The organism is Porphyromonas sp. COT-290 OH3588 (assembly GCF_000769075.1).
Lineage (GTDB): Bacteria > Bacteroidota > Bacteroidia > Bacteroidales > Porphyromonadaceae > Porphyromonas.
Genome location: NZ_JRFC01000014.1, coordinates 173,015 through 403,700, shown reverse-complemented (window position 1 = coordinate 403,700; position 230,686 = coordinate 173,015). Strand labels below are relative to the sequence as shown.

The window sequence follows — 230,686 nt, the reverse complement described above, 5'->3', positions numbered from 1 at the left end:
TTGCTCCGGAGGGAGAGGATATGGCTCGTCGGCTTAGGGTACTAGGCTTCTCCGTGCGTAACAGTTAATTTATCTCTTGGTTAACGTCGTATGCTCAAACGTATCATTATCATGGGTGCTAGCTCCGGTATCGGTATGGAGCTAGCACGTCTCTATATTGCCCGTGGCTATAGGTTAGGTCTTGCTGCTCGTCGGCTTAGCCTGCTCCAACAGCTTAGAGAGCTCGCTCCAGATCGGGTAGAGGTGGCTGCAATAGATGTGACCGATGTCGAGGCTCCCCAGAAGCTGGGGGAACTGGTCGATCGCCTAGGGGGTATGGACATTTATGTACATAGCTCTGGGGTGGGGTGGCAGAATCCTGTTCTCGACCCGACTATTGAGCTCAAGATTACCTCGGTTAATGTCGAGGGTTTCACTCGGTGTGTTGATTGGGCCTTCGGTTTCTTCTCTGCCCAAGGTTTTGGCCATATCAGCGCTATCAGTTCCGTTGCAGGCACTCGAGGGCTGGGTGCCTCGTCTGCCTATTCGGCTAGTAAGGCTTATCAAGCAACTTATCTGCAGGCTCTTCGTCAGCTGCTTGCTATTCGTTGCCTAGACAACCTCTACATTACGGATATTCGCCCCGGATTTGTGCGCACGGCGCTTCTCTCGGGGGGCAATTATCCCTTGCTTATGGAGGCTGATGCAGTAGCTCGGGAGATTGCCCGAGCGATAGATCGCCAAAAAACTATCCGTATTATAGACTGGCGATACCGTCTCATCGTGGGGCTATGGAGACTGATCCCACGGCCCCTGTGGGAGCGTCTGCCGATTAAGTGACTCGTCCTAGCTGGACGGAGCTAGAATATCCCCATGCCTTTGCGGAATAATCCGTAACTTTGGGGTAGCATTACACGACATGTGCTAAGAATATTCGATAACATCCAATAAACAAACGCTTTGTGCATCATGAACAGTAACCAACTGATGACTAAGGCTGCCGACAATATCCGCATACTGGCAGCATCTATGGTAGAGAAGGCCAAGAGTGGTCACCCCGGTGGAGCTATGGGCGGAGCAGACTTCGTCAATGTGCTTTTCTCGGAGTTCCTCATCTTTGACCCCAAAAATCCCTATTGGGCTGGGCGCGACCGCTTCTTCCTCGACCCCGGGCACATGTCGCCTATGCTCTATGCTCAGCTTGCCTTGATTGGCAAGTATAGTATGGAGGACTTGCAGCAGTTCCGTCAGTGGGGGAGTGTGACGCCGGGGCACCCCGAGGTCGATGTGGCTCGCGGCGTAGAGAACACTTCCGGCCCCCTTGGTCAGGGGCATACCTATGCAGTGGGAGCAGCCATTGCAGCTAAGTTCCTAGAGAATCGCCTAGGCTGGGTCATGAGCCAAACCATCTATGCCTACATCTCGGACGGTGGTATCCAAGAAGAAATCTCGCAGGGCGGGGGCCGTATCGCAGGGCATCTGGGGCTAGATAACCTAATTATGTTCTACGACGCCAACGATGTGCAGCTCTCTACGAAGGTAAGCGAGGTAACATCGGAGGATATTGCCCTCAAGTACAAGGCTTGGGGCTGGCATGTCATCGACATTGACGGGCACGACATCGACCAGATTCGCGGGGCTCTTACCGAGGCGAAGGCTACGGTGGGCAAGCCAACCCTAATCATTGGTCGCACTATTATGGCCAAGGGAGTGGTCGGAGCAGACGGCACTTCGTTTGAAGGCGCTGTGAGCACGCACGGTCAGCCTCTCTCGGCGGCAGGTGCTTGCATGGCTTCTACAATCAAGGCTTTTGGCGGCAATCCCGATGAGCCTTTTGCAATCTTCCCAGAGGTTCAGGCGCTCTACGACGCACGCCTTGAGGAGTTGAACCAACTAGCCGAGGCTCGTGCAGAGGAAGAGGCACGCTGGCGTGTCGAGCACCCAGAGCTGGGTAAGAAGATGGACGATTGGTTCTCTGGAGTAGTGCCAGAGATCGATTGGAGTGCTATCGAGCAAAAGCCCAATCAAGCTACACGTGCAGCATCGGCTACTGTACTGGGTACTCTGGCTGGTAAGGTAGAGAATATGATCGTAGCCTCTGCGGACTTGTCCAATAGTGATAAGACTGACGGCTTCCTCAAGAAAACACGTGCCATCACGGCAACCGATTTTGGTGGAGCATTCTTGCAGCCCGGTGTGGCAGAGCTGACCATGGCTTGCCTCTGTATCGGTATGGCTCTGCACGGTGGTGTGATCGCTGCTTGCGGTACGTTCTTCGTCTTCAGCGACTATATGAAGCCTGCCGTTCGTATGGCTGCACTGATGGAGCTGCCAGTTAAGTTTATTTGGACGCACGATGCCTTCCGCGTCGGTGAGGACGGCCCAACGCATGAGCCCGTAGAGCATGAGGCTCAGATCCGTCTGATGGAGAAGCTACAGAACCACAGTGGAGAGAATAGTGTCCTCGTACTGCGCCCAGCCGACGTGCAGGAAACAACTGTCGCTTGGGAGCTAGCCATGCGCAACGTCAAGACGCCTACGGCACTTATCCTCTCTCGTCAGAATATCAATGATCTACCAACGCTCAAAGCTGGTGCTAGCCGCTACGAAGAAGCGAAGCAGGCTGCTCGTGGGGGCTACATCGTGTCTAGGGACGAGAACCCAGAGGTCGTGCTCATCGCTACGGGTAGCGAGGTGTCTACTCTGGTAGAGGGTGCGGAGCTGCTACGTAAGGACGGTATCCGTTTGCAGATCGTGTCTGTACCGAGTGAGGGGCTGTTCCGTCGCCAGAGTGAGGCATATCAGGCAGAGGTATTGCCTCTAGGCGTGCTACGCTTTGGTCTAACGGCTGGGTTGCCTGTCAATCTGCTTGGGCTCGTGGGTTGTGAGAAGTGCATTTGGGGACTCAACTCATTTGGTTTCTCTGCTCCATACAAGGTGCTTGATGAGAAGCTCGGCTTCACTGCCACGAATGTCTACGAGCAGGTGAAGAAAGTAATGTCCCGCTAAAGAAGATAAGTTATGTCCAAGATACAGAAGTTAGGCCTCTGCTGCGACCATGCGGGCTATGAGATCAAGGAGTTCGTCAAGACGCTTCTGCTCGAGCGAGGGATTGAGGTTGAGGACTTCGGGGCGCATAGCTCCGAGCGTGTTGATTATCCCGATTTCGCTCATGCTATGGGGCGTGCCATAGATCTAGGTCAGCTCGCTATGGGTGTGGCAGTCTGTGGTTCGGGCAATGGGATCTCTATGGCCCTGAATAAGCACCGCTCTGTACGTGCAGCTCTATGCTGGAATGCCGAGATTGCGGCTCTGGCACGAGCTCATAACGATGCCAATGTGCTCTCTATTCCGGGTCGTTTCGTTTCGCAAGAGCAGTGCCGAGAGATCGTTGATGCTTTTCTGACCTCGGACTTCGAGGGAGGCAGACATACCGATCGAGTAGCCAAGATCCCCTTGTAGCTCGGTCAAGTCATCAGTCAAAAGGGTTCGCCCCATCGCCCAACTTAGTTTGAGCGATGGGGCGAATGTTTTTGCCTCCCTACAAGAGGTCGCCGTACTAATGGCTCGCTCGGTTAGGCGGTTCGCTTGACAACTAGAAAAAAGTGGCCCGTTTTTGTATATTAAGAATAAATGTTTACCTTTGCAGTGCAAACGCTGGTGGAGATCAGCCGTTTGATTGAATATGGTGGTTGTAGCTCAGTTGGTTAGAGCGTCGGATTGTGGTTCCGAAGGTCGTGGGTTCGAGCCCCATCTATCACCCAAATGAATAGGAGATAGCCTCAGAGAGGTTATCTCCTATTCATTTTATGTGTCCCTAGCTGCCTTTCGGTGGCTTTGGGTTGTGCAAAAAAGAGGGCTGCGCTTCCCAGCGTAGCCCTCTTGGATGTAATTGATGAAATTGATAGTTAGGATACTAATCCAAATTTTTTGAGATCCTCCTCGACTGTTCCGATGCCTCCGATGCCGAAGTTCTCGACAAGCACCTTCACCACGTTGGGCGATAGGAAGGCTGGCAGTGTGGGGCCAAGGTGGATATTCTTCACGCCTAAGTGGAGTAGTGCAAGCAGTACGATGACAGCCTTCTGTTCATACCAAGCGATATTGTAAGTGATAGGTAGCTCGTTGATGTCGTTGAGCTGGAAGACCTCCTTGAGTTTGAGGGCAATCACTGCTAGCGAATAGCTATCGTTGCACTGACCGGCGTCAAGCACACGAGGGATACCATTGATGTCGCCGAGGGCGAGCTTATTGTAGCGATACTTGGCACACCCAGCCGTTAGGATCACGGTGTCTTGTGGAAGAGCCTTGGCGAAGTCGCTGTAGTAGTCACGACCCTTCATGCGCCCATCGCAACCGCCCATAACCACGAACTGACGAATAGCGCCACTCTTCACGGCATCGACTACAGCTTCTGCTAGCTGGAATACCTGATGATGAGCAAAGCCACCGAGTATCTCACCTGTTTCTATCTCCGTAGGAGGCTGGCAGGTCTTGGCAATGGCAATTACTTCACTATAATCCTTGTGCCCCTCGGCGTCCTCTGGCAGATGCTTGCAGCCGGGGAAGCCCGTAGCGTTGGAGGTAAACATACGATCCTTGTAGGTCGCATTCTTGAGCGGTGGCACGATACAGTTGGTCGTGAAGATAATCGGGCCATTGAACGAGGTGAACTCCTCACGCTGCTGCCACCAAGCATTGCCATAGTTGCCCACGAAGTGCTTGTATTTCTTGAATGCAGGGTAGTAGTGCGCTGGTAGCATCTCGCTGTGCGTATAGACATCGACACCTGTACCCTCGGTCTGCTTGAGCAGGTCTTCAATATCCCTTAGGTCGTGTCCGCTGATGAGAATACCCGGATTGGTGCCGACACCGATATTAACTTTCGTCATCTCGGGGTGCCCGTAGCGAGAGGTATTGGCCGTGTCGAGTAGAGCCATGGCACGAACGCCCATTTCGCCTGTCTTTAGGACAAGGGCGATGAGCTCCTCTAACGATGAGTTGTCTACCGTAATCTGCGCTAGAGCCTCTTGTGTGAAGGCGTGGCAGACCTCGTCGTTGTGCCCTAGACGCATCGCATGGTCTAGGTAGGCAGCCATACCCTTGAGGCCATAGATAACTAGTTCCTTGAGCGAGCGAGCATCTTCGTTGGCCTCGCTCATGACTCCAACCTCCTCAGCCTTGTCGGAGAAAGAGTCTTCTGCACCGTCCCAGAGTAGGGCGTCTGCTTGGGGTAGTACGATGCCTGCTTTCTGTGCTGCATCTTGGAGCTCATTGCGTAGAGCGATCCCTTTGTGTATGCGAGCCTTGATGCTCTCGTCGTCGAAGTTGGCATTGGTAATTGTGGAGAAGAGTGCATCTGTCACGTAGTGATTGACCTGATCCGAAACTTCTACTCCAGACTGTCGCATCGCACGGGTGATGATCGATACACCCTTGATGGTAAACATCAGCAGATCCATATAGGCCGAGGTGCTGGCCTCCTTGCCACACACACCCTTGATTGTACAGCCAATTCCTTTGGCAGCCTCTTGGCACTGGTAGCAAAACATTGTCGTTTTATTCATAAGTTAGGTAAGCCGTTAAAAGTGATATTCCCTAGAATTCATGAGCAAAGGTAGAGGGCTATATCGAGCTATTCTGTAACGAATGTTACAACTATGAAAGATTGCTGAATGCTCTCCCTTTGGCATCACCGATCGCCTCTAGATAGCTCTTGCCGTATTTGCTTGCTTGGGCTAGCAGGGCGTGGATATAAGACCCCAAAATCACATGAAGAGCCGCTCAAGTTACCTAGCCACCCGTCAAGGCTGAGGGATCCGATTATTTATATTTTGGGTCATATTTCAGTATTTTGATGGGGAGAGAGGAGTGAGTCGTGCCTCCAAAGACGAGGCAGCGTATTTGCCCCTTAGCGGCCTCTAGGTTGCGTTTGGCCCCGTTGAGGTACTTTGTCCCAGCCAGCTCAAAACACACGCCCCAAAAGGCGCCTTTGTAATTGACTAATATATAGGTGTATGTGTTTGACTGGTCTGGGCTTTTCACCTGCTCATAAGGCAGCGTCCGATATTTCTTCCCATCAATATCTTGAGGTTGGTGGATACATTTCGGCGGATTAGCCCATAGATCCCCCAAAGTCTTCCCATCAATTTGCCCCAAAGTCTAGCCAGATGCTAGAGCCAGACACTATATTCGCAGATAATCTGTGGCTTTTTCTTTGATATATTTTAACGATTGGGTTGCATGGGGTTGTGGCAAAATTTACCCATTCTAGGTGTTTCAGAATGGGCAAGATGCAAGGCGCCAAGACTCAGGCTGGGAACATAGTGCATGCAGCGCAAAAGGAGCATGCCGGGGTATGTGTCTGAAGCCGAAGACGAAGCCCGTATGAGGTAAATGTCGCAAGTAACACAGCAGTTGCGCGCTATGACACACCGTCCTACCTTGGACCACAAAAGTCGCCGAAAATGCCTACAAGGCCTGCTGATTGAGTTGCTTGAGCTAATTCTAGAAAAAAAATATCACCAAAAAGTATAGTCTTATGTGAGGTCTATGGCGACTCCGTGACTTGCTAGATATTACTAGCAAGTAGGGTAAGATATGGAGACGAAAAGTTTGACGTGGAAAAGAAGCTAAACAAAAAGCGAGATACTTTCGACAGGGTAGTAGTATATGTCCTAAAGCATATTTTATATACCTTTGGGCAAGTATTCCTCCGATTCAGATACATAACATCTTACAATAAAAATTGCAGTAACTATGCCTCCTCTATACTCGTATATTGGTTATCTAAGATGGTTGGCCATCGTTGTTTGGATTGTTTCGTTAGGCAGCTGTCATGGCAACAAGCCGGCCGATGGTATGGAGGAAGAGATACGCAGAGAGATACTTGATTTGGCTTCTCTAGAGCCAGAGCTTGCACAACACCCCAACATAGACTCGGCACAACTCTACCTGCTTGGCCTGCTTGAGCAAGCCAAGATGCTCGACGATACCTACCTAGAGTCCATAGTCCTCTACAAGCTTGGTTGCAACTATGCCTATCACATGGATTTGGCCAAGAGTGATAGCTGCTTCTTGCGTCTGATAGACCTGACACCCTCTCCCCGTGACTCGGCTAAGGTGGCGCATGCATACGCCAATATGGCCAGCAATGAGCTGCGCCGAGGGAATAGCGAGGCGGCCATTGGTCTATACAAGGAGGCTGAGACGTGTGCTATGAGGGCTGGGATTAAGTCCGAGATCTCTGCGCTCGTCTGGACTAATATGGGTATGGCATACAGCTCTCTAGACAAGCAGGCCGAGGCTCTGGACTACCTCAATAAGGCTCTGGCCTGTGTGCGTGAGTCCAAAAAAGGGAGCAAGAATGAGAGGCTAGAGGGAGGGATTCTGCAAGCTATGGGCAACTGCTTTTTTGTGCAAGAAGACCTAGAGCGAGCATATACATTCTTTACTGCCGCAGACGAGGCACATACCAAGCACAAGCAAGAGAAGGAAGCATTGGCGGCGCGTAGCAATCGTGCGACCGTGCTACAAGATATGCACCGCTACGCCGAGGCTCTCACCCTCAATCAGGAGTGCGAGGCACTAGCCCAGAAGATAGGCTATACGCACCTACTCGGCATCATCTACACTAACCGAGGGCGCATCTATCTGGCGATGCAGGACTATAAAAACAGCAAGAAGGCACTAGATAATGCAGAGAAGATACGTGGAGAGAAGGGCGATTTGGCTGGTCTAGCCCAAGTCTATTCGTCGCAAATGGATTTGGCCATGGCTCTGGCTGATCCTCGGCAGGCGCATCACTACGGAAGAGAGGCTCTCAACCTCGCACAGAAGACCGACAATAAAGTGTTGCAGATGGACGTGTGGAGCACTCTGGCCGACATATCTGCAAGAACAGGGCGCTACGAAGAGGCTATTGAGGCTCTTAGAGAGCAAATAAGGCTCAAGGACTCGCTCTTCACCGAGGAAAAATATAAGGCACTGCAAGATATCGCCATCAAACATAAGACCGCACAGAAGGACGCCGAGCTCAAGCAAGCCTACTCGGAGCTAGAGATTGGTCGCCTGCATAGGACTCTACTCGTGTCGTTTGTGGGACTACTGCTCCTGATACTTGGCTTTGCTGTCTGGATGCGTCGACGTACTCTACGCCAGCACCGAGCTCTTGTTTTAGCTAATACACAACTGGCTGAGATGATCAACCGTAACCTAACGCCCACTGCCGATACGCAGATCACGACATGTGAACCTGTGCAGGGTGAAGAGGGGCAAGCAGGGCAAGAGCCCCTTGCCAAAGATTCTGTCGCGCAGCAAGTCGATGTAGCAGCCTCTAGTGAGGCTAGCGATGCCTTGTTGGCTAGGCTCAAGATCTGTATGGAGCAGGAGAAAGCCTACCTCAGTCCTGGGTTGAGCCTCGAAACGCTTGCCCAAAAGGTGGCAACCAATCGAACCTATCTATCACACATACTTAATCATCGTATTGGTCGAGCGTTTGCTGACTATGTCAATTTCTACCGCATCGAAGAGGCAAAGTACCGCTTGGCGACGACCAATGACAAGGTGGGGGTCATTGCCATAGAGTGCGGATTTGGTTGTACCCAAACCTTCTATGCTGCATTCAAAAAGAGCGAACAGATATCTCCCAACGAATATCGTAAGGTAATCCGAGAGATGGAGGAGAGGTAGAGCCTACGAGGCTCTACTCAGATGAGCTGTATGCCGAGTGAGAGGAGGTTCGTCAGGCGCAGACCGTGTGTTTGCCTTGTCATATTTAGGTAGATTCCCCCCATAGGCTTAGCTCTGTCTGCCTCTGGTGTACTCTTATGAGCTCCAGTCTGCAAGCTCTATAAGGAGCGATCGATCGCTTGGCTAGAGCAGGAGTATCAGCTTCTTGCCCTCTCTGCCTTTGCCTTTCTCCTCGATGATACCCTCTCACGCCCTTTATAGATGCTTTGATACAATAGAGATTTGACATACACCGAAGCCTCGCCCGAGGTCAGCCTGCCTTATATTCCCGCTAGCTTTAGCCCTTTATCTCTCTAATGTACGTCTGCCCTAAGGAATCGAGTAGGGGCATTGCTGTTATACTTCTGTCCTTATCTTGTCTGTCCCTCGATCTTTGCTCCACGACGGAGCTCCCTCAATGTGGTTCTGATATTTCCCCAAAGTGCTGGGGCTGGTTGGTGCTAGTAGAGCTATGCCTCGCTGGTGTAGATAGAGCATAGCTGGAGGAGGCGTCTCTTGCCCTCGGGCTGTGTCCTCTATTTTGAGTCTTGCAAATAGGAGTGAGGGGCCTTTTGGTCGCTGTTTCAAGGCTCTTTTTGTCCTGTCCCTTAGTCCATTTTTGCTGTTCGGGGTACTCTGTCGCCAATGATCCATCTAGACTATCCTGTTTTGTTTAATATTTTGCTTTTTAGAGTGTTATGAGTATTTCTTCTCCCTGAAATACTGTCTAGAATCGTAAAAATAATAATCCAAAATCGTAAATTTACGATTCTAGATACCACTCTCTCCCTCTCCTATATCGTCAAATTGTAAAAACGAGATACGAAAGGTTGTAATTTATTTGTTTTAGCATATCGAAGAGTCCTACCTTTGCGGTAGAGAAATGGAGAGATAGCTTGCAGCTGACTCACCAAATCAAAGAGAAGAAGATGTACTAGAGTGCGGTAGCAAGGGGAAGCGGTGTGCAAGCATCGTGACGCCCCACGGAGATGCATGTCAGCCAAGACGAAATGGATTTGGGGACATCACAACAGTCAGAAACAACCACTCAATCTACAACACCGCATCGCTTTAGGGCCAGAGGAGCATTCGCTCTCTTCTATGCCTCGTTTACCTCTGTGGAGCATCACAGCAGAGGTGTCGAGCGAGAACCTAGTACGAAGGGAGGGGTGAGTGTATCCCCTGGCTTGTATTTGGATTGAAGGAGAGCTGTCTACGGAAATTAAAAAGAACGCAAGCAAGGCACACTAAATTGAAACAATCGACATAGGCTCCTTTTGTGGGAGCTTATATTCCCTAGAATTTGGAGCTCTCTGCGCGGGTAGCGTAGGGAGCTCTCTGGTATTTCTAGACGTATGAGCTTTGCTCGTAATTGGAGGTCTTGGTTGTCGTATTGATACGATTGGTCTGGCTATCTTGGACAAATCGCACAGCCTTGTTGGCGGATTGAGTAAAACTGTTGTTTCGCTTGCCTAAGCCGCCGAGAGCAAAACGATTGATTAGCACCTTCTATTGGACCAACTATACAAACAGTTTCTTATCTTTGTTTGCCTGATTAGGCGTAGTCTTTATTCATTCACCCAAAGATTTAGAGTGGCTATGTGTGGCAATACGACATCTACATCAATCCTATTGATTTATACAGGCGGAACCATTGGCATGGTAGAGAATCCAGCGACGGGCGCATTGGAGCCTCTAGACTTCGCTTACCTCTATGACAATATACCCGAGATGAAGCGCCTAGCATGCCAGATAGATATCAAGCAGGTAGATCCCCCCATAGACTCCTCTACGATTTCTATTGAGAACTGGATCAACATGGCTAGTTTGATCCAGCAGCACTACGATCTCTATGACGGTTTCGTTATTTTGCATGGTACAGATACGATGTCTTTCTCTGCGTCTGCACTCAGCTTCATGCTCCAAGGTCTTACCAAGCCAGTCATCTTCACGGGCTCTCAGCTACCTATCGGGCGTCTGCGTACCGATGGTAAGGAGAATTTGCTCACTGCTATCGAGATAGCAGCGGCCAAGAGAGAGGACGGATCGGCACGTGTGCCAGAGGTCTGCATATTCTTCCAAGACTATTTGATGCGAGGCAATAGAACCAGTAAGGTGAGTGCGGATAAGTTTAGAGCTTTCAAATCTCACAACTATCCACAGTTAGCTTTCGCTGGGATTGATATTCATTACAACGAGGGTGTCATTCACCGAGATGCTCAGCACCATGAGCTCAAGGTTCTCTCCACTCTAGACCCCAACGTCGCCATTCTCAAACTCTTCCCCGGGATTACTCGCCCCATAGTGGAGGCGATCCTTGGTGTGCCCAACCTCAAGGGGGTTATTCTCGAGACCTTCGGCAGTGGCAATGCTCCCAAGTTCGAGTGGTTTACCGAGTGCTTGGCCGAGGCGACAGCACGTGGTATGGTCATCGTCAATGTCACACAGTGTACTACTGGTACGGTCGATATGTCGCGCTACGAAACGGGACGCCAGCTCCATGCGGCAGGCGTCGTCTGTGGCTACGATATGACTAGCGAGAGTGCTGTGACTAAGATGATGTACCTATTGGGGCAGGGGCTTGAGGTAAATCGAGTGAGGGAGCTGATGGGGACACCCCTAAGAGGGGAAATGAACTTGAGCCTAGATCATGAAGATTTCTATTGTTGGAGGCGATGATTGGGGCTCTGGTAGGGACTAAACATTATGAATGTTTGATGCATTTAATAGTCATAGTTGATAACTCAAAGGAAAGGAACAGCATATTTTGATTAGGTTCATGAGTTTGGCCAGTGGTAGCAGTGGCAACTGCTATTACCTCGGTCACGAAGAGGGCGGTCTGCTTATTGATGCAGGTATCGCCCCTCGTAGCATCAGCAAAGCACTCAAGGCAGAGGGGATCAGCCTCGATGATGGACACATCAGAGGCGTCCTCGTTACCCACGATCACGCCGATCATATTAGATCTGTAGGCGTCCTTGGTACGGTTTACCATATTCCTATATATGCGAGCGTCCCAGTGCATAATCGTATCGCTTCTAATAGATATATAGATGAGGATTTGGGTGCCTCTAGGCGAACCATAGAGCTAGGACAGCATTTTGAGCTGGCTGGCTTCGAAGTATCCTCTTTCTTGGTACCGCACGATAGCGCGCAGAACTTCGGTTACTGTATTCGTCGTGGTGACTTTAGCTTTGCCCTCATTACGGATATCGGGCATATTACTCCTGAGATCAAACGTTTTGCCTCCGAAGTCAAGCATTTGGTGATCGAGGCTAACTATGACGATGAGATGCTCAAGCGAGGCCCTTATCCAGAGTTCCTCAAGGAGCGTGTTGCTGGTCCACTGGGACATCTGTGCAACGCCCAGACTGCCGAGGTGCTCAGCGAGATCTTCCACCCCGAGCTGGAGAACATTTGGCTCTGTCATCTAAGTAAAGACAATAATCACCCCGACCTCTGCTGGAAGACAGTAGAGAATCGCCTCTTTGCCGAGGGGATCCGTGTGGGCAAAGATGTCAATCTCATTGCCCTTAAGCGTACGACCCCCTCTCCTATGTATATCCTCGAACCCTAGACTATCGGCATATCACTATGGCTAAACTAACGATTGTCCCCACGCCCATTGGCAATTTGGAGGATATTACTCTGCGTGCTCTATCGACACTCAAACGGGTAAGACTTATTTTGGCTGAGGATACCCGCACGACGAGTATCCTGCTTGCGCATTTTGGTATCAAGTGCTCTCTGCAGAGCCATCATATGCACAACGAGCATAAAACCCTAGAGGTTATTTGTCGCCGCATAGAGGAGTGCGAAGATGTGGCTTTGGTGTCGGATGCTGGTACGCCTGCTATTAGTGATCCGGGCTTTCTGCTCGTACGAGAATGTATTAGACGTGGTATTGAGGTGGAGTGTCTGCCCGGGCCTACCGCCTTTGTGCCAGCATTGGTTGCCTCAGGCCTTCCGTGCGACCGGTTCGTCTTCGAGGGCTTCCTCCCGCAGAAGAAAGGGCGCCAGACCAAGCTCAGAGAATTAGCAGAGGAAGAGCGTACTACCATTCTATACGAGTCCCCATTCAGAGTAGTCAAGACCCTCACACAGCTTGCCGAGTACAAGGGGGAGGATTGCCCCGCAGCTGCATGCCGAGAGCTTAGTAAACTGCACGAAGAGATCGTACGTGGAACACTGAAAGAGCTCATCGAGCATTTTCAACAGACTCCACCAAAAGGCGAATTTGTGCTTATTATCGGGAAAAGTACTACCTTTGATACAGCGAAATAAATTATTCTCCTAAAAAATAGTAAATTATGAATAGGAAATTGTTAATGGCTGGAGTGGTAGTTCTAGGGCTTGCTTCGTGCGGAGAGAACTCGTCGGCCTACAAGGCGCTTAAGGCACAGTATGACTCTGTGGCCATGGTCAATCAGACCTATGAGGCAGACTTGAGTGAGACAGACTCACTCGTCGCTAGTGTGCTGACGAACTTTCAGGAGATCGTTTCGGTAGAGAGCATGATCAATGTCAATCCAATGAAGGGTGACATGCGTATGAGCGAGAAGGAAAGAATCAAGGATAACGTTACACTCATCTCGGAGAAGCTGCGTGCAAGTAGCGAAGCTCTTGAGGCTCTCACCAAGAAACTAGAGAGTAACGGTGCCGAGAATAAAAGACTTCGCCAGACGCTTTCGGCTCTCAAACGTGAGATGGAGCTACAGAAGAGTCGTGTGCTAGCCCTAACAGAGGAGCTAGAACGCAAGAATATGACTATTGGTGCACTTGATGCCATGGTAACGGGTCTCAGCGGCGATGTAGATCGTCTGAGCGAAACAGCTGCTCGTCAGGCTGCAGCTCTAGCAAGCCAAGAGAAGGAACTCAACACTGTGCGCTTCTGTATGGGCACGAAGCGTGACCTCAAGGACATGAACCTGCTCAGGGGTGGACGCATCGTTACCGAGAACGCAAACGACAGCTACTTCACCAAGGCAGATTTGCGTGAGCTAACGCAGATCCCTCTTATGAGCAAGCGTGCCAAGATCCTGACCGTACACTCATCGGACAGCTACGAGCTAGTACCAGATGGGGAGAAGAAGCTAACGCTCAACATCAAGGATCCTAAGGCTTTCTGGGCGAACTCCAAAATCCTCGTCGTAGAAGTCGATTAATGGCAACCAAGCTACTGCTTATTGATTTGGACGATACCCTCTGGGCGACCCACGTCAATAACAAAAAAAGCCTCGAACAACTCTATACTGCCCTCAACTGGGGGCAGTATTTTGTTTCGTTCGAGGTTTTTTTCTCTACCTACTACCGCATCAACGTCGAGCTATGGGAGCGATATAACCAAGGGTACATCACCAAACAAGAGCTAGCGCTCGATCGACTTCGGTTGCCTCTCTCGCCCTATCTGAGCCTTACGCAAGATCAGTGGCGAGAGATTGACGAACAGTTTCTCTCGTTTGTCAAGCAGCAGACGCTCCTCTGCCCCAATGCTCTGGATACGATGGCTTATCTGAAGAGTCGTTACGACATTTGCATTTTGAGCAATGGCTTCGGCGAAGTGCAGTACACCAAGATTGAGAAGACGGGACTCTCCCCTTATATCGACGAGGTGGTCCTATCGGAAGATGTAGGTATCAACAAGCCTGCGGCGGAGATCTTCCACATTGCACTAGAGCGTATGGGGGCCACGCCCGGCGAGAGTCTAATGATCGGGGACAGCTTCTCGAGCGACATCGCAGGGGCATCGAATGCAGGTATCGGCAGTATCTGGTACAACGCCTACGACTTCCCGATGCCCCAGAGCGAGGGAGTCAAGCCTCCGCTACATATTATCAACGATCTAGCGGAGCTGAAGGTGCTCCTCTAGAGCTCATCTGACACGAGCGATTGTGTTTATCCAAACGCCAGCTATTGTCCTGCATAGTACGGCCTACAACGACCGTTACATCATTGCACATCTCTACACCCGTGAGCATGGGCGGCTCAACGTACTTGTCCCACGTGGTGGAAGATCTCGATCTCGACATCACTTGTTGCTGACGCCTCTAGCGGAGATAGAGCTCACGGCAGAGCTCAAACCTAGGCGAGATCTGGCCTTGCTCAAAGAGGCGAAAATCCTATCCGCCCACCATACTATTCAGACACACCCAGCCAAGTGTAGCCAAGCTATTTTCCTCAGTGAGCTACTCTATCGTGTACTCAGCCTGCCCGAGGCTGACCATGCCCTCTATGACTATATCTCTTCTGCCATGCAAATTTTTGAGGTAATACAGAGAGGAGTGGCCAATTTCTACCTTTGCTTTACGTATCATCTGCTACATTTCCTAGCCGTAGCTCCCGAGATTCAGCGTCAGGACAGGTCTGCTCCTGCTCTGTGGTTTGACCTAGCGGAGGCTTGCTTCACGCCAAGACCACGCTCAGTCCAGTATGCACTAGCCCCACACGAGGCCGTACACCTTAGGCTCTTTGCTCGTATCCGCTTCGACAATCTATCGGCTTTTAGGTACAATCGCCACGATCGAGCGATTATTCTAGATCGTTTGATGCTCTTCTATCGTTTGCATCTGCCTGCTTTCTCCCCACTGCGCTCTATCGAAATCCTACGTTCGGCGACTTCTGTACGCTCGAATTCGGCTAATTGATCTGGCCGAAACAGCATTTTACATCTAGAAAATGATTGCATTTAGCTTCAGACATTATAACTTTGTGGAATTAAATAGCTAATTCTTTCTAGAGAATGCCCGGACGTAAGAAACAAAATAAAACCATTACGCTCATTCCTGAGCCTTCACTTAGGCGTTTGCCTTGGTATTTGTCCCACGTTAAACTCCTTCATGCCGACGGACAGCGCTCCGTATCCTCCACCGCCATAGCCAAAGGTGTGGGAGTAGATGCCTCACTTGTAGCCAAAGATTTGTCTTACGTTACCCTGCAGGGGCGTACACGTGTCGGCTACAAAACACAGGAGGTGATCCAAGCCCTAGAGGAGTTCCTCGGCTTCACGGCTACGCATCGTGCCTACCTTTTTGGCGTTGGTAGCCTAGGAGGCTCCCTGCTATCGGATAGGGGGCTACGCCAGTTTGGCTTAGAGATTGTAGCTGGCTTCGACATTGATCCCGAGATTGTGGGGCATAATATCGGAGAAATCCCCGTCTATCATATTGACGAATTGCGAGAGCGTATGCAGGACGACGACGTGCATATAGCTATCTTGACTGTGCCGATTAAGCAAGCTCAGCCCATGTGCGACCAGCTCGTAGAGGCTGGATTCGAGGCGGTATGGAACTTCACGCCCGTACGTATCCGAGTGCCTGAAGGGGTTGTCGTGCAGAATACCTCAATGTATGCACACCTAGCCCTCATCTTCACACGCATGAGGCTGCAAGCCCATGCAACTAGTCAGCAGGTGGAATGAAGATACTAGCCGTCGGCTTCAACTATCCCACCCATCAAGATGAGGCGCCCAGCTTGCTCAACCGAACCTATGCTGAGCAGGAACCCATTATTTTTCACAAAGGGGATTCGATTCTTCGCCCCGGCGCTCCTTTCTTCCTGCCCGATTGGTCTAATCAGATCGACTACGAAGTGGAGATTGTCGTGCATATTACCCGTGTGGGTAAGCATATCGCCGAGCGATTTGCGCATCGCTATTACGATGAGGTCAGTGTAGGCATAGACTTCACGGCCAGAGATCTGCAGAGAGAGGCTATTGCTCATGGGCGTCCGTGGTCCATGGCTAAGGCTTTCGATGGGTCCGCCGCCATCGGCACTTGGATCAATAAAGCAGAGTTGGGTTACCCAGCCGAACCGATGACCTTTTCCCTAGAGGTAGATGGCGCCCTTCGGCAACAAGGGTCGTCCGAGCAGATGCTACACAGCATTGATAAGCTAATTGCCTACATCAGTCGCTACCATACGCTCAAAATGGGTGATATCATCTTCACTGGAACTCCAGCAGGCGTGGGGCAATGTCAGATTGGTCAGAGGCTTGATGCCTATCTATGTGGTCGCCATCTGCTACACGTCCCAATCAAATAATTTATTGAACCATTGACTACCTAAAAGCATTAGGTCCAGTTGAGTTTATTCAGCTGGACCTAATGCTTTTATTTCATCTGATGCGTATCCGATTAAGGCACGGCGCACGTGCGTGTCGGAGTCGGACAGCGGTCTGCCTCTAGAGCGGTGATCACGCTACGGAGCTGGCGACCTAGGCCGATCGTATAGCCTTGAGAGATGAAGACCACACGATTGAAAGTGTCCGCAATCACAAAGATTGGTAGATCACTTGTCTTGAGCTTCATATTCGCTCTGAGTTCGGCCAAGAGTTTGTCGTCTATATCCACCCCGAGAGTTGCTGTCTTGGGTAGTGCTTTGAAGTCCTCGGCTCGGTAGCGGCTACGGCTAACTTCGTCCGAGAAGACCAAAAGCATCTTCTGTCCCCAGCTCTCCAACAGTTCTCGCTCTGCCATAATATCTCGTAGAGCATGATTGGTGGGCTCTTGCCCTGCTCCTAGTACCCCGAGTATGTAGTAGCCACGCCCAGTAGTCGAGAGGATTGACTTAGTCTGTCCCGTAGCCCCAGCTACAGCCTCCGTGGTGGCGAGCTGGTGTGCATCGCCAAGATGCTTATAGAGGTTCTCCGAGTTGAAGCTACCTAGTACGGCTACGGCTGTTGTGTCACGGCGCATTGTAAGCTGGGCGTCCGTTGTCTGCCCAGACTCAATCGTATAAGTCTTCATATCCACCAACACACTACCATTGGCAAGACGTGATCCCGAAACCAAAAGATACTGTCCTTCGTCCATCGGAGCTCCGTTCTTAAACGTGCCAGCCCAGTTACTTCCCTGCTCCAGACCATTATCTCCCTCGTCGTAGTTGAGTAGACTTAGGCGTCCGTCGGAGCCAAACTTGGAGATAGAGAAGTGGTAGTAATACTTCGGGTTATCAACGATCCCATTATCCTCGTAGCTCAAGCGAAGCGCACCCTCGCGTGCTGCTGGCTTGCTCGAAGCCTTAGCAAGCGAAACATCCTGCCATCTATCCTCTGTGTAGCACTGCACCTTACCCGTAACACCATCAATACGCGCAGGCCAGCCCATTGAGCGGGCGAGGGCAACGAAGAAAATACCAAGCGAATGAGCATCGGCACGACGGCTCACCCAGACACCTCTAGGCTGAATGGGGTACGCCAACGGATTGTAGCCACTAACATCTTGAATGTGCTCTAGACACCACTGGCGGATCTGCTCGGGCGACTGTTTGAATCGGAGTTGGAGGGACAGAGGGATCTGCTCTTGGAAGTAATGTTTGTAGGGAGTAATCATCTCATTGGCGACTCTAGGGTTGTAGATGTACGCCATCTGCAGCTCGTCCTGCCCACGATAGGTAGGTTGAATCTGCGTATGATCAAGATGATCTTGAAGAGTGGCTAGCTCAACGTCCCTAAGGTCTTTGGCAGATATGGCACGTAGCAGCGCAATTGCCTTGGTGCGATCTTTAGCTGCCTCTACGAAGGTTTTGAGTGTCTGCCAGTTGCCTCGAGCATCTAACCCCTCGAGCTGCTTGTCTAGGAATGTAGATACGTAGGCATTGCGGATCGAATCCTCCTGAGCCATACGGCGGTTATTCTCCACTCTCTGTGCTTCTGTCACTTCGGGATAGCGAGCGTCCTCTCGTGGAGGTGTCACTGTGAGCTGCATCTCTAGCTTATCGCTAGGTTGATGCTTGAGCACGAGGCGAAGCGTCTTATCCTGCCCGAAGCTGACCTGCCCCATACCATAGCGATAACCAGAGCCCTCTGGCTTGCTCGCATAGATGAGCATATCGCCTCGCCCAGCCGTGAGAGAGGTGCGTCCCCTTTTGTCAGTTCGCTTAGTCGCTACGGAGTAGAACTCGCCGTAGTTGTAGACCTTAAACTCTACCAAGACATCTGACTGAGGTCTGCCTGCCTCGTCTACGACCTCGACCTCTATGGGGCTCGTGTGGGCATAGTTGCCGATGACGTTGATCTCGGTATAAGTGGGGGTTCGGCTCATCACGTCCTCTGGCCCATCATAGTGGCCGAAAACCTTGGTGTGTACCAGCATAGCACGGGATACTGGAGCATTGAACCACCCGAGGTCGAGCACGGGCTCTGGCTCACAGGCTCCGAGGAAGTGCCATCTGCCATCGACCCAAGCCTCGACCCAAGCGTGGTTGTCGTCGGTGTGAGCCCAGCGTGGGGTATAGACCTGTCGGGCTGGGATACCAACGGCTCGCAGGGCAGCTACCAGCAGTGTAGACTCCTCCCCACAGCGGCCGTATGCTGTGCGTATCGTAGCCAGAGGCGAAGAGGTACGAGAGTCGCTCGGTGTGTAGACAACGTGCTCGTGGCACCAGTGATTGACCTCTAGCACAGCATCGTAGAGCGAAAGCCCCTTGACACGATCTTTGAGTGCATCGTAGAAAACCATACGTGCCGAGTCGAGCGTTTCGTTATTGACACGTACGGGTAGGACGAAGTGTCGCCATTCTCGATCAGGGATTTTACTTCCCCAAGGCATTTCTTGGCGTGCTTGGAGAGAGGAGCGTACATGCCTTAAGTAGAATTCGCCTGAGTAATCAATTAGATCGTTGGCTGGCATATAGGCGTAGAGGAATGCCATTGCCTCACGCTCCTGCTCGCTCATTGGGGTTTTGAAGATGCGGAATAGATCTCCCTCGGGGAAGATCTGTTGTTTACGCTCTAGCGGTGTGAGGGACTTACCTTGAGGAGCCGCCTCTCCCGAAGCCATACCCAATAACCCAAGCGCAAGCGCAAAAGATAAGATTCGTGTTACCATTGTTATTCGATTTTGTCAATGATGTTTCATTAAGGAGTTTAGGTGATTAGTTGTACCAATAATCAGACCCTAGCTTATAGCGACGCAGCATGCTACAAGATATTCGTTGGTTATAGGTAATCTACAAGGTTGTTCAGTCTATACAGAATACTTACTCTAAGACCTGCCAACCCGCTATATCCCTGCTAGGGCCTCGACGGCTGCACGGATCTTGGCGGGGTCGGTGAGCTCACGGCGGTATTCGTCTATCGTCACTGTGCCGCCCATCGAAACGCCTTCTTGGCGGTAACGCATCGGGCTGTCTTCACCGCTACGACCAGAGAAATGAAATTCCTGCGCTCCAGTCCTGCGTGCTAGCTCTGCCACATTGGACGGATTGACGCCACTACCCGGCATCACGATGATACGCCCACGAGCCTGTGCTACCAAGCGAGCTATCTCGTCAGCTCCGTCCATGGCTGTGGCTGCACCTCCAGAAGTGAGCACACGTGTACAGCCCAGCTCTATGATGTCCTCCAAGGCCTTACTCCTATCACGGCACATATCTATCGCTCGGTGGAAGGTTACGGGTAGCCCCCCCGCAGCCTTGATGAGCTGGCGCATCGTAGCCTTGTCCACATCACCCTCTGCCGTTAGGCAACCGACCACTATGCCGTCTACCCCGAGCGAGCGAGCCATCTCGATGTCGTAGAGCATCGTCTTGACTTCTAGAGGCGTGTAGAGGAAGTCCCCACCACGGGGGCGAATGATGACGTTGAGCTTGATGTCTATGAGTGCGCGTGTCGCCCGAATCTCTCCGTACGAGGGGGTTGTCCCCCCCTCGGGCATACCTGCACATAGCTCCACCCGATAGGCACCGCCAAGCGCAGCACGACGAGCACTTTCGGCGCAGTTAGCACAATTCTCTATCCGGTACTCCATACTTGCTACTTGAGTGTTACCTCTACGACATAGTCAATCGGATTGGCCTCTGAGGGCGCCTTGTCAAAAGTAAGTGTTAGCCCGGCCTTCGTCTGCTGGAAAGGTACGGGGCGGCCACTATCGAAAACCTTGACGCTACGCACACGCTCTACCAGAGGGAGGGAGAGCATACGGCTCCGCCAGTCGAGGATATGTAGGTAGAGCGTCTTGCCACGTTGCGTCGTCACGCCCCACTCCTGTGGAGGGATAATTCCCCCGCGCACGCCGTCCTTGACTGTCTTGCCGTAGATCTGCATCCACTTGCCTATTTTGGAGAGCCGATCCAGAGCCAAGCTAGGGAGTACACCCGATGCCTCGGGGCCTATGTTGAGTAGGAGGTTGGCATTGCGCCCTGCCGTCTGCACGAGCAGGCGGATAAGTGTACTGTCGGACTTATAGTTCTGGTCAATAATCTTGTACCCCCACATGCCATTCATCGTTTGGCAGGTTTCGAGAGGCAGATGGCTGATGTCTTGCCCCGATAGGCCTGCTGTATTAGCGCCCGGTACATCTCGCTCAAACATCTGGAAGTCTTCGCCCTCAAAAGGTGTCTGATGATGATTGTTCCCCACGAGGCAGCTGGGCTTGATCTGATGAATGTTGTGGTACATACGCCCAAAGTTCCAATCGAAGTCGGGGTGAATATCATGGTCCCACCAGCCGTCTAGCCAGATGGCGTCGGCGTCGTAGTCCCGCACGAGCTCGGTGAGCTGATTGTTCATAAAGTCGTCGTAGTCCTGCCACTTGCCTTGCCCCGTGCGTCCTGTGCCTCGGCCCGTGCGTCCTAGAGGGTAATAGTCCTCTCTGTGCCAGTCGAGCAGAGAGTAGTAGATGTGGAAGCCGAGCCCCTGCTTGTGACACTCGTCCCGTAGCTCGGCCAGTACATCACGGCCAAAGGGGGTCGCCTTGACGATGTTGTAGTCGCTGTACTTGGTATCCCAGAGCGAGAAGCTGTCATGGTGGCGTGAGGTAATGGTCAGATAGCCTGCTCCCGAGGCTTTGATTGCGGCTACCCACTCGGCAGCGTTGAACTTAGCGGGATAGAACCCTGCCGCAGACTTAGCATACTCCAGATGATTGATGTTGGCATTGGTCATATACCACTCGCCTTGGGCAAACATGCTATACAAGCCCCAGTGTAGGAAGATGCCGAAGCCTTTATCCCTAAACTGTTCACGAGCTTGCAGATTGTCGGTAGTAGGCTGATAGCCCTGTTGAGCCTCTAGCTGTGGCGTAGCAGAGAGGAGCCCTACAGCCACGGAGGCTATACGCAGGGCGGAGGTCAATACGCTTTTCATGCTTTACACAAATTAGTAGCTAATAGTCGATCTAGTTATTTACGTTGTCCCTCAAAGATAGCCAATTCTCTGTGCAAAATGGCTCATTTGAGCAAGCTCTGTGCTGTAAGCTACCAGCAAGTGTACACTTCTAGGCCTCTAGCCTCTATCTATCGCTCCCTTTGGCAGGTCTTAGCAGAGCAAATGTCGCAAGTAACCTGAGTAGATTGCATTTGACGATAGGCGATGGAGATTTATAATTTAGTGCAGGTTTCAGAATGTTGATGGGAAGATGTGTATAAACAGTGGATAATTTGTTTATATCACGTATTTACCCCCTAGGAGCCTCTAGACGAGGTTTGCCCTCTTTGGGGTACTTTACCCCTAGGCGAACGAAAATAATTGTCTAAAACAGGCTGTTTGTAATGTATTGATAATCAGATTTGTATTTTGTTTTTGTGACCGATTTTCTCTCAGAGAAGCCAAACTATTAGGTTTTCTTCCCATCAATCTCTGCGGATTAGTGGGCACATCACCGAGGATTAGTCCTACAATCCGAAAGAACGTTCCCATCAATTTATTGCTTGGAACTAATAGCTTCTCCCAAAATGCTCCTTTGGTTTCCCCAATTTAGGCTCAATCCGTTTATGTATTTTAACATAAAAAGCGAAAAACTGATTTTGCTTTCGATTGATGTGTCGGGACGCTACGTGCGCATTATCACGCAATAGACAGAGCGGAGTGTGTAATGCAAGAGATTTTGAGCCAAGCACGCTATATTGCTGTACATAGAAGAGAACAAGCTAATTTTATATACCGAAAACGATCGAATAGGGAAATTTCTAAACCTAATTGAATAAGCATAGAGGGGGTATATGGATTATAGAATAAGAGCATTAAAGCCAACTGAGGTCAGTGTACTCGATACATTTTTGTACGAGGCTATCTTTATTCCAGAAGGAGTTGAAGCACCATCAAAGGATATCATCAAGCACCCTGATCTACAAATGTACATCTCGGATTTTGGCAAGAAAACCGATGTGTGCTATGTCGTAGAAGTAGATGGGGATATAGTAGGGGCAGTGTGGACTCGCATTATGAATGATTACGGCCATGTCGATGATGAAACACCATCACTTTCGATTTCTCTTCTCAGAGAGTACAGAAATTTGGGTATCGGCACAGAACTTATGAGGCAAATGCTCTCGGCATTGAGAGAGCATGGGTATAAGCAAGTTTCATTATCAGTCCAAAAGATGAACTATGCGGTGCGTATGTATCAGAAAGTCGGCTTTGAGGTTGTTCATGAGCATCAAGAAGACTACATCATGATTTGTAAACTTTGAGATACTGCCACTCCCAGTTTGCAGCACTACAAGTCTGACAGCCATGGCAGATGAAAGGAGTAATAAATTGAGATTTGCAGAGAGCAGGGCACGGATCTCATAGCGTTGTACAGGGTGATTCGCCCTCGACTATGCTTGCTTTGGTGCCAAGGCCAAGTAGTGGGGGATCTCCTCTAGCTGCTTGTAGCTCATTTGAGTATAGTCTATTTGATAGGCGACATGCTCCAGCCCGTTGCTCAGGACGAGGTAGGGGACACGGAAGTGATAGTTGTACCGGACTATTTGCTCTAGTACAGCCTCGCTGAGCCTAATAGACGGAGCCTTGTACTCGATAAGCATCTGGGCTCGGAGGGTGCGATCGTAGAGGACCGTATCGCTGCGCTTCTTTAGGGAACCGAGTTGTAGAGGAACTTCGTTCATCATTAGTTCTCTAGGATAGCCAAGATGATCGGTAAGGTAATGCACGAAGTGTTGGCGTACCCATTCCTCTGGTGTGAGGCGTACGAATCTCTGGCGTAGATCGTCGAAGACATAGTACTTGTCTGAGTCTTGCTTGAGCCGAATGGCATAGGGGGGTAGGTTGAGTCTAATCATCTATCTTTGTCCTAGAGTTATGCGGGCGTAGCCTAAGCGAAAGTACAGATTTCTGCCCGATTAAGTCCAAATATGCGAGTTTCTCAAGATGCCGACCTACGAAGATATTGTACGCAAAATCAAGAAAAAGAGCCTTGCCTCCGCCTATATGCTCTGGGGTGAGGAGCCTCTCTTCATTGATAAATTAGCCGAGGTTTTTGCCTCGGAGCTGATCCCCGAAGATGAGCGGGACTTCAATCTATCGGTTCTCTACGGGCACGATGTCGCAGCCAAGGATATTATCTCCGAGGTCATGCGCTTTCCGCTAATGGGGCAGAAGCATCTCGTGCTGGTGCGGGAGGCTCAGATGATCAAGGATCTAGAGCAAGTAGCCCCCTATATCCCGAGTCTGCCCGATACGACCTGCCTAGTACTCTGCTACAAAAAGAAGGCGGACAAGCGCCGTGCGCTCTACAAGGCCTTAGAGGCCATTGATGGGCTCTACGAGAGCAGCAAGATCTACGACTCCAAGATCCCGGATTTCATCATCAAATCGTTCTCTGCCGTGGGGCTCAATATAGAGCCTCGCACGGCCTATATCATGGCAGACCATACGGGTAATGATCTAGAAAAGATACTCTCGGAGGTGGATAAGCTCTCTATTGCCCTAAGTGGGGCGTCCAGCAGGTTGGTCACGCCAGAACTCATAGAGCGGCACATCGGTATCAGTAAGGAATACAATAATTTTGAACTCCTGCGTGCAGTCGTTGAGCGAGATGCTGCCAAGGCCTTCAAGGTCGCTTATTATTTTGCGGCTAATGAGAAAAACTACCCAATTCAGACGACACTCCCAGTCCTATTCAACTATTTCTCGACGCTTATGGCTGTGTACTATCTGCCGCAGATCAATGAGCGGAGTGTCGGGGAGTTACTCAAAGTGGGGAGCTTCCAAGTACGAGATTATCTTACCGGGGCTAGGCTCTATTCTTCGGGGGCAGTCTTCGAGATTATCCGTCGGATTCGTCTGGCCGATGCTGCAAGCAAGGGGGTAGATGCCTCGCTCTCTAGTGGGGAGATCCTCAAGGAGTTGCTCGGGTTCATTTTCTCTCGCTGAGCGCTAGGGGAGAGGGTGTGCTGGGGCGATGTCGGTAGAGGTAAAAAACACGCATATAAGTCGGGTGGAAATTTTGCGATATCAGAAACTTACCTTACCTTTGCGCCGTTTTAGAAGTTGAATTCAAACATTAAAAATCAATTACAATGAAGAAATTTGTATCACTCTGCGCTTTCGTTGCTGCTCTTTCTTTCGTTTCTTGCGGTAACAAGACTAACGAAAATGCTTCTGCAGACTCTCTGAAGAACGAAGCTATCGAAGCAGTAGAAGCAGTAGTAGAAAAGGCTGAAGCTGTTGCTGACTCTACAGCAGCTGCTGCAGACTCTATGGCTACTGAGATCGTAGAGAAGGTAGAAAACCTTTAGTAGACCGCACCTCCTCTGCCGTATCGGTAGGGAGAGGCTGCCCAAGCAAGGAGCCTTGAGCTCCCTGCCTAGTACACATCGGAGGGGGTGTGTCAGACTTTATTTTTGGCACGGCCCCCTTTTAAGGTGTTTTATAATGCGCAAACAGTTGTGTTGCTCGTGCATTATGAAACGCCTTTCTCTTTTTATCCGTGGGCGGTATCCAGAGGTCGTGTCGGATCTGTGAGGTAATCTGCAAAAAGGTTTTGTGATTTTGTCGGATTTATCTACTTTTGTTGCCAAGGAAATAGATGGCCTTTTTAGGAACAAGTCATCTGCCTTTACAAGCGGTAGTAGCTCAGTTGGTAGAGCATCGGCTTCCCAAGCCGAGGGTCACGAGTTCGAGTCTCGCCTACCGCTCTTTTTGTACCTAGAAGTTCAAATAGATCGATCGAATCCTTATGTCGTTTTTCTCCAACATTACCCATGAGCTATCGCTGTTTAGCATCAGCGAAATCATCAAAGCATTTGCGCCTCTTTTTGTGACGATCGATATCCTAGGTGCGATTCCGATCGTACTGTCGCTCAAGGATAGAGGTCAGAAGTTTAGTGCAGCGCAAGTTGGTATCTATTCTTGCTTGGTGTTGCTGTGCTTTCTAATTATTGGTGAGCCTCTGCTCGACAAGCTAGGTGTAGACATCTCTTCCTTTGGTGTAGCGGGGGGGATTATCCTCTTTGTGATGGCTGCCGAGATGGTCTTCGGCATACAGATTTTTCGCGAGGATGGTCCTACGGCTAATGCGACATTTATTCCTTTAGTCTTCCCCCTTTTTGCAGGAGCTGCCGCCTTCACGACTATCCTTACCCTACAAGGGCAGGGCATCGCGATGATCAATGTCGCTATGAGCGTTATCCTCAATATGATTGTCGTCTATCTTGGGCTTAGGTTCGTAGACCCTATTGAGCGTATGCTCGGTAAGAATGGGGCGTATATCCTGCGTAAATTCTTCGGGGTGATCCTGCTGGCAATCTCGGTGAAGTTCATCGCCAATAGCTTGATTGCCGTCATCGCCACGGTCCGTACGGGAGTTGAGGCTGCCATGCAGTAGAGATTCGATTGTGAAATATTCGCTAGGCTATTGGGTAGTGTCCTGCTCCTCGATAGCCTAGTTTTTTAGTTTAGCTTTTGGTATGATTGACCCAATAGAGATTATCCAGCGATACTATTCGCCCAGTAGCGAGGCCTATCGGATTCTTGTGGCACATAGCCAAGACGTGTGCCAGATGGCGACCGAGATCGTGCAGGCTCATGCCGAGCTTGGTGCAGATCTACAGTTCGTCCAAGAGGCGGCTATGCTCCACGATATCGGGATTTATCTCACCGATGCCTCTGGTATCGACTGTCATGGAGATGAACCCTATATCAGACATGGCTATCTCGGGGCAGAGCTACTGCGTAGCCTAGGCTATCCGAGGCATGCTCTGGTCGCCGAGCGGCATACGGGCTCGGGGCTGACAATGCAGGAGATCAGACAACGTGGGATTGATTTGCCAGAGGGGATCTATGCCCCCCAGAGCGTCGAGGAGCGCATCGTGTGCTATGCCGACAAGTTTTTCTCCAAAACCAAGCTCAGCAAGCGCAAGAGTTTAGAGGCCGTTCGTCGCTCTCTACTCAAGCATGGCGAGCAGGCGGTCATCCGCTTTGATGCCCTGCATCAAGAGTTAGGTCTGGGGACGGAAACGAGCCAATAGATAGGTCAAGATGATATTCTGCCAAATGATGTAGCAGGCGATGGCTACGGGCGAGAGGGGCAGTAGGAATAGCGACGCTAACCACAGGGATAGCGTCGTGTTTTTTTGTCCGAGAGCGTGGCGGATAGCATGCTGCTCCGCTCCGAGCCTAGAGGCGAGTGTATGCCCGATGAAGTATTGAGCCAAGCAGGCGATTAGGCTGATGCCAGCAAGTAGGGCGATCTCCCGCCACGTCCAGCCAGAGTGCTGACGCATAAACTCGGCCGTGTGCGCCATGAGTAGAAGCAGAGAGAGTAGCCAGATGAAGAAGGGTAAGCCTTTGAACCGAGAGATGCGCTCGGCTATAGGGTGGTGTAGCCATAGCAATCCCCATGCGAGGACAATCGCTGGCACGATGAGTGGAGTGATACTCCAGAAGATCTTCGAGGCTTGTGTGATGAAGGGGACATCTGCCCCAGCATCACCCACCAAGGGCAAGACTGCAGGGGCAACGAACATAATCATCGTGTGGCTCAGCAGGACGTAGGTAGTCGTGTAGCCAGCTTGCCCACCGAGGAGCATCACGATGGTAGGTGCAGCCGTTGCAGCAGGAGTCAAGAATAGTAGTAGGGCGGACTGGGCGGCGAGTGTGCCGAGAGGCAGGAAGCAGAAGTAGGCTATGCCTGCCAGCAGGAGCTGAATGAGCAAGAGTACCCCATGCGAAGCCTGCAAGCGCAAGTCCCTAGGTCGCACACGTAGGAATGTGAGGAAGAGCATTCCCGAGATGGTGTAGGGAATGAGCGGAGCGAGAGGAGCCAGCCACCGACTCAGGACAATACCAGCGAGTAGTACCAGCAGAGGAATCAGGTCTTTGACCCTCATAGATTAGTCTTTGGGGAGGTAATGCTCTACCGAAGCGATGAACTGCTTGATGGATGAAAGGCCGAACTCATCGGAGTGGATTTGGCAGAGTGGACGGATTACAAGCTCTGCTGCATCGTCCGCCGCTACTGCTCCATCGAAGCTATCTACTCGCACGAGGAAGAATAGGTCGGAAGTATAGACCGTAACTCCAGAGTAAGGGTAGATATTGGGTAGTGACATTAGATAGGTTATGTCTTGGGCATCAAGTCCCGTTTCTTCTTTGATCTCACGGATGACGGCAGCCTCCGCTGTTTCGAGAGGATCGACAAATCCGCCTGGTAGATCAAGCGTTCCTTTGGCAGGCTCGAAGGCACGACGCACGAATAGGCCGTTGTCGTGTCGGTCGAGTATCAGGCAAGCCACAGCGGAGGCGACATTGGCATAGTAGGTCAGCCCACACTGGGCGCAACTCTTGGCTCGCTCGCCGTGATCGGCGAAGCCCTCTGCCCCACAGCGAGGACAGAACTTGAAGCTATGTAAAGGATTCTCTGCTAACATAACGCTTAACGAGGAAAATAGGTGATGAAAAACAGACAGAGGCTGCGCCGAGGGTTTTACCTCGATGCAGCCTCCGCTCTATATATTTAGTTGTTTAGGTCTATCGCGCCTATGCGATAGGCTTAGCTTCCCAACCAAGAGCACTGGCTCCTAGTACGGCTGCATCGCTTTCCTTGAGCTGAGAGAAGAGTAGCTTCGTCTTGCCCTTGTAGATGTTGAGCAGGTTCTTCTCCATGTGGTGTCTGATGGGGTTCATCAGCAGATCGCCAGACTTGGTCAGACCACCGAAGAGAATTATCGCCTCTGGGCTGGAGAACGTAACGAAGTCGGCGAATGCCTCCCCAAGGATAGCACCAGTAGCTTCGAAGATCTCTAGGGCTAGCTTATCTCCCTTGATCGCCGCATCGAATACGTCCTTAGAGGTAATCGTGTCGATGTCTACAGAGCGCATCAAGCTGTCTTCGGAACGAATGCTTAGATATTCACGAGCTGTGCGTGCTACTCCAGTGGCAGATGTGTAGGTCTCTAGGCAACCTTGACGACCGCAACCGCAGATACGTCCGTTGCGACGCACGATCATGTGACCAAGTTCGCCAGCGAAGCCGTCGTGTCCGTACACGAGCTGACCGCCTACTACGATGCCACTACCTACGCCAGTGCCGAGCGTGATCACGATGAAGTCCTTCATGCCACGAGCTGCACCGTAGGTCATTTCTCCGATGGCGGCTGCATTGGCGTCGTTGGTTAGTGCTACGGGGATGCCCATACGGTCTTGGATCATCTGTGCTAGAGGAATCTTTCCTTTCCAAGGTAGGTTGGGGGCAAATTCGATCGAGCCAGTGAAGTAGTTGCCGTTTGGTGCTCCTACACCGATGCCTCGTATCATCTCCTTACCACCTACCTGCTCAATGAGCATGTTCAGACCAACCTCGAGATCGTTTAGGTATAGTTCAATGTCGTTATGCGTACCTGTTTTGATCGATGCGTTCACAACCACGTTGCCTCGTGCATCTACAATACCGAAGACCGTATTGGTGCCTCCGAGGTCTACGCCTATTACGTAGGGCTTCTCCATAAGAGTAGAGCTTATTCGTTTGTAGTTAGTTAATAATTTATATCTCTGTGGCAAAGATAATGTCTTTTTTCAGAATGTAATGCTTTTTACTTCTTCCAAAATGCATTAAATCCCCATAGAGTTTTAGAAATCTTTGCCCCGATACTTAATTTCGAGGGTTGCATAGCAGGCTTTTGTCTGGCTTGTGGATCAATGCTTTGGCCTACGAATACTCGATCTATATTCATAGAGTAAAGGCGTGCTGTGGCTCATCACAACACGCCTTGCTCAATAATGTTCACTTCTTTGTCCTCGCTCCCGAGGCTTTGGGTGGGCTAAACGAGTGCTTGCGCTTTGGGTTAATCCTCCAGATACCCAAATTTCCCTAGGTTGTAGTCTATGAAAGCTTGTTTGATTTCCCCCGGAGTATTCATCACGAATGGGCCATAGGCTGCGATCGGTTCGTTGATCGGTTCGCCGCTGAGGACAAGTGCTACCGCATGCTCCCCAAGGGCTTGAATGCTGAACGACTCTCCCTCGTTGGCGAACTTGACCAGATGATCGGTCGCTACCTCCGTACCATTGACGAGTACTTGACCAGAGATGACGAGTACCAGTGTATTGTAGTGAGCAGGGAAGGAGAATTCGGCTTTGGCTCCGTCGAAGAGCTTTGCATTCATCATGTGGATTGGCGAATGTGTCTTGGCCGGTCCTTGAACCTCCCCATACTGCCCAGCGATCACTTCAATGAAGCTCTTGCCGTCGTCTAGTTCCTGCCGTCCCATATCTGCGTTGGCAATAGCCTGATAGGCGGGTGGATTCATCTTATCTTTGGCAGGGAGGTTTGTCCAGAGCTGAACCATTTGGAAGGCTCCCCCCTGCCTGCACCACTGGCGCTCGTAGTACTCTTTGTGTAGTACTCCGGAGGCAGCCGTCATCCACTGCACATCGCCAGTTCCGATGATACCGCCACCGCCACCGCTGTCGTGATGCTCTACCTTGCCTTCATAGGCGATGGTCACCGTCTCGAACCCACGATGCGGATGAACGCCCACGCCTCGAGGCACTTCGTGAGGCTCGACTTGCATCAGCGCATTGTAGTCTAGCATGATGAAAGGGTCCATCTCCTTCATACTTAGCCCCGGCAAGCTGGGGATCAAGTTGTGTACCTTGAAGCCGTCCCCTACCCAGTGGGATTCTTGAGGAGCAGCCACGAACTGAATTTTCTTAGTCATTGCTTCATTAATTATATCGTTTGATGATACAAAGGTACGGCCATTGCTAGCCCTGTGCATTGACCTATGGTAAGAACGAAGATGAAAGCCTAAGAAATGAAAGAGGGCATTGCCAACGGCAATGCCCTCTTTCATAATTATCGTTTGAAGTTTTTGTCGGCTAAAGCCTTCCTTACTCGGCTGAGGCTCTCTGGGGTAATGCCAAGGTATGATGCGATCATGAGCTGTGGCACACGGAGCATCATCTCGGGGTAATCGCGTACGAAAGTCATATACCGATCCTCGGCGGAGCTCGACTGTAGCTGGGTGATACGCTTGTGCTGATGCATGATGTGCTGATAGAGAAGCCGACTGTGTAGATCGGAGAAGTGAGGCAGGCGCTTAGCTAGCTCTGCGAGAGCCTCCTCGCTGATGAGGAGTACATCTGTCGGCTCAATGGCTTGAATGAAGTAGGACGAGGGAGCGTTGAAGTGAACCGCCTCGATATTGTCGAGGAAAGCCCCTTCGGCAGCAAAGAATAAGATGTGTTCCTTGCCCTTGGGGTCGATTGAGTACTGACGTACCAGCCCTCGCTCGATGAAAAAAGTATGGCGGCACCGCTGCCCATGGGTCAGGAGGAAGTCGCCTTTGGCTAGCTGCTTGCGTGTACAAGCTGCTCGTACGAGCTCTAGCTCGATGTCCTCCAAGACGATGTCTGGATTGATGGACGAGGTAATAGGTGTGAAGAACTGATTCATAGCGCCTACTGTGTCCAGACGGTACGGAAGTAAGGCGAGAGGATAGCTACGGCTCGGTCTACCTCCTCGGGCGTAGGCTCGTGAATGGCCTCTAGGGCATAGGGCTGGCCGAGAGTTTCGTATTTGTGTTTGCCGTAGGTATGGTAGGGGAGGATCTCTAGGCGCTCGATATTGGCAAATCCGCCGAAGTGTTTGCCCAAAGCGTGTAGATCCTCCTCGGCATCGCTATAGCCCGGCACGAGTACGTAGCGCAGGCGAACGGGCTTGCCCATCTCGGCGAGGATCTGCGCCGTCTCGAGCGTGCGCTTATTGTCGAGCATCGTCAGGAGCTTGTGTCGCTCGGGGTTGATCTGTTTGCAGTCCAGTAGGACTAGATCCACTAGCTCCCACAGCTCTCGGACGTGCTGATTGTGAATACTCCCATTCGTGTCCAGACAGATATGGATACCTGCGGCCTTGAGGTCGTGGCAGAGCGGGATGAGCTCTTTGGCCTGCACGGTCGGTTCCCCCCCGCTGAAGGTAATACCGCCTCGCTTGCCGAAAAAAGGCTTCTCATTGATCGCGCGGCGTAGCACCTCACTGGGCTCTACGAGTTTGCCGTCCTGACCGATTGGGATCGTGTCGGGGTTGGCGCAATAGAGGCAGCGAAAATTGCAGCCCTGTAGGAAAACGACGAGCCGGATACCCGGCCCGTCGAAAGTTCCCAAGGATTCGAATGAATGTATTCGAAGCATTGTCTGTGGTGATTATCTGATTCTCTTGTGGAATGAGCGAGAGATCACCTCGAGCTGATGCTCACGGCTGAGCTTGATGAAGTTCACCGCATAGCCCGACACACGGATCGTCAGCTGTGGGTAGTTCTCTGGGTGCTCCATAGCGTCCTCGAGCATCTCACGGTTGAGCACATTGACGTTGAGGTGGTGTGCACCCTTAGTAAAGTAACCGTCCATCATAGCGATAAGGTTCTCTACCTGCTCTTCCTTATTAGACCCTAGAGAGTGTGGAATGATGCTGAAGGTATTGCTGATGCCGTCCTCTGCGTCTGCGTAGTCGAGCTTGGCCACTGAGCTGAGTGAGGCGATCGCTCCGTGGTTGTCACGGCCGTGCATGGGGTTCGCTCCGGGAGCGAAGGCCGTACCAGCCTCACGTCCGTCTGGCGTAGCACCAGTGTTCTTACCATACATCACGTTGGAGGTAATGGTCAGCACCGATAGCGTAGGCTCTGCGCCCTTGTATATAGGTAGATCACGTAGCATACGAGAGAAGAGGCTCGTCAGCTCGGTGGCGATGCTGTCTACACGGTCGTCGTCGTTGCCATAGCAAGGGAATTCGCCCTCGATGGTGAAGCCCTCGGTCAGTCCCTTCTCGTTGCGCTTAGGCATTACCTTGGCATACTTAATGGCGGAGAGTGAGTCGGCTGCGATGGATAGACCTGCTACACCGTAGGCTAGGTTGATGCGTGGGTTCGTGTCGATGAAAGCCATCTGAGCACGTTCGTAGTAGTACTTGTCGTGCATGTAGTGTATGATGTTCATCGACTCGTTGTAGATGCGTGCTACCTCCTTGAGCACTACGAGGTAGTTGGCCCATACTTCGTCGAAGTTGAGTACATCGCCCTTGAGCTCTGGGATATTCTCGAGCATCACCGTGCCAGTAGCCTCGCAGCGTCCGCCGTTGATCGCCAACAGGAGAGCCTTGGCTAGGTTCGTACGTGCCCCGAAGAACTGGATATGCTTACCGATGTCTTGGAAGGACACACAGCAGGCAATCCCGTAGTCGTCCGAGTGGCGTGTAGAGCGCATCAGATCGTCATTCTCATACTGGATAGAAGACGTGTCGATAGATACCTGAGCGGCGAACTGCTTGAAGCCCTCCGGTAGACTTGGCGACCAGAGCAGCGTGATGTTGGGCTCTGGGCTTGGGCCGAGGTTGTAGAGTGTATTGAGGAAGCGGAAGCTCGTCTTGGTTACCTTGTGACGACCGTCGAAGAGGCGACCACCGATAGACTCCGTTACCCATGTTGGGTCGCCAGCGAAGATCTCGTTGTAGGCATTCATGCGTAGGTGGCGTACCATACGTAGCTTGATGACGAACTGGTCGATGAGCTCCTGCGCCAGCTCTTCGCTTAGGCCGTTGTGCTCCTGATCGTACTGGATATAGATGTCTAGGAACCCAGACACGTTACCTAGCGACATAGCAGCGCCGTCCTGATCCTTGACGGCAGCTAGATAAGCGAAGTATACCCACTGTACAGCCTCTTGAGCTGTGTAGGCAGGGCGGCGAACATCGAAGCCGTGATCCGCAGCCATCTGTACAATCTCGTGAAGTGCCTTGATCTGCTCGGCTACCTCCTCACGCAGACGAATGCGCTCCTCGGTCATAGGGCCAAGTAGAGCGGCTAGGTCTGCCTTCTTCCATGCGATCAGACGGTCGGCACCATAGAGGGCAAGACGGCGGTAGTCGCCGATGATGCGACCACGGGCATAGTTGTCTGGTAGCCCCGTGAGGAAGCTCAAGGAGCGGAACTTGCGGATCTCGTCCGTGTACACATCAAACACCCCATCGTTGTGCGTCTTGCGGTAGTTGGTGAAGATATCCGTTACACGAGGGTCTACTTCGAGGCCATTCTCGTGTACAGCTTTCTCCACCACCTTGTAGCCACCGAAGGGCTTCATCGCACGGCGAAGCACCTCGTCGGTCTGTAGACCTACGATTACCTCATTATCCTTGTCGATGTAGCCGGGGGCAAAGGCTGTGATGCCAGAGATGGTTTTGGTGTCGATAGAGCGAACGCCATTGTTGTCACGCTCCTCTTTGAGTGCTTCTAGACAGAGGTCCCAGATCTTACGAGTCTTCTCGGTTGGGCCGCATAGGAAGCTCGCATCGCCATCGTAGGGCGTAATGTTGAGTGCGATGAAGTCACGGACATTGAGTTCGTGCTCCCAAGCACCACGTTTGAAGTTCGGTTGTTGTTGCATTACAGCATTTTTTGATGAATGACGAGTTAAATACACGGCGACCGACCACACCTAACCTAATGTTCGCCAAGAGCTATAGCTTCAGCGTGTCCTCGTAGAGTGAGGTTTTGATCTGGTGGCTGCCGTTCTCTTTGCGTAGCAAAATTAAACATATCGCATCTATTAATCTAAATACTTTATGAAAATACCGATTAATAGGTATTGACAGGCATTGATTGCTGCAATGAGATTAACGAACGTCCTGATATTTTGAGCAAAATTAGTCCTCAGATTTTGCTCAGTGCGTCACAGATGTGACAGCCCACTAATCAGATAATTCTAGCAGAGGGTGTAAGTCTAGTAGCCGATGTCCCACTCCGTGTTGCTATGTCTTGCGATAGCTAATAGCAATTTACCGAGGAGGGTTAGTCAGTCGTATGGTGTGGATTGGGAGGATAGAGCTGTGCTGAGAGAGAAGTAGGGAAGACCAAAATTTATATTTTAGCTCAAATTTCAGAATGTTGATGAGAGAAATGCCTTGAGCGTGGGTCAAAAACGGTAGATCGCGTATTTGGCCTCTAGGAGGCTCTAGATTGCGCTTGACCTCTCTTGTGCACTTGCTCCCAGCCGAGTGAAAATAACCGCCTAAAACGAGCTTTCTGTAAGTGTCTAGATTTTAGTCCGTTTGTTGTGCTGCCTGCTGTAATTGTCTTCGTGCATGCACGACTTTGGGAGATTTCTTCCCATCAATCCTCTCAGATGAGTGGGCACCTCTGAGAGGATTAGCCCACCAATCCGTTTAGATTAGTCCTCCAATTCTTGCCGATTGGCTTACTATTCCATAGCAAGAGCCCTCTCTCCTCAGCCAAAATCCCCTTGGTTTTTTACGTTTCTTAACCTAAAAAGATGATGAACGACTTGCTGCTCTTTCGTTTCTCATAGAGGAGTGGCCGAAATCAAAAGGCGATGTGCCGAAATTTGTATTTCAGCACACCGCCCTTGGGTGTCTAGGTTGTTTGGTTGCTATACGATACCCAGAGCCTCGAGGGGAGGTCTAGGATGATCGTACTAGTTGCGCTTCTTGAGTTCGTCGCGGATTTCCTTGAGTAGAGCGATATCTGCTGGATCTGCTGCAGGCTCGGCAGGTGCTTCTTCCTGCTTCTTGCGTAGGCTATTAACCCCCTTCACCATGAGGAAGATAGCTAGAGCGATGATCAAGAAGTCTACAGTCACTTGTAGGAAGCTACCGTAGTTGAGCGTTACAGCCTCTACGGCAGGGCTAACTACCTCGCCAGCGGCATTCACTTGCTCTGCTACGCCCTCTTTGAGGGTGAGCTTGAGGTCTGTAAAATTGACACCTCCAAGCAGAACGCCGATAGGAGGCATGATGATGTCATTGACAAAAGAGCTGACGATCTTGCCAAAGGCACCACCAATGATGATACCCACTGCCATATCCATTACATTGCCCTTCATCGCAAAATCCTTAAACTCTTGGATAAACTTTCCCATTTGTCTATTTGTATTAAATGATTCGTATTGGAATAATCAAGGCAAAGATATCTAATTTTATTGAAAATTATATAAATTTAATTGTTTCGCTCCGAAAAGGAGTGCTGCTGTCGTTGCTTAAAATAGCAGGAGAGATAGGGGGCGAGGAGCAAGTCCGCAGCTCGTTGTACCCAAGGGATTGGAGCCGATATTTGAGGGCTATCTCCACTGCTCTCTATCCGCCTGAAGAGAGGAGCTGGGCGAGGACAGCAAGGTTTGCAAACAGTTTTTTATCTTTGTACAAATAAAGATGATACGACTATAATTAAATGAACAATAACATTCCGTCACCTTGCTACGTGCTAGAGGAAAGCCTACTACGCCGCAACTTGGAGCTAATCCGTTCAGTTGCCGAACGAAGTGGTGCTGAAGTTATTCTAGCATTCAAGGCCTATGCGCTCTGGAAAACGTTCCCCGTATTCCGCGAATACATCAAGCACAGTACGGCCAGCTCTATCTACGAGGCTCAGCTAGCTTACGAAGAGATGGGTGCGCCTGCTCATACGTTTAGCCCCGGTTATACGCCCGAGAATTTCCCTACGATCCTTAAATATAGTAGTCACGTTACTTTCAACTCGCTGAGCCAAATTGAGCTTCTCCGTGAGCAGATAGAGGCAAGCCAAGGTGTGTCCTTTGGCCTGCGCATCAATCCTGAGTATTCTGTGGTCGAAACGGATCTATACAATCCTTGTGCTCCCGGTTCTCGATTTGGCGTGACGGCTAGCGAGCTGGGCGATAGGCTCCCCGAGGGTATTGAGGGGCTGCATCTGCATGTCCTCTGCGAGGGCGATGCCGAGAACCTAAGCGAGGTGCTCGAGATTGTCGAGCGTAACTTCCCCAAGGCTCTAGAGCAGGCCAAGTGGCTCAATATGGGTGGTGGACACCTGATGACACGCAAGGACTATAATGTAGATCACCTCGTGCAGACGCTCCGCTCCTTCGGCGAGCGACATCCGCACCTCAAGCTCATTCTCGAGCCGGGGAGTGCTTTCGCTTGGCAAACGGGCTATCTCGAGGCGACGATCATAGACCTCGTGGAGCATCATGGCATCAAGACTGCTATTGTTGATGTATCTTTTACCTGCCATATGCCCGACTGTCTGGAGATGCCTTACCAACCAGCCATACGAGGTGCACGCATTGTGCAGACGCATACCGAGACTCCACATACCTACCGCATCGGGGGGAATAGCTGCCTGAGTGGCGACTTCATCGGCTATTGGGCGTTTGAGCAACCTCTAGAGATCGGCCAGCGGATTATTTTTGAGGATATGCTGCACTATACCACAGTCAAGACGAATATGTTCAATGGCATTCCGCATCCCTCGATAGCCTTCCGTCGCTTAGATGGCTCTCTACAGATGCTTCGTGAGTATAGCTACGAGGATTATAAAAACCGTATGGACTAGAAATACTATGGGACTATTTAGTTTTTTCTCCAAGAAAAAGAAGGAAGAAGAAAAGGCTCAGCTTGACGAAGGGCTTAATAAGAGTAAGGAGAATGTTTTCTCCAAGCTCACCCGAGCGATTGCCGGTAAGAGTAAGGTCGATGATGATGTGCTCGATGACCTCGAGGACGTCCTAGTAACCTCGGACGTAGGTGTAGACACGACGCTCAAGATCATTCGACGCATTGAGGAGCGTGTCGCACGGGATAAGTATGTAACCACAGGTGAGCTGACGACTCTACTAAGAGAAGAAATCGCAGCCTTGCTGACCGAGAATGGCGTCATCGATGGCGATGCCTTCGGCATTCCCGAGGGAGCGAAGCCATACGTCATAATGGTGGTAGGGGTCAATGGCGTAGGTAAGACCACGACGATTGGCAAGCTAGCGCATCAGTTCAAGAAGGCAGGCCTCAAGGTTGTGCTAGGAGCAGCCGATACCTTCCGTGCCGCAGCCATTGAGCAGCTCGAGATCTGGGCATCACGCACCGACACGCCCCTAATCAAACAAAAGATGAATGCCGACCCAGCCTCGGTAGCCTACGATACGCTGAGCGCAGCGGTTCGACAAGAGGCAGATGTCGTGATCATCGACACGGCTGGACGTCTGCACAATAAGGTTGGGTTGATGAATGAGCTGAGCAAGATCAAGCGTGTGATGCAGAAGGTTGTGCCCGATGCGCCACACGAAGTACTGCTAGTGCTGGACGGCTCTACGGGACAGAATGCTTTTGAGCAGGCCAAGCAGTTCACCGCAGCAACGGAGGTAAATGCCCTAGCCGTTACGAAACTTGATGGCACAGCCAAGGGTGGTGTCGTCATCGGTATCTCAGATCAGTTCAAAATCCCTGTCAAATACATTGGTTTGGGTGAGGGCATCGACGACCTACAGCTCTTCCGCAAAAAGGAATTTGTGGACTCGCTATTCGGGCAGTAGGCTTCTATCTGCCTACTATCAACGGACTATCCCCCAGATTGCACTCGGCAATCTGGGGGATAGTTGCTTCTAGACGGAAGCTCTGCTGCTCCGATCGGGAGCGATTATTCGAGGATCAGCTTGTAGGCTTGTAGGCCAATCTCTATGATGTATAGGCCTCTCCCGAGCTCTGCTACCGACCATCTAAACTCATTGCCCTCTGGCATGGCTGCTTGGCGCACCACTCTGCCGTCTAGTGTGCGTAGGCGAAGTGGAGTGCTAGGGCTAACGTGCTTGATGATGACGAAGTGGCTCGCAGGATTGGGGTAGATCAAGACTTTGGCAGCTGCAATATCGGTCAGGCCTGTGTCCTGCTTGATTGCGATCTCAACCGTACACTGCTCAGTAACAGAGAAGCGATATGGCGCATCGAGTGGACGATTGTTTACTTTGACCTCATCTATTAGATAGCCTGCTTGAGGCGTAATGATGAGTGTGAGCTCTGTTCCATACTCGACGGCGGAGAGATCTTGTGCTCCCTCTACACGAAGTGTCGCATGCTCTAGGGTATTAGGAACGTCTACTCGGTAGACTTTTTTAGTGAATTGGGCAATAACCTCTGTTTCTTCCTCGACGACAAATGTCTTTGTGGCCTTGATGTCTGTGCCACTAGCGGTCAAGCTCGCCAACTCGTAGCCTTCGGCAGGGCTAGCTTGTACGCTCAGCCGTGTGCCGTGTGTCACTGCTTCTAGCTTATCTGCTCCAGATATCTTGATGCTTCCTTGCCCCTCTACTTTTTGGGTTACTCTGTAGACTTTTTTAGTGAACTGGGCAATAACCTCCGTATCTCCCTCGACAATAAATGTCTTTGTGGCCTTGATGTCTGTGCCACCAGCGGTCAAGCTCGCCAACTCGTAGCCTTCGGCAGGGCTAACTTGTACGCTCAGCTGCGTACCGTGTGGCACTGCTTCTAGCTTATCTGCTCCAGATATCTTGATGCTTCCTTGCCCCTCTACTTTTTGGGTTACTCGGTAGACTTTTTTGGCGAACTGGGCAATAACCTCCGTATCTCCCTCGACGACAAATGTCTTTGTGTCCTTGATGTCCTTGCCGCCAGCGGTCAAGCTCGCCAGCTCGTAGCCTTCGGCAGGGCTAGCTTGTACGCTCAGCTGTGTGCCGTGTGTCACTGCTTCTAGCTTATCTGCTCCAGATATCTTGATGCTTCCTTGCCCCTCTACTTTTTGGGTTACTCGGTAGACTTTTTTAGCGAACTGGGCAATAACCTCCGTATCTCCCTCGACAACAAATGTCTTTGTGTCCTTGATGTCCTTGCCGCCAGCGGTTAGACTTGCCAGCTCATAGCCCATTTCTGGCTCTACGACTACTCTAAGCTCTTTCTTAGCCTCGACTGCCGATAGTTGGACATCGGGTATGCTAATGCGCCCGCCGTCATTTGAGGTGAGGGTTACTTTATAATAGGTTTTGGGTGGGGTGGGAGTGCCTCCCTGTTTGAGTTTGAGTGTACGGCGATAGGTCCCCGTCGCCCAAACATCTCGATCGATACCAGCGATATTGGCGGTGAGGTGTAGCTCGTAGGTTCGCCCTAGGGGGATAGGCTCGAATGCGGATTTGGGGATATTGATCTTAGTCTTGGAGATATCAACGCTCCTATGTTTATGGATTGTTAGCTCGCCCGTCGCCCCCAAGGGATAGCGCTGTCCTAGCTCTACGTCTACTAGATCGTAGCGGAGAGAACCCGTGAAGCTCTCGGCTCCTACGTTCTCGATTTCGCAGGCGATGGAGAGGGTAGAGCTATCGAGCTGTTTGAGGTCTAGCTCTTCTTCCGTCCACAGCTCGTCATTGAGGCGTATCTCCAGATCTTTTGTCCCGCTCTCTGGGGCGTCTAGGTTGCTGTTCCTATTGGGTTTGTAGGTCAGGATAGGCTTTTGGTTTGCGTCAAGTATTTCTAGCTGATAGGTGCCGAAAGGGTTGTTGATAGGATAGCTCCGCTCCGGAATAGTTTGGCTTGTCCCATCGGTGTAGTGGACCGTTTTGCTTGGTACGAGGAATGAGAAGGTGACATCGTAGATGCCTGCTGTCAGTGACGAGCTAGGGGTTTGATGAAATGTGATAATCCCATCGAAAGTGCTATGATCAAAGAACTGATACCCCTCACTCCTCATCTTATCTACCGATACTCCTGCACGGCTTAGCTCCACGACGATATAGCCGTAGTCGGTGGTAAAGCGAGTAGAATTGGATATAGACAACTGTAGGCTGGTCTGATGATTTGACCAAAATAGGGTTGTCTGCTTGGGTTCTTTGCTGAGAGATAGATTGATCTCTGTGGGGATTGTAGGTAGTGTGATACGTCCTTGGTTGATTTCGATACTCAGCGGCTCTCCATACTCAACCTCAAGCCAAGGCTGTGCATTGGGTACATCTACATTGGTGTCTGGCTCAATGATCTCTCGGCATACTGCTCTCAAAGTATATGTGCCATCGGCGAGCATAGGATCTAGTGTGATAGAGGTCAGTAGGGAGGTGAAGTATGACCCTCTAGAGATCCCAGTTAGGTCGAGATTGGTCTGCGAGAGCATAATCTCTTGGCCGGAGGCGTCCCGTAGGGAGATCGCAAGATCGCCACGGTAGAGGTCCGAGGCGTTGGTGCTCAGATTGGTAAGCATCAGCCCTATTTTGTCTTGATCGAGGTCGGTTATCTCGGATCTAAATGACAAGCCTCCGTCGCCGAAAAAGGAGTAGCGTCGCTCTTGGATAGGGAAGGGTTCGTGTCCTTCTCTATCGGGGCGTACCAAGATGATGTCCTGTCCTTGGTTAAATCCTCCATCTCCACCGCCATGTCCTAGTATCGGAGGGCTCATGAAGCTGAGGGCGAAGTAGCCGTTGCTTGTGCCTCCCCAGCCCCAGTTGGTGTGTAGATAGCCGTTTTCGTCATAGCCGTCTATGACCCACGCATGTCCTGCGTCGTTTTGAGCACCAGACATGATGATGGGGTTGTCTAGGTCTAGCTCCTGTTGTATTAGGGAGAGGAAGAGCTGGTTGGGGCTCTCGTTGCGAGAGAGATGACGTACATGATAGGAGAAGTGTTTCTTGAGCGCACGAGCAGCATCGTGCATGTAGGCACCGCTGCCGCCGTCACGAGAGCGTCGATAGTTCATATTGACCGCAATCCCGACGTCGGACATGAGTTTAGCTACAGCCTTGCCTTGAGCTTCTGTCCAGTGCCCCTCTTTGTCGTAGGTACGGGTGTCGTTGTTCCACTTCCAATCAAACGTGTAGGAGTCAATCATATTAGCCCAGTCGTAGACAGACTGCTCAAAGTCCGCCGACAGCTCCCCGATCGAGCCAGCTCGAGGTGTGTAGGTGTGCTTCCCTTTGCCTCGCTCGGGCCACTTATGGTAGTACATAACCTGCGAGATAGCCGTGGCGACGCAGCCTGTTACCGTCCTTTCTTTGCTGATAATGGGAGCTTGGTCGTTGAATGGTTTGTCTTGGTCCCAAAGAGATTTGGTCAGAGGCCCCCGTATGGCTTTGGGGTTAGGCTTGGGCGTTGGGCTAGGGAGCCCGGGGGTAACTGTGGTGGAGCGTAGTGCATCGACCTGCTTTTGGTGTCGTTTGAGCAGGCCAGAGAGCTGCTCGGGTAGTCGATTTAGATGGACTTGCCCCTTGTCGGAGTAGCCAAGGACAGGTATCGTGGCGTCATCGCCCGAGATAATCACAAAACCAGAGCGGTCGGTGTCGTTGAAGATGTAGTATGTAGGCTTTAGTCCGCCATTCTTCTCTCCCTCGGCGAGCCTAAGCTCTCCTGCTCGGTCAATTTGTACATATCGCTCGGCTAGGCGCATAGCCTGCTCTCTGCCTATTGGCCCTGCCCAACCGCTCCATGCAAGGAGCAGGCACAAGCCAAAGGCTAAGTAAGATAAAATAGATCTCTGCTTCATGTCTTTGTGGATTACGCTGTGATTTTGATACTGAATATAGATAGAGGTGTCCTCGGGCTATATACTAATATATGGTGTTAATAACTGTGAACGTGTTGCTTATCGGCTATTTGAGAGCGCAAATATACGGATATTTGGGTAATGATGTTGATGACGAATATATGTTTGATACAAATGTTTGGCTCTTGTGCTCTATGCATAGGTCTGAGCATAAGGGCGGGGGAGCCTAGGGTTAGTGGCATCTACTCAAAAATGCCAAAACTTAGTATGGCAATTGTTCTACTTTTTGGTTAAGGAGTGTTAAGGATATAGTGAGGAATTTATGTGAATGGTATAACGGTTCATAAAGGAGAATGGTTTGGCTGAAAGAAATTGATGGGCAGATTGATTCGGATCGTAGGGTTAACCCCATCAGGTGTATCGACTAATCCTAAAGGATTGATGGGAGGAAACACGCAAAATAGAGCAAGAAGGCTGTGAGATTGATTCGGATTTTAGTCTATGTGTCTATTTGCTAGCCGGTTGTACTTGTGCTTTTTTAAGCCCCTCTCCCTCTGCCTCTGGGAGAGAGGTGCGCAAGCGAGGTCGGACGTGATCTAGAGCCTGCTAGAGGTCAAATACGAGGTTCCCCGATTTTCCGCTCGATTAGAGATTGTCTGCTCGATCATCATACAGAGGAGTAAAAGAATGTATAAATTGAGCAGTGGGGATAGGGCTTATAGGCTTACCAAAAGGGGTGCTACAAGTCCTAATATTATGTAAGGAATAATCTCTATCTTTGTCAGGTTAGTCAATTCTTTAGATAATCAACGTAGATACATCATTATGATGAATATAGGAGATCGGGTAGAGGATTTGCTTGGGCTAGACCAAGATGGGCGAGAGGTTCGCTTGTCGGATTACCCAGACCGCAAGGTTGTCCTCTACTTTTACCCCAAAGACAATACTGCCGGCTGTACAGCTCAGGCCTGTAGCCTAAGAGATGGATATGCAGAGCTCAGAGCTGCGGGCTATGAGGTCGTGGGTGTCAGCCGAGATACGGCCAAGAGCCACCGTGGCTTCATCGACAAGCATAGCCTCCCCTTTAGGCTGATTGCCGATACGGACGTTAGGCTCAACGAGCAGTTTGGCGTTTGGGTAGAGAAGAGTATGTATGGCCGTAAGTATATGGGTACGGAGCGCACGAGCTTCGTGATTGGTACGGACGGACGTATTGAGCGGATTATCCGAGGCCGAGCTGTCGTGACAGCAGACCACGCCGCCCAAATCTTGGCCGAGCAGGCATAGGGCTCTCTACTCCTAGGCTACTATACCGATGACAATTAAGTAAGTAATATATATGAGTTCAGAAGAAACAAAGGACGTACAGCAAAGCAAGCCCGGCTTGCCCGAGAATAAGCTCAAAGCCCTACAAGCTGCCATGGCTAGCATCGAGAAGACGCATGGCAAGGGTGCCATTATGAATATGGGTGCGACACCTGTGGAGGCCATCAGTGTTATTCCCTCTGGTTCCGTAGGGCTAGACCTCGCTTTAGGTGTCGGCGGTTACCCTCGTGGGCGTATCGTAGAGATTTATGGGCCAGAGTCGTCTGGTAAGACAACTCTGGCTATCCACGCCATTGCCGAGGCACAGAAGGCTGGTGGCGTAGCAGCTATTGTCGATGCAGAGCACGCTTTCGACCCTACCTATGCCCAGAAGCTAGGTGTAGACATTGATAATCTGTGGATCTCACAACCAGATAATGGCGAGCAGGCTCTAGATATTGCCGAGCAGCTCATTCGCTCCAATGCTGTGGACCTCGTGATCATCGACTCTGTGGCTGCCCTAACGCCTAAGGCCGAGATCGAGGGAGATATGGGCGACAACAAGGTTGGTTTGCAGGCTCGCCTGATGTCACAAGCTCTACGTAAGATGACGGGGGCTGTAAATAAGTCAAATACGACCTGCATCTTCATCAACCAACTACGTGAGAAGATTGGGGTTAGTTTCGGCAATCCCGAAACGACCACTGGGGGTAATGCCCTCAAGTTCTACGCTTCTGTCCGCATCGACATTCGCAAGAGTACGGCGATCAAAGATGGTGAGGAGGTACTCGGTAATCTGACTAAGGTCAAGGTCGTCAAGAACAAAGTAGCTCCTCCGTTCCGCAAGGCAGAGTTCGATATCGTCTACGGCGAGGGTATCTCTCGCACGGGTGAGATTATCGACCTCGGTACCGAGCACAATATCATCAAGAAGAGTGGTTCTTGGTTTAGCTATGGCGAGAATAAGCTAGGGCAGGGGCGTGAGGCGGCTAAGGCAACGCTACAAGCCAATCCCGAGCTAGCTGACGAGCTGTCAGCCCTGATTATGGCCAAGATTAAGGAGGAGAGCAAGGCCTAGTATGGGTAAGCTGGTCATCATCTCGGCACCCTCGGGTACGGGCAAGAGCACGATCATTAATAAGCTCATGGCAGAGGTGCCCGAGCTACGCTTGCGCTTCTCGGTGTCTGCTACCAGCAGACAGCCTAGAGGCAACGAGCGGCACGGCGTAGAGTACTATTTCTTCTCGCCAGATGAGTTTCGCCGACGCATCGAGGCGGGGGACTTCCTCGAGTGGGAGGAAGTGTACGAGAATAAGTACTACGGCACGCTCAAAAGCGAGGTTGAGCGCATCTTGGCTCAGGGGGATAATGTGATCTTCGATGTGGACTGCGTCGGCGGTCGCAACATCAAGAGTTGCTACGGAGATCGGGCGCTAAGCCTCTTCATCAAGCCTCCCTCGATCGAGGAGCTACGTACAAGGCTTACGAGCCGCTCTACCGATAGCCCCGAGGTTATCGAGGAGCGTCTGGCCAAGGCCGAGCAGGAGCTGACGCATGCCGATCACTTCGATCTGCAAATCGTCAATGACGACTTGCAGAGCTGCTTCGAGCAGGTCCGCATGGCTCTAGGGCAATTCCTCGCTCAGTAGTAAGTGGAGTAAACGGGGACGGTGGTGTGTCAAAGTCTTTTTGGCGCACCACCGTTTGATTTTCGTTATCATCAAGTATGAGGAGTCAATGTACAACGAACACTGTTCCCTATATCTAGCAACGCAGTGGCGGTACGCTAGTTTCTTACTATCTTTGTGGATAAATCAAAATGATGATTTTATAGAATCATGAGCGAAGAAATCAAAGACAACGCTATGGGCGCCGACTATTCGGCCAGTAGCATTCAAGTACTGGAGGGGCTAGAAGCAGTGCGCAAGCGCCCTGCCATGTATATCGGGGATATTGGAGAGAAGGGCCTGCACCATCTCGTCTATGAAGTTGTAGATAACTCAATCGACGAAGCTCTAGCTGGCTACTGTACAGATATTCAGGTCGTCATCAACGAAGACAACTCCATAGAGGTACACGACAACGGTCGTGGTATCCCTGTGGATATTCACGAGAAGGAAGGTAAGAGTGCCCTAGAGGTGGTACTGACGGTACTGCACGCAGGGGGTAAGTTCGACAAGGGTTCGTACAAGGTTTCGGGCGGTCTGCACGGGGTCGGTGTGAGCTGTGTGAATGCCCTCTCTACATATCTCAAAGCTATTGTGCACCGTGACGGTAAGATCTACTCAATGGAGTTTAGCTGTGGTATCCCAACCACAGAGCTACAAGTCATTGGCGAGACCGATCGCACGGGTACTACGGTGATCTTCAAACCCGACACCTCTATCTTTATCGTAGGGGAGTATCAGTTCAAGATTCTCTCCGATCGTCTACGTGAGCTGGCTTACCTCAATGCTGGTATTCGCTTGACCCTTACCGATCGCCGTGAACAGAATGAGGACGGTAGCTACAAGAGCGAGAGCTACTACTCCGAGGACGGGCTCAAGGAGTTCGTGCGCTACATCAATCGTAGTAAGGAATCGCTGGTAGAGGACATCATTCACATCACAACAGAGAAGCAAGGTATCCCCGTAGAAGTGGCTATGACCTACAATACTTCTTATACGGAGAATGTTTATAGCTACGTCAATAATATCAATACTATTGAGGGAGGAACGCATCTGGCGGGCTTCCGCCGTGGTCTGACACGTACGCTCAAGAAATATGCTACCGACTCCAAGCTCCTAGATAAGGTCAAGGTCGAGATCACGGGCGATGACTTCCGTGAAGGGCTGACCGCAGTGGTAAGCATCAAGGTGGCAGAGCCTCAGTTCGAGGGTCAGACCAAGACGAAGCTCGGTAACAACGAAGTAATCGGGGCGGTGGACATAGCTGTGAGCGAAGCCCTAGAGAACTATCTGGAGGAGCACCCTAAAGAAGCTAAAATCATCGTCGATAAGGTTGTACTAGCAGCTACGGCTCGTCAAGCAGCTCGTAAGGCTCGTGAGATGGTGCAGCGCAAGTCGCCACTCTCTGGCGGTGGCTTACCCGGTAAGCTCGCAGATTGCTCGAGCAAGGATCCCGAGCAGAGTGAGCTATTCCTCGTCGAAGGGGATTCGGCTGGTGGCACAGCTAAGCAGGGCCGCGACCGAGAGTATCAGGCTATTCTCCCTCTGCGTGGTAAGATCCTCAACGTAGAGAAAGCAATGCAGCACAAGGTGCTCGAGAGCGAAGAGATTCGCAATATCTACACGGCATTGGGCGTGACCATCGGTACCGAAGAGGACAGCATGGCGCTCAACCTCTCCAAGCTCCGCTACCACAAGGTGATCATCATGACCGATGCCGACGTGGACGGTAGCCATATCGCCACGCTCATCTTGACCTTCTTCTTCCGCAATATGCGTAGCCTCATCGAGAGCGGCTACGTCTACATTGCTACGCCTCCGCTCTACCTCTGTCGGCGAGGTAAGGAACAGGAATACTGCTGGACAGAGCAGCAGCGACAGGCTTTCATCGACCGTGTTGCAGATGGAGACGAAAGCAAGGTACACGTGCAGCGCTACAAGGGTCTTGGTGAGATGAACGATGAGCAACTCTGGGAGACAACAATGAACCCAGAGAACAGAACGCTCCACCGCATCACGGTAGAGAATGCGGCCGAGGCCGACTCAATCTTCTCGATGCTCATGGGCGACGACGTAGGTCCTCGCCGTGAATTTATCGAGGCTAATGCGACCTACGCTCGTATTGACGCATAAATAAGGATTCATCTTATGAAACTTAACGATCTATCTCAAGCCGTGCGGGCTTTGAATCAAGAGGTAGACCGACATCTCGGGAGGGGCCATTCGGTCGCTCCCGTTTGTCTTGGTAAGCCTCGCGTCGGGATTACGGTCAATCAGACCCAGTATGGCTCATCGCTGGCGAGGGCTTATTCAGATGCCATCATCAGAGCTGGAGGAGTTCCGTTTCTACTCCCGCTTACCGATGATATAGATACTCTGCTAGAGAGCCTGCAGAGCTTGGACGGCTTGCTCCTCTCTGGTGGTAGCGACCTTAACCCAATTTACCTAGACGAAGACCCAATACGTGGCTTGGGTGAGGTCGATCCCGAGCGTGATCGCTATGAGCTTATCCTTATTCGTCTAGCTACTCGCCTCAGTATGCCTATACTCGGTATCTGTCGTGGGCATCAGCTACTCGGTGTTGCCTACGGCTCTACCCTATTTCAGGACATCGTTAGCCAATACACGGTGGAGTATGCGATCGATCATTCGCCCAAGATTCCCAAGACCATTGGAGCTCATCGGCTGACGGAAGTTACGCCTCGTGGACGCTTGGCAGACATTCTCGGCATCGAGGAGGGCGAAGATATTTACGTCAATAGCCTGCATCATCAGGCGCTCAGGGAGGTGCGTCCACCTTTCGTGGAGCATGCGATGGCTGCTGACGGCATCAATGAGGCGATTGATGCTTACCCCGAATTGGATATTCTGGCTGTACAGTGGCACCCTGAGCAAATGGTTGCTGGAGGCGATGCTCGTCAGCTCAGGCTCTTCGCACACATCGTGGAGCGTGCTCGGCTGTATCGTAGGGCGCGCCAGTTCCACACCACCGAGCTAACGCTCGATTCGCACACCGATACGCCGATGTGCTTTGCGCCAGACTTTAGACTTGGGGAGTACGGCCCGACGCTTGTGGACCTGCCTAAGCTAGAGCTTGGGCAGATCGACGCCAGCATCATGGTTGCCTATTTGCCACAAGGCGAGCTGTCGGACGAAGCGCACGAGCGAGCGATTGGCTATGCCGAGGCCAAACTCACAGAGCTACATCGTCAAGTTGGGCTCTATCCCGATCGAGCTTGCATCGCTCGCTCGGCCGCCGACGTCAAATCGGCCAAGGCAAGAGGGCTCAAGGCTATTATTCCTGCCATAGAGAACGGCTATGCGCTTGGAGAACGCCTTAGCCTGCTCCAGTATTATCGAGATCGTTACGGTATCGTCTACGTAACGCTATGCCACAATGGCGATAACGCGATCTGCGACTCTGCTCGCAAGAGTGAGCGCACACATGGCGGACTTAGCCCATTTGGTCGAGAGGTTGTCCGAGAGATGAATCGCCTTGGTTTGATGATTGATCTTAGTCATACAGGAGAGGAAACGGTAGCTGATGTGCTAGAGCTAAGCACTCAGCCCGTGATTGCTAGCCACTCCTCTGCCCGAGCACTTTGTGATCACCCACGCAACCTCACCGACGATCAGATCCGAACTATCGCTCGCAAGGGGGGAGTTGTGCAGATCTGCCTCTATGCTGGTTTTATTCATCAGGACGATCAGCAGGCTAGTCTGCTCGATGCGGTCGAGCATATCGAGCACATTATTCGTATTGCTGGGATCGAGCACGTGGGTATCGGCTCGGACTTCGACGGAGATGGCGAGCTGATTGGTTGTCGCTCTACTCTAGATCTCGTACGCATCACGATGGAACTACTGGCTCGTGGCTACGATGAAGAAGATCTTGCCCTAATCTGGGGTGGCAACTTCCTGCGTGTCATGGAGCAGTGCCAGAGCTCTGCCGAGGTGTAAGCACCACGACTCTACTGCCAAACGGATATTATTACCTAAGCCCCGAGAGAGAGATTGTGAGTACAATCCTCTCGGGGCTTAGCTGCATTTGGGAGAGTTGGTATAACCTCTATGAGAGGCTAAACTTTTATAGATTTTTCTTTTATAGATATTTACGAGCATTTTGTTTGCTTCTTGCATAGAAATAATACCTATATTTGCTCCTGTATTTTCTTTCTTCAAGAGATTAGATAGATAGCAGCTAATAATTAATTACAAACAATCACTAGACAATGACAATGCGGAACCACCTTCGCCAGCTTGTAGCCCCAAGTGCGCTCTGGCGTGTGTTCGTCCTCGTCACTCTGCTTTGGCTCGGCTCGGGCACAGATATGGTGCAAGCTCAGCCACCCACAACCAAGCACCACACGATTAGTGGGCATGTGGTCGATGCCGAGAGTAAGGAAACCTTGATTGGAGCGACGATCTACGCACCCGAAACTAAGCAAGGAGCTTATACCAATTCTTATGGCTTCTTTAGCTTCAGTCCCAGCAAGCCGATTCGCTCAATCCGTATTTCCTACATCGGCTACGAAACACAAACCATCGAGCTTAACCTGAAAGCAGACACAACACTCACCATCGAACTTGATCCTAAGGGGCTACTACAAGAAGTAGTCATCACAGAAGAACGCCGACAGCTCCGTGCACCGCAGGCGGGGGCTATTGAGGTTCCCGTACATATCATCAAGACAACTCCAGCGTTGCTTGGAGAGAGCGATCTGATGAAGGCGCTACAACTAATGCCCGGGGTACAGAGCGGGAGCGAGGGCAGTGCAGGTGTGCATGTACGAGGTGGCGGACCCGACGAAAACTTGATCCTACTAGATGGCGTTTCGCTCTATAGTGTGGATCATCTCTTCGGGTTCTTCTCTGTCTTTACTCCTGAGGCCGTCAAGAAGGTCGACCTATACAAGGGTAACTTCCCTGCTCGTTTCGGTGGACGCCTCTCCTCTGTGATTGATGTGCGCACCAATGACGGGAATATGCAGAAGTACAAAGGAGCCTTGAGTATAGGATTGATCTCCTCCAAAGCTCAGATCGAGGGGCCTATTATTAAGGATAGGACGAGCTTCAATCTAGCCCTTCGTCGCACCTACATTGACTTGCTCGCTAAGCCTTTTATCCCTAGTGAAGACTTCGATGGAGGCTACTACTTCTACGACATCAATGCCAAGTTGCAGCACAAGATCGGGGATAGAGATCGCTTATACCTAAGTGTCTATCATGGACTAGACAAGTTGCATAGTGATATGAACGAAACATACAGCATCAGTGACGAAGACGGCAATGCGCACTCCTTAGATGTCAATACCAACGCCAACATGAATTGGGGCAATACTCTAGCTTCTCTGCGCTGGAACCACGTCTTCTCCTCCAAGCTCTATAGTGATATGACGCTGGCCTATACCAAATATCACTTCTTGACACGGTTCACCAACCGCATCCTAGAGCGTAAGGCAGAGAGGCAATTCACCTCCGTTGGCTACAACTCTGGTATCGAAGATCTATCGCTAGGCTGGAATGCTCACTACTACGCCTCGCCTCGCTCGGAGTGGCGCTTCGGGCTAGACTATATCCACCATACCTTCCGTCCCGAAGCCCACGAGCGGGTCAATAGAGGTGAGGCCCTAGGCCTAGACGTAAGCCCAGACCTGCTGAATCCTAAACCCTCTAGTCTAATCTTTGCCCACCATGCAGCCCTCTATGCCGAGAGTAAGCTCCAGCTCAATGATGCCCTCCAGCTCAACGCAGGCCTGCGTGCGGCTATGTTTATGGTCAATTCCAAGCCTTATATCTCCCTACAACCTAGAGCCAACATAGACTGGCGTATAACGCCTCTGCTGAATATGACGCTCGGCTATGCACGTATGTCGCAGAATGTACACCTGCTTACCTCGGCTGCTATGACGCTCCCCACAGACCTGTGGGTACCTGCTACCAAACACCTCGAGCCGATGACCTCGGATCAGCTGAGCCTCGGTGCGAACTATAAGTTTGGCAATGGGTGGTATGTAAGTGCCGAAGCCTATTACAAGCACATGAACCATGTACTCGAGTATAAGGACGGAGCCAGCTTCGTAGGCTCGTCGGTTGGTTGGGAGAACAAAGTCGTCGCTGGTCACGGCCGTAGCTATGGGGTGGAGGCAATCCTGATGCGTCAGGTTGGCCGTACCACTGGTTGGGTTGGCTACACCCTCTCCAAGAGCGAGCGCCGCTTCCCTGATGGTTCGATTAATAGAGGTGAGTGGTTCCCCTACAAGTATGACCGCAGGCACAAGCTCAACATCGTCCTATCTCACAAGTTTAGCAATCGTGTCGATGCGTCTGCCTCTTGGGAGTTCTACACAGGTGGAGTGATTACACTTGGTTATGAGAAGATGCAGATTATCCGTCCAGATGCTATGGATAGCTGGCGATCGGACACACAGAGCTATATCCCCGAGCGCAACAACTTCCGTTTGCCAGCCACGCATCGCCTCAATTTAAGTGTCAATTACAATCGCTTTCACAAGGGGAGAGCCCAGAGTGTCTGGAACTTCAGCATCTTCAATGTCTACAACCAGAAGAATCCAGCCTTCATCTACCCTGCTGATCTGAGCAACTCTAGGAAGGATAATCGGGTAACGAAGTTTACGCTTCTGCCCATCATTCCGTCAATCTCCTACACATACAAATTTTAAGGTTCCTAAGACGATGAAACCATACATGCTTAAATTATCGGCTCTATTGGTAGCCGCTGTGTCAATGACGAGTTGTAAGTCGTCGCTTGATATCCCATACGAAAACCTCAAGGAGGAGCTAACGATTCTTTTCCTTGGTGCAACCGATCGGGACCAACATACGCTCAAGATCTCCCAAACCAGTATGGGGCGGTATTTTAGAATCAAGGGCGTAGAGGTGGAGATGAGCATCGACGGGGCCAAGGTAGGGCTCACTCCGATCAAGCCTCTTGGGACTTATGAACTCTCGGCTCAGTTCAGGAGTGGCCAGCGTGTGCAGATCTCAGCCAGCTACAAGGGCAAGAAGGCTTCGTCTGAGTTTGTAGTGCCAAGCCCAGCAGAGGTGCTTGAGGTCAAGCACGAAGACTATACCCTACATCGGGAAACAGGTAGTCGTAAGGAGTACACCCGCTGGAAGATTAGGCTCAAAGACCCCGCAGGGGAGAAAAACTACTACCGCATCTATGCGGAATATGCAGATGTAGTGCAGCGTGTAGACACTGGCGAGGAGTTTACGCCTAGGGGGTGGATCATGCTCAAGCTAGATGGGAGAGAGGACTACATACTCAGTGATGGCAATCCCGCAGCCCCCGGTAGCGAAGAGGCTGAAGACCCCTTCGATATTGCCTCGTACACCAATATCTACAACGTTTTCCCCGATCGTGTTTTCGATGGGCAGGAGGTTGGGCTCTCTCTCTCGTCCGATCGTATCTCTCTGCCGATGAACTTCTATTACCACAGAGAAGATGGCTATCATACCATTCTAGGAGATGGGAGTGAGGTGTTGGTCAAGCCCAAGAGTCGGCGTATTCGTTTCTTCGTGCAGGCTATCAGCGAAGATGTTTACAAATATCTCATTAGCCTAGGCGTAGCCCATTCGACAGATGAAGAATCTCCATTTACTACGCCCGTGCAGATCTACAGCAACATCAACGGAGGTACGGGTATCTCAGGCGTTAATGCTACTCGGGTCGTAGACTTCGATATCGAGCTCAAGGTGCCTAAGAAGCGAGAGCGTTAGCTACGATCGGGGTAATCCGAGGGTCTAAATCAAAGGCGGTGCATCGAAAATTGTTTTCGATGCACCGCCTTTGATTTATGATGTGTGATAGACTATGGCACCAAGATACGCTGGTGCTGATAGCCCGATGGCGTACTAACTCGCACAATGTATTTACCCGAGGGGAGAGCTACCTCCGAGTCGATGAGCTGCCCCGTGATAGTATAGACGAATATAGCGTCATGCTTGCCCTCAACCTTAACTCGACCTCCCTCTACATAGATGCGGCATAGCTCTGCGATGAGAGGTTCGATACCGTTATGAGCCGATTCGTCCAAGATGAACTGCATGAGTAGATGCTGGTCTTGCTTGGGCTTAGCGGCAAATGAGAGTGAGCTGTGCTGAGCGTTGCCTTCAGCGTGGGCGTAGAGCAGAGAGTGGGGAGTGGTAATCTGTGGGTCGTGGTGTGTGGCCAGTATTAGGCCCGAGTTGCTCATGTCCTGAGCTATCACACCGGCATAGATTGGGTTGCCTCGCTCGATCGTATAGGGTTCGTCGAACATCACCTCGTTCCAGCCGTCTTGCAGTACCGACACTCTAGAGCGGAGCCATTGGCTCTCCCCTGCTTCAGCTCCCTTGAGTTTTTGGGCGAGGAAGATATAGGGTGTGCCTGCGTTTTGCTCTCGAGAGCCTAGCAGCCACCCAGTTTTGTTTTGCCCTACAGCCGCCACACAGAGCCGTACGCCTAGGATTTTTTTTCCGTGGTAAGCGTTGGTCATGTGCGTGGACATTTTGATTGCCCCTGCGTATAGACCATTGGGGTGTGTGATCTCTCCGGGTAGTGCGTACTGATAGTTGGGGGCTTCTTTGCCTACATAGCCGAGATAGTAGTAGGGGGACTTGGGCGTGTTGCCGTCGAGGTAGCATGGGTCGGAGAACATAGATCGGCGGACTACTAGGTTGGCCCTATCACCAAAGTCGCCAACAGTTTCTTGTACCCCCATACGTACGGCAATGCGTTCACCCGCCTTCTTGGCTGCTTCCTGATCTAGGACGCCAGCGGGGATTAGCCCCTCTTCCTCCTTGGTGCCGATGGAGAAAGCATACTCTACTTTGTACTCTCCTTTTGAGAGGTCGGGCTTCTGAGGCTGTATCGAGGCGTGAGAGCCTTTGATGCCAGCCTTCCAGACCGAGCGATAGCCTTTGTCCCCCTGTACGAGAGCCTGCTCTATCTTGATAGCATCTGTGAGCTCTATGACGTGAGGAGAGTGTAGCCTCATCGTCACGAGGTGCGACCAAGTGCCCCCCTCCATGTCTAGTGTGATCTTGTGCGCCTTACCGTCCATGGGTATGCTGATGTTTTTGATGTTGCTCGGAGCCTCGGTAGGCGCATTGGTTTCTTCTCCATAGCCGAAGATGATCAGCTCGGCATTGCTGCCGATACCCTCTACGACTTTGGCCGTAAACGAGAGGCTGTACTTACCCGAGTTGTTGCCAAGGTGGAGGATTGGACTCACTAGCCCTGAGGTTGTCTCATAGACCTCTTTGGGCAGGCCGGGGATTCTCATCTGAGCAGGGACACTGATCTGTATCGCACCGGGGCGAGCTTTGTGCGTCATAGCGAACCAACCCGATTGGCTACCCCACTCGTCTAGCCAGTTGGCTGGGGACTCAACCTCTTTGCCGTCGGTGGTGCCCTTGATCTCGAAATTGGCTACTGGGTATAGGACGTCTTCCTTGGCCTCGAACTCGTGTGTGATGTGCAGACGGTAGAACATGCGTGGAGCATCGGGGCTGGCTCCATACTCTGCCTTCACGTTGCGCCAGTGGACTGTCATTGAGTTTGCCGTCAGCTCCGTCACTGGGAGTAGCACGGGCTTGGCTAGATCCATTTTGAGTGTTTGGGCAGCACCCTCTTGCGGCATAAGTAGGCATAGAGCCGATGCCACTGCGAGCCCGATGGACTTGAAGTGTGTAGGTAAATCTCTCATCTCAAGATTCTTTTTAGATGGTTCACAATTTAGTTTTCTATGACCGAGGTCTATTGATACTTGGTGCTCTCCTGTGGGAGGGCTACGCCTGCATCATCATTGCTTCCGATGCCTTGCGGTGGGTTGCGTGCTTTGGCGAGGCCTAGGGGCTTCGCTGGGGTTATCTCTCTTGTGGAGAGCTTTCCCCAAAGTTATCGAATTTGTCTGTCCCGAACAAGCCTTTGCATACCGCATCGCAGAGCTATGATGTATTAATGCCTTTCATGCTCATAGACCTTGCTCTGTGCAGGTTCTACCATTGCATTTGAGCCTCCATACCTCTACTGTCGATGCCGGCTTACCTCTAGGCTTAGGTCGTTGTGGGTGGTGTTTGTCTGTTTTTCTGTTAAAGTTTGCAAATGGATTGTGCGCCAATTTGGGAGTAGGATAGGGAGATTGATCGGGGTTGGTGGGGGGCGGTGAGTAAAATTGATGGGAAGATTAGGACAGATTGATGGGCTCATACGTCAAGGTATGTCCATCAATCCCCCAAGATTGATGGGAAGAAATGTTGAGCTAGATGATGTTACCCTGAAGGATTAGTCGATTTTTGTTTTTATATTGTTGTTTTATAGATATTTGTGTTGATGGCGGTTTAAGGCTTGTATCCTTGTTGAGCTGCACTAAGTGCCCCCAATGAAGCTCGACGCAATACAGAGCCTCCTAGGGGGCAAATACGCCTTCCTCCCTTTTGCTCCCTAGTCTATGCTTGTCTTCCCACCAACATTCTGAAAGTTGATCTAAAATATAAATCTCGGGGTTCGGAGTCCTCCACTGGGCATTAACTTCGGTTTTTGCCTCGTCTAGCCCTATACTTAATATGCATAGAAATGATTACATTTGCGGAGCGAGAGAATTATTGAATTAAGCTATGACCAATCGAGAGGAACAAGAACTGGCACGCTTGGAGGTTAATATGCGCCGACTTATAGAGTTATCTCATAGACAGGCGGAAAAAATAGCCGAGCTACAGCATACACTCTCGGAGCAGACGGCACGGCTACATGCCCTGCAAGACGAAGTCAATACGCTCAGGCATAGCGAGTCTTTGAGCCAAGTCGCCAATGCACTTACCATACAGGGCGCAGATAGGGCACAGGCTCGGGCTTATCTTGCGGATATTATCAAAGAAATAGATTACTGTATCGCTCAGCTATAAGTATCAGGTTCACGAGATGCAGACTGATCAAACCCCCAAAACAAGGCGTATCACCGTGCCGGTAGAGCGTGCTCGGTTGTCTATGACCGTGCCTGTGGAGGAGGAAGTCGCTTATAGGCGTGCTGGTGAGGAGCTAGGGCTTACAGTAAATATATATAGGAGCCGTCACCCCAATCACTCCGAGATCCCCGGAGCTGGCTATATCGCTATGGCAGCCATTGATATAGCCTATCGTGCCGAGAAGGTTCGTCAACGTCTGGAAACAAGAGATTGGGCAGATCGCTTGCGTAGCCTCAACCAAGAGGCAGAGCAAGCCCTTGGGCTTATGGTCGATCTGTAAACCTGCGCCCTCTAGGCTTCGCCTTTGATACTACCTGCACCAAGGTTCATATTCTCCCCAGCTATTTTTTTAGAGTATTAATGGTAAGTGTGTCGCCCGATAAAAGGAAAGGGATAGGCACTAAGATAACAAGACTAAATGGGAGGAATTATTGTAGCTGCCCTAATAGCAGCAGCATTCGTAGCCGGAGCGGGCTTGATGTGGCTCATCAACGAGCGACTACTCAAGCAGAAAACCGCCTCCATTATCGGAGAGGCAAAGAGAGAAGCCGAGGTGCTTAAACAGAAAAAACTACTTGAGGTCAAGGAGAAGTTTCTCCAGCTCAAGGGGGATCTAGAGCAGCAGGTCGCACAGAATAATAATAAGATTAAGCAGAGCGAGGCCAAACTCAAGCAACGTGAGCAGAGCCTCAACCAGAAGCAAGACGATCTAGGCAAAAAGAATAAGGAGGTTGATACTATTCGTGAGTCACTCAACCAGCAGCTTGCCGTTATCGACAAGAAGAAAGCCGAGCTAGAGGAGATCAAGCGTAAGGAAGTCGAGCAGCTAGAGAGCATCGGCGGCCTCTCGGCAGATGAGGCACGTGAGCGCATCATCGAGAGCCTCAAGACCGAGGCGCAGGATCAAGCGCAGAGCTACATCAACGAGATCGTAGAGGAGGCCAAGATGACCGCCAATAAGGAAGCCAAGAAGATCGTCGTACAGAGCATACAGCGCTTGGCCACAGAAACGGCTATCGAGAACTCTGTGACCGTCTTCCACATCGAGAGCGACGAGATTAAGGGCCGTATCATCGGCCGTGAGGGGCGCAATATACGTGCTCTAGAGGCTGCCACTGGTATCGAGATCATTGTAGATGACACGCCCGAGGCGATTGTGCTCTCTAGCTTCGACCCTGTGCGCCGAGAGGTCGCTCGTTTGGCACTGCACCAGCTCGTGCAGGACGGCCGTATCCACCCTGCTCGCATTGAGGAGGTCGTGAGCAAGGTGCGCAAGCAGATTGAGGAAGAAATCATCGAGACGGGTAAGCGTACCGTCATAGACCTAGGGATACATGGTATGCACCCAGAGTTGATCCGCATCGTGGGTAAGATGAAGTACCGCTCTAGCTATGGTCAGAATCTACTACAGCACTCACGTGAAACGGCCAATCTCTGTGCCATCATGGCTTCGGAGCTAGGCCTCAACCCCAAGAAGGCTAAGCGTGCAGGTCTACTGCACGACATAGGTAAAGTGCCCGATGATGAGCCAGAGCTACCACACGCTCTGCTAGGTATGAAGCTCTGTGAGAAGTATAAGGAGAAGCCTGATATATGCAACGCTGTAGGTGCTCACCACGATGAGATAGAGATGGAGAGCCTAATTGCCCCGATCGTACAGGTCTGCGATGCTATCAGTGGAGCTCGTCCCGGTGCTCGTCGGGAGCTTGTAGAGGCCTACATCAAGCGCCTTAATGATCTAGAGCAGCTCGCTCTCTCTTATCCCGGCGTCGTCAAGACCTATGCCATACAGGCAGGCCGTGAGCTACGTGTCATCGTCGGGGCAGAGAATACGGATGATGCCTCTATCGCTACGCTCAGCGGTGAGATTGCCAAGAAGATTCAAGATGAGATGACTTATCCGGGTCAAGTCAAGATTACGGTTATTCGTGAAACACGCTCTGTGAGCTACGCCAAGTAGAGGCAGACCAAACGCAGTACTATACAGAGGCTTGGGGATATTTCCCCAGCCTCTATTCTACATTCAGAGATATGAGTTCATTCCCTTTTCGTCCACGCCTAGTAGAGTCGCTCAGAGGATACAGCCGTAGTCAGCTCTCCACAGACCTTATGGCTGGTGTGATTGTTGGTATCGTAGCCTTACCCTTGGCCATTGCTTTCGCCGTAGCTAGTGGTGTTTCGCCAGAGGTTGGGCTCATCACGGCCGTAATCGGTGGGTTTATCGTATCGGCTCTTGGAGGCAGCTCTGTGCAGATTGGAGGCCCAACGGGTGCATTCATCGTCATCGTCTATGGCGTTATCGAGCAATATGGCCTCTCAGGCTTGCTGATCTCGACCTTTTTGGCTGGTGTGCTCCTTGTGCTTATGGGAGCACTTCGCCTCGGCACCCTCATCAAGTTTATCCCATACCCCATTATAGTGGGCTTCACGGCTGGTATTGCGCTTACCATTTTCTCTACCCAAATCAATGATTTATTGGGCTTGGGTATAGAGGGCTTGCCTGCCGACTTCATCAGCAAGTGGAGCGTCCTCTTGAGCAATATCACCACGGCACATTGGATTACCGCCCTTATCGGCTTGGGGAGTATTGCGATTATTCAGCTTACTCCAAGGTTCACCAAAGTAATCCCCGGGTCGCTTGTGGCTATCGTCCTGATGACTCTTGTGGTGTATGTGCTTAGAGAGCATCTGGCTTTGGAGGGCATCAAGACTATTGGCGATCGCTTCACGATTTCCAATGAGCTCCCGCCTTTGGTTGTTCCAGAGCTCAGTTTCCAGACGATTAGGCATCTTGCTGCCCCCACCTTCACGATTGCGATGCTCGGGGCGATCGAGTCGCTACTCTCGGCTAGTGTGGCTGATGGTGTGATTGGAGAGCGGCACGACTCCAATACAGAGCTTATAGCCCAAGGTGTGGCCAATATGGTCGTGCCTTTCTTCGGCGGTATCCCCGTGACGGGTGCTATTGCACGCACGATGACCAATATCAACAACGGAGGTCGTAGCCCTATCTCGGGGATTGTCCATGCCGTTACTCTCCTGCTCATATTCCTCTTCTTGATGCCCCTGACCTCTTACATTCCTATGGCTTGTTTGGCTGGGGTTCTGGTTGTAGTGTCGTACAATATGAGCGGCTGGAGGTCTATTCGAGCCCAATGGTCTGGCCCCAAGAGCGATCTCGTTGTATTGCTTGTTACCTTTGCTTTGACTGTCCTATTCGACCTGACGATTGCTATCGAGATAGGGCTGTTGCTAGCGATGCTCTTCTTCATGCGTCGTATGGTCGAGAGTACTCGCATACTCGTTTCTCGTGATGAGCTCAGCCTCATCGCAGGGCAAGACGACCACAAGAGGAGCGCTGCCGAGGCTACGCTCAGTCTGCCTCAAGGAGTAGAGGTCTACGAGATCGAGGGACCATTCTTCTTTGGCATTGCAAACCGATTTGAGGAGCTTATGGCCAGTGCTCCCAAGCGACCCAAGGTGCGCATCTTGCGTATGCGCTTCGTCCCCTTCATGGACTCTACGGCTGTCTACAACCTTGGTATGCTGTGTGAGAAATCTAGAGCGGAGGGGATACAAGTCGTTCTCTCGGGAGTCAATGAGCGTGTGCGAGCTACGCTGACCGAGACCAAGGTCGAGGCGCTCATCGGCAACGACAACATTTGCCCCGATATTCAAACAGCCCTATCCAAGGCTGAGAGCTATACGAAACAATAAATATGAAAATAGGAAATATAGACCTTGGCGAGCGTCCGTTGCTGCTGGCTCCGATGGAAGATGTGACGGATGTCGCCTTTCGACTACTCTGTCGCCGCTTCGGTGCGGATATGGTATATACTGAGTTTGTGAGCAGTGATGCGCTCATTCGTCACGTAGCAGGGACTCAGCGCAAGCTCACGATCGATCCAGAGGAACGCCCTGCTGCGATCCAGATCTATGGCCGAGAGGTAGAGCCTATGGTAGAGGCAGCTCGTATCTGTGAGGCTGTCGGACCCGATGTGCTAGATCTGAACTTCGGTTGCCCCGTCAAGCGTGTCGCTGGTAAGGGGGCAGGTAGTGGTATGCTCCGTTGCCCCGACGTGATGGTCGAGATAGTACGAGAGATCGTCAAGGCGGTCAAGATACCCGTGACGGTGAAGACACGCCTTGGCTGGGACAATGATAGCAAGATTATCGTTGATTTGGCCGAGCAATTACAGGACTGTGGCATTCAGGCACTCACCATTCACGGCCGCACGAGGGCACAGATGTACACGGGACAAGCAGACTGGACACTCATCGGAGCGGTCAAGAATAACCCACGTATGCATATCCCGATTATTGGCAACGGTGACATCACTACGGGAGAGGAGGCCAAGCGAGCCTTCGATACCTACGGAGTAGATGGCGTGATGGTCGGGCGTGCCTCGATTGGACAGCCTTGGATCTTTGAGGAGATGAAGCACTATATTCAGACGGGGGAGGCTCTGCCTCGTCGCGAGCCTGCATTTTATCTCGACATTCTGCGTCAGCAGGTAGACAACAACATTGCCAAGCTCGATGAGCGTCGTGGTATTCTTCACTCTCGTCGCCATATCGCTGCCAGCCCGATCTTCAAAGGTATTGACAACTTCAAGCCCATTCGGGTAGGTATGCTCCGAGCCGCTACACGAGCTGAGCTACTCGACTGGATGGCCAAGGCCGAGGATATGATTTACGGCCGCCCCGTAACGCTCGATTAGTCAGTCTAGTCGAGCAGGATTGTATGAGCTTATCAACAAAAGATCTTACCAATGAATAATATGAATAAGAAGACCAAAGTCGGTGTATGCGCCCTAGCTCTAGGGCTGTTTGTAGCGTGCGAACCAAGCAAGCAGCAGTTCGTCGCCGAGGGAACGGTAGAGGGGGCACAAGGGCAGATGCTTTATCTCGAAGAGGTGGGCACGGGGAGCTTTCTCTCTATAGACTCCACTCGCTTGGATCAACTCGGATCGTTCCGCTTCGAGCACGATGGAGCGAGCTATCCGATGTTTTACCGCATTCGTCTAGGAGGCAATAGTATTCCTTTTGCCGCAGACTCGATGACGCACATCAAGATCCGTACAAGTGCCTCTTCTTTCTTCGAGGACTACGAGTTGCTCGAAGCCGAGCAGTACAACTACCAAATCCGAGATATCAGCCACCAACGCCATCAGACCGATAGGCGTGTGGATAGTTTGTTGGCGCTATATACCTCGGGGCATCTGGGCTTGGACGAAGTGCGAGAAGCTGTGGATTCGGTCAAGGTAGCCTTCAAGCACGACATGGTTTCTCGCTATATCTATGTAGATCCCAAGAGCCCTGCCTCGTACTATGCACTCTTCCAGCGCAAAGGTGGGGACGCTGCTTATTTTTCGGCTGACGATGAGGGTGACGATAGGGCGTTTGCGGCCGTAGCTACGGCATACGATACATACTATTCGGCAGCTCCATATACGCCATTCCTCAAAGACATGGCTCTGCGTGCTATTGCTCTGAGCCGTGTGCGCAAGGCTCGCCAAGATGCACTAACAGACTCGGCTCAACAAGCCCCCGTGCAGACTATCGCTTACCCAGAGATCAAGCTCAGGGACCGCCACGGAGTGGAGCAATCCCTCGATAGCTATGCTCAGAGCGGACCTGTGCTCTTGAGCTTTACTGCCTACTCGGCTCAGTGGTCGCCCGGCTTGGTGGCTACGCTGCGAGAGCTCAAAGAGGCAAATCCGGGCCTAACGATCTACGAAGTGTCGGTCGATGGCGATGCCTACTACTGGGAGAATGCGTCACGAACTCTGCCTTGGATCAGCGTCAATGACCCAGAACAGTACAGCCTGCGTAGCTACAATGTGCAGCAACTCCCCACGTTCTTTGCCATTAAGAACGGCGAACTCAAACGCCTCGAACACCCTAAACAAATCTTGCAGTAGGCACACTCGGCTAACCTAGTGGCCTCTGCACACAGACCTAGAGGGAGGTGTGCCCAAGCTCAGCCTTGGCCGCCTCCCTTTGTTGTGCTTCCCCTCTATAGTTGTGGGGATAGAGCTAAGCAGAGAGATGCTTGGATTAGGCACAGTCAAACAACAAATAACTACCGATATGCAGACGATTTTTGATTTTACCGCCTTGGATAGTCAAGGCAAAGAGCACGCACTCGAGCAGTACAGAGGGCAAGTCCTACTCATTGTCAATACAGCGAGTAAGTGTGGCTTCACACCTCAGTATGCTCAGCTGGAGGAGCTCTACCGCAAATATAAGGATAGAGGGCTCGTCGTGTTAGGCTTCCCGTGCGATCAGTTCGCACATCAAGAGCCCGGCTCCGATGAGCAGATTCGCAGTTTCTGTCAGATTAACTATGGTGTGTCCTTCCCGATAATGCAGAAGGTCTTGGTCAATGGCGAAGAAGCAGATCCTATTTTTCGTTGGCTACGTACACAAGCTGGCGGTTGGTTCGGCAACCGTATTAAGTGGAACTTCACCAAATTCCTCATCTCTCGAGATGGGCTAGAAGTCAAGCGCTACAGCCCCATACGCAAGCCCCTCTCCTTTGCCGAGGACATCGAGCGCATGCTTGGGTAAGTCCGATTGCTTGTATGCGCTGTCTACATCATGAAGCAATAAAATAGCCCCCAGCGATTTTTTTTCGCTGGGGGCTATTTATTTTATCCCTAGGGGCGGTAGTCGCCTATCGGTCTGCGTTCATGATTACCACACGGTTCCACACGTTCTCTGCGTATGGCTGCTGGCGGTCACCCTCCCAGCTAATCTTGATGCGGTCGGCAGAGATACCATACTTCTCGGTTAGGATCTTAGCCACAGACCTAGCACGACGCTCAGAGAGCTTGTAGTTGTACTCAGGCGTACCAGTCTTGCGGTCTGCATAACCCACGAGTGTGATCACGTCGCTGTTGTTGAGTGCATACTGAGCGATGTGGTGGATATTGATCATCTGGTTAGCATCAACCTTGTCACTGTTGAGGCGGAAGTAAACCACATTACCCACGCTAACGCCTTCCTTGAGCATTGGCATAGGCTCTGGGCAGTCTACGGGACGCTTGCTGAGCTCAGCATTCTCTGCACGTAGGGCGTTGAGCTGATCGTTTAGGCTCTTCAGGTAAGCAGGGTCTTCCTTCTCAATAGCTCTAAACTCCTTCTTGCCTAGGTGGAAGGTAAGGCTTGCGCCCATAGCGCTTGTAGTACGACCGAAGATAGCACCGTCTTCTGTACGGTAGCTAGGCAGACGGAAGTCATGCGTCATGAGCTGGCTCTCGAGGTTGAGATCGACTCTCTTGCTCAGGCGCATCTTGAGCTGTAGCCCTGCGTGAGCAGTAGCGGTCCAGCGGTGGTGCATACGAGATTTGTTCTCTACCGTGCTATTCCAGTTGTAGCCCACACCCATACCCACGAATGGAATGATGTGGAAGAAGCGGTTCTCCTTGTATGGTGCGAAGTAGTTCACCAAATCGAGCATAGCATCGAACTGACCTACTGCAAACTGGTGGTAGCCAACGTATAGGTTGGGGTTGTTTGTCGGGTACTGAGTCCCGTAGTCCTTCATCTCACCACCCATAAATTGGATACGTGTAGCGAAGTAGGGGTTGTACCACTTACCGATAGCAATCTTGGGGATAACGTAGTTGATACGATCTTTCCAAGCGAGCTTGTCGTTGTGCCCACCATAGTTGATTGTAGCTAGGTTACCAACCTCGATAAACATGTGATCGCAGCTAGCATCCTTGGCGAAAATAGTCTTATGTGCAGCTTGAGTAGGCTGAGTATTCTCTTGGGCGCTCAGTGAGGCTAGGCCAAACATAGAAGCAAGCGCCAGAGTAGTGAATTTCGTATTCATTGTCTTAATGCTTTTTAGTCTTTTGGGTGAAACACTACTTAGAACGAATTACAACGACACGATTCCAAGAAGCACTCTTGGCATCGAACGGAGCATCAGCAGCCTGCTTCCACTCCACTGTAATCTTGTGGCTAGACACTCCGTACTTCTCGGTCAGTACCTTAGCAACGGCTTGAGCACGCTTCTGAGCCAGATCCTTGAAGCGACTCTCCGACTTCTGGACGTAACCCGTAACGATGAGATCGCCGTTGTAGTCCTTGCTAAACTGAGCTGCATCGAAGACTGTGATTAGCTGGTCGTCCGATACTTGACTCTTGCCATGGCGGAAGAGGATAGACTTCTCTGCGAGGAAGCGGTTCTCTGTGTCTACGATAGCCTGAGGCATCACCTCTGGGCACTCTACGGGACGCTTGCTGAGCTCAGCATTCTCTGCACGCAGGGCGTTGATCTGGTTTTGTAGAGCGTTAATCGCCTCGTGGTCTACTGGGCGCACTGGCGTGAAGCCAACCTTGCCTAGGCGGAAGTTAAGACCAGCCGAGAGCATGAAGCGTAGGCTGTTTTCGAAGCGGATAGGGAAAGACTTGGCTAGCTGTAGACCATTCCAGCTACCCTCACCCTCACATACTAGATCTACACGAGAGCCTAAGCGGAGTGCTAGCTGCAAGCCTGCGTGCGCAGAGGCGGAGTGTGTATTCCTCTCGCCTACAGCTGCGCTGTCGAACTTGTACTCATAGCCCACACCAGTGAAGGGGATCAGACGAAAGGCATTTGGGCGATCGGTTGATCTTGCCAAGCCTAGTAGGTCTAGCATAAAGTCATAGTGAGCACCAACAAACATATTGGTATTCTTCCATTCGCCGTGGAAGCCATCGAAAGAAACAGCTTCTCCACCGACTACTTTGAGGCGTGTGGCATAGTAAGGATTGTGCCATTTCCCCAAAGCAATAGAGGGTGCGATGCGAATGCGATCGGTAAACTTGGCGTTGTCGTTGTGTCCGTTGAACATCATAGTAGCACCACCCTGTAGAGTGATAAACCAATTGTGAGGCGTGCTCTTCTCGTAAGCCGTCTTACAAGCATGAGAGCCACCATCTTGAGCACCTGCTGTCAGTGCCATTGCTCCCATGAGGGAGAGCATAGTCAATTTTAGCTTCATAATATTTTATCAATAGTGTAATTAAATATCTCACCAACCTGCTTTAGCTAACCAATGCTAGGTAGGGCAAAAATACTAAAATAAAAGGATTTGCGCCATTTGTAGGCAATACTTCGGCTTTTATTGCGTTGCCCTATGTGCTACAATGGGTGCGCTAGACTATTATCTAGCGCACCCATTGTAGCGTTGATTGAGGTGTTTAGTTGCTGATTTGGTTAGTATTCGAGAGCACGAGGGAGCTCCTTGGCTTGTGCGATCCAAGCCTCTACGTTCTTGATTGATGGGGTTCTGCGTACGAGTTTTTTGGCCTCGTTTACTTCTTCCATTTTGGCTAGTAGGTTCTCTGCTTTGCGGTGGGCAAGCTCCTTGACGGTATCGACACCAGCGGCCTCTAGGAGCTCTGCATACTCAGACCCAACACCACTGATGCGGAATAAATCTGTCATATTAGCCCATTTTAGGATCTTCGCTTCGTCAAGCCCAGTCTGCTCGGCTACCTCTTTGCGTTGCTTCTTGGTGCGGCAGGCTTCTAGCAATTTGTCGGTGCTAGAGATACCTACTGCTCTGAGCTTCTCTCCGTAGGCTGCCCCTATACCCTCGAGCTCTTCAATCTTGTAATTTGCCATAATGTTTGAGTTTAGATTACTTGTTAGATATTTGTGTACGAACGTGTACGCCCAAAGTTAGTAAAATAATCTGTAATTGCTTAATAAAATTTTAATGCTACTCCTTCAAGAAATCCAGCTCGCAACTGATAGGACTTTCAAGCAGACCACTGAGTGTCTTGTACTAGTAGTGACAGAGTTCTCTTTCTAGTCTATATGCTTGTTTTGTGTTTTTAACAATTTAGGGCCAATTCTTGAGCGAATTGAGCATGCTGAGGGGGGCAGCGGCTGACTTCGTGCTTGCCCCCTAGCAGGCCCTAGGTTGCGTCCGACCCCGTTTGGGGGCTAAGGCTCCAGTCGAATGGAGATAGTGGCTCAAAATGGATGTTTTGTAATTTACTTGTAATGAATGCCTTGTAGGGATTATCTGAATGATTAGGCCGATTCGTGCCACATTTCTTGGCGTTTCTTCCCATCAATTTTTGAGGATTGGAGGACATAGCTTATCGTATCAGCCCACCAATCCTTATGAATCTTCCCATTAGTTTACTGAAACTATTCCAAGATCTTTTATAAACCGCTGCTTAGTTCCTTCGGATTTCTTAATAACTTATTAACATTCATTGACGAAAAAGATGAGGAATGAGCGTGCAAAGCTTATCATACTTCAATGGCTATGCGTCAAAATTTATGGGCTCGCAATCTAGCTCAAGGTGTGTCGGTAGTTCCTCCTAATACAAGGGTTGCAGCTAAGAGGCGTGGTGTTCGGAACTCTGTCCTTTACCATTACTCTTCGTGTCTTTGATTGATGTTTGTGGGGTTGCGAGGCAGAGGGGGTGTTGGCTACGATGAGTCGGACGGTGTTTCAGAATGCACAAAATGCAGTGTCGCTTTCGATATTTGCTATGCACGGACTTCGTCGTCGGCTTCGGTCACATACTTCAGTATGCTCCCTTTAGCTTTAGTCTTAGTGTCCTGCATTTTGTGTATTCTGAAATACCTCAAAAGAGGCTGTGCCAACAATGAACTTTGACACAGTCCCCACTATAGTCGGGCGGAGCCCTTCACTGCCCATGCAGCACATGAGGTAGGAGGACTCTCTCGACCCTAGTCGATGCGTTTGTTTCCCGGCTCCAATCGGAGAGGCGTGTCGAGGAGTTTTGGAAATAATCACGTAACTTTGTCGGGACTTGTGCCTTGTTGGCCCCTTTCTTGGTGCTGACTTGTGGTCAGTCCCCCGAGATGATAGATCATAAATAATATACACCCAACACAAAACGTAGTGGAAACTAAGTATATATTCGTAACCGGAGGCGTAGTGTCCTCCCTAGGTAAGGGCATCGTAGCCGCATCATTGGCTAAACTCCTACAAGCTCGTGGTTATAGCGTGACGATTCAGAAGTTCGACCCCTATATCAATATCGACCCGGGTACCCTCAATCCATACGAACACGGAGAGTGCTATGTGACCGACGACGGCCACGAAGCTGACTTGGATCTTGGCCACTACGAGCGTTTCCTCAACATCGCAACCTCGCGCGCGAACAATATTACTACTGGACGCATCTACCAGAATGTGATCAGTAAGGAGCGCAAAGGCGACTACCTCGGTAAGACCGTACAGGTCGTGCCTCACATCACCGACGAGATTAAGCGCAACGTCAAGCTCCTTGGCATCAAGAAGCAGTTCGATTTCGTCATCACCGAGATCGGCGGTACAGTAGGCGACATCGAGTCGCTACCTTTCCTTGAGAGTGTTCGTCAGCTCAAGTGGGAGCTAGGCAATAGCTGCCTGTGCGTACATCTGACCTACGTACCCTATATTGCTGCGGCTGGTGAGGTCAAGACTAAGCCTACACAGCACTCGGTCAAGCAACTACAAGAGGTCGGTATTCAGCCAGATATCCTAGTACTACGCACCGAGCATGCTCTGAATACAGACATTCTGCGCAAGGTAGCCCTCTTCTGCAACGTTACCCCAGACTCTGTGGTGCAGTGCGTCGATGTACCTACAATCTACGAGGTGCCTCTAGCCCTGCAGGAACAGAACCTAGATGCTACGGTGCTCAAGAAGCTCGGCATTGAGGCTAAAGGAGCAGTAGACCTCAAGGACTGGAAGAACTTCCTTGCCCTACGTGCCTCGGCTGCCGAGACTGTCAATATCGCCCTCGTGGGTAAGTATGTAGAGCTACAAGATGCCTACAAGTCTATCGACGAGTCGCTCCTGCAAGCCTCAATCTACAATAAGCGCAAGCTGAACCTCGTATCAATCCATAGTGAGAAGGTGACGGCCGACAACGTGGCGGAGTTGCTCGGCGGGATGGACGGTGTAGTCATCGCTCCTGGCTTTGGTTCTCGTGGTATCGACGGTAAGTTTGAGGCGCTCAGATATACCAGAGAGCACAATATCCCTACACTTGGTATTTGTTTGGGTATGCAATGTATGGTGATTGAGTTTGCCCGCAACGTGCTAGGCCTCAAAGATGCCCATACCTCCGAGATCATGCCAGAGTCACCACACAAAGTAGTAGATCTGATGGAGGAGCAGAAGACGATTAGTGATATGGGTGGCTCAATGCGCTTGGGTGGATACGACTGCGTCTTGCGCAAGGGTAGCCGTATAGCCGAGGCCTACGGCAAGGAGTTTATCCGTGAGCGTCATCGTCATCGCTTTGAGTTCAACAGTCAGTATCGTGAGGCCTTTGAGCAGGCTGGTATGATTTGTTCGGGCGAGAACCCAGATACGGGACTTGTAGAAACTGTAGAGCTCCCAGAGCATCGTTGGTTCATCGGTGTGCAGTTCCACCCAGAGTACAATAGCACAGTGCTTCGCCCCAATCCGCTCTTCCTGAGCTTCATCAAGGCTGCCATACAGAAGTAGTTTGCCTCATCAAATAAGACATAGTAATGCCAGAGCGACTGGCCTACATATATAAGAATGGATAGAAACACCCTAATCGGCCTGCTCCTCATCGGAGCAATACTGCTAGGCTTCAACTGGTTCAATAAGCCCACCCCAGAGCAAGAAGCTCAGCCTACCCCTACCGAGCAGACACTCAATGCTCCTAGCTCTGTGGGTTCAATCAATCCCCCCCCCGCTGCCAGTATGACGGCCGTGGAGGTAGATTCTCTAGGCCAGCCTATGCTACCTGCCTATCAGCAGGCACGCCCAGTGCAGACTGTCGAGCTCAAGAATGCCAAGCTGAGCGTTAAGCTCTCTACACGAGGCGGTGCCCCCGTGGAGGCTATCTTGAGTGATTATCTCAATAATGCTGATGAGGGTAAGCCCGATGAAGTCAAGGAACCTGTGCGCCTCTTCGCTCCAGAAGACGTGCGCTTCAACCTGCCTCTACGCACGGTACAGAATACGATGCTCAATACAGCCGACCTTACCTTCGAGCTTGTCGAGCAGACCGATAGCACCGCTGTGATGCGCCTGCCCATTGAGCAGGATAGCTATCTCGACTTCCGCTACAAACTACGCTCAGACGACTACCGTCTCGACTTCGGTATCGTAGGGCACAATCTAGAGCGTCTGCTCCCAGCCAATACCTCACTCCAAGATGTGGAGTGGGCGCAACGTATCCCACAGCAGGAGCAGAGCCACAAGTTCGAGGCTCAGTACAGCTCGATCTACTACTATACTCGTGGTGGAGATGTCGATGATCTAAGCACCTCGGGGCGTGACGAGGAGAAGGTAACCGAGTCGCTCCGCTGGTTGGCCTTCAAGGATAAGTACTTCAGCTCTGTGCTGATCAATCGTACAGGCTCTTTCGACGACAATGTGATCGCTATTGAGGCGATGCCGGAGGATAGCCGTTACATTCGTAGCTGCTCGATGAGAGGGACTTTCCCCTTCAATCTAAGACAGGGCGCTCAAGCAGACTTCACATTCTTCTTCGGCCCCAACGACTACGAGCTGCTACGCTCGTATGACGAGGGTGTGAGCAAAGACGAGGCGCTGAATCTCGATCACCTAGTCTACCTCGGGGTAAACATCTTCCGTGCGCTCAATCGCTATCTCATTATTCCGATTGTTAGCTTCCTCAAGGACTATATCAGCAATTGGGGGATTATTATTCTGCTGCTGACGATCTTCATTAAGCTCTTGCTCTCGCCCTTCACCTACAAGAGCTATCTCTCTCAGGCCAAGATGCGTATTCTACGCCCACAAGTAGAGGAGATTAATAAGAAGTACGAGGGTAAGGCTGACCAAGAAACCATGCTCAAGAAGCAGAGAGAAACCATGGCGCTCTATAGCTCGGCTGGTGCTAGCCCCATGAGTGGTTGCCTGCCTATGCTCCTACAGATGCCATTCCTCATTGCCCTGTATATGTACTTCCCCACGTCGATTCTGTTGCGTGGAGAGAGCTTCCTCTGGGCTCATGACCTCTCGACCTACGACCCTGTAATCAGCTGGGACTTCAATATCCCTCTAGTGAGCAGTCTGCTGGGCAATCATATCAGTCTCTTCTGCCTGTTGATGACCATCGTCAATATTATATATAATAAGTATATGATGTCGCAGACTGCATCGGCAGGAGGCGAAGCTATGGCAGGCATGAAGTATATGCCCTATATGATGAGCATCATGTTCTTCTTCATGTTCAACCAAAATGCTTCGGGGCTTAGCTACTACTATTTCATCTCTACGCTGATCACAATCATTCAGTACTTTGCCTTCCGATACGCAATCAACGAAGAGAAGCTCCTAGCCAAGATGGAGGAGAATAAGAAGAAGCCACGTAAGAAGAGCAAATGGATGGAGCGCCTAGAAGAAGCTCAGCGTCAGCAACAGCAGATGCAACGTGAGCGCCAAAAGAAAGGCCGCTAGTCGATAACCCCAAACTCCAAGTTTAGCCCCAGAGTATGCCTATCATAGGGCGATACTCTGGGGTTAATTGTGTCGACGAACTAGGTGGGCTGTGTGGTTGCAACGGAAATCGTATCTTTGTGGCGCATATTGCATTGGTCTACCCGTCCGTAGGGGTAGGCTTAACTTAAAAGAAGTAAACAATGATGATTAACATCACTTTTCCCGACGGAAATGTCCGTCAGTACGAATCTGGTGTTACTGGGTGGGATATAGCCGGTAGCATCAGCTCACGCCTGCAGCAAGATGTACTCTCCGTAGGCGTCAATGATCAAATTTGGGATCTCACACGCCCCATTACTGAGGATGCGTCGATTAAACTATATAAGTGGGACGACCCCGAGGGGCGTCATGCTTTTTGGCACTCTAGCGCTCACCTAATGGCCGAAGCTCTAGAGGCTCTCTATCCCGGTACTAAGTTCGGGATTGGCCCAGCCATCGAGAACGGATTCTACTACGACGTAGATCCCGGAGAGGGCATTAGCATCAAGGATGCCGACCTGCCTGCTATCGAGAAGAAGATGACCGAATTGGCGGCTCAGAAGAGCGAATACATCCGCCGTCCTATCAGCAAAAACGAGGTACTCCGCTACTTCGAGGATAAGCAAGACGAGTATAAGGTTGAGCTAATCACCGATTTGGCCGATGGCACGATCACAACTTATACACAGGGTAACTTCACCGACCTCTGCCGTGGGCCACACTTGCCCAATACTAGCTACATCAAGGCTATCAAGCTTCTGAGCGTAGCTGGTGCCTACTGGCGTGGCGATGAGAAGCGCAAGCAGCTCACCCGTATCTACGGGATCACATTCCCCAAGAAGAAGCAGCTAGACGAATATCTAGTAATGCTCGAGGAGGCTAAGAAGCGTGACCACCGCAAGATCGGTAAGGAGCTACAGCTCTTTGCGTTCTCGCAGAATGTTGGCTCTGGGCTCCCCCTCTGGTTGCCACGTGGTACTCAGCTTCGTCTGCGCCTAGAGGAGTTTCTCAAGCAGATCCAGAAGAAGTTTGGCTATCAGCAGGTAATCTCTCCGCACATCGGTAGCAAGCAGCTCTACATTACCTCTGGTCACTGGGCTAAGTATGGCGCAGACTCTTTCCGCCCCATTACTACTCCGCAGGAGGGTGAGGAGTTTATGCTCAAGCCGATGAACTGCCCACACCACTGTGAGATTTACAAATCTCTCGGGGTGCATTCATATCGCGACCTGCCTATCCGTCTAGCTGAGTTCGGTACCGTATATAGATACGAGCAGAGCGGTGAGCTACACGGCCTGACTCGTGTACGTGGCTTCACGCAGGACGACGCACACCTATTCTGCCGCCCAGATCAGATCAAGGAGGAGTTCATCAAGGTGATGGACATCATCTTCATCATCTTCAAAGCGCTTGATTTCCAGAATTTCGAGGCGCAGATTTCGCTCCGCGATAAGGTTAATCGTGAGAAATATATCGGTAGCGAAGAGAACTGGGAGCGTGCCGAGCAGGCGATTATCGAGGCTTGCCAAGAGAAGGGTCTGCCTGCTGTCATTGAGTATGGCGAAGCGGCTTTCTACGGGCCTAAGCTCGACTTCATGGTCAAAGATGCCCTAGGTCGTCGTTGGCAGCTCGGGACTATTCAGGTGGACTATAATCTGCCCGAACGCTTCGAGCTAGAGTACACTGGCGAGGACAATAAGAAGCACCGCCCAGTGATGATCCACCGTGCACCATTTGGCTCTATGGAGCGTTTCGTGGCCGTGCTGATTGAGCATACGGCTGGTAAGTTCCCTCTATGGCTGACCCCAGACCAAGTGGTGATCCTGCCGATCAGTGAGAAGTTCAACGACTATGCGCATAGTGTAGCACGCACACTCAATGATCAGGACATCCGCGTGCAGGTAGACGATCGCAACGAGAAGATCGGTCGCAAGATCCGCGACAACGAGCTCAAGCGCATCCCATACATGCTCATCGTGGGTGAGAAGGAAGCCGAAAATGGAGAGGTAAGTGTAAGAAAGCAAGGCAGTGGCGATGTTGGTTCCATGAAAATTGCTACCTTTGCGGAGCTTATCCATAGCGAAGTGAACTCAATGCTCAACGCTTGGCAAGCAGAACGAGCAGAATAATAAACGATTAGATAGTACAACTCATCAACAGTAGGGCATTGCCCAAAGCAATTAAAAGCATTACTTATAGCATACTGAATGGCAGTAGATAACAAATTAAAGTTTCAGTACCGCATCAATCAGGAGATTCGCTCTCGTGAGGTACGTTTGGTCGGCGATAATGTCGAGCAAGGCGTGTATTCGATACAGGATGCACAGCGCATCGCCAACCAGCAGGAGCTAGATCTCGTCGAGATCTCTCCCAATGTTAATCCACCCGTATGCCGAGTTGTAGACTATCAGAAGTTTATATATCAGCAGAAGAAGCATCAGAAGGAGCAGAAGGCCAAGGCTCAGAAGGTCGTCGTGAAGGAAATTCGTTTCGGCCCTCAGACCGACGACCACGACTACAACTTCAAGCTCAAGCATGCCAAGGGATTCCTATCCGAGGGTGCTAAGGTCAAGGCTTATGTATTCTTCCGCGGTCGCTCTATCGTCTTCAAGGAGCAGGGAGAGGTGCTACTGCTGCGCTTCGCCAACGACCTAGAGGAGTATGGCAAGGTAGAGAGCATGCCAGTGCTCGAGGGTAAGCGCATGACTATCATGCTCGCCCCCCGCAAGGCTGCTGCTCCCAAGAAGGACAAGGCCCCTAAGGTTGCGGAGGCTACCGCCGAAGCCGAAGACTAAGCTACCAAATCAATTAGATTAAGAATAAAAACGCACTGCCGCGCATAGGCTGCGTGGGCAGTGCGATGATCAATGTTTTAACTCAATAATAACAAAGCAAAATGCCTAAGCAAAAGACTAACTCCAGTGCTAAGAAGCGTTTTACGCTCACTGGGTCAGGTAAGATCAAGCGTAAACACGCCTTTAAGCGTCACATCTTGACGAAGAAATCAACCAAGCAAAAGCGTCGCCTCACGCACTTCGGCCTAGTGGCTCGCGTAGACGTTCGCGAGGTTAAGGAGCTTCTCCGCCTCAAGTAAGACAATCAAAGACGAGTTTAATCACGATTTTAAGTAACAGAGAGGTCAGCCAGTTAAGAGTCGATTCGTCGGCCGCTGCCAATCAAAAACAATTAGTATTATGCCAAGATCAGTAAATCATGTAGCTTCACGTGCCAAGAGAAAGAGAATCTTGAAGCTCACTCGTGGGTATTATGGTGCCCGTAAGAACGTTTGGACTGTAGCCAAGAATACTTGGGAGAAGGGTCTAACCTACGCTTACCGCGACCGTAAGAACAAAAAGCGCAACTTCCGCGCTCTATGGATCCAGCGTATCAACGCTGCAGCTCGCCTAGAGGGTATGTCTTACTCTCGTCTCATGGGTGCTCTGCACGCTGCTGGTATCGAGATCAACCGTAAGGTTCTAGCTGACCTAGCGGTTAATCACCCAGAAGCTTTCAAGGCTATCGTAGCTAAGGTGAAGTAAACAGAGCGTTAGCTCAATAGACAAAACCCCTCGGTGCTCCTAGAGTCCGAGGGGTTTCTTTTTTTGGCTTGTGTAGTGATTAGTCGAATAGGTCTACTAGGATGCCATCCGAGACGAAGACGCCACTGGGAGTGAGGCGCAGGACGTTGTCCGTTTGGATGAGCTTCCCACTAGAGAGATGGGGCTCTGCACGGGAGAGCAGGGTAGAGGTCGCGTCGGAGCCGAAGCGAGTAGTCATATCGTCTAGATTGACACCCCACATCGTCCGCAGACGAGTCATGATGTACTCGTGTAGGATATGCTCCTCTGTCAGCTCTTCGCCTGTGTGCTTACGTTGCCCTTGCTCTAGTGCCTCGGTATACTGCTCTATGGAAGGAACGTTGTAGCTACGTACTAGACCATCGTAGCTATGAGCTGCAGGGCCGAAGCCTAGATAATGTTCGCCTAGCCAATAGCCAGTATTGAGGCGGGCATGGTGATCGGGCTTGGCGAAATTGGAGATCTCGTAGTGATCGTAGCCAGCTTCTCCAAGCCGCTCAATAAGCATCTTGAAGAACATCAGACTGGCCTCCTCGCTCACCTCGGTGACTTTACCTCGTTCGAGCATTCTTGTCAGTGGTGTTCCCTCCTCGTAGATGAGGTGGTATGCCGAGATGTGTGGCACGTCGAGCGAGAGGAGCTGGCAGATGTTGTCCCCCCATGTCGCTTCGGTTTGCCCGGGCAGGCCATAGATGAGGTCTAGGCTCATCTCCTCTAGCCCTGCCGAGCGAAGCAGCTCGACAGCCGAATAGACCTGCGCTCTGCTGTGCCTTCGGTTGAGGAACTTGAGGTCGGCCTCTTGGAAGCTCTGCACGCCCATACTGATGCGATTGATCGGCAGTTCCCTTAGTCCTCTTGCATACTCTCGGTTGATGTCGTCGGGGTTGGCTTCTAACGTAATTTCTCCGCCAGAGCTCACGGGGTAGAGCCGATAGATCTGTTCGAAGATCTGTGTGAGTTCGTCTATGGAGAGTAGTGACGGCGTGCCTCCGCCTAGGTAGATGTGCTCAATCGTAGCATCTGGCTGGAGCTCACTACGCCTCATCTCAAGCTCTCGAAGCAGCCCACGCACATAAGATACACGCAGGCTCATTTGAGTCTGCGTGTAGAAGTCACAGTAGCTGCACCGCTGGGCGCAGAATGGAACGTGGATGTAGATGTTCATCGCATTTGGACTTGAGTCAGGCGAGCATTGGCGAGGTTAAACTCAACAGGCATACGGCACGCAGTAGCTAAACCTGCAGTGTTCACGGCCTCTACGCCGAGCTCGATGCAGTCCTCCGAGGGAAACTCCGAGATGCGTAGAGCGCAGGATTGCTCCTTCAGCCCCTGCACGAGCATGATGCCCTCCGTCCTTCCGTCAGGGTGGGTTATTTTAGCCCAAACACGATAGGTTGCCTTGGTGCCACCAATCGGCATACGCCAGCTCAGGCGAATGATGTTTTTGTCCTGCTCTATTGTTAAATCCGTTGGTTCTCCAGCCCGAGGCATAGCTCGTCCATAGAGGGGTAAAGGTAGAGCAAGATGCCTAAATTCATGTTGAATGAGTGTGCGCAGCAAAGGTTCTTTGTGCCCGATGTTAGCCTCACGAAACATACTTACTCCTCCAGCTCCATACCTGCGAGCCAGCCTGATTTGGTCTGCGATTGTCTGTGCACTCCAGCCACTCTCGCTTATGCGATACGGAGCAAGCCCTGCGATGACAGGTATTTTCTTCCCCACTCGTTCCATCCAGTCTACGAGGAAGGGTTCGTAGAGATCGTCCTTGTAGTACATCATTGGGGCGACAAAATCAACCAATCGAGCATTAGCCCAAGCCTCGACGTCTTGGAAAACACTTTCGTAGGCCGTCCAGCCATGGGGTCTGGCTAAGGTTGGGAGCTTGCGCAGTTTGCCTAGTGGAGCCACGCTAATTTGGATCTCGGGGCGGATTTTGCGTACAACTTCGTTGATCTCCACGAGCTGTTCACTTAGGTTCTGCCTGCGCCAGTCCTCTCGGCTTAGACCGTTGCCGTAGCGAGCGTATGAGGCGTTGTCGTTGAATCGCTCTGCCTCTTCGGGATAACGGAAGTAGTCGAAATGAATGCCATCGACATTGTAGCCACGCACAACTTCTTCGGCGAGCTTGGCTATATAGGTACGTACTGCGGGGTTGCCCGGGTCTAGATGGCGGCTACCCTTGTGGGCGATTGCCCAGCTTGGGTTCTTGATGAGGATTGGGTGTGCACTCTTGCGGGACGATACAATCGGATAGGTCACTAGCCACGCATGTATGGCTAGGCCCCTACGGTGGCAAGCCTCTACGGCATAGGCTAGAGGGTCGTATGCTGGTGGCTGGCCTGTGGTGGTAAAGAGGCGATGTGCAAAGGGTTCGGTCTTGGAGGGGTAGATCACAGAGCCTGATAGACGAGCTTGGAAGAAAACGGTATTGTAGCCGTCTTGTTTGAGCCTATCGAGAATGCGGTCAAGCTCTTGTTGCTGTCGGCGGATACCATTGGGAGTATCCGCTTTGACGCTTGGCCAGTCTAGCCCGTAGGCTGTCGTTAGCCACACAGCACGCATTTCGTAGCGGATACTGTCCCCCATAGGTGGCTTCCATGCTTCGGGAGCTCGTACGGACGAAACAGGAGGTGTCGATACCTCGGGCGTATCAGCCTCAAGAATCCTCTTCTTCTTAGTACCACAGCCTACCGCTAGCAGAGCTAACAGTAGGCTGTATATGCATAATTGAATAATCTTCACTCTGACTACTTATAAGCAATGTTGTCGATGAGGCGAACTTCGCCACAGAATACGGTGATACAACCTTGGATACGTAGACTATCTTGCCAGCTCTCGACACGCTCCAGCGAATCGGCGTCTACGATCTCGTAGTACTCGACTCTAAGCTGCTCGATTGCGTTGAGTTGATTGATTACCCAGAGCTCTGTTTCCTTGGGAGTATGTTCTTTGGCGAAGTCAAGGCTCTCACGAAGGGTGCGGTAGATGTTGGGAGCGATAGAGCGTTGCTCTGGAGTTAAACGTACGTTACGGCTACTTAGGGCTAAGCCATCGGCCTCACGTACGATAGGGCAGTCGACGATCTGCACAGGCGAGCCAATGAGGCGAACCATAGCACGAACCACGGCAATCTGCTGGAAGTCCTTGTCGCCGAAGAATGCCTTGTCGGGACGAACAATATCGAAGAGACGGCTCACTACTTGCATCACGCCATTGAAGTGTCCGGGGCGATGAGCTCCCTCCATAACCTCGGCCACACGTCCTACCTCAAAGATGCGTTCATCACGCTCGGGGTAGACCTCCTCGACACTTGGATGGAATACGGCGTCGGCTCCAGCCTCTGCTAGTAGCAGGGCATCGGCCTCGAAGGTCCTTGGGTAAGTCGCTAGGTCTTTGGGGTCGTTGAATTGAGTTGGATTGACGAAAACGCTTACTACACAGCGGTCGCACTCCTGTAGTGCACGCTTCACAAGGCTAATATGTCCTGCGTGTAGAGCTCCCATGGTTGGGACGAAACCAACGGTTCGTCCTGCTGTGCGCTCCGTGGTGATGTATGCTTGTAGCTCGGCAGCGCTATTGAATACTTTCATTGATACTACTTGATTAATGTGCAGAGGCGTTTATTTCTTCTTAAACTCCCCTTGTCTGTCGAGCCACTCGGCGATTTGGACGGCATTGAGGGCTGCTCCCTTTTTGATTTGGTCGGCCACGCACCAGAAGCTCAGACCATTGGGGCTGGTTAGATCTCGACGCAGGCGACCTACGTAGACAGGATCTTTCTCTGCGATGAAGAGTGGCATGGGGTAGACCTGATCGGCAGGCTCGTCTTGCAAGACAATGCCTTGGGCCTCACGGAAGGCCTCACGTACGGCATCAAGCTCGAGTGGTTGCTCTGTTTCTAGCCAGATAGCCTCGCTATGTGCACGTGTTACTGGCACACGTACACAAGTGGCACTCACCATGATGTCGCTATGCATGATCTTGCGAGTCTCGTGGTACATCTTCATCTCCTCCTTGGTGTAGTCGTTGTCTGTGAAGACATCAATCTGGGGGATTAGGTTGTAGGCGAGCTGATAGGCGAATTTCTCAACCGAAGGCTCCTCACCTGCGGCGATTTCTTTGGTCTGGCGGTCTAGCTCAGCCATGCCCATCGCTCCGGCTCCGCTGGCTGCCTGATAGGTCGCCACATGCACACGCTTGATGTGTGAGAGCTGCTCGATCACGTTGAGCGCTACTACCATTTGTATGGTTGTGCAGTTGGGATTGGCGATGATACCTCTGGGCCGTACTAGAGCGTCTTTGGCATTGACCTCTGGCACCACTAGAGGGACGTCCTCGTACATACGGAAGGCACTGGAGTTGTCAATCATAATCGTACCATGCTTGGTGATCGTATCGGCAAACTCGAGCGAAACGCTCCCCCCTGCCGAAACGAAAGCGACATCAATATCCTTGAAGTCGTCCCCGTGTTTGAGCTTCTTGACCGTATAGTCCTTGCCTCGGAACTTGATCACCTTGCCAGCCGAGCGTGCAGAGGCGAATAGCTCTAGTCTATCTATTTTGAATGGGCGCTCGCTAAGTACTTGTAGGAACTCCTGCCCTACAGCCCCGCTCACGCCGACGATTGCTACATTCATCTATTCTGTCTTTAATGTACTTACAAGGGTACAAAGGTAGCAATTTTGCAGGGCAAATACCCCTCTGTCTTACAGATAAAACGACGAATAGAGCACTTATTCCCTTACGTTAATTCTTCTTTTTGTGCATAGAAAAGTCCTAAATGGTACTAGTAAAAGTTGAAAAGCCCCTAATAAAAAGTATAAACCAAGACTTGAAATATACATTTCGAGTTTAGAAATATATATCTCAAAGCTGGAAATATATATTTCGAGTCTTGAAATATAGAATTTAGACGTCTAAACAAAACTTTTTAGACGTCAGAGCAGAACTTTTTAGACGACTCAAACCAAGAATTTAGACGTCTTAGCAACGAGCCTTCGGCCGAAGTATGAAAATCATCTGGCGAGGGAGCTAAGCAATCAGACATAAGAAAGGGCTGACTTCACAATCCGAAGTCAGCCCTTTTGTAGGAAGTATTGTCTATGCTTCTCTTTGTCGCAACTTAAAAGTTCGCCACAAGGAGATCATACTAGAGAGAGGTTTGTACCGCTATGGCTAGAGAGGGCGTGAAGGCACTGGGCTTAATAGCTCCGCCCACATAGACGCCAACCCAAAAAGATTGCTTCAGCCCCCAGAGATATGCGAGCTCTGCATAGGGGGAGTGATGCTGCTGGTAGCTCAACTTGAGGTGAATCTGCTCTTGCGTCATACGATTGACCAAGAAAGGCAGGTAATTGACGAGAATCCGATTGGAGGCATATCCCATCGATGCCGTGCCAAAGAATTGACCATCTAGTGCCGTGTAGGGGCTCATCGTATAGAAACTAGTCCCCGATGTTGAGCGAACTATCATGCTGTTGCTCCCCTTGAAGTAATAGGCAGACTCTGGACTTACTCGATCCCGCCAGAGATATCCGCCCAGCTCTAGTCGATAAGCTAAAAAGTCGTCTACATAACGTTTTAGCTTAATGGTATGCTCCATGCTCCCTTTGACGAAGCTAAAGGCTGAGCCACCCACCCCAACGGGGATATTGGTGTGTGTTTCTAGGCGATAGATAGGAGCAAGACGCCGATCGTTGTAGTAGCTTAGCCAGCCAGATTGGCTCCTTTTGTGGTAGGGCTTAGTGCTCCATGTTGCCTCGGTACGCAGGTCGATGTACTCCGCTCTGTGTCCCAGTGGCAAGATGCTTTGTAGATGCTCATACCCTTGCCAGCCTGCTTGCCTCCAGTAGCCCAGATTAGCAAACCAGCTACTGGACGTCTTGATGGGGCTAAGGTCTAGACCTTGACTGCGACGCAGTGAGGTCGAGGCTTTGATTTCTAGTGCAGGCATTGGGATTATCGAGGCTGTCAAGTCGATATATTGCTCTTCGTAGAGCGCAGAGTAGCCCTTGCCCGTGATCGCAGTAAGTGTATTGTACAGGAGCTTTGCTAGGGTACCTTGGCGCTCATTCCCTATTTCATTAGTCGCTCGACCTATACCGAGCTTGATGTCTAGATTCTTCTTGTACAGAGGGAGTAGTCTGAGCTCTGCGTCCCAGAGTACAGCTCGTCTGCGGGTCGAATAGTAAGCGCCTCCGCTCAGGCTCCACCTCCGGAGTTTGTCTATATCTCTGCTTAGGTTCAGTTGTAGGCCAAGCTGGAGCTGATCGGCTACATTGTAGTTGTATAGAGCATGACTAATAAGCCCCCCACGGCTAGTCGTCCCTAGATGCCAACCATCTTTTTGGTATAGATTGCCAGAGAAAAGCAATCTGCTGATGACACCTATGGCGCTAGGCTTCGCAGAGGCAGTTCTGACTTTGGGCTCGCCGCTTTCTTCGCTCGGTGCTAGGACAATGGAGCTTGGGCGTCGCTGGGCTTTTTTTGCCCAATCTAGATTGATTGAGTCTAGCTTGACGAAGCTCTCCCGCTCATCTCGCTGCATAGGTATTGGGCGTGCGCTCTGCCAATAGGCACTATCAATGCAGGTGTCTATGCTGTCTTTTATGGAGAGTTGTATGCTCTCTTCCTGCTCCTTGAGCCTCCTCTCGTACCGATGGCGTTTGGCCGTTGTGTTAGGCGTGCGTCGATGTCGGGCGTTGAGGAGCTGCTCGTGCCGCTCGATCTCTCGATTGCTTATTCGATTGCTTGAGAGGCTATCTTGAGCAAACTGCTTGGCCTCGGCGGTTAGCTCAATACTCTTGTAGCGCATTGAGGCGACATACTTAATCGACATATCGATGCCTAGGGTTTGGAGCTTGCTGCTAGAGGTAAAGGTTGTGGGGAGGTAGATGCCCGAGTTTACTCGGCTCAGCTGGTAGGTGACTCGTTGCTTCAGCATGCCGAGGCGATCAATGTCTAGGGTCATCGTGCGAGCAGCCCAAGCTCCTTCGATAATCTCTAGCTCCCCAGATGCTAGGCTTATCTGGTTGGTGCGAGGGCGGAAGCTGATGCGATAGACGACATGATCCCCCTCTTGGGTACGGCTGAGTAGACGATACTTGTATCTGCCGAAGGCTCCCGGTGTAATTGGGTTAAGGATATCATTGAAGTGAGGGGCATAGAAGTCACTGCCAAGCAACTCGTCTGTGCTATCGTTGTCGAGGTTCATCTCGTCTTTGATAGCCTGTGGTATGGACGAGTGTTTGGAGAGGACAACCTGCTCGAGTGTATTGGGGCTAGAGTACGAGATGCGGCTGATCTTCTCCTCCACAAAAGTCTTACCCACGAGGTCTTGTAGCTTCACTTTGCCCTCGCCTATCTCTGCGTTGATTAGGCGAGGGAGCTTGCGTATAGAGGCGACTGCTCGAGTGTATGCTTGTAGGGTGTATCGCTCCACAGCTCTGCGGTAGACGGGAACTCGGTACATCACCCTACGCATAATGGGGTAGGCGGGATCTTCTTTTCCTTTGCGTGCGCTTACCTCCATTGCTCTGAGCTGTACGATGCTTGGCTTGAGCCGTATCTCGATCGGCTGACTATCCAGTGTTACTTCTATCTCTAGCTGCTTAGCTTCATAGCCTAGGGATCTAATCTCTAGATGATAGCGGCCTATAGGTAGCTCAATACTAAAGGCTCCGTCCTCGTCTGTGATGCTGCCAGAGTTGATTTCTTTGATCAGGATACTTGCGTAGGGTACGTTTTGCCCATCTTGTACGTCTTTTACGTAGCCGCTCAGTCTAGTTTGAGCCGTGATGCTGATGCTCGAGCAGAGTAGCAGGGTTAAGATAGCTGACCAGTATAGGAATCTCATATTAGGTATAGAGGAGTTTGTTGTCACTTGTACGAACTCGGCTCTGGAGTCTTGTACTTTATGCACTCTGGGGGATCCTAGCTTAAAGGGGCTACCTCTATTTCTTGGCTAGAGGTATCTTGGTTGCGTCTAGGAATCGGTGCGACCTGCGCTCCATGACGAATACTACGATTGATGCATTCTCTGGGTTCTTGACCACAGCTCCAAGTGTATGCTTGATAGTAGCTTTCTCGCCTAGCTCTATCTGCTGTCCCCAAGTTCCGTTTAGAGAGCCTCTGAAGACGAAGTCGTGTACGTAGCCCTCGATGTTGCCCATAGGCGAGCTTTGGCGGAACTTCAGGTCATCTTCTACCACCCAAACTAGCAGGTTTAGAGGCGTCTTATGCAGGGATTTCTGTGAGCTATATACACGTGTGAGGACTTCCAGAGTTATCTCCCGCCCATTACGCTTAAGGTCAATCTCGGCCTTGTAGAGATCTTTCTCTTTTAGCATCTCGTTTAGGGGACGATTCTCCACTGGCGTGTTGTTGAAACGAATGCTTGGATATCCCTTTACGTTGAGTGGCGCAGAGTACTTGGCAGCTTCTCGCAAATACAGATCGGGGGAGTATGAGTAGCTATCGTGTATGAATACAGGAATGTACTGTTCCCCAATTTCCTTGGCTTTCTCTCTGATGCTTTGACCATTTCGGTAGCAGTACGTACACCTCTGCCCTGTGAAGTTGAGCAGCACCACGTTGCGCAATCCCGGCTCTTCATCTACCATCGTAGGGTCCGTTGCTGGTGGAGTAGGTGGAGTAGGTGGTTCTGGAGGAGTGGGAGGCGTTGGAGGAGTGGGAGGCGTGGGTTTATCTCCCTCGTTGTCATCCTTGGGTGGATTGGGTTTGTTCCCTTCGTCGTCTTTAGGAGGGGTTGGCTTATCTCCCTTGTTGTCGTCCTTGGGTGGATTGGGCTTGTTTCCTTCGTCGTCTTTAGGAGGGGTTGGCTTATCTCCCTCGTTGTCGTCCTTGGGTGGATTGGGCTTGTTTCCTTCGTCGTCTTTAGGAGGGGTCGGCTTGTCCCCTTCGTTGTCGTCCTTGGGTGGATTGGGTTTCTCGCCATCTTGCTTCTCGTTGTCTTTTTTAGGCTGTTCCTTTTTCTCCTCTTCCTTGGGCTTCTCTGGCTTGGGAAGTTCTTTTTTACAGCTAGGTAAAATGAGACCTACCATTAGAGCCGCAAGTAGGCATCTCGCCACTATAAGACATTTATTCATACTGCTGAAAGTTATGTTAAGAGTTAGACTTATCAACTAAGGTTGTTACAAACTGATGCAAAGATAAAAGAAAGTGATTAAGGGAAGATAAGTGCTGTGCAATGGTTTCATGATATGATTGATGCCCGGTGCTGGGTATCATGGAGGGCAACTCTGCTGTTGGGGAGGTCATGAGTACATGTGGCTTTAACAATCCAATACAAGTGGGGCCTTGGGATTTATATTTTCGGTCATATTTCAGAATGTTGGTGGGGAGGTGTTCGCTCTGGTGAGATAAAAATGGCAAACCTCGTATTTGCCCCCTAGAAGGCCTCAGATTGCGTTTCGCTGTGTTTGGGGGCTCCCTTGTCTAGACGCCCGAAAATAATCGCTTACAGGAGGTTTTTGTAGGGTATTGATATTGAGTTGGTTATTTGATTTTCTCCTTCGTTCTTGGCTGATTGACTCGCACTTTTGAGATTTTCTTCCCATCAATCCCGAGAGATTGATGGACACACTGCTCGGGAGTAGTCCTACAACTTGGCAAAACCAGTCCTTCAATTTTTTGACCGATCTTGTCCGTTCGGCTCAAATGAGCCCGAGAGTAGACTCTCCGTTTTAATGATTTTTTGCGGTTTCTGCGTTCGGAACGTTGAGAGTAGAGTTAGCATACACTTGGGGTAGGGTAGATGGGTTTGGTAATTAGAAGAATAGTCCGTAAATTTGCACGATTTTCCTAAGTAGGGTTGGTGTCAAGTAGCGGCCTAAGTCGCTCACCTTACGGGGCTAATTTTAATAAGTTAGTATAACAAATGTACGTTATCGCAGAGATTCAGGGACAGCAGTTCAAACTTGAGCAGGGCCGTCGCCTATTCGTACACCACATCAAGGGTGCAGAGAGTGGTGCAGTAGTGGAGTTCGACAAGGTACTCCTAGTAGACAATGCAGGCAATGTAACGGTAGGTGTACCTACGATCGCAGGTGCCAAGGTTGTTTGCGAAGTAGTAAGCCCACTGGTTAAGGGGGACAAGGTACTTGTTTTCCACAAGAAGAGAAGAAAAGGCTATCGTAAGCTCAACGGACACCGTCAGCAGTTTACTGAAGTTCTTGTTAAGGAGATCGTAGCATAATTATTAACCGCTTAAAAGAAACAGAATAATGGCACATAAAAAAGGTGTAGGTAGTTCTAAGAACGGACGTGAGTCGGAAAGCAAACGTCTGGGTGTGAAGCTCTTTGGCGGTCAGTTCGCTAAGGCAGGTAACATCATCGTGCGTCAGCGTGGTACGCAGCACCATCCCGGTGAGAACGTGGGTATCGGTAAGGACCACACGCTCTATGCCCTAGTAGATGGTAAGGTTGTGTTTACGCGCAAGCGTGACGACCGATCGTACGTTTCTGTTCAGGCAGAGGCATAATCCGATCTACTCCGCAACTAGAGGAGATTTTCAGAACTTAAAAAAAGAGGTTGCCTCACAAGGTCTATACGGCCTTAGGCAACCTCTTATTTATTCATCATACCAAATGTTTATATGCTTACGCTGAAGCAAATCAAAGATAATACTGCCGATGTCGTACGTCGCCTCGCCAAGAAGCACTTCGATGGCTCAGTCGCCATCGCTCGTGTGCTGGAGCTAGATGAGAGGCGCCGTGCCATGCAGCAAAGACTAGACGCTGCACTTGCCGAGCAGAATAGCATCGCCAAGGAGATAGGTGCTCTGATGAAGCAAGGCCTCAAGGAAGAGGCCGAGAAGATCCGCACACGTGTGGCAGACCTCAAGGCTCAGAGCAGAGCTATGGAGGAGGAGAAAGCGCAAGCCGAGGAGGCGCTACGCCAAGAGCTCTACCAGATCCCTAACCTACCAGCCGAGATTGTACCCGAGGGCAGGACAGCCGAGGACAATGTCTGTGTATCTCAGGGTGGGGAGATCCCTACACTAGCGCCCGATGCCCAGCCACACTGGGAGCTAGCCAAGAAGTATGACCTCATCGACTTCGAGCTAGGTGTCAAGATCGCAGGTGCTGGTTTCCCTGTCTACAAGGGCTATGGCGCTCGCTTACAAAGAGCGCTCATCAACTTCTTCCTCGACAATGCTCGTGAGGCTGGCTACCTAGAGGTGCAGCCCCCCTACGTCGTAAACGAAGACTCTGGCTACGGCACTGGGCAGCTCCCCGACAAAGAGGGTCAGATGTACCATGCCACGGCAGACAATCTCTATCTAATCCCTACGGCGGAGGTACCGGTAACCAACATCTATCGTGATGTGATTCTTAATGAGCAGGATTTGCCAATCCGCAACACCGCCTATTCGGCTTGCTTCCGTCGTGAGGCTGGTTCGTATGGTAAGGACGTGCGTGGACTTAATCGCCTGCATCAGTTCGACAAGGTAGAGATCGTTTGCATCGACAAGCCCGAGCGTAGCTATCAGCGTCTTGACGAAATGGTGGCATACGTGCAGACTTTGGTTGAGAAGCTGGAGCTCCCTTGGCGCATTCTACGTCTAAGCGGTGGTGATATGAGCTTCACGAGTGCACTGACCTACGACTTCGAGGTTTACTCTGCCGCTCAGGAGCGCTGGTTGGAGGTGAGCTCTGTGTCCAACTTCGAGAGCTATCAGGCCAATCGCCTCAAGTGCCGCTACCGTGATAGCGAGGCAGGTGTACAGCTCGTGCATACGCTCAACGGTAGTGCTCTAGCTCTGCCACGCATCGTAGCAGCTCTGCTGGAGAATCATCAGACGCCCGAGGGTATTCGTATCCCCAAAGCACTCGTGCCTTACACGGGATTCGACTTGATTCCTGCCCAGTAGAGGAGTAGACGCTTACAATAGATAAAACAAAAGGAGGTGTTGCTTGCGACATTTGGCTCGGTTGCATACTTCAGTATACTTCCTTTAGCTCAGTCTTAGAGCCCTCTCACGCACGATTGCTCGCCTCGTCATAGCTGGAGTAAACTCCGCTCTACTCTCGGCTTATGCAATCCTTGCATTTTACACATTCTAAAGCACGCAAAAGGGGCTGTGGCGAAATTCATTTTTGCCACAGCCCCTTTTTATGTGATGTTAGCTATTGTCTGCTGCTTAGTCTTCGATAGCTGCGATACCGGGTAGCTTCTTACCCTCGATAGCCTCTAGAAGAGCGCCACCACCAGTAGACACATAGGATACCTTGTCGGCAAAGCCAAACTTATTCACTGCAGCAACGCTGTCGCCACCACCCACAAGAGAGAATGCGCCAGCTGCCGTAGCATCAGCAATCGCTTCGGCTACCGCACGAGTACCATCGGCGAAGTTGTCCATCTCGAATACGCCCGTTGGGCCATTCCATAGGATTGTCTTAGAGGCCTTGATCACCTCGGCGTATGCCTTGATGCTGTCTGGGCCTATATCCATACCGATCCAGCCAGCAGGGATATTGTCGTTCTGAGCAAAATCGGTCTTGGCATCGTTGGCGAAAGCATCAGCGATCTTGGAGTCTGTGCTTAGGACGAGGTTTACACCGTTGGCTTTAGCTTTAGCTACGATCTCACGAGCTAGGTCTAGCTTGTCGTCTTCGCAGAGAGAGTTGCCGATGTTGCCGCCCTCAGCCTTGAAGAAGGTGTAGGTCATAGCTCCAGTGAGAATGAGGTTGTCCACCTTACCCAGCAGGTTCTCGATGATGTCGATCTTGCTAGATACCTTAGAACCACCCATGATCGCCGTGAATGGGCGGTTGATGTCTTCCATAACCTTAGCCACAGCATTCACTTCCTTACCCATGAGGTAGCCGAACATCTTATTGTCCTTGTCGAAGTATGCAGCGATCAGAGCCGTAGAGGCGTGTGCACGGTGTGCAGTGCCGAAAGCGTCATTGACATAGCAGTCTGCTAGAGCAGCGAGCTTCTTGGTGAACTCCTTCTGGCTCTCCTTGACAGCCTTCTTGGCTGCGGCCTTCTCTTCGTCGCTTGCGTCCTCGGCTAGACCACGTGGCTTACCCTCTTCTTCTGCATAGAAACGGAGGTTCTCTAGCAGTAGAGCTTCGCCGGGCTTGAGTGCAGCAGCCTTCTCTACAGCCTCTGCCCCAATGCAGTCGTTGGCGAACTGTACCTCTACGCCTAGGAGCTTAGATACGTGAGCGAGGATATGGCGCAGAGAGAACTTGTCCTCTACCTTCTTGGGACGCCCTAGGTGCGAACCAATGATCACAGAACCACCATCGGCAATGATCTTCTTGAGGGTAGGTAGAGCGGCACGAATACGTGTGTCGTCGGTGATGTTGAAGTCAGCATCTAGAGGTACGTTGAAGTCCACACGCACGAATGCTTTCTTACCAGAGAAATTAAACTGTTCGATTGTCATCGTCTTCTTTATTAATTGCGGATAAATATCTTAAATCTTTTATGCAAAGGTATGAATTTGCCACAAATCCACCAAGATACGTTACATCAATTAGATACTTCTACTCTGGTATATCTCTTCGTGTGTTGTCTGCACTATTTCTCCAGATGAGAATAGTTATCTTTGTGCATACGATGTAAATAGCTACTAAGAATACAGAATGCCTTAAAAATACTTTGTATGGAGTCGAGATCTTATTGGGCTGATTTTGTGCTAGAGGTGCTTATAGCTACTGTTGCTTGCTATGTCGCTCTCGTGCTCATGCGCTATCTAAGGGAAAAGAGAGGGGTGCGTGTGCGCTACCTAGCCCTATTGCTCGTGGCGATGATCCCCCTTGTCGTGCTGCCAAGCGTTTATTTATCGGGGGTTCAAGGCTCGGGTCTTGTGGGAGGGTTTGCAGGGATCTGCGGAGGCTATTTGCTCAACGAGCTCAATCGGGGTAAGTGGCGCCTGTAGATATGGACTAAATGGAGGCTTTGGGTTAAACTTTTTTGCAAATTCGGATATTTATTCGTAAATTAGCGGTATATCCCGTTCTCGTTTTAGGTTTTTGTGCAGAGTATTTATTGTACTCTAGCATTTACTTGACGGAGAAGATGGAAGGATATACATATTGTTTAACTCGAAAAATTGATAAAACTATGGGATGGATTGGAACAATCATTGTCGGATTGCTTGCGGGTCTTATTGGCTCGGCTATAATGCGTGGGGGCTCTATGGGGTGGCTCAAGAGCATGATCTTGGGGTTGCTTGGTAGCGTCGTTGGTGGGCTGGTGTATAGCCTATTGGGCGCCGAGGCTGGCGAGAGCTTCTGGCCACAGCTTGTGGTGTCTACCATTGGTGCCTGCGTTATCCTTTTTGTGGTAGGCCTTTTCCGCAAGAAGTAGGTAATCCGAGTTTTGGGCATAGAGGCTGTGCTGCTTATCTCATCGTGATGAGAGGCAGTACAGCCTCTGCTGTATGGATATTTCGTATCTTTGTGAGAGAAATCCTAAGTAAATATGAGAGTAAAAGACAATTTGTCCCTGCGTAAGATAGCAGACGAATATATCATGATCGCTGATGTAGGCGATCACCTTGACTACACGAAGGCTATTGGTCTAAACGAAACGGCTGTCTACCTCATCGAGTCTGTACAGGGCAAAGAGTTTGATGCTGAGCTCTGGGCTAAGCTCTTGACCGAGCGTTATGAGGTTAGCCATGAGGAGGCACTAGCCGATGTGGCTAAACTGATAGACAAACTCAGAGAGGTTGGGATCCTTGAGTGAGCCCTGTGCCAGTACTGCTCCCTGTCTGCGTACAATCCTAGCTAAGCCTAGCCTCCGTCTAGCACTTCTTCGTAGCCTATCTGCCCAACCAAGCGTATGTCCGTGATCACAGCCGAGGAGCGTTTATTCCTCCATCTTCTATCCTCCGCCATACATAATCAGCAGCCAGAGGCCTCCCTATTCGAGGGGGTGTCCGATGAGCAATGGCGAACTATTGAGCGCATAGCACTCAGGCAGAGCGTGCCTGCACTTGTCGCAGACCGTATTCTGAGCTTGCCTAGAGAGGCGATGCCACAAGATCGGGAATTTCGCTTACGTTTGGCCCTACAGGTTGATATGGTAGAGCGAGGCAATAAACGCATCAATCAGACCCTACAAGCTGTACGTGCAGACTACGAAGCCGAGGATCTGCCCTTTGTCCTGCTCAAAGGGCAAACCCTTGCTTACTATTATCCTCAGCCCCTACTGCGTAGCTCGGGTGACCTAGACCTCTATCTCTACCGTACGGGCGACTATGAGCGAGCCAATGAGTGGGCGGTAGCCCAAGGCTATCGCCTCATCGGGCATTCCCTCTACGAGCAACTCTACTATAGAGGCAAGGTAGCTGTGGAGAACCATAGAGTCCCTGCCTACTTTGGTCAGAAACGTTACGATAGAGCTTTTGCCCAGATGCTTCGCCCTCTGATAGAGCAAGACGACTTCGCTTTGCTAGAGCTCGAGGGGCTAACCTACCGCACACTTCCCAAAGAGCTCAATGCCGTCTACGTCTTCCAGCATATTCTTCACCATTTCTGCTATCTTGGCATCGGGCTAAGACAGGTTTGTGACTGGATCGTTTTGCTTACCGATCATCAAGATGAACTAGATGTCGATCAATACCAAATGCTGGCCGATCAGCTAGACTTGCTTCGCCCTATGCGCCTATTTGCCCTGACGACTGTGCGCTACCTAGGTGTACGCCCCGAGATATTCCCTTTCGACTTGCCACAAGACGAGGAGAGTATTCGTCTATCCGATCTCATTATTCAAGACATCTTCCGAGGAGGGAACTTCGGTATGGAAACCTTCGCAGGCAAGAAGTTCTCCAATATCTGGTTTAGACGTTGGTTTATGTTTCGCAAAACTTTCGCCCGGAGCCTGCGTATCGGTGCAGTAGCTCCAGAGCATATCCGTATGACTCCGCTGGTAGCTATCAGTAATCGTATCAAATTGCTATTTGCCAAGACAACTAAATAAGATCAGAAGTTATGCTTGAGTTTGTTCGCTATCTTGTCCGAGGCTACAAGTGGTCGCTGATCTTGATGATCCTTGTGGGCTTTGCCTACATCGCCGTAGCATTACTTTTTGTGTGGCTGGGCAAGTGTGTCATTGATATTGCTACGGGGGATATGCAGGGGAGCTGGGTTCAGTATTCTATTTGGCTGATTATTACCCTCGCCGCCCAAGCTCTACTGCGTCTGTGCAATATCTGGCTTACAGGGCGTACATCTACTTTGATGGGTAATACCATTCGGCACAAAGTATTCTCACATCTTCTCTATGCTCGCTGGCAGAGTCTTGGACAGATCCATAGTGGCGATATGCTCACCCGTATTATTAAGGATACGGACGATTTGGTGATGCTCTTGACGAGTGCTCTGCCCAACTTCATACTCAGCGGAGCTCAGCTTGCAGCATCTTTGGTCATGCTCTATGTCCTGAGCCCTGTATTGGCCATTATCCTTGGGGTCGGCATGCCACTTGTCCTGCTTTTTAGTAAGGCTTTCTACCGTCGTATGCTTGATTTTAGCAATCAGATCAAGCAGACCGAGAGTCGCATCAACTCGCAGATGCAGGAGGCTTTGGGCAATCAGACAGTCATTCGCACCTTTGAGCGGCAAGAGGCTGAGATTGACCACCTGCGCTTGAACCAAGGGAAGCTCTACCGCAACGTCCGCCAACGTATAGGTCTGACCATCTATGCCAACATGATGGTTAGTGCCGCTTTTAGTGGTGGCTATATCATTGCTTTTCTTTGGAGTGCTTATGGACTTAAGCATGGGACGATCACGTTTGGTATGATGACGATCTTCTTGCAGTTGGTCAATCGTATTCAGCGTCCGATGATCGACCTTATGGGGTCGCTCCCTACTATCATAGCCTCCAAGGCTGGGATCGATCGTCTAGTTAATTTGCTTGAGTTTAAGGTCGAGCAGAGGGATAAGCGTACGCTTCTTAGCGAGGTGCTTCGTCTGAGGGCCTCGCAGGTGAGCTTCCGCTACGAAGAGGATAGTCCTTGGGTCTTCCGTGACTTCGAGATGTCGGTAGAGGCTGGCTCCATGGTTGCGGTGATGGGGCGTACTGGTGCTGGCAAAACCACACTGCTGCGCCTATTACTTGGTTTGGTGCACCCCACCGAGGGGCGCTTGGAGCTGATCTCGGAGCAGCGTACGTTGCGGATCAGCGAGGCGACACGCTCCAACTTCATCTACGTGCCACAAGGTAATTCCCTCTTCAGCGGTACGATACGGGATAACCTATTGGTGGGCGATGCTACGGCCGATGATCGGCGCCTGAGAGAAGTACTATCGATTGCATCGGCAGACTTCGTTTTCGATCTACCTCATGGTCTGGATACAGTACTAGGGGAGCGAGGCGCTGGCCTCTCTGAGGGACAAGCACAGCGCATCGCTATCGCACGCTCCCTCCTGCGCCCCGGGCGTATCCTCCTGCTAGATGAGGCAACGAGCGCTCTAGACGGAGCAACAGAGCAGGCGTTTCTAAAAAATCTACGCCAGCATCTTGGCGGACGTATCATCTTATTCATCACACATCACTCAGCGGTAGCCGAGGCTTGTGATCAAGTGATTCATCTATGATGAGTCGCTTGTCTGAGCCTATTAATATAAACACATTAGACTTCTAAAACGAAATGAAAGATCTCCAAAACATTTGCGTTCTAATCACGGGAGCAACCTCTGGCATTGGTGAAGCAACTGCCCGCATGCTGGCTCAAAAAGGCTGTGGCAAGCTCATTCTAGCAGCCAGACGTGAGGAGCGCCTTGCTGCACTTGCCGAGCAGCTGCGGCTACTTGGTACATCTGTACACACTATCACGCTCGATGTGCGAGATAAGGTGGCTGTCGATGTCGCTTTTGCCAAGCTGCCCGAGAGTGTGGAGCGTATAGACGTTCTTATCAACAATGCGGGTTTAGCCTCTGGGTTGGACGGTTTCGACACGGCTGACTTTTCGGATATTGAAGCGATGATCGATACCAATCTCAAGGGCTTGATCTATGTTTCTAAGGCTATTATCCCCTATATGCTCAGGCAGCAGTCGGGGCATATTATCAATGTCAGCTCCATTGCTGGTAAGGAAGTCTACCCCAATGGTAATGTCTACTGTGCTACCAAGCACGCAGTCGATGCCCTAACTCGAGGCATGCGTGTAGACCTAGTAGGGCAGGGAATTAAAGTTTCGCAGGTCGCTCCGGGTGCTGTTAATACAGAGTTTTCCCTCGTTCGCTTTCACGGAGATCAAGAGCGGGCGGATAAAGTGTACGATGGCTACCAACCCCTCACGGGTGAAGACATCGCAAGCTGTCTATGTTTTATGATTGGTGCCCCCGATCATGTCAATATCGCCGATATGCTTATTCTCCCACAAGCTCAAGGCGATAGCCGAACCTTTATCAGAAAGTAACTTCTGAATATATAAAATGGAAGCCCTCGGCTAGCGCATTCTTTAGAGATGCTAGCCGAGGGCTTCCATTTTTTGCCTAGTGGGATTAGGGCAGTTTGGGGAACTTCTTGAAGTCAGGTTTGCGCTTCTCTAGGAATGCGTGCTTACCCTCCTGAGCTTCATCTGTGAGGTAGTAGAGCATCGTAGCATCGCCTGCTAGCTCCTGAATACCAGCTTGACCGTCTAGCTCGGCATTAAGACCTGCCTTGATCATACGTAGAGCCAGAGGGCTGAGCAGCATCATCTCCTCTGCCCACTGTACATATTCGTCTTCTAGGTCTTCGAGTGCAACCACCTTATTGACTAACCCCATGTCTAGAGCCTCTTGTGCGTCGTATTGGCGACAGAGGAACCAGATCTCACGAGCTTTCTTCTGCCCTACGATACGAGCTAGATAAGATGACCCGAAGCCAGCATCGAAGCTACCCACACGAGGTCCAGTCTGTCCGAACCGAGCATTCTTAGAGGCGATGGTAAGGTCGCAAACCACGTGCAAGACGTGTCCGCCGCCTATGGCAAATCCATTGACTGCTGCGATGACGGGCTTGGGAATGCTGCGGATCTGTTTTTGTACATCTAGGACGCTCAAGCGTGGCACGCCGTTCTTGTCGATGTAGCCGCCCTTGCCTTTGACGTTTTGGTCGCCACCAGCGCAGAAGGCCATATCTCCTGCCCCAGTGATGACTACGACACTGATGTCGGCCTCTTCACGACAGATGCGCAGGGCATCGCTCATCTCTGCTGTGGTCGTTGGGGTGAATGCGTTGCGATAACGCTCTCGATTGATCGTAATACGGGCGATGCCGCCATAGAAGTCGAAGAGAATCTCTTCGTACTCACGGATTGTAGTCCATTCTCGTTTAGCCATAATCTTATGCTTTTATAATTGTTGGTAATATGCTTGTAGTAGCTCTGTATCCTCGTCCATAGAGGTAAATACCTCCACGACGAGAGGGCTTGACGCCTCCTCTGAGCAGAGGGCTGGTAGGACTTGCTCTAGCTCCTCGCTGGAGCGCACCGCATGGTAGACCAATCCACAGTCCTCCGCCCAAGCCTTAGCCGATTGTCCATGAGCGCCCATAATACTCCCGAAGCTTGGCGCATCGTGTGGCATACCGCGTAGGCCTCTGAAGATGCCTCCCCCAGAGTTGTTGAGCAGTAGGATGCGCACGTTCTCCCCGACCTTGTCTGCCCCAAGCACGTTCATATCGTAGAAGAAGCTTAGATCACCGATGATGATGAAGTTTGTACGTTCCGATGCTTTAGCATAACCCAGAGCCGCTGAGAGCGAGCCCTCAATCCCGTTAATCCCTCTATTGCACAGGACCTCGGTATCGTGAGGCAGAGGGTAGAGCTGAGCGTGACGTACGGCAGAGCTATTAGCCAGATGTATGGCACATCCGTTAGGCATCAGAGCGAGTAGCGAGCCGACAGCCTGCATGGCCGAGTAGAGGAATTGAGGTTGGGTTAGTCGGCTAGAGTGTTCCTGCCAGAGCTGGCGGTAGCTACTATCACCCCAGTGTATTGCCTCGTCAAAAAGGCAACCTTCCCAGTTCTTGAGCTCCCCCTCGATAACTAAGGTAAGCCCACCGAATAGGTCTACTACCTCACCCCTAGGGGATAGGTGCCAATGCTCACGAGGTTTGTATGAACGAACGAATTGCTTAATTCGCTTCGATACAATATGTCCACCTAGAGTGATGAGTAGATCTGGGCAGTAGTCGTTGGCTTCCCCATAGTTAAGGCCAGCGAGCAGGGCGTCGAAGTTATCTATAAATTCACTCGTTGAGTCGATTTGCCCTGACAAGTGTTCCTTGAGGAGTACAGCTTTGGGCAGCAGAGCCTCTAGGAGCTGAAGTGTTTGCCTTTGGGAGGGAGGAAGCTGCCCGACGAGGATCATAATGCGCTTTGCTTGTGCGCCAATCTGTTTGAGCTGCCTGATTAGGTTGTTCGCTCCAGAGCTATCCGACAGAGCCGAGAGAGAGAGGCGGCGTATGGTACGCACCTTGGGTAACTGCTTAGTCGTGAAGTTGAATAGTGGCTCGGAGAGCGGAACGTTGATGTGTACTGGCCCTCCTGCATGATGAGTCGCTGCGAGTAGAGCCTCGTTGATGAGCCTATTGATATGCCAGAGCTCCTCCTCGTCTTTGCCCTCTGGGAGATAAACGCTAGAGTGGACAAGTGAGCCAAAGACTGACCGCTGAGGCATTGTCTGTCCGTCCATCTGTCCGATCCATGCCTCTGGTCTATCTGCTGTGATCAAGACAAGCGGGACGCCCTGATAGTAAGCCTCGGTAACGGCAGGGAATAGATTGACCACTGCACTCCCCGAGGTACAGCACACCGCCACTGGGCTCTGCGTAGAGAGGGCCAAGCCTATGGCATAGAAGCCTGCGCTACGCTCGTCCGTAACCCGATGACATACAAAGTCTGCATCCACTGCTAGGCTATGCACGATGGCTGCATTGCGGCTACCGGGGCATAGCACCACTTGGCGTATGCCATGTGTCTTGAGTAGGGCTACTAGCTGTAGTATATTGGGTTTGTCCGAGTACATGGTTTTGTATCTATTATCTGAGTGCCGCTCCCATGGTTTGCATCTTCCGCTCAGTTTCTAGCCACTCGTCTTGTAGCGTTGAGTTGGGTAGCAATCCTCCGCCTGCGTATAGCCTAGCTACTCCGCTCTCGATGCTCAAGCACCTTAGATTGACGTAGAGGGCTGTATCCCCCTCGGGATCAATGAGTCCTAGGCAACCAGAGTAGTAGCTTCTCCCCTCTGGCTCGTGGCTTATGATGAACTGCATTGCCTCTTCCTTGGGTAGGCCACATACAGCAGGAGTGGGATGTAGGGACCCGACCAGCTGCCCGATAGAGTTACTCTCTGCCAAGGAGAAAGCAATGTCTGTACGCAAATGGACTAGTCGTCCTGCCCTGACGGTGTAGGGAGTACTCGTATGAGTCTCTATGTCTAGAGAGGAAAGCCTGTCGCAGATGTAGGTAGTCACGAGGGCTTGCTCGCGAATGTTCTTGTCGCTCCAACATCCGCCTCGTTCAATAGCCTCCGCTGGTAGCGTGCCAGCCAGAGCCATTGTCTGCCAGCTATTGTAGCTCCCCGAGAGCAGGAGCTCTGGAGTGCTAGCAAGCCATAGCCCAGTGGCGGGGGTATATAATATATATGTATAGGCATCTGGGTAGAGCTTACTGGCGCAGGCGAAAGTCGCTATGGGATCGATAGGTGCCTGCATGGCAGAGGTTTTTTGCCGAGCAAGTACGAGCTTGTCGAACTGCCCTGAAGCTAAGGCTTGGGCGAATGTCCCGAAGGCGTGGCGGTAAGCCTCCGTTGGCTCATGTCGGAGCTGTTGCTCACTGGGAGCCTCGGTGACTGTAGGCCAGATATAGTCTTGAGCTAAGTCGGTCTTGCCGTCTAAAGGGAGGAAAACAATGGGTGTGGAGGGTGATAGAGCAAAAGGAGCTATTAGGAAGCCCTTGCTATCGGGGAGCGATGCCCACGAGCAATATGTCCGTATCTCGTCAGTGGCAAATAGAAAAAGCCTAGGGACACACGTCCCCGGGCTACAGTAGGCGAATAGTCCTGCCCTATCTTGTATGACCTGCTCTAGCTCTTCGGCTAGCGATCTGCCACTCATTAAGTTTGCTTTTCCTATTAATACGGAGCACAAACTTACTCAAAAAGCCCCAAAGAGCCAGCGATCTCTTTGGGAGTTCGTTTCTGCACGGTATTACAATGAGTAGAGCGGCTAGGCAAAACCAATGATATTGCCTAGCCGCCCTCTGTTTAACCTTGGGCTATTAGATTCGGTCTGCCTAGCGCACTTTGAGGGTTACTACCGTTAGTACAGCGAGGATAATACCAATGAGGAAGAAGCGCATCGTGATCTTAGCCTCGGGGAGTGCCGTACGTGGTTTATTCCACAGACACTCGATACCACTATTTGCTCCCTTCTGATAGTGGTGGTGTAGAGGGGACATACGGAAGATCCGTTTCCCCTCGCCTGTCTTGCGCTTGGTGTACTTGAAGTAAGTTACTTGTAGGATAACGGATATTCCTTCTATGATGAAAACCCCACAGAGTATAGGTAGTAGTAGCTCCTTGCGTATGATTACCGCAAATACACCGATGATTCCCCCTAGTGTAAGGCTCCCTGTGTCGCCCATGAAGACCTGAGCTGGGAAGCCATTATACCAAAGGAAACCGAGCGTTGCACCCACAAAAGCCGCTGCTAAGATTACCAGCTCTTCTGCTCCGGGGATAAACATGATGTTGAGGTAGCTTGCCATCTGGAAGTGTGACGATACATAGGCCAATACCCCAAGTACAACGCCCACAATCGCCGAAGAGCCAGAGGCTAGGCCATCGATACCGTCCGTCAGATTGACCGTGTTGGAGAGCATGGTCACAATGAAAACCGTCATCGCTACGAAGATCGCCCACCCTAGTAGAGTCTTGGTCGTACCGTCTGCTAGGGGTAGGAGCTTGGCATAGTCGAGATTGTTGTTCTTGACGAATGGGATAGTGGTTTGGGTACTCTTGCTATCCACCTGAGAGAAGTGGATCTCCCTCGTGCCACTGTGGGTCGTGATTTCGCTATTCTCCTTGATTACCACAGCAGGGCTTAGATATAGGGTTAGTCCTACGACTAGGCCGAGGAATACTTGTCCTACGATCTTGTATCGCCCGGGTAGACCCTCTTTGTCTTTTTTGAAGACTTTGATGTAGTCGTCAAGGAAGCCGAGTAGCCCCATCAGTACAGTGGTGAGGATCATCAGCAGAATGTAGATATTGTCTAGCCGAGCGAAAAGCAGGGTAGGGACTAGAATGGCTAGAATGATGATTAGACCACCCATCGTCGGGGTACCACGCTTGGCCAACTGGCCTTCTAGACCTAGGTCGCGAATGCTCTCCCCGATCTGCAAGCGTTGCAGGTAGCGAATGATCTTGTGCCCTAGTATCGTCGTGATTAAGAGCGCAAGGATCAAGGTTAGCCCAGTACGAAAAGAAACATAAGCAAAAAGTCTACTACCAGGGATGCCCCAGTCTTGGATAAGGTCGAATAAATGATATAGCATAGTGATGATATTTATCTGTAGAGCTAGTGCAGATAGTGCTGCTACTCGGTGGTAAACTGCTGGCGAATGACTTCTCTGTCGTCGAAGGGGTGGCGTACACCCTTGACTTCTTGATAGGTTTCGTGCCCCTTACCTGCCACGAGCACTAGGTCGTGTGGCTGAGCCATCGAGCAAGCTGCTTGTATTGCCTTGGCTCGATCGGTGATACGCTGTACACGGTACTCATCTCCAACTCCAATGCCTGCCTGCATCTCATCTAGAATAGCCTCGGGGTCTTCGCTGCGTGGGTTGTCCGAGGTTAAGATGACTAGGTCGGCATAGCGGAGCGCCTCCGTGGCCATAAGCGGACGCTTCCCACGATCCCTATCTCCACCACAGCCCACAACGCAGATGATGCGAGCATCACTCTGCCGTGCTCCTTGCCTTAGGTCGTCGAGAGTTTGTAGCACATTGCTCAGAGCATCGGGGGTGTGTGCATAGTCCACGAAGGCGGTATAGCCTCGCCTCTGCGATCGTAGTGCCTCGAGCCTACCATCGACAGAGGTTAGTGTCGAGAGGTAGCGTAGTGCTTCCTCTCTAGGCGTTCCTAGCAAACAAGCGGTAGCATAGACAGCTAGTAGGTTGTAGGCATTGAAGGCTCCTACTAGGCGTACCGATATCTCCTGCCCATCGAGCTCGAGCAGAGTACTGTCTGCATATTGCTCTAGGATACGCCCCTTGAAGTCTGCTAGAGTATGTAGCGCATAGAGCTTGCGTCTGGCAGAGGTATTCTGTAGCATGATCTCGCCATTGCGATCGTCGGCGTTGCTTAGGGCAAAAGCCTCTCTAGGCAGGAGGTCAAAGAAGCGCTTCTTGGCATAGAGATACTCCTTGAGTGTGCCGTGGTAGTCGAGATGATCTCTCGTGAGGTTGGTAAAGATACCCCCCTCGAAGCAGAGCCCTGCGATGCGCCTCTGCTCCACAGCGTGCGAGCTCACCTCCATGAAGACGAAGGAGCACCCAGCATCACGCATGCGAGCCAGCAATGCTTGTAGCTCTAGTGCGCCGGGGGTGGTGTGGGTGGTGTCTATTGCCTCGGAGCAGACATAGTTGCGTACGGTGCTGATGAGCCCCGTGGGGTAGCCTGCAGACATATACAGCTTGTAGAGTAGGGTAGCGATAGTTGTTTTGCCATTGGTCCCCGTCACACCTACTACCCTGAGCGACTGGCTAGGGTGTCCGTGCCAAGCCGAGGCCATACGCCCGAGCATCTCTCTACTATCTGGCGTGACGATGTAGCACACATCCAGCCGAGGTGCCTCGGGGCGCTCTTGGGTCACTACCACCTTGGCTCCAGAGGCTATGGCCTTGTCTATGTAGCTATGTCCGTCTACAGCCACGCCACGTACGGCCACGAATGCAGTACCCTCGCTCACTTTGCGTGAGTCCTCGGCTAATGCCGTTATTTCTACGCCCTCGGCCGAGCCAAGGATTTCGTATGGGATCTGCTCTGGCTGTATGCCTCTAGAGGCCGTCGCCCGCAGTAGTTCTGTCAATAACATAGTTGAGAATGAGTTTGATGGTCGGCAGAACCTAGGCTTGCCGAACCCTTTTCTTGATGCTTATTGTCCTAGAGTGATGTTGATTTTGGTGCCTTGCTTGGCCTTGGCGCCTGCTGGGATACTCTGCCCTACGACTCGACCGCTACCCGAGAAGCGAGGGATATAGCCTCGGCTCAGCAGTGTGTGTGTCGCGTCTGTTGCACTCTGCCCTACGACATTGGGTACTGATCCTGCTGGAGCCTTGGGGAGCTTGTGTTCGTGGAGCTCGGTGTCTAAGTGGATATACTCCTCGGCAGCGATCTCGGCGTTGGCTTGGTACCGCCCGTCTACCTGATGTAGCAGGGCTTGTAGCGTGCCTTTCCTCCCCGAGGTTATGGCCATACGCTGCTGCGCAACAGAGGGTTGTGGGATAGAGTCTAGGCTACGTGGCGTCTCCATAGAGATGAGGCGCTCAGCCAAATCACGGATCACAGGGCCAGCCATAGAGCCTCCGCCAGCGGCGAACTCTTTGGAGGGATTACGGATAACCACAATCATTGAGTAGCGTGGCGCCTCGCTAGGGAAGTAGCCACAGAACGAAACTTGGTGCGTCTTGCCATCTGGGCCGCTATAGCTACCGCCTTGGGCAATCTGAGCCGTACCACTCTTACCACTAATGGCTACGACATCGCTGCGTAGGCTGCGCCCAGTTCCATCGGTTACGACCTTGCGGAGCATATCTTGTAGTGCAGAGAGTGTCGTAGGCTTACAGATACTCTCTTTGAGTACGGTCGGCTCTTGCTGCTCGACGATCTCACCCTCGTCGTCACGTATCTGAGTGACCATGTAGGGGCGCATAAGTTTGCCCCCATTGGCGATGGCGTTGAAGAAGGCGAGTGTGTAGATAGGCGGTATCTGCGTTTCGTAGCCGAAGCTCATCCACGCCAGCGTCGTCCCATACCAGCGGTTGGGATTGTCTGCTCTCTTGCGCACCTTGGCCTGAGCCGCCCCCGGTATTTCTAGCTTTAGGTCTAGCCCGAAGCCTAAGTCACGGATCTTCTGCACATAGTCGTCGGGGCGATTGGCGTAGCCCTTGACGATGATTTTGGCTACACCTACGTTGCTCGATCGCTCGATGACCTGCGAGGCGGAGATACGTCCGTAGCCTCGCCCGTAGTTGTGGTCTTTGAGAAGGCGCTTGCCCACCGTCCAACCACCATTGCCCACGTCGATACTGTCCGAGGGGCTGACTACTCCGTCGTCGAGGGCGACCATCATAGAGGCTACCTTGAAGGTTGAGCCCGGCTCGCTCATGTCCGACACGGCATAGTTCATCGTCTCACGGTATACACCCTCGCTGTTGCGTTCGAGGTTAGTTATGGCAAGCACCTTACCTGTCTGCACCTCCATCAGCACAGCAGTGCCACTACCCGCTTTGAGGCTGCCGAGCCGATTACGCATGATGCCCTCGAGCAGATTCTGCTTGTTCATGTCGAGCGTCGTGTAGATGTTCATGCCAGATCTAGGAGGCGTGACTACCTTGAGGTTGTAGCGCTGTGCATTGTAGCGCTTGACGCCCTCGCCTATTTGCCCCCGAAGCAGAGAGTCGTAGTGTAGTTCTAGGCCTTGTTTGCCCTGCGAGAGGCCGTCCTTTTTCTCTGCATAGACAGAGCCAATGGTACGCAGAGCGAGCGAGCCGAAAGGGTTGATGCGCTTGGAGCGCTCCTCGGTGATGAGCATCTGGCGCAGCAGGCTCTTCTTTTTGAGACGCCCATGCTCGTAGTGGTGGGCAAAGGGGGCTTGGCTTAGGATCTGAGTCAGATCTAGGTAGCTGATGTCGAGAGGAGCTACGAGGCAGTAGCGATGCTTCTTGCGGAAGGCTTTGCTCCAGCGCTCTCTCTGTGGCTTGGTCTTGATGCCGTAGAGGCTATCGAGGCGCACCTCTAGCCAGTCTAGCTCTCGGCTAAGCTGGTTGCGTAGGGCTTGGCGTTTGGCTCTCAGCACACTGTCTTTGGGCATCTTGAGGCTGTCGTTGTGCGCCAAGCGGATGGCCCCAGCATTGAAGTCTAGATATAGTCTGTACGAGGGTGCCGTGATCGCCACGGGACGGCCGTCCGAGGCGTAGATAGAGCCACGTATGGGCTCCAACTGTATGGGCTCTGGGCGGTGCAGTGTCTGCCCGACTTTGCGCCACTGCTCGCCGTCTTGCCCCGTGATCATCAAGATCATCTTGGCACATATAGCGACGAGGATAATTGCAAACCCTATCCCGAACAGCCAATAGATGAGTTGTGGGGTAACACGCTGTTTCTTGTCCATGCCGAGTGCTATTTGGAGGTTTGTGCCGAGTGGTTCACGATCTCGTAGGGAGGGTATGTCGAGGGCTCAAGGTCGAGCCCAAAACTCTCGATGTTTTGGGTAATGGTGCTGATCTGCTCATGCTTAATAAGCTCTGCCGTGGTGAATAGGGACTTGTAGCGGATATCCTCTAGCTCTTGCTCTAGTTTGCTTACCCTACGATCTACCATGGGTACATAGACGCCCCAAAACACCGCCAGCAGCGATAGCACTATGCAGAATATGCCGAAGAGGCCAAAGCGTCGTACGAGCCTAGAGCCGTTGGTTTGTATCCACCCGCTTATCTTCAGAGAGTCAGTAGTGGTATCATCTTCCGTTAGGTCGCTAATCCGCTTGAGTACGGCCTCTCTGCGCTCTCGCTGCTCGTCGCTGAGCTGGGCGTGCTCATCGCCCTGTGTCGCTGAACTCTGCGTTGTCATCTTCTCCTCGTGAGCATCTTGATGGGCACGCTCGATGAGCGCCTCCATATCGCTTGGGTGTCGTTGGCTTTCGTCAGTCATAGTGATGTGGGCTTTACTATATAATATACGAGGCAATATGTATGTGGTGCAGTGGTCAATGTGGTTGCCACTGAGCTACTCGCAGCTTAGCGCTACGGCTGCGAGGGTTGAGTGCCTCCTCCTCTCTCGAAGGTGTGATAGGCTTACGTGTGATCATCTGCCAAGGCGAGCGAGCCGAGCCATAGATCTGTGCTTGAGTATCTGGCTGACCACTCTCTTTGAAGAAATTCTTGACGATGCGATCCTCCAGAGAGTGGTAGGTCATCACCACGAGGCGCCCCCCGGGGCGGAGTATGCGCTTGGAAGCCTCCAGCATATCTCTTAGAGCACCAAGCTCGTCATTGACCTCTATGCGTAAGGCTTGGAAGAGCATACTTAGCTGCTTCTTTTCCTCTCTTGGGTTGATGCAGGGGCGTACAACCTCAAGCAGATCACCTATGGTCGAGAGAGGTCGTTCTTGGCGTGCACGGCAGATGCGGCCAGCAATCTGTCTGCTCTGGCGCAGCTCTCCGTAGTTGTAGATGAGGTCGGCTAGTTGCTCCTCCTCGTAGTCGTTGAGGACATCTCTGGCCGAGAGCCCAGAGCGAGCATTCATACGCATGTCTAGCAGGGGCTCCTCTGTCCGGAAGCTGAACCCCCGCTCTTGAGCATCGAAGTGATGCGATGATACTCCTAGGTCTGCTAGTATGGCGTCTACCTGCCCCAGCCGTCCATAGTAGTCCATGAAGCGGTCTATGTGCCTGAAGTTTGATGCTATGAAAGTGAATGAGGGGTGTGGAGCTATGTTGGCTAGCGCATCGGCGTCCTGATCGACCGAGTACAGATGTCCCTCTGCTCCTAGGCGATCGAGTATGGCACGAGAGTGTCCGCCCCCACCGAAGGTTACGTCGATGTAGCAACCCTCTGGGCGGATATCCATACCGTCTAGGCTCTCCTGCAGCATGACTGGCACATGGTAGACCTGCGTCATAGTTGTTTGATTTGCTTATTTAAATTGGTTTTGCCTGTAGGCATCTAGAGGACGACAGCCTAATACAACGGACTTGAGTGGTAGTATTGTACCCCTTAAAGTTATGTGCCATAAGGCTTCCGACCGATTTTCTCTAGAAGATCCTCGGAAAAGGCAAAGTTAGAATTAAATTCATCTCAAAGCAATAACTATTTTAATTTTTTTCTTGTCGCTATTCGGCGGTTGATGGGCATACAATCTGCTGTGTGCACTGCCTCTGTATTTTATACATTTGTTTACGCTTCTGGGTGTTGATTGAAGGGTTGCTCTTCAGCCAAGGGAAGAAACGCCAGACTGCGTATTTGCCCTCTAGGAAGCTCTGTATTGCGTCCGACCTCATTGGGGCACCTAACCCCCAGACAGCCGAGATCCTAGCCTTAAATGGTCTGTTTTTAATGTGTTGATATTTATGTGTTTATGGTGTTTCTTGGGGCGGATTTGCGTAGTCGTGGCATATTTCTCGACATTTCTTCCCATCAATCTTGGCGAGTGAGTCCACCAATCCGCCAAGATGTGTCCACCAATCTGAAGAAATCAGCCCATCAATTTCCCTCAATCACCCCGCTGCTATTTATAAACCTCTGGCTTATTTCCTCAAATCTCTAATTAATCTCTTAACACTCCTTAACGTTTGTGATGATCTGTGGTGCCATTGACTGTGTATTACGAGTAATCCCTTACATTTGTGGGAGATAGTGGGGGACTTCCTCACCACGATGGCAAGAGCAATCATCTACTAACCCAACAAGAAAAGTAAGGATTATGAAAACATTGGAACCACAACCTCAGGAGGTTAAGGACAATCTAGAGGAGTTACTCAAGGATCTAGACGAGAAAATCCCTCCCAAGCAACTTGATCGTAACCTGCTTATTGCTACATGGAATATCCGAGGCTTCGGCGATCTGACACGTGTCTGGATGAGCAAAGAGGGCGATAGCCCTCGGCGTGACTTGCACTCGGTACATTGTATTGCCGAGATCCTAAGGCGATTTGATGTGATCGCTATCCAAGAAGTTAAATCCAACATCAGGGCACTAAGAGATACCCTCAAAATTTTGGGGAGCGAGTGGTCTATGATTCTGACCGATGTGAACCAAGGCGATGCAGGCAATGGTGAGCGCATGGCCTATCTATTCGATACTCGTAGGGTCAATCTCTCGGGTTTGGCTGGAGAGCTGGTTGTGCCTGACGAGTGGCGCAATGGCGTGTCCAAAAACGTGATGCAGGAGCAGTTTGTTCGTTCGCCCTATGCGGTGAGTTTCCGATCCAAGGATCAGACCTTCATTCTCATCACTCTTCACGTGCTCTATGGCAAGAAATCGACAGATCGCATCAACGAACTCAAGGGGATCGCTCAGTGGCTGTCGTCTTGGGCGAAAGACATCAATGCCTATCATCAAAATCTAATTATACTTGGCGACTTCAATATCGAGGCCCGAGGTGATTTGCTTGACCAGACCTTCCTCTCCGAGGGGCTATATATCCCAGAGGGGTTGCAGAGTAAGGAGGTAAGCCGTTCGATATTCAACGATACCAAGTACTACGATCAGATTGCGTGGTTCAACGGAGCTAATGGGCAACCCAAGCTTTCCCTCGAGTTTGTGCGTGGTGGTAGCTACGACTTCGTCGCCACGGCACTCAAAAATAGGGGGCTAACCAAGCAGAAACTATCCTTTATGATGTCCGACCACTATCCACTATGGGCGGAGTTTAAGTTCTAGAGGGTTTGGTCAGAACTATGTACAAAAGGAACGGCAGTGTAGATTACCTACACTGCCGTTCCTTTTGTACAATATGAGTCTTGAGAGAGGCATTGGCTATACTACGTTCGCCTCGATGTTATTTGTAGAGTTTATCTATTTGTCCTAGCTGTGTAATCAATCTTGATAAGCCGAGTACAGAGGATAGTTTGAGCTCTGTTGTGCCATGAATACATGCCCTATGAGCAGAGGAGGGTCATCGAAGTTCTTTTGCTTGAGGGACTCTTCGATGAGCTTAGTCGTTGGGCTGTCTGGGTATGCTTGTCTAAATCGTTGCCACTCGGCCTTGAGGTCTGGGTCGAGCCCCCCAGATCTGTCTGCGATAGGTGTGTTGTCTACACCGACTAGATAGGCCATTTGGAGGGATTGGTAGCTCTCGCTAAGTCTGCCGAATAGCTCCGTTTGCCCGGGGAAGGCCTTAACGTAAGCCTCGTATCGAGCTATCAAATCTCCGAGCTCCCGCCAGCTTAGTCTGAGGCAAGCATCGGGAGCAAAGTTTTCACCATCTCTCAGCAGTTGCCAGTGCTCTTGATAGTAGGCTGGTAGCAGGGTGATATATTTGGCGAAAAGGGTAGGCGAGGGGGTAATCAAGACGATACCCTCCCCGACATCCTCTAGTTGTAGCCCTGCCTGCTCGTAGTTTCGCTCTCTCTGCTTGATGCTGTCGTGTGGCTCTATGAGATTGCCCTCTTCGTCTAGATGATACTCGTAATAGCGATTTAGGTAGTCGCTCTCACGTTCGTTGAGCATATCTGCCGCTTGTGCCACTAGAGAGGCGAAATCGTCGAATATCCGACACCGCTCTTGTGGTGTAGCGGCTTCTATTGTCAGGCCGACGATCTCCTGTTTGAGGGCAATACGCTCCAGCGGCTCGGTAGCTTGGTCAAGGGCTTGCTCCAAGCTGTCGAGGCGAGAGGTGGCACTCTGAGTTTGTTTGGAGCTCTGGCAGGCTGTCAGTAGTGCTGCTCCTGCCAAGAGCAGATAGATGATTGGTTTCATACGCTTGATAACTGGATTTGATTGTGTCCTATTGTGCCGAGGCACTGATTACCTCACTGGAGGTTTTAGATCGAGGTGCCTTACCTTGTCCAACGGACGGCTACGCTCATTTCTCGAGGGATCGTAGTGAATAGGGAGGTTGCGCAGCTGGAGTCGTACCTGATAGTTCGTTCGCTGCCTTCGTCTAGGAAGAATAATTTGTTGCCCACTCAGTCGCATAGCTCTGCGTACCATTGGGCTCTCCGCAAGACGTTATAACTTGCCTAGCCAACCAGTCTGGGTATCTACTAGCCCCACTACTAGGCTGTGTGTGCCGATAGTCATGCAGTACTCGGCTGCATCGGCGTGGCCTGCTTGCACGAGACGTGCATAGTGTTCGGTGCGCTTGATGTAATCCATACGCTCCTGCATCGTTTGGCAGTGCTCATGCCAGAGGTCTTGCATCATCACAGCCATATCCCCCTCGGCTATTCCTAGACCCTGCTCTCGGGCAAGGCAGGCAAATGCACCTGCGTATAGGCAGTCCTCCGTAGAGATCTGCCCTTGCCAACCAGCAGCTACGATCAGGACCTCTTGTGCGCCAGATCTGTGGCAGTAGTCCAGTGTATCGGGGAGGTTGAGCAAACTCCCGATCAGGATCCGCTGCGCACCAGCCTCTAGAGCGATGCGTAGCGAGCGAGTACCGTTGGTTGTGGTCAGGACGATGCGCTGGTTGGCGACAGACTCTGGGGTGTACTCCAGAGGATCGTTGCCGAAATGGGCGAAGTCGCAGCGACGCACTTGTCGTTCGGCTGCCATCAGATAGCCATTGGCCAGCCCAATAGCTTGCGCCTGCTCGGTTGTAGCTACGGGCAAGATGCCAGCAGCCCCATTGGCAATGGCTGTAACTATGGTCGTGGAGGCGCGGAATATGTCTGTGATGACGACGATTGCCTCTGGGCGATGATAGAGCTGATATAGCTCTGGGCTAGGACATAGGAGTATTTTCATTGAGCCGCTCCCCCTATCCCTTGCGTAGGAAGCAAGTCTTCAAGACAATGCCCGAGCCATCTATCTTACAATCAACCTCCTCGGGGTTGTCGGTCAGGCGAATACTCTTGACTTTGGTTCCCTGCTTGATCACCATGGACGAACCTTTGACTTTGAGATCTTTGATGACCGTCACGGCATCGCCGTCTGCGAGTGGTGCACCATTACAGTCCTTGGCTACATCGTCGGCCTCCTGCTCTGTGGCTTCGGTCTGTGGCATAAACTCGTGGGCGCAGTCTGGGCAGACGTAGGTGGTACCATCAAAGTAGGTGTTCTCGCCTAGGCACTGTGGGCATTTTGGATAATCTGTCATAATCTTCTTATATGTGTACTGAGTCGTTTAGGACAAAGATACGGCCTTATATAGGAAGGACAAAAAGCCTTTTGCTCCCACAGAGATGAACCCAATGAGTTCGAACGAGGTTGTATAGTGGTAATTCGCTTTGTCGAAATACATCACAATTAGAATAAATAACTTAATAATATGTCATTACTCAAGAACCTAGAGTGGCGCTATGCCGTTAAGGCCTACGACTCTAGCCGCAAGATCAAGCAGGAAGATTTGGAAAAAATACTCGAGGCCATTAGCCTAACGCCTACTTCCTCTGGTCTACAACCCTACAAGGTGCTTGTCGTGGAGCGGCAGGACCTCAAGGATCGTATCTCCGAGGGAGTCTCCAATGTGGAGTGCGCCCGTGAGTGCTCCCACATCATCATTTTCGCCGCTTGGGATAGATACACCCCAGAGCGTATCGACGAGGTTTACAACCGTATGACCAAGGAGCGTGAGTTGCCCGAGGGGCGCTTCGCTTCGTACACGGACTTCCTCAAGCGAGCCTACTACGAGGGGCAAGACTCGGAGCAAAACTTCGCCCATGCTGCCCGCCAGACCTATATCGCTATGGGGTTGGCTCTCGCTCAGGCTGCCGAGTTGGAGATTGGTTCGACGCCAGTTGAGGGATTTCGTCCCGAGCATGTAGATGAGATCTTTGGGCTTAGGGAGCAAGGCTACAGGGCTGTTAGCATGATCTATCTGGGCTACTCCGATGAGGAGCGTGACTGGATGCGTCCAATGAAGAAAGTTCGCCGCCCCAAGGACGAGCTTATCGAGCGTTACTAGCCTCCAAGCCAGTAGTTATTCCCAACAAAGGGGCTATGGATAAACCCGGGTTTATCCATAGCCCCTTTTAAGATGCCTCAGAGTGAGCGAGGTATGAGGGGGGAAGACTAGGGCTGACGGAGCATACTCAAGTATGTAGCCGAAGCCGATGACCAAGTCCGTGTGGCACAAATGCACTAAGTAACTTGAGCTGTTTACGTATTATGCCACATCTTCTTGTACATACCTTAAAGTGCCCCCTGTTTGTCGTGCTTTTGGTTAAAGAATGTAAAAGGGTTATGCTTGTTTTTTGTCTAATGCCGTGCCTATTTGTAAAGCTCAATTAGCGGAGCGAGGAAAATTGATGGGAAGATCTATTCGGATTGGTGGGCACATCTTGGCGAGTGAGTCCACCAATCAGCCAAGATTGATGGGAAGAAACCGCAGAAAATATGCCACGAGTAGGTAAATTCTCCCCTATTTAATATGTAAATATCTGTATTTCATTTTGTTGTAAATAGTCTATTGAGGCTGGGATCTCAGCTTGTTTGGGGGGTAGGTGCCCCAATGAGGTTGGACGCAATACAGAGCCTTCTAGGGGGCAAATATGAGCTGTGGCTTTTGCGCAGTGCTGTAAGCGTGGTATTTTGGTTCAAGCATTAATCGTCATGTAAGCTGTTAATTTATATTTTTTTGTTTTCTGCTCGTTCGCTCTAGCCTATTTATGCTGTTTGGGCGATTTATTTGCCTAGAGTGATATCCCTATAAATCCCTATAAATGAGTAATCCGTGTAGTGTGTAGGTATGGGCTAATAATTGGTAGGTAGCCATTTTTGATATTTTCTTAAGGTGTTATTGTACAGAGTTTCATGCCTATTTTAGGTTTCTATACCTGTATGTCTAGTTGCTTTTTGTGTAGTTAAAACCATACTTTATGGTCATAGAGGCTCTCGGTTATTCGAGTTTATATACCCAAATTGTGCTAACTATTCGTTGGTAATCAGATATTTCTAGGTATTGTGTATGAGTGTGGTGAGGAATACTTTTACGCCGATATTTCGACTTTAACCACTCAAACATTTATGAGAAAACATTACTCTAGAGTCTGTGCAGTGATGCTAGGCACAATTGAGCGAGTAGGGAGTGTAGCCGTATCCGTCGTCCTCGGTGAGAGGAGGCAGGGTAGGGCTTCTCTTGTACTTAGCCCTCTCTTGAAGTCTATCGCCCTGCCATGCCCGCAAGAGCGGGCAGGTCGGAGTATGTCTAAGTTTTTTAGACAGCTCCCATTCCTTCTTTCCTTATTTACCTTGCTGGGGCTTAGTTCCTGTCAGCAGGATCATTTGGAGGCACCCACTCTGTCGGTAAACCTAGATCGTGAGCTCCTCATCTCTGGCTCGGGAGAGGAGGTCACGTTGCCTATCACGACCAATCAGTCGGCATGGAAAGCTATTACTAGTGCCTCTTGGCTCAAGCTCAGAGAGGCAGGCAATATCCTCATCATCGAGGCGCTGGCCAATCCGCAGGTGCAGGAGCGTCTAGCAAGCATCTTGATCGTGGCCGGAGGCAAGGAGCTCCAAGTAGGCGTCAAGCAGTTGGTAGACAAGAGCAATGCAATCACGCTCGACCCTAACGAGATACATGCTCCTAGAGGAGCTCAAGAGTACCGTGTACGGGTCAAGGCGAGCAGCGACCAGTGGACGGTAACCAAGGAGCCTGCCGATGCTAGCTGGGTAACCCTGCTCCCTAGACCTCGGTATGGCGAGCTCATTGTGAACCTAGACGAAAATAAAGGCAAGGGCGCGCGTGTCTGTAGCCTCAAGATACAAGCTGGCAATGCCTCGACAACGTTAGTGATTACCCAAGACGGCATGCCACACTTCTTCTTGCCCTATATGGTGTGGGAGAGCAATCTGGAGGAGGCCGAGGCATTTGAGGAGCAGCGCAATAGCCGCATTACGATGCGCCCGAGGGAGGCCGATCCTATTCAAGGCATTAGAGCAGTGTCGTACTTCCAGTTCTCGACCGTTAGCTCTGCATTCCAGCAGGTGCGCTACGAGTACGTCAATCTTGGTACACGCTTCCTCTACAAGGCCACTCTGGTGGCTCAAGATCTCTCTGCCATCAACAAGGCAGAGCTCCTCGACTTCCTTGCCAAGGAGCAGTACACCAAGCGTACAGATATCAAGTCTACCGAAACCTCGCAGTTCTTCGTCAATGAGCAGAAGAAGGTGCATCTGCAGTATAGCATCGACGACGCAGCCAAAGAAGCCTACCTCATCTTCACGCCTATCGTAGAGCAGTCGGGTCGCTATCAAGTGCCAGAGGCTCTGCCACTAGGCTTCCCATTTGTTGCGGGCGGTACCAAGGCCCAAGTGGAGCAATGGGAGAGCGAGATGAAGGGTGAGAAGAGCAACGACCTGACGCAGGCTCTAGGCATGCTTGCCTACTTCGCTCATGCCCCCTACTTTACACGTTATTACCTATTCAAAGAGGATAATCCCAATCTGCTGGACGCTGTCAATTTCACACTAGACCCCAAATATCAAGGTATGTACAAGTATGGAGGGCTGCACTTTATGGGCAGGGAGTTCGATGCTCTGATCAAGTCGTCAGGTTTCGTTTACCACTCCTACGACCAGCGTAGAGGAGCGCACTTCTACATCAATGAGACCAAGAACCTGCGTCTCGCTGTGAATATGATCCGCATGGCCAATCTGGAACTGACACGCTGCCAAGTAACGATCTACAAGCCTTAGGATATATTAGGCCGAGTTACAAGAATGTCAAGATATCTACAATATTATGAATCAAATTATTAAACTGGGTTTCCGCCTTATTCTAGTGTCAGGTTTGCTTGCTAGCCCTGCCTGCCAGAGGGTGGTAGAGCCTCATACATCATCGTTGAGCCTGAGTCAAACGGAGCCATTGCAGTTCTCTAGCACGGCCTCCGAGGCAAGCATCACTGTGACGACCAACTCGTCCGACTGGGTGGCACTCGTAGACCAAGACTGGTTACATGCCAGTAAAGATGGTAGCATGCTACGCCTAAATGTGGAGGCCAATCCGACGACCGATACTCGCTTAGCCAGCGTACAAATCTCCTCTGGTAGTCAGACCAAGGAGCTACAGATTGAGCAGAGTGGCCGTTCGCTAGAGTTTAATGCTCAGAAGTCCATCAAGTTTGGGCAGTTTGGCGGAGAGAAACGCTTCTATGTAGATGCTTCCTCCCCCTCGTGGACGGTGTCTGCTACAGAGGACTGGGTTCAGGTAACGCCCTACACGCTACAAGGAGAGATCGCAATCAAAGTGGGGGAGAACTCAGCGAGAGATCCACGTACGGCTCAGGTACAAGTCAAGGACGCCTTGGGCAAACTCGTGCATACGGTAGAGGTCAATCAGTCGCCTATCCTATATATCGTGATGCCCTATCCAGAGTTTGGTGTGAGCTCCGAGGTACTCCGACTATTCGAGACGGAGCGCTATAGTCGCCTATTTAATCAGCCAGATGGTAGGAGTAACCTATTTCAATGGGGGTACGAAACTGTAAGCCCGATCTTCGATTACATCGTCTATCGAGTGAAGAACGGCAAGTATGTGAGTGCATCCGTCTACTCAACCAACAGAAACCCAGAGAACCTCAAGGGTGCACTGGGTCAGGAGATCAGAGAGATGCTGGTGCGTGGTGGGTACAAGAAAGTACTTGATGAGCTGTACTACAGCGATGCTACTAACACGGAAGTTAATATCATCACTACGACACGCAACCCCAATATCACATTCACCAATTACCCTGCGCAGAAGCCTTATCCGAGTTTCGACAAGCTGCCTCTGGGTATCACTAAGTTCTACGTAGGGAGGCTCTCTGGGCAAGAAGGTTCGGGAGAAGACCGCATCATCGAGATCGTCAAGGAGGGGGCTCGTGAGGACGAAATCATAGAGTACCAGAAGCAACAGGGCTGGACGATGATCCCACCCTATGACCCCAGAGATCCTAAGAATGCAGGAGATAGCCCACAGGAGCGTGAGCGTAAGCGTGACCAGAGTAGCCGCAAGACTCGTGTGCCGCTTTACTTCGATGCCAATAAACCAATCCCTGCAGAGTATTGGCGTGAGTTCTACGAACAGCTCGTTTTCGAACGTGATGGGCAGTACCGTCAGTATAGGTTGGGTAGAACTTATGAGTATTACATCAACAATTATGTCGATCCTACTGATCCGTTCTATGGACAAAAGAGTATTCGTGTGTCAGGCACCGCACTCGAGGTGTCTAGAGAGAGTTTTGCAGACCCCCAGCAGTTCTTCTATTGGGATGATAATTCCGCATCTCTGTATGTGACCAAAGAGTTTCGCACATTGCTGGCTCAGGCGGGCTTCGTCTATAGTGATACGATAGATAGCGGACGAGCTGTAAGCTATTATAACCCAGATCTAGAGATTGAGTTCTTCTTTAGAATCGGCGAAACCCTTGTAGATGGCAAAAATAAACCAAGTGTCGTAGTCGTGCAGGTCGCACCAAGATTACGAGATGCCAAGTAGTCAATGAAAAAGAAATAAGTAATGAAGACATATATTTTATCCCTAGTATGTTTGCTCTCTTGGACTTTCGTTTCTTGTAAGCCCTCGATCGAGATTGCTCAGGTACAGTCTTTGGAGCTTTCCGTGCAGGAGCAGGTACAGATGAAGCAAGAGGGTGAGGAGGTAGAGGTGCAGGTGAGGACCACAGAGACCGATTGGTCCTTCCTAGGTGGCGGTAGCTGGCTCAAGCTCTCCAAGAGCGGCAATAAACTTATCCTCAAGGGAGCGACCAACGAGGAGCTACAGAAGCGCAAGGCAAGCGTCATCGTCCGTGCAGGTGAGCTATCTCGCACTATTGAGGTGGAGCAGCTAGGCAAGGCTCAGATCCTAGAGTCTGGGCAGAAGACCTATGAGGTAGACCAGTGGGCCAAAGAGATCACGTTTATTGTGGATAATAATCTAGAAGATTTGGAGGTGATCAGCTCTGTATCCGACTGGGTCAAGTACGAACTGAACCCCAAGAAAAAGGAGTTTCGTATCATCGTGGAGGAGAACAAAAGCTACGACGAACGTACAGCTACACTTTACCTGAGAGATGCTGATGGCAATGGTGACTCTAAGATCACAATCAAGCAGGAGGGTGCAATGTACTACGTACTGCCCTACGGAGGCTTTAATCAAACGGAAGAAGAGGTAAAGGCCTTTGAGACTCAGCGTAGAAGCGTCCTGATCGGTAAGCCATCGGGCTTGGCCAATTCGCTTATCGGAGGGAATGCTAACTTGTGGACATTCGAGACGAAGAGTAAGGCCTTCAACGTCATTCAGTATGTCATAGAGCCAGATGAGCGACGCTACCGCAATGCAATTGCTTGGGCTACGGATCCTAGGCTTTTCGCTCGAGATAGAGAGTTCGACAAGGCAGTCGCTTTTTTGCTCAAGGAGGGCTTCGTCCCACGTCGCAACTCTACCTACTACAGCGAGAAGCACGAGTGTCAAGCACTTGTAGCTATGAGCAATGAAGGCTCTTTCATTATGTACACTTTCGAGCCTAAGCAGACCAAAGAGATGGCCACCTTCGGGCAGTTCCCTTGGGGAGTGCTCCAAGATAAGGAATGGAGGGACTATGATCGAGAACGTGTCGAGGCTTGGGAGAAGGCCAATGGAGGGCGTCTTGTGCTAGAGGAAGAGGATGACGGCGGCATCTCGCTCGTCTTTGCCTCTGATGAGTTCGGAGGCATGCTTAGGATCTACTCGATCAATGAACGCAACGATGTTCGTCCTCTTGTAGGAGTGCAGCATGTTTTCACCAAGACCGATCAAGTCTACTACTACGATCGAGGAGCTACAGTACTAACTAATGAATTTGCTACACTGGCACGCAAGGAGAAGTTTGAGTTCAGCCGATATCTGGATGCACGTATCTTCCTCTTCGAACACAAGGATCGTACGCTCTATATGGGTGTATATCGTTCAGAGGTTGAGGATCCGCAGAATAAGGATCAGCAGATCATTGTGGCTAAGCTGGAGTTCCTATCTACTCAGCTTAGCCAGACCGATGACTCGCTCGATAAAGCTATCATCACCAAGGCGCTCCGCCGTGTAAAACTCTCGAATCAATAAATGCGTTAGAATATGACTAAGATCAAAATATGCGGTCTAATGGGCCTACTTACCTTGGCCTCGTGTAATCAAGATATAGACATCTCAGAGGCCGAGCGGGCGCAGACCTCCACGCAGGTGCTAGATACCTCGGCAGATCGTGGCGTACTCTCCGATGTGCTGCGTGTCAAGCTCACACCCAATGTAGCTACACGCTTGGAGAAGCAGCTCGCAGCCTCCGAGGGAGGTTTGCGTAGCCTCGGCGGTGAGCTAGGTGGCTTGCTGGAGCATATCGGTGCGCTCAAGATGGAGCGTGTCTTCCCCCACGCAGGAGAGCTTGAGGAGCGTCAGCGAGCCGCTGGGCTTCATCTCTGGTACGATATTAGCTTCGATGACCAGAAGGCCGCTCCCTATCAGGCACTAGCCGAAGCAATGAAGCGAGCCAAAGCCTTTGCAGGTATTCAGGTGGCCGAGGAGGTGCGTGTGCTACAGACTCCCTCTACCGCCTACAAGCTCGTAGAGCCCTCCCAAGGTCTTAGGGCAGAGTCTGCAAGTGGCTTCGACGACCCCGAGCTCCCTAAGCAGTGGCACTACCACAATGTAGGTCAGACGATGAGATCCAAGGCTGGTGCCGACATCAATCTCTTCGAGGCTTGGAAGAGCGAAACTGGTAAGCCGAATGTTACCGTAGCGATCGTGGATGGGGGGATTGACTTCCTACACGAGGATCTCAAAGACAATATGTTTATCAACCAAAAGGAGATGGACGGAGAGATTGGGGTCGATGACGATAAGAATGGTATGGTGGACGATGTGTATGGCTACAACTTCGTCACAGAGTCTGGGGACATAACGCCCCACGAGCACGGCACCCACGTCGCTGGCACGGTAGCAGCCCGCAGCAACAATGGCGTAGGAGTGGCAGGAGTAGCAGGCGGTAATGGCACAGAAGGCTCTGGGGCTAGATTGCTCTCGTGCCAGATGTTCCACACCGATGAGGAGGGGCGTACCGTATCGAGCGCAAGCGCAGGAGCTAGAGCCATTGTCTATGGAGCCAATATGGGTGCGGTCATCAGCCAAAACTCTTGGGGGTATAGGAATGCGCCTAACCAAGCGCAGCCACTAAGTCAGTCCGACCAAGAGGCGATCGACTACTTCATCAAGTATGCAGGCTGCGATAAGGACGGCAATCAGCGTGCCGACTCTCCGATGAAGGGAGGGGTTGTGATCTTCGCCGCAGGCAATGATGGGCGAGATTACTTGTCTTTCCCAGCTGCGTATGGCCAAGTGGTGTCTGTGTCCTCTATGGCGCCCGACTTCACAGCAGCCTACTATACCAATCGAGGTGAGTGGGTCAAGGTTATGGCTCCGGGAGGTAGTTTCCTCTACTCTAAGGGCGAGGTATTGAGTACACTACCCAATCACGCCTATGGCTATATGCAGGGGACTTCTATGGCTTGCCCACATGTGTCAGGTATTGCCGCTCTCATCGTTTCTAAGTATGGTGGCCCCGGCTTCACCAACGAAGAGCTTAAGCAGCGTCTGACTACCGCCGTGCGTGCGGACGACATCAATGAGTTTAATCCCAAGTTTGTCAAGCGCCTAGGTGCTGGCTACGTAGATGCCGCTCTGGCTCTTGCCCCAAGGGGAGAGAACGAAGCTCCCGAGGGTGTGGCCAAGCTATCGGCAGAGGCGACACATACGGGTGTCCAGCTCTCGTGGAATGTGGCTAGTGACGCCAACGATGGTACGGCCTATGCCTATAACCTATACTATAGTGAGGTTAAAATTGACGCCAAGAGCTATAAGGAAGCCCTCAAGGTTGAGGTAATGGGCGCTCGTAAGCTAGGGCAGAAAATCCAATACCTGCACCAAGGTCTGCGCCCTAGTAGCACCTACTACTATGCAGTAGAGGCAGTAGACCGATGGGGGGCTGTGGCCAAGTCTGTAGCCCTCGCTACGGTAACTACGATGCAGAACATCGCTCCTATACTCAAGCTAGATGATGACTCTTCGATTCGCCTCACGGGAGCCGAAACACTGACACGCAAAATCTTGGTAACTGAGCCAGATGGTCAGAAGTGGGCTTACGAAGTTGAGGGAGAGGACTACGACGTCAAACACAAGCGTAACGAGGCCGGAGAGATTGAGCTTACTTTCAGAGTTTCTCGCCCCAAGGGTAAGTATGCAATTGTGGTGTCGGTAACTGATGAGCTCGGACTGAAGTCTACGATAGAGATTCCCTTTGAGTTCTACAAAAATCACGCTCCTCAGCTGGCTAAGCCACTCGGCCGCATCTATGCTTCGGTTGGTCAGACCGCAGAGATTGATTTGTCCGAATACTTCCACGATCAAGACAAAACAGACAAGTTAGCCTACTCTGTGCGTGCGCTTAATCCCGATATGGCTACTGCCAAGATCTCTGGCTCTAAGCTAGAAATCAAGGCGCAAGCTCTTGGGTTGGCTGGCTTCGAGATCGCCTCACAAGACGCATTGGGGCTGACCGTTAAGACTGGTCTATCAGTAGAGTGTGTAACCAGCGACCTTGTGCACATGGTATATCCTACGCTCGTTCAAGACTTCTTGAATATACGTGTGGCCGATGGTGTGCGCCGTGTGTACGTTGCGGTATTGACCCCTGCGGGAGCTCCAGTAATGGCAGAGAAGACCTTTGATCTAGATAAGGGGGCTAAGATCTCGCTCGACCTAAGACTCCTATCGGCTGGGACTTACACGCTACTCGTAGAGAGCAAGGACAAGAAGTTTATGCAGTCATTTATCAAACGCTAAGTATTATGAAGCGAATTTTTCAGTTCATCACTATATCTTTTGTTACGCTGGGGGGACTCAGTATGCTACCAGCCAATGCTCAGACAAGCATCTCGGTGCTTACGGCTACTGCCGATGTGCGATCGGCGGCGATGGGGACTGTGCCTCTGGTAGGCTCTACCTTGATGCCTCTCTACTCCACTCCGAGTGCTATGTTTGATCTAGAGGGCAAGTCCCTGCAAGCGAGCTACGCAATGGGGCTGTCGCCTGAGAAGAGCCATAGCGGCCGTCAGTATTTCCATACGCTCTCGGCTGGCTATCGTCTGTCTTCTAAGCATAGTCTGCTCATCGGAGCAAGGCATTGGGGCGGTCTGCAAATGGACTACTTCAACTCCGTAGGGACTAAGGTCGGGAAGATCCACCCACGTGATTGGACTATTGATCTAGGCTATGCTTTCGCCCTATCTCCTAGTTTGCGCCTACACGCAGGGGCTTCGTATCTCAATACTTATAGCTCCCAGACGGCTCATGGTCTGATGATGCACTTAGGGGCTACTTATCTGGGCAGGCTGAGCTTCCTCAATCAAGGTCGCTATGCGCTTGACTTCGTGGCACGCAACCTAGGGCCTAAGCTCAGCTACGGTCAGCGCAGTAAGTCTAGTGCAGCTCTACCTACTTACTTGCAGGCCTCGGGAATGATGAACTTTGCCACAGCAGAGCATCAGCAGCTAACTTTTGGGCTAACGGCTCGCTACCAGACCACACTCACTTCAGATCGGGCAATGTCTGCTGGCGCAGGACTAGAGTACGACTTTGAGCGTATCGTGGCACTACGTTTTGGTGCGGTCTATCAGCCAGAGAGTAGCTATCTGACCATGGGGCTTGGGCGCAACCTAGGTCCCCTATCCCTTGGGGCATCTTACTCTTGGGGGAGCTACTCCGAGTTCAATATTCTTAATGTAGGTATTGCGCTATCTTTCTAACCGAAAATAACAAATAACTATGCGACAACTAAATCGAGTATTCGTCTATGTCCTATCGGCTACGCTGATTGCAGGCGTTGCGACATCTTGCAAGAAGAAACGTGCCGATGAGCCTATCATCTCTCAGACCGAGACGCCTAAGCCAACTCCTACTCCAGAGGAATCGAAGGGCGAGGAGAAAGAAACTGTCGATCCCTCCACGGGGATTAAAATTAAGTCTGTGGAGCTAGACGTGAGTGCGTATGATAAGTTTGTTTACTTCTCTTTCGATAGAGGGATCGTAACCATATCCGACGAGCAGAGCCGCCACCACGACAACTGGGATATGGCCTTCCACAGAGCCGATATGCGCACCAATAGCGGGGAGAGTACAGCCATTGGTGCCAAGGGCGGTGCTGTGGAAACGAACTCTATGCTTCTGAGCGAACAGATCGCTATCCCAGCTGATGATAAGTTCGAAACAGATGTCCCCTACATCGTAGCCATTAGGCACACCGATGAGGAGGGGGTTGTGCAGGGGCGCCTTCCCGTGAATCCCGTGCTTACGACCAAGACGCTACCCATCTTGGATAAGGACGGAAACCCTATTCTTGGAGATAATGGCTTTATCCAATACAAGGTTCATCGCCGTGGAGCCATTGTCATGGACCTAAGCCGTATGCCGCCGTCTATGGAGCTGTCGAAGAAGGTGTATATCATTCGCACGCCTAGTGGTAAGTATGCCAAGATCCGCATCGTTCGCTACAAGCGCAAGCCTAATACGCCAATGGGAGATCCGGGGCGTCTGCTGACTATGGAGTATGTGTACCCCGTTAGCCGATAGAAGTCAGTACTCATACAACTTTAACTAACTATTTGGGGCTGTGGTAAAATTGTTTTTTGCCACAGCCCCTTTTTTGAGGCTATTGCGCAATGCACCGCTCAAAGTTTCTTGTATCTTTCTCGGTGTTTTTTGCGTGTTTGAGCGGCTTGGGGAGCCTTGAATACTATCCCCCNGTTTCTTGTATCTTTCTCGGTGTTTTTTGCGTGTTTGAGCGGCTTGGGGAGCCTTGAATACTATCCCCCTATCCCCATCCCTGAGGGAAATATCCCTCAGGGATGGGAATTTTACGCTTATTTGACACCTTCAAGCACAAGTAGCCCTGGCATACGCTTGAGATTGTACGCCATAGCTTCAAGGATATTCTGTGTATGCGTTCGCTNCTTGCTCATCGGTAAGCACGTGTTTCTTATACCCATACCGATAATGCTTGCCTTTGCGCACCCAACGAGCCTCTGCATCAACACCGGGCTTACCACTTTTCAGTGCATCATGATAAGCTTCCTCCTGTGAGAGAGCTTCCTCTGAACGAACATCTTCTCTGTCTTCCACCACCTCTATGACCACGTTACAGGGGCATAAGGGCTGTCTATAATGCTCGCATCAACAATGGCGCCTTGGTCAATACGGCTAATGCCATGTTTCTTGAACTGCTTGTTCAGCTCTCGAAGGAGTTTATCCATAATCCCTAGACGCGTTAGCTCCGAGCGAAAGCGACTGATGGTGCTATGATCGGGAGAGGGATAGCCAAGGTCTAAGCCTAGGAANAGTTTATCCATAATCCCTAGACGCGTTAGCTCCGAGCGAAAGCGACTGATGGTGCTATGATCGGGAGAGGGATAGCCAAGGTCTAAGCCTAGGAATTCACTGAAAAGCAGAGAATCATTGATGCGTTCCTCAACCTCATAATCGCTCAAACCATACCAAGTCTCTAGCAAAAGGATCTTGAACATCAGCAAGGCATCGTAGGCGGGGTTACCTACGGCATTCTGTGTCTTGGTGTACTTCTTGTTCAGCAGCGTGCGGATACCGCGCCAATCAACGCAAGCATTGATTTGGCGCAGAAAGGAGTGCTTCATACGGTCGCGACGAACCTGAGTATATACTTGTAGGAAGCTCGGAGCTTGTTCGGTTGGTTTAGTTGCCATGTCGATACANGTCGATACAGTTAATTACATATTAAAGATAGTAATAATCAGAGATATATACAACGTTTCTAACCGAAAAGAGGCAAAATGCCGTGCAACGGTCTCTTTTTATTTATTCAGTGAGCTTAGGTTAATAGCTCCAGCAGTCATGTGAGGGAGCAAGGCTTTATCTTGGGATACTCATGGCAGTAATCAGCTGCCTCTCGGTTTGCAGCGCTTTCGCCATGTCTATCGGATTGGGTATATACGGCGGCAAATTTTCGTATATAAGAAAATTTATCGGAGTATATGCGGAAATTTATTTTCGTATATAGAAACTTTGAGCGGTGCATTGCGCAATAGTCTCATAAGGGAGTGCGGACACGGCATACCTGCCCATCATGCGAATGTCCTCGATGCTTCGCTCGCTATATTGACACAGAGGGTAAAATAGAGTTTCCTGATAATGTGGGGCGGTGCGACCATGAGCAGAGGTGTGGCTATCACTTCACACCCAAGGCTTATTTCGCAGAACACCCGACAATGAAGGAAGAGTTGCATTCAACTTCTGAGCTTATTTACAAACCTGTCGTCCCCGCTCCTCCCTCTTTTATTGATAGGGAAATGATGGAGAAGACTCTAAAGGGGTACGAACTCAATAATCTTTATCTCTTTCTCTGTGGACGTCTGGGAAAAGAAAACACATTACAACTTATGCGACATTATCATGTCGGTACTTCCAGGCATTGGTCAGGAGCAACGATCTTTTGGCAAATAGACACCAGAGGACAAGTGAGAGCTGGTAAGATTATGCTTTACGATCCCGAAACAGGTAAGAGGATAAAGAAGCCGTTCAATCATATTACGTGGGTACATAGTCTGCTCAATCGCCCGAACTACAACCTACGGCAATGTCTTTTCGGGGAGCATCTCTTGTCACAAGAGACTCAAAAACCTGTGGCTTTGGTCGAGAGTGAGAAGACGGCTCTCATTGCCTCGTACTACCTACCCCAATATCTTTGGTTGGCTACTGGAGGAAAACATGGATGTTTCAAAAGTAGCAGTCTCACGCCTCTGTTGGGTAGGAACGTTATTCTTTTTTCAGATCTCGGTGCGACTGCATACTGGCAAGAAAAAATGTTGATGATGCAATCCATGGGAATAGAGGTTCAACTCTTCGACTATTTGGAAAGGCATGCTCCTTCCAAAGACCAACATGAAGGGTGCGATATAGTCGATTATCTCCTCCAAATCAAAACCAAAGAATCGGTGCTGAGCGAGTTGATCCAGCGCAATCCAGCCCTCAAACTTTTGGTAGAGAAACTTGAACTTCGAGTGGTCGAAGAGACCAGACCCACCAAGCCTCCTCTCCGAAAGAGAGGACTTCGTAGATAATGGAAGCAAGTTTGTGTTTTGGGTTACCCAAAACCTCCCCAACGCCCACCTCTCAGGGCGAAATAATCCCGATGGTCTCATCAATAAAACAAAAGAAACAATGACAATACAAGACAAAAATAGAGGTGGAAGACCCACCAAAAAACTATCTGAAAAGAGACGTTACTCCGTCCTACTCAAACTGAATACCATGGAATACTTTACGCTTAAAAGTAAAGCCTCTGAAGCTGGTGTCAATAAAAAACGAATACCTGCGTTCACTCATCTCTGAGGGGCAAGTCAAGGCTCGCATCACGGCAGAGCAAATGAAGGAAATCCGCCTCCTCTCAGGAATGGCGAACAACATCAATCAGATTGCTCATCACCTCCATACTTTCGGAGCATCCACTGTACCCACTGAACTAAGAATGTTGAAACTCTTGGTCGATGAACAACTCAAAAACTTGAAAAGATGATAGCGAAGATTATCAAAGGAAGCTCCTTAGCTGGAGTACTTGCCTATATCCTTGCTAAGGGAGAGGAAAAAGCTCGAGTACTCCATGCTGAGGGCGTGAGGAGAGAAGCCCCAGCCTCGGAGATTGCGAGCGACTTTGCCTTACAAGCCTCAATGCGCCCTAATGTAAAGAAACCTGTTTGCCATACTATTCTCAGTTTCTCTGCTGAAGATACAGAGCGTTTATCTGATAAGGAAATAACAGATTTAGCAAAGGAATATCTCCAACGAATATGGGCTACGCCGATACTCAATACCTCATCGTACGGCATCTTGACAGGGAGCATCCGCACGTACACATCTGCATCAATCGAGTGAATAATGAGGGGAAAACAATTTCAGACAGTAATGAAAAGTATCGCTCAGCAAAGGTTTGCAAAGAACTCACCGAGGCTAATCTGCTGAAATGGGGCGAAGGGAAAGAGGCTGTAAAACGTCATCGCCTAAGAGAAAATGATCAACTTAGGTATGCCATCTTTGATGCAATAAAAGCTGCACTACCTAAGTGCATGAACTGGCAAGAGCTTACCTCCGAACTGCAAAAGCGAGGTATTGAAGTACAATTCAAAACAAAGGGGCAAACTGAGAAAGTCGAAGGAGTTATTTTCTCTATGGATGGTGTCAGCTTTAGCGGTTCGCATATCGACCGCTCATGTAGCTACTCCAAACTCTCTTTTGCGTTAGAGCAATATGAAAAGCAAGCTCTTTCTCTGCCAGACCTACCTAAAGAGGAAGATTTTATCAAAGAATTGGGCGAAGCCATAGAAGACCTTGGAGAGAACTTATTCGACAGCAATGCGCCTGCCGTAGATGTTGCCGAACTCGTATTCCAACGAAAACTCAGAAATCAAGCTAATAAGAAACTAAAACGTAGAAGATTATGAACGACCAAATCAATGTCCTCCTCGAAGTATTAGAGGAAATCAAGCAACAGAACAGAGAACTCAAAGCGAGCATCTCCAATTTACCACAACCAACAGAGTCGCAAGGCGAAGTCGAGAACAGAAAGAATCTCGCAGGAATCGCCAAGATTTTAGAGGAGCAACTGGAGTTTCATCGTCGATTCAGAGAGGAACTTTGTCAAGTGATTGCTAAACTTGGAGAGCGCATCCACGAAATGAAGTCAGGCATTGCCGAGGTACCGATAAGTCAAGACGAAGCGACCGACAAACTCTTGACAGAACTTCAAACCAAACAAACCACACCTGAGATAAAGCTCTCCAAATACTACCTTTTCGATGTCAAACGCTGGGCAGAATGGCTCGTATGGGGAGTGATGGTTGCTATCCTTGCCTGCGTCATCGGTTGGGCAGCACATCTCTACGGTGTCAATCAAGCCCTTGATAGCTACGCCCTCCGTTATCGTATCCTACGAATGGAGCTCGGCTATACACAGCCAAACATCGCCAGCCTTGACAGCCTTTTCTCTTCCGAAGACTCAGACGACAGCATCCGCAAGCTTCGCTCTCGTGTCACGAACTACGAACTCGTAGTCGAACGCCAAGCCGAACTACACCTCCAACAGCAACGTCTCACCCAAGAACAAGAAGCCCTCACTCAACAACTCCAGCAGTAATAAGAAGTCGCCTAACAGCATCTTAGAGAATGCTGTTAGGTGCAATCGTTTTTATAAAGCTAGTCTTTATACTGAGAATAAGCCGACATATTTAGACCGTCAAGAGATATGGCCTCGATGAGAGCATGATAGGCCTTGCCCTCCTCATGCTGTGTGCAGTACTGTATTCGTGTGATGCGGTAAGTATGATCCTGCATCTCTTCTACTCTAAAGCGATTGAGTAGAAAGCCACTACGATAAACATAGTACCAACCATCGTCCCAATAAATGCCATAGCGAGCATCCCATCCAGTGTCGTGAGATAAGCGAATACGCTGATATTCCCTTTCACTTAGAGGTTTATGAGCTACGATATTAGGTAAATCAAACCATTGCCAAACTTCAACATTCGTTAAAGCTCTATTCTTGGGGAAGAAAGTTCGGAGAAGCTCTTTGTTCGACTCTATTAGCCCAAGCTCCACTCTATATAGTCCACTAAGTTCTTTGGGAAGAGATAGCATAAACTGAGTATCACTGCCTTTGCCATACTTCTCCTTGATAAATCCATACTCACAACTATACATTGCCTCAGCGATAGCTCCTGTCAAAGCTCCCAAGAGATGCTTGTCTCCATACGAACATTGCATAGCATTATGAAGGGCAGAAGTAAAGTCCCAGCTTTGTAGGAAGCATTGCCATGCATGATGGGCATAACCCAGTAAACTTACTTTGCCCTGAGGTTTCCAGTTCTTGATATAATGAATATCCTCCATTGCTTCCTGCTTCGTTGCCCCCTGACGTAGTCGGTAGATGATCTCCGCAATCTGAGTGAGATAGTACTCTTCTTTGCCTCCGTGAAACCTTCTTGAGTAGGCTAAAGTTGTTTCTAGAGGAGCATCACACCAGCCTCCAACAATGGATACTGCAAGATGCATTACACTCTTCACCTCCTTAGGGATAACGGCTTGATGCCCTGCCTCCGTCCAGTCGTTGAAGTCTGGACTGATATCTGTAATGCGATCTCGCTGTATTATCTCACGGATGTGTAGATAAAGGCTCTCCCATTCAACCTCGGATGATCCACGAAGCATCAGTTCCGTTAGACCAAGCACTGCAAGTCCAACCTCCGAAATGTTAGCCTTAGGAGCGATAAGCCTTTGATAAAAAAGGCTCTGATCACGCTCCCAAGTCCATGCTGCTAAGTCCCCTATAATTGCCCCTAACATATTCTTAATGACATATCTTGGACAAAGATAAGTATACTCACTGAGAGTACTTAAATACACTCATGAAGCTGATGATTCTTAGCCGAGGCTTTTGGTCATTTGGTCGATGACGCGACGCTTTTGGTCTAGGTTGGGGTGTACATACAGGTTGAGCGTGGTGCTGATGTTGGCATGACCGAGTAAGGCACTCACCGTCTTGTAGTCGCAGCCGCTCTCTATACAGCGAGTAGCGAAGCTATGCCTCAGCCCGTGAAACTTGAGCCGTGGCATATCTAACTCCTGCATCAAGGCTCGGTAATACATTCTATAGGTGCGGGGTTCGGTAGGTTTGCCCTCGTTCGTTAGGACATAATAGTCGGTATTGACGATTTTGCTTAGGGGCTTAATGATGGCTTTGAGGTCTCGGCTCAGTGGTATCTCACGCATAGAGTTACTTGTCTTGGGAGTACTCTCTACGATCTCGGTGTAGCGTGTACCATCAGGGCGAAGCATATAAATACGCTGGAGCGAACGGCTTACTCGTATTACGCCCTCCACAAGGTCTATATCTGACCACTTGAGGGCGCAAATCTCACCAATACGCATGCCCGTGCTTAGGCAAATTAGGATACCAAGGTTACGAAAGGTAAAGTGCTCCCGTACATACTGCATAATCTTGCGTTGATGCGTACGCGGCAGCACCTCGATGTGTGGAGCCATGCACGCTGTTGGATACTTCAGCTCCATCTCCACATACTGCCAGCCATACATCTTAATCGCATAGCGCAAAATCATCTTCAGCAGGATAATGAGGTCTTTAGTTGTCTTGAGACTTAGCCCTTCTTGCAGTTTGTCGAGGATAAACCCCTGAGCCTGCTCCTCCGTAATAGATTGATGCTCACGGAAGGCTGGCAGTAGATGCTTTTCGATCTGGAGGGCATAGATTGAGTAGGTACCGCGCTTGACGAATTGTTCTTTGTTTGCCAGCCACGTACGAGCCACTTCGGCGAATGTGTTTACGTCCCGTTTCATAATGTTTTTGTGTTTAGGGTTAATAGTTAGAAACTCGTCATAAGGTAACTCTAAAAATCCTTAAGGCTACTTGCCAACCAACGAGATGTCCCCCTTTGCGCTTCCCAGACTTCAACGACGACTGGAAAGAAACAACACTCGGAGAGATATGCTCTATTCTTGGAGGTGGAACACCAAGAACAGAGATTCAAGAGTATTGGAATGGAGATATCCAATGGTTTACTCCTTCTGAAATAGGACTAAATAAATTCGTATCATATAGCGATAGAACAATAACCACAGAAGGATTAAATAATTCAGGGGCAAAACTTCTCCCTATTGGTACAATTCTATTGACAACAAGAGCGACTATTGGGGAGATGTCAATCGCAACTACTCCATGTACAACTAACCAAGGCTTTCAATCTCTGGTGGCTGATAGTAGATATACTTACACAGAGTTCATATATCAAAAGATTAAAACGCTCAAGAACGAGCTCTTTACTAAAGCAAATGGGTCTACATTCAAAGAAATATCAGCGACTGAGATACGTTCCCTTGCCCTTTCTTTGCCCACCCTTGCCGAGCAAAAGAAGATAGCGGACTTTTTGAGCTTGATTGACGAGCGCATACAGTCGTGTAGCGAAACAATTAAGGAGCTTAAGACTCAGAAAGCGGGTCTACTCAATCNGAAGATAGCGGACTTTTTGAGCTTGATTGACGAGCGCATACAGTCGTGTAGCGAAACAATTAAGGAGCTTAAGACTCAGAAAGCGGGTCTACTCAATCTGCTATTCAGCCAAAAGCTCCGATTTCCCGACTTCACAGACGAATGGACGCAGACAACACTCGGCGAGATACTTGACTATGAACAACCAACGCTCTACATAGTCAATAATACAGACTACTCAAATGATAGCAGTCTTATTCCCGTCTTAACAGCTAACAAGTCTTTTGTGCTTGGTTATGTAAACGAAGAAAATATATATGATAAAGGAGAATGTATTATCCTCGATGATTTTACTTTAGACATAAAGTTTGTTGATTTCCCATTTAAGGTAAAGTCATCAGCAATTAAGATACTAACGGCAAAGAAAAGTGTTAATATCAAGACCATATATAACTATCTGTTATTTATGAATCTTAGAGGACAGGAGAAGGATCATAAGCGACATTATATCTCAGAGATTCAGCCATTATCTATTTCTCTGCCCTCACTAGAGGAGCAGAAGAAGATAGCGGATTTTCTGAGTTTGATTGACGAGCGGATAGAGGTAGAAGAGCAGTTGCTACAACAATACGAAAAGCAAAAGCGTTATCTACTCAAACAGATGTTCGTCTAATCAAACACTTAAACGCTATGGCAGTAGATTTTCGTCCCGAACTGATGCGCAAAGATATCGTTTACTGCATGCGCAGTGAATGCCCCCTTGCATCGTCTTGTCTCCGTTATTTGTCGTACAAACACTCTGAGGGCTTTTCGACACATAGTTTTGTAGATCCTCGCACGCCACTCACTGGGCGAGGGTGCAAACAGTATGTAAGCAATGAGGTGCAGCGTATGGCTCGGGGCTTCAAGTCTGCTATGGGATTGGTACAGCATCGTAGCATTGCGCAGCTCCGCGCCCACATTTGTTACGAATTAGATTGGGGGCGCAGCCACTTCTACCGCTATGCATCGGGAGAGTACCTACTGACTCTGGAGCAACAAAAACAAGTTACAGAGATATTTGCAGAGTTTGGCGTAGCCCCTAAGGACGGTGTTTTTGATTCTTATGAAGAGTCTTACGAAGTTTCTTATTAGAGGTTTCTTTCGATTATCCTTATAATCTTTCCGTCCCATCGTTGTGGGACTGCGTTCCCATAATGATGGGAATACAATCCCACAACGATGGGATTATTGTTTATTAAGGTATTTGGTTAGGGTACTAGACGAACATATTTCGGAGCAAATACTTCTTTTGCTCTTCATACTTCTTAAGTAGTTGCTCTTCTACCTCAATCCGCTCGTCAATCAAACTCAGGAAGTCCGCAATCTTCTTCTGCTCGGCTAATGATGAAGGGAGGGAGAGAGGAAGAGCGAAAAAGTCGGAAACAGCTATATTCAAGAGTCCATGATTTCGTGCTCCTTCGGCTGAAATGCTTTGTATATAGTTATGCCACTGAGAAGTTTCAAAGAAATGAGCAAGAAAAGATGTGTCCTCCTTAAGTATAGCAAAGCATATATATAAGGTTGATAAAACTCCTTCATTATAATTGTCGAGTCGCTTGATTGCTCCCCATGGATAGTCTGTCGAACTACTCCTATTGTAGGCAAATTCTCCCTTGTTTAACAGGTAATATCCTTCTATGTTTGTACTTGCGACCGTCTTATTGAAGAAATCTCGTTGGTCTATCAATCCATATTGAGCAGAGATTGTAAGTACACGCTGTGTCGTATTACCCACATTCTTACGAGTAATTCTCTCGGCTATCTCTCCGAGTGTTGTCTGCGTCCACTCGTCGTTGAAGTCGGGAAAGCGGAGCTTTTGGCTGAATATCTGATTGAGTAGACCCGCTTTCTGAGTCTTAAGCTCCTTAATTGTTTCGCTACACGACTGTATGCGCTCGTCAATCAAGCTCAAAAAGTCCGCTATCTTCNTTGAGTAGACCCGCTTTCTGAGTCTTAAGCTCCTTAATTGTTTCGCTACACGACTGTATGCGCTCGTCAATCAAGCTCAAAAAGTCCGCTATCTTCTTCTGCTCAGTAAGGGAGGGATACCTAAAAAGTACACTTTTAACAACCTCTGCCGATAGATTTCCCTGCCCTCCTTGAAGATATTTCTTGACTACACGACTATAGTTTCTTTGCCAATGATAGAAAACATAATGTTTATTGAAATCACAATAAGGTCTTATACATAGTATTGCTTGGTTAATAGCCCCTCGTATTTGAGATATGGCAATGTCTCCACTAGTCGCTCCATATAGAGCAAGTAATATATCCTCTACCTCAACAAGTTTAGCCGAAGAATTATATAGAGCCGATTTTGAAATCTTGATTTCAGTATTCTTTGAATGTATCTCTCCTGAGCGAATAAATGGAATATCACCTTCGTAAAATTCTTTTTGAGTAGTAGATGGAGTTCCACCAGAAAAGAAAGAAGCTATCTCTCCGAGTGTTGTCTGCGTCCAGTCGTCGTTGAAGTCTGGGAAGCGCAAAGGGGGACACTTGGGGATTTTATTAATCGTTGCCATCGTCTACTGTCTTTTATAGCCCTCGTAATAGTAGGACTGCTCAATACCTTTGAATATCATCTCTCTATCGTCTACCTTATCAGTGAGTGCTGGCTGTAGGAGTACTCTCAGCTCTAAGTCATTGATTGGGCTACGCTCCATAGCTTGTAGGTAGAGATCCTTATCTACCTGAGACCAATCAACTACTCGTCCAAGTCTATGCTTGAGGATCATATCCAGCCAAATGCGTGTAGCCCGCCCATTCCCCTCCATAAAGGGATGTGCGATATTCATCTCGACATATTTGGCAATAATCTGCTCAAATGTTTGCTCGGGCATCTGCTCGATAACTGGCAGAATAGCCTCGAGGTACATACAATTAGCAAATCGAAAACCTCCTTTGGCGATATTGAGTGTACGCAGTTTGCCTGCGAAGTCGTATAGCCCAGCGAATAGAGCGTGGTGTATCTGAGAAAGTCCCCGAAAGGTACCGACCTCGATTCGATCGATTGCTCCCGAACGGAATAGCTCAAAGGCTCGCTCAAGGCTCAGGGCATCTATTTGGTTCGTCGTCATAGTCTTTTACTGAATTAGTCCGAGTTCACGCAGATATACATTGATTTGGCTATCGAGGTCGGCACGGCGAGCCTCGAGCGTCTTAATCTCGGACATGACGGCTTGTATGTCAATCTCTTCTTCTTCCTCGAAGGTATCGACATAGCGAGGAATGTTGAGGTTGTAGTCATTTGCTCGGATTTCGTCGAGTGTTACACGGCGAGCATATTTGTCGATCTCACGGCGGTATTGGTAGGCATCGATAATTTTATCAATGTCATTGGGTTCGCCATTTTGCCCCATACGTAGGCGGTTTTGCTTCTTATCCTTGGCAAAATTACGGCTTGCATCGATGAAGAGGACGTCATCTGCTGTACGACATTTCTTGAGTACGATGATACAGACAGGAATGCCTGTGGAGTAGAAAAGTTTGGAGGGCAGCCCGATAATGGTATCTATGTATCCGTCCTCAAGTAGCTTTTGGCGAATGGCACGCTCTACCCCTCCTCTAAATAGCACACCATGTGGCAAAATAATCGCCATCGTGCCATCTGGGCTAAGATAATGTAGCCCATGCAAGAGAAAAGCAAAGTCGGCCGCCGATTTTGGTGCTACACCATAGTTTTGAAAGCGGAAGTCTTGGGCTGTCTCTTCTTTTGGCGCCCATTTGAGGCTAAAGGGTGGATTAGCGACAATGGCATCGAACTCTACCTTGTCTGTAGGATTAGGATTATTCAGGAATGACCATTCGTTGGTGAGCGAATCTCCATGAAAGATCTCGAACTCCGTGTCCTTGACTCCGTGCAGAATCATATTCATACGAGCCAAGTTGTATGTGGTCACATTCAGCTCTTGCCCGTAGATACGACCGATACGATCCCCCATCTGCTTGCGGACATTGAGCAAAAGTGAACCAGAGCCACAGGCAAAGTCGAGTACTCTCTTGATCCCGTCCTTCATGCCTCGTTCGGGATTCTGTGCATCGAGCGACACGATACGAGACAGAATGGTAGATATGGCCTGAGGCGTGTAGAACTCACCTGCTTTCTTGCCCGAGCCTGCGGCGAATTGCTCTATCAAGTATTCGTAGGCATCCCCCAGAGTATCTACCTCGGACGAGAACCCGCCGATCCCCTCGGCTATCTTCTGTATAATGGTAGCGAGCTTGGTATTCTTTTGGCTGTAGGTCTTGCCGAGTTTCTCAGATGAGAGATTGACTTCTGAGAAAAGACCAGAGAAAGTTCGCTCAAAAGATTCGTTTTCGATGTATCTAAATCCCTCGTTCAATATATTCAAGAGCTCCGAGCTCTGTGTGCGTGCTAACTCTGCGATATGGCTCCATAGGTACTCGGGCTTGATGACATAATGGATCTTGCGCCGCATCTGAGCCTCAAACTCCAAAATATCTTCGCTATTAAGGGTATACCATCTCTGCAGAGCAGTCTCTCCTTGATTTAGGTTTGTTTCATCGGGGTAGTCTCTGCCTAGTTCTCGGCGTGCCACCTCCTCGTAGTTGTCAGAGAGGTAGCGCAGGAAGAGAAAAGAGAGCATATAGTCACGGAAATCATCGGCATTCATCGTGCCACGTAGCTCATCTGCTATTGCCCATAGGGTCTTGCCTAGTACTGTCATACGTTATTTATTAAGCCTCAGAAGAAGCAAAAATTTCGGGGTTAAACTTATAATTCTTTGTAAATGCAGTTAGTATTTGTTTAAATAACTCTTTGTTGTCATCCAACATCTCAATAGGTTCGTATAAAGAGTAATTCCCATGAGTTAAGATGTTTATCATACGATTGTAGAGATTGGATTCATTTGAAATGTCTTCATTCTTGAAACACTCTTCAATATTGCTATATCCATGGAACGAAGCGGCTCTCTCAAGCACATTGCGCAGCATTGCAAAGTGATAGGTATATAGTTCTCCTGATTCAGAACGCTTCCACAACTCTTCCAACATTGCAACGTGGAGAAATCGAGGGGTATCTCTTGTATAGGTGATACTATAACATTCTTCTCCATCTTTTTTGAGGTGTAGGGTGCCAAGATCTTCCCTCTTCTTTACACTATCCTTGAAAACATTCCAAAGAGCGTTATAGAATAGGGAATGGTGCGTTGAAATAACGACTTTTACCGATTCATCCCTAAATATCTCAGCTAGCAAAACTGCTACTGCGACGGCATTGTTGTCATCCAAAGATGAGATGGGGTCATCAATGTAGATATATTTTACCCAAGAGTAGCCCTCATCCCCATCTAACACCAATTGTACTATGGCCAAGAAAAAACACCAAATAAAGATTGTTTCTTCTCCTCTTGAGATTTTAATATTATCTATAGTTCCCTGATTAGGGGCCTCTTCTATCTCTCCTTGAGGATCCCCTTCTTCCTTAGGAATCAGATCTCTTGAAAAAGAGATACTCCCTTCGTCATAGTCTATTCGAAAGTCAATGTCAGAAAAACGACTCCAAAATCTTCTAATCTTATCTTCTAGTGCATACTCTTTGGCTCCACTAAGAAATGTTGAATATAGATTCATTTTAAGTACTCGATCTGAATCTCTGTCAAGATCGTTGTCCCAAGAAAATAAATCTTCAGTAAAGGCGTTGAAGTATAGAGTATCTGACTGGCCTTCTATTTTTCCAAGGTTTTTGAACTCCACAGACAAACGTGTCTTTCCCACACCATTATAGGCATACAGGAGAATGATTTTCTTTTTCATTAACCTGTTCTTAAGCTCTTGGGCTAATTGCCTTAAGTCATTGAATTGCTCCATAGTTCTAGACTTTATAAGCGGATAGACCTGCTATATGTTGCCCTTTGGCCAAGAGCGAGAATAGGGGCATCAGATCTGCGACCAGTGCTTTCTCCTGCTGCACACGCTGCTTCCAGCCTAAGTCTTGCTCGTAGAATAGGGCTGAGAGCTGGTCAGCATCGAAGATCATACGATCTAGTACCGAAGAGATAAAATCCGAGAGAGATTCTATAGCTACATTGTAGCGATGAGCAATCTCCTTGATACGGCTCTGGAGCTTATTGGTTTTAAATGCTTGATATTGCTCAGAGACTTCCTTGACCGTAAGGCCATTGACAACCTCTAGGTGTTCGATATAGTCTAGAATATCCTCTTGCTCCTCAATCAGATTGCTATGCGAAGCGACGAGGCGCACAAGCTCCTCCTTGGTCAGTTTCTGCTGACTAGGTGACTGGGAGGTCAATCGAGCGATTAGCCCCATGATATAATCGTAGTCAATAATTGCCGAAGAGAATAACACAAACTCGAAATCTATTTCTTCTATATGGGCGTTTTGCATATCTACTGGCTGATCCTGTGTATAGTCCTTTTGATGGTTACGCAGGGTTTTAGCCGTCTCGAGATAGGCAGATCTAAAGCCATTGAGTCTCTCCGGTGGCATTAGCTTCTCGATCTTCTCTTGATCCTGAGGATCTATGTAGATATACTGGCTGAGCTGAGTATTGAGTTTCTGTACCTCTTTGAAGTAGTCCACAAACTCAGCCTTGGCTGTATCTCCAAGCAAATTATATACATTTTCTGGCTCAGCCTCTAGCCCCTTGGACTCCATAAAGCTCGTGAGCTGCTGGATAGCTATTTCATACTGTTCAACAACTTTATTTGCTGGCTCAACCAGCCAGATCTTGGGGTCTTGATCCTCGTCTCTGACTCCTGAGAAACGTTGTACAGCATCATTAACGGCTGATTCCTGAAAACGAAAATCTAAGATCTTTCCAAAATTTTTGGTTTTGTTGAGCGTACGATTGGTACGAGAGAAAGCTTGTATAAGGCCGTGATATTTAAGATCCTTATCTACATAGAGGATACCTAGATATTTGGAGTCAAAACCCGTGAGGAGCATATCTACGACGATCGTGATATCGATCTTTTGCTCCCGTGGGTACTCCGCCCATTTCTGGTCTTTGATGCGCTTCTGCACATCTTGGTAGTAGAGATCAAACTCCGCGAGACTGTGGGCACAACCATATCGGCTATTATAGTCCGAGATGATCTCTTGTAGGGCTTGCTTCTTACCCGAAGGGTCGGTCTGGTTGTCTAGCTTCTCCTGCTCTAGATCCTCTTGCATCTGTTCGACATCTTTATTGCCCTCGGCTGGAGGAGAGAAGACACAGGCGATACTGAGTGGGGTAAAGTTGGGATTAGTAGCTTGACATTCGGCTTGAAGCGTTTTGAATAGCCTGTAATACTCAATGGCATCGTTGATACTACTCGTCGCGAGAATGGCATTGAAACAACGAGAGAGCGAGATGGTATCATGCTTAGAGAGAATTTCCTCTATAATCGCTCTTTTGGTGACCAAACTACGATCTCGCACATACTCACCATTGGAGCGATAATAGTCTACATTGAAACGCAATACATTTTCATCCTCAATGGCATTGGTAATGGTATAAGTATGTAGAGGCTTCTGGAAAATATCATCGGTAGTGAGCTTTGAGGCTTCCTGTCCATCAATCTTAATCTGTACAGCATTCTCTTCAAAAATCGGTGTGCCTGTAAATCCAAAGAGCTGGGCCTTAGGGAAGAAAGCTTTAATAGCCTTATGGTTATCACCAAATTGGGAGCGATGACATTCGTCAAAAATAAAGACTACACGCTTGTCAGATAGAGGCCTAAGCCGTTCATGGTAGTTTTTCTTGTGTTTAGGATCAAGAGCAATTCCGAGCTTCTGTATCGTCGTGACGATAACCTTGTCGGCATAGTCGGTAGACTCAAGTCTCCGAACAAGCGTTTCTGTATTGGTATTTTCTTCTACGCAGCCTTGCTGAAACTTATTAAACTCATCTCGAGTCTGTCGGTCTAGATCCTTACGATCCACAACAAATAGACATTTCTCTATATTGGGGTTATCCTTAAGTAGGGTTGATGCCTTAAAAGAGGTAAGCGTCTTGCCCGAACCTGTAGTATGCCAGATATAGCCATTGCCACGGTTCTCCTCGATGCATTTAATGATAGCCTGTACGGCATAGATCTGGTAGGGGCGCATAATCAAGAGTTTGCGCTCACTAGCCACCAAGACCATATACCGACTGATAAGCTCTCCAAGGGAGCATTTGGCAAGGAGTCTTGTCGCAAAACTATGTAGGTGCCGTATTTTATGGTTAGTCTCATCTGCGAGATAATAGACTGGTAGGTATTGCTCTTTGGCATCAAAGAGAAACTCTTTCGGGTTATTGTTACTAAAATAGCATGTATCTCCTTCGTTACTCACGATAAAGAGCTGCACAAAGCAGAGCAATGTGTTCAGATATCCGTTGCCCGTATCGTTTTTATAGTTAACAATCTGTTGCATGGCTACACGAGGCGAGATCTTGTGTGCCTTGAGCTCTATCTGCACCAGCGGTAACCCATTGATGAGAATAATCACATCGTATCGGTGGTGGCTACTGTGTGTGTTGATGCGCAACTGATTAATGACTTCATAGTCATTCTTGCACCAATCCTTGATATTAACTAAAGTGTAGTTAAGTGGTGTGCCGTCCTCTCTCAAGAAGAGGTTACGCTCTCGCAGTAAACGAGATGCATCATATACATCTGGCTTGGTAATCTCCGACAGAAGTCGCTCAAACTCTCGATCAGTCAATTTCACGGCATTGAGCTGCTCAAACTTGTGCCTAAAGTTGGCCTCTAAAGTTGCTCTATCCTTGATATCATGTCTATAAATATACTTCAAGCTCTCTAATCGTTTGATTAGGCGCTCTTCTATCGTTTGTTCTTCAGTTGTATACATAGTATGTAAATACTTACTATATTATCTATCTCTATATTTTCTTGCTGGTACGACGGCGATTGATTAGGGAGAGGTCTTGCAGGCGACGACCAAGTTCGTCTGCACCCGCTAGGTGAAGTAAGTCATCCTCAAGTTGGAGGGCATAGAGCACTCGTGGTAGATACCTATCGCCACTGTTGGCGAACCTTTCTCGATGCGACCGACAGTTAAAGGCGAACAGGTCGCTCGCTCAGCAATCTGAGCGATGCTTAGATTACGACGCAGTCGGGCAAGCTTGATCTGCTCACCGACAATCTGCATTTTTTGCTCCAGTTTCCGAGGGAGTTTTGTTCCCATTGTATTCTTTGGCATACACTCGATCTATCATATGATGTGTAAATATACCGATTTATTCAATCTGATATATGCTTTGAGGTAATATTAGATTTGAGAGAATTTGAGGAGAATGAATTCGATGTATTGCCTCTGCATATCCTCAGGGAGGAAGCTCTGGCGGATGCAGGCTTCCCATTCCGGGTGGATGTGTTGGAATCGAGCGAAAATATTGTCACACACTTTCTCATCCAGTCTAGAGGCTGTCATCGCTTCGAGGAAGTGCTGGCGAGTGAGTTTGCGCTTTTTGCCACAGAGGGTCAATGCAAGTTCTTCTGTATCCTCAGGAATAACAAGTGCCGTAGACAGCAGGTCGTAAGCTGGAGTGAGTTGATATTCATTTCCCTCTGGAGCATAGAGCGAGTAATTCTTGAGGTGCATATCGGCATTACCTATCAGCCACGAAAAGAGTACCTGTTCCCAGTACGAGACCGTTGCACGGCATTTTGCCTCTTTTCGGTTAGAAACGTTGTATATATCTCTGATTATTAGCATCTTTAGTATGCAATTAACTGTATCGACATGGCAACCAAACCAACCGAACAAGCTCCGAGCTTCCTACAAGTATATACTCAGGTTCGTCGCGACCGGATGAAGCACTCCTTTCTCCGCCAAATCAATGCTTGCGTTGATTGGCGAGGTANGCTCCGAGCTTCCTACAAGTATATACTCAGGTTCGTCGCGACCGGATGAAGCACTCCTTTCTCCGCCAAATCAATGCTTGCGTTGATTGGCGAGGTATGCGCACGCTGCTGAACAAGAAGTACACCAAGACACAGAATGCCGTAGGTAACCCCGCCTACGATGCCTTGCTGATGTTCAAGATCCTTTTGCCAGAGACTTGGTATAGTTTGAGCGATTATGAGGTTGAGGAACGCATCAATGACTCACTGCTTTTNGCCTACGATGCCTTGCTGATGTTCAAGATCCTTTTGCCAGAGACTTGGTATAGTTTGAGCGATTATGAGGTTGAGGAACGCATCAATGACTCACTGCTTTTCAGCGAATTCCTAGGCTTAGACCTTGGCTATCCCTCTCCCGATCATAGCACCATCAGTCGCTTTCGCTCGGAGCTAACGCGTCTAGGGATTATGGATAAACTNTCCTAGGCTTAGACCTTGGCTATCCCTCTCCCGATCATAGCACCATCAGTCGCTTTCGCTCGGAGCTAACGCGTCTAGGGATTATGGATAAACTCCTTAGAGAATTGAACAAGCAGTTCAAGAAACATGGCATTAGCCGTATTGACCAAGGTGCCATTGTGGATGCCAGTATTGTAGACAGCCCTTATGCTCCCGATGGGAGNCTCAGAAGTGGTAAGCCCGGTGTTGATGCAGAGGCTCGTTGGGTGCGCAAAGGCAAGCATTATCGGTATGGGTATAAGAAACACGTGCTTACCGATGATCAAGGCTTGGTAGAAGCCCTCATTACAACCCCCGCTAATTGTGCCGATACGGTTGCTTTGCCCGACTTAATCGAGAAATCCGAGTTGTCATCAGGGGTAAGTGTCCTAGCGGACAAAGGCTATTGTAGCAAAAAGAATTCGGAGTACTTGGCTGGTCGTGGCTTGGTGGATGGCATTATGCTCAAGGCTATTCGGGGGAAGACTCTTAGTGAGAGTCAGAAGGCATTCAACCGTGTGATCAGTAAGACAAGGTGCTTNGGGATGGGGATAGGGGGATAGTATTCAAGGCTCCCCAAGCCGCTCAAACACGCAAAAAACACCGAGAAAGATACAAGAAACTTTGAGCGGCGCATTGCCGCAATAGTCTCCGGATTGGGTATATACGGCGGAAAAATTTCGTATATAAGAAAACTTATCGGAGTATATACGGAAATTTATTTTTGCATATACAAAAATATCTCTACCTTTAAGTCGTGATAAAAGCACATAGATATCACGAAATTAAATCACTAATTAACAGTTAATTAAGATCACTATGATTAAGATTAAAGCAATCGAGAGAAAAGCGGGCTTCGGCAAGACCAGCAAGACGCTTTGGTACCCTGCAATTCATTTGCATTCTGATGTAAAGTTCGAGGAGTTTATCGAACTCGTAGCGGACGAGACGACAGTTTCTTCGGCTGATGTTAAGGCCGTGTACGACCGCTCTGCTAAGGTGCTTATTCGTCTGCTCCAAGACGGAAAAAGCGTTGATTGTGGCGACTTAGGCACGTTCCGCCCTAGCATCACGGCTAAGACTGGTTCGGGTGTCGATAGCGCCGATAAGGTCAGCATCGAACTCGTAGACAAGGCGAAGGTCATCTATACGCCTCGTGTTAAGGTTAAGACGGCGCTCAAGGGCGTTCGCATGGAGCGTGCCGAGCGCGTGCTCGATGTGCCTTACGCCTCTTCGGGCAAGAAGGACGAAAAGCCCAACGGCGACGGCTCTTCCCCCTCCGACAACAACGGACACACCGGCCTGTAAACGCTTGCATAACAATTATAATTGTCTGAGATGTATACCTCTATAAAGCCTGATATACATCTCAGACATTTAGTATATTTGCAGAGAAAATGCTAAATACAGTATGCTAAATATCTTTTGTGAATATCTCAATAAGAAGGAGATAACATTTAATACACGACTAATAGGTCGTATTAATGAGGTTTCTTTCAGCTTCGAAGAACTGAATTTCTTGTTTATGTATTCAAATGATGCTCCTTCTTATTTTCGTATGATGCTACCTCGTATTTTTGAACTTGGTTCTGATGATAACCAAGAAAAAGAAGTACGACGTAAGATTGATGAACTTAATCTTTCTTTTAAAGTTGCGAAAGCTATCATAGTTAATGATGGAGAACAGCGAATAGTCTGGATTGTCTTTGAACAATTTGCATACTCAGAGATAGGAATATCACACTTGTTCGACAGTGGGATTGCCGTATTACGTGGGTTTATTCAAGAATTCAGAGCCTTTGAGATGAGCTTAAAACAATGATAAACATATGAATTTTTGTAGGAAAATTATTGGTTGTATATCGAGTACGAAATCTCCACATTTTTGGTGGATTGTAGGGATTGAAACATTGTTAATTGTACTCTTAGTTTCGTTTATCTGTGTACATTATATTGAATATGAAAACAAAATCGATGGGGATAAACTACTATCCTATATATCGTATGCATCGACTCTTTTATCTGTAATTTTATCCATATTTGCAATCCAATATACTTATTACTCACTTGAAAGCACACGCAATCAACTTAATGATATTAATGCTGTCTCTAAACAAACTCAAAAGGTATTAGGAAACATCAATAGCCTATCAGAAAAAACAAAAGATTCCCTAGAGAAAATCAATGCTGTTGGAGACAAATTAGATTCGAATATCAATGAAATATTGCAAAAAATTACGGGAATAGAAGCTAAACAAGATCAGTTAATGAATCCACAAGGAGGAATATCAACAACACAAGCTACTAATGTCATATCTTCTACAACTAATACTTCCTTACTTGCCGATGCAAAAGTGGGCGAAGATGTAGTGTAGGGTGTCGTCGCTGGTGATTTCCCGGCCAGTGATTTCGCCGATCGAGGTAATGGCGTGCCTGAGGTCGAGCGTTAAGAGGTCGGTCGAGAGCCCCATATCAAAACCCGAACGCATGCGCAGAAGAGCATCAAGGGCATCACGCAAGAGTTGATGATGGCGGGCATTGCTCACAATTAGGTCGGCTTCGCTTGCCTTAGCCGTATCCATTACTTGGGTGAGTGCCCCTTGTAGTTCGTTTATCCCCTTGCCCTCACGAGCCGAAATGAATATCGGTTTCGTAGGCGTTGAGAGCTTCGTTTGCAGAGCCTCGCTGAGCCCGATTCGGTCGGTCTCGGTGAGGCTTTCGCTTTTATTGACAAGTAGAATAAATGTTCGCTCCCCCTTTTCATCCCAAATACTTTTGATGTAGTCCAGTTGGCTAGCTTCATTAAGACGTGTGCCGTCCACTACGGCAAGAATGATGTCTGCCTCTTTGATTTTGTTTCGGCTACGCTCAATGCCAAGACTCTCTATGGTATCGGTGGTTTCACGAAGCCCAGCCGTATCAACGAAACGAAAGAGGTAGCCCCCAATGTGCATTGTGTCCTCGATCGTGTCTCGAGTCGTGCCGTGTATGTCGCTCACGATAGCTCGCTCCTCGCCAAGGAGGGCATTGAGTAGCGTGCTTTTGCCGACGTTCGTTGTGCCGACAATGGCAACGGGGATACCACGCTTCACGGCATTGCCGAGGCGATAGCTGTCGATGAGTTTTTGGAGTTTAAGTTCGATGTGGTCACAAAGTGCAAGGAGCTCGGTACGGTCGGCAAACTCTACATCTTCCTCGGGGAAATCAAGTTCTAATTCCATAAGCCCTGTTAGGCGTAAGAGTTCCTCTCGCAGAGCATTCAGCTCCTCGCTATACCCACCACGCAGTTGCTTCATTGCCATTTGGTGTTGTGCCTTGCTCTCGCTGGCGATGATGTCCGCTACTGCCTCGGCACGACTCAAATCCATACGTCCATTGAGATAAGCACGGCGAGTAAATTCGCCCGGCTGAGCCATACGGCAACCCTGATTGATGAGAGCCTCGAGGATGCGCTGACGAATATAAACAGAGCCGTGACAAGAGATCTCGACCGTATGCTCGCCCGTAAACGAATGAGGCGCAACAAAAGGCGTAACAACGACCTCGTCAATGAGTTCGTCTGCCTCCACAAACTCGCCATAGAGGGCATAACGAGGCTTCGCTTCGCTGAGATTTACGGTCCTCTCTCGCTGACGAAAGAGCGGACTCATGAAGCGGAAAGCATCCGCACCGGACACACGAATAACAGCGATACCACCCACACCCGGAGCAGTCGCCACAGCACAAATCGTATCGGAAGAGAGAGGAATATGCATCATTTATCTTCGTCTAAATAGTTTGCCCAAAAATCTTGGTCTAGCTTCTTAATCTCATATATAGCCTCTGATTGCATTCCAAGACCATACTCATAGATATATTCAGACAAACGGTCGCCATTTATCAAGACAATATTTTTGTCTGTTAGCTTATTTACATATTTGTAAGCTCCAGCGGTAAAATCTGAGGTTGTGATGAAGATGCCTTTGTTTGATTGAGCAGTAGAGATAGCTCCAACAAATTGCTGAATGTCTTGCCTCCCAACACTAGTACTTCTTGCATGCCTCTTAGCTTGTATATAGATATGCCCAAGCCCAAGGACATCTTCCTTTATAATACCATCTATTCCTCCATCATTTGAGGGTTGCGTTTGCTTGTGAGCATCTTGAATTGCCCCTCCATAGCCCATGGTTTTGAGAAGAGAGAGGGTTAATCGCTCAAACTCTCCTGGCTTTTTCTGTAAAATGACATCCAAGATTTCTTGTTTCCGCATCTCTTTCATCTCTTGATATGCTTCATCAATGGTGTCCGTCGGACTAGCTCCATTATCTTTGAGTGGTTCGGCATTCATCATATCCATATTCTCTTCATTATGAGAACTCTGAGAGGCAACAGAATGTGTTTGTTCAGAAATATATCCTTCAATCGACCCTTCTTCCTTGAGTTTTTTCCTGCCTAAATCACTAATGCGATAGATTCCTTGCTTAGGTTTCTCAACTAACTTTGAACGAAATAAGCGACTCAAGCACCAAGCAACTCTTCCATAAAATACATTATTTCCTTTAGAACTAGTTTGGATGTATTCCTCGTCCAAAATATTATGCCTCTCTTTTAGGAATAGGCTCATATTTTGCGTAGAGACATCGTCCTTTTCATTTAAGATTTCAAGAGATGTTAAATAGAGGTCTTTACATTTAGGTAATGCCATGGAATTATACTTTTATTTTTCTGAAATGATTTCATTTTACTGCTTTTGCCCACTCCTCGGGCTTGAAGCCGACGAGGACGAAGGTGTCTGAGACGAGCAGGGGACGCTTGACGAGCTTGCCGTTGGTCGCAAGCAGGGCGATCTGTTCGGCTTCGGTCATGGTGGGGAGCTTGTCTTTGAGGGCTAGCTCTTTGTAGAGCACACCACTCGTATTGAAAAACTTCTTGACGGGTAGACCGCTTCTGCCGATCCATTCGGTTAGTTCGGCTTCGGTAGGTGCCTCGTCCACGATGTGGCGAAGCTCTACGGCTACCCCCTCTTCGGCAAGCCATTTCTTAGCCTTCTGACAAGTGCCACAGGCTGGATATTGTATAAAAATCATCGTTAGCTACTTATTGGGTTGTATGTGCACAAAGATAGGGAATATTGAAGTGAGGGAAGTTGGCGTTGAAGCCTATCCCTTCGTCTTGATGTGGCGTTTGAGCTTCTTAATCGCCCAATCGTAGTGGCTAGAGGTCGCCGAAACGAAATAGCTGCCGAGCGAGGTTGTTCCCGTCCAAGGGAAAAACTGCTTGGTAAATAGAGCTTCGTCGGTAAATGGCTCTAAGGCTTGTAGCGTAGCTTGATGGCTATCCGCAAGAAGCTCTTTCGCCTTGCTTAGTGGCGTAGACTGATGCTTTCGCCAGATCTCTACATTCATATCGGGATAGGTGCGCCAATTGTACGGCTCGGGGAGGAAAGGGCTTGAGATGTCTGACATATTTCTCTGAACGAACAGAAGGAGTAGCTGATGCCATTCGTAGAGATGAATCAAGATATCTCTGAGGTTTCTATCCCGATCTTCGAACGAAAAGGTTTGCTCTTGCTCCTCTGGCGACAGGGTATTGATTAGTTTGAGTAGCTTCTCGTAATTCTCTTGGCTCTGCTGGATGAGCATTGCTTTGGTTGTAGGACGTGGCATAAGGCAATGTTTTAATCAGATACTTTTATGTAGCACAAAGATAGGGAATTGTGGGTGCTTATTCCGCCCCTATCGTGTAGGGGCAGGGGAAAGCCTCGCAGCCTATTTCCTCGAGATTTGTGATGCCAGAAGACCGATATGACCGCCCAGTTTGTCGGTTTTCCTGCTTATTCTTCTACTTTACTGTTAAGGTATGTAAAGGATTTGTCCTTGTTTCTTGTGAAATAGAAGGGCACTTCCTGAAGATTTGTGGCGTCCTTGAGCAAGATTGTAGGACTGATTCGTCTGGATTGATGGGCTAATGCCGCAAGACATACCCATCAACTCGCAGATATTGATGGGAAGAATCTCTCAGAAGTCAGCTTGGGCTTGTTGAGATTGCTTGGAGTTTTGTTTTATATATTTGTTTATGAGTTGTTTATGTAAATGGCGTTTTAAGCGGGTATTGCCCATGCGCTGGGAGGTAAAGCCAGCGGAGGGGATAAATGGAATCTAGGGCATGCTAGGGGGCAAATACGGCATTCGTGATTTTGAGGCTCGGGAAGACCTTCTGCTCCTAATTGGAGTTCAAGTAGCATACATAGTTGTATAAATATGTAATTGAGGGTTGTGGAGGTTGGATTTTGGCTACACGCTATTTGCGTTTTGTTTACAATGATAAACAAATAAACCGTAAAAAGCGTATGTTATTAGGTGTTTTGTTGGGCGATATTGGGATAAGTTTTGTACCTTTGCTAAGCTGTTATAGATATATGTAGCAGCTTAGTCATAGATAATTTAAGTATTAACTAAACATCAAATACAGATTTGTCATGAAGAAGATTCTGATCGTTTGCTCAGCACTTGCTCTAGTAGTTGGTTTGGGCTCTTGTCGTCCTAAGAAGAGTGCCTACCGCAAGGCTTACGAACAAGCTAAGCAGCGCGAGATCGCCACTCAAGATACCGATCGTACCATCACTTACGAAGAGCCAGCTCCATCGGCAAGCCAGATGCAGCCTATCTCTGTGCGTAAGGAACGTGTGTCAGCGATCGAGGGAGAGAACTCCAACAATCTCAAGCGCTATAGCGTAGTTATCGGTAGCTTCCAGAACCCAACGAATGCACGTGCCCTAAAGGATAGAATGGTTGAGAAGGGCTATAACGCTGTCCTCGCCAAGAACGACTATGGTATGCTACGTGTGATCGTAGCGAGCTTCAATAGCCGTGAGGAGGCTGCAGCCAGCCGTGATGCGGTTAAGGCTCGTTTTGCTCCAGACTTTAAGGATGCTTGGCTACTTGAGAACGAGTAATGAAAATCGAAAAAGATTTTTCACTCAAGCACCATAATACATTCGGTATAGACGCTCAGGCGGATTGGTTCGTCACCTACGATAGTGTAGATGACCTTCGGATCCTTGTCCGTGACGAATACTTTCAGGAGTGTCGCTATCTGCATATTGGCGAGGGAAGTAACTTACTCTTCCTCGCCAATTTTCATGGTATCGTCCTGCGCTCTGGCATCACAGGCATAGAGGTGCTGCGAGAGAGCGCCGAGGAGATAGAGCTGCGTGTGGGCGCTGGTATGATCTGGGACGACTTCGTGGCCTACTGCACCGAGCATGGCTACTACGGTGTGGAGAACTTATCTCTTATACCCGGGCAGGTCGGCTCGTCTGCCATTCAAAACATTGGGGCCTATGGTGTAGAGGTCGAGCGCTTCATCACCTCGGTACACACCCTACATCGGCGGTCTGGTCAGGAGCGTTGCTTCTCTAGAGGGGAGTGTGCGTATGCCTATCGACACAGCACTTTCAAAGAAGCGGAGCAGGCGGACTATATCGTCACACACGTGGACTTTCGCCTGAGCAAGGTCGAGCATCTCGCTCTTGACTATGCAGACCTCAAGCGCTACTTCGCAGAGCACGACACCAAGCCTACACTTACGTCTGTACGCCAAGCCGTCATTGAGATACGCCAAAGAAAGCTCCCCGACACACAGATACTAGGCAATGCTGGGAGCTACTTCATGAATCCAATAGTGCCAGCCCAAGTAGCCGATCGCCTACGCCAAGCCTATCCACAGATGCCCGTCTATCCACTAGAAGATGGGCGTGTCAAACTCGCAGCTGGTTGGCTTATCGATCAGTGCGGGCTCAAGGGCTATCGTATGGGGCGAGCAGGGGTCTATGAACATCAGGCCCTCGTATTGGTTAATCATGGAGGAGCGACAGGACAGGAGATCGCCACTCTAGCGGAGTATGTGCAGCAAGCTGTCCTCGAGCGATTTGCCGTAGAGGTTTATCCAGAGGTGAAATATATCAGTTAGCCTCTTGTATTTAGTATTTTCATGAAGCTTATCATCTTAGGCTCTGGTACTAGTACGGGAGTCCCAGAGGTCGGCTGTGGCTGTGGCCTGTGCCAGAGTAGTGACCCTCGGGACAAACGCCTGCGTACCTCGGCACTTATTATCACTGATGAAGACAAACGCATCTTGATCGATTGTAGCCCTGACTTTCGCCAACAGGCTCTGCGTCTAGGGCTGGATCGTATCGATGCAATCCTGCTTACACACGAGCACTATGACCATATCGGGGGGCTAGATGATCTGCGCACCATAGCTTGGCGCACAGAGGTGCCTATATACGGCCAGCAGCGTGTACTGCAAGCCCTGCGTCAGCGTCTGCACTATGTCTTCGGTGCTCACCCCTATCCCGGGACGCCTCAGCTTGTACTCCGAGAGATTGAGGCAGGTATATCCTTCGACCTCTTTGGCCTAGAGATACGCCCTCTGTCGGTGATGCATGGCAAACTCCCTATATTGGGCTATGAGATAGGGGAGATGACCTACATTACGGATATGAAAACGTTGGAGGGCGAGGAGTGGGAGCGTCTGTCCCAGCAGCGTCTGGTGGTGATCAATGCCTTGCGTATGCTCAAGGAGCACCCGTCGCATCAGTCTATTCGTGATATTTTGGCGCATCTGTCCGAGCTCAAGGATAGGCCCGAGTTGATGCTCCTGACGCATCTGTCGCACCATGCCCCCTCGCATAGGGCTATGCTTGAGCTCCTTCCTAGCCATATTCGGCCTGCATACGATGGGCTATGCCTCTCGTTGCAGCCCGAGAGTATTAGGGCGACCGAGCAGTCTGCCCCTATTGCCCCCTTTGATTATATGGATTGTGGGCGCATTGCCTACGCCGAGGCATGGGATTTGCAGCACAAACTCTTTGATCGGATCTTGGAGCAGAAGCGTAGGGGAGAGCCGACTGAGAGCTTCCTGCTTTTCTGTGAGCATAACCCTGTCTTCACACTTGGTAAGAACGGAGTCGAGGGTAATATGCTCATGAGCGAGGCCTACCTCAAGGAGCAGGGTTACGACTGGTTTAGAGTAGAGCGTGGGGGAGATGTTACCTACCATGGCCCGGGTCAGATAACAGGTTACCCCATTCTAGACCTAGAGCGCTATGGTCTTGGCTTAAGGACCTACATAGACCTAGTTGAGGAGTCTATCATCGAGCTGCTTGCCCTCTATGGTCTACGGGCAGAGCGCAACCCTGCTGGGACGGGCGTTTGGCTCGATGCTGATAAGCCTGCTCTGGCACGTAAGATCTGTGCGATAGGGGTAAAGAGTAGCCGCTATGTGACCATGCATGGCTTTGCCCTCAACGTCAATACAGACCTAAGTCCCTTTAAGCTTATCAACCCTTGCGGTTTCAAGGAAGGGAAGGTGAGCTCGATTGCCCAAGAAGTGGGCTACGAAGTCGATTTTACTGTCGTCAAGCATCAGCTATCGGCGATATTTTTTAACAAACTAAAAGCCTTGCAGAACGTACAGTGCCCGAACCTTTGCCACATCGAAGGCTAACATGGTTCGCTTTGCGCCCGTAACTGGAGGGTTACAATCAAAAATTTATGGAAGAATTAAACCAAACAATGCACGGCCTTGACCTAACTACGCCGTCGCTATTATTCTCGGCTATCTCGCTTATCTTGCTAGCCTATACCAACCGTTTCCTCTCTTATGCCTCTGTGGTTCGTAGCCTCAAGGAGAAGTATGATGCCGATCCCGAAGCTGATCGCACCTCGCTGGCGCAGATCCGTAACTTCCGCATACGCCTCAAGCTCATCAGAGCGATGCAGACTCTTGGGGCAGGCAGCCTGCTTTTCTGCCTGATTGCGATGTTCTGTATCTACAATCGTTGGATGGTCGCTGGGGATATTACCTTCGGCGTGGGTATGGTGCTGTTGGCTGCCTCACTCGTTTTGTGCATCATCGAGGTTCAGATCTCGGTAGAGGCGCTAGAACTCAATCTGCAGAGCATCAAGGATCGCAAGAAAGAACAGAGGGATCCGACGCAAGGCGGTTCATTTCGCCGTTTGGGTATGAAGCGCCGTGAAGGAGATGATGACAAGAAGGAGCAGAAGCAGCAGAAAGAGCAGAAGCCCCGTGAGTCCAAAGAGCGCAACAAAGGACAGCAACGTGAGCAGAAGCCTCGTGCAGAGCGTGAACCACAGCCTCAGCGTGAGCAGAAGCCTCGTGTAGAGCAACCCGCTCGTGAGTCAGTAGAGGAGAAGCCCCAACAGGAGGCCCGCCAGCAGCATGAGCCTCGTGAGCGCAGAGAGCGCCGTGGAGGCCGTAGCCAGCAGCAAGCTCGCCGTGAACCAAATACAAGTGCAGAGGGGACGGTCGCAGAGATTAGTCGCCCAGAGCAACCTCTGCCAGTAGCTTCAGCTCCAGCAGAGTCGGGAGCCACGGAGTAGGTTGGAATAGAACTCGTGTGAGCATTAGCTAATAAGGGGGTGTGCCGAGTGTAAATATCGTCACGCTCCCTTTGGTCGTTTCATGGTGGGCTTGGTTTGGTTGATTGCCAAGTATGGTTGTTGATGAAGCCGAGCGTGTTGCGTACCTTTGTGCTCTCTAGGATTAAGGTCAAGAAGCAGTCTGTCCGAGTGGTTCTCCCTCTGCTTCTGTGGCACGATGATATGAAGTACATTATAATATTATTTAGAATTAGAAAAACGAATGTCTTACTTGAGATTTAAGGCATTGGAGCAGGCCACAGAGCGTAAGGCTCTGCACGTAGATCCCGTACAGGCCTCTGTCGCTGACTACTTTGCGTCAGCTGTATTCACTCGCCAAACGATGCGCCGCTACCTCAGTACGGAGGTGTACAAGAAGGTATCTCGCCACATCGACGAGCGACTACCCATAGGCCTAGAGCTGGCCGACCAAGTAGCCGCTGCGATGAAGATGTGGGCGATGGATCACGGCGTGACGCACTATACCCACTGGTTCCAACCTCTGACCGATGGTACAGCCGAGAAGCACGACTCCTTCGCTAGTGTTACCAACGAGGGTGGTATGATTGAGGAGTTTAGCGGTAAGCTCCTCACACAGCAAGAGCCCGATGCTAGTAGCTTCCCACACGGAGGCCTACGCAATACCTTCGAGGCTCGAGGCTACTCGGCTTGGGATCCGTCCTCGCCTGCCTTCATCGTAGACGACACACTATGTATCCCGACGGTATTCGTTTCGTACACGGGCGAGGCATTGGACTTCAAGACGCCTCTACTGCGCTCACTCGATGCGCTTAATAGAGCCGCCACCCGTGTCGTCAATTTCTTCAACCCCGACGTAGAGAGCTGCACGACCTTCCTAGGCTGGGAGCAGGAGTACTTCCTCGTAGATGAATCGCTCTTCTACGCACGCCCCGACCTGTGTCTGACGGGGCGCACCCTGATGGGGCACGAGAGTGCCAAAAATCAGCAACTCGATGACCACTACTTCGGCGCTATCCCCGAGCGTGTGCAGGAATTTATGAAGGATCTGGAGTACGAGTGCTACAAGCTGAGCATACCAATTAAGACTAGGCACAACGAGGTCGCCCCCAATCAGTTCGAGATCGCCCCTATCTACGAGGAGTGCAACCTAGCCAATGATCACAATATCCTGCTCATGAGTACGATGAAGCGAGTGGCTAGCCGGCATCGTTTCCGTGTGTTGCTGCACGAGAAGCCCTACGAGGGGGTAAACGGTTCGGGCAAGCACTGCAACTGGTCGATCGGTACAGACACAGGCGCCAACCTTTTCTCTCCGGGCAAGAATACACAGGAGAACCTACGCTTCATTGCCTTCATGGCGATTACACTGATGGCGGTGTACCGCAACAATGCCCTCCTAAAGGCGAGCATCGCCTCAGCCACCAACCTGCATCGCCTCGGCGGTCACGAAGCGCCCCCAGCGATTATCTCTTGCTTCCTCGGCAGTGAGGTAAGCGCCGTACTCGATCGCTTCCTCTCTAGCAGTAGCGAGGACGCCATCGTCATGGACGACAAGAAGGGCTATAGCCTAGGTGTAGGACAGATCCCAGAGCTCCTACTTGACAATACCGACCGCAACCGCACATCTCCTTTTGCCTTCACGGGGAATAGATTCGAGTTCCGTGCAGTCGGCTCATCTGCCAACCCTGCGTGCGCCATGCTTAGCCTATGCTCGGCTCTAGCCTATGAGATGGAGCTATTTGCCCAGCAAGTAGAGCAGCGCTTAGGAAAGGTTGGTGCACAGACGGCACTCTTCCAGACGATACACCAATATATCAAGGAGTCCGCACCCATACGCTTTGGAGGTAATGGATATAGCGAGGAGTGGCATGCCGAGGCCATACGCCGTGGACTAGATGTAGATGTGCATGTCCCTCGTCTATATGAAGCCTACACGGCAGAGCTGTCCATTCGTATCTTCGAGCAGATGGGGGTGCTCACTCGGGCCGAATTGGAGGCACGCAACGAGGTCAAGTGGGAGATCTTCGTCAAGAAAATTCAGATCGAGAGCCGTGTACTGGGCGACCTCTCGCTCAACCACATCGTCCCCGTAGCGACGAAGTACCAGACGATGCTACTAGACAATGTGACCAAGCTCAAAAACGTCTTCGAGGGTGAGCAGTACGAGGAGCTTGCCTCGGGGCCTAAGCACCTGATCGCCGAGATGAGTCGCCATCTAAGCTCGGTGCATACGATGGTAGAGGAGATGGTAGAGGAGCGCAAGAAGGCGAACCGCATCGAGAGCATGCACGAGCGTGCCTATGCCTACCACGACAACGTCTTGCCCTACCTCGCCAAAATTCGCTACCACATCGATCATCTAGAACTCATCGTGGATGACGAGATGTGGCCACTGCCCAAGTATAGAGAGCTACTATTCATACAGTAATGGCGACGGTCAAGGATCTTACAACTGGCAATCTGCGTAGCCATCTGTACAAACTGGCTCTGCCCATCATGGGGACGTCTTTTGTGCAGATGGCCTACAGCTTCACAGATATGGCTTGGCTCGGACGGCTAAGCAGTGAGGCTGTGGCTGCAGTGGGGACAATTTCGGTTTTTCTCTGGATCGCCCACTCGATCGCATACTTCAACAAGACAGGTAGCGAGGTAACCATCGCCCAGAGTATCGGGCGCAACGATATCGATCTGGCACGTGTCTACGCCTCGCACAATACGACGCTTAGCTTCATCATCGGGGTGAGCGTCGCGCTACTCTTTGGCTTCTTCGCCACAGAGATGGTCGATCTGTACCTGCTAGAGCCAGAGGTGAGGGCCGATGCCTTGACCTATATGTACATCAGCCTAATCGGCTTCCCCGAGATTTTCCTCACGGCAGCCCTATTCGGCATCTACAATGCCTCGGGCAATAGTAGTGTCCCCTTCCGCGTACTAGGCTTAGGCTTGGTGTGCAATATGGTGCTAGACCCCTTGTTGATCCACGCGATGAACCTAGGCGTAGCAGGAGCGGCTTGGGCGACGGTACTTAGCCAGCTCATCACGCTCATCTACTTCCTCTATAGATTGCGTATCAAGGATCATCTGTTTGAGCGCTTCCCTCTACTCACCCGCCTCAAGTGGCCACTAGTCTGGCGCATCACGCAGATTGGCCTACCTGCCGCCTCGCTCAACGTCCTATTCGCTCTGGTAAGCATCTACATGGGGCGCTTGGCCTCGTCGGTAGGCGGACACATTGGCGTAGCAACGCTGACTACCGGAGGACAACTAGAGGCGCTCACATGGAATACCTCCCAAGGCATCACCACTGCGCTCTGCACCATCGTAGGGCAGAACCACGCAGCGGGTAAGCGTGACAGAGTGTACAGCACCTACCGCATAGCTCTGGCTCACACGCTATTCATCGGTCTTATCGGGACGCTCATCTTCGTCTTTTGGGGAGAGGGGTTGTTTGCTCTAATTGTCCCCGAACCTGCGACCTATCAGTCTGGTGCAGTGTACCTACGCATCAGTGGCTATTCGCAGATCTTCATGATGGCGGAGATCACGACCCAAGGGCTATTCTATGGTATGGGACGTAGCTATCTACCGGCTGGTATCAGCATCTTTGGCAACTATCTGCGCATCCCTATAGCACTCTACTTCATCTCTCTAGGCTGGGGCTTGGAGGCAATCTGGTGGGCCATCAGCCTCTCGTCCATGCTCAAGGGGTTACTCTCAGTCTTGGCATTGCTCTGGATTTACAAAAGGAAGCGCACTTCCATCGCCTAGAGGGGTCGTCCATAATATCCACTATTGGGGGCTGTACTTGGCTGTGCAGCCCCCAATAGTGTGCAAATATCTTCTTGCCCGTCGTCCACTTAGCATCATCATTAAGTGTGCAAGGACGCAGGCTCAAGAAACCAGTCAAGCAATTAATAAGGATATACTATATCTTTGTAGTTATATGATAGAGATAGGAGACAAGATTGTCAGTATGGACGTCTTCGAGGTGCTCTTCGCCTGCGACTATGAGCAATGCAAGGGAATTTGCTGTGTCGAGGGAGATAGTGGAGCCCCACTAGAGCCCGGTGAGGCAGAGATGCTACGCAAGTACCTACCCGAGGTAGAGCATCTGCTCTCCTCTCGTGCTAGAGAAGTCATCGCCCAGCAAGGTGTCAGCTATATTGATGAGGAAGGCGACGAAGTAACCTCCATCGTCGGGGGTAAGGACTGCGTCTTCACGACCTATGATGAGCGAGGCAACTGCTTGTGTGCCTACGAGAAAATCTACTACGAGGGCAAGATCGACTGGATCAAGCCTATTAGCTGTCAGCTCTACCCGATTAGGCTGACCAAATACAAGGACTTCACAGCGGTCAATTACCATAAGTGGAGCGTATGCAAGTGTGCCCTCAAGCGAGGTCGTAAGGAGGGCATACCAGTCTATCAGTTTCTCAAAGGGCCTCTGGTACGTACCTTCGGGGAAGAGTGGTACGACCAACTAGAAGGAGCAGCTCGTCTGCTGAAAGAAGAAAGATCAGAACAAGACAAATAGCTCAAGTATGAGTATCAACAAAAAACCGAATATCGCCGTCGTGGCAGGAGGCTATTCGGGTGAATATAGTGTTTCGCTTCGCTCTGCCGCAGGCTTGCTCTCATGGATTGACCGAGAGCTATTTACGCCGTACCTCGTGCGCGTCGAGCGCGATGGTTGGTGGGTCGATATGGCCGAGGGCGTGAGCCTCAAGCTCAGCCTAGACGACTTCGGCTTCGACCTACAAGGCGAGCGCATCACCCTAGACTATGCGCTCATCACAATCCACGGAGCGCCGGGCGAAGACGGTCTGCTACAGGGCTACCTCGATATGAAAGGTATCCCCTACAATACGGGCGGAGTGCTTACCGAGTCGCTTACCTTCAACAAATACTTCTGCAACCGCTACCTCTCTACCTACGAGGGGGTAAGAGTCGCCCAGTCTCTGCGCCTACTGCGCGAGCAAGCAATTCCCAAGTCGGAGCATATAGTGGAGCAACTGGGCCTGCCCCTCTTCGTCAAGCCTAATACTGGTGGCTCGAGCGTAGCCACCAGCCGAGTGGAGGGGATAGAGGAGCTCGAGCAGGCCATACAGACTGCATTTGCCGAGAGTCGAGAGGTCCTGCTCGAGCGTTTCATCTCGGGTACGGAGGTAACCTGTGGTTGCTACCAAGTAGGCGGAGAGACCAAGGCTCTGCCCGTGACGGAGGTCGTTACGCACAATAGGTTCTTCGACTTCGACGCCAAGTATAATGGGCAAGTCGAGGAGATCACTCCCGCGCGCATCTCGGACGAACTGACCCGACGCATCCAAGCCCTCACGGAGGCGATCTACGGCTATGTCGATGCACGTGGCATCATCAGAGTAGACTACATCATCGAGCAGGACGGCTTGCCTACCCTACTCGAGGTCAATACAACACCGGGAATGACTCCCACGAGCTTCATTCCACAGCAAATAGCTGTAGCAGGGCTAGAGATTGGTGCAGTCTTGACGGATATTATCCAAGCAGGCCTGCAAGACAAACATTAACTTAAACTATGATTTTTGGCTATGGATTACGATAAGTATCGAGATATACGCCCTCTGACGCCCGAGGAGGTGCCGGGGGCGATTGAGATGTTGCTTGGCAATGCTACACTACAGGCAACCTTCGAGGTTCTCAAAACGGGCAAGAGCTGGGCAGATCTTGGCAAGTTCTTAGAAGGGACGGACTCGACGGACGAATTCAAACGCCGTGCTGGCTACATGCTGGTCAAGCACGTGATGGATAGCACTTGCTCAGCCGTTAGCTTCTTGGGCGAGGAGCATCTAGCAGCCGAGGCTGGCTACACCTACATCTCCAACCATCGAGATATTATTCTAGACTCCGCCTTCCTCAACGTGCTACTCCTAGAGGTCGGACGTCGAATGCCACAGGTCGCTATCGGGGATAACCTGATGCTCTATCCGTGGGTAGAAACGCTAGCCAAGCTGAATAGTAGCTTCATCGTACGTAGAGGCCTACAGGGACGCGACATCCTCCTCGCAGCCAAGCAGCTCTCGGAGTATATGCACGATGCTGCAGCCGAGGGCATATCTATGTGGATCGCTCAGCGGGAAGGCCGCTCCAAGGACTCTACCGACCGTACGCAACCAGCTCTGCTCAAGATGTTAGCCATGGGCTCGGGGCGCAAGGGTATCGTCGAGTCCCTACTACCGCTAAACATCGTGCCTACATGCTGTAGCTACGAGTATGACCCCTGCGACTGGCTCAAAGCTCGCGAGATGCAGCTCAAACGCGACCAAACCGACTACCGCAAAACGAAAGCGGAGGATGGACTCAATATGCACACTGGCGTCTTCGGCTACAAGGGTCGAGTACACATGCAGGCAGGACGTCCGCTTGCCGATCTAGTTGAGCCGATTGAGTGGGACGAGATCAAAGAAACCGACCGAGTAGAAGTACTGGCTCGCCTTATCGACAAGGAGATCCACCTCAACTATAGGCTTTACCCTGGCAACTACGTGGCATGCGACTGGCTCAACGGCGAGAGCAGGTATCTAGACCGCTATACAGAGGCCGAGAAGCAAACCTTCGAGACCTACATCGCCGAGCGCCTAGCACTCGTCAAGATGCCAGAGGGCATCGAACCCGATATCGACTTCCTACGTCGCCGTATGCTCGAGATGTATGCCAACCCCGTGATCAATGCCGAGAGGGCATCGAGCGAGTAATCCACCAAACAATAAGAACTAGACAGAGACCATATCGTATGATTATAGCTGTTGACTTCGACGGGACAATCGTCAAACATCGTTATCCAGCCATCGGAGAAGAGATTCCATTTGCCATCGACACGCTCAAGATGCTCCAAGAGGAGAGGCATCGCCTAATCCTCTGGACGGTACGCGAGGGCAAGCTCCTTGACGAAGCCGTTGAGTGGTGTCTCAAACGTGGGCTAGAGTTCTACGCCGTCAATAGAGACTTCCCAGAGGAGGATGCGACCGGAGAGGGCTTCTCGCGCAAACTCAAGGCAGATCTATTCATTGACGATCGTAGCTTCGGCGGCTTACCCGACTGGGGGGTTATCTACCACCGCATCAAGGCAGGTAAGGCACACGACGCCGACTGGGGGCGCTTGTCGCTATTCTCCGACGACGTCTACCAAGCGCCTAAAAAGAGCTTTTGGGATCGCGTCTTTGGGCGCTAATCCCTCTATCGGTTTTATCGCGTGGCTATGGCACAGGGGGTTTGGGCATCTCAGCCCACTATAGACGTTCTGTATCTGACGGCAGGGATAGGCTGGCTACTGGGGTTACTGCTTCTGCTGCTAGTACCGGGGCTTATTGGTCTGACGGTCAACTCCTATCTACATAGCCGTACAGAGCGTGTGTCGGCCTACATAGCCCGTTACGTCCCCTACCCAATATATTCGGGAGCAGTACACCTGCTCAACGCGCTACTAGGAGCCAATCTACTGCTACGCCTGATGCAGAGGCTAGAGCTATTTGAACTCAGCAGCGGCCCAGCCGAGGTGTGGGGCATCTATTTGGGCATCTTCTTGGGGCTACTTGTTTGGTTTGCTTTCTACCGCATCAGCTTCTCCATGTGGAGCTACATCTACATGCCTGCCGAGGGTGCCCAACTTCTCAAGCAAGACTATTTCGTCATCTCAGCGATTCGAGGTCTGCTGATGCTCCCACTCACATTGATCTTGCTATCGCCCGTATCTACATCTATGTGTCTATGGCTATTAGGTGGCTCATTCGTGCTCTGCCAGAGCCTCAGATGGTTACAGGCGGTAAGACGTCTATGGTATGGAGAGGACTCCTATATTTATATTTTTTTGTACCTTTGCGCCCACGAATTGCTCCCCTGGATCTATTTAGTTCTAGGAATTAGCTGTTTGAGAAGTAGCGAATACATAGAGTACATAATATAAATGGCAATAAAGAAAATTCTCATCTCACAGCCACAACCTGAGTCTGGTAAGTCGCCCTACTACGACATCGCCGCTAAGTTTGGCGCAGAGATTACCTTCCGCCCCTTCATTCAGGTAGAGTCCTTGTCGACTCGTGAGTTTCGTAATCAAAAAATCAATATTCTTGAGCACTCGGCTGTAATCTTCACGACACGTAAAGCTATGGAACACTTCTTCCAGCTATCTGAGGAGCTTCGCCTGACCATGCCCGAGACTATGAAATACTTCTGCATTAGTGAGCAGGTCGCCAACTACCTACAGAAGTTTATTGTCTATCGCAAGCGCAAGGTATTCTTTCCTCCTACGGGAACTACGGATGCGTTAGTAACCCTCATCCACAAGCACAATAAGGAAACATACTTCCTCCCTCTACCCGAGGAGCATAAGAATGACCTGATTGATATGCTTACGGTGAAGAGGATCAGCTTCTCCAAGGGGATTATGTTCCGCACCGTACCTTGTACCTTCACTGAGGAAGAGCGTGCAGAGCAATATGATATGATGATTTTCTTCAGCCCAGTGGGGGTTACTTCTCTACAGCAGAACTACCCTCAGATCAAGCAAACCGAGGTGCACATCGGCGCCTTCGGCCCACAGACTGCCAAGGCTGTCGAGGAGGCTGGCTTCCGCCTAGATCTCTCCGCTCCAACCCCAGCCGCTCCATCTATGGTGATGGCTCTAGAGCAGTATCTGGCCAAAGAAAAGAAATAGGCACGAGCCGAGAAATCGGATTTGGATAGACCTATCAATCCTATATACTGCCCCGTACGTACTGGTAAGCCCTACCTATACGTACGGGGTTTCTGATTAAAAAGTCGACGCTATGGCAAAAAAGAAATCGGATAAACCTCAAGGTTTTGTCTCCGAACAAGCAGGCCTAATCACCCTCAAAGGGGTTCGGGTCAATAACCTCAAAAATATAGACCTAGAGATCCCGAGAGGAAAGCTATTGGTCGTAACAGGAGTCAGTGGCTCTGGTAAGAGTTCGCTTGCCTTCGAGACCCTCTATGCAGAGGGACAGAGACGCTATGTAGAGAGTCTCTCGGCATACGCACGCCAGTTTCTAGGGCGTATGCCTAAGCCAGAGTGCGACTGGATCAGAGGGCTACCGCCTGCGATCGCTATCGAGCAACGTGTCATCAGCCGCAATCCACGCAGTACGGTGGCGACCTCTACAGAGATCTACGAGTATCTACGCCTGCTTTATGCACGCGTGGGGCGCATGATCTCCCCAATCAGTGGAGTCGAGGTCAAGAAGCATACGGTAGAGGATTTGCTCAACTTCGCCTCGGCTCAGGTCGCTGGCTCTAGGATCTATTTAGTAACGCCTCTCTACCTTCCAGCAGGGCGCAAAATCAAAGAACATCTAGACATACAGCTCCAGCAGGGCTACACACGCCTCTGGCTAGATGGAGCAGTCATCAACATCGAGGACTACCTCGTGGGTAAACCCAAGAAAGGAGATGAACTCTATCTACTGATCGACCGCATGGTCGTGAGCGAAGACAAGGAGAGCCTCAAGCGTCTAGGTGATAGTGGAGAGCTAGCTTTCTTCGAGGGTAAGGGCAGATGCCGATTGGTCGTACAGTCGCCCGAGGGTGTACTATCGACGCATGACTTTAGCAATATCTATGAGGCCGATGGACGTATCTTCCAAGAACCATCGCCCGAGATGTTCAGCTTTAACAATCCTGTAGGCGCTTGTCCCGAATGCGAAGGCTTCGGTAAGGTGATGGGCATCGAGGAAGATCTAGTAATCCCCAACAAAGAACTCTCGGTCTACGACGATGCCGTAGCCTGCTGGAAAGGCAATGTCTCTAGCGAATGGAAGCGGTACTTCATTCGACATGCTCAGCCATTGGGTTTCCCAATCCATCGTCCCTATTGCGACCTTAACGCCGAACATAAGGAAATGCTCTGGCGTGGTGTACCGGTCGAGGGGGATACATATGTAAAGACCGTGGGAATCGACTCTTACTTCGCCGTACTCCAACGTGACCTACACAAGATACAGAATAGGGTACGCCTCTCGCACTTCAAAGGCAAAACGACCTGCCCAAGCTGTCGAGGTGGACGCCTCAAATCGGATGCTCTATGCGTACAGGTGGGTGGCAAGAATATCGCAGAGGTCGTATCCATGACACTGACGGAGGCTAAGACATTCTTCGATGAATTGATCCTCACTACCACAGAAGAAATGATCGCACGTCGCCTACTCCAAGAGCTTAGAAATAGAGTTGGCTTCCTCATCGAGGTTGGGCTAAGCTATCTCACCCTCGATCGCCTCTCCAATACACTCTCGGGAGGAGAGAGTCAGCGTGTTACTCTAGCTTCTCAGCTGGGTAGTAGCCTTGTCGGCTCGCTCTATGTCCTCGACGAACCAAGCATAGGTCTGCATCAACGCGACACCTCTAGATTGATTGGCGTGGTTAAGCGCCTAAGGGATTTAGGCAATACGGTTGTAGTCGTGGAGCATGACGAAGAGATGATGCGTGCCTCAGACTACATCGTTGATATAGGCCCCAATGCAGGACGTCTAGGGGGCGAGGTGGTCTACTCTGGCCCTACGGATGCGATCGACAAGCAGACTCCCGGACATACTGCAGCCTATCTATCTGGTCGAGAACAGATACAGCTCCCTAAGTATCGCCGCCAATGGAATAACTACATTGAGCTTAAGGGAGCACGCAAGCACAATCTGCATGGTTTGCACGTTCGTTTCCCGCTCAATACGATGACTGTTGTCAGCGGCGTCAGTGGCTCGGGGAAGAGTACACTCATTCGAGATATTCTCTTCGAAGGCGTGCGCCGTCGGCTCGCAGGCGAGTCGCTGGACGGAGTGTCCTGCACATCGCTAGAGGGAGAGCTTGGAAGCATCAAACAGATTGAGTATGTGGATCAGAACAACATCGGGCGAAGCTCTCGCTCCAACCCAAGTATCTACATCGGCGCCTACGAGGAGATCCGAAAGCTCTATAGCGAACAGCCTCTAGCCAAGCAAATGGGCTACAAACCCTACTACTTTAGCTTCAATAAGGAAGGCGGACGATGCGAGGCTTGTAAGGGAGATGGCTTCACGACTGTAGAGATGCAGTTTATGGCAGATATCACGCTGCAATGTGAGGAGTGTGGTGGTAAGCGATTTCGCAAAGAGCTTCTAGAGGTGGAGTATCAGGGCAAGAATATACATCAGATCCTAGAGATGAGTGTAGACGAAGCGATTGGCTTCTTCGACACCCACAGCAGTCACTCTAGCCTCTCCCACACGATTATCGAGAAGCTCAGACCTTTGCAGGAGGTTGGTTTGGGATACATCAAACTCGGCCAACCAAGCTCTACACTCTCGGGTGGGGAGAATCAGCGCGTCAAGCTAGCCTATTATCTAGGGCAAGGCAAAAAAGACCCAACGCTCTTCATCTTCGACGAACCAACTACGGGTTTGCACTTCCACGACATCAAAACTCTACTCAAAGCCTTCAACTCTCTCATCGACAGCGGACACTCTCTGATCGTCGTAGAGCACAACCTCGAGGTTATTAAGAGTGCTGACTGGGTCATTGACCTCGGTCCAGAGGGTGGAGCAGGAGGCGGAAAAATCGTCGTAGAGGGAACTCCCGAGGAAGTCGCCGAATGTGAAGAGAGCTGGACAGGACGCTTCCTCCGTCCTCTCGTTTGATTATACGAGGGCAAATAGACAGGCTGATGGTGAAGCCTTGCCCCCTTAAACAAAAGAGCATAGAACGGTTGCAGGACGAATGTGTCATAGTCAAAACTTAATTTCACCACACCCCCTTTACTCTCTAAAGAAAAGAACTACAACTTATCAATGATAGCTTGAATGTCTTTTGCTTGAGATTCGTTAACCAAGTCTATTAGTTCAATAGCCTCATTTTTCCTCAACCATGTTATCTTGCATGAAACTTCTTGAGAGAATTTATGTACTTCCTTAGTTGAGCCTCCTCTAGTTCTCGTTGCAGTAACTAATATATCGCATTCATTTTCTTTGCAGAATTTGATGTTTTCGGTTAAATCGTAGTCCCTATCTCCTGCTGTGGTAACTGCAATCCGGTGTCCCTTATAGACTACAACTTCGCGATGATCCAGATGTAATTCTTCGGGAGCTATTACTTTTGTTGGCTCTAGTAAGCCGATTAGAATGTTTAAAGTAGGTGTTTTACCCTTATTAGCACTACCGTATAAACAAATAATTTTCTTCATGATATTTCGTTAGTTTATATGCTTAAAAACTCTCTGCTCCTTTTTTACAGGCCGGCGTGGTCGCCGTTGTTGATGGGTGAAGAGCTGCCGCCGCTGTTGGGCTTTTCGTCCTTCTTGCCCGAGGAATTGTAGGTGACATCAAGCACGCGTTCGGCACGCTCCATGCGAACGCCCTTGAGTGCCGTCTTAACCTTAACACGAGGCGTGTAGATGACCTTCGCCTTGTCTACGAGTTCGATGCTGACCTTATCGGCGCTATCGACACCCGAACCAGTCTTAGCCGTGATGCTAGGGCGGAACGTTCCCATATCGCCACAATCCACGCTCTTGCCGTCTTGGAGCAGACGGATAAGCACCTTCGAGGCGCGGTCAAAGACTGCCTTAACATCAGCCGAAGAAACTGTCGTCTCGTCCGCCACAAGGTCGATAAACTCCTCAAACTTTACATCAGAATGCAAATGAATTGCAGGATACCAAAGCGTCTTGCTGGTCTTGCCGAAGCCTGCTTTTCTCTCGATTGCTTTAATCTTAATCATACTAGAGTTAATTTACTGTGAATAAATGTGTTTTATCAAGGCTCAAAAGTAGCTAGATTTTCGTATATACGAAAATAAATTTCCGTATATACTCCGATAAATTTTCTTATATACGAAAATTTGCCGCCGTATATACCCAATCCGATGGACGTGGCGAAAGCGCTACAAACCGATAGGTAGCTGGCTACTGGCATGAGTATCCCAAGATAAAGCCTTACGCCCTCAGATGATTGCTAGGGCTATTAACCGAAGCTCTCTGAATGAAGGGAAAAGGGGCTGTGGCAAAAAACAATTTTACCACAGCCCCCTTAGTCGTTAGGAGAGGTTAGACAGACCTCTATATTTTGCTCCTATCTGACGATACGGATCCGGTAAGCCTTCGCTACCCCAGAGATCTTCACGAAGTATGTCCCTTCGGTTAATGTATCTACTGCGACTGTCTGTAACTCCTCCGTGCACAGACCTTGAGCAACAATCGCACCTTCTAGATTATAAATACTATAGTATTTGCCTGAAGCTCCTGAGATCGTGATCATCTCTGAGGTTACACTGGGATAAACCTTGGCTAGATGTTGTTCCAGCTCTAGGGCACTGCTATCATCGTATCCAGGGTATGATTCTGCTCTCCCTCCCGCAGTGTTCCAGTTTAGTACTGACCAGCCCTTAGCTTTGGCTTGATTTACGTGCTTGATGGTGCATTGGTTTCCTTCTTGTTCGCCCGATAGGTCCACTACGAAGAATTTATTGCTTCTAGACACAGTAGGTAGGCTCTCGATGAGTCTACTCATCGCCTGTTTCTTGATCCCATTACTATAGCAACCGATCTCTTTCAAGGCGGGTGAATAGATTACTAACTCGCTGAGCTGATTCTTCTGACATTTGAGATTTTCAAGCTTGGTATTCTTAGATAGATCAAGCTTCGTGAGTTGATTACCACTACAGTATAGCGTTGTTAGCTCGGGGCAGGATGTCACATCAATCTTTGTGAATTTGCAGTCCGAGATATTCAGGGTTAAAAGAGCTTTATTCTTCGATAGATCAAGCTCGCTAAGCTCTGTGTCGAAGATTGTGAGTTCCTCTAGCTCTGGATTTTGAGATATATCTATTTTGGAGACTCCAGTTGCGTCAAGTTGCAGAACTCTCAGCTCCCTGAGTTTAGATATGTCAATGTTGGTGATGCCCTTGTTTCCAGAGTAATTTATTATAAGCAACTTACTGTCTTTCTCAGGGAGTAGCACCTCTGATAGCTGATTATTACCCAAATAGAGCTTGCTTAGCTTGATATTTTTGGATAAGTCAACACGCTTGAGCTCGTTGTAGTTAAGTTGCATCTGAGTAATCTCTAGGTTGTTGGATAGGTCTAGCTTGGCAAGCTTGTTGTTAGGGGCCCAAAGACTTTCCAGCTCAGGAACGTACTGAAACTCAAGCTCGGAGATAGCACAATCTGCCATATTTAGCACAGACAGCTTAGGTAGTCTCTTTAGGTCAAGCTCGAACCCGGGGAGTGTGCTGATGTTTAGGGCTATCATTTCGCTAAGATTACCTTGAGGCAGTTTGCTCATCTTCGTTTCGCTAATATCCAAAACCTGTAGAGCCTTTACAGGGCTCAGGTCAAGCTCCGAGAGTCTTGGGTTTTGTGCAACACGTAGATCCCTTAGCTTGCTTAGCCCAGTTAGGTCAATACGCTTAATCTGATTTTTGCTCAGGCTCAATACTGTCAGATTTGTATTGGCTGATAGATCAACGATCGCGATGCTATTGTCCTGAGCTGCGAGCTTCTCTAGTGCAGGGTTACCCTTAGTTTCTAGCTTAATCAAATTGTTGAACCCACAGAATAGAGTAGTTACAGGACCATATATGGTGAGCTTGAGGTTTGACTTCTCTGCATCAATAGTCCATAGCCCTTCGGAGTCAGTGGCTTCGTCATTCCAGCCTTCATTGGCATCCCTTTTTCCGTTGCCATTGAAGTCCACCCAGACTAGAGAGCGGTCTTTCTGAGCAGCCCCTAGATATATTCCCCATGGCATAGGCACAGGAGTATCTCCTTCACCCTCTGTCGCCTCTAGGACGATCTTATAGTCCTTAGGTTCTGTTTGGGCAGAGGCCAGAGGCATAGCAATGGCACAGCCAAGCGCAATGGCTAGACAATGTTGTAATGTTTTCTTCATAATTTTTGTACTTGTAACTGATAGATTGATGTTCTTAATGTACGAATAGCTTATGGCTGTGGTAGGCACCGTTTATTTTCACACGCACCACATATATTCCTGGAGCTAGTTTCTTTTGATTTGAGCGGGTAACAAGTCGTCCAGATAGCTCATAGACCTCTAGGCTCTCAACTAGCTCATCGAGTAAGATGTAGCCATCTACAGCGTATGGACGTATGTGTTCGATAGCAAGAACGTCTGAGTTTGATGTGGAGCTATTCCACCAGATTGTCTTGGAGGCATACACCTGTCGTTTGTCATGATTGATAGCCGACATATTCTGATGTGCGAAAACTACAATCTTTAGATTCTCCGTCTTCCAATTCTTATCGTAGGCCACATCTTTAACCTCTAGGGCAAATGACCCATCAGCCTCTAGCTTGATCTCTTGTCCAAGAGGAGGTGTGAGAAACTTCCGTGCCACTTGGTCGTGTGTGAAGCTTTTGGGAGCGTTCGACTGGTTGATAGATGGGACGTGATCCTCTGTAATTACAGCTGTCAGATACAAGTCTTCCGAGTCTATATAGCCAGTCTGTCCTTTGACAACTAGGTTGATCTTGCCTTCCTTAGCTGTAGATGCAATCTCGGTGAAACGGAGTGCTTCTTTTATGTTCTTAGCCTTTTCGTATTTAGCTTCTTTGACTGAATATTTGCCAACGAGAGAGTTTTGGTCCTTGTCATCTGATACTCTATTGAGCATCAGAGCAGGGGCGTATGTCTCGCCCGGAGTAAAGGAAAAATACATTACTGGCACGGACTCTGCGATCGTGAAGCTGTCCTCACCATAGCCGACGTGGTGGGCGATCACACTTACCTCCATACCGTCTGCTTTCATCTGTCCGATAAGTTCTCTAAGTGGCTTTTCGGATGCAGGGCAGTTGGGACATCTCTCCGTTGTGAAGCGCTCTATGAGAATACTGTTTCTAGCCCATGAGCCATTGGGGGTGGTTACCTTGTAAGGATAGTGCTTAACGTAGTGGCTCATTGACTGAGGTTTGCCGTTAATTTGTGTGATCGAAGCGTATGCGATACCTATGCCTCTGTTGGGAGCTTTGGTCGTGGCTTCAACCTCCTGAGTAGTCCCTGGAGCGATATTGACTCCTTGTATTACAACTCCTTCTTTAGGGTTTTTGCTATACTGGGTTGATAGGCTCAGGCTATTGATTGCTTGATGCCCTAGGTTACGAACTTTGAATTTGATTGTGGCAGGCTGATTAGGTGATAGTTCCTTGCCGTAGAAGCCGCCACCTACTAGACAAGCCACATGAGCCAGAGCGTTGGCTTTGTCTTCGATGTCAACGAAGATCATGGCATTTCCCAACTCTGGGCTGTCGTACTCAGATAGTTCGGTTGAATCCCCCTCTTCTACATAGTTCCCTCCAATCTCGATGAAGTTCGTCTGAGGGAGATTAGCCCCCTGTGTAGATTCAAATGCCACTGGCTGAGCTTTGCCTACAGCCTGTAGTTGGTACCCTACTAGATATTGCTTGCCTTTCTCCATAGTAAAAGGCTTCTCGAGTGTTACCTCATTACGGCCAGCCTTAAACTCGTCTAGCTGTTGAATCATCACGATTTTTTTGTCGGTTTGATTCGCAATGAAAACACTAGGACTGTAAGCTTTTTGGTCCGGAATGACATCGAATGAAATACCCTTGATGACATTGCCGGGTGACTGAGGAATTTTGATAGCAACCGATAGATAGCTTGTCGTACCAGCCCCTAGGCCCCTACTGGAAGCTTTGGGATCGGCGTAGCCAAACTTAAAAGATGGCGTAGAACCCTGAGCCATGGCTGGTCTAGATGTACCAAGGCATAAGAGGACTATGCTCAAGAAGAGAAATGAGTAAAGAATTTTCTTCATTTTTTGTCTATGTTGAAGGTGTTATTAAGCAATTTGTCACACTCAGTGGATACAAATATACAAAAGTGTTTCAACTATTAACTAATGTCGCTCTGTGTTTTTAGATATTTTTTGATTTCAAGCCTTAATAAACAACCAAAGCGTGCCGCAATGCCCCCGATTTTATAGGGTCTGCGGCACGCTTTGTCTATCTATTTATTGCTTGGAGGTAATGCTTAGTAGCGAACTATTTTTAGATTTTCGTCACAACCAGCGAAGGCTTTGGGGGCTATTGTCTTGATTGATTGGGGAACATAGACAGTTTGGAGATTGGGGCATTTCTCGACAGCGTAATCCATAATGACTTCTGTCCCCTCGGCGAAGTGTAGCTCTTCGATGCCTTGGTGGTTGTAGATGATATTCTTGCCGATCTCTTTCTCTGCCTTTAGGTAGGCTCTCTTTAGTCGTGCTGGTATGAGGAGCAGCTTACCTGCTCCTTCTCCTCGCTCATATATACTTCCGCGATAGTCCTCTAGGTGTTTGTTTTCTGGATCAATGGCAATCTTCTCTAGCTCAGCTCCTGCATAGAGTAGTTTGCGATTGCCCGATAGGCCTAGATGCTTGATGTTGGCTCCTAGATAGATCTCACGAATGGACTTGGGCAGAGTGTTGGGGTTGAAGTTCGTAATGCGGAAGCCTCCTATGCTGTAGGGCACTATGAGTTTACCATTAGCCGCTTCTCCATGCACATTGCCGACAGTGAGTTCTTTATTCTCGTAGATATAAGTTAGCTTATCATCTTGCCACAGAGCGAAGTCTAGACGCTCAGGCAGCAAGAAGTCAAACTTATCCTTGCGTTCGGCCTCGTAGAAGATATTATTCGTTGGATCCGAAACATACCATTTCCCGTCTAGCAAGGTATAGTTCCATGCATGTCCCACGGGAGGTCCCACGGTGCGGAACTTGGCCAAGCCATTGACCACTGGTGCGTTGATGCCTTGAGTATAGCACATTACTTTGAGGAGGTTTGCGTAGCCTTGGCAGATAGCATTCTTATACTTATAGCTTGAGTAGGCGCTGTTGTAGTTGGGAATTGTTGTATCTAAGATATGCCCATATTTCACGTTTGAAGTAATCCACTTGAAGAGGGCTCTGTGCTTCTCTAGCTGATTGCTTGCTTGGCTCTCCTTGACTAGCTTGTCTGATAGTTTCTTGATTTCCGCTAGCTCCGTCTGAGAGATCTGAGTTTCTCCTAGAGCGATAGGTTGATCTAGCTGTTTACTAGAGAGCATGGCCAATAGCCTCTCTGCAGGATAGCCTGTTAGCTCTACAGAATTGTCGGGTATGGGGAATGTGGCTGTTTCTTCGCCACTGGGCTCGGTAGGTTTAGGTTGCTCTTCCTTTGGTCCCTCAGGTTTAGGCTCTTCTTCCTTTGATTCCTTGACCTTAGGCTCCTCTGTTTTTGTAGTGTCTTCTTGCTTGGGGAGAATGGGGTCTTGCTTTTTGCAAGAGGTCGTCAGTGCTACCCCTAGAAGCAGATAGGCAAGCAGGTGTCTTTGGTGCATACGTCTAATAGTGTTTGAGAGTTGATTTATCTGATTGGTTTAGTGCTTCGGTTGAGTTTTGCCAATGCTCGATGTCTATCCCTATTTTGTGACATTTTCGAGCGATTAGGCGTGCAAATATATACACAGCGCATATTTTTTCAAGCGACAAAGTAAGCTTTGTGCCGATTGATCTAGGTCTTAGCCCACGATGAGTCTGCTCTGTAGGGTGAGATGCTTGGCTTAGGGTATGGTCATCTTCACAAGTACGATCTTGGTTGAGGTAGATCTTAGGATCTCAAACCTTAGTTCGCCAATCTCGATCTTCTCTCCTTGACTTGGAATGCTGGGGTGATGATGTAGGATAAAGCCTGCTACGGTCATAAAGTCTTCGTCGTCGGGTAGGGTAAGGCCAAATCGTTCGTTCACGTCGTCGATCTCCATGCGTCCACTGAGGATGAAGGTCTTGTCGTCCACCTGCTTGGCCACACGTTTTTGGAAGTCGTGTTCGTCTTCGATATCGCCGAAGATCTCCTCGACTACGTCCTCTAGGGTAACGAGGCCAGCGGTACCTCCCAGCTCATCAATCACGATGGCGATGCTCTTCTTGCGCTGCATCAGTTGCTTCATCAGCTTGCTGGCAAACATACTCCCTGGGACGAAGAGAGGTGGCACGATACGCTTCTGCCAGTCGGGGGATCCAAACATCTCGCTCGAGTGTATATAGCCAATCACTTCATCTATATTCTCCTTGTAGACGATGATTTTTGATAGCCCCGTCTTGATGAAGGTATCTTCCAGTGTGCTCATCTCTGCTCCGTATTCTACACCTACGATTTCGTTTCGTGGTATCATACAGTCACGTACTTGTAGGCTGGGGAAGGAGATAGCATTTTGGATAATCTTGACTTCCGTCTCGCCCTCTCCCCCAGAGGGCTGGTTGCTCTCTAGGTAGTGCTCGATGTCGATCAGAGAGAGGCTTGGTGTGATCCCTGCACTCTCTTGCTTCTGCCCAAAGAGCCAAAGAATTGCCCGTGAGAGCAGAGAAATCAAGAAGACGCTCGGGTATAGTACCACATAGATGAGCCACAGAGGTAGGGCACAGATGTGTAGAATGAGGTTGGGGTTCGTGCGGAAGGTAACCTTGGGAATAAATTCGCCCACGAAGAGAATGAGTATGGTACTGAGGATCGACTGTGTAAATAGTACCAATATATCATTCTGCAACCAATGCATCAGCTGTGGCTCCATCAGTCGTGCCATGAGCAGACCATAGATGACTAGGGCGATGTTGTTGCCTAGTAGCATCGCTGTGATGAAACGGTCTGGGCGACCGTAGAAGAGGCTTAGGATCTTGGCCGTCACACCTCCTTTGTTCCTATCTAGCTCTAGGCGTAGCTTATCCGAAGATAGGAAAGCGATCTCTATGCCAGAGAAGAATGCAGAGGCAACGAGGCTAATAAGCAGATAAATGTAAATCATACTCGGCTTATGTGGTGGTTACAATCCTTATTGAGTTGGGCGAAGCGCTAGGCTATCTCGCCTTGTGGTGTCTGTTTGTACTGTCGTGGGGCTACCCTCCTTGTCCTCCTCGAACTCGACTACTCCCCGATTGTTGTAGATCGAGTATTGACTAAGGTCATCGAGGGCATCGAAGCGATCTCCATGGAGCTCACGTCCTTGAGTGACGAAGTAGGTCGTATCGTTGGAGTAGAGCTTGCGCTTGCTCCTATCCCAGTAGAGCTTGGGGGTGTAGAGCCTACGCCCCTCTGGGCCATGGATGCGTACATTGCCAGTGAGGATCCACTCATCTTGGCTGGTTTGGTAGACGGCATGGTCTGCCAAAACGAGCATCTCACTTGTCTTGATCGTGTCATAGTCCTCTAGACGAAGCCCCTCGGGGAAGACCCATTCTTTCCTCTCTGGCTGGTCATAGACAAGCCAGACGGGGCTCTGCAGGCGATACTTGACTACTCCCGAAGTGTCGGAAACCAGCATATCTACATCGAGCGTACGGATGCGGTAGCTAGAGTCTAGGTTGATGCCGAGCTGCTCAGTGTCTACTTTTTTCTTACCACAACTGGCCAAGGCAATCATTAAGCAAACGGCTAGAGTAGGCAGCAGTGCAGGCCACAAATGGGTAAAAGACAAAAGCCCCCAAGGCGAGCCTACGAGAGGCTTGCTTGGGTGGCTTGTCTGCCTATCACGACCCGTATGGGTCGATTGAGGGTCGTCCATGAAAAGAACAACTAGTGATTAGCGAATGGTCGTAGTACCGTAGCCGGGTACCGTGAAGCTCTTGCCCTGACCTAGCTCTGGGTGCATAAAGATATCGGCAGCAGAGGGTAGAGATTTGCTATATATACCGATCAGACGGTTAGCTTCGCTCGATACTCTAGGATCGGCAGCGGCAGCAGCACGTAGCTTATCGATGACTAGGAAGTAAACGGCACGTTGCTTCACCTTGTCGTCTGGGAAGATGTTGTCGGCAGACGAGCCGATGATCTGTGCAATCTTGATCAGCGAGCGACCGCTCTTGGGGTTGAGGGCAAGGGCATTGTTGCTATGTGTACGAGCAGCACCATAGTTCCCTTGTACCATAGCTAGGTCGGCAAGCACTTCGTAGCACTTCACCTTGTCGCTAGCCTTGTCTGCCAGCTCAATAGCTTTCTGCAGATAAGAGTTTGCCTCGCTGTAGTTCTTGTCACGGATAGCCTTGCCTGCTAAGCCCATTGCAGCGCCAGATGATGGCTCTAGAGCGAAGAGATAGCGGCTAGCCTGATAGTAGGCAGGAGCGTCGCAGTCGGGTGTGCTACCGAAGAGGGCGCAAGTCTGCTTGAGGAAGGGCTTATTGTCTTTGTTGGCATCTACCTTCTCTAGGGTGTAGATCTTCGTCAAGATGTCGCAGCCTGCTAGACCACTGCTGGCGAAGTTCTCGTCCATTGGCTTTTTGTAGAGCTCGATGCGGCTTGTCATCTTCTCGTCGCCTGCGGCAGCCTCGAGTTGCTTGTCCATATACTCCGAGGCAAGCAGGTAGTCGTTGATGTAGGTTTCGTGCTTGGCCTCGTCCTTCTGGGCTACGGCACGAGAGGAGAATACATAGTAGTAGAGGAGCTGTGGTGTAGCGCTCTCTGCATACTTCTCCACGGCAGGCTTAGCCCACTCGTAGACCTGAGCATAGTCTACCTTGTCGCCTTGGAGCGTTACGTAGTCGTGGATCTTATTACCCATGATCACGTCTAGACCATACTTCTGGTCGTCACCGAAGTATTTGGCACGTGTGTCGTACATCTTTAGGAGTTGCCCTACGAGTTCGTCACGTTTGGCTGCGTCTTTCTCCTGCTCGATCTTCCATTTGAGGATACGAGCGCCATATATATAGATGTTTTTGCTAGAGCCCGGGCACTCAGCGTATGCTTGCTTCCATGGCTCGTAGGCATCTTGGAAGCTACCAGCCTTGGCATAGCCACTGAATAGACTTAGGTTCTGACGACAACGGATACTATCCTGTCCAGAGCCAAAGGGTGTGCCTGTAGCCACCCCTGTCTGAGCCATTGCAGACGTAGCCATAAGCATAGCTGCTAGGCTCAGGAGAGATTTGTTCAGTTTCATTTGTTCTTCGTTTTTATACCTAAAATAACATTACTTCTACTCTCTTAATCGACACGTGCCTTGCGGAACCAGCCCTCGTTGAAGCTAATACCTAGGTTAAGTCCTAGATAATGCTCACGTATCATACCACTCACCTTAGGCATCAGGTGCTTGTAGTCTAGGCTTATGTTGAGCATCGACCTGCGATCTACCAATGGTAGCCCTATACCTGCTGTAGCGCCGAGGTCGTAGTAGCCAGCGAACTGCCCCGCAGATGTGGGAACCTGCATATATGAGTTGCTTGCGTTGAGCCCGAAGCGATACCTCGCCCTCCGGAAAGGACTACGTGCTCTATAGTTGGGTGTCCACTCCGCCCCGACGGCTATGCGCCATTGATCTTGGAATTGAGCTTTGGGGTCGTCGAACTGTGCCTCTGACCACTTACTATATTGGACATCGGAACCAACCATAAGTTTATTGGCGATGCGGTAGGTCAGCCCAAGTCCCATCGTCAAGGGGAGCGAATAGGGGCGATTCTTAATCGTGTCGCTACTCATCAACTCTCCACTACCGCTGGAGCTGAGGAGACGGTGAATACGAGTCCTCTCGGAGGAGAAACCAACCTTGGGCGAAAAGATAGCACCCACCACTAGGCTGTGGCTGTGTTGGTCGAGTGAGTCGAGTCTAAACTCGTATTGAGCCCCTGCGTCAAGCTTGAGGCCTCTGAGGGCTAGCTCTTCGCTGTGCACACTATTATATGCGCCAGAGGAGAAGTAAGTCACCTGCCTTGTGTGGGTCGTATGCCCAAAGACGATTGCCCCATTGACCCCGACGGAGAGGTGCTTGAGTGGGCGAGTCCCCAGACCGAGGTAGAGATTGTTGTAGTTGCCAGTGCCTTGGTAGGTACGCAGTGATTCTCGCTCGTTGCGGTCGCCTCCTAGACTTGTCGTATTGCCGAAGCTATAGCCCGTAGTCCCTAGGGGCATCATACCAGCACTCAGTGCCATGCGCTTACTCATCGGGAAGATCATCGTCACATACTCGAGGTTGCCTAGTGTTTTGCTGTCGCTCTCTTTGCCCTCGGAGAGGATAGAGGTGCGTAGTGACACCCCTAGATCCATCAAGAAGGTCATAGAGTCTACGGCCGTATATGAGGCTGGGTTGAGCGGGTTGGTAATCATCGGATCGCGGAGCCCTATTCCTAGCCCTCCTAGAGCCCGAGCACCAGCGGTGGTAGACTGCCCAAGCGTTCCATAGCCAAAGCGGCTATAGGGCGAGCGGTCGTTGTTGCTCTGAGCTTGCAGAGCCTCACCAGCCATGCCTAAACTCAGTAGCAGGGCCAGAGCCCAAGCACACGCAGAGCCTCTAGAGGTGATTATTTTCTTTAGCATGTTTGTTATACTCCAATATGTAGTTTAGACCGTACAGCACTAGGTCTGGTACGATCTCCAGTTCGCTCTTGAGCTTCTGTCCCAGCAGGTCGGCATCTCCTCCCGTAAGGAATACCCGACCCTCGGGGTGCTGCTCCCTGAGAGCTGATATATACCCCTCTATCTCGTAGAGAAGCCCTAGCAGAGCTCCGCACTCCATAGCCGACACGGTGTCCTGCCCGAAGCCTTCACTCCTCTGTACCTCCTCTACTAGAGGTAGCCGATTGGTAAACTCGTGCATTGCCCTAAGACGAGCATGCAGCCCCGGTGATATGTTACCTCCGAGATAGCACCCAGATGCCCCGATACGTTCGTATGTGATAGCCGTGCCAGCATCGATAGCCAAATGTTCGCCCGTACCACCGGTCAGAGCGCATGCTCCCACAGCGGCAGCCAGTCTGTCGCTCCCTAGGCGAGAGCGGTCGTAGTGAACCTCAATGGGGACAAGCGAGTCTGCGCCCAACTCTACCACTGTTGGTATGCGAGATGTGAGCAACGCCATTGCCCGATCGTCCTGCTCGCCTACAGAGCTGTAGATAGCCGAGGATATAGAGGGAAACTCCTCCATGAGCTCATCAAAGGTTTGCTCACAGAAGCGAGGTAAGGTACGCACAGAGCGTAGCTCGTCCTCTATATAAACTGCTACTTTGCAGATCGTATTGCCTTGATCGATTACTAAGTTCACCGGTCCTTGTTTTGCCAACTGAGCTGCAAAGTAACTATTTTTTTATCTAACAGCGTACCTCGCTCTAAAGCAAGCATTAGCAAATATATACAAAATCTCTCACAATATATCATGCTAATCTTATTTATTCGGTTAGGCATTCGCTTCTTCGTTGTCCTGAGCCGACCACAGGTCTAGGATATTTTGCTCGGCCCAGTACAGGTGTGTGTAGCCTGCGATCACGTTTCCCTTGCGATACATAGCAGTCGGTACCTCTATGCCTCTGGCATTGTGCTGCTGGGCTATGTTGTCTTCGGAGCCAGTGTGCTTGAGTTTGGAGTAGTGGAACTCATGCCCTCGGAGTGTCAGCCCTGCTGTGTGCACACTACGATAGCCTAGGCTGAGCTTCATCTCCTCCATGGTTGCCTCATTGTCTAGTACCCCACACATCGGGTAGCTTGTGCCAGCCTCGTCGATGATGGTACGGCAGAGGTACATCATGCCACCACACTCGGCGAGTACCTTGCCTCCCCCTAGAACATAGTTGTATATCTGCTCTCGCATGGCTGCATTGGCCGATAGTTGCTCTAAGTAAAACTCGGGGTATCCTCCCGGTAGATATACCAAGTCTGTGGCTGGTAGGGCTCTATCTCGGATTGGGCTAAAGTAGCTTATCTCTCCCAAGCGCTCTAGCGCGAGGATATTTTCCTGATAGATGAAGTTGAAGGCCTCGTCACGAGCCACTGAGATACGCAGGTTGCCCTGTGTAGACTCTTGGGAGGTGGCGATTGGTTGCGGTGGAGTAGGGCGCAGACATAGCTCTAGTAGTCTATTTACCTCGACGTGCTGCTCGATGAGTGTAGCGATACTCTCGGGTAGCTCGTCTAGGCGCTCAAGCTCCGAGAGCGAGAGTCCTAGGTGTCGTGAGGGAACATCTAGGAGTTGGGTGCGTGGGATATAGCCGAGGGAGGGGACGCCGGCGTCCTCTGCTGCCTCGACGAGGAAGCGATAGTGGCTCTCGGAGGCGACACGGTTGAAGATAACACCTGCGATCTGCACATCAGGTTTCCAGTGTGCGAAGCCATAGATGAGTGCTCCCACGGAGTACGCCGATGAGGCGGCATTGACCAGCAGGACAACAGGTATGTCTAGAGTTTGGGCTAGGCTAGCGCTACTGCCCTGCATACGTGTCGCTCCGTCGAATAGACCCATGACGCCCTCAACAATCATCGCATCGGCTGCCTTGCTGTGTCGAGTGTAGACCTCTCGAAGGTGCTCCGAGCTCATCATATATTGGTCTAGGTTAATACTTGTGTGTAGGTGTAGCTCCTCGAGTGATGGGCTAGAGGCTAGAGCATGAAATTTGGGATCTATGTAGTCGGGGCCACACTTGAAGCTCGCTACGGATAGACCACGTTTGCGTAGAGCCCTTAGTAGCCCTAGGGTAAAAGTAGTCTTGCCACATCCAGACGATGTAGCAGCGATGAGTAGTTGAGGCTTGCGTTTCATTGATGTTTTGGTTTGATAATACAAGCCAAAGATAGTGTGCTCTGTGGGCTGTGCCAAAATTCGTTGGTGTGGTAAGCGGGATACAACGACATCGGCACGGTGTCCGTCCACCGAGATTATGGGTTTCAATTCACGCATCTCGCTGGAGTAGGAGAGAAGTGTCCTCCAAGGCGAGCTTCTCGCCCCTCCTTAGGGTCGCAAATCCTAGGGTATTATGTCTGCGAGATTAAGATCTTTTTGCTCAATGACCAAGGATAATTAGGTGTTGCTTGGTGGGAATGTCGGTGGCTGTAAAGCTGTAAGTTACTAGTCTTGCCTAGCAGTGGCGACAAAGTGGAGAATGTTGCCGTGGTCAGCACAGCGGATTTAGAGGCTTGTTCGTCTACTTTTTAGTTAAGGAGTGTAAAGGATTTACTAAGAGATTTGAAGTAATGGAGAGGTGATTTGTGAAGACTGGTTGGGTCTCTCTGGAGGATTGATGGGAAGAGCTGCTCAGATTGGTGGGTTAGTGCTCCGAGATGTGCCCACTGATCTCCAGAGATTGATGGGAAGAAATGCCAAGAAGTGAGCCTCAAGTGTATTCAAATGATTACAGTGTTTGTTTATATTTCTTGTAATCAGTCTGTTGTGCTTGTCGCTTTTAAGGCGGTTGTTTTCGTACTTCTGCACCCAAGGGGCTGCAATGAGGCTAGATGGCGTGTAGAGCCTTCTAGAAGGCAAATACGCAGTCTGCCGATTTTTGCCCTCTCTAGCGATACACCCCTTGCTAGAGGAGCAAATGTGCATCGAAAGTGTAAATTTATGTAACCCTAATTCGGCGCTTTCCCATTGCAATGATGCTCTGCCTAGGCATGAGATCAGGTCAAAAAAGGAGAGCGGTGCTAAGGTTTTGATTATCCTATGAGTGTGCCATTTGCCCTGCAGGAGATAATGAACTATATTTGTAATCATTCGTTATTACAACAAATAATATAGCTCAAGACAAAATTCAAACTTATCAAAATATGAATCTATACAAATATGGTAGTGCGAAAGCTGTAACCAAACCTTTCGGAGCAAACACGAAGATGAGCGACCTCATCTGCGACAACTTCCCACTTCTGCTCATCATTACTCGCTTTGGGATCCCGCTGGGTTTCGGTGAGAAGACGATTGGGCAGGTCTGCGAGGAGCACGAGGTTGATGCACCAACCCTGCTCTTACTGCTCAATAGCTCGGTGCATCCCGAAGAGAAGCCTTGTGTGGAGCAGCTCTCTGCGCTCGACATTCATAGCCTGCTGAGCTATCTCTCCAACTCTCACTCCTACTTCCTCGACTTCAGGTTGCCTTTGCTACGTCAACAGCTCCTCTCGGCCCTCTCCAATTGCCCAAACGAGGTGGCTTTGGCGATCCGCAATTTCTTCGACGAATATGTAGAGGAGGTGCGCAAGCACATGAACTACGAAGACAAAACGGTCTTCCCCTATGCTCGTAAGTTGGCGAAAGGCGAGCGTGATAGTCGCTACAGCATCAGGGTGTTTAGCAAGCGTCACGATCAGATTGAGCTGAAAATTACCGAGCTCAAGAATTTGCTCATCAAGTACTACCCTGCTCCCAGCGGATACGAGCTCAACAATGTACTGCACGATATCTTTACTAGCGAGGCAGACCTAGCTGCTCACAACCTCATCGAAGACAACATCTTCACGCCCTATATAGAGGCTCTAGAGGACGGACTCATATCGCCACAGATCAAATAACCGATGTAAAACCATGACATTATGACGACAGCGATACGTGTAGCCATCGCCGAGCCATGCCCCATTATACGCAGTGGACTTGAGGCACAACTCAAGAAGTTGGCACGCTACAAAGTACAGGTGCTCCATCTGGTAGAGGATTTTCGTAGGGATTGGAGCGAAGCCATAGGTCTGATCACAGCAGATATTTTTATTCTCAATCCGCTACTCTCTGGTATTAGCCCACAGACTTACTTCTCGGCTCAGAGAGAGGTCGCCAAGTTCGTCGCTCTGAGCTATGGAACCACAGACGAAACGCTCCTGCGTGAGTATGACGACGTCCTGCGCATCACCGACTCGGTGCAGCAGATCGCAGACCTATTCGACCGCTTGGTGCGTGTCGAGGAAGAGGCGCAGGGGACACCCTCTTTGGATTCGCAGAGCCTGACACCTCGAGAGCGTGAGATCGTTGTGTGCGTGGTCAAGGGTATGACCAACAAAGAGATCGCTAGTGCGCTCTTCCTCTCTACCCACACCGTCATCACACACCGACGCAACATCACCAAGAAGCTACAGATCCATAGCCCTAGCGGTCTGACGATCTACGCCATAATGAATAAGCTTGTAGAGCTCAACGAAATCAATCAAAAAAACTAAACTTAGATAAATACAACTATGGCAAATAGACTCTGCCAATTACTTGGCATACGCTATCCGATTATCTCTGGCGGGATGGTCTGGTGTAGCGGCTGGAAGCTCGCCTCTGCCGTGAGCCGTGAGGGTGGACTAGGCCTCATCGGTGCTGGCTCCATGCACCCAGACAACCTGCGTGAGCACATCCGCAAATGCAAGGCTGCCACCGATAAGCCCTTCGGGGTGAATGTGCCCATGCTCTACCCAGAGCTAGATGCGATCATCGACATCATCATCGAGGAGCAGGTGCCAGTCGTGGTAACCTCGGCCGGCAACCCCAAGACCTACACGGCTAAGCTCAAGGCTGCGGGCTGTAAGGTGCTACATGTGGTGGCCAGTACCAAGTTTGCCCTCAAGAGCCAAGAGGCTGGTGTAGATGCTGTGATTGCCGAAGGCTTTGAGGCAGGCGGACACAATGGCCGTGACGAAACGACGACCATGTGCCTCATACCTGCCGTCGCACGAGCTGTTACAATCCCAGTCGTGGCTGCTGGCGGTATCTCACAGGGCGATAGTGTAGCGGCTGCCCTAGCTCTGGGTGCAGATGGCGTACAGATCGGCACACGCTTCGCTATGACGACCGAGAGCTCTGCCAGCGAGGAGTTCAAACGTCTGTGTCGTGCCACGGGCGAGGGCGGTACCATGCTTTCGCTCAAGTCTATTAGTCCCACACGTCTGCTCAAAAACGACTTCTACGAGCAGGTAGCTAGAGCCGAGGCCGCAGGCGCAACAGTAGAGGCACTCCGAGAGCTACAAGGTAAGGGACGTGCCAAGCGTGGTATCTTCGAGGGAGATCTTACAGAGGGTATGCTAGAGATCGGGCAGAGCGTAGCCCTCACGCAGCAGGAGGAGTCTGTGGCAGATGTCTTCCGTGAGCTTATCTCGGGCTATCAAGCTGCCTCCTCTCGCCTGACTCCAGAGCTCTAGTCCATTGAATCTATTGCCTCGCCAAGTGTCCTTGACCGGTGCGACGAGATAGATGCCCTCAACAGATCGCATAGCCAGCCCAATCGTTTGAGCCTAGCTATGCGATCCCTCTATATCGGAGGAGGATGTCAATCGGGAGGAAGCCTAGATTTTAGGTATCTTTGTAGCTGTGAGTGCGCTCAGACTAGGGTGGCACTAGCGATGAACTAATCTAAAGGATTAAGATGCAACATATCAAGCGTTCGCAGGAGCTCTTCGAGCGAGCTCAGCGTGTGATTCCCGGTGGCGTTAATAGCCCCGTAAGAGCCTTTCGCTCGGTTGGCCTTACACCATTATATATAGAGCGAGGTCTAGGAAGCCATATATGGGACGTAGACGGCAATGAATACATCGACTTTATCAGCTCTTGGGGGCCTCTGATCGTCGGGCACTCCAATCCCAAGATACAAGCAGCCATTACTGGTGAGCTGGAGCGAGGGACGAGCTATGGGGCTTGTAACGAGCGAGAGGTAGAGATGGCAGAGCTCATCTGTCGCTTCTTCCCCTCGATTGAGAAGGTACGCATGGTCAATTCTGGTACCGAGGCTACGATGAGTGCGATTAGGTTAGCGAGAGGATTTACAGGGCGTAGCCGTATCATCAAGTTTGAGGGGTGCTACCATGGTCACGCCGATAGCTTCTTGATACAAGCTGGTTCTGGGCTAGCGACCTTTGGACAAGCGGGTAGCGCAGGCGTTACCCAGCAGACAGCTGAGAATACGTTAGTCGCTACATACAATGATATTGCCAGCGTGCGACGCCTGCTGGAGCTCTATCCCGACGAGGTCGCTGCCGTAATCCTCGAGCCTATTATGGGCAATATGGGGCTGATACTCCCTGAGGTAGGCTTCCTCGCCGAGCTACGTTTGCTCACCGAGCAGTCTGGTGTTTTGCTCATTTTCGACGAAGTCATTAGCGGCTTTCGTGTGGCCAAGGGAGGTGCTCAGCAGCTGTGCCAGATTCGCCCCGACTTGACTTGCCTCGGTAAGATTATTGGTGGCGGACTACCAGTAGGAGCTTTCGGCGGACGAGCCGACATCATGGACTACTTGTCGCCACTAGGCCCCGTGTATCAAGCTGGTACACTCTCGGGCAATCCGCTAGCGCTATCGGCTGGCATCGCTATGCTCCAAGAACTCTCGGTCTCCAATTTCTACGACGAGCTGGAGCGCAAGGGAGCATATCTAGAAGCACTTATCCAGCCACTACTAGAGCGATATGCAGGTCATATTTCATACAACCGAGTCGGCTCCCTCTCCACGCTATTCTTCCACTCTGGCGAGGTGCGTAGCAACGCCCACGCCAAGGAGGCCAATACGGAGCAGTATACTCGCTACTTCCGCAGCATGCTGGAGCAGGGTATCTATCTGCCGCCCTCGCAGTTTGAGTGTATGTTCCTCTCTATTGCACACACCGAGGCCGATCTAGAGCGTACTGCTCAGGCCATGGCCATAGCCTTGGAGCAAACCTTTGGGGACAAAGACTAAATCACAGACAATTAGCAATGCAATATACAGGGTATACATTCCGTGCGACCAACCAAGCCGAGGGGGTGGATCTAGAAGTCGTTTACGACTTGCTAGCCGCTTCGCTCGGCGAACTAGGTTTCGATAGCTTCGAGGTCGAGGGTGACAGCCTCAAGGCCTACATACCTACAGAACTGATTGACGAGAGCAGCATAGCCACGGCTCTAGAAGAGCAGCCTTGGCAGGGCATTCGATTTGATTACGAAATGGAGATAATCCCCGAGGTCAATTGGAACGAAGAGTGGGAAAAGCATTACTTCCAGCCCATCGTCCTAGGCGATAACTTGTGTATGATCCGTGCTCCGTTTCACGCACCAGATCCGTCTATCCGTACGGAAGTCATCATACAACCCAAGATGGCGTTCGGAACGGGCAATCACGAGACGACCTCGCTCATCATTGCCTATCTGCTCGAGCACGACATCGAGGGGCTACGTGTCCTAGATATGGGCTGTGGTACAGGTATCCTAGGTATTCTCGCCTTGAAGCAAGGGGCTCGTAGCCTCACGGCTATAGATATAGACGAATGGGCGTATCAAAACGTTCTAGAGAATGCCAACCTCAATGCCGTTCATATTGACGAAGCACTACAAGGTGATGCGACAAGTCTAGAGGGAAGAGGCCCATACGATCTGGTACTAGCCAACATCACTCGTAACATCTTGCTCCAAGACCTGCCAGCATACGCAGAGGTTATGGCTTCTGGTGCGAGGGTCATCCTCAGCGGTTTCTACGAAGAGGACGCACCTCTGCTCATCGAGCGTGGCCGCACTCTGGGGTTGAGCTTCGTCAGCCAGACGAGCCGCAACCGCTGGACACTACTGGAGCTATGTAAGGGTTAAGCAATTAGAAGTAAATTCACTATAACACGACTAAAGACAATGAAGACGAACAAATCGCGTAGTTGGCTCATCGCATTGACCATTCTGACCGCTACGCTACCCGCCTTCGCAGGCAAGAAGCTAGAGCACAATAAGCCCGATCGCCCAGCGATTGTGGTGGGCATGGTGGTAGATCAGATGTGCTGGGACTACCTATATCGCTACAATAACCGTTTCGTAGAGGGTGGCTTCAAGCGGCTACTTAACGAAGGTTTCAACTGCCACAACACGCGCATCAACTATATCCCCTCGGTTACTGCTATCGGCCATGCCTCCGTCTATACAGGTAGTGTGCCAAGCATTCACGGTATTGCAGGCAACAACTTCTACAGCCAGTGTAAGTCGCTCTACTGTACTCAGGACGAAGCGGTGCGAACCGTAGGGGCAGACGAAGGCAAGAGTGGGCAGATGTCGCCTCGCAATATGCTCAGCACTACTATTACAGACGAGCTCAAGCTTGCCACAAACTTCCGTAGCAAAGTAATCGGCGTTGCCCTCAAGGATCGAGGAGCTATCCTACCAGCAGGACATTCGGCCGATGGAGCTTATTGGTTCGACGATCAGAGTGGCAACTTCATTACCAGCACTTATTACATGGATAAGCTCCCTCGCTGGGTAGAGCGCTTCAACAACCGTAAACTAGCCAAGAAGTATCTGCGTGACGGCTGGAAGCCACTACACAACAAACGTAGCTATGTGGAGAGCGTGGCAGATGAAAACAACTTTGAGCAGCCATGGAAGGAGGTAGCCAAGGCGACGCTACCACTAGATACACGTAAGCTAGAGAAGGAGTTTGGCTTGGGCGTCATTCGCACAACTCCTATGGGTAATACTCTTACGCTTGATATGGCAAAAGCAGCGATCGAGGGCGAAGAGCTCGGGACTCGTGAGGACGGCGATACAGACTTCCTTGCTGTTAGCCTCTCATCTACCGACTATATCGGTCATCGCTATGCGACCTATTCTATGGAGATCGAGGATACCTATCTGCGACTCGACCAAGAGCTCAAGGAGTTCTTTGACTACCTTGATGGGCGGTATGGTAAAGATGGCTATCTGTTCTTCCTCACTGCCGACCATGCTGCAGCGCACAATCTGACTTTCTTAGAGGACAAGAAACTTCCGGGGAGAGCTTGGAGAGTGGACATTGCTCGCCAAAAGGTGAGTGAAATTTGCCAAGCACAGCTCGGAGCAGATGCCGAGGTTTTCATTGACATCGCCAACTATCAGGTATTCCTTGACGAAGCCAAAATTGATGAGCTGGGTGCCAACCGACAGAAGCTCTACGATGCTATTTGCAGAGAGCTGGCCAATATGCCCGGGGTTGCCTATGCCGTGCAATCCGATCGTGCAGGCTCGGCTTCTCTACCAGAGGACATACGCACTCGTATTGTCAATGGTTACAACCATAACCGTAGCGGTTCTATCTTCGTCATCCTACACCCCGGGTGGTATAGCCACAGGGGTGATAAGGCTGCTCAGGGTACCTCGCACGCTGTGTGGTCGCCATATGATACGCATATCCCCCTCATCTTCATGGGGCATGGTGTAGAAGCTGGTCATCTGTATCGTGAGGTACATATCACCGATATAGCAGCTACTCTAGCCTTTATGCTCAAAACTCAGTTACCAAGCGGTTGCATCGGCCGCCCAATCACCGAGATCCTCGACCACGACTAGGATAGATGCATCAGCAAACATTCTCCAGAGGCGTTAGCGATTCGCTTCGAGGAGTGATGCAGGTAGGCATTATGCTCTCTCATCTTTCCTACACCTCTGCCGAGCCTGCCCTCCTTTTTACTCTAGCCAATAAGTTCGGGACGAGTATCATCGCCCTATACTTTTTCATATCGGGCTATGGTCTGATGCAGTCGGTGCGAGCAGGTCGTGGCGTTGGCCATCTAGGCAAACGCCTCTGGGGGATATTTAAGCCGATGCTCTTCATTACCCTGATGTTTGGGGTCTACCAAATATTCTATGGTAGTGGGTATAGCGACCAATGGCTATCTCAGCTCGTTTGGCAAGGAAGGACACCTCTGCCCAACTCTTGGTTTGTTTTCGTCTTGATGTGGCTCTACATCAGTTTTTGGCTTGCCTTCCGCTATCTGCAGAGGCGCCGTACTCCCGCTCTTATCATCTTACTTCTGCTCTCTGTCGTAGGTGTGATATGGTGCCAAGTACAGGGATACGAGCGCGCTTGGTGGGCAACGACACTCGCTTTCTTCTCAGGGAGCTTGTATGCCGAATACGAGTCCAAGATCTATCGCTACGCCAAACGTTGGTGGGCTCTGGCTCTAGCTTTGCTCTTCGTCGCCTCGCTTGTGGTTGCCGATATCGAATATCTTCTCCCGCTTGCCTATCTAGTTATCCCAGTCGTTGCGATCGTTTTGATGAACCGTCTAGGATACGCTGCGTGGATAGACCGAAAGGGGGGTAAAAGCGGAGAGCCAAAGACTTCCATTGGAGCTCAAATCCATCAAGGCATCAGACAACTAATGGCCTATTTGGCGCGTATCTCTTATGAGTTGTACCTCGTGCATGGCGTACTGATCATAGTCTTTCGGGGCGATCTCATCTATATCTGTAGCGACTATACCTATGCCTTGGCCGTTGTCGTGGGGTCGATACTTGCGGCTGACCTACTACACGGATTGTTTCACCTCAAGCTTCGCCCTAGACAAGCCTAATGCTACGAATACTCGTCATCGACTGTCACGATTCGTTTGTCTACAACCTAGTTCAGCTCCTACGAGAGCAGACATTGGCAGAGTTTGATATTTGCTCGGTAGATGCTGTACCGCTCGACAAGTTGCACCTGTATGATGCCCTACTGCTATCTCCCGGCCCCGGCACTCCGGACGAGCTGCCTCTTCTGATGCAGGCCATCGCTCAATGTGAGCGCACGCACGCCATGCTCGGGATCTGCCTTGGTCATCAGGCGCTCACGCTACACTTCTCTGGCTCACTTAGGCAGATTGTACACCCAAGACATGGACATCTGAGCCAACTAAAGCACACGGGTGATCCGATCTTCCATGGGCTGGAGCAAGGCACTGCAGTCGGCAGGTACCATAGCTGGGTTACCTCGGAGCAAGCTCTTCCTGAGGTTCTCGAAATAATCGCAACATGTACCGAGGAGCGGACGGAGATTATGGCCATTAGACACAAGGATCTACCGATCTATGGCTTACAGTTCCACCCAGAGAGTATGATAACGGAGGAGGGCTGGCGTTACATTCACAATTTCCTTACTATTGCTCAGGCTCATCAGACCAAAGATTGTTAGCGTATGTACTTCAGAGATACTATCGGTCAGTCCACGGCCAAAGACGAATTGCGTCGGAGCTTCCTCTCAGGTGTCGTGCCACATGCACGGCTCTTCGTAGGCGAAGACGGGAGTGGAGCTCTAGCTCTAGCTTATGCCTACGCACGCTACATCAACTGCTCCACACCCGATGCCGAGGACGCCTGCGGTGTGTGTCCCTCGTGCCAGAAGTTTGACCAATACGCTGGGCAGGATCTACATTTCCTCTTCCCGATTGTCAATGTTGGTTCTCGTAATCTCTGTGATGATGAGCTACCACGCTGGCGTGAGTTCCTCGCTTCATCGCCTTACACGACCTATGCGGACTGGCTCCGTCTAGAGGATGCCGAGAGCAAACGACTGGGCATATTTACCCGAGAGGGCGAAGTGCTCCAAGATAAGCTCTCCTATCAGGTTACAGACGCACGCTACCGTATTTTGCTCATTTGGCTGCCAGAGAGAATGCACGAGGCGCTTGCCAATAAGTTGCTTAAGTTAACAGAGGAGCCTCCCGAGCATACGATTATTCTTATGGTCACGATGAACGAACGTGAAGTGCTCGGGACACTACGTAGCCGTATGCAGACGCTGCATCTAAGGCCGCTAAGCGAAGCCGAGATAGCTATGGGGTTGGCGAAGGTGGCGAACCCTCCCGCTGGGGCGGATAGCTCACTCTCTGCACACCTCGCCTCGGGTAACTACCGCAAAGCTCTCGATCACTACCTCGGCAGAGCTGACTCTACCGATAAGCTCACGACGCTCTATGGGCGTATCCTGCGTGCCACGGTCAATGCACGTCCGCTCGAGATCAAAGCTCTAGCTGACGAACTGGCGGGGCTAAGCCGAGAGGAGCAAATGGAGCTACTGACCTATGTAGGGCAGATGTTTAGGGAGAGCTACCTGCATGGTCTACAAATGCCAGAGATTAACTACATCAATCCGACCGAGCAGCGGATTGTCGATTACCTACGTACCTGCATCAATGGCCGGAATATCCGCTCTCTACACGACGAGCTAGATTTGGCGATGCGCCATATCGCCCAAAACGTCAATAGCCGTATGGTCTTCTACGATATGATTCTAAGGCTAACGGCAGCCCTCGCCCCCCATTATAGACAAATCGGTCTAAGGTAACTGCTACCTTAGACCGATTTGATTTTCTACTGCTTAACGAAAGCCTACTAAGCGATCGTCCCCTCCTGACCTATGAGCTGCATGCGCTTCTGATACCGTGCACATTGACCACACAAGTCATACCCGAGTAGAGAGCCGAGTATGAAGTCCTGCTCTGCATTCAGTTCGTGCAGATACTTGTCTTGCAGGAAATAGCTGATCATATCCACACATTCCTTGCGTCCAAAAAAGAGATTAATCTTGGTTTGCTTCGGCGTGGGCTGAGTAAAATAAGCGATGCCACGTCCCTCGAGCTTGCGCTGTATCAGAGCCAGCTCCTCTAGCTCTAGTGTACAGAGTACCATGCAGCGGATACCTTTTTCGTACTCATAGATATGGTGTATGGCGATGCGCTGCATCGTCGTTTCGCTAGATGGCAAACTAACTGGGTACTCGGTCATCCCTCTAGTTAAATAGTCAGTCGTCATATCAATGCTCCTTTGGCGATGAATTAAATTGCTAGGAACAAAGGTATGGGATAAGCCGATACCGAACTATACCTATTAATAGTGAATTATGTGTGTTTTCGGCTAGGATACTACCCCCAAAGTAAGTGATATAGCAGTGCTGGCGCAACCCTCTAGCTCTTGCGCTCGATGCGCTTGATCTCTTGGCGGCACGCCTCTGCCTCATCTTCTTGCTCTAGCCTATCGTACGCCTCTGCCATAAGCTCCAGCACTGGGATGTATCTAGGTTGTAGGCTATGGGCCCTCTGTAGTGGTTGTAGTGCCTCCTCGTGTAGACCATAGCCTAGTAGTAGCTCTCCTTGGGCCAATAGTACCTGTATATCTACGGGAGCTAGAGCCACGGCTTCGGCTAGAGCAGAGAGCGCTCCCTTGCGATCTCGCTTCTCGTGTAGAGCTCTCGCTCGACCGATCAAGGCTGCCACGTTGAGCTCATCGAAGCGAAGCGCCTTGTCGTAGCAGCGCAGTGCTGCCTCGGGGTCGTGTGCCTCGAGTAGACACTCGTCGCCCATCGTTTTGTGCTCCTGAGACAGGGCTCTCAGGAGCTGTTTCTTCTCTTCCAGCTCTACCCTTAGTTCTTGCAGCTGCCTTTTCTGTTGCGCCACGACTTGCAGCTTCTGAGCCATCAGACGCAGGTAGGCAGGGTTGTCTAGCTCGTTTTTCGCCGCGATGGCATGCTTCAGATGCTCTATTGCGGCAGTGTACTGCCCTCTACTCCATGTCCTACACGCCTCTATATAGCCTTGTAGCGCCTTTGCTCGCTCCAGTGACGAGGCTATTGCCTCGGGGTTGTTGGCTTGCATATAGAAGCGTTGCACTTCGTGGCGTACGATGATGTCCCGCATATTCATCGGCGTGCGTAGCACCATGCCCTCTAGGCTTCGGCAGCGGCTCAGGGCGACATAGGCTTGTCCGCCTGCGAAGACACGCTCGCCGAAGTCAATGATCACACGGTCGAAAGTTAGCCCTTGGCTCTTGTGTATGGTGATTGCCCAAGCCAAGCGTAGGGGGAACTGGATAAATTGACCGAGCGTCTCGGTACGAATGCGCCGCTCCTCTTCGTCGTAGGTGTAGCGTTTGTGCTCCCAGATGTATGGGTCTACGGTGTGTACCTGACCATTCTCAAGGCGAATGTAGATCTTACGCTCCTCGGCATCTATTGAGTCAATTATCCCGATCGTGCCATTGGCCCAGCGTTTCTCTCGGTCGTTAGCCAGAAACATGACTTGCGCTCCCTCCTTGAGTGTTAGCTCTCGCTCCGTGGGTAGTGTGCTGTCGGGGAAGTCGCCATCGACCACACCCTCGAAGGTAAAGGCAGATGTGAGGAGCTGCTCCAGCCTCTTCTCGTTGATGTAGGTTACTTGGCTACGCCTAGTGCCGAGCGTAACGACCAGCTCGCCCTCGGGTGCTACATAATCGGCATTGACTCGGGCGTTGATGTCCCAGATATCCGGGTGGGTTACCACGCCACTGCGCACACGATCTAGGATCCCCACGAAGTGTGCGTCTGCTTGACGGTAGACTTTTTGCAGCTCTATGGTCACTAGTTCGTGAGCTCGGAATACCTGAGCCCCGAAGAAGAAGTGCGACTTGTAGTACCTGTCGAGGATACTCTTTTCGTCCGCTTTGACCACGGGCTCTAGCTGGAAGAGGTCGCCCACAAAAAGCATCTGTACCCCACCGAAAGCCGTACTGCTACGTCCCGTATAGACCCGCAGGAGCTTATCAATGGCGTCAATGATGTCGGCACGCACCATCGAGATCTCGTCGATGATGATTAGGTCTAGGCTGCGAAGCAGAGCTTTGTGCTCCTTGGTGTAGCGAAAGGCTTCGTAGACCTGATTTTTGGCGGTACTCAGGTCTGGGTCGTCTGGGAGTAGAGGGCGCAAGGGGAGCTTAAAAAAGGAGTGAATGGTCTGCCCCCCTACGTTGAGTGCTGCAATGCCCGTTGAGGCAAGTATCACATGTCGCTTGTGCGTATGTCGAGCGATGTAGCGTAGGAGCGTGGACTTACCCGTGCCAGCCTTACCCGTGAGGAAAAGGCTTTGGTTGGTTTTCTCCAGCAGATCTAGTAGAGCTGCCTGCTCTACATTGCTACTATCCAGCAGTACTTCCTCAGTGCTCATGAGGTTAGCGACCTAGAACCTTGTTTTGTGCCACGACGGCTACATACTCCTTGAGGTAATTGGGCGTCCAGTAGGCTAGATCGACGAATGCGCCTCGCTCGTATGCTCCTAGGGCGAGCTGATGCATATAGCGAGCCTCGGGGGCGAAGCTCTCGACCACTACATAGTCTATGCCCTCCCAGAGGCCACTGCATTTGCCAGCTCCCGAACCGAAGAAATGATAGCGGTACGAACGCATCTCATCGTCCAGAAGAGTATCGGCCGAGAGTACACAAGGCTTGTCCTCGCTTAGGCGATTGCCCTTGCTGTCGAATGTGGCTGTGTAGACTTCCATACGCCTAGCATCGATCATTGGGCATAGACGCAGTGTATCTGTTGGGTTGGATATGCTGGCCAGATAGCCCTGAGCCATCATCTCTAGAGTGGAGATCGCAATCAGTGGTATGCCATAGCCTTGGCATAGTCCCTTGGCTAGTGAAGAGCCTATGCGTAGCCCCGTATAGCTCCCCGGCCCGGCACTCACAACGATAGCATCGGGGCTAAGGCCTCGGCTCTCTAGCTCTGCGATGAGCTGCTCGGCAATCGGGGCAGCTATTGCGGCGTGTTCACCTCGGCGATCCTGCTCTGTGTGGCAGGCGATTAGCTCCTCGCCATGAGCTATGGCTAAGCTACATACAGGCGTAGCGGTATCTATCATTAGGAGAACGGGAGCCTCCTGTTGCTGTATCATATCTGTCCGTTTATAATTCATTTACACCTCAGCGGTGCCCCATAATGTGCAAGCAATAGAGCAAATTGCGCATCATAACACACCGCCTGACTACAAAAGTAAAGCGGTGTGCCATAATAAACAAACGAACTTTGGGCGAAAAACCAAAATCTGACTGATGTAAGTCCTACACCTCCCAATACTTTGCTGTCTAGTTGAGATAATTCAGGAGTTTACACTCTGTAACGATTGAGGGCTTGTTTGAGTGTCAATCCGCCCCTCTCGGGTAGGAGGTGGCACACCTCGTATTTGCCCTCTAGGAGGCTCTCTGTTGCGTCCGACCTCATTTGGGCACTTAGTCCCAGCCTAGACAAAATACTCGCCTAAAACGGGCATTTGTAATGTGCTTATATAAAGGTATTTATGATGTATTCTCGGCTGTGTATATGCAATTGTATCACATTTTGAAGAATTTCTTCCCATCAATCTACTAAGATTGGTGGACACATCTCAAGGGATTAGTCCACCAATCGGAGGAAGTCTTCCCATCAATTTTTCTAGATAGTCCCGCCGTCCTTTATAAATCTTATGCTTGTTTCTCGAAATTCTTTACAAACCTATTAACACTCCTTAATAAGAAAGTAGACGAATGAGTACACAAGACGATCGTTTTTTGGCCGCTGGAGAGGAGATGAAGTGCCACCCAACTATCAGGATCTAGTTATCATGACCAAGCAGGAGACGTAAGGCTTATTCCTAAGGGCAAGGATTTAGAGAGGGGCTGTGTCAAAATTTATTTTTGGCTCAGCCCCTTTTAGATGCGTGAAAATGTACAAAATGCAAGGATTGTGTCGTAAGACGAGAGTAAGAGTAGCGGTTGCTCTAGCTATACCAAGCTAAGTAATCGTGCCCTAGAAGGCTTTAAGTCTGACGGGAGTATGCCAAGCGTATGGCCGAGGCTGAATGTAGTGAATAGCATCGCAGTAGCTTGGGGGGAGTTACCGTGGGCTAGGGTAGAGGAATGTGCTTATTTTGATTACTTTTGCATACGAAAAAACTAAGTTTATGAAAAGATATAACACATTACTATTCGGGGTATTGGCGCTCTTCCTTATGGCTAGTTGCGGATCTAGGCAGTCGGGCGATTCGTCAGCCTCCGCCGATAGCTTAGCCTCTGCCGATGTGGTAGAAGTGACGGATCTGGCGACCTTGACGGAGGATCTCACGCTCGATGATACGGACGAGGATGTGCAGGTCTTCACGATGAAAATAGGCAATGACCCAGAGAGAAGCCACTTGACTGTGTCGTTCCCTTTTACCAAATATGAGTTCATCAACGAGCGAGAGCGCAACCTCTCTCAGCAGTTCATTGATGAGTTTAGAGCAGAGGTGGCACAGCTCTCTCAGGAGTCTACGGCTACTCTAGACTATAATCAGCACTTCGAGGTCAAGTACCGAGGCGATAGCTTTATCGTTTTCCTCTACACACGCAGCACCTCTCGGGGCAATAACTACGACGACTCCTCTTATGCCTCTATCTTCGACCTAGAGCATAGGCGTGTTGTATCAATAGCTGATTTGTTTGTAGACGAAGATGCCTTCGAGGGCTTTGCCTCGGAGATGAGGGCTGCCGCAAGTGAGGCTGTTAGGCTGCGCTTGATGCAGAGCAAAGACTTCGGTAGCGAGCATGAGCGACAGACCGTTTGGGTGGAGATGCAGTCTGGTATTGAGGAGGGCACTCTGGCTGTTGATGCGAATTACGATGCTCTCTTCTTTGACCATGAAGGCAACTGGTATGTGACTTTTGATAAGTATCAGATTGCTAGTGGCTCGATGGGCACCTTTACCGTACCTGTGCCTAGCTGGGTCGTACGCAGGTATGTACACCCAGATATCCTCAGACGTCTAGGGCGATCACTTGAGCCAGACGCGCCGCAAGAGATTGCTGATCTCGAGAAGCCGGAAGAGGCCGCTCGTCCTTTGACGGACGATGACTCGAGTGCATCACGAGTGGCACTGACCTTCGACGATGGGCCATCGGTCTACACCCCACGCCTACTAGATATCCTCAAGCAGGAGGGCGTCAAGGCGACTTTCTTCGTTCTCGGCAAGTCGGCCGCCGTACAGAAGCAGACGATGAAGCGTATGGTAGAGGAGGGGCACAACATAGGCAACCACTCGTATGACCATAAGAATTTCGCCAAGATATCGGTCGAGGAGGCACGCCGCCAGATTGGGCGTACGGACGAGATCGTCGGTGAGGTGGCAGGACAGCGACCTAGTTACTTCCGCTTCCCTTATGGGGCCTATACTCAAGATAAGCTCACGCTAGTCAATCGCCCCATTATGGGTTGGAGCGTGGATCCTCTGGATTGGAAGTACAAAGACGCCGACCGAGTGGCTCTGGAGATGTCTAAGGCAGGCCCCAACGCCATCGTACTGGCGCACGATATTCATAAGACGACGATAGAGGCGATTCCACAGGTAATTCGCAATCTCAAAGCCAAGGGCTACCGCATTGTCACCCTAGACGAGCTGTTCGCAGGTAGAACCCTCAAAAACAATCAGGTCTACAGCAGTGGTAAGTAGGCCGATTGCTCTGCGATAGGGATAACTATAAACGGTTTCTTATCTTTGTGTGAGCAAATCATCTGCATTAATAAATATCCAAAATATCGAAATAATGGAACAGGTAAAGCAACTCATAGCACAGAAGCTGATCGAGGTTCAGGCAGTTAGGTTACAGCCAGACAAACCATTCACATGGGCTAGTGGCTGGAAGTCCCCCATCTACTGTGACAACCGCAAGACGCTCAGTTACCCTCAGCTCAGGTCGCTCATCAAACTAGAGCTCGCTCGAGTGATCGCCGAGCAATTCCCCGAGGCAGAGGCTATCGCAGGGGTGGCTACGGGGGCTATCGCACAGGGTGCTTTGGTTGCAGATGCCCTCTCGCTCCCATTCTCCTACATACGTTCCGCTCCCAAGGATCATGGTATGGAGAATCTGATCGAGGGGGACCTCAAACCCGGTAGTCGGGTCGTGATCGTGGAGGATCTGATCTCTACTGGGGGCAGTAGCCTCAAGGCCGTAGAGGCTGTGCGCAAGCATGGCGCTCAGGTGCTGGGCATGGTGGCTATCTATACGCATGGCTTCCCCGATGCGGTACGCAACTTCGAGGCGGCAGATGTGCGCCTCATCACCCTAAGCGACTACGACGCCGTGCTCGCAGAGGCAGTACGTACCAATTATATTAGCAAGGACGATGAGCAGGTACTCGCCCAGTGGCGCAAGAGCCCATCTACTTGGACAGGAAAATAACCGACAGAACTTATGGCAGACTACGTTAGTAATATCAAAAGCATCGCCGCCAGTAGGCATCGTGTCTATGCGACTCTGAGCGACTTGACTGGGCTATCTCGCATAGGCGAGGCTCTCAAGCAGCACCCCGAGGCGAGCAAAATACAGATCGAGGCAATAGACCAAGACTCTTGTGCCTTCGTGATCTCGGGAGCTGGTAGACTCACACTCAAGGTTGTGGAGCGAGAGCCAGATAAGACTATCAAGCTCGAGGCCGAGCAGTCGCCCGTCCCCATTACCCTTTGGGTACAGCTCCTAGAGGCTGCCCCAGAGGATACTCGGCTTAGGCTGACTCTAAGGACGGAGCTGAACTTCTTGATGAAAAAAATGATCGGCGGGAAGCTACAAGACGGGGTAGAGAGAATGGCCGATATGATGGCTGCCGTTCCCTATCGCTAGTGATGCTTGTGCCGAGCAAAAGACTGATGCAAAGGGTGCTGTATGGGCTGATGCTCCTCGGCATCCTTTGTGCTTGTGGCGATAGGCTAGCGCCTACTACGCCAAGCCTACCAGTGTGGCTAGAGCTCCCCTTGCAGAGCCATACAAGTCTGCTCTCGCCGGGGGGGATGGAGCGCATCACGCAGGCCAGACTGGCTCATGATCGCTTAGGTTTCGCTGGGGTATTGGTGGTTCGCTCACTCACGGAGGAGGCATTCTTTGCCTACGATTTGGCTTGTCCCTACGAGATGTCGCCGAGCGTCCAACTTGTGCAGGACGACTTGCAGGTGCGCTGCCCCGAGTGTGGGAGCCAGTATGATGTGCTCTCGGGGAGCGGTGCGCCTATATCGGGACCTTCGCGCAGCCCTCTTCGACCTTATAGAACTCAGTATATAAGTAGCACCCGAGTGGTTCGGGTTGTGAACTAACACTAATGAATATCGAACGTAAAGCAATGAAATTTATATCGTGGAATGTCAATGGCCTTAGGGCTTGCTTCGACAAAGGCTTCCCCCTAATTATGCAGGAGCTCGATGCCGACTTCTTCTGCCTACAAGAAACCAAAATGCAGCAGGGGCAGCTCGATGCCGAGATCGAGGGCTATAGGAGCTACTGGAGCTATGCCGAGAAAAAAGGTTATTCTGGTACGGCCATCTATACCAAACATGAGCCTCTATCGGTCGCCTATGGCTTGGGTGTCGAGGAGCATGACCAAGAGGGACGTGTCATTACTCTGGAGATGCCAGACTTCTACCTCGTTACGGTCTATACACCCAATTCTCAGGATGAGCTACGTCGCCTAGACTATCGTATGACTTGGGACGATGCTTTTCGCCAGCATATTACGAATTTAGATCGGCACAAGCCCGTTATTCTCTGTGGCGATCTCAACGTGGCACATAAGGAGATCGACCTAAAGAACCCCAAGACCAATAGGCGCAATGCAGGCTTTACCGACGAGGAGCGTGAGAAGTTTCAGACGCTTCTAGATGCTGGTTTTGTCGATACATTCCGCCATTTCTACCCCGATCTAGAGGGGGCCTATTCGTGGTGGTCCTACCGCTTCAAGGCTAGAGAGAAGAACGCAGGCTGGCGTATCGACTACTTCCTTGTTTCCGACCGGCTCAAGTCGAGCTTGTCTTCCGCCAAGATCCACGCAGACGTCTTTGGCTCCGACCATTGCCCCGTAGAGGTGGTGCTGGGTTAATGTATCATGCTGCTATGATAGGTTGTGCTCGAGTGTTAAGCCCGAGCACAACCTATTTATATATGTAGGTAAGTTGTCCTCCTCCCTTCGCCATATTATCAGTCTTCATCAGCTTCAATCGGCCCAATAATCTTTATATCTGCGACCCCTCTCTGTGGATATTGAGATGGATATTTATTAACCCCTTGAGAGAGTGATCTGATTTATGAATTTTGTTGTGAAAATATTTGTCTAGGTATATGTAAATACATAGCTTTGCATCGTAGTTATGTAAAGTACATTGCTCTGCTGGCTCAATAGCTATGTAGGCACTTAAACGACAAGTTTAAATTAAGAAGTTATGGACGGACAAGTGACAGTCAAAACTTTGAAAGACGTTGTCATTCGATTCTCTGGTGACTCTGGAGACGGAATGCAGCTCACAGGGACGATCTTCTCAGATCTCTCGGCCATGTTAGGCAACACCATCTCTACCTTCCCAGACTTTCCTGCCGAAATTCGTGCTCCCCAAGGGACACTTAGCGGTGTATCTGGCTATCAGGTGCACATCGGTTCAGAGAGCGTGCGTGCTCCTGGGGATAGTGCGGATGTGCTGGTGGCGATGAATCCCGCAGCACTCAAGGTAAACAAGAAGCACCTCAAGCGTGAGTCAGTCATCATCATCGACAATGACTCCTTTGGTGCAGGCGACCTAAAGAAAGCTGAGTTCTCTACCGACGATCCATTCACCGAGCTAGGGCTGACCACACAGCAAGTCATCGCTGCCCCCATTACTTCGATGGTCAAGGACGGCCTCAAGGAGTTTGGTCTTGACAACAAGAGCGCCGTACGATGCAAGAATATGTTTGCGCTAGGGCTTATCTGCTGGCTCTTCGATCGTCCTCTTGAGCATGCAGAGGAGTTTCTCGACCGCAAGTTTGGCAAGAAACCCGATCTACGCAACGCCAACATCAAAGCACTACACGACGGCTTCAACTTCGGAGCCAACACACACGCCTCCACCACCGTCTATCGAGTGGAAAATCAGCAACCCAAGCCCGGGCGCTACCTAGATATTAATGGTAATAAGGCTACGGCCTATGGTCTGATTGCGGCAGCCGAACGTGCAGGCCTAGAGCTATTCCTCGGGAGCTATCCCATTACCCCTGCTACAGATATCCTACATGAGCTAGCCAAACACAAGGCACTTGGTGTCAAGACAGTGCAGGCCGAGGACGAAATTGCAGGTATCTGTACCGCTATCGGAGCTTCGTTTGCAGGTGATCTAGCGGTAACGACAACTTCGGGTCCGGGTCTAGCCCTCAAGGGTGAAGCTATGGGACTATCCGTTATCGCCGAGATCCCGCTAGTCATCGTCGATGTGCAGCGTGCAGGACCCTCAACGGGTATGCCTACCAAGAGCGAACAGACGGACCTTATGCAGGCGCTCTACGGACGCAACGGTGAGAGCCCTATGCCGGTTATTGCGGCCACTACTCCTAGCGATTGCTTCTACTCTGCCTATTGGGCAGCTAAGATTGCACTAGAGCACATGACGCCCGTTATTCTATTGACGGACTCGTTCATCGCCAATGGTTCGTCTGCGTGGCGCATCCCTCAGATGCACGACCTACCAGAGATCAAGCAACACACAGTAGATCTTCGCCCCGAAACAGACAAAAGATGGCGCCCGTATGAGCGTAACTCCGAGACTCAGGTGCGCTATTGGGCCAAACCCGGAATGGAGGGCTACGAACATCGTCTTGGCGGCCTAGAGAAGGATTACCATACTAGTGCGATCAGCACAGATGCCGATAACCACGAATTGATGGTTCGCACCCGTGCAGAGAAAGTCGCCAAGATCGCCGATAAGATACCACAGCTGGAGGTAGAGGGAGACCTTGATGCCGAGCTACTCATCGTTGGGTGGGGTGGTACCTACGGGCACCTCTACGAAACAATGCAGGAGATGAGAGCAGTAGGCCACAAGATAGCACTGGCTCACTTCGCTTTCATCAACCCTCTGCCCAGCAATGCCGAGGAAGTGCTACGACGCTACAAGCGTGTGGTCATAGCGGAGCAGAATACGGGGCAATTTGCTAGCTATTTGAGAGGTTTGCTACCCGGTTTCTGCCCATTGCAGTACAATCGCATTACTGGTCAGCCCTTCACAGTGGCTGAGCTGACCGAGGCATTCACCAAAATCATAGAGCAATAAAACCATGGATACGAATATGTGTAAGCTAGAAGCAAAAGATTTCAAGAGCGATCAGTACGTACGCTGGTGTCCCGGTTGCGGTGACCACGCAGTGTTGGCGGTACTACACAAGGCGATGGCTGAGGTCGGTATTCCTACTCATAGGACAGCGGTTATCTCGGGTATTGGCTGTTCGTCCCGCTTGCCTTACTATATGAATACGTATGGCTTCCATACGATCCATGGCCGTGCAGCGGCTATTGCCACGGGCGTCAAGACTGCCAATCCCGACCTAAGCGTTTGGGTTATCTCGGGTGATGGTGACAGCTTGGCTATCGGTGGTAATCACTTTATTCATGCGATCCGTCGTAATGTCAATCTGAATATCATTCTTTTCAACAACCGCATCTACGGCTTGACGAAGGGGCAGTACTCACCTACGAGCGACAGAGGTTTTATCTCCAAGAGCTCTCCCTACGGTACGGTTGAGGACCCTTTCATTCCAGCCGAGCTTTGCTTGGGAGCACGAGGAAAGTTCTTCGCCAGAGCTATTGATGTTGATATGAAAAATCTACAGTACTGTATGCAGGAGAGTGCTAAGCACGAAGGTGCATCAGTGGTGGAGGTGCTGGTCAATTGTGTGATCTTCAACGATGGTATTCATCGCTCCTATGCCATGAAGGACGTACGAGATGACCGTACGATCATGCTCCAGCATGGCGAGAAGATGATCTTTGGTAAAGATAGGAACAAGGGACTCGTGCTCGACGGGCTTAAGCTAAAGGCCGTTACAATAGGCGAAGATGGCTACACGATCGACGATGTACTTGTACACGACGCGCACGAACCAGACGTGACGATGCACAATATGCTGGCGATGATGGGTGGTGAGCTACCTATTGCTCTTGGTGTGATCCGTGATGTGCAGGATATCTCTTACGAAAAAGCCGTGCACCAGCAGATTGCCGATGTACAAGCCAAGAAGTCTCAACGCACACTTGAGGAGCTTCTACTGACCGATTCTTATTGGGAGGTTAAGTAGCTCAATAGAATATAAGCCAAGCGGGGCAGCACCGATTACATTCGGTGCTGCCCCGCTTGCGTTTAAGTCTAGCTAACGCTTAGGCGGGTGCGTTTGCCTGTCGCATCAACAGCGATGATACGATGACTGGCTGTCCAAGTTATGCTTGCGGGGAGCGTCCACGAAGTCTTGTCGCCGTACTCGATGTGTAGGATCTCTCCGGCAGCATCCGCCACCTCGTATGCTACGACACGAGAGAAGCCCTGTGTGGAGATCTGACGATTGTTGCGGATAATCGTGCCGACCGTCATGGGCTGAGGATTGCGGTACAAATCTAGATTGTTCTCCGTAATATACTCTAGGGCTACGTTGAGCTTAGGCTTACGGAGCGCCTTGATCTGCTCTCGCACCTCTTGGCCTCTCTGCTCTGTCACAGTGAGCCTACCCTTGCCATAATCATCAATCTCCATATCGACAGGAGTGAGGAAGCCCCACTTGTCGAAGAAGTCCGTCAGGTCATAGCCCGCTACCTTGGAGGCGATGAGGGCAAACTCACTCTGCTCGTAGCCCGGTGCTCTCTTGGTAGCATCGTTTGTCGCATGGACACGGAGGTACTCGTAGAGGTCTGGATAGAAGCCTCCCTTGTCGGAGGTCTGTATGGCGGGTGTCTTGCCTAACACGTTGCCGAAGTAGAGCTCTAGCTGTACGAATGGTACTAGCTTGCCGAAGACATTGGTCGTCTTGGAGGCATGGCTATCACTGGGCACAACCTTATTGGGCTCTTGGTCACTTAGGGATTTGATATTGCGCCTTAATAGTCCATTCCAAGCCTCGTGGTAGCGGTTCTCATTGATCATACGTGTCTGTTTCTTGAAGACATTGTACATCACATAGAAGGAGAAGATATTGACCGTACACTCGGTCATACCCTTCCACTTGAGGCCTTGCGTCTGATTGGTGTGTCCAATCTCGTGGTAGGGGCCCCAAGCACTCTCCATTTTCTGTGCGCTTGCTAGCGTCTCCATCGTAGTGTGGACGTAGGCTGTATGGTAATGCGTTGCATACATAAAGGCATGATACATCACATGCATATAAGATCTATTCTTACGTACTCGGTCGTATTTGTAGAGCCCTAGATGCTCCATCTCAGCCACGACGATCTTATCTGCCACGTCTGCGAGTGCCTTACCATCTGGGGTCAGACCACGGAACACTCTAGTCTCATAGGTCATATGTGCGTGAGCTCCGATGATGTCGAAGTAGCGGTCCGTAGCTCTGCTGAGTAGCTCTAGCCAACGCCCACGGTGGCTCTCCCTCTGGCTGTCGAAGTAGCCATTGACTGTACCCGTGGCGAAGTGGATAGTGATGGGTTTGGCTGTGCTAAGAGCCTGCATTGTGCTGGTCAGATAATTGACGTAGATCAGCCCCTTCTCTCTAACCTTGATTGCATTGAAGCCTTCCTTGAGCGGATACATAGCTCCACCGAAGCCGTCGCTATTGGGCTTATCCAAGTTCTGAATCCTAAGTTGTAGACCAGAGTGCCCATGCGTATCCCCGACGAAAACGACTAGCACTTCGTCCTTCTTCACTGCTATACCCGTGGGGTTGTCATGTACAGAATGTGGGTAAGTCTTGAGCTCGTTGGCTTGTATCCAAGGGTCTGGGTAGGCCTCGAAGTCGTCGATGCGGAACTCTCTAGGATACTTCCTGTCGTACATCCGCAGGGCGATATCCTTGAGGAATGGGTCGGAGTGCTGGAGGATCTGCTCTCGTGAGAGGTTGGGGCGCAGCACAGTACAAGCCTTGTCGGAGAATAGATCTGCCATTAGCTGCTCATACGCTCTAGGATTATAGCCCGAGCGGTAGAACTCTACCTCTGAGGCCGAAGCATAGCCACCCACACCCGACAGGACCTTGATGCGGATAGCTCCAGCGGTAACTACCTGTTTGAGTGCAAGCTCTTGCATAGCTTTCGTCCCGTTGAAGGTGTGCCTCTGCAGCGAAGTGTAGTTCTGCCCATCGTTTGAGTACAAGATCTCTACCTCTTGGAAGTTGCCATTGTCATTACCTCCCTGACGAGGATAGTAAGTAATCGAGCCGACTTGCTCGGTCTGCTCAAAGATGAAATCTAGCTCAATTGGCAAATCATTTCGTCCCCAGCGAGAATGATAGATGGTGGCATCTGTAGTTCCATTGGTGTTGCCGTCTATTGCATTGGGTATCTTGCTGTGCGCATGCTCAGAAGAGGCTTTGGCTCGGGCAACCTTGATCTTGTTCTGCTGCTTGATGGCCGACTGCTTGCGATCGAATCCGTCATTATACACCCCATTTGCTTGTGCCTCGGAGGTGCTACTCCAGCCTCGCTCTGGTACGATGTTCACTCCTGATACCTCTCGCCAGAAGGGGAGGTTCTTGGGGTTGTTGAGCTGGGTGTAGCCAGCCCAAGTTGAGGCGTATGGGGAGCGTCCGGCTACATAGTTTCTAGAGCCGAGCGACTTGCGCCCACCGTTCTCGCTACGCTCAAAGTGCCAAGCACCCACCTTGGTAATCATCTGTGCGGTAGAGAAGTTGTAGCCTCTAGAGCGTACTAGTGAGTAAGGCAAGTCGCTATCGGCATCGAGGTCTTGGATATGATCTTCCAACTCGAGGCCTTGGTTGAGGCTCGTTGAGCGAAGCTGATTGAAGGACGAAGCTACTGCTCGTCCTTGTAGGACGGGGACGGCCGCATCTACTACCTCGGGCGAGCGATTGTCTGAGTTGTATCTAACCAAAACAAGACCATCGGTGGGTGCTAGGTCTAGGACGGCTGGCCATCTATTGCCACCCTCGTGTGTGATACCATTGTCGGCTGCTACGAAGGCTTGGGTATATCCTCTGCTGAAGGCGGAGTCGATCTGTCCGCCAGCTCTTGGATTGGTGGCTTGTGCATCTTCTAGATCCTGCACGGCTTGTTTGAGAGACCTATACTTAGGGTCGCTGGTGTTATTCCCTGCAAATAGGGTTGCAGGGAGGGTGCCTTGCTGTACGGCACGGTCAAAAGCATCGATGCTACTCTTGGGGCTCTTGCGTGTTTTGGCGTAACCCGGGCCTGCTATGAGTACTGTCTTCCCCGGCTCTAGGATTGTGGATCGGCTACCTAAGAAACGATGAAACCACGCCCCCTCGTACTCGCCCATGCGAGGGTAGTTTTGACCTACATTGCCTCCAAATGGCACTTTGTTGGGTGCATCTCCCGAGATGATCGATAAGGGTAGTAGTAGAGCTGTGTTGGGGTTGTTCTGTCCTCTAGGGGTATTGGCTACATAGAAGGTATAGCCCTCCGAGTAGCTGTTGATAGCCCTAGCTAGCGCATACTCGGCTAGGTCTATGGGGCTAGTGGTGGGGTTGTAGATCTCGACGATAGAGTAGTTGTTGCGGTTCTGTGGCTGGCTGGGGTTCTCCTCTCGAGCATAGTCGTAGAAGACCTCTGAGATGATCAGACCGCTCGTCAAGATATTGCTTAGCTTGTAGGTGCTCCCGATTTTCAGAGGGCGATGCCTCTGCTTGTCGTAGGTAACGACATGCTGGGCGACATTGATTTCGCCTGCTTGTGGGGTCTCCAGCGCCTCTACCTCTAGCTCTATCTTGGTGCTTAGGTTGGGCTGCTCTACATTGGTAGGCATACCCCAAGTGTAGATCGTGCGCTCTGGCGACCAGCCAGCTCCTGCGGGTAAGACGAGGCTATGGTTCGTAGAGGCTCCTGCTGGGGCAAGTGTGAACCTCCGCTCCACGATATCGGTATTGGTGACATCTGCACGCCACTGAGGGAGCTGATTGGGCGAATCGAGGGCGTCGTCCTCGATAGCCATGGGGTCGAATACTCCTGTATCTCGCCAAGCATTGGTCGATATCTTGAGCCCTATAGCCTTGTAGTCTTGAGCCATATCGCTATTGAACTGCAACCTAAGGATCGTCCCGTGGGGGCGGAAGCGAGCCGCCGCTGGGATCAAGGCTGTCTGGCTGTTGGCAGGTAGCTCTAGCCTTGTCCAAGCTAAGATATAGGGGGCATCAAGGCTACCGTCTGCTGGCAGAGAAGTCGGCTCCGAGCCAGCCTCTCCCATTCGTAGCTGTCCGTTACTGAGGTCGAAGCTCTTACCTCCGATGATTGCGGTTATGTACCACTGACCTGCACGGTCTATTTTTTTATCCGAGGGGAGGCGCACTTTCTCTAGCTTGAGCCGATTGCCACTGCGTCCTTTCCAAGTGATGTCGGCATAGATCGTCGCCGAGCGATCGCCCTTTTTCCTGATGATGCAGTGGGCCGTTTCTTCAGCTCGAACGTCTGACTTTTTCAGAGTCGTTGTAGCTTCGTCTTCTTCGTATTTATTGGCTCTCAGATCCTCCCCCTCAAGGTCAATGTCGAGTGAGAGCATCAGTGCATCTACCTCCTGCTTGGCATTGGTAGTCACAGAGATTAATACGGGCTCCGTAGAGGCGGTTGCTGCTGCCTCATTGTCGCTGAGTATGGCCTCACGATCCTCGGCAGTACAGCCCCATATCGAGAGCAGGAGGACGAGCAGTGTCGTGCATCTCAAGGAGTTGATTTTCATTGTATTCTTTGCGATTTTTGTATTCATTCGGGGTCTGTAGTTTTATAGTTCGCCCTCTTCGTCCCAATCATCAACTAGGAGATCCTCGTCTATGATTGTGGCGAGATACGATATTTGAGTTAATAGACTGATCCCTTGCCCTGAGAGCTGGATGTGATAAGTCTCTGGAGCGACATAGCTATGCCTAGCCCCTTCTTGGTATGTCATATTATATGTAAGAGATGATAGAATTTGGACGAAGGTATAGCTGTGGGTGATGCAGCGCCTCGCTTCTTAATTTTTTATTTCGAACTGCAAAGATACGAAAACTAATTAGATTTATCGCACTATTTTAGACGTACTCTGGCGAGATGTCGAGGATTACATAATTTATATTTTGGATCAGTTTTCTGAGTATTGTTGGGGCATTTACTTCCCGAGGCGGAAAAAAGGGGTAGATTGCGTATTCGCCCCCTAGCGGGCGCTACACGGCGTCCGACCTCGCTGGCACACCTTTACCCTAGTGCGATGAAAATAACTGCCTAAAACGCCCTCTATACAAATGTCTATTCCCCAGCAATATAAATTGCGAACTTAGGCGATTTTATAGATTTTCGGCTTATTGCTTGGCATTTCTTCCCATCAATCTTGACAGATTGTAGGATAGATCTGGGCAGATTAGTCCACCAATTCTAAAAAATGTTCCCATTGAAATGATTGATTGCTGTATGACAATCGCCGAATTGATAGCTAGTGTTGTTGTTATTTTTTTACAGAATGTTTATACGAACGGGGGGGGCCAGTGAGAGCTATCCGTAGTCGCCTCACCCTTGTCCTTGTTTCATAGATGCCCTTTGGGTAAATAATGTCAGTAGAGAGCCTCTAGTGTTTTAATAGTCTGTTTGATAGGCGGTTATTTTTGTTTTCCTTGGGTAGTCAGTGGCTGCCCTCATGTATGGTGCAAGCAGACTCTTCCTTAGGTGGCATATAGCCGGAGCTCCATGAGTCTAGTGAATGGCCTGCTTCACGTATGGTCAAGTGCGTTTAGCGAGCTTGTTTCTCTTACCCCAATGTGCTATATTTGTAGCCCATATACATTATAGCAGAATAAGAATCAGTATTATACCAGTTCGTATGAAAAGTTTCCTTAAAATGTTTTTGGCCTCTTTGCTTGGGATCGTAGCAGGCTCGGGGTGTTTGATTTTCATACTGTTTACCTTCATCGCAGGAGCTATAGCCAGCTTGGCATCTTTCGGCAGTAGCGATGTAGAGCCAGTGGCAATCAAAGCTAATACGGTACTCAAGATCAATCTGTCGCAGATCTCCGAGATTGTCGAGAGCAATCCGCTAGACAACCTGCTTAGCTCAAGCAAGGAGGATATGCCCGTTTCGCTGACCGAAGCAGTGCGTGCGATCAAGAAGGCCAAGAATAACCCCAATATCTCTGGCATTTACCTCAATGTAGAGCATATACAGGCTGGTATGGCTTCTGTCGATGAGCTCCGTAGAGCGCTGCAAGACTTCCGTGCTTCGGGTAAGGTTATCGTAGCCTACGCAGACGACTTCAGTCAGAAAGCATACTATTTGGCTTCTGTTGCCGATCAGATTACTCTCAACCCCGAGGGTTCGGTAAGCATTATGGGTATCGCTTCAAGCACCTTGATGATGCGCAGCGCTCTCTCCAAGCTCGGCATCAAGACCGAGGTCTTCAAGGTGGGTACATACAAGTCTGCCGTAGAGCCCTTCATTCTCGACCACATGAGCGAGGCCAACAAGGAGCAGGTACAGACCTATATCGATGGCCTCTGGCACAACATTACCTCTACCATAGCAGAGGCCCGAGGCATCGAGCCCGACTCTATACGCCTGATAGCAGAGCGTGGTGAAGCGTTTGCACCAGCTCAACTCTTCGTTGAGCGCAAACTGGTCGATACCCTGCTGTACAGACGTGACATCAAGGGGCTTATGGCAGAGCGCTTGCAGCTAGGTAAGCCCGAGGAAGTCAATATGGTTACTCTGTCGGAGATGGTTAATCAGCCCGAGGTTGGTGCCCCTATCTCTGGCGATGCGATCTCTGTGATCGTCGCAGAGGGGGAGATCATGCCAGAGAAAGCATCTCTATACGGTGGTGTAACTAGCATCACATACGACCTAGTCGATAAGCTACAAGAGGTAGCTAAGCGAGAGGACGTCAAGGCAGTAGTGCTGCGCATCAATTCTCCCGGGGGAAGTGCATTCCTATCGGAGCAGATATGGAGAGAGGTTAAGGCGCTGCAAGAGCTAAAGCCTGTGGTTGTATCCATGGGTGATGTGGCAGCCTCTGGTGGTTACTACATAGCTTCGGCAGCCGACCGCATCGTAGCCGAGGCGAATACGCTCACTGGGTCCATCGGTATCTTCGGCCTAGTGCAGAACGCCAGTGAGCTGGCTAGTCGCCTAGGGGTCAATTTGGATATTGTCAAGACGAGCAAGTTTGCCAATCTAGAGAGCGGTGGTCTAGCAGGGCTACCCATCAACCCTATGACAGATGAGGAGCGTGCCCTCATACAGCGTATGGTAGAGCGAGGCTATCGGACGTTCCTGAGTCGAGTGGCCGAGGGGCGCAACATGACCTTGGAGCAGGTCGATCAGGTTGCTCAGGGGCGTGTATGGTTAGGTAGTAAGGCTCTAGAGCTAGGTCTAGTAGATGAGTTGGGCGGCCTATCTACCGCCGTGGAGGCTGCAGCCAAACTAGCGAACCTCTCTGAGTATAGACTGGACTACGGCCAAACCTCTCGCAATATCCTCTCGGAGCTCCTAGAGAGTCAGAGCAGCAGCGACTTCGTGGCTAGACTCAAGTATAGCTTCATGAGCCCTCGTGAGCGTGAGCTCCTGCTCCTGCTTGAGCGACAGACCGCAAGCTTAGGCGTGCAAGCTCGTCTGCCCTACGAGATCTCGGTCTACTAAACTTAGAGCGTGTGCATCAATAGCGAGTAGAATATGTCCACGATCACCAAGTACCGTCCATTGCTGCGTCCCCTTGCTTGGCTATACGGCAGGGGCGTGGCTCTGCGCAATTTTTGTTTTGATCGTGGATTATTGCCTAGCGAAGCCTTCCCTATCCCCGTTATCTGCGTCGGCAATATCGCCATAGGAGGTACAGGTAAGACACCTCATGTGGAGTATATTCTCCAGCATCTGCATCAGCAGTATCGCGTCGCAGTACTTAGTCGCGGCTACAAGCGCAAGAGCAAAGGCCTAGTCGTGGCTACCGAGGTATCTAGCCCTCTAGAGATCGGTGATGAGCCTAGGCAGATCAAGCTCAAATATCCGCAGGTACAGGTCGTAGTGGATGGCAATAGACGGCGAGCGATGCGCTACTTGATGTCGCTGCCAGCAGATCAGCGCCCCGAGGTGGTGGTCATGGACGATGGCTATCAGCACCGCTACCTCAAGCCTTCCTACTCGATACTGCTTGTAGATGCTAGACGACCAGTGTGGGACGATCGGCTACTACCAGAGGGCAATCTGCGAGAGTCTATCTCTGCACTCTACAGAGCTGACTGCATCATCGTGACCAAGTGCCCAGAGGATATGAGCCCCATACAGCAGCGCATCATCGAGCGCAATCTGGCTCTCTTCCCTCATCAACAGATTTACTTCTCTCGTATGGCCTATCAGGCGTTGCAGCCGTTGGTGCCGCCCCTAGATGCCTCGGCAGAGGCTGCACCTCCCGGTCGGGTGGATAGGGTCGTGGCTCTGGCTGGTATCGCTAATCCCGATCCTTTTGTCCAGAGGTTAGAGGCACGTTTTAGGCTAGTGGATAAGTTCATCTACCCCGATCATCACCACTTCGAGCAAGACGATATCAGAGAGCTAAACCAACGGTACAGCGAGTTGCTAGCAGAGGATAATACCTCTCTCTATGTCATTTGCACGGAGAAAGATGCCGTTCGGCTCATAGAGTACCAAGCTCATCTAAGCCCCGAGTTGCTTAGCCGTATCTATTACCTCCCGATCCACGTGGAGGTTTTGCACAATGAGGAGGAGCTCAAGCGATCTATCTGGCTAGCTGCAAGGGCCAAGCCCGCTTCGCTGCAGATCTAGAGCAGGCCCCCCAAAACATAAAATCCCCTAGAGCCCGTGAGCTCTAGGGGATTTTATGTTTTGGGGGGGTACTATATCGAGGCTAGAGCTTGCTCTAGGTCAGCGATAATGTCTTCGGCGTCCTCAATACCAACTGATAGGCGTACTAGCCCCTCCGATATATCGCTGGCCGCTCGCTCTTCGGGAGTGTAGGGCGAGTGTGTCATGGAAGCGGGGTGCTCAATGAGCGTCTCGGTATCTCCGAGGCTAACGGCAAGGCTGCATAGATGTACAGAGTTCATCAGTTTGCGCCCAGCCTCGAGGCCTCCTGCTACCTCGAAGGCAATCATCGAGCCGGGTAGGCGCATATATTTCTTGGCAAGCTCTCTCTGAGGGAAACTCTCTAGGCCGGGATAGGCTACGTTCGTTACTCTGGGGTGACGCTCTAGGAACTCCGCCACCTGCTGAGCATTCTCGCAGTGTCGCTCCATGCGCACGTGTAGGGTTTTGAGCCCTCTGTTGATCAGAAATGCCTCGAATGGGCCGAGTGATGCCCCCGTAAGATCCTTGATGCCAACTAGACGAACTTGGTCGATGTACTCTTGGCTACCGACTACGAAACCTGCGATGACGTCACCATGCCCGTTGAGAAACTTCGTTGCCGAGTGTACCACGATATCCGCTCCATGGCTTAGCGGGCGGCAGATGTAGGGTGTACAGTAGGTATTGTCTACCATGACGCGCACACCCTCTTGGGCGTGGGCAATCTTGGCGATAGCCTCTATGTCGGCCAGATACATATTGGGATTGGCAGGGGTTTCCACATAAACCAGTTTGGTATTTGGGCGCATCGCACGGCGCACCTCCTCGGGGTCACGCATATCGACGAAGCTAACCTCTACGCCATAGCGCTTGAGCCCATGCTCAAGGAAGGCATACGTACAGCCATAGAGGGTCTTACCTGCTACGATGTGGTCGCCTGCCTGCACACATACCCAGATCGCTGAGGTAATAGCCCCCATGCCAGAGGCCGCACTTACGCAGGCCTCACCGCCCTCTAGGGAGGCTACTTTCTCTTCGACCGTAGTGCAGGTTGGGTTACCTAGACGGCTATAAATATAGCCGCCCTCCTCCAGCGCAAAGCGGCGACCTCCCTGCTCGGCGTTGTCGAATATAAATGTTGAGGTTTGGTAGATTGGTGATGCAAGCGTGCCGTACATGTTTTTCTCCGCACCTACGTGTATGGAGCGTGTTGCAAAGCCAGCCTTCTTAATCTCTTCGGGTGTCAGCATAATGTGTATTTATTAGAGTTAGACAATTACTTGCTTCATTCTTCTAGCAAATATAGATGTTTATCCCTATTTGTCGATCATTATACTAGACATCAAGAGTAAACTAACGTTATACAGCCCTCTTGAGTGCGGCGGAACGCGAGAGGCGCAGAAAAGTTTGGGAAGTGTTTGGTGGTTTAGAAAACTCGTTCTATCTTTGCATCGCAAAAGAGAGCCCGGGTGGCGGAATTGGTAGACGCGCTCGTTTCAGGTGCGAGTGTTCAAAAGACGTGCAGGTTCGATTCCTGTCCCGGGCACGAGGATACAATCAGCTCCTTGCTCTCTAAAGCAAAGACATAATGCGCGGGTGGTGGAATTGGTAGACACGCTACTTTGAGGGGGTAGTGCCGGTTTCGGCGTGTGAGTTCAAATCTCATCTCGCGTACTTAGAGAGTGGTCAGCAATCAAGGTTGTTGATCACTTTTTCTTTTTAGATTTTCCTTTTTCAGGTTTATCCGCTTATGATCTCATTCCCCAATGCCAAGATCAATCTTGGGCTCAACATCATAGGTCGCCGCCCAGACGGCTATCATCTGCTAGAGACTCTATTCTATCCCATCCCACTGTGCGATGTCCTAGAGGCGCATCCTCTACCCGAGGGGCAGGAAGATAGGCTTACTCTATACGGGGCAGACAATCTAGGCGACCCTGCAGACAACCTCGCCCTGCGTGCCGTTCGTGCTCTTAGGGCGCGCTATGCCGTTCCCCCTCTAGACATCTACCTCCGCAAGCATATCCCCTCGGGGGCAGGTATGGGTGGCGGTTCGGCCGATGCCTCCTTTATGCTCACGATGCTCAACCGAAAGCTTGCGTTAGGAGTCACCCAAGAGGAGTTACGAGAGATTGCCCTAGGGCTTGGGGCGGATTGCCCCGTCTTCATCGACAACGTACCCGCCTTCGGCGAAGGCATCGGGGAGCAACTAACGCCCTACGAGGGATTATCCCTCTCGGGCTATGTACTTGTAGTCGTCAAACCCGAGCTACACATCAGCACAGCAGAGGCTTTCCGTGGACTCCGACGTGTAGCCCCTGCACCCGAACCTCTACGCGAGCTCCTCGACCTATCACTAGAACAATGGCACTCTCGAGTGGTTAATGATTTTGAAGAGAGCCTCTTCCCTCTTTACCCAGAGCTCGAGAAGATCAAGACTTGGCTCTACGACCAAGGGGCGATCTACGCCTCTATGACTGGCTCGGGAGCTGCCCTATACGGCATATTCGCCGAGGAGATCGAGCTAGATAGATATGAACTAAAAGATTACTTCATTTGGCAACACAAACTTCCGTAGAAAGCAAAAAGCCACTGTGGCTACCGACGACCAAGAAAGAGATGGAGATGCGCGGCTGGGACGAGGCCGACGTGATCATCTTCTCTGGCGATGCGTATGTCGATCATCCTTCCTTTGGCAATGCAGTGGTAGGACGCTTCCTCGAGTCCATGGGGCTGAGGGTAGCGATCGTGCCACAGCCCAACTGGCGTGACGACCTGCGCGACTTCAAGAAGCTTGGTCGTCCGCGTCTATTCTTCGGTATCTCGGCTGGGGTTATGGACTCGATGGTCAATAAGTACACGGCTCGCAAGCGTTTACGCAAGGAAGATGCCTATACCCCCGACGGGCGCAACGATATGCGCCCCGACTATCCCTCTATCGTGTATGCGGACTGCATCCGCAAGTTCTACCCCGACGTCCCCATCGTCCTTGGGGGCGTAGAGGCCAGTCTTAGGCGTGTCACGCACTACGACTACTGGAGCGACCGTCTGATGCCCACCATTCTGGCGCAGACCAAGGCCGACCTACTTATATATGGTATGGGCGAGCAGCCTTTGCGTAGCCTCGTGAGCCGACTGCAAGCGGGTGAAGCTTTCGCTAGCCTCAAGGATATTCCTCAGACGGCTTACCTCGCCTCACGCAAAGACTTCGAGGCTAAGAAAGGCGACATCATCCTCTATGGACATGAGGAGTGCCTAGAGAATAAGCGCAAGCAGGCAGCTAACTTCAAGCACATCGAGCAGCAGAGCAATATGATAAAGGCTAACCGCATCCTGCAAGCCGTAGGTGGACGTATCTTAGTGGTCAATCCGCCCTATCCGCCGATGACGAGCCGAGAGATTGATACGAGCTTCGACCTGCCTTACACACGCCTGCCCCACCCCAAATATAGAGGTAAGAAACTGGGGGCTTATGAGATGATTAAGTTCTCGGTCAATATGCACCGTGGGTGTTTCGGGGGCTGTGCGTTCTGCACGATCAGTGCACATCAAGGCAAGTTCGTCGCCAGCCGTAGCGAGCGTTCTATACTCAAGGAAGTAGATGCTATCACACAGATGGAGGACTTCAAGGGCTATCTAAGTGATGTGGGTGGCCCCTCTGCCAATATGTATGCGATGAAAGGGAAGAATCTGTCGATCTGTGAGATGTGTCGCCGCCCAAGCTGCATCCACCCCAAGATATGTCCCAACCTAAACGCTGACCATACACGCCTGACCAATCTGCTTAGGCGCATCGACGAGCATCCACGCATCAAGAAGAGCTTCATCTCTAGCGGCATCCGCTACGACCTATTCTTCGGCGACCACCACGACCCTAAACACCGAGAGGCGGCATTCGTCTATGCTCGTGATTTGGTGGAGAAGCACGTCTCGGGCAGGCTCAAAGTAGCCCCAGAGCACACGAGTGACCGGGTGCTTAACCTGATGCGCAAACCTTCGTTCAAGATGTTCTACGAGTTTAAGAAGTTCTTCGACGAAGTGAACCAAGCCAGCGGACAAAATCAGCAAATTATCCCTTACTTTATCAGTAGCCACCCTGGCTGCACAGAGGAGGATATGGCAGAGCTAGCTGCCGAAACCAAGAAACTCGGCTTCCGCTTGGAGCAAATACAAGACTTCACACCTACACCAATGACTCTGGCTACCGAGATCTACTACACGGGTATCCACCCCTATACTCTAGAACCCGTCTTCACGGCAATCACTGAAACGCAGAAAACAGCTCAGCATCAGTTCTTCTTTTGGTATCAGCCAGCCCAGCGCGCCAAGATCATGAAGGCCCTACGCAAGATGGGTCGCCCAGACCTCGAGCGTGAGCTCTTCGGCAATGGGCATCAACGCAAACGGTAGACACAAAGGAACAAATAGCACATAGTCATCTATACAAAAAGACGTTTCCGCTCTTTTTGTATAGATCTTCGTGTGTTTTTACATATTTTGCTGTACCTTTGCTAGCCAGACAGATAGAGGTGTTCGCCGTATGCAAAGCAGCCTACCATTTGCTCTGGTTGGCTTGGGCACAATATGCAGTATCCTCCTAGCAAACCATGCGTTTGGTATCTTTGCTTTGCCCACTCCAGTCCACCCAAGGGGAATGCCAAAGTTGAAGTTTTGCCCCCAACAACTAAAACAGAAACAGATATGCGGATATGTGATACAAGGCTAGCGAGCATTGCCGCCTTGGCAATGGCTTGGCTTAGCCCTTCGTTGTCAGCTCAAGAGAAGCCCGACACGCTTAGTCTAGACATGGCACGTGCGATAGAGATAGCTTACAAACAGAATGCCAATGTTACCACTAGCGACATGGAGGTCACGAGGGCTACCTATAATCAACGCAAAGGCTTATCAGCTTTACTACCGAACGTCAATCTCTCTGGCTCGTATGGCTACACACTCAAGAAGCAACGTGTTTACTTCGGCGGTGGAGATGATTCGTCCAATCCATTTGCATCAGCTTTCCCCAAAGAGGGTATTGAGATGGGGCAGACGCACAATATCCAAGCAGGAGTACAGGCAGGGGTAGCAGTCTTGGCACCTCAACTCTGGGCAAGTCTGGCCCTAGACCGTAATGCCGTAGAGCAAGCTGTGGAAAAAGCACGTGCCTCTCGAGTGGAGATGACCTCCGAGGTACGCAAGGCTTATCTGGGGGCACTCATGGCTCGAGATGCCCTTAGGGTGCTCGAGGAAAGCCTCGCCAATGCCCAAGAAAACCACGGGCAGATCCGACAGAAATTTGAGCAGGGTCTAGTGGCCGAGTACGATCTGATTCGCATGGATGCACAGGTCAAAAATCTAGTGACAGAGGTAATACGAGCACAGCAGTCGGTTCGTCTAGCAGAGATGAAGCTCAAGGTACTCATGAATATAGATCCTGATCACCCCATTAAACTCAAAGAGCAACTCGAAGACTACAGCCATGTAGTATATGGACGCCTACTCTCGGACGATGCCCCCCTATCTCTGGAGCAGAATTCGGCGCTACGCACACTGGATCTACAAGGCGATCAGCTTGAGAAGATCATCAAAGTGAAGAAAATGGCGTACGCACCAACCCTCTCGCTTAGCTTCTCCTACAACTACAGCTTCGCCAGTGATCAGTTTAAGCTAGACAATAACCGCCGTTGGTCTCCACACTCTATGATCGGTGTTTCGCTCAATATCCCAGTATTCTCGGGTGGGAGCCGCTACTACGACCTAAAGGCCACACGCCTGCAGCTGCAACAACTGGCACTACAAAGACGCCAAACAGAGAAAGAGCTCAACCTTGGACTGACGAACTCACGCAGCGAACAGCGCAACGCTGCTTCGCAATTCGTAGCCTCTCAAGAGGCCGTGCGTAGTGCACAGAAAGGCTACGACATCGCACAAGCACGCTACCGCACGGGTGCTGCGACGATCCTAGAGCTCAACGACGCCGATCTGGCGCTCAGACAGGCTCAGCTCAACCTCAACCAGTCTATCTTCAACTATATGGTCGCCTCCTATACGCTAGATCAGCTCGAGGGGCGCATCTATATGAAGTCCAACAAACAGCAGTAATGCCTCTGATCCAAGGATCGAGGCTAATATCACAAGATCAATAAGGCTATATACGGAATATGAAACAGACGAGGAAAAGCTTCTTTGGCCTACTCACCGCTATGCTCGCTCTAGGGCTAGGCGCCTGCCAAGGAGCGAAAGACAATACCGAAGGGAACAAGCAGGCTGACTCAATCTCTATTAGAGTTGTGGAGATCAGCACCGCAGTGCGCGACACAGTAGCGGTAGAGCTTGAGTACAGTGCTGCCCTCAAAGCTAAAGTAACCAACACTATCTCCACCCAGACCGGCGGACGCCTGCAGCAGTTGCTAGTACGTGTCGGTGATCGAGTAGGAGCTGGGCAAGTACTAGGTAGGCTAGATCCCTTTGCACTTAACCAAGCTAAAATCCAGCTTGATGATGCCAAGGTTAATTACGATCGCCTCAACGAGCTCTACAAGATAGGAGGTGTAGCGAAGGCTCAGTGGGAGCAGGCCTCCAGTGCGATGCGCATTGCCCAAGAGGCATATAGTAATCTGTACTCCAATACTATCCTACGCAGCCCTACCTCTGGGGTGGTAACAGCCAAGAATTACGACATAGGTGATATGACTGCTCCCAGCCAGCCAATACTCATAGTCGAGCAGATTAGCCCAGTCAAAGCGGAGGTTCAAGTTTCGGAAGAGCATTACAGCCTGCTCAAACAGGGACGCCCTGCCACGATTGTGGTAGATGCCCTCTCGGGCGAGGCTTTTGACGCACGCATCTCTAATGTCTTCCCCACAATCAATCCTGCCACACATACTATTACAGTAGAGGTAGAGGCTCCCAACCGTAAGCAAGAGCTTCGCCCCGGAATGTATAGTCGCATCACACTAGACTTGGGCGATAAGGAGGCTCTCCTCGTCCCCGATATGGCAGTGCTACGCCAAGTAGGGAGCGGCGAACGCTTCGTCTATGTCTATCAAGACGGCAAAGCGATGCGTCGAGTGGTAGAGCTGGGATCCCTCTATGGCGATCGCTACGAGATACTCTCAGGTTTGGATGCTGGAGAAGCCGTGATCACCTCCTCTCCATCTACCCTTACTAATGGTATGTCTGTCGTATTGCAGGCGAGCCGATAAATACTCCAATCTCTACAGATATGAGCATATACAGCAGTGCAGTCAAGCGTCCGATTACCACGGCTCTCGTCTTCGTGGCCATCGCTATCGTGGGGCTGTTTTCTCTGACACGACTATCAGTCGATTTGATGCCAGAGACTGACCCCACGACGATTATGGTCATCACAGCATATCCCGGAGCGAGTGCCGAGGACATAGAAACCAATGTCAGTAAATTACTAGAAAACAGCCTCAACAGTGTCGATAACCTCAAACATATCAAGTCGGTCAGCAGTGAGAACACATCTTTCATCACACTAGAATTCGAGGCCGGGACCGATATCGCTGAGGCGACTAACGACACACGTGACAAGATTGATGCAATCCGAAGCAGACTACCTGCTGGAGTTGTGAATCCAACGATCTTCAAGTTCAGTACTAGTGATATTCCCGTAGCAATACTCACAGTAGAGGCTGAGGAGAGCTCTCGTGCGATGAATAAGATTCTGGACGATCTACTGGTGAACCGCCTAGCTCGTCTAGATGGCGTCGGCTCTGTCTCTGTCGTGGGAGCAGAAGAGCGTGCTATACAGATCTACTGCGATCCTCAGAAACTCGAGGCATACAACCTGACCATCGGTCAGATCTCACAAATCGTTTCAGCAGAAAACTCCAACATACCAGCAGGTCAAATTGATCTTGGCAGCAAGACTAACTCTCTACGTGTGCAGGGGGAACTGAACGATCCGCAACAGTTGGGCAGTATAGTCGTTGCTTCGTTTAATGGTGCGAGTGTCTACCTGCGAGATGTAGCACGCATCGAGGATAGCACGGTTGAACGTATGCAAGAGAACTATACCAATGGTAAGCGTGGGGCAATCATCGTCATCAACAAACAATCTGGGGCGAATGCCGTAGAGATCTCCAAGCAGGTAAGCAAAGAGCTACCTCTAATCCAGAGAGAGCTTCCCGAAGACATCAAGATCGACTACATCATCGACACCTCGACCTTCATCACCTCTACAATCAACAGCCTATCTCAAACGATCGCCATTACCTTCATCATCGTGATGATCGTCGTGTATATCTTCTTGGCTAGAGCCTCTGCGACGTTCATCATCATTCTGACTATCCCAGTTTCACTGATAGGAGCTTTCATTTACCTGCTGATGTCGGGCAATTCGCTCAACGTCATCTCTCTGAGCTCGCTCTCCATTGCCATCGGTATGGTCGTCGATGATGCGATCGTAGTTTTGGAAAATATAACGACACATATTGAACGAGGGAGCTATCCCAAGCAGGCAGCCGTTCACGGCACGAACGAAGTAGGTATCTCTGTGGTGGCCTCAACGCTGACTATGCTTGCCGTGTTTCTCCCTCTGACGATGATTAGCGGGCAGAGCGGCTTGATGTTCCGCCAGCTTGGCTGGATTATTAGCATTGTAATGATCGTATCGACCTTCGCAGCTCTTACCCTGACGCCTATGATGAGCTCTCTGATGCTCAAGCGTGACGCACGCCAATCCCGCTTGGCTGCCAAAGTTTTTGCTCCAGTCAATCGTGGCCTAAGTGCTCTGGACGATGTGTATGCTCGATCTCTATCGTGGGCCATCGGCCATCGCAAAACGACCATTGCACTAGCTTTCCTCTTCTTCTCTACGAGCATTATGCTAGCTTCGCTGATCAAAACAGAGTTTATGCCTGCGCAAGACAATGGCTTCATCGTGGCATCTGTCGAGCTCCCAGTAGGGACACGTATAGAAACTACACGTGAGCTAGGGAGGGAGCTACAAGACCGCTGGCGTAAGGCCTGCCCAGAGATCCATATTGTGTCTATGTCGGTAGGGCAAGCAGATGCGAGCAACGCCTTCGCAGCCTCTCAAGCTAATGGTAATAACATCGTGTCCTTCCGCATCGGGCTGGTTGGCTTCTCCGAGAGGACACGTAGCCAAGATCAGATTGCAGAAGATATCCGAGGGATTATAGCCGAATATCCTGCCGTAACAAGCTCGACCGTCAAAGGTGGTGGCGGAGGAGAAGGCGGCAAGAGCGATGTGGACCTCGATCTATTCGGCCACGACTTCGATGCAACGACAACGATTGCCAAGGAACTCAAAGCTAAGATCGAGTCTTCTAATGCCTGCTCGCAAGTTACGATTAGTCGTAAGGAGTACACGCCCGAGATGCGCTTCATTTTCGATAGAGAGAAGCTCGCCTCTCATGGGCTAAATCTAGCGACAGCTTCCAGTTTCTTGCGTAATGCGATCAATGGCTCTGTGGCTTCGTTCTACCGTGAAGATGGTGACGAATACGATATAAGAGTGAGCTACGCCCCTGAGGCTCGCCAGTCTATGCAGGATATCCTAGCAATCCCTGTGTACACAACTCAAGGGAAGCAGATACGTCTAGGTGAGCTAGGGCATATCGAAGAGGCCTTTACTCCACCAACGATCGAGCGTAAGGATCGCTCGAGAGTCGTTACCCTAGGCGTGAGCCTAGCCTCTGGATATGCCTTGAGCGATCTTGTGGAGAGCGTACAGAATGCTATCGACGAGACTGCACTGCCAAGCAACATTACTTACAAGATGGGTGGGATCTACGAAACCCAGCAAGAAACCTTTGGGGAGCTTTTCACGCTTCTTGCCCTGATCATCATACTTGTATTCATTGTAATGGCTGCGCAGTTTGAGAGTCTGTCTGCTCCATTTGTCATCATGTTCTCTGTGCCATTTGCCTTTACGGGAGTACTCTTTGGGCTGATTGTGACCCAAATCCCTATGGGAGCTATGGCACTTATCGGTCTGATCATGCTCGTGGGTATCGTGGTGAAGAATGGTATCGTACTAATTGACTACATACAGCTCTGCCGAGAGCGTGGCATGGGTATCTCTCGCTCTGTGATTGCCTCGGGTCGTTCTCGCCTACGCCCCGTACTGATGACCACTTGTACTACGGTACTAGGTATGATCCCGATGGCTCTAGGCCTAGGTGAGGGGGGAGATATGTGGAAGTCTATGGGGGTGGCGGTAGCCTTTGGTCTGAGCTTCTCTACACTTGTTACCCTGATCCTTATCCCGACGATATACGCCTCCGTAGAGGGGTTCCGCCTCAAACGTGATCAGAGGCTATTAGCTCGCAAAATCCGCCGCAAGGCAACCGAACGCTTACACTCCTAGCGCAATGTACACATCAGACTATACACCCAAGACATCTCTCAAATCGGTTTTCATCGCCTATAATCAGGCTTATCACCCGCTGATCCTACGCATCTTGCGCCATCTCAGCCTCAAGGGCTACACGAGTTGGGCAGAAACTCCGGGGCAGGGGACACATCAAGGCGATCCGCATCTCGGTAGCCATGCGTGGCCTACGATGAACTCATCGATGCTAGTAGTCGTACCAGAGGAGAAAGTTCCCCAGCTACTCTCGGATCTGAAGGCTCTGGACGAAGCTACACCCGAGCAGGGCTTACGTGCTTTCGTCTGGTCTATCGAGCAAACTATCTAAGCAAACTGATTCGTTTATCTTACCAAGGGGAGGCTATCTAAGCCCTCCCTTGGTAAGCCTATATACATCTATTTCGTTCGTGTTTCTCAGATTACATCTACTCTCCATCTTTACTCTGATATGCGCAATCGGATTTGCCTGCTCTACAGCTCGCATCGACCGATCGGACTCTATCGCATACGCCCGTCCAGATAGTTCAGTTCTCGCAGATGGTAGCCAGATCCCCAGCGATAGTTTGCTGATGAAGATCTTGGAGATAGACGGCTTCCCCGTTTCGTCACACAATCGTATACGCCTCTTCACTCGAGGTCAAGATAAATTTAATGACCTCTTCGATGCCATTGGTCAAGCCAAGCATCACGTACACATGGAGTACTTTAATTTCCGCAACGACTCCATCTCCTCTGCTCTCTTTAGCTTGCTCAAAGCAAAAGTCGCCCAAGGGGTGGAGGTGCGTATCCTATTCGACGACTTTGGCAATTGGTCCAACAATCGTCCGCTTAAGCGGCATCACCTCGACTCGATCCGAGCCAGTGGTATAGAGATCGTGAAGTTCGACCCCATCGTTTTCCCATACATCAACCATGCCAGTAGCCGAGATCACCGTAAGATCGTCGTCATTGATGGACTGATTGGCTACACTGGAGGCATGAATGTAGCCGACTACTACATCAAGGGACTACCCAAGATCGGGCCATGGCTGGATATGCACCTGAGAATCGAGGGGGAGGCTGTGGCAGATCTGCAGCGCATCTTTCTTGGTGCATGGAATAAAGAAGCCAAGCAGTCCATTGAGGGCGACCAATACTTTCCACCTATTATCCTGCGAGATAGCTTATCCGGACAGAGCGTATCCATCGTTGATCGCCGTCCTAATAAGACGCCCGAATCAATTAAGGAGGCCTACACTCACTCGATCAACCTAGCTGGTAGCCACGTACGCATCATCAATCCTTACTTTGTCCCTACGAGCTCTATTAATAGAGCCATCAAGAGGGCCCTAGAGCGAGGCGTTGAGATCAGTATTATGGTACCCGAGAAGTCGGATATACCATTTACTCCCGACGCAATGCTACACAAACTAAACAAGCTCTCCAAGCGTGGTGCTAAGGTGCTACTTTATCAAGGTGGCTTCCACCACTCCAAGGCTATGACAGTAGACAATACATTCTGTACAGTAGGCTCTGCCAACCTCAACAGCCGTAGCCTCAGATACGACTACGAAACCAATGCTTTCATCTTCGACCGAGGCATGACGGCACAAATCGACACCATCTTCCGTCAAGATGCCGAGCACTGCGTCCAGCTAGACAGAAATTACTGGCACAAGCGAAGCCTCTGGCGCAAGTTCGTAGGTTGGTTCGCCAACCTCTTCACTCCCTTCCTCTAGGAGTAATCAGACACACAAAAGGGGCTGTGGCAATGTTTGATCTTGCCACAGCCCCTTTTATATATAAAGACCTATTCTCTCGGCTATCGCTCTAGGCGTTTGAGCAGGCTCTTACCTTTCTCGAGTGCCTCCATATTCATCGGTATGAGTTTATGGTGACGCTCTGGGAGCGACTTGCGAAGCCCTTTCTCGATGCTATCCATGTGGATCATCGGACGTGTGGCGAGTAGAGCTCCAAGGATAAGCATATTGAATACCTTCTGGTTACCCATACGATTAGCCTCATTGGTTGCGTCTACCTCGTAGATCTCTATGTCATTGCGCTCTGGCACGTGGTGAATACCATTAGAGTCGTAGATCAGTACTCCACCGGGCTTAACGTGGGGAGCAAACTTATTGAGTGAGGGTTGGTTGAGGGCAACCACTACGTCATAGTCCTGAACTACGGGCGAGCTAACGGGTTCGTCGCTCACAATAACAGTCACGTTGGAGGTGCCTCCACGCTGCTCTGGTCCATACGAAGGCATCCAGCTCACTTCTTTATCTTCCATCAACCCTGAGTAAGCAAGTATCTTACCCATTGATAGTACACCTTGTCCGCCGAAGCCCGCGATCACTATTTCGTATGTCATGATGCTATATAGTTATTATTAGAATCAGTACTAATGGGTTAGATATCCTTAATATCGCCGAGAGGATAGTGCTTAAACATATGCTCTGCCATCCAAGTGTTGGAGTCGGCTGGCGACATCTTCCAACCCGAGTTGCAAGTAGACACAATCTCTACAACAGAGGTTCCCTTACGTGCCATAGAGTTGGCGAAAGCCTTCTCTAGTGCCTTCTTGGCCTTGCGCACGGCTGCAGGTGTGTGCACAGCTTGGCGAGTGACATAGCAGGTACCATCTACAAGAGCGAGCATATCGGAGATCTTGAGTGGATAACCGTTCATCTCCGTGTCACGCCCGTCGGGGCAGGTAGCAGTCTTCATGCCCGGCAGGGTGGTCGGAGCCATCTGTCCGCCAGTCATACCATAGATACCATTGTTGATGAAGATAATCACGATGTTTTCGCCACGGTTGCAGGCGTGGATCGTCTCGGCTGTACCAATAGCAGCGAGGTCGCCATCTCCCTGATAGGTAAAGACCATACGATCTGGGTTGAGACGCTTGATGGCTGTGGCTACGGCGGGAGCACGGCCGTGAGCAGCTTCCTGCCAGTCTACATCGACATACTTATAGGCAAATACAGCGCAGCCTACTGGGGCCACGCCCACAGTCTTCTCTTGCATACCCATCTCTTGGACGACTTCTGCCACTAGCTTGTGCACCACCCCATGGCTACAGCCGGGGCAGTAGTGCATATTGACGTCGTTCATCAGCTCTGGCTTCTGATAGACCAGATTCTCTGGCTTGATTATATCTTTGATATCCATCTTCTTGCTTTATCTTTTTATTAGTCTTATTAGGTAAGAAATAGCACGTACAGCTAGAGCGGCGATGCCACACGACATGAATATCCATTTCTCCTCGGTTCCCCAAACGAAGTAGCTGACCAAAGTGGCTAGCACAAGGAGATAAAATATCAAAGTTAAGATTGCATCTAGACTGAAGTGAGGAATGCGTCTTTCTTCCCTATCCATAAGTCTTATAGATTAAAGAGTTTTTTTAGTTCGTCCAAGATTTCATTAGGCGAGAAGAGCATACCGCCCATACGCCCATAGTGTTCTACTGGTACTTTGCCATTGACAGCTAGGCGCACGTCTTCAACCATCTGACCAGCATTGAGCTCTGCCACGAGTATTCCCTTGACGTGGCTCGTGAGGTCTGCAATAGCCTGACTTGGGAATGGCCATAGTGTGATTGGGCGAAGCAGGCCGAGCTTGATGCCTTGAGCACGTGCTAGGTCTACTGTCTTCTGACAGATACGGCTAGACGAGCCGAAAGCTACGAGCAGATACTCGGCATCCTCTGTCTGCACAGCCTCGTAGCGCACCTCGTTGTCCTCGATAGCCTTAAACTTCTTCTGGAAGCGTTCGTTATTCTTCTCCATGATCGACGACTCAAGCTCTAGCGATGTGATCACATTGGGGGCTCTGCCATCTAGGCGACCCAGAGTAGCCCATGGACACTCTTGGCGTATCTGCTCATCGCTGCGACGAGGGTGGAAGTCGGGGAGCTTAACCTTCTCCATCATTTGGCCGATAATACCATCGGTGAGAATGATAGCAGGATTATTGTATTTGAATGCCAGCTCAAGCCCCAAGCCTACGAAGTCGGCCATCTCCTGAACTGAGTTGGGGGCAAGTGTGATGAGGCGGTAATCTCCGTGGCCACCACCCTTAACGGTCTGGAAATAGTCGGCCTGACTAGGCTGGATCGTACCCAAACCGGGGCCTCCACGCATCACATTGACTAGCAAGCAAGGTAGCTCTGCTCCTGCAATGTAGCTAATGCCCTCCTGCTTGAGGCTCATACCGGGGCTAGACGATGAAGTCATCACACGCTTGCCACAACCAGCACCTCCATATACCATATTTATAGCTGCTACTTCGCTCTCGGCTTGTAGTACCACCATACCAGTGGTTAGCCAAGGACGCTCCTCCATCAGAGTCTCTAGGATCTCGGACTGAGGCGTAATAGGATAACCAAAATAGCCATCTACACCATAGCGGATAGCAGCATGAGCAATGGCTTCATTGCCCTTCATCAACTTAATTTCCTCTGCCATATCGAAATTTTATTCAGGAGATAATTATAGTTTAACCTTATACACGGTGATGCACCCATCGGGGCAAACCATTCCACAGCTTGCGCAGCCGATGCAATCATCGTTGTTCTTGAGGCGAGCGTAGTGATAGCTCTTTTCATTGACCTCAGTAGGATGTAGCTCCAACACTTTGGTTGGGCACGACACAACGCAGAGGTTGCAACCCTTACAGCGCTGTGTATTAACCACAATAGTCCCTCTTACTTTTGCCATTTTATAAACTGTTTAAGATTAAAATCGCTGGAGTCTATGAGGCTCCAAGTGATAAACTCATTTTATTTATCCCTCCAAATGTACGGTTATTTTTCAAAATACAAAGATTTAGCTAATTCATATTTTTAAGTGCTGAGCAAATTCCCCATCAAGCACACAAACGGCAAACAGAGGCTTGTGTATATATGTAAAAGTCAATACTATACTTCTAGATTAACTAAAGATGTAATTATAAGATTTCTTTGCAAGGCCCGTTCATTAAACGAATAGAATTGCAAAACGTCTAGCCGTAGCATACTCTATGGGTATATCCTAGAGCTAAGAGATGCCTTTGATACACGGTAGCCAATATGAGCTTCAATTTTTGCCTAGATGAATGAAGCCATATTTATATTTTAGACCAATTCTCGGGATATTGATGGGAAAAGAGAACTGTGCTACGGCTCTACGGTTCAGACTGCATATTTGCCCCCTCAGAGGCGCTACACGGCGTCTGCCCCCCAATGGAGTACTTAGAACACTCTACAAGGTAAAAAGCTCCCATAAAAGGCCTCTGGTCAAAACGCTAATAAACAGATAGATAAAATAAACCCAAGAGCAATACCTACTGAATCAGTACTCAACCTTCAGCATTTCTTCCCATCAATTGCATGAGATTGATGGACACATTGCAATAGATTGGTGCACCAATCTTACACGATTAGTCCTTCAATTTTGCCACAAACCTTGAGGTATTCGTCCATAGTCCTCCTCTTTCCTCTCGAGTTCTGACGATATTCACTTTACACACTTTAACCAAAAAGATAAAAACCATGGCCGTGAAGGGATTTATGCATATAAGAGCTGCATGTCTTCGCTCATCAATCAAAAAAACAGGAGCATCAGCCGATAGCTATATAGCGTTTCGGTCCGATGCTCCTACTAAAAAGAGGGCCAAGGTGGCTAGGCACCTCAAATTAGGTCAAGCTACTGTCCCTAGAGAACGGTGCATACCATAGACTATTTCTCGAGAGGCAAGCGTGGAGCAGGTACCCCCTCGCCTAGAGATAGTGAGGAGATCTCACGCTCTAGGCAGTCGTACAATCCTTGATCAATGAAGCTCTGAAGCGTCTTGGCGCCTCCCTCTACAAAAATGGACTGTATGCCCTCGGCATAGAGAGCTTGAGTCACAGCTTGGCTGGTAGGGCTGTCTAGGTCGATGCCGATGTAGCGCACTCGGCCTACTGGGCTGGGTGCAGGGAGCCTACTGTCGTGTAGCACCCAAGTAGGCGCCTGCTCGTCTGTGAAGATACGCAGGTCGCTAGGCAGAGATAGATGGGGGTCGAGCACGATGCGTATGGGGTGGCGACCATGCCAGTGTCGGTTAGTGAGGCTAGGGTTGTCTAGCAGAGCCGTTCGGTAGCCGACCAATATGGCTTGGTGCATCATGCGTTCTCGGTGTACAAGCCGCAGACGAAAGGACGAAGAGAAGAGCATGGCAGGCTCGGTGTGCGACAGACGCAGCTTATCCATGAAGCCATCGCGGCTCTCTGCCCACTTGAGGGTAATGAAGGGACGCCCCTGTGTGTACTGACAAACGAAGGGAGCATTGAGCCGCTCGGCCTCCTCTTGTAGCAAACCGACCTCTACCTCGATGCCTGCTTGCCGGAGCATCTCGATACCTCTACCAGACACTGCAGGATAGGGGTCCAGCATCGCCACTACGACACGAGGAATGCGATGCTGAATGATGAGCGAGGCGCAGGGAGGTGTCTTACCATAGTGGGAGCAGGGCTCTAGGCTCACATACAGAGTAGAGCTAGAGAGTAGCTCGGTCTGGCGTACGCTGCGTATGGCCATAACCTCTGCATGGGGCTCACCATAGGCGTGATGGTACCCCTCACCGATGATCTCCCCATCGTGCACAAGCACCGCCCCGACCATTGGGTTGGGGCGAGCTGTAGCCTCGCCTAGAGCAGCCAGCTCTAGGGCTCTGAGCATGTACAGTTTTTCGTCCGATACCATTGATTATTTCATTACTTTTGCGTTTATGACTACGATCAGAGAGTTTCAGCAGTCTGCCTCACAGCGCATAGCATCTCTATACGAGGCGAGCGAGGCGCAGGCTATCGTGCGTATCCTACTTGAGGAGTGCTTGCAGATCTCCCATACGTCCCTCTTGATGATAGACAAAGATACACTTTTGTCCGCTCAGATCTTAGCGACACTAGAGGGGCAGCTCAGTCGGCTAGCCGAGGGAGAGCCCTTGCAGTATGTCCTAGGTTATACCTATTTCTATGGTGTGCGCATAGAGGTAGCGCCGGGCGTTCTGATTCCACGCCCAGAAACGGAGGAGCTCGTGGAGCTTATCGTCGAGCGAGAGCAGGGACAAGAGCGGAGGCGGCTACTGGATGTGGGGACTGGTAGTGGCTGTATCCCATGTGCCTTGGCCTCGGCTTGGGGGAGCAGACTTGTGGCAGACTGTATGGAGTACTCAAGTAAGGCGTTGCCTACGGCTCGGCGCAACCTAGAGGACTATCAGCGCACAAGCGGGGCTGAGCTTAGCCTCATACACAGAGATTTGTTCAGCTGTCTTGATGATAGCCCCGAGCAACCCTACGATCTCATAGTAAGCAATCCGCCGTATATTCACCCAGAGGAGGCCAAGGAGATGACTTCACAGATACTTGGCTACGAGCCCTCAACGGCTCTATTCGCCCCAGAGCACAATCCTATTATATACTACGAGGAGATCGCTCGCCTAGCCTCGAGCGGTTGGCTAGCCTCGGGGGGGCACCTCTATATGGAGCTTAACCCAGTCTATGCGGAGCAGACTCTCGATAGCATCTCGACAATACTCGGCTCTAGACTTGAGCATATAGAGCTGGTCAATGATCTTAGCGGTAAAAAGAGATTTCTATGCGTCAAGACAAAGCCCCTTTGACACGAGAGCAAGCCCTCGGTAAGGCAGCACGCTACTGCGTGGGGGCAGAGCGGTGCCTCTGGGAGGTAAGGCGCAAGCTCGAGCAATGGGAGGCTTCGCCCGAGGACTATGCCGACATACTCAACTACCTACAAACGGAGGGCTTCGTCGATGAGGGGCGGTATGCCGAGGCTTTCGCTCGTGACAAACATCGCTTCTCTGGCTGGGGAGCTAGACGCATCGAGCAGGAACTCAGAGGTCGCCACCTCAAGTCGGCAGACATCGCAGCCGCTCTACGGCGACTGGAGGAGGAGCTTGACCCACGAGAGCAGCTGCAGAAACTGCTGGAAAAGAAATATAAGAGCCTACCCTCGGGGCTCGATCGGCACAAGGTCTACGAGCGTCTGATGCGTTACGGCCTCTATCGTGGCTACGACTACGAGGCCGTGTCGAGTGTTGCCTCGGCGCTGGCGGCTACCTCATAGATCTCACACTAGGCATATTGTCTGCTCTCATTACCTTTGTTGGACTTCATTCAGACTAAACATACTAGACTTATGACAGAACCTATATACTTCGTTTCCCTAGGCCCGGGCGAGCCCGAGCTAATGACCCTACAAGCCTTTAGACTCCTTGAGCGTTGTAGCCGTATCTATACACCGGTAGCTATTGCACCCACAGGCAAGCGCTCGTCCAAAGCCACAGAGATCATGCTCAGCCTCGGCATTCGAGCCGAGCAACTTATCAGCTACGACCTGCCGATGAGCAAGCAGAGAGAGGGAGCCGAGAGAGCATACCGTCGGGTAGCCGACGAGATCATCAGCCTACGCCAGATGGGCTGCGATGAGTGCATCGCCGTGGTGGCCGAGGGAGATAGTGGTTTCTACTCTTCATCTGCCTACATCGGTGATCATCTGCTAGAGGCAGGGCTCTCCATCAAGCAACTGGCAGGAGTCCCAGCCTTTATCGCCTGCAATGCCCTCATCGGAGGTCAGCTCGTACAGCTGGAGGAGCAACTACGGGTAATACCCGGGGAGGCTACCGAAGCCGAGTGGACAGAAGCATGGAGCAGCCAGCACACCATTGTCGTGATGAAAGGCTCACTCTGCCAAGATGAGATACAGAGAGCAGTAAGAGCCTATCCCGAGCGTAAGTGGCATTACCTAGAGTTTGTAGGGCAGGAGCGCGAGTACTACTCGACCGACCTAGAGGAGATTTGCACACGCAAGTTCCCCTACTTCTCAATCATCATCAGCAAAACGAGATAGAGTTACTCCGACAATCCAATTTTATGACACACATTATTCGAGTATTAATACTCTTCCTTTGCCTCGGCTGGAGCGTATTAGCCCAGCGCAACCCCAAGCCGTTCGTTATCCCTGAGCTAACTGAGTGGCAGGGAGCAGAGGGAGAGTTCAGCCCTTCTGGACGCATCGTCCTCTCTGGCTCTTCCAAGGAGCTTAGGGCGGTGGCCGAGGAGCTGGCCAATGATTACAGACAGATGTTTGGCCGTCAGCTACGCATCGTCCGTGGCTCAGCCAGAGCTGGGGACTTCGTCCTATCTCTCAAGCCAGATTACGCTCTGGGACTAGAAGGCTATCACTTGTCTATCACCGAGGTTACTCGACTCACGGCAGCCACCGCTCAAGGGCTATTTTGGGGGACACGTACTGTACTACAACTCTCGGAGCAGCACGAGCGACAAGCCTTACCTCAAGGACAGACGACCGATACTCCTCGCTATGCCATGCGTGGCCTACTGCTAGACGTAGCCCGTAAATATATCCCTATGGACTACCTGCATCGCTTGGTCAAGGTGATGGCTTACTACAAGATGAATACCCTACAAGTTCACCTCAATGACAATGGCTTCAAGGACTACTTCGGTGGCGATTGGGCACAGACCTCATCGGCCTTCCGCCTAGAGAGCGAGGTATTCCCCAACTTGGCCATCAAAGGAGCATCGTACAGCAAGCAGGAGTTCATCGACTTTCAGGAGCGTGCCATGCGTCAGTTTGTAGAGATTATCCCCGAGATTGATGTGCCGGCACACTCACTGGCTTTTAGCCGTATCATACCGGAGATCGGGAGCAAGGAGTACGGTATGGATCATCTAGACCTCTTCAACCCCAAGACCTATGAGTTTGTCGATGCCTTATTCCACGAATATCTATCAGGCGATAAACCCGTCTTTCGTGGTCGCCGAGTGAATATCGGCACAGACGAGTATAGCAATGCCAAAGAGGAGGTGCGAGAGAGGTTTCGCTACTTCACCGATCGATACATCAAGTACGTTCAGAGCTTCGGTAAGCAGGCTTGCCTATGGGGAGCTCTTACCCACGCATACGGCAAAACGCCTGTGGCAAGCCAAGATGTGGTGATGATGTGCTGGTACAACGGCTATGCAGATCCTACGGAAATGAAGAAACAGGGCTATCAGATTGTGAGTATCCCTGACGGCTGGACCTACATTGTACCCGGTGCAGGCTATTACTACGACTACCTCGACACCGAGCGTCTACACAAATTTTGGACACCAGCGCAGATTGGCAATCAGAGGTTTGAGGAGCAAGACTCATCGCTCCTAGGTGGTATGTTTGCCGTTTGGAATGACCACTACGGCAATGGTATCACGGTCAAGGATATTCATCATCGCTTGATGCCCGCCCTGCAAATGATCGCTCTGAAGACTTGGACGGCTCATAGCACGACCATTCCCTATGCCGACTACGAGCGACAGCGGCCTTTGCTGAGTGAAGCCCCCGGAGTAAACGAATTGGCACGCCTAGCAGCAGAGCCCGCCGAGGTGTACAGTCAAGCTAGCCTTAACCCTCGGAGCGAACTACCATACGAAGAGATAGGCTACAACTATACCGTCAGCTGGGATATGGAGCTAGCTGATGAGCTAATCGGCACAGAGCTATTCCGCTCGGCGCATGCGGTCTTCTATCTCACTTCACCCCAAAATGGGCAACTAGGCTTCCTAAGAGATGGCTACCTCGATACGTTCGACTATACACTGCCCAAGACTGGTAAGGTGCAGATTGCGATCCAAGGGACAAACAAGGGAACGGCGCTCTACATCAATGGTAAGCTACGCCAGAGATTCGATATCCAGACCGTGTATGTGCCACAGCAGGAGGGGGAACGCCTCAACACGCTCTACCAAGCCCCAGATCCATTCTCCCCAACAGTCTATCGCACGGGAAAGAAGATGCACTACCACCGAACACTGGTTTTCCCTTTGCGTAGAGCTGGAGAGTTTAATAGTAACATTACTAACCTAAAAGTTTACAACTATCTACTCCATAAATAGTAGATCTATAGCATGAATACCCCATTAATCCCACAAAGCCGAGCCGAGAGAGGATACGTCGCCCTGTGTATTCTGGTTGTACTCTGCCTATCACTAGGCTGTATCCCTAGTCTGCAATCCTACTTTGCTTGGCTCACTCCGCCAGTAGCCCTATTCCTCGGGCTACTCTGTGCTGCGATTTTCGGTACACCATACGCCAAATTCAACTCTCGTGCCTCCAAACAACTGCTCCAATGGTCGGTTGTCGGGCTTGGCTTCGGCATGAATCTACAAGAGTCTTTGTCTTCTGGTGCGGGAGGAATGAGTGTGACGATCGTTAGCGTCTTCGGTACACTCGCTCTAGGCGTCCTACTCGGGCGGCTTCTTGGGTTGGAGCGCAAGATCTCTTACCTCATAGGTTCGGGGACAGCCATCTGTGGTGGGAGTGCTATTGCCGCAGTCGGGCCGACGATTGATGCCGATGAGCGAGATATGTCCGTAGCACTCGGGGCGGTGTTTGTGCTCAATGCTATTGCCCTATTTATCTTCCCACCTATTGGGCACTACCTAGAGCTTAGCCAGAATAGCTTCGGCACGTGGGCAGCGATTGCCATTCACGACACTAGCTCCGTAGTAGGAGCTGGCGCAGCCTATGGCGACGAAGCTCTGCAAACTGCGACTATGATTAAGCTAACTAGAGCTCTGTGGATTATCCCTCTGGCCTTCGTTTCGTCGCTTATCTTTAGCCGAGGCGGTAGCCGAGTACGTATTCCGTGGTTTATCGCCTACTTCGTACTGGCGATGATTGTCAATACATATTTCCTACAAGAGGTAAGCCCAGAGCTAAGCCGATGGATTAGTTCGCTTGCTCGTCGTGGTATGATGCTCGCTATGTTTTTCATCGGTGCATCGCTCTCTTGGTCTTCTCTACGGGGTATTGGAGCTAAGCCTTTTGTCTTAGCTATCGTACTCTGGGTAATTATTAGCATTAGCTCCTTGCTCGGCGTCTTCTTTTTTGCCTAAGCTATTGAGATAAACAAGAACCGCCTGCATTCCCTCTGTCGAGAGTGCAGGCGGTTCTTGTTGTATGGGCTGTCCAAAGATTAGCCTAGCAGTAGGGTTTCGATCTTTTCTTTAAGCTCGGCCTTACCCATTACCCCAAGCATCAGCTTAGGCTTGTCGCTGTTGGGCTGTGCAAATAGGAGCGTAGGAACTGTACGAATGTTGTAGAGCGATGTTAGTTCGGGCTCTTGGTCTACATCAACCTTATAGATCTGGATACGTCCCTCGTACTCCTGTGCCACTTCTTCAAGCAGTGGCGCTAGAGCTTGGCAAGGACCACACCAAGTAGCATAGAAGTCGATCAATACTGGGAGGCTGTGCTTAGCCTGCCAACCAGCAGGATTGGTGTCTACATCGTGAACGAGTTGAACGAACTCAGCTTTGGAAATATGATTTACTGCCATGTTTGTAAATAATTTTAGTTGTTGTCTGGGTGTAAAACAAGGCGTCACCTAAATTGTTCGCTCCCCATGCCACAGACGGTAAGACGGCTACGATTCTCTTCACTAGGTGTAGCCGTCTTGTTAGATTATTGATATACTCTAGGTGTAGAGCCCTTATTTAGGAGTCTTGAAATTGTAGAAGAATGGTTCTGTCGTGATACCCTTCTTCCTAATCTAGGCCGATCACAATCAGGAAATATTCTGTATTAGGTCTTTTGGGGCAAATAAGAGCTATATTTGACTTTGAAAATAGCCGGGGCAAAGCTCGGTGAGCTCCCCAAACTATCCTATTGGCTTGCTAATCAATCTACCTAGCCCGACGCCAGCCCCGATAACTATACTATATCGAACTCCTGCTAAACAATATAATAGTTAATAGACTTATGATATATATAGTATTGTAGCTGTTGCGTTTGGCTCGCTACTGGCCCAGCCTCTGCCTCCAATCTGTCGAGATGGGTGGGTGCGCTGGAGTAATCCTATATTCACTACATAATAAGTTATGTTTGAGCTTGTCATATTCTTGCTTTTCGCCGCCCTACTAGGAGCCCTACTAGGGGGAGATAGCTTCGGGGAGTCCACACGCAGAGGCTGTGGGTGCCTCGTTTTGCTTTGTATCATATTCTTCATTCCCCTTACCTTGTATGGCCTTTTCATGCTACTAACGAACTAAATCATTTCTTATCATCATTCATACTATTTTTCTATGAAGCACGTTCTTCTCATTGTAGATCCTCAGATAGATTTCATCACGGGTACACTACCTGTGCCGGAGGCCGCCGAGGCGATGGAGCACTTGGCGCTTTGGATGCAAGAGCATCCCAATTGCTATGACACCGTAGTAGTGACGATGGATCAGCACCCATACGACCACTGTAGCTTCGTCGCTCAGGGAGGCATGTGGCCTCCACACTGCGTGCGCTACACCGAGGGAGCTGCTATCTACCCAGCCATTCACGAGCAGACCGTACGTGCTGCTCTCTCGGGCAAGACATTGCTCTACGTAGAGAAGGCAACTACAAGCGAAAAAGATGCGTACAGCGCATTCGCAGAACAGACGCCTCGTGTGCTACTCGAGGCAGACAAAATCTACCTCGCGGGTTTGGCTGGGGACTACTGCGTGGCCGCAACGCATGGTGACTTGCTCCGAGATATCCCAAGTGAACGTATCGAGCTCCTGAACGAAGGGATCGCTTACATCAATAAACCAGAGTAGTAATAGATAATGGGTACACAAGAGCTACCTCAAGACAAGCCAAAGTCTGCGACACGCCCTAGAGGACCTATGGCCTCAACCTTCTTTCATAATGCGTCCAACAACTGGAACTGTGCTCAGTCCGTCCACAAATCTCAGCAAGAGCTGACGGGATTGACCGACGATGAGATCGAACTTATCTACCGAAGCAAAGGCGGTGGAAGAGCCGAGGGCGGAATGTGCGGGGCAATCTATGCAGCAAGCAGCCTGATAAATGCCGAGCACTCGGCTCAGCTGATCGAAACCTTCCGCCAGAGAGCAGGCGGACTAACCTGTGCCGAACTCAAAGGTAAATACAACCGCCCCTGCAGCGCCCTAGTAGATATGGCACAAGAGATCCTCCTAGCGACCCAAGCTACACTAAACGAAGAAAACAGATGAAGACAACGAAGTATAAGCTAATGGCCCTTGATGTAGACGGCACATTGGTCAATTCCGAGAGGGTGCTCACGGCCCCAGTGCGTGATGCCCTACTCAAAGCTCAAGAAGAATATGGGATACGTCTAATCATTGCCTCTGGTCGCCCTACGGCAGGGCTAAGAGAGATTGCTCGTGAGCTACAACTAGACCGATACAGTGGCTATCTAATGCCTTTCAACGGAGGAGAAGTCTACAACTGCAGAGCTAAAAATCCCATTGCTTCGTACCTATTGCCCGAGGGCATAGCTACAGAGCTATACGGTCTGAGTAAAGAGTACGGCCTAACAATACTGACGTACGATGCAGAACATATCCTATCCGAAAACATTGGAGACCCCTACCTACTCAAGGAAGTCGAGATCACCGGAATGAGCCCTAAACAGGTAGCCAACTTCTCCACAGACGTACCACAAGTCCTGCCCAAGTGCCTGATCGTTGGCCCCCCCGATCACATAGAAGCTCTGGAGCCTATCGTCAAGGAGCGCTTCGCTGGTCGTGTCAATGCCTTTCGTTCCCACCCGAGTTTCTTGGAGGTGGTACCAGAAGGAGTGCACAAGGCAGCCTCTCTAAGCCGACTGCTTGAGCGACTAGACTACGACCGCAGCGAACTAATTGCCGTGGGGGATAGCTTCAATGATCTGGAGATGATCCAATACGCTGGTCTAGGCGTTGCTATGGCTAACGCTCGTGAAGCTATCAAAGCCTGTGCCGACTACGTGACCAAGAGCAATGACGAAGACGGTGTGGCACACCTATTGGCCAAGTACCTCTTCAACCACCACGACGAATCGCCCTACACGGTAGAGGAGTTCAACTCACTAATCCCCGGGACACTTATGGAAGCACTGGGGATCCGTTGCGTAGAGGTTGCCAAGGGCTATATCGTAGGGACGATGCCAGTAGACAATCGCACCGCCCAGCCTATGGGCATCATACATGGTGGGGCGAACCTCGCTTTCGCCGAAACTATGGCGGGCTACGGCTCGCTGGCCCTACTAGAGGAGGGGGAGATGCAAGTAGGCGCGCAAGTTAGTGGCAACCATGTAGCATCTGCCATGACAGGAGATACGATGAGGGCGGAGGCACGCATCATGCATAGGGGACGTAGCACCCATGTTTGGAGCGTAGAGATCTATTCACAGAAGTCGGGTAAGCTTGTACATACGGCTCGAGTGCTCAACAGCATTCTCAAGAGGAGGTAACTATTTGCAGTTCGTAATCATCAGGTGTTAGGAGGGGAAGGATGAAAAGTAAGCGATTACTTCTAGAGCTGGTCGAGTACCTCGACCTATTTGAGAGCTTAGTACCAGATGCCGAGCAGATGGGTATGCGTAGTTTCTTGACTTTTGTCGAGAGTATGATACCTATACATGAAGACACATCAGACCCTAGGGCCGATGCAGCCCCCGCAGATGTGGGGATTGCGAGGCATCTGAGCCTACTGCACCGCTACTCCAAGGCTTATATCAAAAAAGCTCTAGCGGAGAGTGAATACCTACAGACCGAGGAGGAGTACACCTACCTCGTGTGTCTACTCAATGACAACGGACTAACCAAAAGCGAACTAAACAGCAGAAACGGCATGGAGAAGACCTCGGGTGGAGAGGTGATGCGACGGCTCAAGCGGGACGGCCTCATTGAAGAGTTTCCTAGCGAGAATGACCGCAGAAGCATCAGAGTCTTCATCACACCCAAGGGCAAGGGGGAACTATTTAAGGTCTTCCCCAAACTACATATGGCAGCCAAGCTACTCTCCTCGCCACTGAGCCAGCACCAAAGGAAGAACTTACTCTTCCTGCTAGAGCATCTAACGCAGGAGCAAAGCCAACACATAGGTCGCCTATCTGAGCTCGGTCTAGAGGGTCTAATGCCCACCTGCCAAACAGAGGAGTAGAGCTAATGGCCAACATGGCGAAAGCTAGGGATAGCTTGCAGAGCACAATTACATCAGCTACGGGGCTGTGTCAAAATTCACTTTTGGCTCAGCCTCTTTCGCTCTTAGAAACCTCAGAATATGCAAAGTACAAGGCAAGTAATCAGTTCTAGAAGACCGCAAGAATAAAGCCAAAAGGTACGACAAAATATGTAACCTCTGCCCTACGACTCAGTCCGTGCAGAGCAAATATCCAAGGCTGCTTGAGCAGTTTGGTTATTACGACACTAACGATTAAGTAATCATCAGTACAGACAATATCTATTATCGCTATGAGAGTAAGTTTTTTCGTGGTCATCATGAGCCTACTTAGTGTAGCTAGTGCTTTGGCACAAGGCATCAGAGGGCGAGTATTGGGCGAGGGAGATAAGCCTCTAGAGGGGGCCACTGTCGTCTTGCAGAGTAGTGACTCGATTTATCTATCGGGAGCAATAACGGCATCTGATGGTTCGTTTAGCTTCACCAATTATCCTCCGATTTTTCGCCTACTCATTCAGCATCTCGGCTACCAAACCCATAGCTCTACATATCATTCTCCCGAGGTTGGCGATATACACATAGCCGCACAGACCAGTACTCTGGGAGAGGTATCCATCGTAGGGCGCAGGCCTCTGGTTCGACTTGAGCAAGGTAAGTTCGTCTACGATGCGCCCACACTTCTCAAAGGACGCATCGCCAACTCTGCTTTCGATCTCATCAAGCGCTTGCCCTCAGTCCTAGAGAGCAACGGCTCTCTATCATTGGTTGGAGCTTCGGAGGTAACAATCGTCCTAAACGGTCGCCCCAGCACCATGTCCACAGGTCAGCTTAGAGCCCTGCTGACCTCAATGCCCGCCAGCCGAGTGACAAGCCTAGAGGTGATGTACAACCCAGAACCCAAATACCAGACCCGAGGTGCAGTAATCAATGTAGTGCTACTTCGAGGAGAGGAAGCACACTGGCGAGGCGAGGTACAAACCAGCTACATGGAGCAATATGCCTCTAGTTTCTCGGGACGAGGTAGTTTGGTGTACGACTCCCCCACGCTGACCCTAGATGCTCTATACACTCCTCGGGTATCCCGCTCCGTTTCTCCAATAGGTCTGGAGGGCTGGCATCAAGTCGGGAGGAAGCGCTACGAGCTGAACCAAGAGCAAACCATCAGTACATCGGGGCAGGAGCATCTCTTGCGCCTAGGAGCCGACTATACGCCTAGCAAAGATTACCAATTCAGTGCTGCCTACACGACAGATCTAGCACCAGATAAGGCAAGCCAAGCGACATCAGTCGGCACATTCAAGCAAGACGTCAACAACAAAACCTCATCTACCTATATGCATAACCTCTCGGCTAGCTATACTTGGGGCAAGGGGCTAGAGATTGGTGTGGACTATCTGCACTACCGCTATCTCAGTGCGCAGATGATGAGCATAGCCACAACATCGGGACTAAGTGATTTTCAGATTGATGCCTCCCAGTATGCCCATCAAGCTAAGGCGTATCTCAACGGGAGCTTGACTCCTCTAAACA

General features: G+C 50.5%; 190 protein-coding genes, 4 tRNA genes and 5 pseudogenes (2 of these 199 cut by a window edge). 122 read left to right on the top strand and 77 right to left on the bottom strand.

What is annotated here, in order from left to right; all coding sequences use genetic code 11:
- From HQ48_RS03495 to HQ48_RS03475, 5 genes are all read left to right on the top strand, one after another.
- Positions 1-68 carry the end of a 4-phosphoerythronate dehydrogenase gene (locus tag HQ48_RS03495; RefSeq protein WP_044231699.1) on the top strand. It extends 1,063 nt beyond the left edge of the window, so only the last 68 of its 1,131 coding nucleotides appear in the window; the start codon falls outside the window, past its left edge; the stop codon is at positions 66-68.
- A 22-nt stretch (positions 69-90) separates the two neighbouring features.
- Entirely contained in the window at positions 91-819 is a 729-nt protein-coding gene (locus HQ48_RS03490; RefSeq protein WP_044231698.1) for an SDR family oxidoreductase, read from the top strand.
- Positions 820-948: 129 nt separating this feature from the next.
- On the top strand, positions 949-2,988 hold the full coding sequence (locus HQ48_RS03485; RefSeq protein WP_044231696.1) for a transketolase: 2,040 nt from the start codon (positions 949-951) through the stop codon (positions 2,986-2,988).
- A gap of 21 nt (positions 2,989-3,009) precedes the next feature.
- Entirely contained in the window at positions 3,010-3,441 is a 432-nt protein-coding gene (gene rpiB / locus HQ48_RS03480; RefSeq protein ID WP_044231987.1) for a ribose 5-phosphate isomerase B, read from the top strand.
- A 225-nt stretch (positions 3,442-3,666) separates the two neighbouring features.
- Positions 3,667-3,742 (top strand) — tRNA-His (locus HQ48_RS03475).
- A gap of 145 nt (positions 3,743-3,887) precedes the next feature.
- Here the strand turns inward: HQ48_RS03475 and hcp are convergent.
- On the bottom strand, positions 3,888-5,546 hold the full coding sequence (hcp, locus tag HQ48_RS03470) for a hydroxylamine reductase (RefSeq protein ID WP_044231695.1): 1,659 nt from the start codon (positions 5,544-5,546) through the stop codon (positions 3,888-3,890).
- A gap of 1,294 nt (positions 5,547-6,840) precedes the next feature.
- On the opposite strand from hcp, the gene HQ48_RS03460 reads away from it, so the two are divergent.
- Positions 6,841-8,670, top strand: a complete 1,830-nt coding sequence (locus HQ48_RS03460; protein WP_160225902.1) for a tetratricopeptide repeat protein — start codon at positions 6,841-6,843, stop codon at positions 8,668-8,670.
- A gap of 17 nt (positions 8,671-8,687) precedes the next feature.
- On the opposite strand, the gene HQ48_RS09345 is transcribed toward HQ48_RS03460, so the two are convergent.
- Complete coding sequence (locus HQ48_RS09345) at positions 8,688-8,825, bottom strand: hypothetical protein (protein WP_160225900.1); 138 nt, start codon at positions 8,823-8,825, stop codon at positions 8,688-8,690.
- Between the two features lie 877 nt (positions 8,826-9,702).
- On the opposite strand from HQ48_RS09345, the gene HQ48_RS09280 reads away from it, so the two are divergent.
- The 9 genes from HQ48_RS09280 to HQ48_RS03415 all read left to right on the top strand — a co-directional run bounded on the left by HQ48_RS09280 (position 9,703) and on the right by HQ48_RS03415 (position 16,749).
- Positions 9,703-9,882 (top strand): hypothetical protein, encoded by a 180-nt coding sequence (locus HQ48_RS09280; protein WP_152568300.1) that lies wholly within the window; start codon positions 9,703-9,705, stop codon positions 9,880-9,882.
- Between the two features lie 426 nt (positions 9,883-10,308).
- Complete coding sequence (locus tag HQ48_RS03450; protein ID WP_044231689.1) at positions 10,309-11,388, top strand: asparaginase; 1,080 nt, start codon at positions 10,309-10,311, stop codon at positions 11,386-11,388.
- Between the two features lie 85 nt (positions 11,389-11,473).
- On the top strand, positions 11,474-12,286 hold the full coding sequence (locus HQ48_RS03445; RefSeq protein WP_044231688.1) for an MBL fold metallo-hydrolase: 813 nt from the start codon (positions 11,474-11,476) through the stop codon (positions 12,284-12,286).
- Between the two features lie 17 nt (positions 12,287-12,303).
- A complete protein-coding gene (gene rsmI / locus HQ48_RS03440) occupies positions 12,304-12,993 on the top strand; it encodes a 16S rRNA (cytidine(1402)-2'-O)-methyltransferase (protein ID WP_044231686.1) in 690 nt (229 codons plus the stop codon).
- Positions 12,994-13,019: 26 nt separating this feature from the next.
- Complete coding sequence (locus tag HQ48_RS03435; RefSeq protein ID WP_044189411.1) at positions 13,020-13,874, top strand: hypothetical protein; 855 nt, start codon at positions 13,020-13,022, stop codon at positions 13,872-13,874.
- Complete coding sequence (locus HQ48_RS03430) at positions 13,874-14,578, top strand: YjjG family noncanonical pyrimidine nucleotidase (protein WP_044231684.1); 705 nt, start codon at positions 13,874-13,876, stop codon at positions 14,576-14,578. The genes HQ48_RS03435 and HQ48_RS03430 overlap by 1 nt, the downstream gene beginning before the upstream one ends.
- A gap of 22 nt (positions 14,579-14,600) precedes the next feature.
- Positions 14,601-15,353, top strand: coding sequence for a DNA repair protein RecO (gene recO, locus HQ48_RS03425; protein ID WP_044189408.1), 753 nt, complete (start codon positions 14,601-14,603; stop codon positions 15,351-15,353).
- A 95-nt stretch (positions 15,354-15,448) separates the two neighbouring features.
- Positions 15,449-16,126: a redox-sensing transcriptional repressor Rex gene (locus HQ48_RS03420; protein ID WP_044231682.1), complete on the top strand. Its 678-nt coding sequence runs from the start codon at positions 15,449-15,451 to the stop codon at positions 16,124-16,126.
- The gene (locus HQ48_RS03415) at positions 16,123-16,749 is read left to right on the top strand and encodes a fumarylacetoacetate hydrolase family protein (RefSeq protein ID WP_044189404.1); all 627 of its coding nucleotides are present in this window, start codon (positions 16,123-16,125) and stop codon (positions 16,747-16,749) included. The genes HQ48_RS03420 and HQ48_RS03415 overlap by 4 nt, the downstream gene beginning before the upstream one ends.
- A gap of 92 nt (positions 16,750-16,841) precedes the next feature.
- On the opposite strand, the gene HQ48_RS03410 is transcribed toward HQ48_RS03415, so the two are convergent.
- The 3 genes from HQ48_RS03410 to HQ48_RS03400 all read right to left on the bottom strand — a co-directional run bounded on the left by HQ48_RS03410 (position 16,842) and on the right by HQ48_RS03400 (position 21,793).
- Positions 16,842-19,535, bottom strand: coding sequence for a transglutaminase family protein (locus HQ48_RS03410; RefSeq protein ID WP_044231680.1), 2,694 nt, complete (start codon positions 19,533-19,535; stop codon positions 16,842-16,844).
- 174 nt (positions 19,536-19,709) lie between these two features.
- Positions 19,710-20,456, bottom strand: coding sequence for a copper homeostasis protein CutC (locus tag HQ48_RS03405; RefSeq protein ID WP_044231678.1), 747 nt, complete (start codon positions 20,454-20,456; stop codon positions 19,710-19,712).
- A 5-nt stretch (positions 20,457-20,461) separates the two neighbouring features.
- A complete protein-coding gene (locus HQ48_RS03400; protein WP_044231677.1) occupies positions 20,462-21,793 on the bottom strand; it encodes an alpha-L-fucosidase in 1,332 nt (443 codons plus the stop codon).
- 854 nt (positions 21,794-22,647) lie between these two features.
- Here HQ48_RS03400 and HQ48_RS03395 point away from each other — a divergent pair.
- The gene (locus tag HQ48_RS03395; protein ID WP_044231676.1) at positions 22,648-23,118 is read left to right on the top strand and encodes a GNAT family N-acetyltransferase; all 471 of its coding nucleotides are present in this window, start codon (positions 22,648-22,650) and stop codon (positions 23,116-23,118) included.
- A gap of 129 nt (positions 23,119-23,247) precedes the next feature.
- Here HQ48_RS03395 and HQ48_RS03390 read toward each other — a convergent pair whose 3' ends face one another.
- Positions 23,248-23,712 carry a type I restriction enzyme HsdR N-terminal domain-containing protein gene (locus tag HQ48_RS03390; protein ID WP_044189390.1) on the bottom strand — a complete coding sequence of 155 codons (465 nt, stop codon included), beginning with the start codon at positions 23,710-23,712 and terminating at the stop codon, positions 23,248-23,250.
- 88 nt (positions 23,713-23,800) lie between these two features.
- On the opposite strand from HQ48_RS03390, the gene holA reads away from it, so the two are divergent.
- The 5 genes from holA (at position 23,801) to HQ48_RS03365 (ending at position 26,901) form a co-directional block, all read left to right on the top strand.
- Positions 23,801-24,805 (top strand): DNA polymerase III subunit delta, encoded by a 1,005-nt coding sequence (gene holA / locus HQ48_RS03385; RefSeq protein WP_044231674.1) that lies wholly within the window; start codon positions 23,801-23,803, stop codon positions 24,803-24,805.
- A gap of 146 nt (positions 24,806-24,951) precedes the next feature.
- Positions 24,952-25,170 (top strand): hypothetical protein, encoded by a 219-nt coding sequence (locus tag HQ48_RS03380; protein WP_044231672.1) that lies wholly within the window; start codon positions 24,952-24,954, stop codon positions 25,168-25,170.
- Positions 25,171-25,496: 326 nt separating this feature from the next.
- Positions 25,497-25,569: transfer RNA gene (locus HQ48_RS03375), tRNA-Gly, on the top strand.
- Positions 25,570-25,610: 41 nt separating this feature from the next.
- A complete protein-coding gene (locus HQ48_RS03370) occupies positions 25,611-26,258 on the top strand; it encodes a MarC family protein (RefSeq protein WP_044189371.1) in 648 nt (215 codons plus the stop codon).
- A gap of 82 nt (positions 26,259-26,340) precedes the next feature.
- Entirely contained in the window at positions 26,341-26,901 is a 561-nt protein-coding gene (locus HQ48_RS03365) for an HD domain-containing protein (RefSeq protein ID WP_044231670.1), read from the top strand.
- Here HQ48_RS03365 and HQ48_RS03360 read toward each other — a convergent pair.
- From HQ48_RS03360 to mscL, 8 genes are all read right to left on the bottom strand, one after another.
- Positions 26,872-27,762: a hypothetical protein gene (locus HQ48_RS03360; RefSeq protein ID WP_044231668.1), complete on the bottom strand. Its 891-nt coding sequence runs from the start codon at positions 27,760-27,762 to the stop codon at positions 26,872-26,874. The two genes, HQ48_RS03365 and HQ48_RS03360, sit on opposite strands and share 30 nt — an antisense overlap.
- A gap of 3 nt (positions 27,763-27,765) precedes the next feature.
- Positions 27,766-28,302: an NUDIX domain-containing protein gene (locus HQ48_RS03355; protein WP_044231667.1), complete on the bottom strand. Its 537-nt coding sequence runs from the start codon at positions 28,300-28,302 to the stop codon at positions 27,766-27,768.
- A 109-nt stretch (positions 28,303-28,411) separates the two neighbouring features.
- Positions 28,412-29,377: an ROK family protein gene (locus HQ48_RS03350; protein WP_044231664.1), complete on the bottom strand. Its 966-nt coding sequence runs from the start codon at positions 29,375-29,377 to the stop codon at positions 28,412-28,414.
- Between the two features lie 338 nt (positions 29,378-29,715).
- Positions 29,716-30,591 carry a pirin family protein gene (locus tag HQ48_RS03345; protein ID WP_044231985.1) on the bottom strand — a complete coding sequence of 292 codons (876 nt, stop codon included), beginning with the start codon at positions 30,589-30,591 and terminating at the stop codon, positions 29,716-29,718.
- A 137-nt stretch (positions 30,592-30,728) separates the two neighbouring features.
- On the bottom strand, positions 30,729-31,328 hold the full coding sequence (locus tag HQ48_RS03340; RefSeq protein ID WP_044231663.1) for a Crp/Fnr family transcriptional regulator: 600 nt from the start codon (positions 31,326-31,328) through the stop codon (positions 30,729-30,731).
- Between the two features lie 5 nt (positions 31,329-31,333).
- Positions 31,334-32,062, bottom strand: a complete 729-nt coding sequence (pflA, locus tag HQ48_RS03335) for a pyruvate formate-lyase-activating protein (protein WP_044231662.1) — start codon at positions 32,060-32,062, stop codon at positions 31,334-31,336.
- A gap of 12 nt (positions 32,063-32,074) precedes the next feature.
- On the bottom strand, positions 32,075-34,306 hold the full coding sequence (pflB, locus tag HQ48_RS03330) for a formate C-acetyltransferase (protein WP_044189353.1): 2,232 nt from the start codon (positions 34,304-34,306) through the stop codon (positions 32,075-32,077).
- 1,047 nt (positions 34,307-35,353) lie between these two features.
- Positions 35,354-35,797, bottom strand: a complete 444-nt coding sequence (mscL, locus tag HQ48_RS03325) for a large-conductance mechanosensitive channel protein MscL (protein WP_044231661.1) — start codon at positions 35,795-35,797, stop codon at positions 35,354-35,356.
- 308 nt (positions 35,798-36,105) lie between these two features.
- Between mscL and nspC the strand changes: the two genes are divergently transcribed.
- Together nspC and ftsY are read left to right on the top strand one after the other, a co-directional pair.
- Positions 36,106-37,245: a carboxynorspermidine decarboxylase gene (gene nspC, locus HQ48_RS03315; protein ID WP_044231659.1), complete on the top strand. Its 1,140-nt coding sequence runs from the start codon at positions 36,106-36,108 to the stop codon at positions 37,243-37,245.
- Positions 37,246-37,252: 7 nt separating this feature from the next.
- Complete coding sequence (gene ftsY / locus HQ48_RS03310; protein WP_044189342.1) at positions 37,253-38,218, top strand: signal recognition particle-docking protein FtsY; 966 nt, start codon at positions 37,253-37,255, stop codon at positions 38,216-38,218.
- Positions 38,219-38,322: 104 nt separating this feature from the next.
- Here the strand turns inward: ftsY and HQ48_RS03305 are convergent, their stop codons facing one another.
- Positions 38,323-42,159, bottom strand: a complete 3,837-nt coding sequence (locus tag HQ48_RS03305) for a thiol protease/hemagglutinin PrtT (RefSeq protein WP_044231658.1) — start codon at positions 42,157-42,159, stop codon at positions 38,323-38,325.
- A gap of 825 nt (positions 42,160-42,984) precedes the next feature.
- On the opposite strand from HQ48_RS03305, the gene bcp reads away from it, so the two are divergent.
- From bcp to HQ48_RS03270, 7 genes are all read left to right on the top strand, one after another.
- Positions 42,985-43,446 carry a thioredoxin-dependent thiol peroxidase gene (gene bcp / locus HQ48_RS03300; RefSeq protein WP_044190607.1) on the top strand — a complete coding sequence of 154 codons (462 nt, stop codon included), beginning with the start codon at positions 42,985-42,987 and terminating at the stop codon, positions 43,444-43,446.
- Positions 43,447-43,498: 52 nt separating this feature from the next.
- Positions 43,499-44,542 carry a recombinase RecA gene (gene recA, locus HQ48_RS03295; RefSeq protein ID WP_044231656.1) on the top strand — a complete coding sequence of 348 codons (1,044 nt, stop codon included), beginning with the start codon at positions 43,499-43,501 and terminating at the stop codon, positions 44,540-44,542.
- 1 nt (position 44,543) lies between these two features.
- The gene (gene gmk / locus HQ48_RS03290; RefSeq protein ID WP_044231655.1) at positions 44,544-45,113 is read left to right on the top strand and encodes a guanylate kinase; all 570 of its coding nucleotides are present in this window, start codon (positions 44,544-44,546) and stop codon (positions 45,111-45,113) included.
- Positions 45,114-45,302: 189 nt separating this feature from the next.
- Positions 45,303-47,264 carry a DNA topoisomerase (ATP-hydrolyzing) subunit B gene (gene gyrB, locus HQ48_RS03285; protein WP_044190600.1) on the top strand — a complete coding sequence of 654 codons (1,962 nt, stop codon included), beginning with the start codon at positions 45,303-45,305 and terminating at the stop codon, positions 47,262-47,264.
- Positions 47,265-47,279: 15 nt separating this feature from the next.
- Positions 47,280-49,091 carry a membrane dipeptidase gene (locus HQ48_RS03280; RefSeq protein ID WP_044231654.1) on the top strand — a complete coding sequence of 604 codons (1,812 nt, stop codon included), beginning with the start codon at positions 47,280-47,282 and terminating at the stop codon, positions 49,089-49,091.
- A 278-nt stretch (positions 49,092-49,369) separates the two neighbouring features.
- Complete coding sequence (locus tag HQ48_RS03275) at positions 49,370-51,814, top strand: TonB-dependent receptor (RefSeq protein WP_052408949.1); 2,445 nt, start codon at positions 49,370-49,372, stop codon at positions 51,812-51,814.
- 13 nt (positions 51,815-51,827) lie between these two features.
- Positions 51,828-52,874, top strand: a complete 1,047-nt coding sequence (locus tag HQ48_RS03270) for a DUF4249 family protein (protein ID WP_081964822.1) — start codon at positions 51,828-51,830, stop codon at positions 52,872-52,874.
- Positions 52,875-52,966: 92 nt separating this feature from the next.
- On the opposite strand, the gene HQ48_RS03265 is transcribed toward HQ48_RS03270, so the two are convergent.
- The gene (locus HQ48_RS03265) at positions 52,967-54,844 is read right to left on the bottom strand and encodes a T9SS type A sorting domain-containing protein (RefSeq protein ID WP_044231653.1); all 1,878 of its coding nucleotides are present in this window, start codon (positions 54,842-54,844) and stop codon (positions 52,967-52,969) included.
- A 910-nt stretch (positions 54,845-55,754) separates the two neighbouring features.
- Here HQ48_RS03265 and HQ48_RS03260 point away from each other — a divergent pair.
- From HQ48_RS03260 to HQ48_RS03230, 7 genes are all read left to right on the top strand, one after another.
- A complete protein-coding gene (locus HQ48_RS03260) occupies positions 55,755-56,042 on the top strand; it encodes a hypothetical protein (protein WP_044190586.1) in 288 nt (95 codons plus the stop codon).
- Positions 56,043-56,058: 16 nt separating this feature from the next.
- Positions 56,059-56,382, top strand: a complete 324-nt coding sequence (locus HQ48_RS03255; protein ID WP_044231652.1) for a cell division protein ZapA — start codon at positions 56,059-56,061, stop codon at positions 56,380-56,382.
- Between the two features lie 138 nt (positions 56,383-56,520).
- Positions 56,521-58,062, top strand: coding sequence for a ribonuclease Y (gene rny / locus HQ48_RS03250; protein WP_044231651.1), 1,542 nt, complete (start codon positions 56,521-56,523; stop codon positions 58,060-58,062).
- Between the two features lie 71 nt (positions 58,063-58,133).
- A complete protein-coding gene (locus HQ48_RS03245) occupies positions 58,134-59,819 on the top strand; it encodes a SulP family inorganic anion transporter (RefSeq protein WP_044231650.1) in 1,686 nt (561 codons plus the stop codon).
- Between the two features lie 2 nt (positions 59,820-59,821).
- The gene (dusB, locus tag HQ48_RS03240; RefSeq protein ID WP_044231649.1) at positions 59,822-60,823 is read left to right on the top strand and encodes a tRNA dihydrouridine synthase DusB; all 1,002 of its coding nucleotides are present in this window, start codon (positions 59,822-59,824) and stop codon (positions 60,821-60,823) included.
- A gap of 60 nt (positions 60,824-60,883) precedes the next feature.
- The gene (locus HQ48_RS03235) at positions 60,884-62,026 is read left to right on the top strand and encodes a DUF4369 domain-containing protein (RefSeq protein ID WP_160225898.1); all 1,143 of its coding nucleotides are present in this window, start codon (positions 60,884-60,886) and stop codon (positions 62,024-62,026) included.
- Positions 62,027-62,195: 169 nt separating this feature from the next.
- Complete coding sequence (locus tag HQ48_RS03230; protein ID WP_044231647.1) at positions 62,196-62,675, top strand: glutathione peroxidase; 480 nt, start codon at positions 62,196-62,198, stop codon at positions 62,673-62,675.
- A gap of 106 nt (positions 62,676-62,781) precedes the next feature.
- Here HQ48_RS03230 and HQ48_RS03225 read toward each other — a convergent pair whose 3' ends face one another.
- The 3 genes from HQ48_RS03225 to HQ48_RS03215 all read right to left on the bottom strand — a co-directional run bounded on the left by HQ48_RS03225 (position 62,782) and on the right by HQ48_RS03215 (position 65,727).
- Positions 62,782-63,945 carry an OmpA family protein gene (locus HQ48_RS03225; protein WP_044231646.1) on the bottom strand — a complete coding sequence of 388 codons (1,164 nt, stop codon included), beginning with the start codon at positions 63,943-63,945 and terminating at the stop codon, positions 62,782-62,784.
- 34 nt (positions 63,946-63,979) lie between these two features.
- Complete coding sequence (locus tag HQ48_RS03220) at positions 63,980-65,101, bottom strand: OmpA family protein (protein WP_044231645.1); 1,122 nt, start codon at positions 65,099-65,101, stop codon at positions 63,980-63,982.
- A gap of 215 nt (positions 65,102-65,316) precedes the next feature.
- Entirely contained in the window at positions 65,317-65,727 is a 411-nt protein-coding gene (locus HQ48_RS03215; RefSeq protein ID WP_044231644.1) for a DUF4332 domain-containing protein, read from the bottom strand.
- A gap of 1,261 nt (positions 65,728-66,988) precedes the next feature.
- Here HQ48_RS03215 and HQ48_RS03210 point away from each other — a divergent pair.
- From HQ48_RS03210 to rplT, 6 genes are all read left to right on the top strand, one after another.
- Positions 66,989-68,587, top strand: coding sequence for a CTP synthase (locus HQ48_RS03210; RefSeq protein ID WP_200879859.1), 1,599 nt, complete (start codon positions 66,989-66,991; stop codon positions 68,585-68,587).
- A 57-nt stretch (positions 68,588-68,644) separates the two neighbouring features.
- Positions 68,645-70,540 (top strand): membrane protein insertase YidC, encoded by a 1,896-nt coding sequence (yidC, locus tag HQ48_RS03205; RefSeq protein ID WP_044231642.1) that lies wholly within the window; start codon positions 68,645-68,647, stop codon positions 70,538-70,540.
- A 185-nt stretch (positions 70,541-70,725) separates the two neighbouring features.
- The gene (gene thrS, locus HQ48_RS03200; RefSeq protein ID WP_044231641.1) at positions 70,726-72,690 is read left to right on the top strand and encodes a threonine--tRNA ligase; all 1,965 of its coding nucleotides are present in this window, start codon (positions 70,726-70,728) and stop codon (positions 72,688-72,690) included.
- Positions 72,691-72,768: 78 nt separating this feature from the next.
- A complete protein-coding gene (gene infC, locus HQ48_RS03195) occupies positions 72,769-73,356 on the top strand; it encodes a translation initiation factor IF-3 (RefSeq protein WP_044231640.1) in 588 nt (195 codons plus the stop codon).
- Between the two features lie 101 nt (positions 73,357-73,457).
- Positions 73,458-73,655 (top strand): 50S ribosomal protein L35, encoded by a 198-nt coding sequence (rpmI, locus tag HQ48_RS03190; protein WP_044231639.1) that lies wholly within the window; start codon positions 73,458-73,460, stop codon positions 73,653-73,655.
- 100 nt (positions 73,656-73,755) lie between these two features.
- Entirely contained in the window at positions 73,756-74,100 is a 345-nt protein-coding gene (rplT, locus tag HQ48_RS03185; protein ID WP_044186633.1) for a 50S ribosomal protein L20, read from the top strand.
- Positions 74,101-74,179: 79 nt separating this feature from the next.
- Here rplT and hemW read toward each other — a convergent pair whose 3' ends face one another.
- The 6 genes from hemW to HQ48_RS03155 all read right to left on the bottom strand — a co-directional run bounded on the left by hemW (position 74,180) and on the right by HQ48_RS03155 (position 83,246).
- Positions 74,180-75,304, bottom strand: coding sequence for a radical SAM family heme chaperone HemW (gene hemW, locus HQ48_RS03180; RefSeq protein ID WP_044231638.1), 1,125 nt, complete (start codon positions 75,302-75,304; stop codon positions 74,180-74,182).
- Positions 75,301-76,881, bottom strand: a complete 1,581-nt coding sequence (locus tag HQ48_RS03175; protein WP_044231637.1) for a glycoside hydrolase family 10 protein — start codon at positions 76,879-76,881, stop codon at positions 75,301-75,303. Before HQ48_RS03175 ends, hemW begins: the two co-directional genes overlap by 4 nt.
- Positions 76,882-76,886: 5 nt before the next feature.
- Positions 76,887-77,729 (bottom strand): pantoate--beta-alanine ligase, encoded by an 843-nt coding sequence (panC, locus tag HQ48_RS03170; protein ID WP_044231636.1) that lies wholly within the window; start codon positions 77,727-77,729, stop codon positions 76,887-76,889.
- Between the two features lie 30 nt (positions 77,730-77,759).
- Positions 77,760-78,776 (bottom strand): aspartate-semialdehyde dehydrogenase, encoded by a 1,017-nt coding sequence (locus HQ48_RS03165; protein WP_044231635.1) that lies wholly within the window; start codon positions 78,774-78,776, stop codon positions 77,760-77,762.
- A gap of 512 nt (positions 78,777-79,288) precedes the next feature.
- The gene (locus HQ48_RS03160) at positions 79,289-81,994 is read right to left on the bottom strand and encodes a DUF5686 and carboxypeptidase-like regulatory domain-containing protein (RefSeq protein ID WP_044231634.1); all 2,706 of its coding nucleotides are present in this window, start codon (positions 81,992-81,994) and stop codon (positions 79,289-79,291) included.
- Between the two features lie 97 nt (positions 81,995-82,091).
- On the bottom strand, positions 82,092-83,246 hold the full coding sequence (locus HQ48_RS03155; RefSeq protein ID WP_081969708.1) for an Omp28-related outer membrane protein: 1,155 nt from the start codon (positions 83,244-83,246) through the stop codon (positions 82,092-82,094).
- 791 nt (positions 83,247-84,037) lie between these two features.
- Here HQ48_RS03155 and rplU point away from each other — a divergent pair.
- The 3 genes from rplU to serS all read left to right on the top strand — a co-directional run bounded on the left by rplU (position 84,038) and on the right by serS (position 86,033).
- Positions 84,038-84,355, top strand: a complete 318-nt coding sequence (gene rplU / locus HQ48_RS03150; RefSeq protein ID WP_044231632.1) for a 50S ribosomal protein L21 — start codon at positions 84,038-84,040, stop codon at positions 84,353-84,355.
- 28 nt (positions 84,356-84,383) lie between these two features.
- Positions 84,384-84,641, top strand: a complete 258-nt coding sequence (gene rpmA, locus HQ48_RS03145) for a 50S ribosomal protein L27 (protein ID WP_044186611.1) — start codon at positions 84,384-84,386, stop codon at positions 84,639-84,641.
- Between the two features lie 114 nt (positions 84,642-84,755).
- Positions 84,756-86,033 carry a serine--tRNA ligase gene (gene serS / locus HQ48_RS03140; protein ID WP_044231631.1) on the top strand — a complete coding sequence of 426 codons (1,278 nt, stop codon included), beginning with the start codon at positions 84,756-84,758 and terminating at the stop codon, positions 86,031-86,033.
- A 270-nt stretch (positions 86,034-86,303) separates the two neighbouring features.
- Here the strand turns inward: serS and pgk are convergent, their stop codons facing one another.
- Positions 86,304-87,560 carry a phosphoglycerate kinase gene (gene pgk / locus HQ48_RS03135; RefSeq protein WP_044231630.1) on the bottom strand — a complete coding sequence of 419 codons (1,257 nt, stop codon included), beginning with the start codon at positions 87,558-87,560 and terminating at the stop codon, positions 86,304-86,306.
- 219 nt (positions 87,561-87,779) lie between these two features.
- On the opposite strand from pgk, the gene HQ48_RS03130 reads away from it, so the two are divergent.
- The 6 genes from HQ48_RS03130 to HQ48_RS03105 all read left to right on the top strand — a co-directional run bounded on the left by HQ48_RS03130 (position 87,780) and on the right by HQ48_RS03105 (position 92,549).
- On the top strand, positions 87,780-88,055 hold the full coding sequence (locus HQ48_RS03130; RefSeq protein ID WP_044231629.1) for a hypothetical protein: 276 nt from the start codon (positions 87,780-87,782) through the stop codon (positions 88,053-88,055).
- A gap of 185 nt (positions 88,056-88,240) precedes the next feature.
- Positions 88,241-88,486, top strand: a complete 246-nt coding sequence (locus tag HQ48_RS03125; RefSeq protein WP_044186605.1) for a GlsB/YeaQ/YmgE family stress response membrane protein — start codon at positions 88,241-88,243, stop codon at positions 88,484-88,486.
- A 114-nt stretch (positions 88,487-88,600) separates the two neighbouring features.
- Positions 88,601-88,867 carry a PqqD family protein gene (locus HQ48_RS03120; protein WP_044231628.1) on the top strand — a complete coding sequence of 89 codons (267 nt, stop codon included), beginning with the start codon at positions 88,601-88,603 and terminating at the stop codon, positions 88,865-88,867.
- 96 nt (positions 88,868-88,963) lie between these two features.
- The gene (locus tag HQ48_RS03115) at positions 88,964-90,103 is read left to right on the top strand and encodes a nucleotidyltransferase family protein (RefSeq protein WP_052408948.1); all 1,140 of its coding nucleotides are present in this window, start codon (positions 88,964-88,966) and stop codon (positions 90,101-90,103) included.
- 11 nt (positions 90,104-90,114) lie between these two features.
- A complete protein-coding gene (locus HQ48_RS03110) occupies positions 90,115-91,725 on the top strand; it encodes an ABC transporter ATP-binding protein (protein ID WP_052408947.1) in 1,611 nt (536 codons plus the stop codon).
- Positions 91,726-91,778: 53 nt separating this feature from the next.
- Positions 91,779-92,549 carry an SDR family NAD(P)-dependent oxidoreductase gene (locus tag HQ48_RS03105; RefSeq protein WP_044231626.1) on the top strand — a complete coding sequence of 257 codons (771 nt, stop codon included), beginning with the start codon at positions 91,779-91,781 and terminating at the stop codon, positions 92,547-92,549.
- A gap of 85 nt (positions 92,550-92,634) precedes the next feature.
- Here the strand turns inward: HQ48_RS03105 and menB are convergent, their stop codons facing one another.
- The 9 genes from menB to HQ48_RS09340 form a co-directional block, all read right to left on the bottom strand.
- Positions 92,635-93,459, bottom strand: coding sequence for a 1,4-dihydroxy-2-naphthoyl-CoA synthase (gene menB / locus HQ48_RS03100; protein WP_152568299.1), 825 nt, complete (start codon positions 93,457-93,459; stop codon positions 92,635-92,637).
- A 9-nt stretch (positions 93,460-93,468) separates the two neighbouring features.
- Complete coding sequence (gene menD, locus HQ48_RS03095) at positions 93,469-95,145, bottom strand: 2-succinyl-5-enolpyruvyl-6-hydroxy-3-cyclohexene-1-carboxylic-acid synthase (RefSeq protein WP_044231624.1); 1,677 nt, start codon at positions 95,143-95,145, stop codon at positions 93,469-93,471.
- A gap of 13 nt (positions 95,146-95,158) precedes the next feature.
- Positions 95,159-96,235 carry an isochorismate synthase gene (locus tag HQ48_RS03090; RefSeq protein ID WP_044231623.1) on the bottom strand — a complete coding sequence of 359 codons (1,077 nt, stop codon included), beginning with the start codon at positions 96,233-96,235 and terminating at the stop codon, positions 95,159-95,161.
- A 178-nt stretch (positions 96,236-96,413) separates the two neighbouring features.
- Positions 96,414-97,676 carry a phospho-N-acetylmuramoyl-pentapeptide-transferase gene (gene mraY / locus HQ48_RS03085; RefSeq protein ID WP_044231622.1) on the bottom strand — a complete coding sequence of 421 codons (1,263 nt, stop codon included), beginning with the start codon at positions 97,674-97,676 and terminating at the stop codon, positions 96,414-96,416.
- A gap of 41 nt (positions 97,677-97,717) precedes the next feature.
- On the bottom strand, positions 97,718-99,217 hold the full coding sequence (locus HQ48_RS03080; RefSeq protein WP_044231621.1) for a UDP-N-acetylmuramoyl-L-alanyl-D-glutamate--2,6-diaminopimelate ligase: 1,500 nt from the start codon (positions 99,215-99,217) through the stop codon (positions 97,718-97,720).
- Positions 99,218-99,277: 60 nt separating this feature from the next.
- Entirely contained in the window at positions 99,278-101,515 is a 2,238-nt protein-coding gene (locus HQ48_RS03075) for a penicillin-binding protein (RefSeq protein WP_044231620.1), read from the bottom strand.
- An 8-nt stretch (positions 101,516-101,523) separates the two neighbouring features.
- A complete protein-coding gene (locus HQ48_RS03070) occupies positions 101,524-102,054 on the bottom strand; it encodes an FtsL-like putative cell division protein (protein ID WP_152568298.1) in 531 nt (176 codons plus the stop codon).
- A gap of 55 nt (positions 102,055-102,109) precedes the next feature.
- Positions 102,110-103,024, bottom strand: a complete 915-nt coding sequence (gene rsmH / locus HQ48_RS03065) for a 16S rRNA (cytosine(1402)-N(4))-methyltransferase RsmH (protein ID WP_044231618.1) — start codon at positions 103,022-103,024, stop codon at positions 102,110-102,112.
- A 211-nt stretch (positions 103,025-103,235) separates the two neighbouring features.
- The gene (locus HQ48_RS09340; protein ID WP_160225896.1) at positions 103,236-103,403 is read right to left on the bottom strand and encodes a hypothetical protein; all 168 of its coding nucleotides are present in this window, start codon (positions 103,401-103,403) and stop codon (positions 103,236-103,238) included.
- A 422-nt stretch (positions 103,404-103,825) separates the two neighbouring features.
- Between HQ48_RS09340 and HQ48_RS03060 the strand changes: the two genes are divergently transcribed.
- The gene (locus tag HQ48_RS03060) at positions 103,826-104,785 is read left to right on the top strand and encodes an endonuclease/exonuclease/phosphatase family protein (RefSeq protein ID WP_081969707.1); all 960 of its coding nucleotides are present in this window, start codon (positions 103,826-103,828) and stop codon (positions 104,783-104,785) included.
- A gap of 156 nt (positions 104,786-104,941) precedes the next feature.
- Here HQ48_RS03060 and HQ48_RS03055 read toward each other — a convergent pair whose 3' ends face one another.
- From HQ48_RS03055 to HQ48_RS03045, 3 genes are all read right to left on the bottom strand, one after another.
- Positions 104,942-105,823 (bottom strand): hypothetical protein, encoded by an 882-nt coding sequence (locus tag HQ48_RS03055; protein WP_044231616.1) that lies wholly within the window; start codon positions 105,821-105,823, stop codon positions 104,942-104,944.
- Between the two features lie 252 nt (positions 105,824-106,075).
- Entirely contained in the window at positions 106,076-106,813 is a 738-nt protein-coding gene (locus HQ48_RS03050) for a 2-phosphosulfolactate phosphatase (protein ID WP_044231615.1), read from the bottom strand.
- Positions 106,814-106,826: 13 nt separating this feature from the next.
- Entirely contained in the window at positions 106,827-107,165 is a 339-nt protein-coding gene (locus tag HQ48_RS03045) for a zinc ribbon domain-containing protein YjdM (protein ID WP_044231614.1), read from the bottom strand.
- A 171-nt stretch (positions 107,166-107,336) separates the two neighbouring features.
- Between HQ48_RS03045 and HQ48_RS03040 the strand changes: the two genes are divergently transcribed.
- The 7 genes from HQ48_RS03040 (at position 107,337) to HQ48_RS03010 (ending at position 118,640) form a co-directional block, all read left to right on the top strand.
- A complete protein-coding gene (locus tag HQ48_RS03040; RefSeq protein ID WP_044186575.1) occupies positions 107,337-107,972 on the top strand; it encodes an NAD(P)H-dependent oxidoreductase in 636 nt (211 codons plus the stop codon).
- A 1,061-nt stretch (positions 107,973-109,033) separates the two neighbouring features.
- Entirely contained in the window at positions 109,034-110,707 is a 1,674-nt protein-coding gene (locus HQ48_RS03035; RefSeq protein ID WP_081969706.1) for a BACON domain-containing protein, read from the top strand.
- 46 nt (positions 110,708-110,753) lie between these two features.
- A complete protein-coding gene (locus tag HQ48_RS03030) occupies positions 110,754-112,487 on the top strand; it encodes a BACON domain-containing protein (protein ID WP_044231612.1) in 1,734 nt (577 codons plus the stop codon).
- Between the two features lie 21 nt (positions 112,488-112,508).
- Positions 112,509-114,086, top strand: coding sequence for a BACON domain-containing protein (locus tag HQ48_RS03025; RefSeq protein ID WP_081969705.1), 1,578 nt, complete (start codon positions 112,509-112,511; stop codon positions 114,084-114,086).
- Positions 114,087-114,098: 12 nt separating this feature from the next.
- Complete coding sequence (locus tag HQ48_RS03020; RefSeq protein WP_081969704.1) at positions 114,099-116,855, top strand: S8 family serine peptidase; 2,757 nt, start codon at positions 114,099-114,101, stop codon at positions 116,853-116,855.
- A 5-nt stretch (positions 116,856-116,860) separates the two neighbouring features.
- On the top strand, positions 116,861-117,817 hold the full coding sequence (locus tag HQ48_RS03015; protein ID WP_044231609.1) for a PorV/PorQ family protein: 957 nt from the start codon (positions 116,861-116,863) through the stop codon (positions 117,815-117,817).
- A 19-nt stretch (positions 117,818-117,836) separates the two neighbouring features.
- Entirely contained in the window at positions 117,837-118,640 is an 804-nt protein-coding gene (locus tag HQ48_RS03010; RefSeq protein ID WP_044231608.1) for an HmuY family protein, read from the top strand.
- Between the two features lie 554 nt (positions 118,641-119,194).
- Here HQ48_RS03010 and HQ48_RS03005 read toward each other — a convergent pair.
- Positions 119,195-119,785 (bottom strand): transposase, encoded by a 591-nt coding sequence (locus HQ48_RS03005; protein WP_081969702.1) that lies wholly within the window; start codon positions 119,783-119,785, stop codon positions 119,195-119,197.
- A gap of 354 nt (positions 119,786-120,139) precedes the next feature.
- On the opposite strand from HQ48_RS03005, the gene HQ48_RS03000 reads away from it, so the two are divergent.
- The 4 genes and pseudogenes from HQ48_RS03000 to HQ48_RS02985 all read left to right on the top strand — a co-directional run bounded on the left by HQ48_RS03000 (position 120,140) and on the right by HQ48_RS02985 (position 123,228).
- Positions 120,140-121,159, top strand: coding sequence for a DUF6371 domain-containing protein (locus HQ48_RS03000; RefSeq protein ID WP_081969701.1), 1,020 nt, complete (start codon positions 120,140-120,142; stop codon positions 121,157-121,159).
- Positions 121,160-121,265: 106 nt separating this feature from the next.
- A pseudogene (gene mobC / locus HQ48_RS02995) lies at positions 121,266-121,614 on the top strand (plasmid mobilization relaxosome protein MobC).
- Positions 121,611-122,536 (top strand): annotated as a pseudogene (locus tag HQ48_RS02990) (relaxase/mobilization nuclease domain-containing protein). Before mobC ends, HQ48_RS02990 begins: the two co-directional pseudogenes overlap by 4 nt.
- Positions 122,533-123,228: a hypothetical protein gene (locus HQ48_RS02985; protein ID WP_044231606.1), complete on the top strand. Its 696-nt coding sequence runs from the start codon at positions 122,533-122,535 to the stop codon at positions 123,226-123,228. Before HQ48_RS02990 ends, HQ48_RS02985 begins: the two are co-directional and overlap by 4 nt.
- A 59-nt stretch (positions 123,229-123,287) precedes the next feature.
- Here HQ48_RS02985 and HQ48_RS02980 read toward each other — a convergent pair whose 3' ends face one another.
- Positions 123,288-124,433 carry an ADP-ribosylglycohydrolase family protein gene (locus tag HQ48_RS02980; RefSeq protein ID WP_044231605.1) on the bottom strand — a complete coding sequence of 382 codons (1,146 nt, stop codon included), beginning with the start codon at positions 124,431-124,433 and terminating at the stop codon, positions 123,288-123,290.
- Positions 124,434-124,511: 78 nt separating this feature from the next.
- Entirely contained in the window at positions 124,512-125,444 is a 933-nt protein-coding gene (locus HQ48_RS02975; RefSeq protein ID WP_044231604.1) for a site-specific integrase, read from the bottom strand.
- A gap of 95 nt (positions 125,445-125,539) precedes the next feature.
- Between HQ48_RS02975 and HQ48_RS09155 the strand changes: the two genes are divergently transcribed.
- On the top strand, positions 125,540-126,766 hold the full coding sequence (locus HQ48_RS09155; protein ID WP_044231603.1) for a restriction endonuclease subunit S: 1,227 nt from the start codon (positions 125,540-125,542) through the stop codon (positions 126,764-126,766).
- 17 nt (positions 126,767-126,783) lie between these two features.
- Positions 126,784-127,227: a DUF6078 family protein gene (locus HQ48_RS08985; protein ID WP_052408946.1), complete on the top strand. Its 444-nt coding sequence runs from the start codon at positions 126,784-126,786 to the stop codon at positions 127,225-127,227.
- 124 nt (positions 127,228-127,351) lie between these two features.
- Here the strand turns inward: HQ48_RS08985 and HQ48_RS02960 are convergent, their stop codons facing one another.
- The 8 genes and pseudogenes from HQ48_RS02960 to HQ48_RS02925 form a co-directional block, all read right to left on the bottom strand.
- A complete protein-coding gene (locus tag HQ48_RS02960) occupies positions 127,352-128,047 on the bottom strand; it encodes a restriction endonuclease subunit S (RefSeq protein WP_160225894.1) in 696 nt (231 codons plus the stop codon).
- Positions 128,034-128,660 (bottom strand): restriction endonuclease subunit S, encoded by a 627-nt coding sequence (locus tag HQ48_RS02955; RefSeq protein ID WP_044231602.1) that lies wholly within the window; start codon positions 128,658-128,660, stop codon positions 128,034-128,036. Before HQ48_RS02955 ends, HQ48_RS02960 begins: the two co-directional genes overlap by 14 nt.
- A gap of 3 nt (positions 128,661-128,663) precedes the next feature.
- Positions 128,664-129,215, bottom strand: coding sequence for a protein adenylyltransferase Fic (gene fic / locus HQ48_RS02950; RefSeq protein WP_044231601.1), 552 nt, complete (start codon positions 129,213-129,215; stop codon positions 128,664-128,666).
- A 6-nt stretch (positions 129,216-129,221) separates the two neighbouring features.
- On the bottom strand, positions 129,222-130,826 hold the full coding sequence (locus HQ48_RS02945) for a type I restriction-modification system subunit M (protein ID WP_044231600.1): 1,605 nt from the start codon (positions 130,824-130,826) through the stop codon (positions 129,222-129,224).
- 10 nt (positions 130,827-130,836) lie between these two features.
- Positions 130,837-131,970, bottom strand: a complete 1,134-nt coding sequence (locus tag HQ48_RS02940) for an AAA family ATPase (protein ID WP_044231599.1) — start codon at positions 131,968-131,970, stop codon at positions 130,837-130,839.
- Positions 131,971-131,974: 4 nt separating this feature from the next.
- A complete protein-coding gene (locus HQ48_RS02935) occupies positions 131,975-134,959 on the bottom strand; it encodes a type I restriction endonuclease subunit R (RefSeq protein WP_044231598.1) in 2,985 nt (994 codons plus the stop codon).
- 31 nt (positions 134,960-134,990) lie between these two features.
- Positions 134,991-135,310 (bottom strand): annotated as a pseudogene (locus tag HQ48_RS02930) (helix-turn-helix domain-containing protein).
- A 69-nt stretch (positions 135,311-135,379) separates the two neighbouring features.
- Positions 135,380-135,826 carry a HipA domain-containing protein gene (locus tag HQ48_RS02925; RefSeq protein ID WP_235300187.1) on the bottom strand — a complete coding sequence of 149 codons (447 nt, stop codon included), beginning with the start codon at positions 135,824-135,826 and terminating at the stop codon, positions 135,380-135,382.
- A gap of 194 nt (positions 135,827-136,020) precedes the next feature.
- Here HQ48_RS02925 and HQ48_RS09445 point away from each other — a divergent pair, with 194 nt between their 5' ends.
- The 5 genes from HQ48_RS09445 (at position 136,021) to HQ48_RS09270 (ending at position 138,827) form a co-directional block, all read left to right on the top strand.
- The gene (locus HQ48_RS09445; protein WP_200879858.1) at positions 136,021-136,440 is read left to right on the top strand and encodes a transposase; all 420 of its coding nucleotides are present in this window, start codon (positions 136,021-136,023) and stop codon (positions 136,438-136,440) included.
- A gap of 77 nt (positions 136,441-136,517) precedes the next feature.
- Positions 136,518-137,015, top strand: a complete 498-nt coding sequence (locus HQ48_RS09440; RefSeq protein ID WP_200879857.1) for a transposase — start codon at positions 136,518-136,520, stop codon at positions 137,013-137,015.
- A gap of 256 nt (positions 137,016-137,271) precedes the next feature.
- Positions 137,272-137,760 carry an HU family DNA-binding protein gene (locus HQ48_RS02910; RefSeq protein WP_044231597.1) on the top strand — a complete coding sequence of 163 codons (489 nt, stop codon included), beginning with the start codon at positions 137,272-137,274 and terminating at the stop codon, positions 137,758-137,760.
- A gap of 103 nt (positions 137,761-137,863) precedes the next feature.
- Positions 137,864-138,274, top strand: a complete 411-nt coding sequence (locus HQ48_RS02905; RefSeq protein WP_044231596.1) for a hypothetical protein — start codon at positions 137,864-137,866, stop codon at positions 138,272-138,274.
- Positions 138,275-138,281: 7 nt separating this feature from the next.
- Entirely contained in the window at positions 138,282-138,827 is a 546-nt protein-coding gene (locus HQ48_RS09270; RefSeq protein WP_152568297.1) for a hypothetical protein, read from the top strand.
- On the opposite strand, the gene mnmE is transcribed toward HQ48_RS09270, so the two are convergent.
- The 4 genes from mnmE to HQ48_RS02885 form a co-directional block, all read right to left on the bottom strand.
- Entirely contained in the window at positions 138,789-140,210 is a 1,422-nt protein-coding gene (gene mnmE, locus HQ48_RS02900) for a tRNA uridine-5-carboxymethylaminomethyl(34) synthesis GTPase MnmE (protein WP_152568296.1), read from the bottom strand. The genes HQ48_RS09270 and mnmE overlap by 39 nt on opposite strands.
- Positions 140,207-141,136, bottom strand: coding sequence for a restriction endonuclease (locus tag HQ48_RS02895; protein ID WP_044231595.1), 930 nt, complete (start codon positions 141,134-141,136; stop codon positions 140,207-140,209). The genes mnmE and HQ48_RS02895 overlap by 4 nt, the downstream gene beginning before the upstream one ends.
- Positions 141,137-141,167: 31 nt before the next feature.
- On the bottom strand, positions 141,168-141,518 hold the full coding sequence (locus HQ48_RS02890) for an arsenate reductase family protein (protein ID WP_044231594.1): 351 nt from the start codon (positions 141,516-141,518) through the stop codon (positions 141,168-141,170).
- Positions 141,519-141,590: 72 nt separating this feature from the next.
- Positions 141,591-142,097 (bottom strand): ClbS/DfsB family four-helix bundle protein, encoded by a 507-nt coding sequence (locus tag HQ48_RS02885; RefSeq protein ID WP_044231593.1) that lies wholly within the window; start codon positions 142,095-142,097, stop codon positions 141,591-141,593.
- A gap of 812 nt (positions 142,098-142,909) precedes the next feature.
- On the opposite strand from HQ48_RS02885, the gene HQ48_RS02880 reads away from it, so the two are divergent.
- The 14 genes and pseudogenes from HQ48_RS02880 (at position 142,910) to uvrA (ending at position 158,512) form a co-directional block, all read left to right on the top strand.
- Positions 142,910-143,386 (top strand): SPOR domain-containing protein, encoded by a 477-nt coding sequence (locus tag HQ48_RS02880; protein WP_044188955.1) that lies wholly within the window; start codon positions 142,910-142,912, stop codon positions 143,384-143,386.
- Positions 143,386-144,402 (top strand): UDP-N-acetylmuramate dehydrogenase, encoded by a 1,017-nt coding sequence (murB, locus tag HQ48_RS02875; protein WP_044231592.1) that lies wholly within the window; start codon positions 143,386-143,388, stop codon positions 144,400-144,402. Before HQ48_RS02880 ends, murB begins: the two co-directional genes overlap by 1 nt.
- 21 nt (positions 144,403-144,423) lie before the next feature.
- A pseudogene (locus HQ48_RS09620) lies at positions 144,424-145,089 on the top strand (MBL fold metallo-hydrolase); the annotation flags it as partial.
- 141 nt (positions 145,090-145,230) lie between these two features.
- Positions 145,231-145,941 (top strand): lipoyl(octanoyl) transferase LipB, encoded by a 711-nt coding sequence (gene lipB, locus HQ48_RS09615; protein ID WP_369794298.1) that lies wholly within the window; start codon positions 145,231-145,233, stop codon positions 145,939-145,941.
- 68 nt (positions 145,942-146,009) lie between these two features.
- Positions 146,010-146,408: pseudogene (locus HQ48_RS09485) on the top strand (DUF2721 domain-containing protein); the annotation flags it as partial.
- A 691-nt stretch (positions 146,409-147,099) separates the two neighbouring features.
- Positions 147,100-149,286 (top strand): glutamine synthetase III, encoded by a 2,187-nt coding sequence (locus tag HQ48_RS02860; RefSeq protein ID WP_044231590.1) that lies wholly within the window; start codon positions 147,100-147,102, stop codon positions 149,284-149,286.
- Positions 149,286-150,626, top strand: a complete 1,341-nt coding sequence (locus HQ48_RS02855; RefSeq protein WP_044231589.1) for an MATE family efflux transporter — start codon at positions 149,286-149,288, stop codon at positions 150,624-150,626. The genes HQ48_RS02860 and HQ48_RS02855 overlap by 1 nt, the downstream gene beginning before the upstream one ends.
- A 175-nt stretch (positions 150,627-150,801) precedes the next feature.
- Positions 150,802-151,392, top strand: coding sequence for a DUF3109 family protein (locus tag HQ48_RS02850; protein ID WP_044231588.1), 591 nt, complete (start codon positions 150,802-150,804; stop codon positions 151,390-151,392).
- A gap of 7 nt (positions 151,393-151,399) precedes the next feature.
- Positions 151,400-152,404: a D-alanine--D-alanine ligase gene (locus HQ48_RS02845; RefSeq protein ID WP_044231587.1), complete on the top strand. Its 1,005-nt coding sequence runs from the start codon at positions 151,400-151,402 to the stop codon at positions 152,402-152,404.
- 21 nt (positions 152,405-152,425) lie between these two features.
- The gene (locus HQ48_RS02840) at positions 152,426-153,589 is read left to right on the top strand and encodes a 1-acyl-sn-glycerol-3-phosphate acyltransferase (protein ID WP_044231586.1); all 1,164 of its coding nucleotides are present in this window, start codon (positions 152,426-152,428) and stop codon (positions 153,587-153,589) included.
- Between the two features lie 38 nt (positions 153,590-153,627).
- Entirely contained in the window at positions 153,628-154,065 is a 438-nt protein-coding gene (locus HQ48_RS02835; RefSeq protein ID WP_044231585.1) for a BT0820 family HAD-type phosphatase, read from the top strand.
- 27 nt (positions 154,066-154,092) lie between these two features.
- Positions 154,093-154,797 (top strand): DUF4271 domain-containing protein, encoded by a 705-nt coding sequence (locus HQ48_RS02830; RefSeq protein WP_044231584.1) that lies wholly within the window; start codon positions 154,093-154,095, stop codon positions 154,795-154,797.
- Complete coding sequence (locus tag HQ48_RS02825) at positions 154,798-155,547, top strand: uroporphyrinogen-III synthase (protein ID WP_044188979.1); 750 nt, start codon at positions 154,798-154,800, stop codon at positions 155,545-155,547.
- 112 nt (positions 155,548-155,659) lie between these two features.
- The gene (uvrA, locus tag HQ48_RS02820) at positions 155,660-158,512 is read left to right on the top strand and encodes an excinuclease ABC subunit UvrA (protein ID WP_044231583.1); all 2,853 of its coding nucleotides are present in this window, start codon (positions 155,660-155,662) and stop codon (positions 158,510-158,512) included.
- Between the two features lie 137 nt (positions 158,513-158,649).
- On the opposite strand, the gene HQ48_RS02815 is transcribed toward uvrA, so the two are convergent.
- The 11 genes from HQ48_RS02815 to HQ48_RS02765 all read right to left on the bottom strand — a co-directional run bounded on the left by HQ48_RS02815 (position 158,650) and on the right by HQ48_RS02765 (position 172,375).
- Positions 158,650-159,054: a hypothetical protein gene (locus tag HQ48_RS02815; protein ID WP_044231582.1), complete on the bottom strand. Its 405-nt coding sequence runs from the start codon at positions 159,052-159,054 to the stop codon at positions 158,650-158,652.
- A 44-nt stretch (positions 159,055-159,098) separates the two neighbouring features.
- Positions 159,099-159,590, bottom strand: coding sequence for an HU family DNA-binding protein (locus HQ48_RS02810; protein WP_044231581.1), 492 nt, complete (start codon positions 159,588-159,590; stop codon positions 159,099-159,101).
- Positions 159,591-159,940: 350 nt separating this feature from the next.
- On the bottom strand, positions 159,941-161,758 hold the full coding sequence (locus tag HQ48_RS02805; RefSeq protein ID WP_044231580.1) for a leucine-rich repeat domain-containing protein: 1,818 nt from the start codon (positions 161,756-161,758) through the stop codon (positions 159,941-159,943).
- 34 nt (positions 161,759-161,792) lie between these two features.
- A complete protein-coding gene (locus HQ48_RS02800; RefSeq protein WP_081969698.1) occupies positions 161,793-163,658 on the bottom strand; it encodes an Omp28-related outer membrane protein in 1,866 nt (621 codons plus the stop codon).
- Between the two features lie 215 nt (positions 163,659-163,873).
- On the bottom strand, positions 163,874-165,202 hold the full coding sequence (locus HQ48_RS02795) for a transglutaminase domain-containing protein (RefSeq protein ID WP_044231578.1): 1,329 nt from the start codon (positions 165,200-165,202) through the stop codon (positions 163,874-163,876).
- A 222-nt stretch (positions 165,203-165,424) separates the two neighbouring features.
- Complete coding sequence (locus HQ48_RS02790; protein ID WP_044188995.1) at positions 165,425-166,663, bottom strand: hemolysin family protein; 1,239 nt, start codon at positions 166,661-166,663, stop codon at positions 165,425-165,427.
- Positions 166,664-166,690: 27 nt separating this feature from the next.
- Complete coding sequence (locus HQ48_RS02785; RefSeq protein ID WP_052408945.1) at positions 166,691-167,419, bottom strand: LPS export ABC transporter periplasmic protein LptC; 729 nt, start codon at positions 167,417-167,419, stop codon at positions 166,691-166,693.
- An 18-nt stretch (positions 167,420-167,437) separates the two neighbouring features.
- Positions 167,438-168,793 carry a lipopolysaccharide assembly protein LapB gene (locus HQ48_RS02780; RefSeq protein ID WP_044188997.1) on the bottom strand — a complete coding sequence of 452 codons (1,356 nt, stop codon included), beginning with the start codon at positions 168,791-168,793 and terminating at the stop codon, positions 167,438-167,440.
- Between the two features lie 44 nt (positions 168,794-168,837).
- Positions 168,838-170,163, bottom strand: a complete 1,326-nt coding sequence (locus tag HQ48_RS02775) for a hypothetical protein (protein WP_052408944.1) — start codon at positions 170,161-170,163, stop codon at positions 168,838-168,840.
- Positions 170,138-170,887 carry a type III pantothenate kinase gene (locus HQ48_RS02770; protein WP_044189000.1) on the bottom strand — a complete coding sequence of 250 codons (750 nt, stop codon included), beginning with the start codon at positions 170,885-170,887 and terminating at the stop codon, positions 170,138-170,140. Before HQ48_RS02770 ends, HQ48_RS02775 begins: the two co-directional genes overlap by 26 nt.
- Positions 170,888-171,019: 132 nt before the next feature.
- Positions 171,020-172,375 (bottom strand): cobyrinate a,c-diamide synthase, encoded by a 1,356-nt coding sequence (locus HQ48_RS02765; protein WP_044231577.1) that lies wholly within the window; start codon positions 172,373-172,375, stop codon positions 171,020-171,022.
- A gap of 1,004 nt (positions 172,376-173,379) precedes the next feature.
- Between HQ48_RS02765 and HQ48_RS02760 the strand changes: the two genes are divergently transcribed.
- The 9 genes from HQ48_RS02760 (at position 173,380) to HQ48_RS02720 (ending at position 182,597) form a co-directional block, all read left to right on the top strand.
- Positions 173,380-174,114 carry a hemerythrin domain-containing protein gene (locus tag HQ48_RS02760; RefSeq protein WP_044231576.1) on the top strand — a complete coding sequence of 245 codons (735 nt, stop codon included), beginning with the start codon at positions 173,380-173,382 and terminating at the stop codon, positions 174,112-174,114.
- 21 nt (positions 174,115-174,135) lie between these two features.
- Positions 174,136-174,750, top strand: a complete 615-nt coding sequence (locus tag HQ48_RS02755) for a response regulator transcription factor (protein WP_044231574.1) — start codon at positions 174,136-174,138, stop codon at positions 174,748-174,750.
- Between the two features lie 18 nt (positions 174,751-174,768).
- On the top strand, positions 174,769-175,713 hold the full coding sequence (locus HQ48_RS02750; protein WP_044231572.1) for a nitronate monooxygenase family protein: 945 nt from the start codon (positions 174,769-174,771) through the stop codon (positions 175,711-175,713).
- Positions 175,714-175,937: 224 nt separating this feature from the next.
- The gene (gene hemL, locus HQ48_RS02745) at positions 175,938-177,239 is read left to right on the top strand and encodes a glutamate-1-semialdehyde 2,1-aminomutase (RefSeq protein ID WP_044231571.1); all 1,302 of its coding nucleotides are present in this window, start codon (positions 175,938-175,940) and stop codon (positions 177,237-177,239) included.
- A 17-nt stretch (positions 177,240-177,256) separates the two neighbouring features.
- Positions 177,257-178,120 carry a 50S ribosomal protein L11 methyltransferase gene (prmA, locus tag HQ48_RS02740; RefSeq protein ID WP_044231570.1) on the top strand — a complete coding sequence of 288 codons (864 nt, stop codon included), beginning with the start codon at positions 177,257-177,259 and terminating at the stop codon, positions 178,118-178,120.
- Positions 178,121-178,159: 39 nt separating this feature from the next.
- Positions 178,160-179,839, top strand: a complete 1,680-nt coding sequence (gene pafA, locus HQ48_RS02735; RefSeq protein ID WP_044231569.1) for an alkaline phosphatase PafA — start codon at positions 178,160-178,162, stop codon at positions 179,837-179,839.
- A 5-nt stretch (positions 179,840-179,844) separates the two neighbouring features.
- Positions 179,845-180,846: an acyltransferase family protein gene (locus tag HQ48_RS02730; protein WP_081969697.1), complete on the top strand. Its 1,002-nt coding sequence runs from the start codon at positions 179,845-179,847 to the stop codon at positions 180,844-180,846.
- Positions 180,846-181,445 (top strand): aminodeoxychorismate/anthranilate synthase component II, encoded by a 600-nt coding sequence (locus HQ48_RS02725; protein WP_044231567.1) that lies wholly within the window; start codon positions 180,846-180,848, stop codon positions 181,443-181,445. Before HQ48_RS02730 ends, HQ48_RS02725 begins: the two co-directional genes overlap by 1 nt.
- 3 nt (positions 181,446-181,448) lie before the next feature.
- Positions 181,449-182,597, top strand: a complete 1,149-nt coding sequence (locus HQ48_RS02720; RefSeq protein WP_044189025.1) for a DNA polymerase III subunit delta — start codon at positions 181,449-181,451, stop codon at positions 182,595-182,597.
- Positions 182,598-182,644: 47 nt separating this feature from the next.
- On the opposite strand, the gene HQ48_RS02715 is transcribed toward HQ48_RS02720, so the two are convergent.
- The 3 genes from HQ48_RS02715 to tsaB all read right to left on the bottom strand — a co-directional run bounded on the left by HQ48_RS02715 (position 182,645) and on the right by tsaB (position 185,956).
- Entirely contained in the window at positions 182,645-183,064 is a 420-nt protein-coding gene (locus HQ48_RS02715; protein ID WP_235300186.1) for a DUF2023 family protein, read from the bottom strand.
- Positions 183,065-183,216: 152 nt separating this feature from the next.
- Complete coding sequence (locus HQ48_RS02710; protein ID WP_044231566.1) at positions 183,217-185,226, bottom strand: AAA family ATPase; 2,010 nt, start codon at positions 185,224-185,226, stop codon at positions 183,217-183,219.
- A gap of 4 nt (positions 185,227-185,230) precedes the next feature.
- Positions 185,231-185,956 (bottom strand): tRNA (adenosine(37)-N6)-threonylcarbamoyltransferase complex dimerization subunit type 1 TsaB, encoded by a 726-nt coding sequence (gene tsaB, locus HQ48_RS02705; RefSeq protein ID WP_081969696.1) that lies wholly within the window; start codon positions 185,954-185,956, stop codon positions 185,231-185,233.
- A 1,044-nt stretch (positions 185,957-187,000) separates the two neighbouring features.
- Between tsaB and HQ48_RS02700 the strand changes: the two genes are divergently transcribed.
- From HQ48_RS02700 to HQ48_RS02670, 7 genes are all read left to right on the top strand, one after another.
- The gene (locus HQ48_RS02700; RefSeq protein ID WP_044231564.1) at positions 187,001-188,524 is read left to right on the top strand and encodes a polysaccharide deacetylase family protein; all 1,524 of its coding nucleotides are present in this window, start codon (positions 187,001-187,003) and stop codon (positions 188,522-188,524) included.
- 94 nt (positions 188,525-188,618) lie between these two features.
- Positions 188,619-189,254, top strand: coding sequence for an orotate phosphoribosyltransferase (pyrE, locus tag HQ48_RS02695; RefSeq protein ID WP_044231563.1), 636 nt, complete (start codon positions 188,619-188,621; stop codon positions 189,252-189,254).
- A 12-nt stretch (positions 189,255-189,266) separates the two neighbouring features.
- Positions 189,267-189,692, top strand: a complete 426-nt coding sequence (locus HQ48_RS02690; RefSeq protein WP_044231562.1) for an SRPBCC family protein — start codon at positions 189,267-189,269, stop codon at positions 189,690-189,692.
- Between the two features lie 26 nt (positions 189,693-189,718).
- Positions 189,719-190,159 (top strand): hypothetical protein, encoded by a 441-nt coding sequence (locus HQ48_RS02685; protein ID WP_052408943.1) that lies wholly within the window; start codon positions 189,719-189,721, stop codon positions 190,157-190,159.
- A 26-nt stretch (positions 190,160-190,185) separates the two neighbouring features.
- Positions 190,186-190,938: an exodeoxyribonuclease III gene (locus tag HQ48_RS02680; RefSeq protein WP_044231967.1), complete on the top strand. Its 753-nt coding sequence runs from the start codon at positions 190,186-190,188 to the stop codon at positions 190,936-190,938.
- Between the two features lie 340 nt (positions 190,939-191,278).
- A complete protein-coding gene (locus tag HQ48_RS02675) occupies positions 191,279-193,135 on the top strand; it encodes a 2-oxoacid:acceptor oxidoreductase subunit alpha (protein ID WP_044231561.1) in 1,857 nt (618 codons plus the stop codon).
- 4 nt (positions 193,136-193,139) lie between these two features.
- Positions 193,140-194,156 carry a 2-oxoacid:ferredoxin oxidoreductase subunit beta gene (locus HQ48_RS02670; RefSeq protein WP_044231560.1) on the top strand — a complete coding sequence of 339 codons (1,017 nt, stop codon included), beginning with the start codon at positions 193,140-193,142 and terminating at the stop codon, positions 194,154-194,156.
- A gap of 68 nt (positions 194,157-194,224) precedes the next feature.
- Here HQ48_RS02670 and HQ48_RS08980 read toward each other — a convergent pair whose 3' ends face one another.
- Positions 194,225-198,724, bottom strand: coding sequence for a M60 family metallopeptidase (locus HQ48_RS08980; protein ID WP_160225891.1), 4,500 nt, complete (start codon positions 198,722-198,724; stop codon positions 194,225-194,227).
- A gap of 42 nt (positions 198,725-198,766) precedes the next feature.
- A complete protein-coding gene (locus HQ48_RS09335) occupies positions 198,767-198,931 on the bottom strand; it encodes a hypothetical protein (protein WP_160225889.1) in 165 nt (54 codons plus the stop codon).
- 906 nt (positions 198,932-199,837) lie between these two features.
- Here HQ48_RS09335 and sppA point away from each other — a divergent pair.
- Positions 199,838-201,649, top strand: a complete 1,812-nt coding sequence (sppA, locus tag HQ48_RS02660; RefSeq protein WP_052408941.1) for a signal peptide peptidase SppA — start codon at positions 199,838-199,840, stop codon at positions 201,647-201,649.
- A 33-nt stretch (positions 201,650-201,682) separates the two neighbouring features.
- Positions 201,683-202,789 carry a tetraacyldisaccharide 4'-kinase gene (gene lpxK / locus HQ48_RS02655; RefSeq protein WP_044231558.1) on the top strand — a complete coding sequence of 369 codons (1,107 nt, stop codon included), beginning with the start codon at positions 201,683-201,685 and terminating at the stop codon, positions 202,787-202,789.
- A 71-nt stretch (positions 202,790-202,860) separates the two neighbouring features.
- On the opposite strand, the gene megL is transcribed toward lpxK, so the two are convergent.
- Positions 202,861-204,060, bottom strand: a complete 1,200-nt coding sequence (gene megL, locus HQ48_RS02650; RefSeq protein WP_044231557.1) for a methionine gamma-lyase — start codon at positions 204,058-204,060, stop codon at positions 202,861-202,863.
- Positions 204,061-204,273: 213 nt separating this feature from the next.
- Between megL and HQ48_RS02645 the strand changes: the two genes are divergently transcribed.
- The 9 genes from HQ48_RS02645 to cls all read left to right on the top strand — a co-directional run bounded on the left by HQ48_RS02645 (position 204,274) and on the right by cls (position 214,888).
- A tRNA-Leu gene (locus HQ48_RS02645) sits at positions 204,274-204,356 on the top strand.
- 44 nt (positions 204,357-204,400) lie between these two features.
- A tRNA-Leu gene (locus tag HQ48_RS02640) sits at positions 204,401-204,484 on the top strand.
- Between the two features lie 76 nt (positions 204,485-204,560).
- Positions 204,561-205,388, top strand: a complete 828-nt coding sequence (gene ispE / locus HQ48_RS02635) for a 4-(cytidine 5'-diphospho)-2-C-methyl-D-erythritol kinase (RefSeq protein WP_044231556.1) — start codon at positions 204,561-204,563, stop codon at positions 205,386-205,388.
- A complete protein-coding gene (locus tag HQ48_RS02630) occupies positions 205,367-207,220 on the top strand; it encodes a YgiQ family radical SAM protein (protein ID WP_255360626.1) in 1,854 nt (617 codons plus the stop codon). The genes ispE and HQ48_RS02630 overlap by 22 nt, the downstream gene beginning before the upstream one ends.
- Positions 207,221-207,511: 291 nt before the next feature.
- Positions 207,512-208,909 carry a TolC family protein gene (locus HQ48_RS02625; protein ID WP_081969695.1) on the top strand — a complete coding sequence of 466 codons (1,398 nt, stop codon included), beginning with the start codon at positions 207,512-207,514 and terminating at the stop codon, positions 208,907-208,909.
- Positions 208,910-208,968: 59 nt separating this feature from the next.
- Complete coding sequence (locus HQ48_RS02620; protein WP_044231553.1) at positions 208,969-210,012, top strand: efflux RND transporter periplasmic adaptor subunit; 1,044 nt, start codon at positions 208,969-208,971, stop codon at positions 210,010-210,012.
- Between the two features lie 20 nt (positions 210,013-210,032).
- Positions 210,033-213,167: an efflux RND transporter permease subunit gene (locus HQ48_RS02615; protein ID WP_044231552.1), complete on the top strand. Its 3,135-nt coding sequence runs from the start codon at positions 210,033-210,035 to the stop codon at positions 213,165-213,167.
- 4 nt (positions 213,168-213,171) lie between these two features.
- Positions 213,172-213,498, top strand: a complete 327-nt coding sequence (locus HQ48_RS02610; RefSeq protein WP_044231551.1) for a PG0541 family transporter-associated protein — start codon at positions 213,172-213,174, stop codon at positions 213,496-213,498.
- A 241-nt stretch (positions 213,499-213,739) separates the two neighbouring features.
- Positions 213,740-214,888 carry a cardiolipin synthase gene (gene cls / locus HQ48_RS02605; RefSeq protein WP_152568313.1) on the top strand — a complete coding sequence of 383 codons (1,149 nt, stop codon included), beginning with the start codon at positions 213,740-213,742 and terminating at the stop codon, positions 214,886-214,888.
- 83 nt (positions 214,889-214,971) lie between these two features.
- Here cls and HQ48_RS02600 read toward each other — a convergent pair whose 3' ends face one another.
- The 6 genes from HQ48_RS02600 to ribD form a co-directional block, all read right to left on the bottom strand.
- Positions 214,972-215,520: a 2-oxoacid:acceptor oxidoreductase family protein gene (locus tag HQ48_RS02600; RefSeq protein WP_044189078.1), complete on the bottom strand. Its 549-nt coding sequence runs from the start codon at positions 215,518-215,520 to the stop codon at positions 214,972-214,974.
- A gap of 38 nt (positions 215,521-215,558) precedes the next feature.
- Entirely contained in the window at positions 215,559-216,320 is a 762-nt protein-coding gene (locus HQ48_RS02595) for a thiamine pyrophosphate-dependent enzyme (protein ID WP_044189075.1), read from the bottom strand.
- A gap of 9 nt (positions 216,321-216,329) precedes the next feature.
- Positions 216,330-216,527: a hypothetical protein gene (locus tag HQ48_RS02590; protein WP_044189071.1), complete on the bottom strand. Its 198-nt coding sequence runs from the start codon at positions 216,525-216,527 to the stop codon at positions 216,330-216,332.
- A gap of 5 nt (positions 216,528-216,532) precedes the next feature.
- A complete protein-coding gene (locus HQ48_RS02585) occupies positions 216,533-217,615 on the bottom strand; it encodes a 3-methyl-2-oxobutanoate dehydrogenase subunit VorB (RefSeq protein WP_044189070.1) in 1,083 nt (360 codons plus the stop codon).
- A gap of 24 nt (positions 217,616-217,639) precedes the next feature.
- The gene (locus tag HQ48_RS09140) at positions 217,640-217,867 is read right to left on the bottom strand and encodes a ferredoxin family protein (protein WP_081964774.1); all 228 of its coding nucleotides are present in this window, start codon (positions 217,865-217,867) and stop codon (positions 217,640-217,642) included.
- A gap of 999 nt (positions 217,868-218,866) precedes the next feature.
- Positions 218,867-219,871, bottom strand: coding sequence for a bifunctional diaminohydroxyphosphoribosylaminopyrimidine deaminase/5-amino-6-(5-phosphoribosylamino)uracil reductase RibD (gene ribD / locus HQ48_RS02580; protein ID WP_044189069.1), 1,005 nt, complete (start codon positions 219,869-219,871; stop codon positions 218,867-218,869).
- Positions 219,872-219,896: 25 nt separating this feature from the next.
- Between ribD and HQ48_RS02575 the strand changes: the two genes are divergently transcribed.
- The 5 genes from HQ48_RS02575 (at position 219,897) to HQ48_RS09265 (ending at position 225,087) form a co-directional block, all read left to right on the top strand.
- A complete protein-coding gene (locus HQ48_RS02575; RefSeq protein WP_044231550.1) occupies positions 219,897-220,790 on the top strand; it encodes a HemK/PrmC family methyltransferase in 894 nt (297 codons plus the stop codon).
- Positions 220,766-221,254: a regulatory protein RecX gene (locus HQ48_RS02570; RefSeq protein ID WP_044231549.1), complete on the top strand. Its 489-nt coding sequence runs from the start codon at positions 220,766-220,768 to the stop codon at positions 221,252-221,254. Before HQ48_RS02575 ends, HQ48_RS02570 begins: the two co-directional genes overlap by 25 nt.
- Positions 221,255-221,326: 72 nt before the next feature.
- Positions 221,327-222,037: a precorrin-2 C(20)-methyltransferase gene (locus HQ48_RS02565; RefSeq protein ID WP_044189066.1), complete on the top strand. Its 711-nt coding sequence runs from the start codon at positions 221,327-221,329 to the stop codon at positions 222,035-222,037.
- 23 nt (positions 222,038-222,060) lie between these two features.
- On the top strand, positions 222,061-224,085 hold the full coding sequence (locus HQ48_RS02560; protein WP_044231548.1) for a family 20 glycosylhydrolase: 2,025 nt from the start codon (positions 222,061-222,063) through the stop codon (positions 224,083-224,085).
- Between the two features lie 12 nt (positions 224,086-224,097).
- Complete coding sequence (locus HQ48_RS09265) at positions 224,098-225,087, top strand: YeiH family protein (protein WP_044231546.1); 990 nt, start codon at positions 224,098-224,100, stop codon at positions 225,085-225,087.
- Between the two features lie 80 nt (positions 225,088-225,167).
- Here the strand turns inward: HQ48_RS09265 and trxA are convergent, their stop codons facing one another.
- Positions 225,168-225,530, bottom strand: a complete 363-nt coding sequence (gene trxA / locus HQ48_RS02550) for a thioredoxin (RefSeq protein WP_052408940.1) — start codon at positions 225,528-225,530, stop codon at positions 225,168-225,170.
- A 745-nt stretch (positions 225,531-226,275) separates the two neighbouring features.
- On the opposite strand from trxA, the gene HQ48_RS02545 reads away from it, so the two are divergent.
- The 5 genes from HQ48_RS02545 to HQ48_RS02520 all read left to right on the top strand — a co-directional run.
- Entirely contained in the window at positions 226,276-226,785 is a 510-nt protein-coding gene (locus HQ48_RS02545) for an isochorismatase family protein (RefSeq protein ID WP_044231543.1), read from the top strand.
- A 9-nt stretch (positions 226,786-226,794) separates the two neighbouring features.
- Positions 226,795-227,205: a C-GCAxxG-C-C family protein gene (locus HQ48_RS02540; protein ID WP_081969694.1), complete on the top strand. Its 411-nt coding sequence runs from the start codon at positions 226,795-226,797 to the stop codon at positions 227,203-227,205.
- Positions 227,202-228,446, top strand: coding sequence for a Cof-type HAD-IIB family hydrolase (locus HQ48_RS02535; protein WP_044231542.1), 1,245 nt, complete (start codon positions 227,202-227,204; stop codon positions 228,444-228,446). The genes HQ48_RS02540 and HQ48_RS02535 overlap by 4 nt, the downstream gene beginning before the upstream one ends.
- A 41-nt stretch (positions 228,447-228,487) precedes the next feature.
- The gene (locus HQ48_RS02530; RefSeq protein ID WP_044231541.1) at positions 228,488-229,138 is read left to right on the top strand and encodes a MarR family winged helix-turn-helix transcriptional regulator; all 651 of its coding nucleotides are present in this window, start codon (positions 228,488-228,490) and stop codon (positions 229,136-229,138) included.
- A 311-nt stretch (positions 229,139-229,449) separates the two neighbouring features.
- Positions 229,450-230,686 carry the 5' portion of an outer membrane beta-barrel family protein gene (locus HQ48_RS02520; protein WP_081969693.1) on the top strand. 1,040 nt of this gene lie beyond the right edge of the window, so the window shows 1,237 of its 2,277 coding nt (coding positions 1-1,237); its start codon is at positions 229,450-229,452; the stop codon falls past the right edge of the window.

Coding starts and splice junctions, on each gene's coding strand:
- HQ48_RS03490 (WP_044231698.1), top strand. CDS start 91: ATGCTCAAACGTATCATTATCATGGGTGCTAGCTCCGGTATCGGTATG.
- HQ48_RS03485 (WP_044231696.1), top strand. CDS start 949: ATGAACAGTAACCAACTGATGACTAAGGCTGCCGACAATATCCGCATA.
- hcp (WP_044231695.1), bottom strand. CDS start 5,546: ATGAATAAAACGACAATGTTTTGCTACCAGTGCCAAGAGGCTGCCAAA.
- HQ48_RS03460 (WP_160225902.1), top strand. CDS start 6,841: ATGGAGGAAGAGATACGCAGAGAGATACTTGATTTGGCTTCTCTAGAG.
- HQ48_RS09280 (WP_152568300.1), top strand. CDS start 9,703: ATGTCAGCCAAGACGAAATGGATTTGGGGACATCACAACAGTCAGAAA.
- HQ48_RS03450 (WP_044231689.1), top strand. CDS start 10,309: ATGTGTGGCAATACGACATCTACATCAATCCTATTGATTTATACAGGC.
- rsmI (WP_044231686.1), top strand. CDS start 12,304: ATGGCTAAACTAACGATTGTCCCCACGCCCATTGGCAATTTGGAGGAT.
- HQ48_RS03435 (WP_044189411.1), top strand. CDS start 13,020: ATGAATAGGAAATTGTTAATGGCTGGAGTGGTAGTTCTAGGGCTTGCT.
- HQ48_RS03430 (WP_044231684.1), top strand. CDS start 13,874: ATGGCAACCAAGCTACTGCTTATTGATTTGGACGATACCCTCTGGGCG.
- HQ48_RS03420 (WP_044231682.1), top strand. CDS start 15,449: ATGCCCGGACGTAAGAAACAAAATAAAACCATTACGCTCATTCCTGAG.
- HQ48_RS03415 (WP_044189404.1), top strand. CDS start 16,123: ATGAAGATACTAGCCGTCGGCTTCAACTATCCCACCCATCAAGATGAG.
- HQ48_RS03410 (WP_044231680.1), bottom strand. CDS start 19,535: ATGGTAACACGAATCTTATCTTTTGCGCTTGCGCTTGGGTTATTGGGT.
- HQ48_RS03405 (WP_044231678.1), bottom strand. CDS start 20,456: ATGGAGTACCGGATAGAGAATTGTGCTAACTGCGCCGAAAGTGCTCGT.
- HQ48_RS03400 (WP_044231677.1), bottom strand. CDS start 21,793: ATGAAAAGCGTATTGACCTCCGCCCTGCGTATAGCCTCCGTGGCTGTA.
- HQ48_RS03395 (WP_044231676.1), top strand. CDS start 22,648: ATGGATTATAGAATAAGAGCATTAAAGCCAACTGAGGTCAGTGTACTC.
- HQ48_RS03390 (WP_044189390.1), bottom strand. CDS start 23,712: ATGATTAGACTCAACCTACCCCCCTATGCCATTCGGCTCAAGCAAGAC.
- holA (WP_044231674.1), top strand. CDS start 23,801: ATGCCGACCTACGAAGATATTGTACGCAAAATCAAGAAAAAGAGCCTT.
- HQ48_RS03380 (WP_044231672.1), top strand. CDS start 24,952: ATGAAGAAATTTGTATCACTCTGCGCTTTCGTTGCTGCTCTTTCTTTC.
- HQ48_RS03370 (WP_044189371.1), top strand. CDS start 25,611: ATGTCGTTTTTCTCCAACATTACCCATGAGCTATCGCTGTTTAGCATC.
- HQ48_RS03365 (WP_044231670.1), top strand. CDS start 26,341: ATGATTGACCCAATAGAGATTATCCAGCGATACTATTCGCCCAGTAGC.
- HQ48_RS03360 (WP_044231668.1), bottom strand. CDS start 27,762: ATGAGGGTCAAAGACCTGATTCCTCTGCTGGTACTACTCGCTGGTATT.
- HQ48_RS03355 (WP_044231667.1), bottom strand. CDS start 28,302: ATGTTAGCAGAGAATCCTTTACATAGCTTCAAGTTCTGTCCTCGCTGT.
- HQ48_RS03350 (WP_044231664.1), bottom strand. CDS start 29,377: ATGGAGAAGCCCTACGTAATAGGCGTAGACCTCGGAGGCACCAATACG.
- HQ48_RS03345 (WP_044231985.1), bottom strand. CDS start 30,591: ATGACTAAGAAAATTCAGTTCGTGGCTGCTCCTCAAGAATCCCACTGG.
- HQ48_RS03340 (WP_044231663.1), bottom strand. CDS start 31,328: ATGAATCAGTTCTTCACACCTATTACCTCGTCCATCAATCCAGACATC.
- pflA (WP_044231662.1), bottom strand. CDS start 32,062: ATGCTTCGAATACATTCATTCGAATCCTTGGGAACTTTCGACGGGCCG.
- pflB (WP_044189353.1), bottom strand. CDS start 34,306: ATGCAACAACAACCGAACTTCAAACGTGGTGCTTGGGAGCACGAACTC.
- mscL (WP_044231661.1), bottom strand. CDS start 35,797: ATGGGAAAGTTTATCCAAGAGTTTAAGGATTTTGCGATGAAGGGCAAT.
- nspC (WP_044231659.1), top strand. CDS start 36,106: ATGAACAATAACATTCCGTCACCTTGCTACGTGCTAGAGGAAAGCCTA.
- ftsY (WP_044189342.1), top strand. CDS start 37,253: ATGGGACTATTTAGTTTTTTCTCCAAGAAAAAGAAGGAAGAAGAAAAG.
- HQ48_RS03305 (WP_044231658.1), bottom strand. CDS start 42,159: ATGAAGCAGAGATCTATTTTATCTTACTTAGCCTTTGGCTTGTGCCTG.
- bcp (WP_044190607.1), top strand. CDS start 42,985: ATGATGAATATAGGAGATCGGGTAGAGGATTTGCTTGGGCTAGACCAA.
- recA (WP_044231656.1), top strand. CDS start 43,499: ATGAGTTCAGAAGAAACAAAGGACGTACAGCAAAGCAAGCCCGGCTTG.
- gmk (WP_044231655.1), top strand. CDS start 44,544: ATGGGTAAGCTGGTCATCATCTCGGCACCCTCGGGTACGGGCAAGAGC.
- gyrB (WP_044190600.1), top strand. CDS start 45,303: ATGAGCGAAGAAATCAAAGACAACGCTATGGGCGCCGACTATTCGGCC.
- HQ48_RS03280 (WP_044231654.1), top strand. CDS start 47,280: ATGAAACTTAACGATCTATCTCAAGCCGTGCGGGCTTTGAATCAAGAG.
- HQ48_RS03275 (WP_052408949.1), top strand. CDS start 49,370: ATGCGGAACCACCTTCGCCAGCTTGTAGCCCCAAGTGCGCTCTGGCGT.
- HQ48_RS03270 (WP_081964822.1), top strand. CDS start 51,828: ATGAAACCATACATGCTTAAATTATCGGCTCTATTGGTAGCCGCTGTG.
- HQ48_RS03265 (WP_044231653.1), bottom strand. CDS start 54,844: ATGAGAGATTTACCTACACACTTCAAGTCCATCGGGCTCGCAGTGGCA.
- HQ48_RS03260 (WP_044190586.1), top strand. CDS start 55,755: ATGACCAATCGAGAGGAACAAGAACTGGCACGCTTGGAGGTTAATATG.
- HQ48_RS03255 (WP_044231652.1), top strand. CDS start 56,059: ATGCAGACTGATCAAACCCCCAAAACAAGGCGTATCACCGTGCCGGTA.
- rny (WP_044231651.1), top strand. CDS start 56,521: ATGGGAGGAATTATTGTAGCTGCCCTAATAGCAGCAGCATTCGTAGCC.
- HQ48_RS03245 (WP_044231650.1), top strand. CDS start 58,134: ATGAGTTCATTCCCTTTTCGTCCACGCCTAGTAGAGTCGCTCAGAGGA.
- dusB (WP_044231649.1), top strand. CDS start 59,822: ATGAAAATAGGAAATATAGACCTTGGCGAGCGTCCGTTGCTGCTGGCT.
- HQ48_RS03235 (WP_160225898.1), top strand. CDS start 60,884: ATGAATAAGAAGACCAAAGTCGGTGTATGCGCCCTAGCTCTAGGGCTG.
- HQ48_RS03230 (WP_044231647.1), top strand. CDS start 62,196: ATGCAGACGATTTTTGATTTTACCGCCTTGGATAGTCAAGGCAAAGAG.
- HQ48_RS03225 (WP_044231646.1), bottom strand. CDS start 63,945: ATGAATACGAAATTCACTACTCTGGCGCTTGCTTCTATGTTTGGCCTA.
- HQ48_RS03220 (WP_044231645.1), bottom strand. CDS start 65,101: ATGAAGCTAAAATTGACTATGCTCTCCCTCATGGGAGCAATGGCACTG.
- HQ48_RS03215 (WP_044231644.1), bottom strand. CDS start 65,727: ATGGCAAATTACAAGATTGAAGAGCTCGAGGGTATAGGGGCAGCCTAC.
- yidC (WP_044231642.1), top strand. CDS start 68,645: ATGGATAGAAACACCCTAATCGGCCTGCTCCTCATCGGAGCAATACTG.
- thrS (WP_044231641.1), top strand. CDS start 70,726: ATGATTAACATCACTTTTCCCGACGGAAATGTCCGTCAGTACGAATCT.
- infC (WP_044231640.1), top strand. CDS start 72,769: ATGGCAGTAGATAACAAATTAAAGTTTCAGTACCGCATCAATCAGGAG.
- rpmI (WP_044231639.1), top strand. CDS start 73,458: ATGCCTAAGCAAAAGACTAACTCCAGTGCTAAGAAGCGTTTTACGCTC.
- rplT (WP_044186633.1), top strand. CDS start 73,756: ATGCCAAGATCAGTAAATCATGTAGCTTCACGTGCCAAGAGAAAGAGA.
- hemW (WP_044231638.1), bottom strand. CDS start 75,304: ATGAACATCTACATCCACGTTCCATTCTGCGCCCAGCGGTGCAGCTAC.
- panC (WP_044231636.1), bottom strand. CDS start 77,729: ATGAAAGTATTCAATAGCGCTGCCGAGCTACAAGCATACATCACCACG.
- HQ48_RS03165 (WP_044231635.1), bottom strand. CDS start 78,776: ATGAATGTAGCAATCGTCGGCGTGAGCGGGGCTGTAGGGCAGGAGTTC.
- HQ48_RS03160 (WP_044231634.1), bottom strand. CDS start 81,994: ATGAGATTCCTATACTGGTCAGCTATCTTAACCCTGCTACTCTGCTCG.
- HQ48_RS03155 (WP_081969708.1), bottom strand. CDS start 83,246: ATGAATAAATGTCTTATAGTGGCGAGATGCCTACTTGCGGCTCTAATG.
- rplU (WP_044231632.1), top strand. CDS start 84,038: ATGTACGTTATCGCAGAGATTCAGGGACAGCAGTTCAAACTTGAGCAG.
- rpmA (WP_044186611.1), top strand. CDS start 84,384: ATGGCACATAAAAAAGGTGTAGGTAGTTCTAAGAACGGACGTGAGTCG.
- serS (WP_044231631.1), top strand. CDS start 84,756: ATGCTTACGCTGAAGCAAATCAAAGATAATACTGCCGATGTCGTACGT.
- pgk (WP_044231630.1), bottom strand. CDS start 87,560: ATGACAATCGAACAGTTTAATTTCTCTGGTAAGAAAGCATTCGTGCGT.
- HQ48_RS03130 (WP_044231629.1), top strand. CDS start 87,780: ATGGAGTCGAGATCTTATTGGGCTGATTTTGTGCTAGAGGTGCTTATA.
- HQ48_RS03125 (WP_044186605.1), top strand. CDS start 88,241: ATGGGATGGATTGGAACAATCATTGTCGGATTGCTTGCGGGTCTTATT.
- HQ48_RS03120 (WP_044231628.1), top strand. CDS start 88,601: ATGAGAGTAAAAGACAATTTGTCCCTGCGTAAGATAGCAGACGAATAT.
- HQ48_RS03115 (WP_052408948.1), top strand. CDS start 88,964: ATGTCCGTGATCACAGCCGAGGAGCGTTTATTCCTCCATCTTCTATCC.
- HQ48_RS03110 (WP_052408947.1), top strand. CDS start 90,115: ATGCTTGAGTTTGTTCGCTATCTTGTCCGAGGCTACAAGTGGTCGCTG.
- HQ48_RS03105 (WP_044231626.1), top strand. CDS start 91,779: ATGAAAGATCTCCAAAACATTTGCGTTCTAATCACGGGAGCAACCTCT.
- menD (WP_044231624.1), bottom strand. CDS start 95,145: ATGTACTCGGACAAACCCAATATACTACAGCTAGTAGCCCTACTCAAG.
- HQ48_RS03090 (WP_044231623.1), bottom strand. CDS start 96,235: ATGAGTGGCAGATCGCTAGCCGAAGAGCTAGAGCAGGTCATACAAGAT.
- mraY (WP_044231622.1), bottom strand. CDS start 97,676: ATGCTATATCATTTATTCGACCTTATCCAAGACTGGGGCATCCCTGGT.
- HQ48_RS03080 (WP_044231621.1), bottom strand. CDS start 99,217: ATGTTATTGACAGAACTACTGCGGGCGACGGCCTCTAGAGGCATACAG.
- HQ48_RS03075 (WP_044231620.1), bottom strand. CDS start 101,515: ATGGACAAGAAACAGCGTGTTACCCCACAACTCATCTATTGGCTGTTC.
- HQ48_RS03070 (WP_152568298.1), bottom strand. CDS start 102,054: ATGACTGACGAAAGCCAACGACACCCAAGCGATATGGAGGCGCTCATC.
- rsmH (WP_044231618.1), bottom strand. CDS start 103,024: ATGACGCAGGTCTACCATGTGCCAGTCATGCTGCAGGAGAGCCTAGAC.
- HQ48_RS09340 (WP_160225896.1), bottom strand. CDS start 103,403: ATGAGGTCGGACGCAATACAGAGCTTCCTAGAGGGCAAATACGCAGTC.
- HQ48_RS03060 (WP_081969707.1), top strand. CDS start 103,826: ATGAAAACATTGGAACCACAACCTCAGGAGGTTAAGGACAATCTAGAG.
- HQ48_RS03055 (WP_044231616.1), bottom strand. CDS start 105,823: ATGAAACCAATCATCTATCTGCTCTTGGCAGGAGCAGCACTACTGACA.
- HQ48_RS03050 (WP_044231615.1), bottom strand. CDS start 106,813: ATGAAAATACTCCTATGTCCTAGCCCAGAGCTATATCAGCTCTATCAT.
- HQ48_RS03045 (WP_044231614.1), bottom strand. CDS start 107,165: ATGACAGATTATCCAAAATGCCCACAGTGCCTAGGCGAGAACACCTAC.
- HQ48_RS03040 (WP_044186575.1), top strand. CDS start 107,337: ATGTCATTACTCAAGAACCTAGAGTGGCGCTATGCCGTTAAGGCCTAC.
- HQ48_RS03035 (WP_081969706.1), top strand. CDS start 109,034: ATGAGAAAACATTACTCTAGAGTCTGTGCAGTGATGCTAGGCACAATT.
- HQ48_RS03030 (WP_044231612.1), top strand. CDS start 110,754: ATGAATCAAATTATTAAACTGGGTTTCCGCCTTATTCTAGTGTCAGGT.
- HQ48_RS03025 (WP_081969705.1), top strand. CDS start 112,509: ATGAAGACATATATTTTATCCCTAGTATGTTTGCTCTCTTGGACTTTC.
- HQ48_RS03020 (WP_081969704.1), top strand. CDS start 114,099: ATGACTAAGATCAAAATATGCGGTCTAATGGGCCTACTTACCTTGGCC.
- HQ48_RS03015 (WP_044231609.1), top strand. CDS start 116,861: ATGAAGCGAATTTTTCAGTTCATCACTATATCTTTTGTTACGCTGGGG.
- HQ48_RS03010 (WP_044231608.1), top strand. CDS start 117,837: ATGCGACAACTAAATCGAGTATTCGTCTATGTCCTATCGGCTACGCTG.
- HQ48_RS02985 (WP_044231606.1), top strand. CDS start 122,533: ATGAACGACCAAATCAATGTCCTCCTCGAAGTATTAGAGGAAATCAAG.
- HQ48_RS02980 (WP_044231605.1), bottom strand. CDS start 124,433: ATGTTAGGGGCAATTATAGGGGACTTAGCAGCATGGACTTGGGAGCGT.
- HQ48_RS02975 (WP_044231604.1), bottom strand. CDS start 125,444: ATGAAACGGGACGTAAACACATTCGCCGAAGTGGCTCGTACGTGGCTG.
- HQ48_RS08985 (WP_052408946.1), top strand. CDS start 126,784: ATGGCAGTAGATTTTCGTCCCGAACTGATGCGCAAAGATATCGTTTAC.
- fic (WP_044231601.1), bottom strand. CDS start 129,215: ATGACGACGAACCAAATAGATGCCCTGAGCCTTGAGCGAGCCTTTGAG.
- HQ48_RS02945 (WP_044231600.1), bottom strand. CDS start 130,826: ATGACAGTACTAGGCAAGACCCTATGGGCAATAGCAGATGAGCTACGT.
- HQ48_RS02940 (WP_044231599.1), bottom strand. CDS start 131,970: ATGGAGCAATTCAATGACTTAAGGCAATTAGCCCAAGAGCTTAAGAAC.
- HQ48_RS02935 (WP_044231598.1), bottom strand. CDS start 134,959: ATGTATACAACTGAAGAACAAACGATAGAAGAGCGCCTAATCAAACGA.
- HQ48_RS02925 (WP_235300187.1), bottom strand. CDS start 135,826: ATGCTAATAATCAGAGATATATACAACGTTTCTAACCGAAAAGAGGCA.
- HQ48_RS02910 (WP_044231597.1), top strand. CDS start 137,272: ATGATTAAGATTAAAGCAATCGAGAGAAAAGCGGGCTTCGGCAAGACC.
- HQ48_RS02905 (WP_044231596.1), top strand. CDS start 137,864: ATGCTAAATATCTTTTGTGAATATCTCAATAAGAAGGAGATAACATTT.
- HQ48_RS09270 (WP_152568297.1), top strand. CDS start 138,282: ATGAATTTTTGTAGGAAAATTATTGGTTGTATATCGAGTACGAAATCT.
- mnmE (WP_152568296.1), bottom strand. CDS start 140,210: ATGATGCATATTCCTCTCTCTTCCGATACGATTTGTGCTGTGGCGACT.
- HQ48_RS02895 (WP_044231595.1), bottom strand. CDS start 141,136: ATGGCATTACCTAAATGTAAAGACCTCTATTTAACATCTCTTGAAATC.
- HQ48_RS02890 (WP_044231594.1), bottom strand. CDS start 141,518: ATGATTTTTATACAATATCCAGCCTGTGGCACTTGTCAGAAGGCTAAG.
- HQ48_RS02885 (WP_044231593.1), bottom strand. CDS start 142,097: ATGCCACGTCCTACAACCAAAGCAATGCTCATCCAGCAGAGCCAAGAG.
- HQ48_RS02880 (WP_044188955.1), top strand. CDS start 142,910: ATGAAGAAGATTCTGATCGTTTGCTCAGCACTTGCTCTAGTAGTTGGT.
- murB (WP_044231592.1), top strand. CDS start 143,386: ATGAAAATCGAAAAAGATTTTTCACTCAAGCACCATAATACATTCGGT.
- HQ48_RS02860 (WP_044231590.1), top strand. CDS start 147,100: ATGTCTTACTTGAGATTTAAGGCATTGGAGCAGGCCACAGAGCGTAAG.
- HQ48_RS02855 (WP_044231589.1), top strand. CDS start 149,286: ATGGCGACGGTCAAGGATCTTACAACTGGCAATCTGCGTAGCCATCTG.
- HQ48_RS02850 (WP_044231588.1), top strand. CDS start 150,802: ATGATAGAGATAGGAGACAAGATTGTCAGTATGGACGTCTTCGAGGTG.
- HQ48_RS02845 (WP_044231587.1), top strand. CDS start 151,400: ATGAGTATCAACAAAAAACCGAATATCGCCGTCGTGGCAGGAGGCTAT.
- HQ48_RS02840 (WP_044231586.1), top strand. CDS start 152,426: ATGGATTACGATAAGTATCGAGATATACGCCCTCTGACGCCCGAGGAG.
- HQ48_RS02835 (WP_044231585.1), top strand. CDS start 153,628: ATGATTATAGCTGTTGACTTCGACGGGACAATCGTCAAACATCGTTAT.
- HQ48_RS02830 (WP_044231584.1), top strand. CDS start 154,093: ATGGCACAGGGGGTTTGGGCATCTCAGCCCACTATAGACGTTCTGTAT.
- HQ48_RS02825 (WP_044188979.1), top strand. CDS start 154,798: ATGGCAATAAAGAAAATTCTCATCTCACAGCCACAACCTGAGTCTGGT.
- uvrA (WP_044231583.1), top strand. CDS start 155,660: ATGGCAAAAAAGAAATCGGATAAACCTCAAGGTTTTGTCTCCGAACAA.
- HQ48_RS02815 (WP_044231582.1), bottom strand. CDS start 159,054: ATGAAGAAAATTATTTGTTTATACGGTAGTGCTAATAAGGGTAAAACA.
- HQ48_RS02810 (WP_044231581.1), bottom strand. CDS start 159,590: ATGATTAAGATTAAAGCAATCGAGAGAAAAGCAGGCTTCGGCAAGACC.
- HQ48_RS02805 (WP_044231580.1), bottom strand. CDS start 161,758: ATGAAGAAAACATTACAACATTGTCTAGCCATTGCGCTTGGCTGTGCC.
- HQ48_RS02800 (WP_081969698.1), bottom strand. CDS start 163,658: ATGAAGAAAATTCTTTACTCATTTCTCTTCTTGAGCATAGTCCTCTTA.
- HQ48_RS02795 (WP_044231578.1), bottom strand. CDS start 165,202: ATGCACCAAAGACACCTGCTTGCCTATCTGCTTCTAGGGGTAGCACTG.
- HQ48_RS02790 (WP_044188995.1), bottom strand. CDS start 166,663: ATGATTTACATTTATCTGCTTATTAGCCTCGTTGCCTCTGCATTCTTC.
- HQ48_RS02785 (WP_052408945.1), bottom strand. CDS start 167,419: ATGGACGACCCTCAATCGACCCATACGGGTCGTGATAGGCAGACAAGC.
- HQ48_RS02780 (WP_044188997.1), bottom strand. CDS start 168,793: ATGAAACTGAACAAATCTCTCCTGAGCCTAGCAGCTATGCTTATGGCT.
- HQ48_RS02775 (WP_052408944.1), bottom strand. CDS start 170,163: ATGCTAAAGAAAATAATCACCTCTAGAGGCTCTGCGTGTGCTTGGGCT.
- HQ48_RS02765 (WP_044231577.1), bottom strand. CDS start 172,375: ATGAAACGCAAGCCTCAACTACTCATCGCTGCTACATCGTCTGGATGT.
- HQ48_RS02760 (WP_044231576.1), top strand. CDS start 173,380: ATGAATCTATACAAATATGGTAGTGCGAAAGCTGTAACCAAACCTTTC.
- HQ48_RS02755 (WP_044231574.1), top strand. CDS start 174,136: ATGACGACAGCGATACGTGTAGCCATCGCCGAGCCATGCCCCATTATA.
- HQ48_RS02750 (WP_044231572.1), top strand. CDS start 174,769: ATGGCAAATAGACTCTGCCAATTACTTGGCATACGCTATCCGATTATC.
- hemL (WP_044231571.1), top strand. CDS start 175,938: ATGCAACATATCAAGCGTTCGCAGGAGCTCTTCGAGCGAGCTCAGCGT.
- prmA (WP_044231570.1), top strand. CDS start 177,257: ATGCAATATACAGGGTATACATTCCGTGCGACCAACCAAGCCGAGGGG.
- pafA (WP_044231569.1), top strand. CDS start 178,160: ATGAAGACGAACAAATCGCGTAGTTGGCTCATCGCATTGACCATTCTG.
- HQ48_RS02730 (WP_081969697.1), top strand. CDS start 179,845: ATGCATCAGCAAACATTCTCCAGAGGCGTTAGCGATTCGCTTCGAGGA.
- HQ48_RS02725 (WP_044231567.1), top strand. CDS start 180,846: ATGCTACGAATACTCGTCATCGACTGTCACGATTCGTTTGTCTACAAC.
- HQ48_RS02720 (WP_044189025.1), top strand. CDS start 181,449: ATGTACTTCAGAGATACTATCGGTCAGTCCACGGCCAAAGACGAATTG.
- HQ48_RS02715 (WP_235300186.1), bottom strand. CDS start 183,064: ATGACGACTGACTATTTAACTAGAGGGATGACCGAGTACCCAGTTAGT.
- HQ48_RS02710 (WP_044231566.1), bottom strand. CDS start 185,226: ATGAGCACTGAGGAAGTACTGCTGGATAGTAGCAATGTAGAGCAGGCA.
- tsaB (WP_081969696.1), bottom strand. CDS start 185,956: ATGATACAGCAACAGGAGGCTCCCGTTCTCCTAATGATAGATACCGCT.
- HQ48_RS02700 (WP_044231564.1), top strand. CDS start 187,001: ATGAAAAGATATAACACATTACTATTCGGGGTATTGGCGCTCTTCCTT.
- pyrE (WP_044231563.1), top strand. CDS start 188,619: ATGGAACAGGTAAAGCAACTCATAGCACAGAAGCTGATCGAGGTTCAG.
- HQ48_RS02690 (WP_044231562.1), top strand. CDS start 189,267: ATGGCAGACTACGTTAGTAATATCAAAAGCATCGCCGCCAGTAGGCAT.
- HQ48_RS02685 (WP_052408943.1), top strand. CDS start 189,719: ATGCAAAGGGTGCTGTATGGGCTGATGCTCCTCGGCATCCTTTGTGCT.
- HQ48_RS02680 (WP_044231967.1), top strand. CDS start 190,186: ATGAAATTTATATCGTGGAATGTCAATGGCCTTAGGGCTTGCTTCGAC.
- HQ48_RS02675 (WP_044231561.1), top strand. CDS start 191,279: ATGGACGGACAAGTGACAGTCAAAACTTTGAAAGACGTTGTCATTCGA.
- HQ48_RS02670 (WP_044231560.1), top strand. CDS start 193,140: ATGGATACGAATATGTGTAAGCTAGAAGCAAAAGATTTCAAGAGCGAT.
- HQ48_RS08980 (WP_160225891.1), bottom strand. CDS start 198,724: ATGAAAATCAACTCCTTGAGATGCACGACACTGCTCGTCCTCCTGCTC.
- HQ48_RS09335 (WP_160225889.1), bottom strand. CDS start 198,931: ATGACATACCAAGAAGGGGCTAGGCATAGCTATGTCGCTCCAGAGACT.
- sppA (WP_052408941.1), top strand. CDS start 199,838: ATGAAAAGTTTCCTTAAAATGTTTTTGGCCTCTTTGCTTGGGATCGTA.
- lpxK (WP_044231558.1), top strand. CDS start 201,683: ATGTCCACGATCACCAAGTACCGTCCATTGCTGCGTCCCCTTGCTTGG.
- megL (WP_044231557.1), bottom strand. CDS start 204,060: ATGCTGACACCCGAAGAGATTAAGAAGGCTGGCTTTGCAACACGCTCC.
- ispE (WP_044231556.1), top strand. CDS start 204,561: ATGATCTCATTCCCCAATGCCAAGATCAATCTTGGGCTCAACATCATA.
- HQ48_RS02625 (WP_081969695.1), top strand. CDS start 207,512: ATGCGGATATGTGATACAAGGCTAGCGAGCATTGCCGCCTTGGCAATG.
- HQ48_RS02620 (WP_044231553.1), top strand. CDS start 208,969: ATGAAACAGACGAGGAAAAGCTTCTTTGGCCTACTCACCGCTATGCTC.
- HQ48_RS02615 (WP_044231552.1), top strand. CDS start 210,033: ATGAGCATATACAGCAGTGCAGTCAAGCGTCCGATTACCACGGCTCTC.
- HQ48_RS02610 (WP_044231551.1), top strand. CDS start 213,172: ATGTACACATCAGACTATACACCCAAGACATCTCTCAAATCGGTTTTC.
- cls (WP_152568313.1), top strand. CDS start 213,740: ATGAAGATCTTGGAGATAGACGGCTTCCCCGTTTCGTCACACAATCGT.
- HQ48_RS02600 (WP_044189078.1), bottom strand. CDS start 215,520: ATGACATACGAAATAGTGATCGCGGGCTTCGGCGGACAAGGTGTACTA.
- HQ48_RS02595 (WP_044189075.1), bottom strand. CDS start 216,320: ATGGATATCAAAGATATAATCAAGCCAGAGAATCTGGTCTATCAGAAG.
- HQ48_RS02590 (WP_044189071.1), bottom strand. CDS start 216,527: ATGGATAGGGAAGAAAGACGCATTCCTCACTTCAGTCTAGATGCAATC.
- HQ48_RS02585 (WP_044189070.1), bottom strand. CDS start 217,615: ATGGCAGAGGAAATTAAGTTGATGAAGGGCAATGAAGCCATTGCTCAT.
- HQ48_RS09140 (WP_081964774.1), bottom strand. CDS start 217,867: ATGGCAAAAGTAAGAGGGACTATTGTGGTTAATACACAGCGCTGTAAG.
- ribD (WP_044189069.1), bottom strand. CDS start 219,871: ATGGTATCGGACGAAAAACTGTACATGCTCAGAGCCCTAGAGCTGGCT.
- HQ48_RS02575 (WP_044231550.1), top strand. CDS start 219,897: ATGACTACGATCAGAGAGTTTCAGCAGTCTGCCTCACAGCGCATAGCA.
- HQ48_RS02570 (WP_044231549.1), top strand. CDS start 220,766: ATGCGTCAAGACAAAGCCCCTTTGACACGAGAGCAAGCCCTCGGTAAG.
- HQ48_RS02565 (WP_044189066.1), top strand. CDS start 221,327: ATGACAGAACCTATATACTTCGTTTCCCTAGGCCCGGGCGAGCCCGAG.
- HQ48_RS02560 (WP_044231548.1), top strand. CDS start 222,061: ATGACACACATTATTCGAGTATTAATACTCTTCCTTTGCCTCGGCTGG.
- HQ48_RS09265 (WP_044231546.1), top strand. CDS start 224,098: ATGAATACCCCATTAATCCCACAAAGCCGAGCCGAGAGAGGATACGTC.
- trxA (WP_052408940.1), bottom strand. CDS start 225,530: ATGGCAGTAAATCATATTTCCAAAGCTGAGTTCGTTCAACTCGTTCAC.
- HQ48_RS02545 (WP_044231543.1), top strand. CDS start 226,276: ATGAAGCACGTTCTTCTCATTGTAGATCCTCAGATAGATTTCATCACG.
- HQ48_RS02540 (WP_081969694.1), top strand. CDS start 226,795: ATGGGTACACAAGAGCTACCTCAAGACAAGCCAAAGTCTGCGACACGC.
- HQ48_RS02535 (WP_044231542.1), top strand. CDS start 227,202: ATGAAGACAACGAAGTATAAGCTAATGGCCCTTGATGTAGACGGCACA.
- HQ48_RS02530 (WP_044231541.1), top strand. CDS start 228,488: ATGAAAAGTAAGCGATTACTTCTAGAGCTGGTCGAGTACCTCGACCTA.